This is a genomic window from Paenibacillus sp. RRE4, from assembly GCF_031844205.1.
GTDB classification, from domain to species: Bacteria; Bacillota; Bacilli; order Paenibacillales; family Paenibacillaceae; genus Paenibacillus; species Paenibacillus xylanexedens_B.
On sequence record NZ_JAUZUT010000004.1, the window covers coordinates 57,672 to 288,357 of the forward strand.

The 230,686-nt window shown below is 47.0% G+C and carries 212 protein-coding genes and 4 riboswitches (2 of these 216 only partly in view); of the genes, 150 read left to right on the plus strand and 62 right to left on the minus strand.

The window, feature by feature from the left end:
• Positions 1 to 580, plus strand: the 3' portion of a protein-coding gene (locus tag Q9R46_RS20300; RefSeq protein WP_311281527.1) for a Glu/Leu/Phe/Val family dehydrogenase. It extends 527 nt beyond the left edge of the window; 580 of the gene's 1,107 nt are visible here — the last part of the coding sequence; its start codon lies beyond the left edge, outside the window; its stop codon occupies positions 578 to 580.
• A gap of 250 nt (positions 581 to 830) precedes the next feature.
• On the opposite strand, the gene Q9R46_RS20305 is transcribed toward Q9R46_RS20300, so the two are convergent.
• Complete coding sequence (locus Q9R46_RS20305) at positions 831 to 2,231, minus strand: MFS transporter (protein ID WP_311281528.1); 1,401 nt, start codon at positions 2,229 to 2,231, stop codon at positions 831 to 833.
• An 84-nt stretch (positions 2,232 to 2,315) separates the two neighbouring features.
• Positions 2,316 to 3,557 carry an ATP-grasp domain-containing protein gene (locus Q9R46_RS20310; protein WP_311281529.1) on the minus strand — a complete coding sequence of 414 codons (1,242 nt, stop codon included), beginning with the start codon at positions 3,555 to 3,557 and terminating at the stop codon, positions 2,316 to 2,318.
• A gap of 202 nt (positions 3,558 to 3,759) precedes the next feature.
• Between Q9R46_RS20310 and Q9R46_RS20315 the strand changes: the two genes are divergently transcribed.
• Both Q9R46_RS20315 and Q9R46_RS20320 read left to right on the plus strand, forming a co-directional pair.
• Positions 3,760 to 4,323 (plus strand): hypothetical protein, encoded by a 564-nt coding sequence (locus Q9R46_RS20315; protein WP_090918912.1) that lies wholly within the window; start codon positions 3,760 to 3,762, stop codon positions 4,321 to 4,323.
• Positions 4,320 to 4,730: a DUF2000 family protein gene (locus Q9R46_RS20320; protein ID WP_311281530.1), complete on the plus strand. Its 411-nt coding sequence runs from the start codon at positions 4,320 to 4,322 to the stop codon at positions 4,728 to 4,730. Before Q9R46_RS20315 ends, Q9R46_RS20320 begins: the two co-directional genes overlap by 4 nt.
• 318 nt (positions 4,731 to 5,048) lie before the next feature.
• On the opposite strand, the gene Q9R46_RS20325 is transcribed toward Q9R46_RS20320, so the two are convergent.
• On the minus strand, positions 5,049 to 6,284 hold the full coding sequence (locus Q9R46_RS20325) for an MFS transporter (protein ID WP_311281531.1): 1,236 nt from the start codon (positions 6,282 to 6,284) through the stop codon (positions 5,049 to 5,051).
• A 356-nt stretch (positions 6,285 to 6,640) separates the two neighbouring features.
• Between Q9R46_RS20325 and Q9R46_RS20330 the strand changes: the two genes are divergently transcribed.
• Positions 6,641 to 7,222 (plus strand): TetR/AcrR family transcriptional regulator, encoded by a 582-nt coding sequence (locus Q9R46_RS20330; RefSeq protein ID WP_311281532.1) that lies wholly within the window; start codon positions 6,641 to 6,643, stop codon positions 7,220 to 7,222.
• A 120-nt stretch (positions 7,223 to 7,342) separates the two neighbouring features.
• On the opposite strand, the gene Q9R46_RS20335 is transcribed toward Q9R46_RS20330, so the two are convergent.
• Positions 7,343 to 8,467, minus strand: a complete 1,125-nt coding sequence (locus tag Q9R46_RS20335; protein WP_311281533.1) for an LLM class flavin-dependent oxidoreductase — start codon at positions 8,465 to 8,467, stop codon at positions 7,343 to 7,345.
• Positions 8,468 to 8,760: 293 nt separating this feature from the next.
• On the opposite strand from Q9R46_RS20335, the gene Q9R46_RS20340 reads away from it, so the two are divergent.
• From Q9R46_RS20340 to Q9R46_RS20375, 8 genes are all read left to right on the plus strand, one after another.
• Positions 8,761 to 10,146: a helix-turn-helix domain-containing protein gene (locus Q9R46_RS20340; RefSeq protein WP_311281534.1), complete on the plus strand. Its 1,386-nt coding sequence runs from the start codon at positions 8,761 to 8,763 to the stop codon at positions 10,144 to 10,146.
• A gap of 256 nt (positions 10,147 to 10,402) precedes the next feature.
• Entirely contained in the window at positions 10,403 to 11,542 is a 1,140-nt protein-coding gene (locus Q9R46_RS20345) for a transcriptional regulator (protein WP_311281535.1), read from the plus strand.
• Positions 11,543 to 11,802: 260 nt separating this feature from the next.
• Entirely contained in the window at positions 11,803 to 13,161 is a 1,359-nt protein-coding gene (locus Q9R46_RS20350) for a transcriptional regulator (RefSeq protein ID WP_311281536.1), read from the plus strand.
• Positions 13,162 to 13,191: 30 nt separating this feature from the next.
• Positions 13,192 to 14,538: a helix-turn-helix domain-containing protein gene (locus Q9R46_RS20355; RefSeq protein ID WP_311281537.1), complete on the plus strand. Its 1,347-nt coding sequence runs from the start codon at positions 13,192 to 13,194 to the stop codon at positions 14,536 to 14,538.
• Positions 14,539 to 14,737: 199 nt separating this feature from the next.
• On the plus strand, positions 14,738 to 14,923 hold the full coding sequence (locus Q9R46_RS20360; RefSeq protein WP_311281538.1) for a Spo0E family sporulation regulatory protein-aspartic acid phosphatase: 186 nt from the start codon (positions 14,738 to 14,740) through the stop codon (positions 14,921 to 14,923).
• Between the two features lie 393 nt (positions 14,924 to 15,316).
• Positions 15,317 to 15,832 carry a hypothetical protein gene (locus tag Q9R46_RS20365; RefSeq protein WP_311281539.1) on the plus strand — a complete coding sequence of 172 codons (516 nt, stop codon included), beginning with the start codon at positions 15,317 to 15,319 and terminating at the stop codon, positions 15,830 to 15,832.
• A gap of 100 nt (positions 15,833 to 15,932) precedes the next feature.
• A complete protein-coding gene (locus tag Q9R46_RS20370) occupies positions 15,933 to 16,832 on the plus strand; it encodes an ATP-binding cassette domain-containing protein (protein WP_311281540.1) in 900 nt (299 codons plus the stop codon).
• Positions 16,825 to 17,724: an ABC transporter permease gene (locus Q9R46_RS20375; protein ID WP_311281541.1), complete on the plus strand. Its 900-nt coding sequence runs from the start codon at positions 16,825 to 16,827 to the stop codon at positions 17,722 to 17,724. The genes Q9R46_RS20370 and Q9R46_RS20375 overlap by 8 nt, the downstream gene beginning before the upstream one ends.
• Before the next feature lie 174 nt (positions 17,725 to 17,898).
• Here Q9R46_RS20375 and Q9R46_RS20380 read toward each other — a convergent pair whose 3' ends face one another.
• Both Q9R46_RS20380 and Q9R46_RS20385 read right to left on the minus strand, forming a co-directional pair.
• Positions 17,899 to 18,780, minus strand: coding sequence for a permease prefix domain 1-containing protein (locus Q9R46_RS20380; RefSeq protein WP_311281542.1), 882 nt, complete (start codon positions 18,778 to 18,780; stop codon positions 17,899 to 17,901).
• Positions 18,746 to 19,114 carry a PadR family transcriptional regulator gene (locus Q9R46_RS20385; protein ID WP_397386397.1) on the minus strand — a complete coding sequence of 123 codons (369 nt, stop codon included), beginning with the start codon at positions 19,112 to 19,114 and terminating at the stop codon, positions 18,746 to 18,748. The genes Q9R46_RS20380 and Q9R46_RS20385 overlap by 35 nt, the downstream gene beginning before the upstream one ends.
• A gap of 243 nt (positions 19,115 to 19,357) precedes the next feature.
• Between Q9R46_RS20385 and Q9R46_RS20390 the strand changes: the two genes are divergently transcribed.
• From Q9R46_RS20390 to Q9R46_RS20435, 10 genes are all read left to right on the plus strand, one after another.
• A complete protein-coding gene (locus Q9R46_RS20390) occupies positions 19,358 to 20,119 on the plus strand; it encodes a hypothetical protein (protein WP_311281544.1) in 762 nt (253 codons plus the stop codon).
• A gap of 11 nt (positions 20,120 to 20,130) precedes the next feature.
• Positions 20,131 to 20,847, plus strand: a complete 717-nt coding sequence (locus Q9R46_RS20395; RefSeq protein WP_311281545.1) for an ATP-binding cassette domain-containing protein — start codon at positions 20,131 to 20,133, stop codon at positions 20,845 to 20,847.
• A 238-nt stretch (positions 20,848 to 21,085) separates the two neighbouring features.
• Positions 21,086 to 21,271, plus strand: a complete 186-nt coding sequence (locus tag Q9R46_RS20400) for an aspartyl-phosphate phosphatase Spo0E family protein (RefSeq protein ID WP_221790891.1) — start codon at positions 21,086 to 21,088, stop codon at positions 21,269 to 21,271.
• Positions 21,272 to 21,635: 364 nt separating this feature from the next.
• Positions 21,636 to 23,531: a sensor histidine kinase gene (locus tag Q9R46_RS20405; protein ID WP_311281546.1), complete on the plus strand. Its 1,896-nt coding sequence runs from the start codon at positions 21,636 to 21,638 to the stop codon at positions 23,529 to 23,531.
• 5 nt (positions 23,532 to 23,536) lie between these two features.
• Positions 23,537 to 24,301 carry a response regulator transcription factor gene (locus tag Q9R46_RS20410; RefSeq protein ID WP_311281547.1) on the plus strand — a complete coding sequence of 255 codons (765 nt, stop codon included), beginning with the start codon at positions 23,537 to 23,539 and terminating at the stop codon, positions 24,299 to 24,301.
• 263 nt (positions 24,302 to 24,564) lie between these two features.
• Positions 24,565 to 25,860 carry an ABC transporter substrate-binding protein gene (locus tag Q9R46_RS20415; protein ID WP_311281548.1) on the plus strand — a complete coding sequence of 432 codons (1,296 nt, stop codon included), beginning with the start codon at positions 24,565 to 24,567 and terminating at the stop codon, positions 25,858 to 25,860.
• Positions 25,861 to 26,014: 154 nt separating this feature from the next.
• Positions 26,015 to 27,007, plus strand: a complete 993-nt coding sequence (locus tag Q9R46_RS20420) for a hypothetical protein (RefSeq protein ID WP_311281549.1) — start codon at positions 26,015 to 26,017, stop codon at positions 27,005 to 27,007.
• A 77-nt stretch (positions 27,008 to 27,084) separates the two neighbouring features.
• Positions 27,085 to 27,918 (plus strand): carbohydrate ABC transporter permease, encoded by an 834-nt coding sequence (locus Q9R46_RS20425; protein ID WP_397386398.1) that lies wholly within the window; start codon positions 27,085 to 27,087, stop codon positions 27,916 to 27,918.
• Entirely contained in the window at positions 27,911 to 28,756 is an 846-nt protein-coding gene (locus Q9R46_RS20430; RefSeq protein WP_311281688.1) for a carbohydrate ABC transporter permease, read from the plus strand. Before Q9R46_RS20425 ends, Q9R46_RS20430 begins: the two co-directional genes overlap by 8 nt.
• 45 nt (positions 28,757 to 28,801) lie before the next feature.
• The gene (locus Q9R46_RS20435) at positions 28,802 to 30,157 is read left to right on the plus strand and encodes an FAD-dependent oxidoreductase (protein WP_311281551.1); all 1,356 of its coding nucleotides are present in this window, start codon (positions 28,802 to 28,804) and stop codon (positions 30,155 to 30,157) included.
• Positions 30,158 to 30,658: 501 nt separating this feature from the next.
• On the opposite strand, the gene Q9R46_RS20440 is transcribed toward Q9R46_RS20435, so the two are convergent.
• From Q9R46_RS20440 to Q9R46_RS20455, 4 genes are all read right to left on the minus strand, one after another.
• The gene (locus tag Q9R46_RS20440; protein WP_145334130.1) at positions 30,659 to 31,309 is read right to left on the minus strand and encodes an amino acid ABC transporter permease; all 651 of its coding nucleotides are present in this window, start codon (positions 31,307 to 31,309) and stop codon (positions 30,659 to 30,661) included.
• Between the two features lie 54 nt (positions 31,310 to 31,363).
• A complete protein-coding gene (locus tag Q9R46_RS20445) occupies positions 31,364 to 32,086 on the minus strand; it encodes an amino acid ABC transporter permease (RefSeq protein ID WP_145334128.1) in 723 nt (240 codons plus the stop codon).
• 141 nt (positions 32,087 to 32,227) lie between these two features.
• The gene (locus Q9R46_RS20450; RefSeq protein ID WP_311281552.1) at positions 32,228 to 33,067 is read right to left on the minus strand and encodes a transporter substrate-binding domain-containing protein; all 840 of its coding nucleotides are present in this window, start codon (positions 33,065 to 33,067) and stop codon (positions 32,228 to 32,230) included.
• Positions 33,068 to 33,276: 209 nt separating this feature from the next.
• Positions 33,277 to 34,026, minus strand: coding sequence for an amino acid ABC transporter ATP-binding protein (locus Q9R46_RS20455; protein ID WP_311281553.1), 750 nt, complete (start codon positions 34,024 to 34,026; stop codon positions 33,277 to 33,279).
• A 404-nt stretch (positions 34,027 to 34,430) separates the two neighbouring features.
• Between Q9R46_RS20455 and Q9R46_RS20460 the strand changes: the two genes are divergently transcribed.
• Entirely contained in the window at positions 34,431 to 36,047 is a 1,617-nt protein-coding gene (locus Q9R46_RS20460; protein ID WP_311281554.1) for a glycoside hydrolase family 28 protein, read from the plus strand.
• Between the two features lie 217 nt (positions 36,048 to 36,264).
• On the opposite strand, the gene Q9R46_RS20465 is transcribed toward Q9R46_RS20460, so the two are convergent.
• Positions 36,265 to 37,116, minus strand: a complete 852-nt coding sequence (locus Q9R46_RS20465; protein ID WP_145334125.1) for a helix-turn-helix transcriptional regulator — start codon at positions 37,114 to 37,116, stop codon at positions 36,265 to 36,267.
• 277 nt (positions 37,117 to 37,393) lie between these two features.
• Between Q9R46_RS20465 and Q9R46_RS20470 the strand changes: the two genes are divergently transcribed.
• Positions 37,394 to 37,852 (plus strand): cupin domain-containing protein, encoded by a 459-nt coding sequence (locus Q9R46_RS20470; RefSeq protein WP_311281555.1) that lies wholly within the window; start codon positions 37,394 to 37,396, stop codon positions 37,850 to 37,852.
• 141 nt (positions 37,853 to 37,993) lie between these two features.
• Here Q9R46_RS20470 and Q9R46_RS20475 read toward each other — a convergent pair whose 3' ends face one another.
• Positions 37,994 to 38,821, minus strand: a complete 828-nt coding sequence (locus Q9R46_RS20475; RefSeq protein WP_311281556.1) for an aldo/keto reductase — start codon at positions 38,819 to 38,821, stop codon at positions 37,994 to 37,996.
• Positions 38,822 to 39,242: 421 nt separating this feature from the next.
• Here Q9R46_RS20475 and Q9R46_RS20480 point away from each other — a divergent pair, with 421 nt between their 5' ends.
• From Q9R46_RS20480 to Q9R46_RS20495, 4 genes are all read left to right on the plus strand, one after another.
• On the plus strand, positions 39,243 to 40,499 hold the full coding sequence (locus tag Q9R46_RS20480) for a DUF445 domain-containing protein (protein ID WP_253498339.1): 1,257 nt from the start codon (positions 39,243 to 39,245) through the stop codon (positions 40,497 to 40,499).
• 449 nt (positions 40,500 to 40,948) lie between these two features.
• The gene (locus tag Q9R46_RS20485) at positions 40,949 to 41,230 is read left to right on the plus strand and encodes a hypothetical protein (RefSeq protein WP_311281557.1); all 282 of its coding nucleotides are present in this window, start codon (positions 40,949 to 40,951) and stop codon (positions 41,228 to 41,230) included.
• Positions 41,231 to 41,247: 17 nt separating this feature from the next.
• A complete protein-coding gene (locus Q9R46_RS20490) occupies positions 41,248 to 42,585 on the plus strand; it encodes a Tle-like phospholipase domain-containing protein (RefSeq protein ID WP_311281558.1) in 1,338 nt (445 codons plus the stop codon).
• A gap of 73 nt (positions 42,586 to 42,658) precedes the next feature.
• Entirely contained in the window at positions 42,659 to 42,931 is a 273-nt protein-coding gene (locus tag Q9R46_RS20495; RefSeq protein WP_311281559.1) for a hypothetical protein, read from the plus strand.
• 188 nt (positions 42,932 to 43,119) lie between these two features.
• On the opposite strand, the gene Q9R46_RS20500 is transcribed toward Q9R46_RS20495, so the two are convergent.
• From Q9R46_RS20500 to Q9R46_RS20515, 4 genes are all read right to left on the minus strand, one after another.
• On the minus strand, positions 43,120 to 43,923 hold the full coding sequence (locus tag Q9R46_RS20500; RefSeq protein ID WP_311281560.1) for a YcnI family copper-binding membrane protein: 804 nt from the start codon (positions 43,921 to 43,923) through the stop codon (positions 43,120 to 43,122).
• Between the two features lie 74 nt (positions 43,924 to 43,997).
• Positions 43,998 to 45,713, minus strand: coding sequence for a copper resistance protein CopC (locus Q9R46_RS20505; RefSeq protein ID WP_311281561.1), 1,716 nt, complete (start codon positions 45,711 to 45,713; stop codon positions 43,998 to 44,000).
• Between the two features lie 253 nt (positions 45,714 to 45,966).
• Positions 45,967 to 46,623 carry a response regulator gene (locus tag Q9R46_RS20510; protein ID WP_311281562.1) on the minus strand — a complete coding sequence of 219 codons (657 nt, stop codon included), beginning with the start codon at positions 46,621 to 46,623 and terminating at the stop codon, positions 45,967 to 45,969.
• Positions 46,623 to 47,453 carry a sensor histidine kinase gene (locus Q9R46_RS20515; protein ID WP_311281563.1) on the minus strand — a complete coding sequence of 277 codons (831 nt, stop codon included), beginning with the start codon at positions 47,451 to 47,453 and terminating at the stop codon, positions 46,623 to 46,625. Before Q9R46_RS20515 ends, Q9R46_RS20510 begins: the two co-directional genes overlap by 1 nt.
• 524 nt (positions 47,454 to 47,977) lie before the next feature.
• Here Q9R46_RS20515 and Q9R46_RS20520 point away from each other — a divergent pair.
• Positions 47,978 to 48,166: a hypothetical protein gene (locus tag Q9R46_RS20520; protein WP_090918827.1), complete on the plus strand. Its 189-nt coding sequence runs from the start codon at positions 47,978 to 47,980 to the stop codon at positions 48,164 to 48,166.
• Between the two features lie 112 nt (positions 48,167 to 48,278).
• Here the strand turns inward: Q9R46_RS20520 and Q9R46_RS20525 are convergent, their stop codons facing one another.
• The 3 genes from Q9R46_RS20525 to Q9R46_RS20535 form a co-directional block, all read right to left on the minus strand.
• Positions 48,279 to 50,111, minus strand: a complete 1,833-nt coding sequence (locus Q9R46_RS20525; RefSeq protein ID WP_311281564.1) for a bifunctional diguanylate cyclase/phosphohydrolase — start codon at positions 50,109 to 50,111, stop codon at positions 48,279 to 48,281.
• Between the two features lie 382 nt (positions 50,112 to 50,493).
• A complete protein-coding gene (locus Q9R46_RS20530) occupies positions 50,494 to 51,087 on the minus strand; it encodes a DUF5317 domain-containing protein (RefSeq protein ID WP_311281565.1) in 594 nt (197 codons plus the stop codon).
• A 244-nt stretch (positions 51,088 to 51,331) separates the two neighbouring features.
• Entirely contained in the window at positions 51,332 to 52,759 is a 1,428-nt protein-coding gene (locus Q9R46_RS20535; protein ID WP_311281566.1) for a hypothetical protein, read from the minus strand.
• A gap of 276 nt (positions 52,760 to 53,035) precedes the next feature.
• Here Q9R46_RS20535 and Q9R46_RS20540 point away from each other — a divergent pair, with 276 nt between their 5' ends.
• The 15 genes from Q9R46_RS20540 (at position 53,036) to Q9R46_RS20610 (ending at position 67,797) form a co-directional block, all read left to right on the plus strand.
• Positions 53,036 to 54,067: a BMP family lipoprotein gene (locus Q9R46_RS20540; protein ID WP_145334115.1), complete on the plus strand. Its 1,032-nt coding sequence runs from the start codon at positions 53,036 to 53,038 to the stop codon at positions 54,065 to 54,067.
• A 391-nt stretch (positions 54,068 to 54,458) separates the two neighbouring features.
• Entirely contained in the window at positions 54,459 to 55,958 is a 1,500-nt protein-coding gene (locus tag Q9R46_RS20545; protein ID WP_311281567.1) for an ABC transporter ATP-binding protein, read from the plus strand.
• The gene (locus Q9R46_RS20550) at positions 55,955 to 57,022 is read left to right on the plus strand and encodes an ABC transporter permease (protein ID WP_145414422.1); all 1,068 of its coding nucleotides are present in this window, start codon (positions 55,955 to 55,957) and stop codon (positions 57,020 to 57,022) included. Before Q9R46_RS20545 ends, Q9R46_RS20550 begins: the two co-directional genes overlap by 4 nt.
• Positions 57,006 to 57,929, plus strand: coding sequence for an ABC transporter permease (locus Q9R46_RS20555; protein ID WP_311281568.1), 924 nt, complete (start codon positions 57,006 to 57,008; stop codon positions 57,927 to 57,929). Before Q9R46_RS20550 ends, Q9R46_RS20555 begins: the two co-directional genes overlap by 17 nt.
• Before the next feature lie 24 nt (positions 57,930 to 57,953).
• On the plus strand, positions 57,954 to 58,625 hold the full coding sequence (locus Q9R46_RS20560; protein ID WP_311281569.1) for a sulfite oxidase-like oxidoreductase: 672 nt from the start codon (positions 57,954 to 57,956) through the stop codon (positions 58,623 to 58,625).
• Positions 58,626 to 58,627: 2 nt separating this feature from the next.
• Complete coding sequence (locus Q9R46_RS20565) at positions 58,628 to 59,449, plus strand: nucleoside phosphorylase (RefSeq protein WP_311281570.1); 822 nt, start codon at positions 58,628 to 58,630, stop codon at positions 59,447 to 59,449.
• Between the two features lie 229 nt (positions 59,450 to 59,678).
• Complete coding sequence (locus tag Q9R46_RS20570) at positions 59,679 to 59,867, plus strand: hypothetical protein (RefSeq protein WP_311281571.1); 189 nt, start codon at positions 59,679 to 59,681, stop codon at positions 59,865 to 59,867.
• A 94-nt stretch (positions 59,868 to 59,961) separates the two neighbouring features.
• Positions 59,962 to 60,447, plus strand: coding sequence for a GNAT family N-acetyltransferase (locus Q9R46_RS20575; protein ID WP_311281572.1), 486 nt, complete (start codon positions 59,962 to 59,964; stop codon positions 60,445 to 60,447).
• A gap of 367 nt (positions 60,448 to 60,814) precedes the next feature.
• Positions 60,815 to 61,201: a metal-sensitive transcriptional regulator gene (locus tag Q9R46_RS20580; protein ID WP_145334102.1), complete on the plus strand. Its 387-nt coding sequence runs from the start codon at positions 60,815 to 60,817 to the stop codon at positions 61,199 to 61,201.
• A 286-nt stretch (positions 61,202 to 61,487) separates the two neighbouring features.
• Positions 61,488 to 61,688: a copper ion binding protein gene (locus Q9R46_RS20585; protein WP_311281573.1), complete on the plus strand. Its 201-nt coding sequence runs from the start codon at positions 61,488 to 61,490 to the stop codon at positions 61,686 to 61,688.
• Positions 61,689 to 61,846: 158 nt separating this feature from the next.
• Positions 61,847 to 64,405 (plus strand): heavy metal translocating P-type ATPase, encoded by a 2,559-nt coding sequence (locus Q9R46_RS20590; protein ID WP_397386399.1) that lies wholly within the window; start codon positions 61,847 to 61,849, stop codon positions 64,403 to 64,405.
• Between the two features lie 305 nt (positions 64,406 to 64,710).
• On the plus strand, positions 64,711 to 65,871 hold the full coding sequence (locus Q9R46_RS20595; protein ID WP_311281575.1) for a YhgE/Pip domain-containing protein: 1,161 nt from the start codon (positions 64,711 to 64,713) through the stop codon (positions 65,869 to 65,871).
• 156 nt (positions 65,872 to 66,027) lie between these two features.
• A complete protein-coding gene (locus tag Q9R46_RS20600; protein WP_145334097.1) occupies positions 66,028 to 66,624 on the plus strand; it encodes a TetR family transcriptional regulator in 597 nt (198 codons plus the stop codon).
• Positions 66,617 to 67,360: an oxygen-insensitive NADPH nitroreductase gene (gene nfsA, locus Q9R46_RS20605; protein ID WP_311281576.1), complete on the plus strand. Its 744-nt coding sequence runs from the start codon at positions 66,617 to 66,619 to the stop codon at positions 67,358 to 67,360. Before Q9R46_RS20600 ends, nfsA begins: the two co-directional genes overlap by 8 nt.
• A gap of 50 nt (positions 67,361 to 67,410) precedes the next feature.
• Positions 67,411 to 67,797, plus strand: coding sequence for a hypothetical protein (locus tag Q9R46_RS20610; protein ID WP_311281577.1), 387 nt, complete (start codon positions 67,411 to 67,413; stop codon positions 67,795 to 67,797).
• Between the two features lie 222 nt (positions 67,798 to 68,019).
• On the opposite strand, the gene Q9R46_RS20615 is transcribed toward Q9R46_RS20610, so the two are convergent.
• From Q9R46_RS20615 to Q9R46_RS20645, 7 genes are all read right to left on the minus strand, one after another.
• A complete protein-coding gene (locus Q9R46_RS20615; RefSeq protein WP_311281578.1) occupies positions 68,020 to 68,658 on the minus strand; it encodes a hypothetical protein in 639 nt (212 codons plus the stop codon).
• A gap of 13 nt (positions 68,659 to 68,671) precedes the next feature.
• Positions 68,672 to 69,616, minus strand: coding sequence for a zinc metalloprotease (locus Q9R46_RS20620; RefSeq protein ID WP_311281579.1), 945 nt, complete (start codon positions 69,614 to 69,616; stop codon positions 68,672 to 68,674).
• Between the two features lie 416 nt (positions 69,617 to 70,032).
• Complete coding sequence (locus Q9R46_RS20625; protein WP_311281580.1) at positions 70,033 to 70,842, minus strand: TatD family hydrolase; 810 nt, start codon at positions 70,840 to 70,842, stop codon at positions 70,033 to 70,035.
• Positions 70,843 to 70,945: 103 nt separating this feature from the next.
• Positions 70,946 to 71,797, minus strand: a complete 852-nt coding sequence (locus Q9R46_RS20630) for an ABC transporter ATP-binding protein (protein WP_311281581.1) — start codon at positions 71,795 to 71,797, stop codon at positions 70,946 to 70,948.
• A 49-nt stretch (positions 71,798 to 71,846) separates the two neighbouring features.
• Positions 71,847 to 72,605 carry an ABC transporter permease gene (locus Q9R46_RS20635; protein ID WP_311281582.1) on the minus strand — a complete coding sequence of 253 codons (759 nt, stop codon included), beginning with the start codon at positions 72,603 to 72,605 and terminating at the stop codon, positions 71,847 to 71,849.
• On the minus strand, positions 72,605 to 72,895 hold the full coding sequence (locus Q9R46_RS20640) for an MTH1187 family thiamine-binding protein (protein ID WP_090918785.1): 291 nt from the start codon (positions 72,893 to 72,895) through the stop codon (positions 72,605 to 72,607). The genes Q9R46_RS20635 and Q9R46_RS20640 overlap by 1 nt, the downstream gene beginning before the upstream one ends.
• Before the next feature lie 373 nt (positions 72,896 to 73,268).
• Positions 73,269 to 74,309 carry an ABC transporter substrate-binding protein gene (locus tag Q9R46_RS20645; RefSeq protein ID WP_311281583.1) on the minus strand — a complete coding sequence of 347 codons (1,041 nt, stop codon included), beginning with the start codon at positions 74,307 to 74,309 and terminating at the stop codon, positions 73,269 to 73,271.
• 215 nt (positions 74,310 to 74,524) lie between these two features.
• Positions 74,525 to 74,637, minus strand: a riboswitch (TPP riboswitch).
• 131 nt (positions 74,638 to 74,768) lie between these two features.
• Here Q9R46_RS20645 and Q9R46_RS20650 point away from each other — a divergent pair.
• The gene (locus Q9R46_RS20650; RefSeq protein ID WP_311281689.1) at positions 74,769 to 75,263 is read left to right on the plus strand and encodes a DUF2798 domain-containing protein; all 495 of its coding nucleotides are present in this window, start codon (positions 74,769 to 74,771) and stop codon (positions 75,261 to 75,263) included.
• A 54-nt stretch (positions 75,264 to 75,317) separates the two neighbouring features.
• On the opposite strand, the gene Q9R46_RS20655 is transcribed toward Q9R46_RS20650, so the two are convergent.
• Complete coding sequence (locus Q9R46_RS20655) at positions 75,318 to 75,497, minus strand: hypothetical protein (RefSeq protein WP_311281584.1); 180 nt, start codon at positions 75,495 to 75,497, stop codon at positions 75,318 to 75,320.
• A 646-nt stretch (positions 75,498 to 76,143) separates the two neighbouring features.
• Here Q9R46_RS20655 and serS point away from each other — a divergent pair.
• The gene (gene serS, locus Q9R46_RS20660) at positions 76,144 to 77,442 is read left to right on the plus strand and encodes a serine--tRNA ligase (protein ID WP_311281585.1); all 1,299 of its coding nucleotides are present in this window, start codon (positions 76,144 to 76,146) and stop codon (positions 77,440 to 77,442) included.
• Between the two features lie 73 nt (positions 77,443 to 77,515).
• Here the strand turns inward: serS and Q9R46_RS20665 are convergent, their stop codons facing one another.
• On the minus strand, positions 77,516 to 77,731 hold the full coding sequence (locus Q9R46_RS20665) for a hypothetical protein (protein ID WP_311281586.1): 216 nt from the start codon (positions 77,729 to 77,731) through the stop codon (positions 77,516 to 77,518).
• A gap of 513 nt (positions 77,732 to 78,244) precedes the next feature.
• Here Q9R46_RS20665 and Q9R46_RS20670 point away from each other — a divergent pair.
• The 27 genes from Q9R46_RS20670 to sdaAA all read left to right on the plus strand — a co-directional run bounded on the left by Q9R46_RS20670 (position 78,245) and on the right by sdaAA (position 105,363).
• On the plus strand, positions 78,245 to 79,357 hold the full coding sequence (locus tag Q9R46_RS20670; RefSeq protein ID WP_311281587.1) for an Ig-like domain-containing protein: 1,113 nt from the start codon (positions 78,245 to 78,247) through the stop codon (positions 79,355 to 79,357).
• Between the two features lie 123 nt (positions 79,358 to 79,480).
• Entirely contained in the window at positions 79,481 to 80,032 is a 552-nt protein-coding gene (locus Q9R46_RS20675) for a GrpB family protein (protein ID WP_311281588.1), read from the plus strand.
• Positions 80,029 to 80,442 (plus strand): ribosomal maturation YjgA family protein, encoded by a 414-nt coding sequence (locus Q9R46_RS20680; RefSeq protein ID WP_311281589.1) that lies wholly within the window; start codon positions 80,029 to 80,031, stop codon positions 80,440 to 80,442. Before Q9R46_RS20675 ends, Q9R46_RS20680 begins: the two co-directional genes overlap by 4 nt.
• Before the next feature lie 29 nt (positions 80,443 to 80,471).
• Entirely contained in the window at positions 80,472 to 80,705 is a 234-nt protein-coding gene (locus tag Q9R46_RS20685) for a GNAT family N-acetyltransferase (RefSeq protein WP_311281590.1), read from the plus strand.
• Positions 80,699 to 81,028 (plus strand): GNAT family N-acetyltransferase, encoded by a 330-nt coding sequence (locus Q9R46_RS20690; RefSeq protein ID WP_311281591.1) that lies wholly within the window; start codon positions 80,699 to 80,701, stop codon positions 81,026 to 81,028. Before Q9R46_RS20685 ends, Q9R46_RS20690 begins: the two co-directional genes overlap by 7 nt.
• 47 nt (positions 81,029 to 81,075) lie before the next feature.
• Entirely contained in the window at positions 81,076 to 81,405 is a 330-nt protein-coding gene (locus Q9R46_RS20695) for a DUF952 domain-containing protein (protein ID WP_311281592.1), read from the plus strand.
• Positions 81,406 to 81,429: 24 nt separating this feature from the next.
• The gene (locus Q9R46_RS20700; protein WP_311281593.1) at positions 81,430 to 81,996 is read left to right on the plus strand and encodes a DUF1572 family protein; all 567 of its coding nucleotides are present in this window, start codon (positions 81,430 to 81,432) and stop codon (positions 81,994 to 81,996) included.
• Between the two features lie 28 nt (positions 81,997 to 82,024).
• Positions 82,025 to 82,600 (plus strand): histidine phosphatase family protein, encoded by a 576-nt coding sequence (locus Q9R46_RS20705; protein ID WP_311281594.1) that lies wholly within the window; start codon positions 82,025 to 82,027, stop codon positions 82,598 to 82,600.
• An 18-nt stretch (positions 82,601 to 82,618) separates the two neighbouring features.
• Positions 82,619 to 83,461 carry a DUF2785 domain-containing protein gene (locus tag Q9R46_RS20710; RefSeq protein WP_311281595.1) on the plus strand — a complete coding sequence of 281 codons (843 nt, stop codon included), beginning with the start codon at positions 82,619 to 82,621 and terminating at the stop codon, positions 83,459 to 83,461.
• A gap of 26 nt (positions 83,462 to 83,487) precedes the next feature.
• The gene (gene pxpB, locus Q9R46_RS20715; RefSeq protein ID WP_311281596.1) at positions 83,488 to 84,219 is read left to right on the plus strand and encodes a 5-oxoprolinase subunit PxpB; all 732 of its coding nucleotides are present in this window, start codon (positions 83,488 to 83,490) and stop codon (positions 84,217 to 84,219) included.
• Positions 84,216 to 85,241 carry a 5-oxoprolinase subunit C family protein gene (locus tag Q9R46_RS20720; RefSeq protein ID WP_311281597.1) on the plus strand — a complete coding sequence of 342 codons (1,026 nt, stop codon included), beginning with the start codon at positions 84,216 to 84,218 and terminating at the stop codon, positions 85,239 to 85,241. Before pxpB ends, Q9R46_RS20720 begins: the two co-directional genes overlap by 4 nt.
• Positions 85,238 to 86,017 carry a LamB/YcsF family protein gene (locus tag Q9R46_RS20725; protein ID WP_311281598.1) on the plus strand — a complete coding sequence of 260 codons (780 nt, stop codon included), beginning with the start codon at positions 85,238 to 85,240 and terminating at the stop codon, positions 86,015 to 86,017. Before Q9R46_RS20720 ends, Q9R46_RS20725 begins: the two co-directional genes overlap by 4 nt.
• Positions 86,018 to 86,043: 26 nt before the next feature.
• Entirely contained in the window at positions 86,044 to 86,502 is a 459-nt protein-coding gene (locus Q9R46_RS20730; RefSeq protein ID WP_311281599.1) for an NUDIX domain-containing protein, read from the plus strand.
• A gap of 525 nt (positions 86,503 to 87,027) precedes the next feature.
• Positions 87,028 to 87,444, plus strand: a complete 417-nt coding sequence (locus Q9R46_RS20735) for a pyridoxamine 5'-phosphate oxidase family protein (RefSeq protein ID WP_090918752.1) — start codon at positions 87,028 to 87,030, stop codon at positions 87,442 to 87,444.
• 498 nt (positions 87,445 to 87,942) lie between these two features.
• The gene (locus Q9R46_RS20740) at positions 87,943 to 90,216 is read left to right on the plus strand and encodes a bifunctional 2',3'-cyclic-nucleotide 2'-phosphodiesterase/3'-nucleotidase (protein WP_397386394.1); all 2,274 of its coding nucleotides are present in this window, start codon (positions 87,943 to 87,945) and stop codon (positions 90,214 to 90,216) included.
• A gap of 218 nt (positions 90,217 to 90,434) precedes the next feature.
• A complete protein-coding gene (locus tag Q9R46_RS20745; RefSeq protein WP_311281600.1) occupies positions 90,435 to 91,499 on the plus strand; it encodes an EAL domain-containing protein in 1,065 nt (354 codons plus the stop codon).
• A gap of 199 nt (positions 91,500 to 91,698) precedes the next feature.
• Positions 91,699 to 93,738, plus strand: a complete 2,040-nt coding sequence (locus tag Q9R46_RS20750; protein WP_311281601.1) for a methyl-accepting chemotaxis protein — start codon at positions 91,699 to 91,701, stop codon at positions 93,736 to 93,738.
• Positions 93,739 to 93,907: 169 nt separating this feature from the next.
• Positions 93,908 to 95,200 carry an arsenic transporter gene (locus Q9R46_RS20755; RefSeq protein ID WP_311281602.1) on the plus strand — a complete coding sequence of 431 codons (1,293 nt, stop codon included), beginning with the start codon at positions 93,908 to 93,910 and terminating at the stop codon, positions 95,198 to 95,200.
• A gap of 625 nt (positions 95,201 to 95,825) precedes the next feature.
• Positions 95,826 to 96,758, plus strand: a complete 933-nt coding sequence (locus tag Q9R46_RS20760) for a phosphate ABC transporter substrate-binding protein (RefSeq protein WP_311281603.1) — start codon at positions 95,826 to 95,828, stop codon at positions 96,756 to 96,758.
• A 145-nt stretch (positions 96,759 to 96,903) separates the two neighbouring features.
• A complete protein-coding gene (gene pstC, locus Q9R46_RS20765) occupies positions 96,904 to 97,812 on the plus strand; it encodes a phosphate ABC transporter permease subunit PstC (protein WP_145334047.1) in 909 nt (302 codons plus the stop codon).
• A 2-nt stretch (positions 97,813 to 97,814) separates the two neighbouring features.
• Positions 97,815 to 98,702 carry a phosphate ABC transporter permease PstA gene (gene pstA, locus Q9R46_RS20770; protein ID WP_311281691.1) on the plus strand — a complete coding sequence of 296 codons (888 nt, stop codon included), beginning with the start codon at positions 97,815 to 97,817 and terminating at the stop codon, positions 98,700 to 98,702.
• A 13-nt stretch (positions 98,703 to 98,715) separates the two neighbouring features.
• On the plus strand, positions 98,716 to 99,471 hold the full coding sequence (pstB, locus tag Q9R46_RS20775; protein WP_123065562.1) for a phosphate ABC transporter ATP-binding protein PstB: 756 nt from the start codon (positions 98,716 to 98,718) through the stop codon (positions 99,469 to 99,471).
• Positions 99,472 to 99,803: 332 nt separating this feature from the next.
• Entirely contained in the window at positions 99,804 to 100,517 is a 714-nt protein-coding gene (locus tag Q9R46_RS20780) for a response regulator transcription factor (protein WP_311281604.1), read from the plus strand.
• Positions 100,514 to 102,019, plus strand: coding sequence for a HAMP domain-containing sensor histidine kinase (locus Q9R46_RS20785; protein ID WP_311281605.1), 1,506 nt, complete (start codon positions 100,514 to 100,516; stop codon positions 102,017 to 102,019). Before Q9R46_RS20780 ends, Q9R46_RS20785 begins: the two co-directional genes overlap by 4 nt.
• 6 nt (positions 102,020 to 102,025) lie before the next feature.
• Positions 102,026 to 103,120 (plus strand): LolA family protein, encoded by a 1,095-nt coding sequence (locus tag Q9R46_RS20790; protein ID WP_311281606.1) that lies wholly within the window; start codon positions 102,026 to 102,028, stop codon positions 103,118 to 103,120.
• A gap of 194 nt (positions 103,121 to 103,314) precedes the next feature.
• Positions 103,315 to 103,492, plus strand: a riboswitch (glycine riboswitch).
• Between the two features lie 4 nt (positions 103,493 to 103,496).
• Positions 103,497 to 103,635: riboswitch (glycine riboswitch) on the plus strand.
• 113 nt (positions 103,636 to 103,748) lie between these two features.
• Positions 103,749 to 104,438, plus strand: coding sequence for an L-serine ammonia-lyase, iron-sulfur-dependent subunit beta (gene sdaAB, locus Q9R46_RS20795; RefSeq protein WP_145414396.1), 690 nt, complete (start codon positions 103,749 to 103,751; stop codon positions 104,436 to 104,438).
• Entirely contained in the window at positions 104,428 to 105,363 is a 936-nt protein-coding gene (gene sdaAA, locus Q9R46_RS20800; protein WP_311281607.1) for an L-serine ammonia-lyase, iron-sulfur-dependent, subunit alpha, read from the plus strand. The genes sdaAB and sdaAA overlap by 11 nt, the downstream gene beginning before the upstream one ends.
• 249 nt (positions 105,364 to 105,612) lie before the next feature.
• Here sdaAA and Q9R46_RS20805 read toward each other — a convergent pair whose 3' ends face one another.
• Positions 105,613 to 107,367 carry an alpha-glycosidase gene (locus Q9R46_RS20805; RefSeq protein ID WP_311281608.1) on the minus strand — a complete coding sequence of 585 codons (1,755 nt, stop codon included), beginning with the start codon at positions 107,365 to 107,367 and terminating at the stop codon, positions 105,613 to 105,615.
• A 378-nt stretch (positions 107,368 to 107,745) separates the two neighbouring features.
• On the opposite strand from Q9R46_RS20805, the gene Q9R46_RS20810 reads away from it, so the two are divergent.
• The 6 genes from Q9R46_RS20810 to Q9R46_RS20835 all read left to right on the plus strand — a co-directional run bounded on the left by Q9R46_RS20810 (position 107,746) and on the right by Q9R46_RS20835 (position 115,492).
• Positions 107,746 to 108,429, plus strand: coding sequence for a response regulator transcription factor (locus Q9R46_RS20810; RefSeq protein WP_311281609.1), 684 nt, complete (start codon positions 107,746 to 107,748; stop codon positions 108,427 to 108,429).
• Entirely contained in the window at positions 108,426 to 110,012 is a 1,587-nt protein-coding gene (locus Q9R46_RS20815) for a HAMP domain-containing sensor histidine kinase (RefSeq protein ID WP_311281610.1), read from the plus strand. Before Q9R46_RS20810 ends, Q9R46_RS20815 begins: the two co-directional genes overlap by 4 nt.
• 98 nt (positions 110,013 to 110,110) lie before the next feature.
• Positions 110,111 to 111,025, plus strand: coding sequence for an ABC transporter ATP-binding protein (locus tag Q9R46_RS20820; protein WP_090918727.1), 915 nt, complete (start codon positions 110,111 to 110,113; stop codon positions 111,023 to 111,025).
• Positions 111,022 to 111,738 (plus strand): ABC transporter permease, encoded by a 717-nt coding sequence (locus Q9R46_RS20825; RefSeq protein WP_311281611.1) that lies wholly within the window; start codon positions 111,022 to 111,024, stop codon positions 111,736 to 111,738. The genes Q9R46_RS20820 and Q9R46_RS20825 overlap by 4 nt, the downstream gene beginning before the upstream one ends.
• 1 nt (position 111,739) lies before the next feature.
• A complete protein-coding gene (locus tag Q9R46_RS20830) occupies positions 111,740 to 112,474 on the plus strand; it encodes an ABC transporter permease (protein WP_311281612.1) in 735 nt (244 codons plus the stop codon).
• Between the two features lie 309 nt (positions 112,475 to 112,783).
• Entirely contained in the window at positions 112,784 to 115,492 is a 2,709-nt protein-coding gene (locus tag Q9R46_RS20835; protein WP_311281613.1) for a PAS domain-containing hybrid sensor histidine kinase/response regulator, read from the plus strand.
• 171 nt (positions 115,493 to 115,663) lie between these two features.
• On the opposite strand, the gene Q9R46_RS20840 is transcribed toward Q9R46_RS20835, so the two are convergent.
• Complete coding sequence (locus Q9R46_RS20840; protein WP_311281614.1) at positions 115,664 to 116,617, minus strand: L-lactate dehydrogenase; 954 nt, start codon at positions 116,615 to 116,617, stop codon at positions 115,664 to 115,666.
• Positions 116,618 to 117,172: 555 nt separating this feature from the next.
• Here Q9R46_RS20840 and Q9R46_RS20845 point away from each other — a divergent pair.
• Both Q9R46_RS20845 and Q9R46_RS20850 read left to right on the plus strand, forming a co-directional pair.
• Positions 117,173 to 117,871, plus strand: a complete 699-nt coding sequence (locus Q9R46_RS20845; RefSeq protein WP_186331799.1) for a hypothetical protein — start codon at positions 117,173 to 117,175, stop codon at positions 117,869 to 117,871.
• Between the two features lie 152 nt (positions 117,872 to 118,023).
• A complete protein-coding gene (locus Q9R46_RS20850) occupies positions 118,024 to 118,842 on the plus strand; it encodes a serine/threonine protein kinase (protein WP_311281615.1) in 819 nt (272 codons plus the stop codon).
• Between the two features lie 239 nt (positions 118,843 to 119,081).
• Here the strand turns inward: Q9R46_RS20850 and Q9R46_RS20855 are convergent, their stop codons facing one another.
• Complete coding sequence (locus Q9R46_RS20855; protein ID WP_145334016.1) at positions 119,082 to 119,291, minus strand: hypothetical protein; 210 nt, start codon at positions 119,289 to 119,291, stop codon at positions 119,082 to 119,084.
• Between the two features lie 210 nt (positions 119,292 to 119,501).
• Here Q9R46_RS20855 and map (Q9R46_RS20860) point away from each other — a divergent pair, with 210 nt between their 5' ends.
• Positions 119,502 to 120,248, plus strand: a complete 747-nt coding sequence (gene map / locus Q9R46_RS20860) for a type I methionyl aminopeptidase (RefSeq protein WP_311281616.1) — start codon at positions 119,502 to 119,504, stop codon at positions 120,246 to 120,248.
• A 363-nt stretch (positions 120,249 to 120,611) separates the two neighbouring features.
• Positions 120,612 to 121,625, plus strand: a complete 1,014-nt coding sequence (locus tag Q9R46_RS20865) for an NADP-dependent oxidoreductase (RefSeq protein WP_311281617.1) — start codon at positions 120,612 to 120,614, stop codon at positions 121,623 to 121,625.
• A 443-nt stretch (positions 121,626 to 122,068) separates the two neighbouring features.
• Here the strand turns inward: Q9R46_RS20865 and Q9R46_RS20870 are convergent, their stop codons facing one another.
• The 3 genes from Q9R46_RS20870 to Q9R46_RS20880 all read right to left on the minus strand — a co-directional run bounded on the left by Q9R46_RS20870 (position 122,069) and on the right by Q9R46_RS20880 (position 125,151).
• Entirely contained in the window at positions 122,069 to 122,554 is a 486-nt protein-coding gene (locus Q9R46_RS20870) for a CcdC family protein (protein WP_186331798.1), read from the minus strand.
• Between the two features lie 1,299 nt (positions 122,555 to 123,853).
• Positions 123,854 to 124,429: a TetR/AcrR family transcriptional regulator gene (locus Q9R46_RS20875; RefSeq protein ID WP_311281618.1), complete on the minus strand. Its 576-nt coding sequence runs from the start codon at positions 124,427 to 124,429 to the stop codon at positions 123,854 to 123,856.
• Positions 124,426 to 125,151, minus strand: a complete 726-nt coding sequence (locus Q9R46_RS20880; RefSeq protein ID WP_311281619.1) for an MBL fold metallo-hydrolase — start codon at positions 125,149 to 125,151, stop codon at positions 124,426 to 124,428. The genes Q9R46_RS20875 and Q9R46_RS20880 overlap by 4 nt, the downstream gene beginning before the upstream one ends.
• A 430-nt stretch (positions 125,152 to 125,581) precedes the next feature.
• On the opposite strand from Q9R46_RS20880, the gene Q9R46_RS20885 reads away from it, so the two are divergent.
• Positions 125,582 to 126,043 (plus strand): RrF2 family transcriptional regulator, encoded by a 462-nt coding sequence (locus Q9R46_RS20885; protein ID WP_311281620.1) that lies wholly within the window; start codon positions 125,582 to 125,584, stop codon positions 126,041 to 126,043.
• Positions 126,044 to 126,311: 268 nt separating this feature from the next.
• Positions 126,312 to 126,938 (plus strand): nitroreductase family protein, encoded by a 627-nt coding sequence (locus Q9R46_RS20890; RefSeq protein ID WP_123065584.1) that lies wholly within the window; start codon positions 126,312 to 126,314, stop codon positions 126,936 to 126,938.
• A 212-nt stretch (positions 126,939 to 127,150) separates the two neighbouring features.
• On the opposite strand, the gene Q9R46_RS20895 is transcribed toward Q9R46_RS20890, so the two are convergent.
• Together Q9R46_RS20895 and Q9R46_RS20900 are read right to left on the minus strand one after the other, a co-directional pair.
• Positions 127,151 to 127,834 carry an S-layer homology domain-containing protein gene (locus tag Q9R46_RS20895; RefSeq protein ID WP_145334004.1) on the minus strand — a complete coding sequence of 228 codons (684 nt, stop codon included), beginning with the start codon at positions 127,832 to 127,834 and terminating at the stop codon, positions 127,151 to 127,153.
• 108 nt (positions 127,835 to 127,942) lie between these two features.
• Positions 127,943 to 128,854 carry an AraC family transcriptional regulator gene (locus Q9R46_RS20900; RefSeq protein ID WP_311281621.1) on the minus strand — a complete coding sequence of 304 codons (912 nt, stop codon included), beginning with the start codon at positions 128,852 to 128,854 and terminating at the stop codon, positions 127,943 to 127,945.
• A gap of 362 nt (positions 128,855 to 129,216) precedes the next feature.
• Between Q9R46_RS20900 and Q9R46_RS20905 the strand changes: the two genes are divergently transcribed.
• The 5 genes from Q9R46_RS20905 (at position 129,217) to Q9R46_RS20925 (ending at position 132,743) form a co-directional block, all read left to right on the plus strand.
• Positions 129,217 to 130,302, plus strand: coding sequence for a sulfate ABC transporter substrate-binding protein (locus tag Q9R46_RS20905; protein WP_311281692.1), 1,086 nt, complete (start codon positions 129,217 to 129,219; stop codon positions 130,300 to 130,302).
• A 183-nt stretch (positions 130,303 to 130,485) separates the two neighbouring features.
• Entirely contained in the window at positions 130,486 to 131,325 is an 840-nt protein-coding gene (cysT, locus tag Q9R46_RS20910; RefSeq protein ID WP_311281622.1) for a sulfate ABC transporter permease subunit CysT, read from the plus strand.
• Positions 131,322 to 131,507 (plus strand): hypothetical protein, encoded by a 186-nt coding sequence (locus tag Q9R46_RS20915; protein ID WP_311281623.1) that lies wholly within the window; start codon positions 131,322 to 131,324, stop codon positions 131,505 to 131,507. The genes cysT and Q9R46_RS20915 overlap by 4 nt, the downstream gene beginning before the upstream one ends.
• A complete protein-coding gene (gene cysW / locus Q9R46_RS20920) occupies positions 131,468 to 132,346 on the plus strand; it encodes a sulfate ABC transporter permease subunit CysW (RefSeq protein WP_311281624.1) in 879 nt (292 codons plus the stop codon). Before Q9R46_RS20915 ends, cysW begins: the two co-directional genes overlap by 40 nt.
• A 157-nt stretch (positions 132,347 to 132,503) precedes the next feature.
• Complete coding sequence (locus tag Q9R46_RS20925) at positions 132,504 to 132,743, plus strand: YezD family protein (RefSeq protein ID WP_110898208.1); 240 nt, start codon at positions 132,504 to 132,506, stop codon at positions 132,741 to 132,743.
• 251 nt (positions 132,744 to 132,994) lie between these two features.
• Here the strand turns inward: Q9R46_RS20925 and Q9R46_RS20930 are convergent, their stop codons facing one another.
• A complete protein-coding gene (locus Q9R46_RS20930; RefSeq protein ID WP_311281625.1) occupies positions 132,995 to 133,927 on the minus strand; it encodes a hypothetical protein in 933 nt (310 codons plus the stop codon).
• A gap of 280 nt (positions 133,928 to 134,207) precedes the next feature.
• Between Q9R46_RS20930 and Q9R46_RS20935 the strand changes: the two genes are divergently transcribed.
• The 11 genes from Q9R46_RS20935 to Q9R46_RS20985 all read left to right on the plus strand — a co-directional run bounded on the left by Q9R46_RS20935 (position 134,208) and on the right by Q9R46_RS20985 (position 147,432).
• Positions 134,208 to 134,801, plus strand: coding sequence for a sugar O-acetyltransferase (locus tag Q9R46_RS20935; RefSeq protein ID WP_311281626.1), 594 nt, complete (start codon positions 134,208 to 134,210; stop codon positions 134,799 to 134,801).
• Positions 134,802 to 134,847: 46 nt separating this feature from the next.
• Entirely contained in the window at positions 134,848 to 135,261 is a 414-nt protein-coding gene (locus Q9R46_RS20940; protein ID WP_311281627.1) for a GNAT family N-acetyltransferase, read from the plus strand.
• A 192-nt stretch (positions 135,262 to 135,453) separates the two neighbouring features.
• Entirely contained in the window at positions 135,454 to 135,837 is a 384-nt protein-coding gene (locus tag Q9R46_RS20945) for a ribbon-helix-helix domain-containing protein (protein ID WP_311281628.1), read from the plus strand.
• The gene (locus Q9R46_RS20950) at positions 135,815 to 137,119 is read left to right on the plus strand and encodes an MFS transporter (RefSeq protein ID WP_311281629.1); all 1,305 of its coding nucleotides are present in this window, start codon (positions 135,815 to 135,817) and stop codon (positions 137,117 to 137,119) included. Before Q9R46_RS20945 ends, Q9R46_RS20950 begins: the two co-directional genes overlap by 23 nt.
• A 172-nt stretch (positions 137,120 to 137,291) precedes the next feature.
• On the plus strand, positions 137,292 to 137,429 hold the full coding sequence (locus tag Q9R46_RS20955; RefSeq protein WP_161556981.1) for a hypothetical protein: 138 nt from the start codon (positions 137,292 to 137,294) through the stop codon (positions 137,427 to 137,429).
• A 118-nt stretch (positions 137,430 to 137,547) separates the two neighbouring features.
• Entirely contained in the window at positions 137,548 to 140,298 is a 2,751-nt protein-coding gene (locus Q9R46_RS20960; protein ID WP_311281630.1) for a class III lanthionine synthetase LanKC N-terminal domain-containing protein, read from the plus strand.
• Positions 140,276 to 141,076 (plus strand): hypothetical protein, encoded by an 801-nt coding sequence (locus Q9R46_RS20965; RefSeq protein WP_311281631.1) that lies wholly within the window; start codon positions 140,276 to 140,278, stop codon positions 141,074 to 141,076. Before Q9R46_RS20960 ends, Q9R46_RS20965 begins: the two co-directional genes overlap by 23 nt.
• A complete protein-coding gene (locus Q9R46_RS20970; protein WP_311281632.1) occupies positions 141,073 to 142,617 on the plus strand; it encodes a hypothetical protein in 1,545 nt (514 codons plus the stop codon). Before Q9R46_RS20965 ends, Q9R46_RS20970 begins: the two co-directional genes overlap by 4 nt.
• Positions 142,599 to 144,368, plus strand: a complete 1,770-nt coding sequence (locus Q9R46_RS20975; protein WP_311281633.1) for an alpha/beta hydrolase family protein — start codon at positions 142,599 to 142,601, stop codon at positions 144,366 to 144,368. The genes Q9R46_RS20970 and Q9R46_RS20975 overlap by 19 nt, the downstream gene beginning before the upstream one ends.
• Before the next feature lie 370 nt (positions 144,369 to 144,738).
• Positions 144,739 to 145,371: an NAD(P)-dependent oxidoreductase gene (locus tag Q9R46_RS20980; RefSeq protein ID WP_145333972.1), complete on the plus strand. Its 633-nt coding sequence runs from the start codon at positions 144,739 to 144,741 to the stop codon at positions 145,369 to 145,371.
• A 309-nt stretch (positions 145,372 to 145,680) separates the two neighbouring features.
• A complete protein-coding gene (locus tag Q9R46_RS20985) occupies positions 145,681 to 147,432 on the plus strand; it encodes an NAD(P)H-hydrate dehydratase (RefSeq protein ID WP_311281634.1) in 1,752 nt (583 codons plus the stop codon).
• 1,421 nt (positions 147,433 to 148,853) lie between these two features.
• Here the strand turns inward: Q9R46_RS20985 and Q9R46_RS20990 are convergent.
• Both Q9R46_RS20990 and Q9R46_RS20995 read right to left on the minus strand, forming a co-directional pair.
• Positions 148,854 to 150,506: a methyl-accepting chemotaxis protein gene (locus tag Q9R46_RS20990; protein WP_311281635.1), complete on the minus strand. Its 1,653-nt coding sequence runs from the start codon at positions 150,504 to 150,506 to the stop codon at positions 148,854 to 148,856.
• A 24-nt stretch (positions 150,507 to 150,530) separates the two neighbouring features.
• Positions 150,531 to 151,538, minus strand: a complete 1,008-nt coding sequence (locus Q9R46_RS20995) for a BMP family lipoprotein (protein WP_311281636.1) — start codon at positions 151,536 to 151,538, stop codon at positions 150,531 to 150,533.
• A gap of 557 nt (positions 151,539 to 152,095) precedes the next feature.
• On the opposite strand from Q9R46_RS20995, the gene Q9R46_RS21000 reads away from it, so the two are divergent.
• On the plus strand, positions 152,096 to 152,563 hold the full coding sequence (locus tag Q9R46_RS21000; protein WP_311281637.1) for a hypothetical protein: 468 nt from the start codon (positions 152,096 to 152,098) through the stop codon (positions 152,561 to 152,563).
• A 109-nt stretch (positions 152,564 to 152,672) separates the two neighbouring features.
• On the opposite strand, the gene Q9R46_RS21005 is transcribed toward Q9R46_RS21000, so the two are convergent.
• The 3 genes from Q9R46_RS21005 to Q9R46_RS21015 form a co-directional block, all read right to left on the minus strand.
• Positions 152,673 to 154,283 (minus strand): gamma-glutamyltransferase family protein, encoded by a 1,611-nt coding sequence (locus Q9R46_RS21005; RefSeq protein ID WP_311281638.1) that lies wholly within the window; start codon positions 154,281 to 154,283, stop codon positions 152,673 to 152,675.
• Complete coding sequence (locus tag Q9R46_RS21010) at positions 154,280 to 154,405, minus strand: hypothetical protein (RefSeq protein WP_311281639.1); 126 nt, start codon at positions 154,403 to 154,405, stop codon at positions 154,280 to 154,282. Before Q9R46_RS21010 ends, Q9R46_RS21005 begins: the two co-directional genes overlap by 4 nt.
• Positions 154,406 to 154,505: 100 nt before the next feature.
• Complete coding sequence (locus Q9R46_RS21015) at positions 154,506 to 155,405, minus strand: SDR family oxidoreductase (RefSeq protein WP_311281640.1); 900 nt, start codon at positions 155,403 to 155,405, stop codon at positions 154,506 to 154,508.
• 160 nt (positions 155,406 to 155,565) lie between these two features.
• Between Q9R46_RS21015 and fosB the strand changes: the two genes are divergently transcribed.
• Together fosB and Q9R46_RS21025 are read left to right on the plus strand one after the other, a co-directional pair.
• Positions 155,566 to 155,985 (plus strand): metallothiol transferase FosB, encoded by a 420-nt coding sequence (gene fosB, locus Q9R46_RS21020; protein WP_311281641.1) that lies wholly within the window; start codon positions 155,566 to 155,568, stop codon positions 155,983 to 155,985.
• A gap of 136 nt (positions 155,986 to 156,121) precedes the next feature.
• Entirely contained in the window at positions 156,122 to 157,933 is a 1,812-nt protein-coding gene (locus tag Q9R46_RS21025; RefSeq protein ID WP_311281642.1) for a S9 family peptidase, read from the plus strand.
• A gap of 190 nt (positions 157,934 to 158,123) precedes the next feature.
• Here Q9R46_RS21025 and Q9R46_RS21030 read toward each other — a convergent pair whose 3' ends face one another.
• From Q9R46_RS21030 to Q9R46_RS21045, 4 genes are all read right to left on the minus strand, one after another.
• Positions 158,124 to 159,158 carry a phosphotransferase family protein gene (locus Q9R46_RS21030; RefSeq protein ID WP_311281643.1) on the minus strand — a complete coding sequence of 345 codons (1,035 nt, stop codon included), beginning with the start codon at positions 159,156 to 159,158 and terminating at the stop codon, positions 158,124 to 158,126.
• Between the two features lie 22 nt (positions 159,159 to 159,180).
• Entirely contained in the window at positions 159,181 to 160,554 is a 1,374-nt protein-coding gene (locus Q9R46_RS21035; RefSeq protein ID WP_311281644.1) for an Imm51 family immunity protein, read from the minus strand.
• A gap of 139 nt (positions 160,555 to 160,693) precedes the next feature.
• Positions 160,694 to 161,725 carry a ribonucleotide-diphosphate reductase subunit beta gene (locus Q9R46_RS21040; protein ID WP_090918646.1) on the minus strand — a complete coding sequence of 344 codons (1,032 nt, stop codon included), beginning with the start codon at positions 161,723 to 161,725 and terminating at the stop codon, positions 160,694 to 160,696.
• Positions 161,726 to 161,957: 232 nt separating this feature from the next.
• Positions 161,958 to 164,291 (minus strand): ribonucleoside-diphosphate reductase subunit alpha, encoded by a 2,334-nt coding sequence (locus Q9R46_RS21045; RefSeq protein ID WP_311281645.1) that lies wholly within the window; start codon positions 164,289 to 164,291, stop codon positions 161,958 to 161,960.
• A 768-nt stretch (positions 164,292 to 165,059) separates the two neighbouring features.
• Here Q9R46_RS21045 and Q9R46_RS21050 point away from each other — a divergent pair.
• A complete protein-coding gene (locus tag Q9R46_RS21050; protein WP_145333946.1) occupies positions 165,060 to 165,386 on the plus strand; it encodes an MTH1187 family thiamine-binding protein in 327 nt (108 codons plus the stop codon).
• 238 nt (positions 165,387 to 165,624) lie between these two features.
• Here Q9R46_RS21050 and Q9R46_RS21055 read toward each other — a convergent pair whose 3' ends face one another.
• Positions 165,625 to 166,746: a PsbP-related protein gene (locus Q9R46_RS21055; RefSeq protein ID WP_311281646.1), complete on the minus strand. Its 1,122-nt coding sequence runs from the start codon at positions 166,744 to 166,746 to the stop codon at positions 165,625 to 165,627.
• A gap of 514 nt (positions 166,747 to 167,260) precedes the next feature.
• Here Q9R46_RS21055 and Q9R46_RS21060 point away from each other — a divergent pair.
• The 6 genes from Q9R46_RS21060 (at position 167,261) to Q9R46_RS21085 (ending at position 172,201) form a co-directional block, all read left to right on the plus strand.
• Positions 167,261 to 167,365, plus strand: coding sequence for a hypothetical protein (locus Q9R46_RS21060; RefSeq protein WP_017690880.1), 105 nt, complete (start codon positions 167,261 to 167,263; stop codon positions 167,363 to 167,365).
• 42 nt (positions 167,366 to 167,407) lie between these two features.
• On the plus strand, positions 167,408 to 167,512 hold the full coding sequence (locus tag Q9R46_RS21065; protein ID WP_222128662.1) for a YjcZ family sporulation protein: 105 nt from the start codon (positions 167,408 to 167,410) through the stop codon (positions 167,510 to 167,512).
• Positions 167,513 to 168,016: 504 nt separating this feature from the next.
• A complete protein-coding gene (locus tag Q9R46_RS21070) occupies positions 168,017 to 168,139 on the plus strand; it encodes a sporulation protein YjcZ (protein WP_139168879.1) in 123 nt (40 codons plus the stop codon).
• A 700-nt stretch (positions 168,140 to 168,839) separates the two neighbouring features.
• A complete protein-coding gene (locus Q9R46_RS21075; protein WP_145333942.1) occupies positions 168,840 to 169,436 on the plus strand; it encodes an RNA polymerase sigma factor in 597 nt (198 codons plus the stop codon).
• Positions 169,433 to 170,425, plus strand: a complete 993-nt coding sequence (locus Q9R46_RS21080) for an anti-sigma factor domain-containing protein (protein ID WP_397386395.1) — start codon at positions 169,433 to 169,435, stop codon at positions 170,423 to 170,425. The genes Q9R46_RS21075 and Q9R46_RS21080 overlap by 4 nt, the downstream gene beginning before the upstream one ends.
• Positions 170,426 to 170,677: 252 nt before the next feature.
• The gene (locus tag Q9R46_RS21085; RefSeq protein WP_311281647.1) at positions 170,678 to 172,201 is read left to right on the plus strand and encodes an HD-GYP domain-containing protein; all 1,524 of its coding nucleotides are present in this window, start codon (positions 170,678 to 170,680) and stop codon (positions 172,199 to 172,201) included.
• Here the strand turns inward: Q9R46_RS21085 and Q9R46_RS21090 are convergent.
• On the minus strand, positions 172,194 to 172,847 hold the full coding sequence (locus Q9R46_RS21090; protein WP_311281648.1) for a phosphatase PAP2 family protein: 654 nt from the start codon (positions 172,845 to 172,847) through the stop codon (positions 172,194 to 172,196). The genes Q9R46_RS21085 and Q9R46_RS21090 overlap by 8 nt on opposite strands.
• 237 nt (positions 172,848 to 173,084) lie before the next feature.
• Here Q9R46_RS21090 and Q9R46_RS21095 point away from each other — a divergent pair, with 237 nt between their 5' ends.
• From Q9R46_RS21095 to Q9R46_RS21110, 4 genes are all read left to right on the plus strand, one after another.
• The gene (locus tag Q9R46_RS21095) at positions 173,085 to 174,494 is read left to right on the plus strand and encodes an ATP-binding protein (RefSeq protein WP_311281649.1); all 1,410 of its coding nucleotides are present in this window, start codon (positions 173,085 to 173,087) and stop codon (positions 174,492 to 174,494) included.
• A gap of 106 nt (positions 174,495 to 174,600) precedes the next feature.
• Positions 174,601 to 175,863, plus strand: a complete 1,263-nt coding sequence (locus Q9R46_RS21100) for an MFS transporter (RefSeq protein WP_311281650.1) — start codon at positions 174,601 to 174,603, stop codon at positions 175,861 to 175,863.
• 76 nt (positions 175,864 to 175,939) lie between these two features.
• Positions 175,940 to 176,620 carry an oxidoreductase gene (locus tag Q9R46_RS21105; protein ID WP_311281651.1) on the plus strand — a complete coding sequence of 227 codons (681 nt, stop codon included), beginning with the start codon at positions 175,940 to 175,942 and terminating at the stop codon, positions 176,618 to 176,620.
• Between the two features lie 130 nt (positions 176,621 to 176,750).
• The gene (locus tag Q9R46_RS21110) at positions 176,751 to 177,125 is read left to right on the plus strand and encodes a RidA family protein (RefSeq protein WP_090918620.1); all 375 of its coding nucleotides are present in this window, start codon (positions 176,751 to 176,753) and stop codon (positions 177,123 to 177,125) included.
• A 258-nt stretch (positions 177,126 to 177,383) separates the two neighbouring features.
• Here the strand turns inward: Q9R46_RS21110 and Q9R46_RS21115 are convergent, their stop codons facing one another.
• Positions 177,384 to 178,142 carry a tryptophan-rich sensory protein gene (locus Q9R46_RS21115; RefSeq protein WP_311281652.1) on the minus strand — a complete coding sequence of 253 codons (759 nt, stop codon included), beginning with the start codon at positions 178,140 to 178,142 and terminating at the stop codon, positions 177,384 to 177,386.
• Positions 178,143 to 178,370: 228 nt separating this feature from the next.
• Between Q9R46_RS21115 and Q9R46_RS21120 the strand changes: the two genes are divergently transcribed.
• Complete coding sequence (locus tag Q9R46_RS21120) at positions 178,371 to 179,336, plus strand: arsenic resistance protein (RefSeq protein ID WP_311281653.1); 966 nt, start codon at positions 178,371 to 178,373, stop codon at positions 179,334 to 179,336.
• A gap of 367 nt (positions 179,337 to 179,703) precedes the next feature.
• On the opposite strand, the gene Q9R46_RS21125 is transcribed toward Q9R46_RS21120, so the two are convergent.
• Together Q9R46_RS21125 and Q9R46_RS21130 are read right to left on the minus strand one after the other, a co-directional pair.
• Positions 179,704 to 181,332 (minus strand): response regulator transcription factor, encoded by a 1,629-nt coding sequence (locus tag Q9R46_RS21125; protein ID WP_311281654.1) that lies wholly within the window; start codon positions 181,330 to 181,332, stop codon positions 179,704 to 179,706.
• A gap of 5 nt (positions 181,333 to 181,337) precedes the next feature.
• On the minus strand, positions 181,338 to 183,176 hold the full coding sequence (locus Q9R46_RS21130; protein ID WP_311281655.1) for a cache domain-containing sensor histidine kinase: 1,839 nt from the start codon (positions 183,174 to 183,176) through the stop codon (positions 181,338 to 181,340).
• Between the two features lie 143 nt (positions 183,177 to 183,319).
• Between Q9R46_RS21130 and Q9R46_RS21135 the strand changes: the two genes are divergently transcribed.
• The 10 genes from Q9R46_RS21135 to Q9R46_RS21180 all read left to right on the plus strand — a co-directional run bounded on the left by Q9R46_RS21135 (position 183,320) and on the right by Q9R46_RS21180 (position 196,934).
• The gene (locus Q9R46_RS21135) at positions 183,320 to 184,201 is read left to right on the plus strand and encodes a carbohydrate ABC transporter permease (RefSeq protein WP_145333920.1); all 882 of its coding nucleotides are present in this window, start codon (positions 183,320 to 183,322) and stop codon (positions 184,199 to 184,201) included.
• Complete coding sequence (locus tag Q9R46_RS21140; protein WP_090918608.1) at positions 184,201 to 185,037, plus strand: carbohydrate ABC transporter permease; 837 nt, start codon at positions 184,201 to 184,203, stop codon at positions 185,035 to 185,037. Before Q9R46_RS21135 ends, Q9R46_RS21140 begins: the two co-directional genes overlap by 1 nt.
• Before the next feature lie 520 nt (positions 185,038 to 185,557).
• A complete protein-coding gene (locus Q9R46_RS21145; protein WP_145414379.1) occupies positions 185,558 to 186,859 on the plus strand; it encodes an ABC transporter substrate-binding protein in 1,302 nt (433 codons plus the stop codon).
• Between the two features lie 271 nt (positions 186,860 to 187,130).
• Complete coding sequence (locus tag Q9R46_RS21150; protein ID WP_311281656.1) at positions 187,131 to 187,787, plus strand: TetR/AcrR family transcriptional regulator; 657 nt, start codon at positions 187,131 to 187,133, stop codon at positions 187,785 to 187,787.
• A gap of 145 nt (positions 187,788 to 187,932) precedes the next feature.
• Positions 187,933 to 189,897 (plus strand): alpha/beta fold hydrolase, encoded by a 1,965-nt coding sequence (locus tag Q9R46_RS21155; RefSeq protein ID WP_311281657.1) that lies wholly within the window; start codon positions 187,933 to 187,935, stop codon positions 189,895 to 189,897.
• A 453-nt stretch (positions 189,898 to 190,350) separates the two neighbouring features.
• Positions 190,351 to 190,782 (plus strand): chemotaxis protein CheW, encoded by a 432-nt coding sequence (locus Q9R46_RS21160; RefSeq protein ID WP_186331792.1) that lies wholly within the window; start codon positions 190,351 to 190,353, stop codon positions 190,780 to 190,782.
• A gap of 200 nt (positions 190,783 to 190,982) precedes the next feature.
• Positions 190,983 to 194,165 carry a DEAD/DEAH box helicase gene (locus Q9R46_RS21165; RefSeq protein WP_311281658.1) on the plus strand — a complete coding sequence of 1,061 codons (3,183 nt, stop codon included), beginning with the start codon at positions 190,983 to 190,985 and terminating at the stop codon, positions 194,163 to 194,165.
• Positions 194,166 to 194,291: 126 nt separating this feature from the next.
• The gene (locus Q9R46_RS21170; RefSeq protein ID WP_311281659.1) at positions 194,292 to 195,104 is read left to right on the plus strand and encodes a hypothetical protein; all 813 of its coding nucleotides are present in this window, start codon (positions 194,292 to 194,294) and stop codon (positions 195,102 to 195,104) included.
• Between the two features lie 303 nt (positions 195,105 to 195,407).
• On the plus strand, positions 195,408 to 196,379 hold the full coding sequence (locus Q9R46_RS21175; RefSeq protein WP_311281693.1) for a M15 family metallopeptidase: 972 nt from the start codon (positions 195,408 to 195,410) through the stop codon (positions 196,377 to 196,379).
• 156 nt (positions 196,380 to 196,535) lie between these two features.
• A complete protein-coding gene (locus Q9R46_RS21180; RefSeq protein WP_311281660.1) occupies positions 196,536 to 196,934 on the plus strand; it encodes a RidA family protein in 399 nt (132 codons plus the stop codon).
• A 230-nt stretch (positions 196,935 to 197,164) separates the two neighbouring features.
• Here Q9R46_RS21180 and Q9R46_RS21185 read toward each other — a convergent pair whose 3' ends face one another.
• On the minus strand, positions 197,165 to 198,238 hold the full coding sequence (locus Q9R46_RS21185; RefSeq protein ID WP_311281661.1) for a copper amine oxidase N-terminal domain-containing protein: 1,074 nt from the start codon (positions 198,236 to 198,238) through the stop codon (positions 197,165 to 197,167).
• Between the two features lie 238 nt (positions 198,239 to 198,476).
• On the opposite strand from Q9R46_RS21185, the gene Q9R46_RS21190 reads away from it, so the two are divergent.
• Entirely contained in the window at positions 198,477 to 198,953 is a 477-nt protein-coding gene (locus Q9R46_RS21190; RefSeq protein ID WP_311281662.1) for a GNAT family N-acetyltransferase, read from the plus strand.
• A gap of 38 nt (positions 198,954 to 198,991) precedes the next feature.
• On the plus strand, positions 198,992 to 200,062 hold the full coding sequence (locus tag Q9R46_RS21195; RefSeq protein WP_311281663.1) for a Gfo/Idh/MocA family protein: 1,071 nt from the start codon (positions 198,992 to 198,994) through the stop codon (positions 200,060 to 200,062).
• A gap of 231 nt (positions 200,063 to 200,293) precedes the next feature.
• Here the strand turns inward: Q9R46_RS21195 and Q9R46_RS21200 are convergent, their stop codons facing one another.
• Complete coding sequence (locus Q9R46_RS21200) at positions 200,294 to 200,662, minus strand: hypothetical protein (protein WP_145333894.1); 369 nt, start codon at positions 200,660 to 200,662, stop codon at positions 200,294 to 200,296.
• 116 nt (positions 200,663 to 200,778) lie between these two features.
• Positions 200,779 to 203,532, minus strand: coding sequence for a UvrD-helicase domain-containing protein (locus tag Q9R46_RS21205; RefSeq protein WP_311281664.1), 2,754 nt, complete (start codon positions 203,530 to 203,532; stop codon positions 200,779 to 200,781).
• A gap of 355 nt (positions 203,533 to 203,887) precedes the next feature.
• Here Q9R46_RS21205 and Q9R46_RS21210 point away from each other — a divergent pair, with 355 nt between their 5' ends.
• Both Q9R46_RS21210 and Q9R46_RS21215 read left to right on the plus strand, forming a co-directional pair.
• Positions 203,888 to 204,706 carry a zinc ribbon domain-containing protein gene (locus Q9R46_RS21210; RefSeq protein WP_311281665.1) on the plus strand — a complete coding sequence of 273 codons (819 nt, stop codon included), beginning with the start codon at positions 203,888 to 203,890 and terminating at the stop codon, positions 204,704 to 204,706.
• A gap of 60 nt (positions 204,707 to 204,766) precedes the next feature.
• Positions 204,767 to 205,570, plus strand: coding sequence for a TrmB family transcriptional regulator (locus Q9R46_RS21215; protein ID WP_145333890.1), 804 nt, complete (start codon positions 204,767 to 204,769; stop codon positions 205,568 to 205,570).
• Between the two features lie 888 nt (positions 205,571 to 206,458).
• Here the strand turns inward: Q9R46_RS21215 and Q9R46_RS21220 are convergent.
• Positions 206,459 to 207,256 carry an NUDIX hydrolase gene (locus Q9R46_RS21220; RefSeq protein ID WP_311281666.1) on the minus strand — a complete coding sequence of 266 codons (798 nt, stop codon included), beginning with the start codon at positions 207,254 to 207,256 and terminating at the stop codon, positions 206,459 to 206,461.
• A gap of 79 nt (positions 207,257 to 207,335) precedes the next feature.
• Between Q9R46_RS21220 and Q9R46_RS21225 the strand changes: the two genes are divergently transcribed.
• Positions 207,336 to 207,638, plus strand: a complete 303-nt coding sequence (locus tag Q9R46_RS21225; protein ID WP_090918571.1) for a hypothetical protein — start codon at positions 207,336 to 207,338, stop codon at positions 207,636 to 207,638.
• Positions 207,639 to 207,921: 283 nt separating this feature from the next.
• Here Q9R46_RS21225 and mscL read toward each other — a convergent pair whose 3' ends face one another.
• Positions 207,922 to 208,416 carry a large conductance mechanosensitive channel protein MscL gene (mscL, locus tag Q9R46_RS21230; protein WP_311281667.1) on the minus strand — a complete coding sequence of 165 codons (495 nt, stop codon included), beginning with the start codon at positions 208,414 to 208,416 and terminating at the stop codon, positions 207,922 to 207,924.
• A 269-nt stretch (positions 208,417 to 208,685) separates the two neighbouring features.
• Positions 208,686 to 208,785, plus strand: a riboswitch (purine riboswitch).
• Between the two features lie 236 nt (positions 208,786 to 209,021).
• Here mscL and Q9R46_RS21235 point away from each other — a divergent pair.
• Both Q9R46_RS21235 and Q9R46_RS21240 read left to right on the plus strand, forming a co-directional pair.
• Positions 209,022 to 209,609: a xanthine phosphoribosyltransferase gene (locus tag Q9R46_RS21235; protein ID WP_090918567.1), complete on the plus strand. Its 588-nt coding sequence runs from the start codon at positions 209,022 to 209,024 to the stop codon at positions 209,607 to 209,609.
• A gap of 1 nt (position 209,610) precedes the next feature.
• Positions 209,611 to 210,972 (plus strand): nucleobase:cation symporter-2 family protein, encoded by a 1,362-nt coding sequence (locus Q9R46_RS21240; protein WP_311281668.1) that lies wholly within the window; start codon positions 209,611 to 209,613, stop codon positions 210,970 to 210,972.
• 261 nt (positions 210,973 to 211,233) lie between these two features.
• Here Q9R46_RS21240 and Q9R46_RS21245 read toward each other — a convergent pair whose 3' ends face one another.
• Together Q9R46_RS21245 and Q9R46_RS21250 are read right to left on the minus strand one after the other, a co-directional pair.
• Positions 211,234 to 211,572: a DUF4870 domain-containing protein gene (locus Q9R46_RS21245; protein WP_123067295.1), complete on the minus strand. Its 339-nt coding sequence runs from the start codon at positions 211,570 to 211,572 to the stop codon at positions 211,234 to 211,236.
• A 71-nt stretch (positions 211,573 to 211,643) separates the two neighbouring features.
• Complete coding sequence (locus Q9R46_RS21250; protein ID WP_145333884.1) at positions 211,644 to 211,916, minus strand: transposase; 273 nt, start codon at positions 211,914 to 211,916, stop codon at positions 211,644 to 211,646.
• 395 nt (positions 211,917 to 212,311) lie between these two features.
• Here Q9R46_RS21250 and Q9R46_RS21255 point away from each other — a divergent pair, with 395 nt between their 5' ends.
• The 9 genes from Q9R46_RS21255 to Q9R46_RS21295 all read left to right on the plus strand — a co-directional run bounded on the left by Q9R46_RS21255 (position 212,312) and on the right by Q9R46_RS21295 (position 220,007).
• Complete coding sequence (locus tag Q9R46_RS21255) at positions 212,312 to 212,500, plus strand: hypothetical protein (protein ID WP_017690840.1); 189 nt, start codon at positions 212,312 to 212,314, stop codon at positions 212,498 to 212,500.
• A gap of 206 nt (positions 212,501 to 212,706) precedes the next feature.
• Complete coding sequence (gene map / locus Q9R46_RS21260) at positions 212,707 to 213,462, plus strand: type I methionyl aminopeptidase (RefSeq protein ID WP_311281669.1); 756 nt, start codon at positions 212,707 to 212,709, stop codon at positions 213,460 to 213,462.
• A gap of 565 nt (positions 213,463 to 214,027) precedes the next feature.
• A complete protein-coding gene (gene coxB, locus Q9R46_RS21265) occupies positions 214,028 to 215,080 on the plus strand; it encodes a cytochrome c oxidase subunit II (RefSeq protein ID WP_145333880.1) in 1,053 nt (350 codons plus the stop codon).
• Positions 215,081 to 215,151: 71 nt separating this feature from the next.
• A complete protein-coding gene (gene ctaD / locus Q9R46_RS21270; RefSeq protein ID WP_397351799.1) occupies positions 215,152 to 217,002 on the plus strand; it encodes a cytochrome c oxidase subunit I in 1,851 nt (616 codons plus the stop codon).
• Entirely contained in the window at positions 216,999 to 217,625 is a 627-nt protein-coding gene (locus tag Q9R46_RS21275; protein ID WP_090918554.1) for a cytochrome (ubi)quinol oxidase subunit III, read from the plus strand. Before ctaD ends, Q9R46_RS21275 begins: the two co-directional genes overlap by 4 nt.
• A 3-nt stretch (positions 217,626 to 217,628) precedes the next feature.
• Positions 217,629 to 217,949, plus strand: coding sequence for a cytochrome C oxidase subunit IV family protein (locus Q9R46_RS21280; protein WP_090918552.1), 321 nt, complete (start codon positions 217,629 to 217,631; stop codon positions 217,947 to 217,949).
• Positions 217,950 to 218,126: 177 nt separating this feature from the next.
• The gene (ctaG, locus tag Q9R46_RS21285; RefSeq protein WP_145333874.1) at positions 218,127 to 219,059 is read left to right on the plus strand and encodes a cytochrome c oxidase assembly factor CtaG; all 933 of its coding nucleotides are present in this window, start codon (positions 218,127 to 218,129) and stop codon (positions 219,057 to 219,059) included.
• Between the two features lie 32 nt (positions 219,060 to 219,091).
• Positions 219,092 to 219,556, plus strand: a complete 465-nt coding sequence (locus Q9R46_RS21290; protein WP_311281670.1) for a DUF420 domain-containing protein — start codon at positions 219,092 to 219,094, stop codon at positions 219,554 to 219,556.
• A 79-nt stretch (positions 219,557 to 219,635) separates the two neighbouring features.
• Complete coding sequence (locus Q9R46_RS21295; protein WP_090918546.1) at positions 219,636 to 220,007, plus strand: hypothetical protein; 372 nt, start codon at positions 219,636 to 219,638, stop codon at positions 220,005 to 220,007.
• Between the two features lie 133 nt (positions 220,008 to 220,140).
• On the opposite strand, the gene Q9R46_RS21300 is transcribed toward Q9R46_RS21295, so the two are convergent.
• The gene (locus tag Q9R46_RS21300; RefSeq protein ID WP_311281671.1) at positions 220,141 to 220,491 is read right to left on the minus strand and encodes a hypothetical protein; all 351 of its coding nucleotides are present in this window, start codon (positions 220,489 to 220,491) and stop codon (positions 220,141 to 220,143) included.
• Between the two features lie 228 nt (positions 220,492 to 220,719).
• Here Q9R46_RS21300 and Q9R46_RS21305 point away from each other — a divergent pair, with 228 nt between their 5' ends.
• The 6 genes from Q9R46_RS21305 (at position 220,720) to Q9R46_RS21330 (ending at position 226,563) form a co-directional block, all read left to right on the plus strand.
• Positions 220,720 to 221,433 (plus strand): hypothetical protein, encoded by a 714-nt coding sequence (locus tag Q9R46_RS21305; protein ID WP_311281672.1) that lies wholly within the window; start codon positions 220,720 to 220,722, stop codon positions 221,431 to 221,433.
• A gap of 91 nt (positions 221,434 to 221,524) precedes the next feature.
• Complete coding sequence (locus tag Q9R46_RS21310) at positions 221,525 to 221,914, plus strand: GntR family transcriptional regulator (protein WP_090919013.1); 390 nt, start codon at positions 221,525 to 221,527, stop codon at positions 221,912 to 221,914.
• A 12-nt stretch (positions 221,915 to 221,926) separates the two neighbouring features.
• On the plus strand, positions 221,927 to 222,829 hold the full coding sequence (locus tag Q9R46_RS21315; RefSeq protein WP_311281673.1) for an ATP-binding cassette domain-containing protein: 903 nt from the start codon (positions 221,927 to 221,929) through the stop codon (positions 222,827 to 222,829).
• A 21-nt stretch (positions 222,830 to 222,850) separates the two neighbouring features.
• Positions 222,851 to 223,753 (plus strand): ABC transporter ATP-binding protein, encoded by a 903-nt coding sequence (locus Q9R46_RS21320; RefSeq protein ID WP_145333866.1) that lies wholly within the window; start codon positions 222,851 to 222,853, stop codon positions 223,751 to 223,753.
• A complete protein-coding gene (locus Q9R46_RS21325) occupies positions 223,746 to 225,044 on the plus strand; it encodes an ABC transporter permease (protein WP_311281674.1) in 1,299 nt (432 codons plus the stop codon). The genes Q9R46_RS21320 and Q9R46_RS21325 overlap by 8 nt, the downstream gene beginning before the upstream one ends.
• Before the next feature lie 454 nt (positions 225,045 to 225,498).
• Complete coding sequence (locus Q9R46_RS21330) at positions 225,499 to 226,563, plus strand: hypothetical protein (protein ID WP_311281675.1); 1,065 nt, start codon at positions 225,499 to 225,501, stop codon at positions 226,561 to 226,563.
• A 107-nt stretch (positions 226,564 to 226,670) separates the two neighbouring features.
• Here the strand turns inward: Q9R46_RS21330 and Q9R46_RS21335 are convergent, their stop codons facing one another.
• Genes Q9R46_RS21335 through Q9R46_RS21345 form a run of 3 tightly spaced genes read right to left on the minus strand, consistent with a single transcriptional unit; the run spans position 226,671 to position 227,917 of the window.
• Complete coding sequence (locus tag Q9R46_RS21335; RefSeq protein ID WP_311281677.1) at positions 226,671 to 227,249, minus strand: TetR/AcrR family transcriptional regulator; 579 nt, start codon at positions 227,247 to 227,249, stop codon at positions 226,671 to 226,673.
• A 13-nt stretch (positions 227,250 to 227,262) separates the two neighbouring features.
• The gene (locus Q9R46_RS21340; protein ID WP_221787962.1) at positions 227,263 to 227,574 is read right to left on the minus strand and encodes a DMT family transporter; all 312 of its coding nucleotides are present in this window, start codon (positions 227,572 to 227,574) and stop codon (positions 227,263 to 227,265) included.
• 1 nt (position 227,575) lies between these two features.
• The gene (locus Q9R46_RS21345; protein WP_311281678.1) at positions 227,576 to 227,917 is read right to left on the minus strand and encodes a DMT family transporter; all 342 of its coding nucleotides are present in this window, start codon (positions 227,915 to 227,917) and stop codon (positions 227,576 to 227,578) included.
• A gap of 340 nt (positions 227,918 to 228,257) precedes the next feature.
• Between Q9R46_RS21345 and licT the strand changes: the two genes are divergently transcribed.
• Both licT and Q9R46_RS21355 read left to right on the plus strand, forming a co-directional pair.
• Positions 228,258 to 229,100: a BglG family transcription antiterminator LicT gene (gene licT / locus Q9R46_RS21350; RefSeq protein ID WP_123067279.1), complete on the plus strand. Its 843-nt coding sequence runs from the start codon at positions 228,258 to 228,260 to the stop codon at positions 229,098 to 229,100.
• 105 nt (positions 229,101 to 229,205) lie between these two features.
• Positions 229,206 to 230,686 carry the 5' portion of a beta-glucoside-specific PTS transporter subunit IIABC gene (locus Q9R46_RS21355; protein WP_311281679.1) on the plus strand. The gene runs 463 nt beyond the window's last position, so the window shows 1,481 of its 1,944 coding nt (coding positions 1-1,481); the start codon lies at positions 229,206 to 229,208; its stop codon lies beyond the right edge, outside the window.

Genomic DNA, 230,686 nt, shown 5'->3' on the forward strand with positions numbered 1-230,686 from the left:
TGCTGTCCAAGGCGTGGGCAACGTAGCGATGCATCTGTGCAAGTATTTGTACGAGGAAGGTGCACATCTTATCGTAACCGATATCCATAAGGATTCCGTGAAGCTGGCGGTGGAACGTTTTGGCGCCAAGGCGGTTGACCCGGCAGATATTACAAGCGTCAAATGTGATATCTATGCGCCATGTGCGCTCGGCGGCACAATTAATGATGATACACTTAAGACGCTGAAAGCCAAAGTGATCGCAGGTTGTGCGAACAATCAGCTGATGGAGCCACGCCATGGGGATGAGCTGTATCAGCGCGGAATCGTGTACGCACCGGATTATGTCATTAATGCAGGCGGTGTGATCAACATTGCGGATGAGCTGAACGGATATCATGAAGATCGAGCTTGGGCGAAGATCGGAGAGATTTACACGACGCTGGAGAAAATATTCGAAAGCTCCCGTACCGAAGGCATCGCCACTTATGTGGCGGCAGACCGTCTTGCTGAGCAACGAATCGAGATGATGAAGAACACGCGTAGCACCTTCTTGCAAAATAGTCATCACGCATTAAGTGCACGCAGGCTACGTAAATAAACGCTACCAGCCGAGCAACCGAGAGCTAGACTCATGTAAGACAACGTGTAAGACGACAGGTAAGACGAGCAAATGAACTAAAGGGACAATCCTGAAGGTTTGGTCAAACGAACGTAGTAACCTCCGAAAAACGCATTTTTGGAGGTTATTCGTGCAGACCCCATTCAGTATTGTCCCTTTTTGGTGTGATTGCTCGTTTTTCGTTTTAGCTTAAAACTTAAGTAGAGGTTCTTATAAACCGAGCTTGGACTTAGACGCTTTTCGTGAATTCAGGCGATTCAATTCCCTGTTTATTCATGGCGTTTTTTTCAATATACCAGAGCAGCACCATACACACGGCATAGAACAGGCTGATCCCCAGAATAATGATCCATACACTCTTCATATCCACACTTCGAATGAACAGACCCGTCAGATAAGGGCTAAGGGTATATCCCAGACAGCCGACAAACAACAGCAAGCCGTTAAATCTCCCCTGATGGCTGTCAGGCACGCGGGATGCTATATATAGATTGATATTGGTCTGCACCAGAATCTCTCCAATCGTCCAGAGCACCGTAGATACCACAACGATAGCAAATTGAGGCCAATCCCCGAGCAGATATAGCGCACCAAATCCGATGCCATAAAAGAGAGCGCCTGCCGCGATGGAGTTTAGAGCCGTGAAGTTACGGGTCGCCGATAGCACCAGCGTGGTCAGAAGAATGACACTGATCGCATTAATGGTCATGACAGAGCCGTAGTAAGCCGCTCCATGTTCACCGAACGTCTGATTCATCTGCAAGGGCAGGCTGAACGAGTATTGCATGTAAATAAAATAGTTAAGAAAAGATACCACGATAAAAAAAACAACGAGTGGATTCTTCAGCAGCATAGGGAACAATGGCGAAGGCAAAGACTCTGATCCTTGTTGCTTCCTGGATGGAGAGCGACCTTGTTTATGTTGTTGTTGTTGTTGTTGTTGTCCCGGCTGCTGATCTTCTTGGTGTTGCTGCTTCCCATATGGTTGTTGTTCCCCCTGTGGTTGCTGTGTGTGATGTCCCCGTTCCCCGGTCGTAGTCTGCGTTACTTGGCCGCTCGCACCCACATGAACTTTTTTCCAAATGATAAAGGTAGAGATCAGAAATACGGTGCCGATACTCAGAAAGACGATATGCACGTAATCTTTAATAAAAAAGCCGGCAATCAGTGGCCCGAGCGCGATACCGAGGTTGGCTCCGAGATACATCAGGGAAAAGGCCGATTTGCGCTCCTTCTCCTCCGGGCATAATTGAATAATTAAGGCGTTATACGCCGGGCGTGTAATACTGATGAAGAACATAACCGCAATCAGAAGATAACCGATGGTCATCGTGCCTGACCAGAAGGAGCAGCTCATGATCATAAGGGCAGACAAAATCTGCCCGGAGACAATGATCGTTTTTTTGCCAATCAGATCACTTAAATAACCGCCAAGCAGTACACCGGGGCCGCTAATCAGAGCCGCCATGGATACAAAAATTCCCGCACTGACCACACTCATGCCCATCTGCAGCGTAAGCACCAAGGTGATCAGAGAGAAAATAAAATCCCCCGTGCTGTTAATGGTTCTGGCTAAGCAGAGATAATAGATGTCGCGGCTGAGTCCCGCGTATGTTTTGAATAAAGACAATCGTTTCAAACCTCCCCAAGAAAAACACAATCCCAGTAAAAAAACCACTACGTTAAGCTCAATCTCTATTGCGTATTGATGATCTTATACGTTTTCGGGAACCGCCACCTCAATGACAAATCGATCATACATCTCCAGTAACGTCTGACGTAATTCCTCGAACGAATCACCTTCTACAATGGCGAACCCTGAGCGGGTCATCGTGTCGTTTACAGCCCCGGCGTGCTGCCCCACTTCATAGGAGACGTTAAATTCAATAATGCCTGGAACATCCTTATAATCGTCTCTGCCGGAGATATGCTGGATCACTCCTGCGCGGGAGGGGAAGCAGATCATACCCGTGAATTTGTTGCTGGTTTCCTGCTGCATGAAGGTATATGTACCGAGTTCCAGATCCGTCACTGCTTCGAAAAAGTCCACACCATGCGTGTTCTTGATGCAAGGCGGCATCACGTGTGAACCCCCGATTCTGGCTCCAATCTCTCCGAAAACCACTTCGCCTTCCGGCGTGAGAAACAGCTCCGCATGGGTCACCGATTGATTGATGCCAAGCGCGGCAATAACTTGTCTGTTGATGTCCTGGATATGCTGGATAAAATCCGCTTCTGTGCCTTTGGGGAAGGTAATGCTAGCCGGAGGTTTCTGCTGCGTTGCGATATCCAGACAGTTGTAGAGATATTGGGAAACGGAAGCAAAGACCACCTCTCCTTTGCACACAATAGAGTCACAGTGGAACTCTGTCCCGTAAATGAACTCCTCAAGCAGATCTCGTTGCTGTTCTTGTCTTGTATGCTGAAGATAATGTAATAGTTCTTCCATGCTGGATAGTTTGAACGTGTTGATACTGCCGTAACCGCTGAGCGGCTTCACGATGATAGGGAACCCATACGTAGCGGAGAAACGAAGATAGTCCTGTTGCTGGAGTGCGATGGCCGTTCTGGAGGTACGGATTCCGCGCTGATGTAACATTTGTTTCATAATCCACTTGTTCCGAACCGCCTCGGCCTGATTGCGTTGCATGCCGGGTATACCGAACTCGGAACGGAGTTGTCCCCCGATCTCAATGGCATTCTCACCCGGAGTTAACAACGCAACAATGAAGTGAGATTGCAGAATATGCTGCATATGTGCCCGGATAGCGTCCACAGATTCGAGATGATCAACGTATCTAATTTCATCAAAATAAGCTTCAAGCCGTTCAGGGTGATGTAATTGATGGCGTTCAATAATCAGAATCTTTCGGCAGTCTGTATATTTGGTCAAGGGTTTCACGAAGTTTAAACCAAAGGGAAGCCTGAAATCAGATATGTATACGATCGTTTTCATATGTCCTCCTGGATAAAATTTGAAATAATGAATGGTTTTCACAACATTATAGCTCATTATTTTCCGTTTTCAATACATTATTTGTAAAATTTTATGCACAATTGTACATATTTTTGTTGCGTTGAAGTGTTAATTGACAGCAGGATTTTTTTGGTATAGTATCGTACCGAATTGGAAAATAAATGGGAGGTAATGGAGATAAATGGATATAAATAAAGAGAAATATGCCATACTGGGCACATTGGGTGACGATGAAGGATTCCTGACTTGCAGCATGCATATTGCGAAAAAAATGGATAATTCTGATATGATTAAGCCATACCCCGAATTCGAAGCGGCTGCAGAAGACCTGAAATCCGGTGCGATTTCCTGCCTGCTGGTGCCTGGAGCGTATCCCAAGCTGAACAGTTTCATTATGGATTCAGATCTGGTTGTGTCCGAAAGTTTTGTAGAGAAGATCCCTGCACTGGTGCTGTCCGGCTTCCACGCCGCTTGTCCAGAGCAGATTGATACGATTTTTCATCATCCGGCAACTACATACTTGTTATCTGAACTGAATATTGCCTATAGAGAGAACAGCACAGTATCATCCAACCCGGAAGCTTGCAGGCAGGTTATGCTGAATACAGAGACCTCCATTGCGCTCACGAACCAGCTCTGTGCGGATCATTACGGACTGGTAACGTATAAAGTGTTGCGTGAAGGCATTCAAATGCCATGGGTATGTTTTACGAAAAAACCACAGAGGGTGAATGCACTCGTATGAAGAGAATTGCAATTATACTGGATAAAAATCTGGAGCAAGGAGCCGCAGCCAATGTGGCCGCGCTGCTTATGGGACAAGCTGCCCTGAACGAACCGGAGTTATATGCCGATCAGCCTGTACGGGACCAGAGCGGCATTCAGCATGCTGGCATCCGCTATAGCACCGTTATTCTGAAGGCGGGGGAGAATCAACTGATCAATCTGGCCAAATCCTGTGCTGAGAATCAGGACGGATTGAAACATCTTGTTTTTACACAGACAGGGCAGTCCCTGAATAACGCTTTTGAACAATATGCAAGTGAAATTGCATCGATGACATTGGAGGCGACCAAAGTCGTTGGTGTCATTGTATGGGGAGAAGACGAGTCCGTTCGCGCGACGACCAAGAAGTTCAGTGTGATGAAATAGTGTGATGAAATAATGTAATGAAATAAGGCAGGTTTGGGGATACGCTTTAAATGGAGTACAGCAGGGGTACATTTGCAACAAGCAGGCTGTCGCGCCTGGCTGGGACGGAACAGAACGGAGCAGAGTACCGGAGACCAGCGGAGGACAGAACAGCTTGTCGATGCGGGGTATGAAACATAAGGGCTACGAAAATAACAAGAAGGGCAGAAGCGATCCTATGGATGGCCTCTGCCCTTGCTTTGTATAGGAAGCATTTTTTAGATGAATGCTCTGTATATGGTGATGAAGATGCAGGTGCAAGTACAGATCAGATACAGGTTATGTGCTGCTTACAGCCGTGATCTTTTTCTCCGTGAAATAGTATAGCAGCGCGAGCAGTGGCATGATCAGACCAATCAGCGTCGTGAGGCTCCAGCCGCCATGGGCATATGACCAGCTACCAAGCGAAGAACCGATGGCACCACCGATGAAAAAGATCGACATAAACAGGCCATTCACACGTCCTCTCGCCTCGTTTCCAAGGGAGTAGATGATACGCTGACCCAGCACCAGATTACCGGAAACAGCCATATCCAGCGTAATGGCGACCACGACCAAAAGGATCAAGGCCGCTGTGGAATGACTCTGGAACAGATACGCCAGACCAAAGGAGACTGCGGCAATGATCATAGCGGCTCCGGTGAGCACTCGGGTATAACCGCGGTCTGCCCATCTTCCGGCGATCGGAGCCGCAATAGCGCCGCCTACCCCGGCGAGAGCAAACCAGGCGATCCCTTGCTGCGACAGGCCAAAGTCGTTTGCGAGCCGCAGAGGCACCGTCGTCCAGAACAGGCTGAATGCACCGAACAAGCTGGCCTGATAGAACGCGCGACGCCGTAACATCGGCAGGGTACGAAACAGTGTACCGAGGGAGATAATCAATTGTCCATAAGTCAGGTTCGGATCAGGCTGACGGGCTGGAAGTGCCCGCGACAGTAGCAACATGAGCAATGCGATCACCACGGCCGAGAATGCAAAGACCGCTTGCCAGCCGAACACGCTGGTAATAAAGCTGGCGACAGGGCGTGCGAGCATAATGCCAAGCAGCAGACCGCTCATCACATTTCCAACCACCTGCCCGCGTTGCTCTTCGGAAGTCAGGTAGGTAGCATATGGCACCAGAATTTGAGCAACGACAGAACCGATGCCGATGAGCAGTGAAGCCGTCAGAAAGAGGAAAGCACTGGTGGAGAAGGTGGCGGTGATCAGCGCTATTACAAGTACAATGAGAAACAGAACCATTAAACGGCGATTTTCAATGATGTCGCTGAGCGGCACGATGAACAGCAGACCAATGACATATCCAATCTGTGTCAGTGTTACGATTAATCCGGCTGCGGCAGACGAGAGACCTGTAGTGCTGCTGATTGGCCCAAGAACAGTCTGAGCATAATACAGGTTGGCTACGATCAGACCGCAGGATGCAGCGAGCAGAAAAATAATCCAGGCAGGCACGGTCGTCTGAGTCTGGTTAGTACTTTGTTTTTGTTTGGAATGAGGATATTTGGTATCCATAAGATCAACCTCCAATAAAAGTGTATGATTATGATTCAATTACAATTTTCACTGAGAATTATATGTGTAGGCTTAATTAATGAACGTTTCGTTTACTAATTATACCTAAATAATATACGATACGTTTAGTATTGTAAATAGATAGTTACAGAACAAAGTGATTTTACATAAAGATGACGGAAATATAATGACATTGCCGGGAGCTTAAAATGTATATTGACGCTGCATTTTAGTATAATGAACGTATCGTATTTCTTATTTGGGATAACAGCGAATGGAAGGTTATTTTGTCCTTGAAGTGGTTGTGAAAATGCTTTAGTTGAGCTTATATAGATGATGACAATGGAGGGTCAGCAATGACTGCAAAAAGAGGACGTCCGCGCAACATGGAAACCCAGAATGCCATTCTTGCCGCGGCTTATGAACTGCTGCTGGAGGATGGGTTCGCCGCGGTGACGATTGAGAAAATTGCCGAACGTGCACAGGTAAGCAAAGCAACCATCTACAAATGGTGGCCAAGCAAAGGCGCTGTTATGCTGGACGGATATATGTCCATATTAACAGCGAGATTGCCTGTGCCGGATACCGGGTCTGTATTTAAGGATGTACGTATACATGTAGGGAACCTGGTTCAATTTTTGACAAGTGATGAAGGGAAGGTCATTACACAGATTATTGGAGAGGGTCAGTCTGATCCGATTCTTGCAGAGGAAACCCGAAGCAGATATATCCGGCCACGCCGTCGCGAAGCATGGGAGATTCTGGAGAAAGGTGTGAAACGTGGCGAGTTGAAGGAGGTCCAGAACATTGGGCTGTATATCGACATGATTTACGGACCTATGTGGTATCGAATGCTGGTTACAGGGGAGCCGATCGATGAGACATTTGTGGAGTTGTTGCTAAGTACCGTATTTAAAGGCATCGGGTCTGAGGCATAGCAAGAAGTGATAGCTAACATGGGATCAATGAAGGTAGAGAAGAAGAGGAAAAGGAAGAGGGCAAAGCGGAGAAAGACCGAATTACCCGGGGATACGGTTACTGCGTGGCCAAACGAAGTCTTACACCTGGAAGATCGGGGAGATGGCAGTGGGCCATGTGTCCGTCGCTTTGGGGATGAAGGAATTTTCGTGCTCGTTTAAAACGGGGGGATCATTCCACACTGAACTTGGCAGTTCACGTCGTAATACAGGAGCCACTTCTGTAGCAAAACGTTCCACTTGCTCCAGCTGCTCGCTATGCGTGAGTCCGTCAACGCTTATACTGAGCACCTGGTGCCCGTAAGCGGCATGATAATCCAGAATCTTGGCGATCACCTGCTCCGGGCTGCCGATCAGAACCGGGCCGCGGGCGATGTTATCCTCCAGATCCGTAAAAGGAGACTGATTATGCTGTGCCGCCGCGGTAGCATGAAATGCTTCATAGTACGGCTTGTAGCGGCGAATGGCTTCTTCGCCCGTGCTCGCAAGATAGAGGCTGCCAGCACCAGAACCAATTACAGCTTGTTGTGCATCATGACCATAATAAGTGAGGCGCTCGCGGTAGTGGTCGATCAAAGCTTTGTATTTGGCCTGAGGGTGAAAAGAATTCGAGGTAAACAGCGGCTCACCGTATTTGGCAGCCAGTTCTGTAGATAACGTGCTGGACGCACTGCCATGCCAGATCGGAATGGACTTTTGAAGGGGTCTCGGCCACGTTGTCACTCCATCAAGTGGAGGGCGGTATATGCCTTCCCAGGTGACATTTTCTTCCGACCATAGCCGCTTTAGCAGATGGTAGCGTTCATCCAGAGAGTCCCACTGCTGCTCTTCACGAATGCCAAACAGCGGATAATGACGCGGGTCATTGCCTTTGCCGATAATCAGCTCCAGTCGTCCACCCGATAACTGATCCAGCGTAGCGTAATCCTCGGCAACCCGAACCGGATCAAGAATGCTGAGAACCGTAACCGTGGTCAGCAGACGAATCCGTGAGGTAGCCGCAGCAATCGCTGTTAACACAACGGGCGGCGATGAAGACAGAAAAGGTGCGCCGTGTCGCTCACCAATGCCATAGGCGTCGAACCCCAGTCGCTCAGCGAGCTGAGCCTGCTGCAGGATGTTATGGAATTTCTGCTGAGTCGTCAAAACTTCCCCTGTGACGGCATTAGGTAGATTCATCATGAGGCTAAACAAGGCAAATTTCATTGAATGTACTCCCTTGCTTGTATAAAAGTGTCTGTCCGTGTTGTATAATCCTATGGAAATAGTAGGATATCGAAGTTGGAATAACTGTATCACGTTCCTGTCCATTCTTCTAATGGATTTTTTCTATAAGCAATTCGGGGCGAAGGCAAGCTGGAGACATAGAAGTTTTGGAGTTTGCATAAAAATGTAAATTTATTGCCACGATTGTTATTGACCACTGTAAAATTTAGGATTAAAATTGGTCTAATCATATAAATTCAAATTTTTGGATTTTAATTGTGGAGGTGGGATACATGGAACCTGCAACTACGATACGCTCAACGATTGAAGATTACATCAGGAAACAGGGATATACCCTTCAATATTTTGCAGATATATCGGGAGTGAACGCTGGAACGCTTAGCGCCATTATTAAGGGAACACGCCCCATCGCCATGGCGCAGCTTGATCTGATTACCCAGGGCATGAATCTGGAGGAAGGCTACTTCTACGAGACGTACGGTGCGGAGTGCTTCGTAGAGTCGGCTCCACACTGGCGAAGGCTTGAGCCTTTCCTGCAACGCTGTGCAGAATTGGACAAGCTGGACTGCATCCAGCGGGTCATTCAGCAGGTAACGGACGATCGCTCCTATATCTCTGAACTATTCGAGATGGCCGAAGGTATGCTGGAGCGCGGTCAGCAGCAAGCTGCCCGGATGTTATATGAGTGCGTAGCCGAATGCGAGAAATACCAGCATTCCGAGCGCCTGGCCCTCTGCCAGTATCGCATTTTTACCCTCTCGCTAGGCCAGAATCAACATGATAACCTCCGTGCCGCCGTGCACTTCGAGCCGTATATTAATCGGTTGGATGAGGAGAGGCAGCTGGATGCGATTAAGGATTTGGCGAATACGTATCTGGCTTTAAGGTATTGGGACAAGGTATTTGATCTGGCAGAAGAGTTAGATCAAAAAACGAAAATTTTGCAGTCATATACAAAGAAAAAAATAGAAAAAAGCGATAGACTCACCTCCTATCCTTTGTTCGTATATAGAGCTTATTCCAATTTGCTTAAATCATCTGCATGTGAGAGACAGGGACGTTATGAGGAGGCATTAATCTATACAGAGATATATGCCAAACTTGCTAACATTTCGGAACCGGATGAAGAAGATCAGATTTACATTGATAAATTTGCGGGCTGGACGGAAGCTAATACTTATTTATATAAATTGATGATGGGTGACCACAGCATTTTACCTGCTTACGTGGAATTTATCGAGAGAAATGAAAAAGAAATCCTACCTGCAATGATTAATATTTTAGAAACAGCTAACAAGTTTGATAAGAATATTGATGAGATTTTGTGTAAATTCAGCGATCGAATTAGTTTAGAAATAACGCATTTAAGTGGATATACTGAGCAGGTTAAACTCGACATGTATACTACTTTCTTGTTAGAGCGTTCAATTTATCACTTGAATCGATGCGAATATCCTGAGGGACTAAAGCAACTTATGCATTGCCTAGAAGAGTCAGTTAAATTAAAGAACCAAACTGATATTATTCATTGCATTTCATTATATGAAAAGTATAGAACGATGAGTACCAATGAAATAGAACATCAATACAAACTTATAATGATGGGAGTTCAGAAATCTTATGAAAAAAAAGAGAATCCTGTATTTAATCTTGCTTAGCTTCATTTTTATTAATATAACTAGTCTGGGTTATTTTGATAGTGAATCAACCTTGTATTCATTGCTTTCTGTTCATGGTGGGGGTAGTTTATAACTACTAGAGAAATTTTTAAAATGTTCAAAGAGGTTTACTTTCAAGTAATGAGAGTAAGCTTTTTTGTCTTTTCATAGATTGACCAATGTAAAATACAGGATTAAAATAACATTTATTATATGTTATTGAATTTTAAGTGATTTAGGTAATGGAGGTGAGATCGTGGAATCGGTACCTACGATAAAAATACATATTGAGAAATACATGAGAGAGAACGATCTCAAGTTGCAGCATTTTTCTGATATTACTGGAATTAATGTTGGGACATTAAGTGCAATTCTTAAAGGTAGCAGACCGATGTCTATGAACCAACTAAATCAGATTACTTTAGCAATGGGATTAGAAAAAGGTTATTTTTATGAAAGTTATGGGGTAGAGTCCTTTATTGAATCTACACCTCACTGGAGACGTTTGGAACCATACCTATACGAGTGTGCTGAACTTGGTAAGCTAGATAGTATACAGCAAGTTATTATTCATGTGACGGATGATCGATCTTATATAGAAGAGTTATTCGGGGTTGCAGAGAGTCTCTATGGTAAAGGAATGAATGAGGCTGCTCTTATCTTATACAGATGTGTTGCAGACTGTGAGAAATATCAACACTCAGAGCGGTTGGCCCTATGCCAGTACCGTATTTTCCTGCTTCAGAAAACATTGAGCAAATTTGATAATCTTAAAGCGGCAATAAAGTTTGAACCATATATTGATAAATTGAATGAGGAATTACAATTAGATGCTATCAAGGATGTAGCAAATCTTTATGCAACTATACATGTGTGGGATAGAGTATTAGATTTGGCTGAAAAGTTGGAACAAAGAGTTGAGTTTCAACTAAACTTCCGCTCCGGCAAGAGGAAAACCAAACCAAGAGTCTCATTTTACCCAATATTTAGTTATAGAGCTTATGCAAATTTGTTAAAGGCAACTGTAGCCGAAAGACGTAAACAATACAAGAAGGCTTTGAAGTATACAGATGTTTATGAGGATATTATGAATGGAATTGAAAACCCGACAGAGGAAGAACGAGAATTGATAGAGCGATTCAAGGGCTGGGCTGAGGGCAATCGATATTTATATACATTATTGTTGGGCGATTTCAATATTTTAGATGACTATTTAAGCTACCTAAATGCCAATCCAAAAGAAATCTTAACAGCATTCGTATATATTGTGAAGGCTGCTAACCAGTGCTCATACGATATTGACAGGGCATTAGATAAATTTAAAACTCATATAAATAACATAAAAAGTAGAAAATTATGTAAAGGGAACATACAACGAGGAGACATTGAATCTTAGATATATACGCTTATTTTACGAACTAGCAAAATACAGATTAAGTCAAAACCAAATCCAGCAGGGGATCGAACATTTAATTACTAGTTTCGAACGATCTGTCTCAAGTAATGACGACATGATGTGTATCAAATGCATTGATTTGTACGGAAAATACAGACATTTCGCTAGTAAGACCCAGGAAGAGCAGTATACAAAACTAATAGATAAGTTAAGTGTACCAACTTTTCAATAGTAAAACATCTGGGGAGGACGATGAAGACATGTCCAATATACGTACCTATATTGAAGATTACTTGAAAAATGAGGGATATAAGCTACAGCAATTTTCAGAAATGGCTGATATTAATGTTGGTACATTAAGTGCGATTATCAAAGGAAGCAGACTTATGTCAATGAATCAACTAGACCAAATCACATCTGCAATGGGTTTGGAACAGGGGTACTTTTATGAAATGTATGGTGTGGAATGTTTTATTGAATCTGCGCCCCATTGGAGGCGATTAGAACCGTTTTTATATCGTTGTGCTGAACTAGGTAAGCTAGATATTATACAACAAGTCATTACTCATGTGACAGATGATCAATCCTATATTGATGAGTTATTTATTGTGGCAGAGAGTCTCTATAATAAAAGTATGAATGAATCTGCGCTCATTTTATTTGAATGTGTGGCAGACTGTGAGAAATATCAACACTCGGAGCGGTTGGCCCTTTGCCAGTACCGTATCTTCCTGCTTCATAAAACACTGAGTAAATATGATAATCTCAAAGCAGCGGTTAAGCTTGAACAATATATTGATAAATTAAATGAAGAAGTGCAATTGGATGCAATTAAAGACTTGGTAAACTTGTATAATGCGATACATTTGTGGGACAAGGTCGATACATGGTCACGGGAACTGGAACGGAAAGCAGAGTTTCAATTAAAAATTCAATATCGTAGGCGAAAAAATAATAGAAGGCTAACAGTCTATCCTCTTTTTACATATGCAGCCTATGCAAACTTAATGATATCAACTGTATATAGTGCTGGCAGGGAATATCATAAAGCCATAAAGTATATGCACAAGTATATGAGGATAATTGAAATCGAGAATCCTACAGAAGAGGATCAAGAAATAATAAATTTATTCAAAAAATGGGGCGAGGGTAATCGACAGTTGTACCAATTAATGCTTGGTCAAGAAAATGTAATCGATTCGTATATGAATTATATTGAGAGCAATCCAGAAGAGATACTAGCGGGACTGATTAATATTTTACAAGCAGCTGATGAATATTCTTTTAACGTTGATTATGCCTTAAAAAGATTTAAAGAACAGATCTTATTGTTTAATACGGATATGCACATTAAAGGTAGCTACAACGATCAAAGGTTAAACCAAGGTTATAAGGTTTTTTATTATGAGTTGGCAAAATATCAAATAAATCAATGTAACTATTCAATTGGAATTGATGCCTTACTTATGTGTTTAGAACTCTCTTCTTCAAGTGAAGATGATCTGATGTGTATTAAATGTTTAGATTTGTACGGGGAGTATCGGAGCGAAGCCAATGAAACACAGATCAGAAGGTACAAAAATGTAGTAGAAAAGTTAAGTGCACCAACTTTTGGATAATGAAATATCTAAGAAGGGACGGTGAAGAAAATGTCCAATATACGTTCCTATATTGAAAATCACTTGAGGAATAAGGGATATAAACTACAGCAATTTTCAGAAATCGCTGACATTAATGTGGGCACATTAAGTGCGATCATCAAAGGAACTAGGCTTATATCAATGAACCAACTAGACCAGATTTCCTCTGCAATGGGTTTGGAACAGGGGTACTTTTATGATATGTATGGTGTGGAATGTTTTATTGATTCTGCACCCCATTGGAGACGATTAGAACCGTTTATATACCGTTGTGCTGAGCTTGATAAGCTGGATATTATTCAACAAGTCATTACCCATGTGACAGATGATCATTCGTATATAGATGAGTTGTTTGAAGTAGCTGAGGATTTATATAAAAGAGGATTGAAGCAGGTTTCACTTATCTTGTATGAATGTGTGTCTGAATGCGAAAAATATCAACACTCTGAACGCTTGGCTATGTGCCAGTATCGTATATTTCTGATTAGTATGGGTTCTGACCAAAAAGAAAACAGAGTAATTATTTCAAAGTTTGAACCTTTCATAGAACGATTAGATCAGGACTATCAATTGGATGCAATAAAGGATTTGGCGAATGCTTACTGGGGGTTGCATGAGTGGAATAAAATGAAGGATTTATCGCAAGAACTTGAGAGACGAGCTAACCTGGCTATGAAACAAACTAAAAAGCGTGTTTCTAAATCTCAATATCCTTTCTTTGTATACAAAGCCTACGCCAACTTACTTTTTTCTAACTATTGTGATTATGCTAAAAATTACAAAGAAGCCTTAAAATACACTGATATATATGAGGAAATCATTGAGAATGAAGCGAAAGTTTATGCAGATTATGAAGTTCTTCATAAATTCAGAGAGTGGGCGAAATTCAACAAATGTTTGTATAAAGTCATGATGGGAAGAAAAGAGGTCATCCCTGAATACATCACTTACATTGAACATAGTGAAGAGGAAATTCTCCCTGCAATGGTCAAAATTCTTCAATCAGCAAATAGATATCAATATGATATAGATGAGGTGTTGATTAGATTTAAAGCTCAAATCGATATTAAATTCAGTGACGTACGTTCACAAGGAAGATACACTGTACAGAGTTGGTATTATCGAAGAGTGGTGCTATTCTACGAATTGGCCTTTTACTACTTTAACAAGAAGAGGTTTGAAATCGGAGCTGTTTCTCTGTTAACAAGTTTAGAGTTAAGTATTTTTGTCAAAGACGACGTTCTGATCTCAAAATGTGTAAATCTCTATGGGCAGTTTAAGGAGCATTTAACTAATCAAGTTCATGATAAATATAAAATACTAGTAGATAATATTTATATAGAAGCGAGTTTATAGTTTAGCCTACTGTAATCAGTAGGCTATTTTTTATGTTTACTTCCTTGAAAAGATAGAGCGCAATGCCTTTTCTAAAGAATTATTTTTACAATATTATGCAAAACATATTATGTTCTAAAAAGCACTTGCAGTCATGAGATGAACTAATAGCTTACTCATATTAAATGTTTTTCTAGAATGTCCTAGAGGGGTACATGCCATGAGAGAACTAAGTATCTTGAAAGACCAAATCGAGCAAGGTCGGCAAGAGTTGAGTCGCTTGGTAGATCAGTATGGAATCCCGAACGTGAAAGTGCTTGAGCAGTCTATGGTATTGGATGAGCTAATTAATGAATATAATCGATTTACTTTAGGAATGAACATGAATATTAAAAAAGTAAACTAAGCATACCTGATTTTAAGACGATTCCGAAAAATATTAAATCATGGGTAAAAGAAGAAATAAAGTTTCCTGCAGAGAACATATAATAAGAAACCGGAACTGAACATGTGAGATATTGTTTGAAGTCATTGGATGGTAAGTATTAATTTCCAATAAGTGTCGATTGCTCTATTTATTATTTATGGCTATTTATTCATAAGAAGATTTTTCTAGTATTTTTTGCAAAATATTTTAAGGTTTTTATGGGGGTCATTTATATTGTACTTCAGTTTTATAAAAAGATTGACGTTCTTTATTCTTTTTCTGGAAACGGAGGTGAACGATATATAGATATTTCTGAAGTGTTGCTGGTTGATCTTTAACGTTTTTCAGTCCAAAAAAAAGGAGAATTCCAAGATGAAAAAAAATTCATTCTTAAAAATGTTGTCTGTCGCTGTTATGAGTACAGGATTAGCATTTGGTAGTGTTGCTCCAACATTCGCAGCGGAGAACGTGGAAATTCCGGATACTTCAATTATTGGTTCTGAATCGTATGTAGCCCCAGTGCCGGGGGCAAATAACGATGGATTCTCAACATTTGCAACAGTTTCAACTCATTCTTGGCTGAAAAGCTATAAAAATTTGTATGGAATTACAGTTGCAACGCAAGAAGCGTTTGCTCAATGGACTTGGGATGACGGTAAAATAACAAACTTCGGTAATTTGTGGCAAAATAATTCTACTGCTCCGCTGTACGGTTTCAAAGACGAAGAGAACAAATGGAATTATAAATATACTTCATCGGGTCAAACGAACCAAGGCGTATTGTTTGAGAGCGGAATTCCTACACCATGGGGTCACGCAGGAGGATCAGAATTTACAAGTCGTATTCTAATTAATGTTTCTTCGTCTGGTAGCTCAACTGCTCAATAAGTTAGAAAACATATGAAAAACACAAATACTTGGATGGGTATATAATGACCTTATCCAAGTATTTGTTGGTATAAAGGATGAGAGTCGGAAGGAGCTAAATATGAACAGAATTCTGAAAGTAGATAACTTGAAGATCAAATTTAAAAATGATTTGATACTAAATAATATTTCACTTTCACTCAATGCTGGTGATGTTTATGCATTAGTAGGAATCAATGGTTCTGGAAAAACTACATTGTTATCTAGTTTAGCTGGACTGCTCTCACCAACCTCAGGAAATATCTTTATTGAAGAGAAATTAAGTCAATTTAATCAAACGAGTATGTCATTCCAACCTACGTCTTTCTACTCCCATTTAACTGGTAACGATAATGTACAATTATTATCCCCTGATCCCCAAAGAGCGTTGAAAATATTGAAAAAACTAGATCTGACTACACCACAAATAATGAAAAAGAAAGTGAAGACGCTGTCTTTCGGTCAGAAACAACGACTAGGAATAGCTATTGCACTTTCGAAGAATGCGAAAGTTTATCTTTTGGATGAACCAACAAATGGACTCGATCATTACTCCTATAAAAGGTTGGTTGAAGTAATTCAAGATATGTCCAACCAAGGATGTTGTTTTGTTATAGCGAGTCATGAGTGGGATGTAATAGAACATTGCTGTAATAGACTTGGTATGATGATTAATGGACGAATTGAAAAAGAATTGGATATATCTGATTATAATAATGGTTTGCAACCAAAATTAATTCAAATAAAAGTAAATGCAGAGTTTACCACGAATCAGCTTTTGGAACTAGATGGAGTACTGAATGCAAACAGGTTAGATCGTTTTTCTTGGAAAATTACGCTTGATAAAAATTGTGAATTTGAGTCTTTTCAAGATGCACTACGCCAAAAAAATGTTTCGATTAACGAATGGATCTCTTTGAATCATGTACAAGAATGGGAATCTATTTACAATCAGCTTGTAGAGGGGGGAAATCATGATTAAATCCTATACGAATGAATGCATTAAGCTTATTAAACACCCGTTCAGTATATGGTCAACTGTGATCTTCCTGGTGTTTGTTATATACACATATATAAGTGTCGGATCAAATTTTCAAAACTCATTCCAAGCATTTATGGATAATAGCGGATATTCTCTAGAACAAACATATCAATTTATCAGTGGTTCAGATCCTTCTAGCAGTTCTTTATCCGCGATGTTATTTATCTTAAGTCCCAAAATGGCAATTTCCTATTCACTGGCTTCTGTAAATGCCCTAGGACCGATCGTAATCTCTATCATTGGTGCGCTGATATTTGGAATAGAATACCGTAGCTTTACGCTCAGACAATTATGGGTTCAAGGCTTGACACGTCTAGAAGTGCTGCTTACAAAAGTTATGGCTATATTTACATTTATACTTTTGTTTATGTTGCTGACAATGCTTGTAGGAATTATATTTAGCTATGTCACTCCTGCTGTTTTTAATCTTCCGATGGATTTGGTAAACACGAAAATAATAACGATTAAAGATTATTCTCTACAAATTTTAGGTTCTATTATAAGTCTATTATTGTGGGGGATGTTTGCAGGGTGCATCACTGTTTTGAGCAAAAGTTTAATGGCGGGGATCATAGTTGGTTTTATCTACCCAACCATTGAATCATCAGTGTTCCATAGCTGGTCTATAGGACAGTATTTACCTTTATTCATTCAAAAATCAATGCTCCCTATTTTATTTAGAGATACTGCTTATGGAGGAATTGTATCATTCTACGATATGCCTAACATTTATTCTGTAACTAAAAGCATGCTGTTTACCTTAGCGTATACAATGTTATTCCTGTTAGTAACATGGATTGCTTTAAAGAAACAAAGGACTCTCATGCCATAAAGGTCTTTTAGACAGCTATACTACAAATTAACATTAATTGGTCATTTTTTAAAGTGGTGAACAGTTGGATTGTCACAGCATACAATTGGGCTGGAAGTTTAAAAATAAAAATAAGCCAGCTCTTATAATTACAAGCGGCTTATTTTTTTATTCAATCTTATATGTCATTCCAACTCATCCAGCCTGAAGCTTAGATTTAAAGATCAGCTTCTTCAATGAAATTAAAGTGAGAAACAATACAAGACACATTCCTAATTTCACACCAATATCTGAGAGGCGTTGAATGTTATCGGCGGCAAAAACATTGTATCCATTGGTGACAGATGAACTAAAATGATCCCCAAAGAACAGATAATATGATCCGAAAATGATCATATGAGAAACTGTATACAAGATAGAGAAGGCGAAGGGCATCAAAGAGATGTAGATATTCTTGCTGATAACAAACAAAATGAGTGTTTGAACAGCTAGGATCAGACCACCAATAAGCATGAAGCTACTACGCCCTGAAAAGTCATAAGCGCCGCTAAAAAATAAATTCTCAAAAAGCGTAAATGAATCGAGGCCACCAAACATATTTTTGAAAAGACCTAGATATGCCTGCAAATATCCTAATCCAAATAAAATGGGCACGGACAATAGACACCAACGATCAATGTTTTTGCGAGTTAGCAGCAAAGCACTGCTCAAGGCACATAGTGTAATGAAGGCTATAGGGAAAAGTTCGATCACTCTGTTATGAACATCATAATAATGAAGAGCCACTCCTGCGAACAGGGAGCTTAAATACAGAATTAAGCTTATGGTTATAAACTGTAGGATCAGTTTACTTGATAGACCGTAAGTCTCTTGTGTCAATTTAGTTCTTATGCTGATCGGATCACCAAAGGACGCTATAGCTTTTGTGGTAGCTTGTTCTTCAGTGCATCCCTCATTCATATGATGCTCTTTGGACGAGTGTAAATGAGTGGCCATTTCTTCGGCTAAATCGCTACGCTCTCGTCTAGATAAGAATGATTTCTTAAAAACTTGGTCTAAATAGGATTGAATGTCCATTCGCCGTTCCTCCTAAGAAAATATTAATGATATGTGTATTTTGTTCCCATGAGGTTTTGATTGCTTTAAGTCGAAGTTGGCCTTCATCTGTTATCCTGTAATATTTTCGTCTGGGCCCGCCTTCCTGTTCACCCCAGTAGCCTTCAATGTAAGAATTGGCCTCCAACCTCTTTAATGCAGGATACAGCGTACCTTCCTTGAGCAGAAATGCCCCATCGGTTACTTGATTAATGTGTTGAGATATTTCGTAACCATAAGCATCTCTTTGACTCAAAATAGACAGCACAATACCGTCGATATATCCCTTAATCATTTCATTTTTCAACTGATACACCACCTACTATGTAATTCTATGTAGTTAAATTAACATAAATTTGAAAATGGTTCAAGGAGATATAGCAATCTTTGGGCTCTATATTGTATGAATCCATCTTTTTGATAGAAGTTGACTAAATCTAATAACATTTCTGATAGAAATACTATAAAATATTTAGAAAAATATTATATAATTGGAATATATTTATCTGCATTAACTTTCAATACAACATGTAACAATGGATAAATTGGAGGTTGTTTTTTGAAAATAACTCGTGAATACTTCCGTCTGTTTACTAAAATGATGTTAAGCAACAAAGTGGCATTCGTATGGTATTTGTTATTTCCCCTCATTGCTTTTTTTATCTTTAACTATCAATGGTTTACCCAGGGGCCTGAGATCAATGAATTTTACATCCAAACCAGTGTATTTGTTTCATATATTATTTTTGTGATGTCCATTGATGTGACGACCAATCTGATCTCTTTAAGGGAGAGCGGTTTTTTCAAAATGTTCAAATTTATCTCGGGTAGTAAATATCCTATTATCTGGGGAAAAGCTCTGAACCAAATTGGTTTTCTGTTCTTAACCATTCTTCTGTTCTCGCTAGTATCGGGAGTGATATTCCTGGATAGCTTTGGACAGGTTGCTTTGTTTCTCGCCGTGTCTTTAACAAGCTGTATATTGGGGTCTGTCATGGTCATTTTATTAACGCTTATCCTCATGCTTCTTCCAGTAAGGCAGGAGTCGCTGAATGCGGTGGTCAGTATGAGCTTACTGGTCATGTTTTTTCTATCAGCGAAGGGACTGGCGTATTCAACAGAGTATGGTCTACTTCTGGTGTTCATCAACCCTATGGAATACGTAAGGAATCTAACTTTTTTACTAGCAGAATGGTTTATGGATAGCCCGTTCCCACATTTGAGTCTGATCAACATGAGCTTCATCACACTTTGTTATGTTACCTGCGGACTTATCGCACTCAAGTTTGTGAAAGTCATATCCAGAACTCATCGGACATAGCAGGAGGATCTATGATTAAAATTGAAGATTTGAGCTTTTCTTATCCCAAAGCCTCTCGCAAAAATCTGGATCATTTACATGTGGAGTTTCCCGAACAAACCGTGAATATGATCATTGGTAAAAATGGTTCTGGCAAAACGACTTTATTTGACCTGATCGCGAATGTGATTAAACGTCCGCCAGAAATACAAGGTATCCCTGATGAGAAGGAGATCATCTACCAGCTGCAGGGTTTGTTATTTCCTCTAACCTTAAAGGCTAAGGATCTTTTTCGTTTTTTTCTGTATTCCGACCACTCCAACCGTATTGAAGTGAATAATGAACCTTATGTAGATGAAGCTATGAGTCCAGCTGAGGTTGATTTGGTACAGCGGGTATGGAATATGCAGTTTGGGCAACTATCTGTTGGGGAGAGACGTTATCTGTGTATTCTGGCAATCACATTAATGAAGAGGAAACTGTACATCTTCGACGAGCCACTAGCGGGAATCGATCCTGAGATGCGCTATCATATTTTAAAAAGGATCGAAAAGCTTGCACTCCATAATGAGTGCACTGTACTAGTCTCGAACCATCACTTGCAGGATATAGCAAATATCCAGTGTGTTCTGCATTTTATTCATCAAGGTAAAATCACCTTTAGCGGATCATATGAGACATTTATTAAAATGGGTGATGGGGTAAATCCGGACTCAGCGTTTCTGAATCAAGTAGGAACAAAAACATAAGGATCATCCAAATCATAGTTTGTGATTTCTAGTGAAGATGGATGGATCACGATATGTGGATAAAACATAAGATCGCGTATCCATATGTTGTAGGTAGTTTTGATTAATGGGCACTTAAAAAAATACTAAACTTATGAAACTAAACCTTTGTAAACAATCATTTGATTTTGCAAAGGAAAAAAATATGAATTTTTTGGCAATGTATCCTAAAATGATATAAAACGAGGGGGTGCATGCTATGGGTGAACCGATGCAGATTAAAGATCGAATTGAACGGGATAGGCAAAAGTTACGTCGGTTGGCGGAGAATCATGGCATGCAGGATAACAAAGTCCTCGAGCAGTCCATGGTGTTGGATGAGCTAATCAATGAATACTATCGTTTCCAATATAAACATATGATGAAGAGACAACCGATTGCTTAATGCAGTCGGTTTTTTGATGTGACCCAAAAGAAGCCGACTGCAAAATTGCATTCGGTTTGTTAATGTTTTCCGAAAGAAAATCACGCCCTCCAAACTACTCCCCTTAATAGTCCTCCATCCACTTTCTCTTCAAATTTCGTACTAAATCTATAGCTTACAGGATCGTCGCGACATCTCTAAACGGGATATGATGACCTCAATTCACCCGGAATGGATGCATCTGTTGGTTCCAACGGATTGAACCATTTCATCGAACAACAGCGATGTCTCATACAATGAAACGAAGGAGGGGGTAGAAAGGGTGTGGAACTTCATCCGTGCAATTTGTTCGATCTGTTCTAGTTGTTTTCGGCGTGTTCAAAGCATGCGTGGTTTTCGTTCTATTCGGGATTTCATAGGTCTCAGCTCGATTCAAAAAAGCATAAACCTGCGCACCAAGCTGCTAGTGCTTTTTCTGACATTGACGCTCTTGCCGCTTAGCGTGCAGGGGGTGATGAGCTACGCCCATTTTTCGCAGACGCTGGATCGCAAGACGGAGCAATTCACCATTGATATGGTGCGGCAGATCAACACAAATCTGAACCGGCTGCTCAAGGATATGGAGCGGTTGTCGCTCTTGCCGCTCTATGACGAGACCGTTCTAGGTATCCTGCGGAAGTACGATGGGGCGATGGGTTCAGGGACGTGGGCGAGGTCGGATGATTATCAGAAAATGAAGCTGTATACGTCCGCTCAAGCCTATGATCGGCCAGAGATTCGAGGCGTTCATCTGCTCAGCAATAGCGGCATTCTGTTCTCCAATCTGGACTCCCTTGGGGTCAAACCCGTCTGGGACGGCAGCCAAGAGAAATGGTTTGCCGAATTGAGGGGCACCGAAGGCATATGGCACTTGCTTCCTCCGCATATTCCCGGCTACTACGTAAGTGGTCAGGAAGCGGAATACATCACCGTGGGCAGAGAGTTGCGTGATCCGGGAACGCTACAGCGGCTGGGGTACATTTTGATTGATATCCGGCTGGAGGCTTTTGGACAGCTATTATCCAACCTGAATTTTGAGCAAAAGGCAAGCTTGATGATCGTGGATAGCCAGCAACGTCTTATTTTTGAAAAAACGTCTACAGACGGGTTATCCGCTTATGCTCCTTTGTTATCCCATGGAAAGCTTCAGGATTATGCAGACCATCAGAAGATAGCACTGGATGGACGTTCCTACCTCCATGTAAGGCATCATTCAGGATATTCGGAGTTGTCCGTGATCAGCCTGACGCCAATTACGGTCATTCAAAAGGAGTCGGGGGAGATGCTGACCTTTACGATGGGACTTGCCCTTCTCTGTATGGCGGCTGTAGCGATCCTCGCCGTACTGGTATCGTATAGGGTCACCCGTCCGCTTATTCGTTTGAAACATCATATGAATCGGGTGGAGCAGGGTGATTTCAGCCAGCGGGTTACCCAATACAGCAGTGATGAACTGGGGCAGATCAGCAGGGGATTTAACCGCATGATGGAGGAGATCCATCGTCTGTTCCATGAGGTGTATATGCTCGAAATTCAGGAACGGGAAGCAGAACTGTCGGCGCTACAGAGCCAGATGAACCCTCATTTTATATACAACACACTGGAGTCGATCAACATGATGGCTGTCCGTGAGAGACATACCGAGGTATCTGCAATGGTAACAGCGCTTGGTAGGCTGCTGCGATATACCATTGATAAGGCAGATCGCATGGTGACGCTGCGGGAAGAGCTGGCGTTTGTCGATTCTTATGTACGAATTCAGCAAGTGCGTTACAACGGTGAACTGGAGATTATTTATGACATGGAGGAAGAGGTTAACGACTGTCTTGTTCCCAAGCTGATCCTGCAACCGCTGGTGGAAAATGCAATCTGCCATGGGATCGAAGGACGGCTAGCAGGCGGCAGCACGGGTGGTAATAATGGCGGCATGATCTGGGTATCTGCCGTTTTATTCGATCAGGAACTGCTCATCAGTGTCCGGGACAACGGCAAAGGAATGGAACAGGAGGAGTTGGATCGGTTAAATGCTTCTATCTCTGGACAGACCGTTTCTGGAAAAAACGTGCATCCACCCGCTAATCCCATTCTGCATGGTCATGCCGGGGAGAGTCTGGGGCTTCAAAATATCGCTCAAAGGTTGCACCTGGTGTATGGAAAAGACAGCGGACTAAGTGTGGATGGCAGTCCTGGGCAAGGGCTGGTTGTGACCTTATCCATTCACCTTCAACGGAAAGGGGATTGATACGCATGTATAAAGTACTGCTTGTCGAGGATGAAACGGTGATTCGCCAGGGATTACGAGAGTTGATTGTACAGGCATCCCCTCAGTTTCAGGTGGTGGGGGAAGCGGCAAGCGGAGCCGAGGCACTGGAGGTACTGCGCTGTGAAGTGCCGGATGTATTAATCACGGATATCCGTATGCGCGAGATGGATGGATTGACGCTGGTTTCATTAGCGAGAGAGATGTACCCTGAGCTGCTGATGCTTATCATCAGCGGGTACGGAGAGTTCGAATATGCACGCAGGGCAATGGAACACGGGGTATTAAGTTATCTTTTGAAGCCAATCGAACGTCATGAACTGGTGAAATGTCTGGAAAAAATACAATCGCTGCTGGACCGTAGGTATGGTCTCTCCACACTTCCCATCCCCGAAACCTCTGGCACAGCCAACCCGGAACACGGGGAACCTCGCAAAATTATTCGTAGCGTGAAAGAGCACATCCACCAGCATCCCGATGGTGATCTGCGGCTCCAGACGGTTGCTTCACTGGTCAATCTGAACCCGACGTATCTGAGCCAGTTATTCAAAACCGAGACGGGCATCAACTATTCCGAATATATCGCGGAGGCACGAATGGAGCGGGCGAAATGGCTGCTGGCCAACACCGGACTCAAAATCTATGACGTTGCCCGGTTATCCGGGTATCAGAGTCCGAAACATTTTATGTTGGTTTTTAAACAGCAGATGGGATGTACCGCAGGGGAGTATCGTGACGGATATGATGTGTAGCGTGGGGAGTAGTGAGAAACAGAGAGTAAAGATAAGAGATTAGGACTAGCATACTGCCTCTTGGTTTGAAGAGTTTGGAAGAGCAAAGAGCAAGGTATCGAAAGCATTTAGACAGATGCTGTATGAGGGCAGGGTTAGGAGCCACGAAAAAACCTCTTAAAATTCCGTACCATTTCTGCAACTGACGTGATTTAGGAGCAAGCAGCGCTTTCGATATACTGGGGTGGCACAGGAATACCATAACGTCCATAAGGGGGATTTCGATGAAAAAGGCAGGACTGATGCTGATTCTCGCGCTTATGATCACAGCTCTAATCGGGTGCACAAGTACCAATACGGGCGGGGGTTCGAACGCCTCTGGCGGAGAGAAAGACAAGGTAGAGCTGAAATTCATGATGTGGGGCAACCAGGCACACATTGATGTGTACAACAAGCTCATTGATGGCTTTACCAAAGAGAACCCGGGCATCAAGGTAACGATGGAATCGGTACCCTTTGCCGATTATCAGCAGAAAATATCGGTGCTTGCCGCTGGCGGCTCGCTTCCTGATCTGGCCTGGGTATCGGAACGCATGATACCGCAGTTCAAGTCCAATCACATCCTGGCCGACGTGTCGGCGTTCAAGGATGACGCACAATTCAAGCTGGACGATTACATTCCCAGCACGCTGGATCTCTTCCGTGAGGGAGATCAACTGTTAGGCTTGCCGTTTTCCACACCGCCAGTAGTGATGTTTTATAATCAAACGCTCTTCGACAAGGCTGGGCTGACCGATCCGAATACGCTGGCTGCCAAAGGCGAGTGGACGTGGGAGCAGTTCGAGGCATCGGCCAAAGCGATAACCAGCAAGGATGCGGCGAATCGCATCTATGGGGCTAACTTTTTTCGGGACTGGAAGACCTGGGCCGTGCTTTCTTCCTACTCCTGGTCTAACGGAAGCGGGCCGTTCAACGGACATATGACAGCGTTTACCTGGAATGACGATTACGGAGTACAGACCTTTGCCATGCTGGAGCGCATGATGTTTACCGACGAATCCCATCCGAAAGCGGGCGAGCAGGTAAGCTTTGATGCAGGTAATGTGGGCATGTTCTTCGATAACTACAGCTATGTGTCCAAAGCAAGGGAGATCAAGGATTTTAAGTGGAGTATTGCACCTATGCCGTCCGGCTCACAGGGCAGCGTACCGATGCTGGGGCAAGCGGGCTATGCCATGTTCAACGATAGCAAGCACCCGGAGGAGACGAAGAAATTGCTGAAGTATTTTGCCAGTGAACAGGGAACTCAGGCGACTGCGACGTACTTTGTGCCTGCGCGTACTTCGGTGCTGAACTCCGACGCTTTCATCCAGCAGCCGAACAACCCAAGCAAAGAGCATATCGTGCAGGCGGTCATTAATGAGATGCCGAAAGCCCGTCTGATTCCGGGACATATCCGCTGGCAGGATATTGATAATGCGGTACTGCAAGGTTTTGACCGATTATTCGCCCGTACAGCCTCACCAGAGGATAATTTGAAACAGATGCAGACCGAAGTACAGCGCATATTGCAACCCTGAAGAGAGGCAGAGAGTGAAGAGTGAGGGAGATGAAGCGTAAATGAGAATAGAGCATAGGAAATACAGGAAAATGATGGAAATAAAAATGGCGAAAAAAAAGTGAATGAGGCGTATGAAGAGTGAGAGAAGTGAGGGGATGAACCAGGTGGAGGACATGAAGAAGGGTCAGCAGACGGAGCAGATGCAGCAGCGGTCGCAAAGGACGGAACAGACACAGGAAGCACAACAGATGCAGCTTTCTCAGAGTTGGCAGAACCCGCAGCACTCCCAGAACCCGCAACATTCACATCAAGTCGGTCAACTTTGGGCTAAGCAACATATGCAAAAGATAGGTCAACTGCAAGCTATGCTGGAGCAAAAACCGCTGTCGCTCATCGTCAGTCTGCCCGGGAACGAGCTCGCACTGGCTCGGGCGGCATGGGAGGAAGGGGCGGATGCCCTGAAGGTGCATTTTAATGTGGGCCATCGCGCAAGCGGCAACCATTTTGGTTCGCTTGGTGAGTACACGGAGGTATTTCGTGCAATCCGCTCGGAGTTCGCTGGTCCGTTCGGCGTTGTGCCGTCCGGCAGTATTGAAGGGACACGGAGAGAAGATGTGGAGCGACTGGAGGGTATGGGCTTTGACTTCTACTCGATCTATGCGCATCATCTGCCTTCTTTTATGCTGCAAGACCACGGGCTGGAATCTACGTTTGCGATTAACAACGAGTATGATGTCTCTCTGGTGGCGTCTGCTGCACATTTCGGTTTTACTGCACTGGAGGCTTCGATTGTACCCGGCAATGAATACGGCACCTCGCTCAGCTTCGCGGACGTGCTTCATTATCGGCAGCTGGTCTTGCAGGCCAGAGTACCGGTACTTGTTCCTTCCCAGCGCAAGCTGGTGCCGGAGGATGTTCCCGTGCTTCACCATAGCGGCATCAAGGCCATTATGCTTGGGGCGATTGTTACAGGCAAAACGGAGGATGAGCTACGTAGAGCGGTGAGTAGCTTCCGCAATGCAATAGATCGTCTGGGACAAAAACAGCCTTCGGGCTCGGAACAATTTGCATCAGAATCGTGTGTTGATGGACATTCTGACCCTGCCACTCCTTCCGTTCTCACGAAACTTTCGGATGGTTCGGATTCAGGGGGGGATGGCTCGTGAGCCGATCCAACAAGCGGAGACGCGGAGGGCCGCTCGCCAGAGAGGCACAGATTGCTGGCTGGTTGTTTATTTCACCGATGGTGCTGGGCTTTACCCTGTTGCTTCTGTTCCCGATGGGGCTTGCATTGTATATGAGCCTGACGGATTGGCCGCTGCTTGGGGATCACCATTTTATCGGGCTGGACAATTACCGGAATATTATGACGGACGCCATGTTCTGGGAAGTGCTTGGCAATACGGTTTACTTTACGGCAGGTCTGGTGCCGCTGAATATCGTACTTGCTTTGCTGCTCGCCCTGCTCTTATCCAAAAGCATTCGAGGGATCGGCCTGTTCAGAACGGCCATTTTCGTCCCGGTGATGACGTCATTAATTGTCTGGGCCATCGTGTGGAAGCTGATGTATGCAACAGAGTCGGGGCTGATCAATCAGCTATTGCTGATGATGGGCATTAAAGGCCCTGCTTGGCTGTACGATCCGAACCTGGCCATGCCTGCGGTTATTGTGACGAGTGTGCTGAAAAATGTCGGTCTGAACATGGTGCTGTTCATTGCAGCACTTCAGCAGGTCCCGCGTTCCCTGTACGAAGCGGCGACACTGGATGGCGCGGGCAGAAGGGCTTCTTTTTTCAACGTCACCCTGCCTATGATCACGCCGACCGTATTTCTGACCGTCGTGATGACCGTCATTGGGTCGCTCAAAGTATTTGGACAGATCTATGTCATGACCCAAGGCGGGCCGAGCAACAGCACGAAAGTTCTGGTCTATTACATCTGGGAAAAAGCGTTCAAGCTGTTTCAGTTCGGCTATGCTTCGTCCCTTGCGTATGTGCTGTTCCTGATTGTGCTGATTCTGACGCTGCTGCAATGGCAGCTCCGAAAGAGGTGGGTGTTTGGTGAAGGCGATGCCTAGGTTGACAGGCCGGAGGTTCGGGACTGCTGTTGGCACCTATTTGATCCTGACGGCAGTTTCGCTGATCATGATTGTTCCGTTGATCTGGATGGTCTCGACATCCCTCAAGGAACCGCAGAGCATATTTACCTATCCGCCGCAGTGGATACCGGACAGCTTGCAATTTCAGAATTACATCGATGTGTTTCGATTGATTCCGTTTCACCGTTTTTACGGGAATAGTGTGTATATCTCTGCGTTGGTGGTGCTTGGCACGGTGTTTTTTGCTTCCCTTGCGGGGTATGCCTTTGCCAAGATTCCGTTCAAGGGGCGGAATATGATCTTTCTCATCCTGCTGAGCGCGATGATGATTCCGCATGAGGTAACGGCGATTCCGATGTTCTTGTTTATGCGGCAGCTGGGCTGGATTGATACGCATCTTCCGCTAATTTTACTGCCGATCTTTGGCGCGGGCGGTGTGTTTGGCATCTTTGTGATGCGGCAGTTCTTTATTACGGTGCCCACCGAGCTGGAGGAAGCAGCCATGATGGATGGCTGTAGCCGATTTCGGATTTATTGGCAGATTATGCTTCCCCTTGCGAAGCCGGGCATGGCGACGCTGACTATTTTTACATTTGTGACGATTTGGAATGAGTTCTTTGATCCGTTGATTTTTATCAATTCGAGAGAACTGATGACGCTGCCGCTGGGGTTGTCCCTGTTCACGGATGAGGTGGGCACAGCCTGGCAGTATTTAATGAGTGCGACCGTGATGGCGACGGTACCGCTATTGATCGTTTTTTTCCTGGCGCAGCGGCGTTTCATTGAAGGTGTGGCGATGACGGGATTGAAGGAGTAATGGGATTGGAAGAGCAGCTTATCATACGGGAGGGAGAGGACGCGTTTGAAAGAAGTGACGCATTTGAAAAGGGAATCGGCGGAAGTAGTCATTGTCGGAGGCGGTCCCGCTGGAATAGCGGCGGCGATTGTAGCAGGTAGGCAGGGAGTTCGCGTGGTGCTGGTGGAACGCTATGGATTCGTTGGCGGGATGTCAACGGCTGCTATGGTCTACCCGTGGATGACGTTTCATACGGAGCAGGGTGAGCAGGTTATTCAGGGGATTGCACAGGAGATTGTGGATCGTTTACAGGCACGGGGCGGTTCCCCCGGACATCTGCGTGATACGGTTGGTTTTGTGCATAGCGTGACACCGTATGATCCGGCCGTCTATCAGGTGGTTGCGGCAGAAATGCTGAAGGAGGCAGGTGTTCGGCTGTTGCTGCACAGCTTCGTAGATAGTGTCGCGACGGTGGATGACCGGGTAGAGGCAGTGCGAGTCACGAACAAATCCGGTCAGCTGGAGATTCAGGCGAACGTATTTGTTGATGCGAGTGGTGATGCGGATGTGGCTTATCTGGCTGGTGCCGCTATAGCGAAGGGACGGGAGAAAGACAGCCAGTCTCAGCCGATGACGATGAAATTCCGTATGCGCGGCGTGGATCTCGGGCGTGTGAAGCAGTACATGCAGGAGCACCCCGAGGATTTTTATGAGAAAACACCCTTTGGCGAATTAGACACGATTCCGTTGACGGGCGTGAGCGGCTTCTATTCACACTGGAAGAAAGCGGCGGTGCCGATTCAACGCGATCAGGTGTTATTTTTTACCGGGCCGGCAGAAGATGAGGTGTTGATTAACTGTACTCGGGTGCAGGGGCTCGATGCCACCAATGCTGTGGATTTAACCGAAGCTGAACAGGAAGGACGGAAGCAGGTGCTGATGATTGCCGAGTTTCTGCGGAATGATGTGCCTGGTTTCGAACGAGCTTCGATCTCGGCTGTAGCGCCACAGATCGGCATTCGTGAATCCAGACGTATTGTTGGGCGCTATGCGCTGACTCGGGAAGATGTCGTTGCAGGGCGGAAGTTCGAAGATGTAGTCGCTAGAAGCGGTTATCCTATCGATATTCATGATCCCTCCGGGCAGGGCGTGACTGCAGCCTTTATTGAAGGAGATGGTGCGTATGATATTCCCTATCGTTCGCTGCTCTCGCAAAATATCAGCAACTTGCTGGCTGCCGGACGCTGTATCTCCACGACACATGAGGCTCACGCTACAACCAGACTGACCCCAAGCTGTATGGCAACGGGAGAGGCTGCGGGAACAGCTGCGGCTATGGCGGTAAAGCTGAAACTTTCGCCTGCGAATCTTCCTGTATCACTGTTGCAAGCAGAGTTGCGCCAGAATGGTGTGGCAATTTGAGTGGAACAGGGCCGAAGTTAGCGTAACGGCACAGCGGTGAAATTCTAACGATCACCAGAAGCCTTATTTGGGCAAAAAAGGTGACAAAAAAATTCTAACGATCCCCAGTGACGCTATTTTGCCAAGATTGCTCGGAATGGGGCGGAAAATGGCCTGAATCAGCAAAATAAGCTTCCTACGGATCGTTAGAATTGAAAATGCCCCCAAAATGGCTAAATAAGCTCATCTGAGATCGTTAGAATTCAAAAGCTCCAATTCCACGAAAAATGTGGAACGGAAGCTTTTGAACTTCGAATGGTTACTTCGAACCGTTGCTCTGTTTAGCTCATATTTTGGGTGGTTCCACTTCGAGTACTGAAGCTAGAGAAGTTGAATCCGATTTAGAGGAGTGAAGCGCAAGTAATCGTAGCGGTTGCCTCAAACCATTCAGCATGGAGCAAGGAGTAGCTTCGCTTCGAGCCACCGCCTCATGCAACTGAAACAAAACAACGGTTCACCTCCCTAGTTCATTCGTGCTTCAAGTCTTCTGGCAACGATGGAGAGGGAGTAGTTGATGATGAAATACAGTACAGCAGCGAGTAACAACGCCGGGATGATGTAATCGAAGCTTTGACCGCCGAGGATCTGCACATTGCGCATCAGCTCCGGCAGGGAGATAATGATCGCCAGCGACGTATCCTTCAATAGTGAGATGAACTGGCTGACCATGGGCGGAGACATGCGGCGCAGTGCCTGTGGCATGATGATGCCAGTGAGCGTCTGCATGTAACTTAGGCCGGAGGAGCGGGCAGCTTCCACCTGACCACGTTCTACGGATTTAAGGCCGCTTCGCACGATTTCAGCGATCATGGCGCCTTCGAACAGACTTAGTCCCACGACCGTGGACCAGAAGGGTGGCATTTTAATGCCAAGCTGTGGTAGCACGATATGGATAAAAAAGATGATGAGCAGCAACGGCAAGTTACGAATGGTATCTACGATGACCGCCACAATCTGGGAGAGGACGGGAATTCGTGTGAATCGTATGGTACCGAGCAGTGTGCCCAGCACAAAGCTGAACACAATGGATAAGCCTGCAACTTGAAGGGTCACCCAAAACCCTTGCAACAGGAAACGAAGGTTAGGCCATTCATAGGCCCCGCTAAAGTCCATACGTTCGATGCCTCCTTCGGTGAACGTTATATGTTCAATGCGTGATAAAATCCTCTACATCGTAACCTGCCCGGCAGGTTTGTTTTTCTTCGGTTTGCCTTTGGGCTTGCGTGCTTCTGCGTCACTCTGTCCGAATCTGCGTTCCATATAGTGCACCAGAAAGCTGAGCGGTAAGGTTAGCGTCAGATAGAAGAGGGCAACGATGGTGTAGACGCTTAGTGGCTGGAACGTATCCGAGTTTACAATGTCGGCAAAATACATCAAGTCCATGCCGGCGACGACCGCCAGAATGGAAGAGTTTTTAACCAGATTAATAAATTGATTGCCAATGGAGGGCAGTACAATTTTGATGGCCTGCGGCAGGATGATCAGGTTCATGGCCTGTACATAAGACAGTCCCGATGAACGTGCCGCCTCCAGTTGACCACGAGGTACAGTTTGAATGCCTGCCCGAATCGCTTCTGCGATGAAAACAGCCGTGTATATGGTTAGTCCCAGTGTGCCTGCGACGAATCCATCCAGAGAAATACCCAGCGAAGGCAGACCAAGATAGAAAAAAAACACAACGATCAGCAACGGAATGTTGCGGATAAACTCAACAAACGCCGTACCAAACCAGTTCAACGGTTTGACCGGTGAGATTCGAAAGATCGCCAGAATGGCCCCCAGCACAAAGCTGCCAATCAGGGCCATCACGCTCACTTGAATCGTATTCAGAAATCCTTCAAAAAATCGGTCGGAGTGTCTGAACAGTACGCTGAAATCCAATGTACCCATAACAAGAGCCCCCGTTCTCCAGGTGTGAAAATAAAACAACAGCGCATCTGCTGCATACGTATTTCTCGTATACGGCAGATGCTTGCAGTGTATATTGAATGTTTGGCTGATGGTAGATTTGCTCATCATCAGGTACTTGGACTACTCAGGCTTACTGCCCAGCCACTTCTCATGCAACGTGTCATACTCACCGCTATCCTTCAGATCTTTAATCAGCTTGTTCACTTCTTCTACAAAAGCCGTATCGCCCTTGCGAATCGCCATGCCATAAGGCTCGCTTGTGAAGTTGCCGCCGACCAGCTTGTAGTTGTTGTCCGTCTGTTGCATGCCGATGAGGATGATGTTATCGGTTGTCAGCGCTTCGCCTTTGCCTGCTTTCAGCGCTGTAAAAGCATCCTGATAATTATCGAACTCCAGCACGTCGGCCTTCGGTGCCTTCTCGCGGATATTCTGTGCGGACGTGGAGCCTTTTACGGCAAGCACCTTCACACCATCCAGGCTCTCCAGACCGGTGATGGCACTGTCGTTTTTCACCAGAAGGGATTGGCCTGCCTCGAAGTACACATCACTGAAATCCACTTGCTCTTTCCGCTCGTCCGTAATGGTCATCGTGGCAATGATAATGTCGATATCTCCGTTTTGCAGCATTGGAATCCGTGTTTTGGACGTCACTTCTTTCAGTTCAACCTTCGTTTCGTCTCCCAGAATCTGCTTGGCGAGTGCCTTGGCAATATCGATATCAAAGCCTTCTACATCTCCGCTTGCCGGGTCTTTGAGTCCAAATAACTTTGTATCATATTTGACACCGGCAATCAGCTTGCCGCGCTCCTTAATCCGTTCAATCGTGCCTTGTGCTTCTGCGTCGCCCCCACCGCTCGCGGAAGGTGTGTCTGTACCCGTGGAGTTACAGCCGGATAATACAAGTGATAACATAAGCACCAACATTAACGTTAAAGACGGGAGTTTCTTCCTATTTTTCATCAATTTAAGACCCCTTTCAAAATGTGGAGTGAGCAATGGCTTTTATTTGTAGAGTGAAGTTTTCTTTTTGCTCTTGTTTAAGGCTTACCTGTTGTTTACTTCGTAGTGGTAGTTCTGATGTGAGTTTAGGGAGTGTTGAGTAGATTTAAGCCTGACAAATGGCCTATTTTCCATCTAGCTATGCATTTCGGTGATAGAACGATGAAGTGTTAATGATGGATCAGGCGGCTAAGGAATTGTTGTGCTCTTTCTTCTCGGGGGTTGTCAAAAAATGCTGCTGCGGGTGCCTCTTCTACGATGCGGCCCTCGTCCATGAAAATGACCCGGTCTGCCACCTCGCGGGCAAAGCCCATCTCGTGGGTAACGACCACCATTGTCATGCCGTTGTGGGCAAGGGAGCGCATGACATCCAGAACCTCTCCGATCATCTCGGGATCAAGGGCGGACGTGGGTTCGTCAAAAAGCATAATCTTCGGCTCCATGGCGAGTCCTCTCGCAATGGCTACACGCTGCTGTTGTCCACCGGACAACTGGGAAGGGTAACTGTCTGCTTTATCGGCAATGCCGACCCGCTCCAGGTATTTCATAGCGGTTGCTACGGCTTGGGCTTTGGGTTGTTTGCGTACCTTGACGGGTGCAAGAGTGATGTTGTCGATGACTTTTTTGTGGGGATACAGATTGAAATGTTGAAAGACCATGCCGATGTCGCGGCGGAAGAGGTTGATGTCCACCTTTTTCTGATGCAGAGGAATGCCGCTGACAACGAGCTCACCTTCGCTGATGGTCTCCAGGCGGTTAATGCAACGGAGCAGCGTACTTTTGCCAGAGCCTGAAGGTCCGACAATAACAACGACTTCTCCTTCTTCGATACGAAGATGAATATCCTTGAGGACATGGAAATGACCGAAATGTTTTTGCACACGTTTGAATTCAATCAAGAACACACACCCTTTCTGCAACGAAGAGTTAAAATGGTATAAAAAGGTATTATTGCAAAGTGGTTATTTAATCATACATAGACATCCTTCTAATAGCAATTGGTCTGTAATAAAACGTGACATAAGTAATGGGTTTTATAGGGCTATAGCCCAAATTTACGTTATATATATGTTATATAGTTGATCTTCTTGTGACGAATGCTGACAGAAAAATGAATCAATACTCCTAGTTTATTTACAATGACTGGAATTGATGTATATTGTAAACTGAAATTGATGTTCTGTTTTTGTGAACCGGATAACGAATATAAATAACAAATAACATCAAGTTCACCCTGTACATGGCAAAAAAGCTCAACCCGTCCCTACAGTGCCGTTGTTATGATGAAACGAAAGAATCATAGTAGAGAGGATGATTTCGTACCATGAATATATATCGCTCCCCGTTGTCTGCAGGGTCAGGCAGTGCAGCTGATCTTCAAGCTTACGAAGTGAATCTGCCCGTGATTCCTGAACATGATTTTCATATTACCGAGTATGGTGCCGTTGGAGACGGTATCACGGATAATACAGAGGCCTTCCGGCTGGTTATTGCCGCATGTGCAGACGCAGGTGGAGGCAGGATCATCATTCCTGCCGGCGTGTGGCTCACTGGACCGATCATGCTTCGTAGCCGGATTGAACTGCATGTGCAAGCCGGCGCACTGGTAACCTTCAGTCAGGATTTCAACAGGTATCCTCTTATTGCATCAAGCTTCGAGGGTTGGCAGGTTGTACGCTGTCAATCTCCGATTGATGCAGACGGGCTCGAAGATATTGCGATTACGGGGGAAGGCATCTGGGATGGCGGCGGTGAAGCCTGGCGTCCGGTGAAACGTTCCAAAATGACTGCTGGCCAGTGGAAGCGATTGCTTGCCTCTGGTGGTGTTGTAGAAGAGTCGAGTACGACGGATGAACAGATCTGGTGGCCTTCCCAATCTGCGATGGACGGCGGTGCCATTGCCGAGAAGCTCTACAGGGAAAAAGTACGTGATCTCGCCGCGCATGAAGAGATCCGGGATTTCCTGCGGCCGAACATGGTCAGCTTGCGCCGATGCAAACGGGTTCTGCTGGAAGGGCCTACATTCCAGAACTCGCCGGCTTGGAACCTGCATCCCTGGGCATGTGAACATGTAACGATTCGTAAAGTGAATGTGCGAAATCCTTGGTTCTCCCAGAATGGAGACGGGCTGGATATTGAATCATGTCGTCATGTTCTGGTAGAGCAGAGTATATTTGATGTCGGTGATGATGCGATCTGTATGAAGTCAGGAAAAGATGCCGAGGGACGGGAACTCGGACTGCCATCGGAGTACGTTACGATTCGGGATTGCACGGTGTATCACGGTCATGGCGGCTTTGTGATCGGAAGCGAGATGTCCGGCGGAGTGCGGCATGTGCGGGTAACGGATTGTACGTTTATCGGCACGGATATTGGTCTGCGTTTCAAGAGCGCACGAGGGCGTGGCGGTGTTGTAGAAGATATTCAGATCGAGCGCATATATATGAAGGATATCATTATGGAAGCTATTTCGTTTTCCTTTTTCTATGCCAATATGGAGGGGTCTGCCCGCGGCGGGGACCTTGCAAAAGAGGTCAGCGAAGAAACGCCGGTGTTCCGCGATATTCGCATCTCGGATGTGGTCTGCGCGGGAGCCGATACGGCATTATTTGTTAGCGGTCTACCGGAGATGCCTCTGGACAGCGTAAGTATCGAACGTTACAGCGTGGAAGCTCGTACTGGCATTCAGTGTGCTCAGGCAAAACATTTACGGATTACAGGGCTTCAGGCACAGATCACCGAAGGTCCGCTCATTCATCTTCACAACTGCAAAGGCGCTACACTGGAGGACATTAAAGGTGTGGGTGCGGATGGGAAGCTGCTGAAAGTCACTGGACTTGAATCTGCGGGAATCGTATGCAGGGAAACGGATGCAGACACAGAAGGACGACAGATATCGGTGAGTCCGGAAGTTCGAAGTGGGGTTATCATTCGTAGATAAACGGTGTGATATTTCTGCGGTGCAGTATCTTGCCAGCCGTTTAACATAGCACAAGAAGTAGGTATCAAGAAGTTAGTATTGCAGTAGGGTAGCCATGTATGCAGTCCAGTCATCGCCTGAACTTCTCCTGAGAAGGGGAAGGGCGCATACTGGAGCTGGAGCACGGCTACCCGATTGGTTTTGTATAGGAAGAACAGGTCAGGACGACGTGTGACATTCATCGATGCTCTTTGCGATAACGCAGCGGCGTTGTGCCTGTGATCTGTTTAAAGGTTTTGTTAAAATGAGCGGTATGCTCGAATCCGACCTTTTCCGCGATAAATTGAACCCGCTCTTGTGTTGAAAGTAATCTTCGCTGTGCCTCTCGAACTCGAACGATACGCAAATATTCGCTGAAGCGAAATCCGGTAAGCCGGCTGAACATTCGGCTGAGATAAGAAGGGCTGATATAAAAACGGGCTGCAGCATCTTCCAAAGTGAGCGGTTCGGTGTAGTGTTTATTGACATAGGTTACAATCTCGCTGATCTTGTCCTGCATCGGATGTAGCGAGCCTGGATTGGATTCACGGATAACCTCCTGTGCCCGATGGACAAGAATCAGAAGTTGAGCCAGCAGACTACGTACGGCAATCTCATAGTGAGGTCGTCGTTCTTTGCATTCCTGAAGCATCTTCCATAAGATACGCTCAATCTCAGGCTGATCTGACTCGGGAAGACGGAGGAGGCTGGAACATTTGAATGGCAACAGGCCACAGATGCCTAGCTCCATTCCGGTGGCAAAAGCAGGCGAAAAACCAATGAGAATCCGTTCGAAGCCAGGTTTGTTGCCTTTGGATGTAGTGTGTACGTCATGTGGGTTGATGAGAACCAGGTCACCTTTTCTCGCAGGCAAAATCTGTCCATTCATGGAGTATACCCGTTCACCTTCGAGCAGGTAATATAATTCGTAAAAGGGGTGAGCATGAGGTTGCGGCATCGCACTCCCGTCATGTCTTCGCATATATTCTATGGTAAAGGCATAATCACCAATCCGATACTTGGGTCCGATTCGATCCTCAATGAGACTCATTAGGCAACTCCTCTCAACTTCAGCTTGGCGTTGATACTCATATCATAACGGAAAGTAGATAATTTTGTAAACGCTATCATATAGAGTGGGATTGCTTTTTGTGTAGATAGATATCTTTCGCTAGGGATAGGGGTATAGTGTGGAGAAGGTGGACGAATGGAGGAACGCCCGTTATAAAGGTGACAAAACGTTCATGTTGTTTTAGAGTAGGGAGAGCGAGGTCATGCTCCAGTTTGGGAGTATCCCCGAAAATGAATTGGAAGGAAGGAAACAAGTTATGGCAGCACATGAATTATCACCGCTCGTAGCTGCGCTGGATATGCAGCCTCACGTTGAAGGTGGTTGGTATAAGGAAGTTTGGAAAGCATCTTATCAAATCCCGCAATCCGTCTTGCCGGACGCCTACTCTGGTCCGCGCTTCTCGGCAAGTTCAACGTACTTCTTGCTTCATGCTCATGAGATCTCCGAGTGGCACACGGTGCTTTCGGATGAGCTGTGGTTATGGCACAGCGGCAGTCCAATTGAATTGAAATTGGGTGGCAATGGCGAAAACCCGGAGAATGAGGAAGTGCTGATTCTCGGCATGGATATCGAGGCAGGGCAATCTCCGCAGGTGCTTGTGCCTGCAGGTGTATGGCAGACGGCGCGGCCACTGGGCGATGAGCCGGTTCTGGTCACTTGCGTCGTAGCGCCAGGTTTTCACTTTGATGACTTCAAGCTGGTATCCAAAGGATAAGCATGTTAATCAGGATTGCATAACAAAAGGGACGAGGCGGGGGATTAACTCTGCTTCGTCCCTTTTGTTAACTATGCTGTTAGAATGACGCAAATCTTGTTCGAGGTTGCCGGATCTGATCTGGACGGGAAAACGCTCTTCTTAAAAGTTAAAATTGTCAGGATCCGAACCGAAACGCTTATGCTCATTCAGACCGTTAATCTGTTCAATCTCCTCGGCTGTTAACTCGAAATCATATAGCTCGGTATTGGCGTGAATGCGCTCAGGTGTTACCGATTTCGGGATGGTCACGATGCCGTTTTGCAGATCCCAGCGCAAGATGACTTGTGCCGGAGACTTGCCGTATTTGGTAGCGATATCCTGGAGCAAAGGATGCTCCATCAGGTTGCCTTGTCCAAGTGGAGACCAGGCTTCAATCTGAATCTCATGTGTACTGCAGTAGTCACGCAGTTCCTTTTGAGTCAGGAGCGGGTGAAGCTCAACCTGATTGACCGCAGGTTTGACGTTGGCATCCATCAAGAGGTCTTCCAAGTGATGAATCTGGAAGTTACTCACGCCGATGGCGCGAACACGGCCTTCTTTATAGAGCTTTTCCAGCGCTCTCCACGTATCTTTATATTTGCCTTTGACAGGCCAGTGGATCAGATAGAGATCGAGATATTCAAGCTCCAGACGTTGCATGCTTTCTTCGAAAGCGGCAAGTGTGCTCTCGTAGCCTTGGTCACTGTTCCATACTTTGGTTGTGATAAACAAATCTTCACGAGCAATGCCAGATTCACGAATGCCTTGAGCGACACCGGATTCGTTATTATATACTTTGGCGGTATCGATGCTGCGGTACCCGGCTTCTATCGCTGTTTTGACGGCATTTACAACCTCATCTCCGTCTTTCACTTTGAATACGCCAAAGCCAAGCCAAGGCATCTTGACTCCATTATTGAGTGTGGCTGTGTCCTGAACGTGTTTCATGATCTGTCATTCCTCCTCTGATTCTTAGGTCAACATGAAGTTATTACCCTGCAATTGGGAAGTTATTACCCTGGGGCCTGGCAGCCAGTCGATTCTAACAGTCTACCACTACTTATTATACTAAAGTTTTCCTCTCTTTAAATACGGGTGGGCAAGCTTCACGCGAAAAGCCCCTGTTTTATCCTTTTTCGCCAGGCAGAGGTTTGGTTTTGACGCTTGTGGGTGATAAGATGAAGTATACGAAAAAAGAACGAATTGTATTTTGTAGACCCATCATTATAATTTCCGAGAGGATAGCGGTTAGAGGAATGGATTCAAACGTAGAGTCCGTATGCTTTTACATAATCAAAATCGATCAAGCGTAGTGATCTCGTATGACAAGTCGAGCCCGCGCGATCAACGATAAAGGAGCAAATTAATCATGGCTAAACCTAAAAAAACCAAAACGGCAGCAGCCTGGTCTCTCGTCATTATGGGAGCGGGTTTCGCAGCATCATTGCCATTTCAGGGGGTGCCGGTAGGTAAACTGCTGGTAGGTTCGTTTGAAGCAGGACTCGTGGGTGGACTTGCGGACTGGTTCGCGGTAACTGCGCTGTTCCGCCATCCGCTAGGTATTCCGATTCCCCATACGGCACTGCTGCCGAAGAACCGGGATAAGATGACGGAAGGTCTGGTCTCCGCTGTGGAGAATAATCTGCTGAACAAGGACAGCATTACGGAGAAAATTGCTGGCTTCAAAGCAGCTGAGATTGTGCTGGATACATTGGGGCGGGAGCTGCATAGTGACGGCATCAAAACCATGATTGATACGCTGTGCAAACGTATTTTGGCCGGGCTTCCGCTGGAGCAGATCGCTCCGATTGTTGCCAAAGAGATCAAGTCACAGGCCGGAGCGTTTGACTTGGGGCCGATTCTTGAGCGGGCCGCTGTACAGGTAACGGAACGAGGGTATGATGCCCAGGCCTTGGATTATGCGTTGAAGCAGGCGGAAGAGTGGCTGGTCAAACCGGAAACGATTCTGTTCCTGGGTGAAAGTGGCATGAAGGCGATTAGTGGTATCCAGATGAATGGACTTATGCAGTTTGCGATGAATGCATTCATGGGTTATTTGAATGAAGACCGTCTGGGTGGCATTATTCAAGGATATCTTTTTGACCGGGTAGAGGATATGAAGCGGGAAGGCAGTGCGCTGCGTTACAAAGTGCTGGATATGCTTCGTACACAGGCCATGCGTCTTGCGGTGAGTGAGGCTGTGCAGGATGGCCTTAACGGGTGGAAGAATAATCTGCTGGATGGCTGGAATGCGGAGGAAACCGTGCTGAACAAGCTCACCGAGATGCGGGATAAAGCACTGGTGGCGATGGAGGATGGACGTTATGTGGACACCTATGCGCTGCCTGCGATAGAGAAGGTGTTGGCTGATCTGCGTGCAGATGATGCGTTAATGACAAGCATGAATGGCAAGATTGTAGAAGGTGTCACCACACTGCTGGAGAAAAATCACTCTAAAATCGGGAATCTCGTGCGCGAAAATGTAGATAAAATGGATAACGCTTCACTCATCTCGCTGATTGAAGATAAAGTAGGTCAGGATCTGCAATGGATTCGGATCAACGGTGCGGTGACCGGATTTATTATCGGGGTCTTACTGACCGCCCTACGGATGGTACTTGAATAAAAGGGAAGGCCGGGCCGATCCGGCTAGCCAGCAAGAAGAGCCGCTCGTGTGCAGAGCAGGCTCTTTTTTAGAAAAATTCGAGCTTTAGGGAAATATCGTAAACAAAGCAGGCTTTCTTTTTGACACCAGCCGGTGTTCGGAAGAAAGTTTTTTGTTTTTCATATGGAAAAAGTTAGGTTCTAATTGGTACAACAGTCTTAGAAGCGGGTAATATACACCCAAATATAGGTATGAATCAACTAGGAGAAAAGTTTCAGGAAAACGCTCCTGTGAGCCGATGTGTCTTATGTTGATTTTGTACTATGATGCATGTAACAGGTGAAGGGGGCGCTCTTTACTTACACAGGTTTGAGCCAAAAGGGGGAATTGCTATTCCGCGCACGAAATGGATGAGAAGTTTATTCGCACTGATGATGGTGTTCACTATATTGCTGGGAGGGTGTCAGAAGATGACAGAAAGTGAGAAACAGGCGTTGTACCAGGAGGCTGAGAAGGTTGTGGTGCAGCACTTCAACGAAAAGTTTGAACTGGATGTGGTCGTTACAAGCAAGGAACTGCTGCCAGAGATGGCGATGTCGCAGATCGGACTGAAAGGGCATGTGAAGGATCATGAGGATCAGAGTTTTGGCATATCGTACGACTACAAGAAAAAAATCACCAAAAATCTCGTGATTAGTCCCGAGCTCGAGGAAGTCATTAAAGCTAAAGGACATGATCCATACGCCAAATAAAAAGGGAGGTGCAGTGATTGAGTAACGGCAGGAACATCGATGATGAAACGTACAAAACCTTATCGGAGTTAGCCTATCAGGATCAAAAGGCAGGTGACCGTCTAACGGAGCTTCCTGGCTGGGAAGTGCTGGAGGGTACAGAGAGCAATAAATTTTCCGGTTTTGACGCCGTGACGTTCTATAATCCGGAGACCAAGGAGGCGGTCATTGCCTATCGGGGAACCGAGGGAAGTGCGTCTTTGGACCGTTCGGTGCCTGACTTGGTGATGGATGGACGCATCGGGGGTGGAGAATTGATCCGCAAAGGGCAACAGAACGCGGCACAATTTGTAGACAACCTGACACCCGATTGGCTCGATAGAGGCGTTCAGAATATCAAAGATTCCACAGGTATCTCCAAAGTGGAAAACTGGGCTGGCGACCGGGTAAGAGATGTAGAAAACTGGACGGGCGATCGCGTAAAGGATATTGAAAAGACCTATTCGCCCACCGGCTGGGCGAACCAGATGTATCAGTCCGAAGATTACGCGAACCGTATGAAAGAAAAGTACGGCGATCTGAATTTCTCTCTGACAGGACACTCTCTTGGCGGTGGGGATGCACAGTATGCTTCCGCTTATACCGGTCTTCCCGCGGTTACATTCAGTGCACCTTCAGTGATGGGCAACTTGACTCCTGAAATGCGTCGACGGGTTGAGGCGGGTGAGTTGGATGGCCAAGTCACGAACTATGCGAGTCCGGGCGATCTGGTCGCGAGCGGAACGTTAGGCGGATATGATCGTCATGTAGGTTCTACGTATTATATTGATTCGAATTACGCAGATGCCAATAACGGTGTAAGTCTGATTGATAAAATCAAGAATACATTTGGCGGAGAAAACTACCACAGCCTGGATCAGTATGACTTCAAGAACGGTTATATTTCCAACGATTTGTATGATCCGATCACGGGTGAGCGGGTTCGTTATTCGCCAAGACTCATGGAGAATCTGGGACCACTAAGCAAAGCGGTAGGTCCAATGGGGCTGAGAGGCGGTGCAGGCAGAGGTGCGGCCGCCGCACTGGGATCAGGTCTAATCCAGGTTACCCCGGAAGAACTGAAAAGTGTAGCTTCGCGCTGGAAACAGAATGCCCAGCAGTGCAATGCCGAGCTGAATCAGGTGCGGACACGTATGGCTCAGTATTTGCATACAAGCCGTAGCCGCAGACTGGAGCCTATTGTGACCCACTTGGATGCATCCATCCAGGAGCTGAGCACGTGGCATATGAAGCATACGAGTCAGTTCCTGAACTTTATTGAGGAAAAGGCGGAGGCTTTCCGGCAGGCGGATGAGAGTCCGGTGCATTTTAACTAACGTGAAATGGCAGGCTGGAGAGTTTGAGTTGAGTTCAAGGTGAGAACGTGCACTGAGGGGGAGGGATACACCAATGAGCGGACAATTGCTGGTGGAACTGAACGACCTGCGAATTGCGGAGAAGGAGCTGTCACAGCTACTGGTTCGCATGCAAGCAGATGAGCAGGAGGCTAGAGTGCTGTACAGCCGTCTGAACGACTGGAAAGGACAATCTGCGGATCATACGAGGCAACAGATTGAAGAGTTTTTCGCAGGCCTTGCGAAGCGTATCCAATCCATCGAGATGCAGAAAAAAAGTCTAATCCAGTACATTGAATTTATGATTCAAACGGATCAGCAACGTTAATATGCAACGGTGTGCCATATTGCGGATGGCACATGTAGTGTACACGGCAAGTCATCTGGATTCTAGATATGAGTTGATCAAAAAAAGGAGTTTGTAGCATGAACGGGGGTATCCCGTTTGCTGCAAACTCCTTTTTGTATCTTATTACGATTTTACCTTCGATTACCTCGGAGAAAGAGAACCGCAGATTAACGTTTTTTGCGGCGAGTGGCCAGTGCAATGCCCAGGAAGGACATGATCAGAGCCAGGATCGATACGATTAACGTTGCTTGTTGTAGCTTCAACGTACCTGCATCGGAATCCGTGTTATTCGGTTGACCTGTTACCGTATCGGAGAGAGCATCGCCGAGAGTGGTGTCATCATTTCCTTTTTTGCCATCAGTCGCAGTGTCAGACGCTTTGTCACCTGTCGCGGTGCCAGCAGTACCTGCACTGTCATGCCCATTACTTGCTCCACCTGCACTATGGTGGTCACCGCCTGTTGCGGCATTACCGGCAGCCGCCGGATCTTCGCTGATGGTTGTGATGCTGTGAGGAGAGTTTGCCCCCGGCTGGCCTGTCCACTCTACAATGCTGCCATCACTGTAATATTGGAAGGCATCCCATGCGACTTCTGTTTCTGTCTTTGGGTTCTGTGCAACAAAGTTAAACTGTTGGAACTGTCCAGCCAGAATCCCTTGGTTATCTCCATCAATCTCCCAAGTGATTGAGGTTACTTCGTTAGAATCGTTTTTCTCGGTTGTGATCTTCCATCCAGCCAGCGGCTGATACTGCTTAAATGCAACACCCTCTGGAATTTTGAGTGTAATTTTAGTTGTTGGCAGCTCTTTCTCGGACGGTATTTTAATCGTATACGTCTGCCATGCACTCGTTTGTGCGACGGACGGATTTACCGTGACGTGAGCGCTGGCTAATCCAGAGAACAGCAGGAATGCTGCTGCACCTGTTGCCATAGCAGATGTTAATTTGGATACCCATGATGTCTTTTTCAAAATCAGAACCCCTCTCATTCTTATGCAAATGTTTTAGATATACTTCACTCTTTTAAAAATGGTTTCGTTGTTTACTAAGGCTTTGCTGCCTCAATCTTGAACTCGGCATCGAGGGCATCAAGTGACCGAGTTAACGCGTGGACTTGGATACTCCACTTGCCCGGCATAGAGATGTAGTCCCCTGCCTTGTATACGCCTGTATCGTTCTTCGGAATGGTGATCTCATAGATGCCCATATCCATATCCAGATGGATCAGAGACAACGTCACCTGTTCGAGATCTTTGACGGTACTGCCATCCGCTCGCTTAATGCTAACCTCGAACTGATTTTCTCCCACTACGCTTGGACTTACCTGAAGTGTTATCACGGAGCCATCATCTGTCGTCTGTGTGCCCTTATAAGGACCAGCGGGTGCTGGCTGACCCGGAGACAGATGTGTCAGTACAGCCGCGAGCGCAAGAATGATGGCACCTGTAGCCAGTTCAGCCTTTAAACTGCCAGACAACTGCTTACCTGTAGCAGCTCTTGCTCGTTTGGCATGAATCAGCGCGAAACCGATCATTACAATAAGCAACAGGATTTTACCGATCAGAACCAGGCCATATGCTGTTGTGAATAAGGAGTTCAGTAGCGGTGCAGGCAGGATGACCAGACTGCCATAGATACCCGTAGCGACCAGAACGGCTACAGCACCGATACCCCAAACGGTAAATCTCCTTATCGCTGCCCAGTAGACTTCGCCTCGCAGTTTTGCAGGCAATCGATTGGTGAGTGGTGGCAGACACACCGCCATAGCGGTGAGAGCCCCGATCCAGAATGCAGCAGCGGCAAGATGTACAAAGTCCATGGCTACAGCAAGCACACGTTGCTCTGCGGCAGCAGGATGCCCCGTCATAGCATGGGTAAGCAACCAGCCTAGAACTAGCACCAATGATCCGTATGAGGACCAGATGCGCACGCGCAGGGATCGATCCAGATCATAACCGGACAGTAGTGTGACTGCAAGCAACATGGCAATCAGCATCTGTAACATCCAGATCTGACCGAAGGAGGTCAGTTTGAGCGCACTGCCTAATAAGGCCCAACTGAATTCGCCGAGAGTGACACCTGACTCATAGAGGGTGTTCAGCGGAAGGCTTATTAGTGCGGCAAAGGAAGCAGCCGCATAGCTGATCCATAACAATTTGTAGCTACCCGGTGCCTCCATCGGTTCCCGTAGAAGGGAAGCTGGGGCAATTCGCAGTAGCAGGAAGGCGAGCGTACCGAGTATGACGGACAGACCGAGATATTGAATCCAGTCCGTGAATGACACGATCCATTTCAACGGGCCACCGGTGGCACCCGAACCGGATGCCAGATCCTTCAATCCGGCAGGTGCTCCGGTAGGCTCGCCGATATGGAACACATACGCTCCGGAGATTGGATGTCCATCGGCAGATACAGCCTTCCAGTTGACGAGATATGTCCCGTCAGCAAGGCCAGGCTTCAGACCCGTTTCCAGAATGTGCGGGCGTTCCGAGTCAATCTGTACGTTACCATCGTCCGCTTGATTTCCGTCAGGTCCGGTAATTTTAATATCATAAAAGGCCGTCTGCAGTGATTCATTGAACTCCAACGTCAGCCGCTGCGGTGCTGTAACGAGCAGTTCATTCTCTTCAGGAGACGCCTTCACAATATAAGCATGGGCAGATGCCCATTGCGGCATCACAAGGCAGAACACCAGTAGCAGGCTGGTGAGCAGTGCCCAGTGACGTTTGCTCCAACGCAGGGTTAAGCTTCTTACTCTCAAAAAATCATCACCCTTGGGTTATAGATTTACAATTATCCATAATTCATCGTTCACACATAATCTATACCATTATAACTTTGTCCAAAATGAAGGCGTATGACTACATAGGGCTATAAAAAATCATGGATTACTGCATATTTGTGACAAATGCTTGAAATAATTCACGCTGATATGCGGTGCTATTACATTGCGCATATCAGAAGTAGATCGTGTTGTGATAGAATTCCCTATTCTAATGCCTCTGAACCCTATTTTATTTGCGAGGCTTGTGGCCGGCGAGCCCGCTCTCTAATGCATAGCGAGTCAGCTGCACCCTGTTCTCCAGCTGTAGCTTCTGCAGGATGTTCTTCAGATGGTTCTTAACGGTCTGATCTGAGATGCCTAGCTGCTCGGCAATTTCACGGTTGGTATACCCGGCAGATACCCATTGCAGAATCTCCAATTCGCGGGCGGTTAGCGGATTCTCTTGCACATCCTCACTGCGAGGAGCAGGGAACTCCTGCAATATTCGGTACGCTAGCTCCTTGCTCAGCGGTGCATCGTCGCTAACAATGGCGCGAAGGTATTCCAGCCAAGTGGAAGGAGATAAATTTTTGCGCAGAAAGCCTTGAGCCCCTTGTTTCAACGCTTCAAAGAGGTAAGTGACATCATCCGATACGGTGACCATTACGATCATGACGTATGGGAAACGCAGTTTAATCTGCCTTGTTGCTTCGAGTCCATCCATATCGGGCATCTGCACATCCATCAGAATCAGGTCAGGCATCCAGTGCTCGGTTAACTCAATCGCTTCCTGCCCATTTTTGGCTGTACCAATGACTTCAAACAGGCTATCTTCGGATAAAATGGTGCATATCGCCTCACGCGCATGTGCGTGATCGTCCACGACAAGTACACGTACCAGTTCCATTAATTCTGCCCCTTTCCAATGATTATTTGTGTATTACCTGATACCGAATCAAGCTGGAATGTCCATCCCATCTGCTCAGCCCGTTCCTTGGTGATTCGTAAACCGTACCGATCTTTGAGTAGCATAGGGTCTTCGTGAATTCCAATACCATTGTCACGGATATGAACAGACCAATTAGAGGCATTGCCTTTCGTGAAAACTTCCACTTGGGTAGCATGGGCATGTTTGCGCACGTTAAGCAGTGCTTCCCGAATGCAAGCAAGCAGTTCTACCTGCTCTTTGGCTGAGAAGGAAACTTCGGTCAGATTCCATTCTACATCTGCCTCCGGAACGGTATCACTCACGATGGATTCGACCTGAGCCTGCAAAGCAACGGCTTCGGGATCAGCAACAGGTGAAGGTACATAACGCAACTGGGCAATGGCTTGCCTCACATATGTATTGACTTCGTGCACGGTCTTTTGAATCTCGCGCAGATCCTGCTCATGGCTGGTGCCTGCAAGACTGCGTCCTGCTTTGTCAGTCTTTACCGAGAGCAGGAATAGCGATTGTGAAATGCCGTCATGCAGTTCCCGGGCAAGCTGGTCACGCGCTTCAAGCGCCGTTTTGGATGCTCGCTCTTGTTCGAGGGCAGCTCGGGCCCCTTCTAACATCAGGAACAAACGGCTTAGCAGTGTCACGCTGACAAGATAAACAATTACAGGTGTCAACCAGTTTCCGGCATCCATCGATAGATATGGCATCAGAAACTGATGGCGAATATATTCCCACAGTCCCACGGTGATGGTGGGAATCAGCAGGATCATCCATTTGATCTGTTTATAGGACATATATACATAACTCCTTTTAAGTAAAAATGGTCTTAATAAGTTAATCCATTTATTTACAGTTTAACGGAGAGGACAGAAAAAACCTGAAAAAACGAAGTGCTCGCCTGAAAGCTTTCTTACAGAAAGCTGCATCGGAAGCATATACTTATCACCGGATTTTCCCCTTTTAGAAAAGGGAATCAACAAAATCCGGGGATAACAGCGATTGGAAGGTTCTTCTGTCATCGAAGTGTGTCGTGTAAAATCCTTCCTTAAAATTATTAATGGAATGAGGGTAATGGGATCATTATAACGCAACCTTGTCCAAGACCCTAGTCCGGGCTGTTCACAGGAAATCGGGGAGCATCATGGAGTATTTAGAAGGATATCTAAGAACACGGAGGGCTGAAATGCTGTCATCCTAGGTGAGGGTTGATGTGCTCTGCTCAGGAGGGCTCTGCCCGTTTTCGCTATGAGGGAAGGTCCTCTATACTTATATAGAACGCAAAATCATTACAAAACATGTTAAGGAGTGACGCAGCAACATGAGTCAAGAAGTATTGGAACGTCGCAGTGAATTGCTCAAGAAGAACATTCACCAGATGCTTGTTCAAGACAATCAGCACGGGATCAGTCGCCAAGACAACATGTTTTTGCAACAGATGATCAAAGAGTTACATCAGACCTCGCATGAACTGAATACGATGAGTAACGAAGAGTCTTCACAAGACTGAACAGGCCCTGATGCATCCGATGGATCAAATCACACTTTACATCACGATGAAAAATGAAAATGGCGCTATCCCTCCCGGGGATAGCGCTTTGGCTTTTATTCACCATTTCAGACTACTGCAATAGTTGATGAGCCGCTCTTTTTTCGATATACCGAATGAACAACTCCGCCAGTTCCGGATCAAATTGCGTACCCGAACATGCCCGCAACTCCTCTATGGCCTCATCCACGTTTTTGGTTTTCTGATAGGGTCGCTCGGTGGTCATGGCATCAAAGGAATCGATCACGGTCAGCATCCGGCACAGCTTCGGAATTTCATGACCCTTCAGCCCGTAGGGATAGCCATTCCCGTCATAGCGCTCATGATGCAATTCAATATACGGAATCAGATCGGCGAAGCGATCGTTCGTCATCACCATTTTTTTGCCCCAAGTCACATGACCTTTGATGGTATCCCATTCCTCGCATGTCAGTTTTTCTCTTTTGTTCAATATAGACCAGGGGATCTCCAGCTTGCCAATATCGTGAATCAGCGCCCCAAGCACGAAACGCCGCTTTTCTACATTGTCCAGTTTGAGCACTTCGCTAATATCGAGCGCGTATTTATAGACCCGTTTGGAATGTTTGAACGTATCCATATCCTTGTATTGAAACAGATTCAGCTGCTGCTCAATGTCGCGGACGTCTTGAACCAGATCAATCTCGTGCTCCATACCGTCATTGCTACCATAGCGATGTACGTTGTTTTTGCCTTGCTTTTTGGCATAGTACAGCGCCTTGTCCGCCTGATCCACCAGTTGAGACTTGTTATACATATCCACTTGGTATGCAGCAATTCCGGCAGAGAATGAGAGACAGCCATGGGGTAATACCTCTACGCCTTCAAAAGGGGTATCATTCAGCTGTTTGCGTAACTTATTCATAAATCTGTAAGACTCATCGAGTTCCATGCCTGGCATGAGCAACGTGAATTCTTCTCCACCATATCGAAAAGCGGTAACGGATGTGCCTTCGGTCTTGCGAATGAGAAAATCCCCAAGCAACGCCAGCAGGCTATCGCCTTGAAGGTGACCAAACTGATCATTATATTTTTTGAAATCATCAATATCAAGCAACCCCAGACAGAGGGGCGTTCCTTGCGTACGAGCTTTATTAAGCTCCGTTTCCAGCATGTTCTCGAAATAGCTGTGGTTGAACAAGCCTGTACGCTGATCCGAGTTTGCCTTTTCTTCAATGGACTGGTACATAATGAACAGTTGCTTGAACGCATGAGATAACAAGATACTGAGACTGAGATATAAAAATAGACCAAGCACACCGTTATGTACAACCAGAATGGTGAGCACAAGCGCCAAAATAAGCGTGCAGAGGTAGACCAGGAGGGATTCGGTTACGAATGCCCGTTTCATCTGCTGTAATGCATCTTTGGTTGAGAAATGAAAGAACAATCCTAGCGTAATGGTATTAATAATAAAATAGGCAGCCAGAGCAGCAACATATGGAATCAGGTTGTAACTATCAATGGCTCCGACCTGACCACCTGTCCATTCGAATACAGTGGCGGCTCCGGTGATCATGAGACTATAAATACTGAAATTGACAACATGTTTCCACCAGGCAAGCTTGCGGTCTTTAATTAATAAAATGATAGAAATCGGCAATAACACCGAGAGGCTGAATGCCCCGCCAAACATAAATATGCATGCCAGATACACAGAGGAATCCATCGATTGCTGGTTACCCTTCGGGGGAATCTGGAATGTAAAATAGTCGAGGATGAGCGCGGCTCCCAGCATGGTATAAACCATGACCCAGTCGGTTGTCGTCAGATGTACATAAGACCACTGGTTCATATAGATAAAAACGCCAACCCCGGTGCAGCTAAGCAATAAAACATACATCATGCTTCGATCTGCTTTGCGGATAAGGTTACGAATAAAGTTCATAGAAAATCTCCTGCTTGGATTTAGTCAACTCGTGATGTTAGGTATAAACGAACGATGCAGTATCACGACCTTTTTTGGAGATAACAGGCTCCTGCTCGATGCATTTATATTGGTTATTCTTGTATAGGTATATACTATATATTTTTTTAACATAACAAGATCGCTTCCAAAAATCCAGCAAGAAAAAAACAGGCCGCTCGCAGCCTGTTTGTCTGGTGTGGCAGCAGAACCTAACCGCCAAGCTTGTATCCCGAAGTAAGTGCTACAACGACAGACGCTACGATGATGGCGTTGATGACAATGCGGGAATATTTGATACCTTCGAATTTCTTCATGGAAAAGACCTCCCTTCCTTGGAGTCTGGTCCGATGCTCACCAATTCTCATTGAGTCTGGTATGTTTCTGCGGACGATACGTCTTCTTTGCCCCGATTCACCATCATGTACTGGATAAACAGGAATATGCCAACATTCATCACGACATCACCAATGCTGATGACCTGTGTTCGCGGATAAGGACTCGATAGCGGGATGATGTCACCAAGAAAGGCAAGATGGGTTGATGCATCCATCATATAATGCTTGGATACGGTGCTACCTTCCCTTAGCAGATCGACATAATAAGGACCGAGCACAGCAGAAGCTTCCACGGAAACGGGCATGCGGCCACCGTTAAGAGCCATCACGATGAAGTTGAGAAACACCCCGATCCAGATCAGCGTGAACCCCCGATGATGTCTGTTGAGCCATAAGAAGATAAGGCCTGTGATATAGACAGCGGCAAACAGATAACCATTAATGGATGCTACCCAGCTCAACCGCTCCTGCATATAGAAAATGCCAAACTGGAAGATTAACAGTAGCGGAAAGATCCATCCGCCGCGTAGCTGGAGTCTTGCAAACTGATTGAGTCCATAGCGGACTCCACCCCTGAACAGACCAACAATCAAGCCGATCAGAATACCGTCGTATACCATGATTAACCCCTGTTCTTGCGAATATGCGAAACAATAATTGCGTGTTTGTGTACATAAGAAATTCGACCTGATATTGGCAATTCCTGCATGGTCAAAATGATTTTTAAGAAGAATTTTGTAAATGCATATAGAAAAGCCGTCTTCCCGAAAAATAGAGGTCGAAACCTGAATCCGAATCGGTGAAGACGGCTTTATATTTTGCTAAAAAATGATCATTTCAGTCAAGTGGTTATCTATACGATATTTACTCGGAACCGCCATTCAAGTAATTAAAGAAAGGTTGATCCACCCAGAAGTTGTATGAGGTGATATTTGCTTCAGGAGCCAGCTTGCGGAATCCTTCCTGAATCGCTTTGGCATTTTCTTTCAGTGAGAAAGATTGGGCATAATAATGACCAAGCGTAATTTTATTGTTCGTAATCACTGGGAAGTTAGCCAGTGCGGTTGGTGAATAATACAGCGGCTGCCACCAGGAGTTGATAATCAGTGGAGATTGGCTGGTGCTGTTCTTTTTGGCGAATTTCAGAACGATATCGTTGAAACGGGCTTTGTCCGCTGTGTTGTTAAATTCAAACTGAATGTCATATTCCTTCGCATAAGCGATATAATTGCCATTTTCAATTTGTGTAACTTTGTAGTCTGGTGTTTCCTTCGGCTCGCCCCACTCTTTCAAATAGATAAAAGCAGATGTCTTCGGCTGGAATTGTACATCGGCATCAATGCCTTCGCTGCGAAGCAGGCCAATCAGCTGTACTGCATGATTAATGCTGTCATGACCATAAGTTAACGTCAGTTCATCGATAAAATTGGAATCAAAACGGCTGTCTTTCAGGTTGTAACCTGTAACGAGATCTTCCCGCAATGCCTGATCTACAATCTTTCTCAGCTCAGGAGCTTCAATCAAGTCGGCTGTGCGGTATGCAGCATAAAGCTTGGAGTAGATATCTGCATCATTGGAACGTCCAATTTCATTTTTATATTTACCTTGGCTAATCAGCACACGTCCGAGCAGAATGTTCGCTGCATCCTTGCTCGCTACGCCGCCCTTAACAAGAGCAGGGTAGAGGCTCTCGGGAACCAGTCCTGTATCAATGGCCGCAGCCAGTTCTTGCCCTGCTTGTCCTTGCAAACGATCAGACTTGATGCCTGCTTTGGCAAGTGCTTTAGCTGTTTTGTCGGCAGGATAGGTGTAAGCGAGTTCTTTGAATCCAGCTGCCTTGACGGCGAGGAATACCGCTGTGTAAATGCTCAGTTGATCTTTCGCACGTACCTCCGTTGCTGTTAACACACCGTTGTTGAACAGCGCAACAGCTGCCTCGTAGGCGTCGTCACCCGATTTCAGATCGCTGAAGGCAGGTGCCTTTGTGGCATCCGTACTTGTAGTGGAGGCGGAACTTGCTTCCGTAATGGCTGCTATGGCTTTGATAAAATCACCCTTGGACGCTTGCTGCGGCAATTGGATACCGTACTTGGCTTGCAGGAATTGAGCGAAATCTGCTGCACTTTCTGTGTAGACAGCGGGTGCTTTTACTGCAGGGGTGTTCACATGTAGCGTTTTAGGTGCAACTGGCGTTGCGGATGCCGCAGAAGCAGAAGTGGGCAGACTGAGAGTGCCGAGGGTTACCGGAGCGGCGAGCAGGGCTGCCAGCGTAATCTGGGTGATCTTTTTCAAATGAAAAGCCTCCTTAAAATAGGTTGAAAATGATAGGTGAATGCAATATAATCCTGACAAATCCTATCAGAATAGAATAATTGGATTGACTTTAGCACGGAGTCGCGCCAAATGTCAACGAAAAAAAGTCAGTCATAATGGGGCTTCCAGAGTCTGGAAGCTACTGTTTTTGCGATGATCTTCCATATGAGTGTATACGCTGAAAGTTTTATTGACAAGGATCGACATTATCCGATAGGATAATAAAAAAGATTATTGAAAAGGGGAATTTTCAAAATGAAAAGAGGTTTATCGTTCGTCTTATCAATTGTTATGATCGCTATTTTGCTGGCTGCTTGTGGGAAATCAGCTACTAAAGACGAACAATCCGCTCAAGGCGGCGATTCTGGAAAATCCCTGCGGATGGCATTAGTACTTCCTGAAAAAATAGGGGTCAACCCTTTCTTTGTACAAATGGATGAAGGCTTCAAAAAAGCAGGTAAAGAGTTCAAGGTGGATACCAAAACGATTGAATCAACAGACCCTGCAGCATTCGAGCAAAACCTGCGTGCAGCTGTTGCCGAGAATTATGATCTGATTATTACAGCAACGTTCCAGGCAGAAGATGCACTCAAAAAGGTTGCTGCCGAGAATCCAAACAAGTCGTTTGCGATTGTAGACACAGCGATTGATCTGCCTAACGTTCGTAGCGTTGGTTTCCGTGAATATGAAGGAGCGTACCTTCTGGGTGCGGCTGCCGGACTTTCCACGAAAACGGATAAAGTGGGTATGGTCGCTGCAATGGACATTCCTTTGATTAAGAAATATACAGAAGGATTCAAAGCAGGTCTGGAGTCCGTTAATCCAAAAGCAGAATTCCTGGTGAACTATGTTGGTGGTTTCAATGACCCGGCTAAAGCGAAAGAATTGGCACTGGTGCAATTCGGCAAAGGTGCTGACTTCATCGCAGGTGCATCTGCTGTAGGTGACCTTGGTGTGTTCGAAGCGGCGAAAGAAAAAGGCTTCTACACTTCTGGACAAGATACAGACCGTACAGTAGAAGATCCGGAGCATATCGTACTTTCCCAGTTGAAATCTACGGATACCGTTGCTTATGAGACCGTGAAAGATTTTGCGGAAGGTACATTCAAAGCAGGCGCAGTCAACTACGGCTTGAAAGAAGACGGCGTGGGTCTGACATACGTTACGCGTGACAGTGAGTCTCCACTGAATGCATTTGTTGGTCAAGAAGTTATCGACAAAGTAAAAGCAATCAAAGATGACATCGTATCCGGTAAAATTGTAGTTAAAGATCCATTGCAACAATAGTAAGGATAGAAATCACTTCTTATATCTGATCTGAAATATTTCATATGAAGAATCAGCAATGAACTGATGGATGTGTAATCAATCTAGTTAGCCGGCTGCCCAACCAGGCAGCCGGTTTTGCTACTGTTTACAGTGACCTTATATGTTGAACGTAACGTTTACACGATAACGGAGAGGACAGAAGAAACCTGGAGAAGCGGAGCTAAAAGCTTTCTGCAGGAAAGCTGCATCGGAAGCATAGGCTTCGCCTTTATCCCCGGATTTTCTCCTTATAAAAGGGAGTTAAAAAATCCGGGGATAACAGCGATCGAAAGGTTGTTCTGTCATCGGAGTGGCAAGTGTAATCAATTATAGCTTGACTTACATCAATCGAGAGGAGCGAACGCAAGATATGCTGTTGGAGATGGAGCAAATTACGAAGAAATACGGTAGCTTCACGGCGAACAAGGATATCCATTTTAATCTGCGCGAGGGGGAGATTCATGCTCTTGTCGGGGAGAATGGAGCAGGGAAAACGACGCTAATGCGTATGCTGTACGGGATGGAGCAACCGACAACAGGCACGATTAAAGTCCGTGGGCGCGAGGTAAGCTTTGCAACACCATCTCAGGCTATGGCGAGCGGGATCGGCATGGTGCACCAGCATTTCATGCTGTTTCCATCCTTTACGGTAGCGGAGAATATTGTCATTGGACGTGAACCTGCGGCGGCAGGGGTATTTGATCGAAAAAAAGCGGCAGCTCAGGTCGATGAATTGGGCAGACAATACGGCATGCCGGTTGACCCGTGGAAAAGAGTTGGCGAATGTCCCCTGGGTATGCAACAACGTGTAGAAATTCTCAAAGTGTTACATCAGGGAGCAGACATCATTATATTGGATGAACCTTCGGCGGTGCTCACTCCGCTTGAAGTGAAAGAACTGCTGGCGAATATGAAATCACTCGCGAAGCTGGGCAAAACCTTCGTCATCATCACACACAAGCTGCAAGAGGTCATGGATGTTGCGGATCGAATCACCGTACTTCGAGATGGACAAGTCACAGGTACATTAGAAGCGAAGGATACTGATGTAGAGGAGTTGTCACGCCTGATGGTGGGGCGTGAACTGGTGCGAATGGACAAACCCGCATCTGTTCCGGGTGAAGACGTGCTTCAGGTGGAGGCTGTTCAACTCTCGGGAGCCAAAGACCGCTCTGCACTTAAAGATATTCATATGAAGGTTCGCAAAGGCGAAGTAGTGGGGATCGCGGGCATCTCCGGTAACGGTCAATCCGAATTGATTCAGGTGATTGCCGGGTTGCGAAAGCCGGAGGGAGGCCGAGTGCTTTTATCCGGGCAGGACACGACGAACTGGCCGGTACGCCGCATTCGGGAGCATGGACTGGCGCATATTCCGGAAGACCGCTACATGTGGGGAGCGGCGAAGGATGCCAGCGTGAAGGAGAACGGACTGATGGGGCACCATCACCGCCTGCAGAAACGTGGCATGATCAAAGCCAGAGCAGCCAAAGCGATGGTGGAGAGCTGGATCAAGCAGTTTAACATCAAGACAGGATCGGCGGAAACAAAAGCCCAATTTTTATCGGGCGGTAACTTGCAGAAGCTGATTGCTGCACGTGAGTTTGCACAGGATACACCGTTTCTAATTGCAGCAGAGCCTACACGCGGAGTCGATATCGGTGCAATGGAAACTATCCACGCAGAATTGCTGCGTAAACGCAATGAGGGAGCGGGTATCTTGCTGATCTCGTCCGAGTTGTCGGAAATTTTGCAATTATCCGATCGCATTATTGTCATGTACGAAGGAGAGATTGCCGGAGAACTTGCGGCAGCGGAAGCGACAGAAGAACAGATCAGTTTGTTGATGGCAGGAGGGAAAGAGCGGGTATGAATCGGGTAAAAGAAACACTTCGCGGACTTGTACAGCCGCTGCTTGCCGTATTGATCGGCTTGCTCGCCGGTGCGATTGCCATTCTGGTCGTTGGCGGCAATGTCGTAGATACGTATGCCGAGATGTGGAAGGGTGCCTTCGGTAACTTCTACTTCTTCACCAATACATTGGCGCGTGCAACGCCGATTATCTTGGCGGGGCTTGGCGTAGCACTGGCATTCCGTGCCGGATTTTTCAATATGGGTGCGGAAGGTCAGATGATTCTGGGCGGACTCAGTGCGGCGCTCACGGCGCTTTATCTGCCAGGGCCGGGCTGGTTCGTATGTATTGCAGCCATTCTGGCGGGAATTATTGCCGGCGGGGCGTGGTCCCTTTTTGCAGGCTGGCTGGATGCACGCTTTGGCATGAACCTTTTGATTACAACATTATTGCTTAACTATATTGCGACGTATTTTGGCGGATATATGGTTTCGTATCCATTTAAAGATAAGACAGGTTCTGCAGCGATGGCGCAGACACCAATGATTGATCAGAGCGTGTGGCTACCGAAGCTGTTTCAGGGCATGGGACTGCACGCAGGCTTCATTATAGCGATTGTAGCGGCGATGCTGATCTACTGGTTTACGCACAAAACGGTGACGGGTTATGAAATTCGTATGCTGGGCAGCAATCCGTCGTTTGCGGCATATGGCGGTGTACGTCGTATCCGTATGATGATGCTGTCCATGGTCATTAGTGGTGGACTTGCAGGTCTTGCGGGTGCTGGCGAAGTTCTAGGTACGCAGTATCGTTTCCTGGATGGCTCGTTATCCTCGGCAAGTTATGCGTGGAGCGGCATCATGGCTACATTGCTGGCGCGCTCGCATCCACTGGGTACAGCTGTAGCGGCTATTCTGCTCGCGGCATTACAGACGGGGGCGATGGGCATGGAGCGGAATACGGATGTGCCTCTGGAAGTTGGTAGCGTAATTCAGGCTGTCTTGACACTGTTTGTCTCGGCACAGATCGGTTATTCCTTCCTGAAGCGGAGAAAGGAGAAAAAGTCCAATGCAACAACTGTTTGATGCAGCCATGTTTGGCTCAACCTTGCGGATTATGACGCCGATTCTGCTCGCAGCACTTGGCGGGGCTTTATGTTCGCGCGTCGGTCTGTTTAACGTGGGCTTGGAAGGACTGGTGCTGATCGGGGCATTCTCCGCGATTGTGGGCAACTACCTGTTCGGCAACGTACTCTTGGCAGTACTGTTTTCGATTATTATCGTGATGCTGTTCTCGGCGCTCTTTGCGTTTATAAGTATTAATCTCAAGGCTAACGCCATCGTCGTCGGTATATCGTTGAACTTTCTGGCGGCGGGACTCACGACCTTTGCCCTGCGGGCGATCTTTGACGTAAAAGGTGCATACTACGATAAAAATATGGTGGGCCTCCCGAAATTGGACATTCCGCTGATTAAGGATATTCCTTGGGTGGGAACGGTGTTATCTGGTCATAGTCCACTCGTATATCTAGGCATTATTGTTGTTATTGCTTTACAGTTCTATCTATTTAAAAGTGTATCGGGCTTCCGTCTGCGTTCCGTGGGTGAGAATCCGATTGCTGCCCAGAGCATCGGCATCAAGGTACGCGGTATTCAGTATGGTGCTGTACTGATGTGCGGTGTATTGTGTGCTCTGGCTGGAGCGCAGCTGTCGCTTGGTCAGGTGACGATGTTCACCGAAGGCATGACCGCAGGTCGCGGCTTCATCGCTTTGGTTGCCACGATGCTGGGGCAAGCCAACCCGCTTGGGGTGATGGGGTCTAGCGTGCTCTTTGGATTCATGGAAGCACTCAGTATTCGTCTACAAGGCTTCTCTCTGCCCACCCATTTCACCATGATGTTGCCGTATATTGTAACACTGGTGGCAATGTTCTTTTTCAAAGACCGGACGTATGCGCAGGATGCATTGAAAGCGGGCGGAAGCTCGCGTTAATCGTAGCAAAGGAGGAATCAGGACGTGCATAACAAAGCTGAGCGTTTGAAAAAAACCAAAACACCACCACCGAAAGCTGGCGCTGATTACGGAGATCGGTTGCCGCCCGGTCAGGTGCTAACGGAAAAATTCCCGATTTTGCATGAAGGGGAAGTGCCGGAGTATGACCTTTCCGCTTGGGACTTGAAGGTTTTTGGTGAAGTCGAAGAAGAGAAGGTGTTCTCTCTGGCTGAGCTTCAGGCGATGCCGCAGGTGAACATGGTTAGTGACATTCACTGCGTTACCCGCTGGTCGAAGTTTGATACACCGTGGGAGGGTATCCGCTTCTCGGAATTCATGAAGCTACTCGGGGTTAAACCAGAAGCGAAGTACGTCATGATTCATGCGGACCACGATTACGAGACCAATGTGCCACTCGAAGAGCTGATGCATGATGATGTATTGCTTGCTTTCAAATATAACGGCGAGCCACTCACACCGAAGCATGGTTTCCCACTGCGACTGGTTGTGCCACAGCTGTATTTCTGGAAAAGTGCAAAGTGGGTGCGTGGGCTGGAGTTCATGAAAGAGGATCGTAACGGCTTCTGGGAAAGCAATGGCTTCCACCATTTTGCCGATCCGTTCAAGGAACAGCGTTTCTCGGGTGAGGATTTGCCGATTCCTGAGGATGAGTGGACGAAGAAGGAGTTTGATTAAACATGTTGATGCCAATATTGCAAATTCATTCGGAGGATATGCCAGCCTATGCCATCGTGTGCGGTGATCCGGCTCGTGCGGAGAAAATTTCCCGAAAGTTGGAGAATGTCAGAGAGCTGGCTTTCAGCCGTGAATATCGTACATTTGTGGGAGAGTATGAAGGGGTTCAGATGGCAGTGGTCAGTCATGGCGTAGGTTCACCGGGCGCAGCTGTTTGCTTCGAGGAACTGATTCGTGCAGGGGTGAAAACCCTGATTCGCGTAGGTACGGCAGGCTCATATACAGCCGATTATCCGGCAGGAAGCGTTATTGTCAGCACAGCGGCTGTACGTTCCGATGGACTTACACGTCAGCTCGTACCAGACGGTTTTCCGGCTGTGGCCGATATTGATGTGACCAGCGCATTGGTCGCAGCTGCACGTGAGACAGGCAGTGGTACAGACGAGGCGGTGAGTGCTGTGACTGGAGCAGACGAAGGATCAGCATCGTTCACAAGTGCAGGAGCTGCCAAAGTTGGCGTGGGGATCACGGTAACACTGGATGCATTCTTTACAGGGGTAGAGGAGATTCCTCATCGTAAATACAAACAGGCTGGAGCGCTTGCCGCCGAGATGGAGATTGCTGCACTCTACATCGTCAGCACGCTGCGCGGTGCGCGGGCTGGAGCCATCGTAGCGATTGACGGCTTCGCAGACAGTGATCTTGCGGCTGAGTATGATCCGCATACCGATGCGGTCGCTAAGGCTGTGGAGCACGAGATCAATGCGGCGCTACGGGCACTTGCTACACTTGCTCGCCAAGATCAGGTAACGAAACTAGCTTAGACATGGTGTAAATGTCCACCAAGAGTGGACATATTCGTAAGACGTCCTTCTACGGTCATGAATATGGCCGGGGGCGTCTTTTTTTACATAGAAGAATTATTCTATCACCGGAGTGTAGCTTATAAGAACTTTGGTGCAGCTGTCGTAGCTCAGAATGATTTTGAAATCATTGGGTAATTATATACAGGAACAGAATCCAACATGAGATTGCAAAAGGAGGACTTACACGATGACACAGAACAATCAACCTCAGGATGAAGCCAAACTCCGCAATAAACTGGACGAAGACGGCGACTCCTTGATGGAGAAAAAGAAGATCTTGAATGGCGTGGACATTGAGCCACAGGCGGATGATTGGGCAGCTAAACCGTCACCGGTTGCTTATAATGAAGAAATCAATACGTCCTCCAAAAAATAGTATTAATCGACAGAGCAGGTACCTTAGGGTATCTGCTTTTTCGTCCTTGTATAATATTATAAATACATAATAAGGAAAGGTGGAGGGAACCAATATGAAGAGCAACATCCGGATCCGAATTGCACAGCGTGATGATTATCCTGATATATCGGCGTTACTGGATCAATTACACGAGTTACACGTACAGGCAAGACCGGATATTTACAAATCTTTGCACCCAAGGCTTGGGGAAAAGGAATATGCCGATTGGCTTGCCATAGATGACCGTTACCTCTATGTAGCCGATCATATTGAGAACGGAAAGATTGTCGGCTTCAGCAGTGCACAACTGAGCATCATTCAGGATCATTCGCTTTTTGTGGATCGCAGGATGCTATACATCCACGAACTCGTGGTGGACGCAAGTCACCAAGGACACGGAACAGGCAAACGGCTAATGCAGGCCATGCTGGATCTGGGGAGAGAGCTTCAGGCAGACCACATGGAATTAACGGTTTCTACATTCAACTCGCATGCACAGGCTTTTTATGAACAGATGGGGCTAAGGGTGCGTAGCAGCAGAATGGAGTTTCCATTGTAAGTGTAAGTCGAGTAGTGGAGTAAGTCTGAGCATAAAACTACATACACAAAACGTTCAATATAAAAGGATATATAAGTCGAACTATTCTTTTACACAATAACGGAGAGGGCAGAAAAAACCTGGAAAAGCGGAGCTGGAAGCTTTCTGAAAGAAAGCTACATCGGAAGCATAGGCTTCGCCTTTATCACCGGATTTTTCCCTTTGGAAAAGGGAATCCCAAAAATCTGGGGATAACAGCGATTGGAAGGTTATTCTGTCATCGGAGTCGGCCGTGTAAAATCTTTAGTTCAACTTATATAGAAAACCCTTGAATACCCCATGGGGGTATGTTAATCTGGATGAAGAACGAAAGAAAAGGGGTGTTATGATGGAACATCAAAGCCATCCCGAAGAGTCTGTACACACTGCGGAACAGCAGTCCGAGCAACAAGCGGATTCATGCCATGCTGGGAATTTAGATAAGGACGGCAAACCTGTCCGCAAAAGCCACCATTCGCAGGAGATGAAGGGCAATCTCATCTCCAGGTTGAACCGGGTGGAGGGCCAGATTCGCGGCATCAAAGGGCTGATTGATAAGGACACATACTGTGATGATGTGTTAACCCAGATCGCTGCAGCGCAGTCAGCGCTCAATTCGGTAGGCAAGCTTTTGCTGGAAGGGCATATGAAGAGCTGTATTGTGGAACGTATTCAGGCGGGTGAACACGAAGTCGTGGATGAATTACTGGTTACCGTTAGAAAACTGATGAAGTAATGTGCAGATGATAAACTATATATTTTGAACTAATCATTTACACAGAAACGGAGGGGACAGAATTAACCTGAAAAAGCGGAGCTAAAAGCATTCTGAAAGAAAGCTAGCATCGGAAACATACGCTCCGCCATTATCACCGGATTTTCCCCCTAAAAAAGGGATCAGAAAGAATCTGGGGATAACAGCAACTCTCCAGGTTGCTCTGTCATCGGAGTGCCCATGTAAATAATCTTTAGTTCAATTTATATAGTCAATACGAACATACTCAATCAAGGAGGAATGGAACATGTCTAATGTTACGTTGAATGTCAAAGGAATGTCTTGCAATCACTGTGTAAAGTCCGTTGAAGAAGCGGTGAAAAGTGCGGGAGCAAGTGCTCAGGTGGATCTGGCAGCCGGAACGGTAGCTGTAGAATATAATGAGCAGGCTGTTACCGTAGATCAGATCAAAGCTGCAATTGAAGATCAAGGATACGACGTTGTTTAATTGATTCGAGAGAAGTTCATTAACGAAAGATGGCAGTAAGGGCTTAGACCTCTTGTTCTTCAGTTGGAATTGATTGCACAAGGGACGGTTTAAGCCTGGTTTTCTGCCTTAAATATACCCCTATAGGGTATGTAACTTGTTTGAAAGGAGCTGACATGATGACAACGAGCGCATCTGAAAATATAGAACCCGCACCAACGCCTGCACCAACGGAGAACCTTGGTCTGAAGACAACCCTGCATATTACGGGTATGACCTGTGCCGCATGTTCTACACGTGTGGAGAAGGGGTTATCCCGCATGGAAGGTGTACATCAGGCTAATGTGAACCTTGCCATTGAACAGGCAACCATCTCGTATGATCCCAAAACGACCAGTGTGGACGCATTACGGGACAAAGTTGCGGCACTTGGCTACGGTACGGTGACGGAATCCGTCGATCTGGATATTACGGGAATGACCTGCGCAGCCTGTTCTGCACGTATTGAGAAAGGGCTGTCGCGGTTGCCGGGTGTCACCCAAGCTAACGTTAACCTGGCGCTGGAGACAGGGCATATTGAATATGCAGCGGGTACTCTCAAACCGTCCGATATTACAGCCAAAATCAAACAGCTAGGCTATGGCGCCGCATTGCAATTAACGCAGGAGGAATCGACCTCTGTTCGGGAACGGGAGCTACAGCGTAAGAAATGGAAATGGATGATCTCCGCACTTTTGTCCATTCCGCTATTGTGGGCAATGGTTGCCCATTTCTCCTTTACGTCGGGCATTTATGTACCTGAGCTGTTTTTGAACCCATGGTTCCAGCTGTTACTGGCGACACCCGTCCAATTCGTGATTGGATGGCAGTTCTATGTAGGTGCATATAAGGCTCTTCGCAATGGTAGTGCTAACATGGACGTACTTGTGGCACTCGGAACAAGCGCCGCCTTTTTTTATAGCCTGTACCTGACGCTCACGAGCGGGTACTTACCTGATGCCAGTATGGGTCGGAGTATGGACCATGGAGCAATGGCAACGGATGTAGGAACTGCTGCAGGAGCTGCCGCGATGCCGATGGTGGAGCTGTACTATGAGACAAGTGCAATTCTGATTACGTTGATTTTACTTGGAAAATGGTTCGAGGCTGTGGCGAAAGGGCGCTCTTCACAGGCGATCAAAAGCTTGATCGAACTCGCTCCACGTGAAGCGCGTGTTATCCGTGACGGACAGGAAGTTCTGATTCCGGCTTCTTATGTCGCCGTCGGAGATCTGGTTCTGGTGAAGCCTGGGGACAGCATTCCGGTGGACGGTATCGTAGAAGAGGGTCAATCCTCTGTCGATGAGTCCATGCTGAGTGGAGAAAGTCTACCTGTAGATAAAAAGCCTGGCGACCCCGTCACGGGTGCAACGCTGAACAAAAACGGCGTTCTCCGCATTCAGGCGACCCGAGTTGGCTCAGATACGGCTCTATCGCAAATTATTAAAGTGGTCGAACAGGCACAGGGATCAAAAGCACCTATTCAGCGGATTGCCGATGTAATCTCGGGTATTTTTGTACCGATTGTAGTGGGGATTGCAATACTAACCTTTTTGATCTGGTATCTGTTTGCAAGTCCGGGAGACTTCGCCGGATCATTGGAAAAAGCGATAGCTGTGCTCGTTATCGCCTGTCCATGTGCGCTCGGGCTGGCGACACCGACCTCTGTTATGGCTGGTTCAGGTCGTGCGGCGGAATATGGCATTCTGTTTAAAGGCGGTGAACATCTGGAGTCTGCTCAGCAGATTCAGACGGTTGTGCTCGACAAAACAGGAACCGTCACCCAAGGCAAGCCTGTATTAACCGATGTTATTGCTGCACCCGGCTGGACAGAATCAGAGTTGCTTAAACGTGTTGGAGCGGCAGAGCAGAGCTCCGAGCATCCGTTAGCCGAGGCGATTGTGAAAGGCATTCGGGAGAAGGGTCTGCTTTTGGAATCAGCTGCATCGTTTGAGAACATCCCTGGTTATGGTGTCCGTGCAACGGTATCTGCTGAAGAGATTCTCGCGGGAACACGCCGCTTGCTGGCAGATGCGAACGTAGAGGTACCGGAGGAAGGCATACAGCAGATGAGCGCTTTGGAGGAACAGGGCCGTACGGCTATGCTGGTTGCTTCTCAAGGCCGGTGGGCGGGCATCATTGCGGTGGCGGATACGATCAAGGATACTTCTCGGGAGGCCATTGGACGGCTTAGATCTATGGGAATCGATGTCATTATGATTACGGGGGACAATGAACGAACAGCTCGTGCGGTAGCAGAGCAAGCGGGCATCCAGAATGTTTTGGCAGAAGTTCTCCCGGAAGGCAAGGCATCGGAAGTGAAAAAATTGCAAGAGAGTGGCCGAAAGGTAGCCATGGTTGGAGATGGCATCAACGATGCCCCGGCACTGGCTACAGCCGATATCGGCATGGCGATTGGAACCGGAACCGACGTAGCGATGGAAGCGGCGGATATTACATTGATGCGTGGTGACTTGAACAGCATTGCAGATGCAATCGAGATGAGCCGCCGCACGATGGGCAATATCAAGCAGAACCTGTTCTGGGCTCTTGGTTACAATGTGATTGGCATACCGATTGCGGCCGCGGGATTTCTGGCTCCGTGGCTGGCAGGGGCTGCAATGGCATTCAGCTCGGTGTCGGTTGTGCTGAACGCCCTGCGTTTGCAACGGATGAAGCTTGCTCGAACGAAGTCATAAGATAAGAGATTAACATACGGGTAAGAAGAGCTATGTAATAGATCAATGACTGATCCTTTAAATGCGCGGCTCGCTCCACGGCGAACCGCGTATTTTTTTACGCAAAAGCAGTCATAAGCCAACCAAGATTGACATTCATGAAAATAAACCCAGCTTCATTCATGAAAATACGGACAACTTTTCTGAATGTTACGAAAGTATATTGACAAGATAGACATATGCCTTTAAAATTTAAACGATTGTTTGATTCAAACGAATGTTTAAATCAAATTAGAACTATTTTAAAAATGGAGGAACATAATTATATGCTGCAAGCTCTACGTACCCTATTAAAAAAACCGCCAGTAATTATAGGCATTGTTACTGCACTGATGTTTCAGGTTATCTTTAGCGTGATCTGGATGACTGCATATTCCGGTGTGAACGATCGGACGAATGAATTAACGGTAGCCATTGTGAATGAAGATGGTGAACTATCCAACGCTGTTGCGGATCGGTTGGCAGAGACATTGCCTTTCCACACCGTGGCCAATCTGAGTGCTGCTGAAGCACTCGATCAATTGAACCATCATCAAGTGCACATGGTGCTGGACATTCCGGCAGGATTTAATGAATCCCTTCAAACGGCTGGCGCCACGGCCGAGATCAAATATACGATTAATGAAGCCAATCCGGTAACGATTAAAAGTATGATGCAAGGTGTGTCACAGAGCGTGACCAACACCATTAACAAACAAGCTTCCGCGCAAGGTGTGCAAACTGTACTTACCGCTTCGGGTGCTTCTGCCGATCAAGCTGCTCAGGCCGCTACGAACCTGACCAACCGGGTGGAAGGCAAGACGACATCGATTAACCCGGTGAACGGCATGAACAATCAGATGGTACCGATGATGATGGTGCTTGCCTCTTATGTAGGCGCCATGATTATGGGTATGAATCTTCAAGTAGCTATGGGCATGTTGTCTTCAATGTATTCTCGCGTGATATTGTTCGGTGCCCGGGTCGTCATTAATGTAGGTTCTGCACTGGTTGTTTCCTTGCTTGGATCTTCTCTGATCGTGGCATTGGGAGGACAGATTGCACAAGGATTTGTGGCCTTCTGGTTGTTCCAGGCACTCTTCCTGTGTACGTTCATGTTCTTCTCCCAGTTCTTCCTGATTTGCTTTGGACCAGCAGGAAGTGTGTTTAACATCATCTCGTTATCCCTGCAACTGGTGTCATCCGGTGCGATGGTGCCGCGTGAATTGTTGAACAGCTTCTACAGCGGAATCGGTCACTACTTGCCTGCAACCTATGCGGTTCAGGGGATTCTAAGCGTGCAACTGGGTGGCCCCGGCGTACAATCTGCCGCAGGTTCCATCGTTGTTGTGTTGCTGATTGCTGTTGCGCTGTCGCTTGTTGTGACGCTACTCAAAAAAGGACGCAAACCCGCCGGCATGCCAAGTCCGGCTCCAGCAAACAGCTAATATACGCAGGCGTTGTGAAGCTGTATCGTTTGCACCAAGCACCCCGGTGATTTTCATCGGGGTGCTTGGTGTAATATAATAGATGGATGAAGTGAGGGCTGCAGCCCGGTTAAATACTGTAGCGACTGACATGAACGGATAAGAGGAGAGAAACAAATGACGGAACCGGAATTGGATATCAAAACAAGGATATTGCTTGCAGCGAAGAAACTTTTTGCATTACAAGGGTATGACGGGACGAGTGTTCGTCAAATCTGTGATGAGGCGGGGGCGAATGTATCCCTGGTGTCTTATCATTTTGGCGGTAAAGAGAAGGTGTTCGATGCACTATTTGAGCACTTTTTCCCTGAACATATTCTGAGTAAGTTAGCTGCAGAATCGATGTCCCCTGTTGAAGGTATCCGCCGAATTGTTGGTGAAGTCGTGAGGTTTACGATGACGGATCGCGAGATGAGTGACATTGTACAGTTGGAGATTACCCTGCGTACGCATCGGACTGCAACGGTGTTTCAATATCTGGACCCGGTCTGGAATAAAGTGAGAGAGTATCTGCAGCAAGGTAAGGATGAGGGACTGTTCAAGATTGAATCTTCATCCTATGCCATGCTTCAGGTTATGGGCGTAGCACTTGCGCATAAGCGGGCCAAACACTCGCGTTTTGGTTTTGATTATCAGGATATGAATACAGAGGAACTTGCCGAAGAGACGGTAGAGTTCGTACTTCGAGGATTAGGAGTGAACAGCCATGAATGAAACGATTGAACTGATGATGAGACACCGCTCTGTACGTAAATTCAAGCCAGATCCCGTTAGCGAGGAGCAGCTCGCAGCTATTGTTGCGGCGGGACAGATGGCATCCTCTTCAAGCAATGTACAGGCTTACTCGGTGATCGCTGTGACAGATCAAGAGCAGAAAGCCAAACTGGCTGAGCTTGCCGGGGGTCAGGCTTATGTCATTGAATGTCCGGTCTTTCTCGTATGGTGTGCTGACCTATATCGATTGAAGGAGGCAGCAGCGCGTCATCTTCCGGAGAAGGAGTCTTATGCGGACTCCACCGAAAACTTTATGGTAGCTACGATTGATGCTGCCCTTGCTTCTCAGAATGCTGCTCTTGCAGCCGAATCGCTCGGTTTTGGCATTGTATATATCGGCGGAATCCGCACTCGTATTGAAGAAGTAGCTACATTGCTCCAATTACCGGATGGCGTTTATCCAGTATACGGGATGTGTGTCGGAGTTGCAGATCAGGAAACGGGCATCCGTCCACGCCTTCCGCTGAAGGCAGTATTACATCATAATCACTACCAGCCTGCTCAGACCCTGGAAGGTGTTCAAGAATATGATGTGACCACGACGGAATACTTGAAAGAACGTACCCATGGTGAGCGCGCAACCCCGTGGTCTGAACTCATGGCAAAACGTCTTACCGAGCCAGCACGTTTGCAGGTGAGAGCATTCCTTGAACGCAGAGGGTTCTTGAAGCGGTAATCATTCTGAGTATTTAGTGGAACCACAAAGAAGGGAAGGAGGAAGGCTGATTGAATTTTAAAAGGTCTTTTGTAATTTTCCTGTCTGCAGCTACGTTGATTGTTCTTCTATCGGTATCTGTTTTTGGAGAGAAGTCTGAGTCTAAAGATTCTAATGTTGCTCAAAAAAATCAGGGTGTATATCAAGTTAATCAGTCCGGACAAACCTACGGGAAATTTGTAGATCCATCAGTGGCACCTGATTTAATCTCCGCAATAGGTATTGACGGCAAAAACGGCTATGTACTCTCATCCGATCTCATTGGTTCTGATCCTGCAACACCTGAGGAGGCAGTGAAACATCAGATGGAAAAAGAAAAAAGTAATCAACGAATCCCCCTGTATGACAAAGATGGTAAAACAGTTATTGGTCAATTTGAGATGACACCAACTGAATAGTGTTTACATCCTAGAAATCTGCGTAATAGACATACTTCATACCATCTACCCTATACAAGTGCGAAGTCTGGCCAACTCAGACAAATGGAAAAAAATAAAAAAGCAGCGAACACCACGATTACCAGTGTTCACTGCTTTTTTATTTTCAATGGCAAGTACTTGAGAATCACCTTCCATATGTTAAACGGTGAGTTTCTGTTTACCATATGTTATAGATGAAAATTATTTAACACTAGTAGGCTGATTATTCTCCTCTGTTAAAAATTCAAACACTTGTTCTTTTAATGAAGAGTAATGGTCTATTTGTTCATCTTCAAAATGGACTGTTTCAATACTGTTTCTTGCAAGGTTTTGAATACTGGGGTTGGAATCGATCTGATACTGACCTTGATACATTCCTACGATCCGATAAGTTCCTGTATCAGTGGTAGCCAGGAAAAGAACATAGTTATCGAGATTGTTCATTAAGTTATACCCTTCAATCGTGTAAATTGCCTCTTCATCTTCATAAGCAGGCTCCACTACGGTGATGAAACTCTCTGGTTGCTTTCCCTTGTAAACATGCTCGATTTGAAACTCTGATTTGCTCGCCTTAACAACGACTTCACCTTGATCGTCAGTTTGGAAGTATTCGTTTCGGTTACCAGTGTACTTTCCAGAAACAATAAGATCTGCATGTTCTTCGAGCTCATTCACGTTATTGACAACGGGATAGTCAGCATGAGCTGAATAAACTTTTTTCTCATTTTGAACAGTTGTAGCTGCCTCACTATTCACTGAAGTATAAAGTGTATAAGCCCCAACTGTAAAAGCAATCAACGTGAAAAGAAATGTGATTTTTATATTTTTATTAATGTTCATATTTAATTCCTCCTTACCATCTGTATTGAATGTTGGCAATATCGATTGGAGTGAATGATGTATTATTTTTCTTCCCTTTTTGCATTATAGAGTTTACATCATAATTCTCTTGGTGTTTCAGAGAAACGAGGTGCCCTACTTCGTGTGTAACTGTGCCTTGTTTGTTATTTGTATTAAATCCCCAAGCTGTCATAACGCCATGATTAAGAACCATAGTTGCGTAACTCCAAGTATTTGAAGCCAATTCATTTATAGGCTTCCCGCTTGAATCGTATGGCTGGACTATTGCAAAGTAATCTATATCACGGCTATTGTTTGCAGAAATCCTGACTTGTGCTGCTGTAGATGATGAGTTAGTGAAACCAATGTTTGCATTTGATATATTTTTCAGCTGATTTAATGCTGTTGAGACATAGGTAGAATATCCATACGTAGAGACCGAAGGTGACTGGTAAACGGATATATTACTCACAGAAGTGAACGAGTTAGGGAAAAAAGCACTTGAATTAATGAGTGGTGATGATGACCCATTGAACTCAATTTTGTCAATCAGATAACCGGTGCTTGTTTGCCCATCATTGTTTACAATGAGGTTTACGTAAGCTGGTCCCGTTATCCAAGGTGTCCAAACATCAGAGGTGTATCCTCCCCCAGCAGAGTAGTAAATGGTACCAGCCTCTTGAGTTGTTTTACTGTAAGAAGAAGACACGGATACTCGATCTCCATTAGCTAAAGCAATTCTATTAAAATGGAGCCTATAACTTGTAACTGTTGGAGATAAAGTAACAAATTTATCACTACTTCTTGTGTTTTCTTTATAATTGCCTGGATACCCTTCTGATCTTAAATCAATCTCTTGAACAGTAGCGGCGCTTACTGGTGAGACAGAGATGATTGGAGATAGTATAAACAAAACCACTAAACAAGAGTAAAACAATTTACTGCGATAAAAAGCCATAGGTTCTTCCTCCTATTGAATCTATTGTATTTATTTGCAAAATAGAATATAGGATGAAATCCAGAATTAATCAATGAATAATGTAGAAAAAGAGAAGAAATACCTATATATTCAATTTTTTTGTAGATAATTTCACAATACTTGGCGAAAATTGTAGAAAATAAACGAAAAATATTTGAATATATTTTAAAAAATAGTATGAATTTCTCCTTTTTCTTGGTTTAACAGTGCGGATTAAAGCATATATGGTATAAAAAATGCTGATTTCTTGCACGATTTTGATCCTATTTTCAAACGAAGCTAATGTAAAAAATAAACCCACTATGGAAGGTGATGACCTACACAGTGGGTTATACTTGCAATGAGGTTTAATAATTGAATACGAAGATCTATAAAATATCATGTTTCCTCTTATCTTACTCTGGCAGGCGATAAAAACGCTTGGTGTTTCGGTAAAAAAGACGTGCCGCTCGCTCGATTCCCATACCTGTAATCTCACTCCAGGCCTGAATCACCTGACGTGTCATAGCCGGGTGTGTCATCTGGTGTTGAAACGGACCTTCAAAGGGCCAAGGCCCATCGGTCTCAGCCATCACTTGCTCTGCCGGATATTGCCTTGCAAGCTCACGGATCTCCGTCTCGTATAGAATATCGGGTGTGAAGGAGATGTAATACCCGTTGTTTGCCATACGCCGAATGGTCTGCTTGGATCCTTTGAACCAGTGGAAGTGGGCCCGTGTAAACTGATGTTTCTCCAGCAGTTCGCAGGCTATATCGGCATCCTCATACACGGCATGCAGGATGATGGGTTTATGGTATTTTTTGGCGAGTATAATGAACTGCTCCAGCAGATCAATATATCCGCTTTGGTCGAAGCTAAGGCCTGCACGTCCTGCCTCTTCACGGCTGTAATAAGGCAAACCTACCTCACCGATGGCAATAGCATGTCCAATGTGTTCTTCAATCCAGAGAAAAAACTTTTCCTGATCGTTGAGGGAGGGGAGTTGCTGTTCGGGATGATAGCCAAACGCCGGGTAGATGTAACGCGCATGCTGTTTAGCAAGTTCCAGATTGGCCTGGGCAGAAGCCAGATTCATGGAAACTGCAATGACCGCTTCGACTTGATGCGAGGGTAAGCTTAGCAACATCTTCTCCTGTTCCTCCGGTGTGTATTTATCAAAATGAATGTGGGCATCGATTAACGGTGCAAACGTTTGAGAATGCATGGGGGATTGCCTCCTTAAATCGTAGGTATTCATATATATAACGCCGAGTTCATCGTTTTGGATCACCCATATCAGGAAAAATTATAACTAAAAGCCCGCGCTATCAAGATAGGCGGGCTTTTTGCTGTTCTTCTTTCATCCACTGGGCAATCTGCCGTTTGCGTTCGAGAAAGGCAGGCTCTTCTGTTATTTCATCTCGTCTTGGACGATCAAAAGGAACATGAACCTCGTGTAGCACAGCAGCCGGTCGATTGGATAAGACATAGACCCGATCCGCCAGTAGCAGTGCTTCCTCGATATTATGGGTGATGAATAGCACCGAGCGACGATTCTGTTCCCAGATATCCAGCAACCAGCGTTGCATGTCGCTCCGCGTCAGAGCATCGAGCGCGCTAAATGGCTCATCAAGCAACATCAGTTCCTGCGGGCTGAGCAGTGCACGAAGGAAAGCAACACGCTGTTGCATTCCGCCTGACAGTTGATGAGGATATGCCCGCTCGAAGCCTGCAAGGCCAACGCTGCCCAGCCACTGTCTTGCCTCTGCGAGCGCTTCAGCACGCGGAGCAACGGGGGCAGTGAACGCTGTAGCAGAAGCGATCTCGCCTGCCAGCAACACATTGTCTTCAATGGTTCGCCACGGGAAAAGGGCGGGTTGCTGGGGCATGTAGCTGATATGTCCGCGTTGTCCCGTAACTTGCTTGCCATTCATGAGCACTTGGCCATCCTGCGGCTTGAGCAAGCCGCCGATGATGTGGAACAGGGTGCTTTTGCCGCAGCCGGAAGGGCCGACGATGGCAACAAACTCCCCTTTTTCCACCGTCAGGGACAAGCCATTCAACACAGACAGTTTCCGCCGCCGTTCCTTGAAGGACACATGCAAGTTAACAATGTCTAGCGCGGGAGGAACCGAAATGGAACCCGGACCATTCGTTTTATCCTTCGGGTATCTTTTCATAGGGAATCACTTCCTAAGTACATAATACGTTAACCTCTGATATGCAAAACTAGCGCTTCTGTGGGCGCCAGCGAACGAGCAGCTTCTCTAACAGCGCAATGAGCAGGAAAAGAAGCAGGCTGAGTGCCACGATAATCATGATGGCAACAAAAAGGCGATCCGTGCGGTAAGCCGATTTCTGCAACATCATATAATAGCCGATGCCTTTGTCGGCACCAATCCATTCCGCAATGATGGCACCCATCACGCTATAGGTAGCGGCGATTTTGACACCGGAAAATATCGATGGAAGGGCATGAGGAAGCTCCAGTTTCCAAAAAATATGACGGCGATTCGCACCTGCCATGCGCATATAGTTCATCATCGCCGCATCCGTGCGCGTGAGTCCATCCATGGCAGCGACTGCTACCGGGAAGAAGCAGACCAGAATGATGGTAATCAATTTGGGTAGCAAGCCAAAGCCGAACCAGATCAGCAGGAGCGGTGCAAGTGCGATGGTCGGGATATTTTGACTAAGAATAAGTAGTGGATACAAAGCTGACTTCAGAAAAGGGATCAGATGTAGCACCATGGCAATGAACAGACCGACTGCTGTCCCGGCGACAAATCCGATAAGGGTTAGCTGAATCGTTGCAGCGGCGTGCATACCCAAACGGTCAGCCTGAGAAGCTGCTTCGCGAGCGATATCGGACGGCGCAGGCAACATCCATTTCTCAATCTGGAATAGAGAGACGGCCCCTTGCCATACCGTGATAAAGAGAATAACCGCCACGAGGGGCGGCCATACACTTTTAAAATAGGTAGACATTAGCGATATTTCTCCGTCAGTGTATCCATGCTGAATCCGTCCGGGCTATGTGCGATTTTGATCTGGGAGATGATGCTTGGACTACCAGCTTCCACAAGCACTTCGTGCATTTTGCGCACAACCTCCAGTAGTTCATCCAGTTCGCCCTCCATGGTCGTATCGAGCGCGTTGACCTGATATTTCAGGCCGGATTGCTGAATCACTTCGATGGCACGGTCTACGTATGGATAGGAGTTCTCGCCGTTCGGTGTTTTGGGAATAACCTGAATACTGAGTAATGTACTTGCCATGAGAGATTAATGCTCCTTTCGGGTGTGGATGGATAAGTAGATATGGTCGTTGTACACTGTACCACTCCGAATGCAGTCCCCTCTTAGATCGCTGTTATCCCCAGATTTTTTTGATTCCCTTTTCCAAAGGGAAAATCCGGTGATAAACGCGACCGCTTTGCTTCTTTAGAGGGGTTCTGCCCTCTCCGTTTTTTGTGTACAAAAAAATTAACTTATCACTTGGATTGTGGGAAGAAAATTCAGCAGAAAGCGTGCTTATGAGGTGGCTTTCCTTAGAAAACCTTATAAGGGCTCGCTTCTTTAAGTTTTTTCTTCCTTTTCATTTAAATGTGAAAAAATCAAAATTCATTTTTACATGTTGAGTAATCACTTATTACTGCGGTAAAAATTCGTTGGTGTATGCTTTCGTTACATCAATCTCTTTATCCAGCAGTTTCTTGCTGAACATCCAGTCGGTGTAGTTCTTCCATACCTCTTCCTTTTGTTCACCCCAGCGAGGTGCGTCATCTTTGTATTTCGGGCTGAGCCACTTTTGGCTTGCAAGTACTAAATCTTTGTCCAGATCGGGAACAGCTTTGATCAAAATGTTCGCTGCTTCTTCAGGGTGATCAATGGCATACTGATAACCTTCAGAAGTGGCCTTTAGGAAAGCTTTCACCAGTTCAGGGTCTTTCTGAATCGTCTGTTCATTGGTCACGAGTACAGGGGTGTAGTAATCCAGCGCTTTGGCATAATCTTTTACATATAACATGTCAATCGGTTCTCCGCGTAATTCAGCCTCAATTCCCGTCCAGGCATAGAAAATCCACGCAAAGTCGATGTCGCGTTTCACAGCTGTGAAGAAGTCGGCATCGCCCATGTTAATGTTTTTGACTTTCGATACATCAGCACCTTCGCCCTCCATAATGGACTGCATTACCGCTTCTTCTACCGGGGAACCCCAGCCACCGTAGGTTTTACCTTCAAAATCTTTGGGTGATTTGATCTTACGATCCACTGGAGCGGCAAAACCAGATGTATTATGCTGAATAACTGCGGCAATCGACACAAGTGGAACGTCCTGCGTGCGCGCCTGAGTTACACTTTCCTGATAACTGACGCCAAACGGTACCTCACCCGAGGCAACCATCGTATCCGCACCACCGGCTCCTGGCTGTACAATCTCCACATTTAAACCTGCTGCTTTATAAAAACCTTGGTCCACCGCTGCATACAGACCGGTATGATTCGTATTTGGAGTCCAGTCGAGCACGACTTTTATATCTTTCAGTGCAGTACTGCTCCCCTCATTGGTTTGGTCCGAACCAGTCGCACTTTGCTGCTCTGCTGGAGCGGCTTCTTTGCCACCACATGCAGCTACGGTAACCAATAGCACACACATGAGTAACATTCCCATCGTTTTACGCCAATTCATTGTGATTCTCTCCTTCGTATGTCCGGCCGGATGGCACGGGGGTACTCCTTGGCTTCATATCCAATCCCTTTGCATAAATCGACGAATTTATACTCGCGGGTTATCCGAATAACGTCATTTTTCTGTTTCTGCATGTCAAAAGAAAACAAAAAAAGCGCCCCGTAATCCGGGACGCGTGCAGGCGTGAGAGAGTGGCGTTCAGCTTATAGCTGTGCCGTTGCAATATACTCCGATTCCTACGCTGGCATGATCCAGATCAGGTCTAAGGGTTAGTATCTTGATGGGATACACTCTCAGCCGGCCAATTCCGACTCCCCTGGGAAACTATGAAGTTACGGGCATTACTAGGTGTAATTATAGGCCAGTGACGGGAGTGTGTCTAGTCGGTAAATCGTTCACAAAATGTTCACTTATGTGAGGGTAGCCCGATTGTCTATAATGATCCAAGTTACAGAAAGGATGAGTATATTGCCAGTAAGCAAGAAAGAACAAGTTATTTTTGGACTTATGATGTGTACAGGAATGGTCGTAGTGATGATGACCTTCAATCTATGGCATACGGGGATGTTAGGTCGGATGTCCGAGATGCAGATGCTGCTTCAATTCGTGCTCTGTTTTGTCATTGCCTTTTTGGTGGAGTCGTTCATCGTGGGGCCAATAGCGAGAAAAATTGCATTTTCCTTCTCATTTGCGAGATCGAGTAAAATCAAAGGTGTAGTTACGATGTCCTTATTCATGGTGATCGGCATGGTTTTGCTCATGTCTTTATATGGCATCATTACAGCCGTTGCTGCCGGTCAGTTAGAGGGAGAATCCGTGATCAGCACGTATCTTCATACGATTGTACGTAACTTCGGTCTGGCATTGCCATATCAGTTGATTGTATTGGGGCCGCTAGTGCGTTATGTATTTGGCAAGTTGTTCAAGGGACCGGCGGCTGTTATGACGGTTTAATTCATCGTATCGTTATCCATCTAGAAAAAAAGTATTTCCTGGGCAATCCTATTTTTAAGAAGTTCTAATGTAAGCGATCCAAAATAAAATTCCAATGATCACAGCAGCGATAATGATTGTGGTGAAAATTCCACTCAACCAGGTACCGCGCTGAGCTTGGCGGGCAAGTTCATCTGCCCTTTGTTTGGCGGCTTCGCCCTCGGATGAATTCAGATGGTTCGGACCCATATTCATGCAATACCTTCTCCCTTCGACAGCTTGCTTTACCATAGTCTGAACTGTTATATAGGGCAACTCATATATATTGAAAAACGGTTACTCGACTAATTGTTTAATGGAAGCTAAAGCCATAACAATGCTGATTGCAAGAAGGAGAATACCTCTGAATTTAATACGGATGATGTCGGAAAGTGTTAGCTCGTCTTTATTCCGGTTGAATGGCCAAGAATTCGGTATGAGCAGGGCTCTGATTCCAAAGACGAGTCCGAATAAACTAAGCAACAGAAAGACGATGAAGAAAAACATAAATTCACCCCTTGGTGTTTTGGAAGTTAGTTCAATTGTACTTGATCCAGCTTTGGAAAGATACGTAAACGGGCATCTATGAGTTGCAATGTTATTATGTCTTCGTATATACTGAGTAACACAATTACAGATCGGATCATGCCATTGAAGAGAATCCAACTCGGAGGCGTTTTCGCCAGGGAGCGAAATGAAATTTTCCCAAGTTAACCGGAACCGCCCGTTATCGCGGACCAAGAGGCTGAATCAGGAGGTTTGAACCGATTCGGCAAGTTGGGTGGCACCGCGAGCAGAGCGCTCCTCGTCCCAAGGGATGAGGGCGCTCTTTGTATTTTTTTAGCCAAAGGAGACGGTGACCATGTTAGACATGAAGTGGGTTCGGGCACATGCAGAAGAGGTTCAGGTAGCTGCAGACGGGAAAAAGATCAAGATTGATATCGCTGCGTTAATACAACGGGATGATGAGCGCAAAGTGCTTTTGCAACAAACGGAAGAAGCACGTCGTCTGCGCAATACGTTGTCGGCTGAGATCGGGAAGTTAATGAAATCGGGTGAGCGTGAGCAAGCAGAGAAAATGCGGGCACAGGTCAAACAATTGAATGAACAGCTGGAGCAAGAGGAAGCAAAGCTGAGGGTAGTACAGGAGGAAGTAAACAGGTTGCAATGGCTGGTACCTAATATCGTGTCGCCAGATACACCTGTGGGCTTGTCGGATGAAGATAATGTAGAGCTACGGCGAGTGGGAGAGCTACCTGTGTTTGACTATCAGGCCAGAGATCATGTCGAGCTAGGAGAGATGCACGAACTGATCGACATTCCGCGCGGCGTCAAGATCGGTGGAACGCGAAGCTATGTATTGAAGGGGGCAGGTTTGTTGTTACACCGGGCGGTACAGCAGCTTGCACTGGATCTGTTGCTGAAGCAGGGATTCACCCCGCTGGAAGTTCCGCTCATGGTCAGGGAGGATACGTTGGTGAACACCGGATTTTTCCCGACAGGCCGGGATCAGGTATATGAGTTGCAAGGAGAGAACAAATGGCTGGTCGGCACATCGGAAGTACCGCTGGTTTCGTATTATGCGGATGAAGTGATTGATGTGAAAGAGCCCATGAAGCTGGCAGCAGTATCCACGTGTTTCCGTAGTGAAGTCGGCTCGGGAGGACGGGATGTGCGGGGCTTGTACCGTGTACATCAGTTTGCCAAAGTAGAGCAGGTCATCCTGTGTGCGCCGGATGCAGCGGAATCGGAACGGATGTTACAGGAAATTACGGGACATGCAGAGGAATTGCTGCAACAGCTTGAATTGCCCTATCGTGTAGTGGCAGTATGTACGGGTGATATGTCGCAGAAAACGTATAAACAGTATGACATCGAAACATGGATGCCAAGCCGCGAAGCATATGGGGAAACCCATTCGTCGTCGAACTTGCATGATTTTCAGGCTCGGCGTTCGAACATTCGTTGCCGTGATGAGGAGGGCAAGTTGGTCTACTGCCATACGCTCAACAATACAGCCGTAGCTTCGCCGCGCATTTTGATTCCGTTGCTGGAGAACCATCAGCAGGCAGATGGCAGCATTTATATTCCGGTGGCTTTGCGTCCATATATGGGCGGGGCCGAACGCTTGATTTTGCCAGAGCATGAGAAGGGTGAATAGAAGAAATACAGTGATTTTAATTGAATGTAATAGAGAATAAGCAAATAGAGAGGGGCCCTTATCGGGCTCCTCTTTATTCAAACATATGGTCAATAACCCATTGATATTCTTCTTCAAACCGGGATGCCAAATTGACATTTTCTATGTTTACCGTGTTCCTTATATATGTCAGGTCAATGTTATCGAATTGGCTATACATGAGGTAACGAGCCCATTCCAGGCTACGGGCATCGGACCAGAACTCGGATGCTCTTAATCGATCTAGAATCAGATCATCTATTCCAATCACATAACAATAACCTTCTGGTGTGTTTAATTTGATTATTTTTTCTTTCGAACCCTCAAGTGTATCCGAAGGGAGTTCAATTGGTATATCCATCTCAGATACATAGTAATGCCTTCCTTCTCGGACGAAACCTAGTTCATCAAATAGGGCTCGTGCTAAATCATCTCGGATCAAAGCTTTTCTTTAGCCCATTGAATTTTTTTCTGAATTTCTGGTGTTTTTATACGCTCCATGATTCACCTGTATTCTTAACGCAGCTTCCATTCAAGCTCGTTAATTTCAATTTTTCCGGATTGCAATGCCTTTTCAAAACGATTGCGGGCTGTTCTCATCAGTAAGACCATCTCATCTTCTGAGCGTACCTTCGTGGATGGTGAAGTGGAAATGGTTCTACTTATCCTAGCACTTGTCATTTAACTTTAACCTTCGAATCTCCGATATAGAGTATAGTGGAAAGTAAAATATTGGTTAGTGAAGGGTAGGAAAACATAGGATGATGGGAGAATGAGACTTGACATGGACAAAAGTAGAATGAAATGGTCGTTACGAGGTATGCTTGCTCTAATTATCGCACTCACACTTTTGGTACCTTCATCTGTTTGGGCGGCGTCAGGTGATGTAATTTCAATTGAGATTTCAGGTAGTAATTCGCAGAAGATGAATGTGGGAGAGACTGCATCCTATCAGGTGCTCGCGACGGTGGAAGGCGCGGATCATAAACAGGATGTTACCGGCGGAGTAACCTGGTCCACTAGCAATACTGCTGTGGTGACGATCACAAAAGGTAAAGTCAAAGCGATCGCTGCAGGCGAAGCCACGATTGTTGCACAAGTGAGCGGGGTTAAAGCACAGGTGGTTGTTCAGGTGCAGGACAAAATCAAAAGCATCAAGGCTTCACCTAATGCGTATACGTTTGTAAAAGGAAACGAAGGCACGCTCCCGAAAGTCAGCATTACGCGTGCGAATGGCAAGGAAGAGGAAGTCACATCCGACATTGTATGGACGGTGTCCAGTAACCTGGCTGTGATTGAGAACGGAAAGATCAAAGGCATTACTCCCGGTAAAGTGATACTGCAAGGGAAGTACGGGTCGACCCTCGTTAAAGTACCGATAACGGTGATAGACACCATTAGCAAGATCGAGGTTAAGCCTGCAACAATCCAGTTAACGATCAAAAAATCTAGCCCACTTAAAGTGATGGGGACGTACTCCAGTGGCAAAACAGTCAACCTATCCAAATCTGTTGTGTGGACGTCATCCAATCCCGGCGTGGCTACGGTGAAAAACGGTACGGTCAAAGGGATGAACGAAGGACAAGCTACCTTGACGGGTTCGTACCAGGGTCAGACCGTTACTGTAGCAGTCAACGTGGTACCTACGCTCCAGAAGCTGATCATGGGTCAGAAAAGTTTGGTTTTGTCTCCTCAGTCCAGCTCGGCTCTAGGGGTAATGGCTCAGTATGATACAGGGAAAACGTTGATGGTGACAGGAAGTGCGGTGTGGAGCAGCTCCAAGCCGAATGTCGCTACGGTATCGAATGGCAGAATTGTTGCGCTAGCTAAAGGTAAAACAAGCATCACCGCGAAGTGGGGCAATAAAAAAGTGACGATACCTGTGACGGTAAAATAATGTTCCTTTTTTCCACATAAGTGTTGATCAGATCGAATTGAATCCATGTATACTATGAGGGAGGCGTACTTGTGCGTCTCCTTTTTTGAACATAGAATCTAACTTCAAGGAGTGATTATGGTAATGGCCGATCAGATGAACCCGGAGAATTGGCCTGCATGGGCCACGGAACCTATAGAGGTTGTAGAAGCTAACTCCGCCTGGAGTACGCATGCGGAGGAAGAAATTGCGCAGTTGAGAGAATTTTTGAAGCATCTGGACATACATACATTTGAGCATATTGGGAGCACCTCCATACCTGGTTTATCTGCCAAGCCAATTATTGATCTGATGGGGGAGGTGCAGTCCTGGGATGTCATGGAGCGCATTGCCGCGCAGTTGAACCCTGTTGGCTGGAATTATGTTCCACCCGAACTGGATGGCCGGGAATATAGACGATTCTGGGTCAGAGTTAAAGATGGGAAACGAGCTGTGCATCTGCATCTCATGCGTCCAGGTGAGGAACGTTGGGAGCGGCAGATTCGTTTTCGTGATGTGCTGAGATCACGCCCGGATCTGGTGAAGGCGTATGCTGAACTGAAAATAAAGCTTGCAGATGAGAATAAAGACGACAGAGAATCGTATACTGCTGCCAAAACCGAATTTATCCTAAAGGTTCTGGATGGACGGCTGTGAAACATTGGAATGGGATGTCTATTCAAAACAGATGGGTCTACTTCATCGCCGCGATCATCATTATGACGGCAGGACTAGCTTCCAGAACATATGGAGCCGTATTGCCTGACTGGGTTCAAGAGCATTTTGGAGATGCACTATGGGCAGGCATGATCTATTTTGGCGTACGTATGGTATGCATCCACTCGAACCGTGCAAGAGCTTTATGGGGAAGTGTAACGTTCAGTTGGATGATTGAATTTTCACAGCTGATTCAAACACCTTGGCTGAACAATCTGCGTTCGACGTTGTTGGGAGCTCTGATATTGGGTCGTGGATTTCTTTTCATGGATTTGATCCGATACCTAATCGGCATTTTATGTGTTTATCTTATAGACCGTTTTATTCTGAGTAAGATGATGCGCCTATAGAGTCAATTCATAGACAGGAGGTACGCTGAATGAATATCGATAAACTTTTTGCAGAATCACCAGAATTTGAAACTGAACGGTTGTACCTCAGACGTCTTACGATGGACGACCTCGATGAATATTATGCATTTGCATCTGACCCGAAAGTTAGTGAGCAAAGCCTGTGGCAGTGCCACGAAAGCAAGGATGATTCCATCGGTTATCTGGAGCGCGTGCTACGAAACTATGAGCAACAAACGTATATATCTGGGCTTTTGTGCTGAAAGAAACGGGAAAGCTCATTGGGAGAGGCGAGATTTTCGATCTGGATGAATCCATGCAGAGTGGGGAGCTTGGGTATGCCATTAGCAGTGCCTATTGGGGCAAGGGACTTGCCGCGGAAGCCATGCAACCTATCGTTGATTACTGCTTCGAGCAACTGGAGAGTAACCGGCTGGAGGGAAGATGTAATGCCGGCAACATCGGCTCTGCGCGTGTAATGGAAAAGCTGGGTATGGTGCAAGAAGGGGTGCTACGCAAGCAGTTGAAAATTAAAGGTGTATTTACCGACCAGAAAATGTACGCCCGCATCCGGGATGATCTATAATAGTTGATTAATATGTGCTGTCTTTCAGCAACCAAGGAGGAAGATCTATGATTTACAGTATTATTTCCCGCTCCGTATGGGAGGAAGTATCCAAAGGAGATACGTATGCCCCAGAGAGTTTAGAAACCGACGGCTTTATTCATTGTTCCACCGCAGAGCAGATTCCATGGGTAGCTGGACAGTATTATGCGGGAAGTACCGACCTGTTGCTGCTCGGGATTGAAGAGAGAACGTTGAAGGCAGAGCTGGTCTATGAAGATTTGTATGAATTGAATGAGCTGTTTCCACACATCTATGGAGAGTTGAATCTGGATGCAGTCAGTAAGGTATTGAAATTTGAACCGAATGCAGACGGCACGTTTTCTTTCCCGGCATAACTTTTTGAAATGGGGGTAAGACGGATGGACATGAATCAGGCTTTTTTGGAAACAGCGGAGAAACAGTTCCTTTACTACAAGCAGCTTGGGGAACGCGCAATGGAGCAATTGGAGACGGAGCAGTTGTTTCAAACGTGGAACGAGGACACCAACAGCATTGCGGTCATTGTGAAACATCTATGGGGCAATATGCGATCCCGCTGGACGGATGTGCTGACAACGGATGGTGAGAAGCCATGGCGTGAGCGTGATGCCGAATTTGTGGGTGATTTCCATACTCGGGAAGAACTGCTTGTGAAATGGGAAGAGGGCTGGGACTGTCTGCTGGGAGCACTGCGTTCGTTTACTCCGGATCACATGTCTCAGATCATATATATTCGCAATGAGGGCCATACCATAATGGAGGCGATTATGCGGCAGTTGGCGCATTATCCGTATCATGTAGGGCAAATTGTTCACACGGCCAAAATGTTAAAAGAAACGTCGTGGGATAGTCTGTCTATCCCCAGAAACGGGTCAAATACCTATAACGAAGGCAAGTTTTTGAAACCGAAGGCCAGAAAGCATTTTACAGAGGACGAGCTCGAATGAGCTTTAGAGAAAAGAGGGACTACAAACGATGACACAGATTGCGTTGATACGTCATGGCAGTACGGCTTGGAATAAAGAAAAGCGTTCGCAGGGACAGACGGACAATCCGCTCGATCAGGAGGGGAGAGAACAGGCGACTTTGCTGGCGGCAAGGCTCGCTGAGGAATCCTGGGATGCCATCTATGCCAGTGACTTGGAGCGGGCAAGTGAAACGGCTCGTGTTATCGCAGATCGGCTTGATATTCAGGAGATTCATCTCGACCCGAGATTGCGCGAAATGGGCGGAGGTCAGGTGGAAGGTACAACAGAAGAGGAACGTATTGCGAAATGGGGAGCAGATTGGAGTTCACTCGATCTAGGAAAAGAGCACCCGAATGCAGGTGCTTCCCGAGGGAAAGCGGCGTTAGAAGATATCCTCCGGCAACATCCGAATGGACGAGTCATCGTAGTGAGTCACGGGGCTGTGCTTCGTAATACACTGCGGGCACTGGTACCGAAACTGGATATCAGCGTAAAGCTGGGGAATACCTCCATTACACGGGTGAACTATCAGGACCAGGCATGGCAGTGTGAATTGTACAATTGCAGCATGCATCTGGAGTGAGAGAAAGGAATATTGTACATGGACGCAATTACATTAAAGCAGCATCTACAGCAGCTTCGTTCAGTGGATTTTGCCGCAGATCAGGTAGAGCAACCCTATGAATTGTCAATGCATATGATGCAGCATATTGGTAATCCAGACCCAGTGCTGCGAGATGAGCTTATTTACGTTACGCTGGCGACATGGATTGGTCAGAACGTTTTTTCGGACGAACAGCTTAAGAATTTGCTAGATATAGCATTGGATGATAAGCATTTGTTCTACAGGATTGGTGAGCAGGGAACGGACAGTGTGTTTACTCGTACATTTTCGGTGTTACTCCTGCCGCCCATTTTGAGCGTCGACCGTCAGCGTTCTTTCTTGCAGCAGGAGGATATGGCAAGGGTTCTGGAGCGTTTGACCACGTATCTGAAAGGTGAAAAGGACGTTCGGGGCTACGTAGAGGATAAGGGATGGGCCCACGCACCGGCTCATGCCGCTGATGCAGTTGAAGATTTGGCCCAGTCACCGTATCTCGAAAGTGCGGATTTGCAGGAACTTTTGCATGCACTTTCTATAAAAGTGATGGAGCCCGGCGTAGCCTATATCTATGATGAAGATCAGCGTATGGCCCAAGCGGCTGTGACAATCCTGAGGCGCAATCTACTAAAGAAGGCAGAGCTTGCGGAATGGATTGAACAGCTTCAATCGAAGAGAAGTGGAACTACTAATGAAGGTGGAACCTTGCAAGAAGTAAGTCAAATGAGCTTGAATATCAGACTGTTTATGCAGTCGCTCTATTTTGTTATACAAGATGACAAGGCGGAGCCGTTTCCGGCGGTTCGCTTATTGTTGTTGAAGGCACTAGGCGTCAGAGGCTAAACATGGGCAAAAGGAGAGGGGAGGCCATGAACACGATCACTTATGACTGGACGGATGACATGTTATCTCCACTAGGAGAGTGTGGAATAGTGATTCGTTGCGGCGATACCTTGTCGGATGGGGTGCATCAGAGAGTGATGTCAGTATGTGCTCTTCTGGAAAAGGGATCTGTGCCAGCTACGGTGGAATGGGTACCTTCGTATTTGTCCGTCACATTATTTTACGATCCTTGGATATCGTCTTATCAGGAAACAAGCAGGCTTCTGCTACAACATCTGCGTCAACTCAATGAAAAGATACAGCCGAATGATCTGAGGAAATCCACCCGAATTGTGACGATTCCGGTATGTTACGGCAGAGAGTTTGGGCCGGATCTGGAATATGTGGCTAACGAACACGGCCTGACAATAGAGGAAGTCATTACGATCCATTCTTCTGTTGATTACCTTGTACATATGATTGGTTTTGCCCCTGGCTTCCCATACTTGGGTGGGTTACCCGAACAAATAGCCACACCAAGGAGGGCAACGCCGAGGCTTCAAGTAGAGGTGGGGACGGTGGGGATAGGTGGTTCTCAGACGGGGATTTATCCGATAACGACACCAGGTGGTTGGCAGTGTATTGGACGGACACCTATCCGTCTTTTCCGTCCGGAAACGAATCCTCCAAGTCTGCTTGAAGCAGGGGACTTTGTTCGTTTCAAGCCCATTACGATGCCAGAATACTTGGAACTGGAGCGGAGGGAGGGGAAGGGATGAGTATACAGATCATTCGTCCTGGCTTGTTAACAACCGTTCAGGATGAAGGTAGAATAGGGTATCGCCGTTATGGTGTGCCGGTGGGCGGTTCTATGGATATGTTCGCGGCCCGGGTAGCCAATATACTTCTCGGTAACTCTCGGCACGATGCAGTACTTGAAATTACGATGTCCGGGCCAGAACTGAAAATGCAAACCAATCAACTGATTTCGCTATGTGGTGCAGATCTCAGTGCCACAGTAGATCGACAGCCTGTGCCTTTGTGGCGACCCGTGCTGTTACGGGCTGGCAGTGTATTGAAATTTGGTGCATGCCGGCATGGCCTGCGTGCATATTTGGCGTTTGCTGGGGGGATCGATGTACCAGAAGTAATGGGTAGCCGCAGTACGGATGTTAAGACCGGGTTTGGTGGTTTTCATGGAAGGGCTCTGCGTGCGGCAGATGCGCTGGATGCGGGAGGCATCTCGCATGAAGTTCAACAGTGGATAAGTGTAATGGAGATGCAATTAGGTGACAACCAAACTATGGTGGCTCCCGCATGGTTTTTATCGGAGAAGGAGAGACCTGACTATTACGAAAAACCTGTCATACGAGTGATGCAAGGTCAAGACTATTCGTACTTCAGAGAAGAGAGTCTGAAAATCTTTTTTTCTGAAAACTATATGATCTCTCCCCATTCTGATCGTATGGGATATCGGATGCAGGGGTCACGGCTGGAGCTGGCTCGGCCATTGCATCGTTTATCCGAGGCGGTCACCTTTGGCACGGTGCAGGTACCTGCGGATGGGCAACCTATCGTATTGATGGCAGATCACCAGACTATTGGAGGTTATCCTGTGATTGCACAGGTAGCTACGGTTGATCTGCCTATTCTGGCCCAGGTCAGGCCCGGAAGCCGCATTTCTTTTGCAGAGATTACGCATGAAGAGGCCCGTGATCTCTACATATTACGAGAGCGGAACTTGCGATTGCTGGATCAGCTGATACGCAGGAAAATGGCAGAAATGGAGGTGATATCATGACTGCTTTATATACGCTGGATATTAATTGTGATCTCGGTGAAAGTTATGGAGCTTATCAGACGATGATGAGTTCTGATGAAGCCATGATGCCTCTAATCACATCGGCCAATATTGCCTGTGGATTCCATGCCGGAGATCCTTCCGTCATGCGGCTGACGGTAGAACGGGCAATTGCGCATCAGGTAGCCATCGGCGCACATCCCGGGTTACCTGATTTGCAGGGATTCGGCCGAAGAAATATGGAGATTACGCCTCGGGAAGCCTATGATATGGTGGTGTATCAGATGGGGTCTTTGCAGGCTTTTGTCCATGCCAGCGGAGGATGCCTTCATCATGTGAAACCACATGGAGCACTTTATAATATGGCGGCAACCAACTCGAAGCTCGCTGAGGCCATAGCCGAAGCGGTTTATCGGGTGCAGCCTGAGCTGTATTTATATGGTTTGGCAGGCAGTGAGCTGATCAGGGCAGCTCAGCGAATCGGTGTTCGCGGCGTGAATGAAGTATTTGCAGATCGCACGTATACTTCAGATGGAAAATTAACGCCTCGCAGTCACGAAGGTGCTCTCATAGAACGACCCGAAGTAGCGCTGGCTCAGGTGATTCGCATGGTTAAAGACGGAGTGGTCGTATCTACGGATGGAACCTTGGTTCCCATTACGGCAGATACAGTTTGCATCCACGGTGACGGAGCACACGCCCTTACGTTTGCGCAAGAGATTCGTCGCATGCTGGAAGCTGAGAGCGTTGCACTGACCGCTTATCAAGCGAGATAAGATGAAGAATGGAGGAGTTGTATACCATGAAACCCATACGGAATTCGGCCAAAGCGGTCATTGTTCAAGACGGCAGCTTGCTGCTGATTCGTCTGCAAGATCACTATGGTGATGCTTATGTTTTTCCTGGTGGTGGGCAGGAGAAGGGTGAGGAACTGAAGAATGCAGTAGCACGGGAGTGTCTGGAGGAGATTGGACAGGCGGTGCAGGTAGGTGAGCTATTACATATCCGGGAATACATCGGTGCCAATCATGAGTTTGCGGAGTGGGATGCAGATATTCATCAGGTGGAGTTTTATTTCGAATGCAGTCTTGTTGATGCAGAAGCTTCGGTCTTTGAAGGCTCTAACCCGGATGACCATCAGGTTGCTGTGGAATGGATTGCACTTGAGGAACTGCAAAACATCCGTCTGTATCCCAAAACCATCGGTGAATTGCTATTGAAAAAGGGAGAGCAACGCATTTACCTTGGAGACCTTAATTAAGATAATATTTTCAAAATTGTCATGTATATGTTCTGGTTCGGGGATTCATCATGGGTGAGGCGGGTACACTATAAGTACAGGCGTTTGCAAAGCCAAAAGGCATCTGTCCTTAACGATGTATCTGTACAACGTAACATTTAGAAGATCGTCGTCTAGATTAAAAGACAGAGATTTTTAAATTAACCCTAGAAGGTTTTTAAAGCTTTTGGGCTTTGAACTGCTTCTACCAATGAAAGAATTGCAGCGGTAGTGGAAGGGACGAAATCGATTCTGAAGAAGCGAGTTAACCGCACGTTGTTTTGAATTTTAATTCTAACTCTAACTCTAATTTTGAGGAATTGTGCGTAGTGGAGAGAACGGAATCGATTTGGAAGAAGCGAAGCGCTCGCCTTTATCACCGGATTATTACCATTAGAAAAATTCAATAATAAATCCGGGGATAACAGCGATCGGAAGAACGATCCGTACTCGTAACGCTTATACACAATTCATCAAACATCCCCCATCCCGAAAGGAGCAACTCCCATGAACCAGAACGAATTGGAACAAAACATTGTAAAGGCTTTGGAAAATAACCCGTATTGCAGTTTCTCCACCGTAGAGAATGGCAAGCCGAAATCCCGTTACATGGCTATTTTCAATGATGGGCTGAATATTCATCTGGCAACCAACCGTCAGACCCACAAAGTAGAGGAACTGGAGAATAATCCGAATGTTAGTCTTCTGCTTGGTTACGAGGCTGGAGGCACCAAGGAAGTGGTGGAGATCGAAGGCACATGTGAGGTCACGAAAAACGAATCCTTGCGTGAGCAAGTGTGGAATGATGAGTTGAAAGCATGGTTCGATGGACCTAATGATCCCAACTATGTGATCTTGGATATTACTCCTGCTCGTATAGAATATACAGGTAAAGACCATGAGCATCATGTGTGGGAGCAATAAATTCAGCATAGCTTCAAGGTAAGCCAATCACCACATCATCTTGACGAAACCTCGTTGTCAGACGACAAAAGTATAGAGATTGTTCGGCCGTGAAAGCCTTTTCTGAGGCTTCGCGGTTTTTTATTTTGTCCCAAAACAGTAAAATATGTACCTGATGTAACAGTGATGTAATATACGTGATTTTGAGTAAACATACCCTAATACCTTCCTTATCTACTGCAAAATATGTCGAAATCACGCATGAAAACGTAAATTTGACTAGTTATGTGCGGATAACGTAAAAATTAATGCTTTTCTTTGGTTTAACATTACGTTATGATTTGATATGTAAATACGCGCACAGATATGAATAGATGTTCATGTGAGATAAACTAACCTGAAGACACCGATGAATGTTCATTGGATCATCAGTACGCACAACCCATGAAATCTATTATTTTCTGTGCCTGTGTTTGCGGTATGGCATGATTTAATGTACATAAACCGGGAGGGGTTATTTTGAAGAAAAGCAAGAAGTTGTTATCAAGCCTGACTGCCGCTTTCGTTGCATTTAACGTGCTTGCGGTATTTCCAGTACCTGTATCGGCTGCCGATGCGGCCAAAGTTAAATTGCGGATCATGGAAACAACAGACATTCATGACAACCTGATCAACTACGACTATTATTCAGACAAAGCGACGGATCAATATGGACTGGCCAAGACGGCTACACTGATCAAAAAAGCCCGTGCGGAAGCGAAGAACAGCCTGTTGTTCGACAACGGTGACTTGATCCAGGGTAACCCGATGGGAGACTATGTTGCGAAGATTGATCCCTTGAAAAAGGGTGAAACTCACCCTGTATATAAAGCGATGAATCTGCTCGATTATGACGCAGGCAACATCGGTAACCATGAATTCAACTATGGTCTGGATTTCCTCGACATGACATTGGAGGGAGCGAACTTCCCTTACGTTAACGCGAATGTTTATGTAGACGACGGGGATCAAGATGAAACAAATGACAAAAACTATTTCACGCCTTATAAAATTTTGGACAAAAAAGTAACGGATGAAAATGGCAAGGAGCATACCATTAAAGTGGGTGTGATTGGCTTTGTGCCGCCGCAAATCATGCAATGGGACAGTGCCAACCTTCAAGGTAAGGTCATTGCCAAGGATATCATCGCTACTGCGAAAAAATTCATTCCAAAGATGAAGGCCGAAGGTGCGGACATTATCGTAGCAATCCCTCACTCGGGATTTGAAGATATTCCGCAAACCGACCTGATGGAGAACTCCGTGCTCTACCTGAGCCAGGTGGAAGGCATTAATGCCATTCTGTTTGGACATGCCCACAAAGTATTCCCTAGTGCAGATTTCCAAGGCAAAAAGGGAGTAGATCTGGAGAAAGGCACAATTAATGGAGTTCCTGCTGTAGAGCCAGGCTTCTGGGGTGACCACCTCGGAATCATTGATCTGGACCTGGAGCAAGTGGACGGCAAATGGAAAGTGGTTGATTCCAAAACAGAAGCACGTCCAATCTACGATACAGCAAACAAAAAACCGCTTGTAGATGCGGATCAGGCAATTGTTGATGCTGTCCATGACGAGCACGAGGGCACACTGGAATATGTACGTGGTCCGGTTGGCGAAACGACAGCACCGATCAACAGCTTCTTCGCTCTGGTGCAGGATGACCCATCCATTCAGATCGTAACGAATGCACAGAAATGGTACGTAGAAAAGAAACTGCAAGGCACTGACTATGAGAATGTCCCAGTCCTGTCTGCGGGTGCACCTTTCAAAGCAGGTGGACGTTCCGGTGCGTCTTACTACACCAACATTCCTAAAGGTACAATTGCGATCAAAAACGTGGCAGACCTTTATGTATATCCAAACACGGTTCACGCTGTCATGGTGAACGGTGCTGAGTTGAAAGAGTGGTTAGAATGGTCAGCAGGCCAATTTAACCAGATCGATCCGGCTAAAGGCGGTCAGCAACAATTAATTAATATGGATTTCCCAACGTATAACTTTGATGTTATCGATGGTGTAACCTACCAGATTGATGTCACACAACCGGCTAAGTACGATAGCAAAGCGACAGTGGTTAATGCATCGGCCAGCCGGATCAAAAACTTGAGCTTCGAAGGCAAGCCAGTAGATCCAGCACAAAAGTTCATCGTAGCAACGAATAACTATCGTGCATCTTCATCCAAATTGGCTAACCCGGATGGTAAACGTATCGTTCTGGCTGCACCGGATGAGAACCGTCAAGTGATTATCGACTATATCCGTGAGAACAAAACGATTAACCCGACAGCGGATGGCAACTGGTCACTGGCACCAATTAAACCTTCTGCTGGTGTAACAGCGGCAGCGCTGAATGACCTTGAGGTGGTATTTGCTTCTTCCCCGGATGCGAAAGATCTGGTGGAAGCGAATCCGGCCATGTCCTTTATTGGTACCAATAAAGACGGGTTCGCAGAGTACGGATTGAAACTGACAGGTGAGGCGGCAACAACTCCAAAACCTGAACCAAGTCCGGCTCCGACACCGAAACCTGAACCAACTCCAGCGCCGACACCAAAACCTACGCCAGCACCAAAACCACAGCCGGAGAAACCAGCGACGAACCACAAAGTCGTATATGTGGTGCAAAAAGGGGACAACCTGTATCGCATCGGTTTAAAATATGGTGTGGACTGGCGTGTACTTGCCAATACAAACAAAATCACAAATGTGTATAACCTGAAAGTTGGACAAAAAATTGTCATTCCTGCTTCATAGAGTCTAATAAAGGGTATAGACGAGAGACTGGCAGTCATCAGACTGCTGGTCTTTTTTGTGGCAAGAAAGAATATAAATGTTTCTATATGCGTCATATAGGAAGTCATTAAAACATTAGAGATTAATTGCTGGACCCATGATATACTATTTACAAACTTTGGGTATAAAACTTGGTAACATTAATGATGTAGCTTGATAAAATGGCAAGGGGGTTCTATATGAATTGCAGTGGCTGCAGTCCAATCTATCCGATAGAGGGCCAAGGTACAGTGTACCTGCGTCCCGTCTCCCCTGCTTTGCTGGAAGCGCTGCAAACCAAGGGAAGGCATGTTGATTATTCAGAAAAGATGCTTTGGTTCCATTTTTCAGATGTACAGGAGTTGCAAGATCGGATGGAAGAGATTATAGAGATGGAGAAGTTATTAGCGATTTCCTTGGCCGTTCAGTTAAAATTCGCTACCGATCCGCTCACGGATGATCTTGAGAATGAGTGGATTAGTCTATCCATGCAGCACGCCAGAATCAAATATGCTGATATCGTTTCTACTATTTTAGAGCGCCAGTTTACCAGTTATATGCAACCGATTGTAGATGCCTCAGAGTGCATTATCGGATATGAGTTTTTGCTTCGTCCGGCCGAGCATGGAAGAGCATTTAGTTCCTATGAATTGTTTGAAGTTGCTCGCGAAACGGGACTGCACTCGTTTCTGGATCGCACTGCCCGTATTAAGGCCATTGAGACAAGTGCCAAATATCTGCCTCGCGGTGTGAAACGTTTTGTTAATTTCCTGCCTTCCTCTATTTATAACCCTGAATATTGCCTGACACATACATTTGAGGCGATAGAACGTCTCTCGCTCGATCCGAAAGATTTCGTTTTTGAAGTCGTGGAAACGGAACAGATCCAGCAACTGTCTACGTTGCAGCATATTTTTGAGGTCTATCGCTCTCGCGGTATGTCCGTAGCATTGGATGATGTAGGTGCGGGATTTTCGACGATCGAACTAATGAACCGCTTGGAGCCTGATTTTGTGAAAATTGATCGCAGCCTGATCGACTATTGTGATCAGGATGAAGTGAAACAGCAGAAGATCAGGAACATTGTTCACTTATCCAATCGATTTGGAGGCAAAGTGCTTGCCGAGGGGGTCGAACGAATGGAGGAGTTTGAATTCTGCCGTTCGGTTGGGATTGAACTTGCACAAGGATATTATTTTGGTAAACCCGCAGCACAGCCTCCTGACGGTCCATACTCAGGTCCATCGTACAGAGCAGCGAGATAACTGCCATTCACCCGTATACTAAAAACGGATATTCAACATAACATTACAGCACAAGTCACTGTCCCCTTGAAGTGGCTTGTTTGTCGTGAACTCTATTTTCATTCAAAAAATCCTCTTCATTAGCCGATATATAGTATAGACCAATAGAAGTTCATACATATCTGGGAGCATGGTGACATAATACAAGGGGGAGAAACGATTGAAAGAGACTAAGAACAAAAAGAAAAGTAAAAAGAAAGCTTTTGTCTGGAATATCCGAAATAAAATGCTCGTTTCGTTTTTGGTTGTTCTCTTGGTGCCAAGTTTGGCAATTGGCTTAGTATCTTTGTATATCGCGGAAGATACGGTACAAGGGCAGCTGAATGAGAGTGCTCTGCAGAGTGTAAGTACAGCCAATAAGATGATAGAAAGTCAGGTCAACAGCAAAATTTTTGACATCAATTTCTTCTCGGATTCACTCGATTCGTCCTTGATCAAAGGAGAAAATGATAGCACAGAGCTCCAAGCCAAGCTTGCTCAGTATCTGGGACTACATCCAGATGCTTTGAATATTTTTGTAGGAACGACAGAAGGAGTCATGGTTCGCGGAAAACCAACAGCTAGCAGTCTTCGAGGGGAAGCTTTTGATCCAAGAGAGCGTGAGTGGTATAAGCTGGCGATGGCTAATCCGGGTGCAGTAGCCGTTTCACCTGTTACCAAAAACACAGATGGCGTAGCGGTTGTTTTTATTTCCAAAACGCTTAAGGATCAATCGGCTGTAATTGGCTTGTCACTTGATTTGACGGATCTAAGGGATCAGGCTTCGATTAAGGTGGGCAAAGAAGGATATGTTATTATCCTGGATAAAGATAAAAATGTTGTTGTTTCTCCTGTGCAAGAAGTAGGTACACAAGAAAAAAGCGGTGTGTTGGATCAGATGTATGATGGCAAGGAAGGTCAATTTGACTATGATTACGAAGGCCGCGCCAAAACAATGATCTTCTCTACCAATGAAGCAACCGGTTGGAAAATTGCAGGTACGATGTTCAAGAGTGAAGTCACCGACGCAAGTAAGGAAATTCGATTAGCTACGCTTATTGTTCTACTGGCTTCTGTGTTCCTGGCTGTTATCTTTATTATCTGGTTTACGCGTTCCATGATTCGTCCGATCAAACGTCTGCAAGAATCGGCCCGAGCAGTCAGCAAAGGTGATCTGACCGTGAAGATGGATAGCAAACGTAAAGATGAGGTGGGTGAACTAGCGAAGTACTTTGAACGTATGGTGGATAATTTACGGATGATGATTCTGGGTGTGCAGGAAACGGCAGAGCAAGTATCCGCTTCTTCACAAGAGTTGTCTGCGAGTGCAGACCAAACAACCAAAGCCATCGAACATTCAACGATGGCGATCCAAGAACTGGCCGAGGGTGCAGAGCAACAAGTGAATAGTGTGAAAGATGGTTCTGGACAGATGAGCCGTATGGCAGAAGATGTTCGTCAGATGTCAGAGCGTGTACAATCCATCACTACAGCGATGCGAAATACTTCCGGGGCAGCATCTTCAGGGAATGAAGCAGCGGGAGAGGCTGTTGAACAGATGAATATCATCCAAGAAACGGTAGAACAGTTAGGAGATGTTGTGCAGTCCCTTAACGCCCGTTCAGTTGAGATCGGTAGTATGGTTGATGTCATTGCGTCTATCTCGAAACAGACCAACCTCCTTGCACTGAATGCATCTATTGAAGCAGCTAGAGCAGGGGATGCAGGACGTGGGTTTGCAGTCGTAGCTGGAGAGGTACGTAAGCTGGCTGAAGAATCGGGTAGTTCCGCGGCTCAGATTGGTGAACTTGTGCATAATATTCGTCAGGACATGGACTCTGCCCTGACAGCGATGAATGCCGCCCAAAGCCGCGTCGGTGAGGGGATACAGGCTGTGAATACGTCCGGAAAATCCTTCGCCCAAATCCGTGAAGCGGTGGAGGATGCTGTTCATACGCTGGATGAACTAACCGAAACGACGAAACAATTGGAGAAGGGTGCCTCCCATGTGGCTCAAACGATGACGGACATTTCGAACGTCACTCAGGAATCTGCGGCGAGCACCGAATCTGTATCAGCTTCATCGCAAGAACAACTGGCTTCTGTTGAGGAAATCGCGTCGTCCTCTGCACATTTGAATAGTATGGCTGAACAGTTACAAGGTTTGCTGGGTATGTTCAAAATGATGGATGATCCCGCAAAAGATAACAGCAAATCCTGAGCGCAAAGGTTCAACCGACCATTATCAAAATAATAGAAAAAAATAAATATAGACATTCCTCTTGCAGCCCTGTATAAATATATCGTCTGGTTCTTACGGGCAATTGTGCGATGTATTTTAAATATGTAATGATCAATAAGCATATTGAGTCAGGACAGCAGGAGGAACTATGGTATATGTAGCAATATTAATATTTGTTTTGACCATTACGATGGTGATCTGGCAGCCTCGTGGCATCGGGATTGGCTGGAGCGCTTCAGGAGGAGCTATCCTTGCCCTGGCAGCAGGAGTAGTTAGTTTCAATGATGCTTCGGATGTGGCCTCAATTGTATGGAATGCTACGCTGGCCTTTGTTGGCATTATTATGATTTCATTGATTTTGGACGAGACCGGATTCTTCGAGTGGGCTGCCCTCCATATGGCCCGGCTGGCCGGAGGTAACGGACGAAAATTATTCCTCTATTCTATTTTTCTGGGGGCCGCAGTGTCTGCCTTGTTTGCCAATGATGGTGCAGCGCTGATTCTGACGCCGATTGTGCTGGCAATGGTTCGTGCTTTGAAGTTTGATGAGCGCATGGTGCTGGCATTTGTCATGGCAAGTGGTTTCATCGCGGATACGACCTCATTGCCACTCGTGGTCAGCAATTTGGTGAATATTGTTTCTGCCGATTTCTTTGGCATTACATTTGTAGAGTATGCGGTACGCATGTTGGTGCCTAATCTGTTCTCTATTGCTGCGAGTACGGCGATGCTGTTTTTGTTTTATCGTAAAAGCATCCCGCAGACGTATGATGTCACGGCCGCTCGTGACCCCAAGGAAGCCATCCGTGATCCACGGGTATTCAAGATTGCATGGTTTATGCTGGGGCTGTTGCTTGTAGCGTACGCTTCCAGTGAATTCCTCCCTATTCCCGTCTCGGTTATTGTAGGTGCGGTGGCTCTACTTTTCGGTATACTTGCACGCAAGAGTGACGCAGTGGATTTGAAAAGGGTGGTTAAGGAAGCCCCTTGGTCTATTGTTGTCTTCTCGGTAGGGATGTACATTGTTGTTTATGGTTTGCGTAATGCCGGTTTAACGGATCATCTGAGTAGCTGGCTTGATGCTATAGCTGATTATGGTCTGTTCGCAGCATCCCTAGGTATGGGCCTGATCGCTGCGGTATTATCATCCGTGATGAACAATTTACCGACGGTACTAATCAATTTGCTCGCCATTCAGGGTGCACACACGGAGGGTATCGTAAAGGAAGCCATGATCTATGCCAATGTCATTGGCTCTGATCTGGGTCCAAAGATGACGCCAATCGGGTCGCTCGCAACCTTGTTATGGCTACATGTATTGTCTCGCAAGGGCGTTAAGATTACATGGGGATATTATTTCAAGGCAGGCATTATCCTAACCATTCCAACATTGTTGATTACATTGGTTGGATTAGCTCTATGGTTGTGGATTCTGGGATAATTATGAATTTTAAAAAAGTTATGATTCAAAAAAGGCTGTTCTCATCAGATGTGTTAAACACATCCGTTGAGATGGTCTTTTTTGTTTTTTGTCTCTAGAATGCAGTTTCCGTGGTTCTCTTATATAGAAGAAACCAACGAAGTGATCAAGTGAAGGAGACGGAATTGCTTCTATAGAAGCGAAGCGCCCTCCTTTGTCAGAGACATCAGCAATTGAAAGAACAATCCTTAACCTGAACGGCTTGCACGCAAGTGGTTCTTTCCTTGCCCCGACCCTTGGCTAGAGATATCAAATGTTTTAGAAACAGAAGAGCGCTGACTCAGCGGAGGGAACGGAACGATTGTGGAAAAGCGGAGCGTTCGCCTTTATCCCCGGATATATTCCTCTTAAATATACAATCAAATATATCCGGGGGTAACAGCGATTGAAACAACGTCCGTTCCCGAAGCGGCTCCCAGCGCACAAAAATATGTTTCGTATTTTATCCCTAGCCCACATTTTTAACATTGCGTTTACAAAACATTGATTTTCAGATGACATACCGAAACTACAATGATAAAAGAGTTGATGGTGATCACACAAATTCACAAAACGCCATCACTACATTGGGGGAGGAAAACAAAAAATGTTTAAAAAGTTGCCGTTTATTTTGATGACCTTAACGTTCGTACTGGTGCTTGCAGCATGCGGATCGAAAAACGACGCTGGTACTACAGATGGTGCCGCAAGTAATGGATCAGGAGAAAATACTGCTACTGAACTCAGCGGTAATATTCTAGCTGTTGGATCAACAGCACTGCAGCCTCTGGTAGAGCAAGCTGGACAAAAATTTATGGCAGTTGATCAATATAAGAACGTAATGGTACAAGTGCAAGGTGGCGGTAGTGGTACGGGCCTGACACAAGTTTCCGAAGGACAAGCAACTATCGGTAACTCTGACGTATTTGCTGAAGAGAAGTTGAAAGACGAAGCAAAAGCAAAAGAACTCGTTGACCACCAAGTAGCAGTTGTAGCGATTGCACCAGTGAGCAACAAAGATGCAGGTGTTACGGATTTGACGAAAGAACAACTGGTAGATATTTTCTCCGGTAAAATCACGAACTGGAAAGATGTTGGCGGTAAAGATCAAGCCATCGTTATCGTTAACCGTCCAGGTAGCTCCGGTACGCGCGCAACTTTCGAGAACTTTGCGCTGGGAACGAAAGTAGAAGATATCCAAGGTTCGATCCAGGAAGATTCCTCCGGTACAGTTAAGAAACTGGTATCCGAGACTCCAGGAGCAATTGGTTACCTGGCTCTTTCTTACCTGGATGATAGCTTGCAAGTTCTGAAATACGGCGGTGTTGAAGCTACAGTTGAGAACGTAGAAGCAGGAACGTATCCAGTGTGGGCTTACCAACACATGTATACAAAAGGTGAGCCGGATGCAGCAACTAAAGCATTCCTCGACTACATGCTGAGCGATGAAGTTCAACAAAATGACGTTAAGGAACTGGGCTACATTCCGGTATCCGGCATGAAAGTAAAACGCGATGCAGCAGGTAATGTGACTCAGTAACATTCTTTGAACTTGCGCATACAGCGAAAGAGGCGGACCCAGGTCCTGCCTCTTTGCGCGGTTTGCTCAGGAATTATCCCATATTTTGCACTAATTCTACTATAGAAGGATGGTTGTTATGGAACAGACCGAAGGGGGAACGGTAATGAACAATAAACTGAAACCACGCCGGCCCTTGAGAGAGAAACATTACTGGGAAGAGTGGACGGGACGGATCTACACGTCGATATGTGTCGTTTTCCTGATCGTTGTTATGTTTTCCATCGTATATTTTGTCGCATCCAAAGGATTATCTACCTTTTTCCAAGATGGCGTGAGCGTACGTGAGTTCATTTTCGGGAAAACGTGGAATCCAACAGGTGAGCCTGGCGTTTATGGTGCATTGCCGTTCATCACGGGTTCCTTTACAACCACCTTGCTTGCTGCATTGATTGCGAGTCCGCTGAGTCTGTGTGCGGCTCTCTTTATGACCGAGATTGTACCGGGTAAAGGTAAAAAGATTTTGCAACCCGCAATTGAATTGCTTTCCGGTATTCCATCTGTCGTGTATGGATTTATCGGTCTGAGCGTAATTGTTCCTATGTTGCGTAGTATTTTTGGAGGAGCAGGAATCGGGATTGCAGCCGGATGTCTTGTTTTGTCCGTCATGATATTGCCTACTGTAACGAGTATTATGGCAGATGCGTTGTCAGCTTTGCCTAAGGGGTTGCGTGAATCTTCTTACGCACTTGGCGCGACACGTTGGCAAACGATTTATCGTGTAATCATTCCAACGGTACTGCCTGCATTGCTGACAGGTATTGTCCTCGGTATGGCTCGTGCATTCGGTGAAGCACTCGCTGTGCAGATGGTTATCGGTAATGCGCCTCATGTACCGACATCCCTGCTCGAGTCCGCTTCAACATTAACGAGTGTAATCACCCTGAGTATGGGTAACACCACGATGGGTTCTGTTCATAACAATGCATTGTGGAGCATGGCGCTTGTCCTGCTGGTAATGACCTTTGTCTTTGTCATTCTGGTTCGTCTGCTTGAAAGGAGGAACCGGGTATGAGAATGAAGCCAAAAACAGCGGATAAAATTGCAACAGTAGTCATTGTGATTCTGGCTCTATTCATTGTTGTACTTTTGCTCGGTCTACTCGGATTTATTCTGTTCCGGGGTGTCGGTCAGATTAACTGGCACTTCCTGACGAGTGCGCCGCAATTGCTCAAAGGTGGCGGCGGCATTGGACCGCAGCTCTTTAACTCGATCTTCTTGCTTGTCTTAACGTTGATCATCACCATTCCGCTCGGCTGGGGCGGAGGCATTTATATGGCGGAATATGCCAAACCGGGGCGAGTTACAAGTTTCATTCGACTGGTTGTCGAAGTATTGTCATCTTTCCCATCGATCGTTATCGGTTTGTTCGGACTTTTGCTGATCGTAAATACGTTTGGACTGGGCTTCTCACTCTTATCGGGTGCGATGGCACTGGCGATTTTCAACTTGCCGCTTATGGTACGGACGACAGAACAGGCTTTCCGGGCCGTTCCCAAAGAGCAGAAGGAAGCGGGACTTGCTCTTGGTTTGTCCAAATGGAAGATCATTACGTCCATTCTGTTGCCTGTGGCACTGCCAAGCTTGATTACGGGCACCATTCTGGCATCCGGTCGGATCTTCGGTGAAGCCGCGGCCCTGATGTTCACTGCGGGTATGAGTAGTCCACCGCTGGACTTCACGGACTGGAATCCAACAAGTCCAAGATCACCGATCAATCCGCTTCGTCCTGCGGAAACACTGGCCGTGCACATCTGGAAAGTCAACAGTGAAGGCATCGGGCCAGATTCCAAAGAAATTGCAGCAGGAGCTTCTGCCGTGCTGGTCATTCTGGTACTGGCATTCAATCTGAGCGCGCGCTGGATCGGCCGGGTTGTGTACCGCCGTATGACAGCTTCGAAATAAGGAGGAAATCCACATGGCCATACCATTTGGTACGGAACAGTTAAGCATATATTATGGGCACTTTCAGGCCGTGAAGCAGATCAGCCTGACTTTCCCCGAAGCGAGTGTAACGGCCCTGATTGGGCCGTCCGGTTGCGGCAAATCCACATTCCTCCGTTCTCTGAACCGGATGAATGATGAGATTGCCGGGTCCCGTACGGAAGGACACATCTGGATGGACGGCAATGACCTTAATGAACCGGGGACGGATGTCATCAAGCTTCGTCAGAAAATCGGCATGGTGTGGCAGAAGCCAAACCCTTTTCACAAGTCTATTTATAACAATATCGCATTTGGCCCCCGCTACCGCGGTACGAAAAGTAAGAAGGCACTGGATGAAATTGTGGAAAAGAGCTTGCGCCGTGCTGCCCTCTGGGACGAAGTGAAAGACAGGCTACATGATTCAGCCTTGGCACTTTCAGGTGGACAGCAACAGCGTCTCTGTATTGCTCGCGCGTTGTCTGTAGACCCACAGATCCTATTACTTGACGAGCCTGCATCTGCGCTTGACCCTGTATCTACGGGTAAAGTGGAGGAGTTGATCTCCGAGCTGAAGCAGGAGCTACGCATCGTTATCGTTACCCATAACATGCAACAGGCTGCACGCATCTCGGATTATACAGCTTATTTTTATTTGGGCAGTCTGGTTGAGCACGGTGAGACGGAGCACATTTTTACTAACCCGGACAATCGCTTGACGCAGGAATATATTATGGGGCGTTTTGGTTAATGAAAACAGAAGACAAGACTCCTGGATTAGTATATCCGGGAGTCTTTTTTTGCTCTCAGAGTATCTGGGGCTATTTGCCAGATGGGAAGCCCCATGCTAGGATAAATAGAGATCGAGAAATCCAGATCGAGAAATCATTACATGAGTTAAGCGTAACTTTTTTGAAGTTTTATTATGAGACGGAGCGTCCTGAAGTTCAGGGGGCTCTTTTTGTTGTAAATCAGGTTTAGAGATTGGCATATATGCGATCTGTAAATCTAAAGAAACTATAAACTTTGAAGTATCACATGTATTTTTCGCTACACTTTAGTCCATGGGAGGATGAAAGCGCAATGGCAGACAAGGATAACATACTGTTAGTAGAGGACGATCCAGAAATTGCCCGGATCTTAATAGACCATCTACGTCGTGAAGGGTATGCAGTGACTTGGGCATCAAGTGGACTGGAGAGCTGGGAAGATTTCAAGAACGGATTATATCACCTTGTCCTGCTTGACCTAATGTTGCCGGAGATGGACGGATTTACAGTATGCAAACATGTCAGGCTGATCAGCGATGTTCCGGTATTGATCATGAGTGCCCGGACCCAGGAAGAAAGCAAACTAGAAGGACTCGGCTTGGGCGCAGATGATTATATCACCAAACCTTTTAGTTTGGCGGAGCTTACGGCTCGAATCAAAGCCCACCTGAACAGATATCGTAGATATCAAGGTGGTCAGTCCAATGCATCGGTTCAGCAATACAACGATGGGTTAACGATTCACCCATTGAATCAGCAGGTGAAACTGCATGGTACAGAGGTGCAGTGCACAGCTAAAGAAGGAGCATTGCTAATGCTGCTGACTTCGCACCCCCACCGAGCCTTTACGAAAACAGAGATTTACGAACATGTGTGGGGTCAATCGGCAGAAGGAAGCTCCGCCGCTACAGTTACTGTGCACGTGAAAAGTTTGCGGGCCAAGCTGGGAGATGCGCCGCACCAGCCGCGCTGGATTCAAACCGTATGGGGCAGTGGATACCGCTTTATTGGAGAACGGGTTGAATGAAGCTGAAATATTGGCTGATGATTGCGTTCCTGATCGTGATGTTTTTGCCTGTAGCGGTAGGGTGGGCTTTATTTTCCTTATATAACTATTATGAAAATCACCGTGCAGTAGCGGAGTATGTGGAATTGACAGGACGCCTTGCACCCATAGAGAAGGTCTTAAATGATCCAACGCTGTATCAGTTGAATTCTCTTAAGCGTGATCAAACCCTCCCTGCGCTTGCCAGCGAACAGCTAAGTTTCAATCTTTATCTACCTTCTGGGATTCGAGTCTACACTTCTGGCGGGGATACTTGGTCAACAGGTGGATATACGGTGAGAAGTTCTGAATTATATCGAAATCTGTATCATCTTCAGATTCGACACCGCACATTTTCATTGAAAAAACCAGTTTGGGATCAAGGGGAGCTGGTAGGGATTTATGAAATAACGATGTTGCGTGAGGATCGGCTTGAAGGAATATCGCTTCGAACGACATGGGTTATCGGTGGATCAGTGGCATTTTTTGTCCTCTTGTATGGAACGGTGTTGTGGTTGTTATTCCGCAAGCTTTTCTTCCCTATGAAAGTTTTGATAAACAGGATGCATGGATTTGCCCGCGGAGAAAAACCGGATGAGATACGGGTCAATGGTCGCAGTGATGAGATGGGTATGTTGTTACAGCAGTTTGATGCGATGCAACAAACCATTAGCCAGACCCAGGAGGAAGTGGAGAGGCAGCAAAAAGAAAAAGAGATGATTGTAGCTTCTCTTTCACACGACCTGAAGACACCTCTCATGGCCATCAGTGCTTATGCGGAAGCACTTAGTATGGAGGAACATTCTAGACAATTAGAGAGACAAGAGTATAGAGATGTTATCGCCAGAAATGTTGAACGTATGAAAAAGATGATTGGTGAGTTGGAGATGTACACAGCATTGGGTTCCAGAGATTCAGAGTTTGCTATGGTTGAGGTAGAAGGAGAAGAGTTTTTTGAGATGCTGCTTGGCAGTTACGGAGGTCTTTCGGAACGTGATGAGTATGACATGAAGATGTCTGTACGGACCAATCATTGCTATCGAATTCATCCTGAATCGCTGATGCGTCTGACTGATAATCTAGTGCATAACGCGCTTCGTTATACTCCTCCCCAAGGTAGAATCGGGCTTGCTGTAATTGACTCCGCAACAGAACTGCCGGGATGGATCGATCCATCACTGAGGGCAGAATTGGATACGTACAGAATCGGAGCAACACTGATTGTTGTACAAAATGAAGGTTCTCCTATTCCGCCAGAACAACTGGAGCGTATTTTTGAGCCGTACGTTCAATATCACCAAGAGCAGACAGGCGGTTATGCAGGAGGCTCTGGATTAGGATTGAGCATATCAAAGAGAATCGCATTAAAGCACGGAGGGGATATACGCATGTGGTCCTCTAAACAATATGGGACTGCAGCTGTTTGCTTATTGCCGGAACGAAGAAACCCGGATGAATCGCAGGATATAATCAAGAAAGGATGATGATTTATGATTAAAAATGGATGGAAATGGATAGGGTCGATCTTGATCGCAGGTTCACTATTGGCAGGCTGTGCAGAAAAGGAGCTACTCGGAATGTCAGGCGATGACATGATTGAAAAAATTATTACTGCCGAGTCTGAGCCGGGGTCATACTATGCCGAAGGTACGGTGAAGATGTGGACAGATAGTGAGGTTACGAACACCATACACGTGAAGGAATGGGTTGACGGAAAAACAGGGAAAAAGCGGATCGAGACAGATGAAAATGGAAACGTGAGTTATGCGGTTCATAACGGTTCAGAGATACTGATCTATGAAGAAGAGGCGAAGACCGCTTTTGCGATGGATTCATCAGCGCTCCAGCAGGAACCCAACCAGACCCAGAAGCAGATGCTGGTGGATCAACTGGAACGTATGCGTGACAACCATAATGTGAAGATGCTGGGTCAGGAAAAGCTTCAAGACCAGGAGGTCATTCATATTGAATTAACGCCGAAGGATGAGGATTCACTGTCCATGTCTTCGGAGTATTGGATAAACCCCAAAGAGTGGATGGTTGTTAAAGCCACCAGTACGCATGGGGATACCAAATCAGAGTTTCTATATGACCGGATCAATTACAATCCTGAGTTCACAGACCAGACGTTTACGCTGGATATTCCTGCAGATGTTGAAGTGAAAAAAATGAATGACGTGATGAATAACCAAGAAATCACACTGGAAGAGGCAGAGAAGTCCGTGGGCCAGCCCTTTCTACAATATGTAGGAAAAGATATGAACTTGTCGAGAATTGAGCTCATTTCGTCTATGGGTGAAAACGGCCGGGATGAAGTAACGTTGTATTATGTGAAGGATAACAAACCAGAAATCAGCATGACCGTATTCAAAGCACTAGAGGAAAACGGTGATGAAAAGCTGCTTCCAGAGGAAAAGAAAGTTAACATTCGTGATACAGAGGGTTCATACATGTCTATGATTCGGAACTTGTCGTGGAGTGAGGACGGTCTTCGTTATTCGGTCATGGGCGAAAATGATTTTTGGACAGAAGAGCAACTACAGATGTGGGTAAATGAGCTGCAAATACCGAAGCCAGCGAAATAATGTTGGCTGGTAGAAAAAGATTGAACAAGCTTTGAACCATATGAATGAAATGAGCATATCGTATATAGAAAATGATGTACCCTGAGATTACGTCACTTTTATTGACATATAGAGTATGGCATATTACGCTGTATATGATTGAATGCATGGCAGAATGGTGAACTTTCATTCATGAAAGAACAGAATATAGCGAATGATAACGAGCGGGAGAGACCTGAGCAGGATGATGATGCAATACAGTACAAGTAAGCATGATAGATGCCATTTTAGATGCGGAACTGTACTGTACAGATGGCTTAGGCACCGAAGGAGCAAGCAGTTATGCACCCGGCATAACCGTTAATCTCTCAGGTAAAAGTACCGTCGTTGGACGCAGCTCTGGAGAGTGCGCGGAAGAAGCGCCACCCAAGGGGTATATGATTGTCAGATTGCTGAACAGGTGAGTGCTTGCGTGTACTCGGCCTTGTTCTTCCCTGGCGCTAGAATCATGAAACTCTCAGGTATCAAGGACAGAGAGAGGGCTAACGGCCTTCTTCTGTCCTTTTTTAATGTCATCAATCAGTAAATCAGGAACATTATGGCGGTCTTGTCCGCATGGCGATGACAAAACCAATTGGAGGGTTACAAGGTGCGATTTAAAGATGTTTTTTCAATTATTGGTCCGTCGATGACGGGACCATCCAGTTCACATACAGCCGGTGCGGCAAGATTGGGGAGAATTGCGCGTCAGTGGCTGGGATGTACGCCGGAACGTGCGAGACTTACATTATATGGCTCATTTGCGGATACCTATCAGGGACATGGAACAGATCTGGCACTAATCGGCGGCTTGCTCGGTTACGTTACAGATGATCCGCGTATACCGGATGCAGAGCAGTATGCAGATGAAGCAGGCATGGAGGTTGAATTTTACACCAGCGGTCTGCCAGCTCCCCATCCGAACACGGTCAAGATTGAATTGTGGCACGGTGAACGGGCATGCTCTTTAATAGGTGCTTCCATCGGTGGCGGCAGTGTATCTGTGCATGCGTTAAACGATTTTCGCGTACAGATCAGTGGAGAGTTTCCGACACTTGTTTTGCGTCATGCCGATAAAGCGGGAGTGCTGGCATCCGTGACCTCAACCATTAGCTCATCCGGAGTGAATATCGGCTATATGCAAGTGGATCGAAAGGCTCGTGATGGTGAGGCACTAACAGCAATGGAGATGGATGCACCGCCGAGTGAAGACACGCTGAGCAAGCTGCGTTCATTGGACCATATGCTGGACATACGTGTGATTGATCTGAAGAGAGGGGTTGATCCGGATGCGGTTTAAACATCTACATGAATTGAACGCCATCTGCACTGCGGAGTCCAAAACCATTGCACAGTTGATGATTGAAGAGCAGGTGCAGGAGACAAATACACCGGAAACAGACGTGGTAAAGCAGATGTCGGATTACTACCAGGTGATGAAAGAAGCCGTTCGTAAAGGACTTACAGAAGATACCACCTCACGTAGCGGACTGACGGGTGGGGATGGGAAAAAGATGGCCGAATATATTCGCCAAGGCGAAACGTGCTCAGGTGATGCTTCTGCCCTTGCCATGGCCTATGCGCTATGTGTATCGGAAGTGAATGCTTCTATGGGACGTATCGTGGCTACCCCAACGGCGGGCTCTTGTGGCATCATTCCGGGCGTGTTTATCAGCTCGCAGGAACGATTTGGCTGGACGGATGAACATCTGGTGAATGGATTGTTCTGCGCTGGTGCTATTGGATACGTGATCGCCAACAATTCATTTATTTCAGGGGCCGAGGGCGGTTGTCAGGCGGAAGTAGGTTCAGCGATTGGCATGGCTGCCGGTGCGATGGTGGAGCTTCGCGGAGGGACGCCGGAGCAGGTGGTGCATGCTGTAGGATTGGCTTTGAAAAATACACTGGGCCTCATCTGCGATCCGGTTGCTGGCCTTGTAGAGATTCCATGCATCGTGCGCAACGGACTCGGTGCCGTTACTGCACTGGCTGCCGCAGATATGGCACTCGCTGGTGTACGCAGTGCCATTCCGTCTGACGAAGTCATCGACGTGATGTTGGAGGTAGGCAGCGCGATGCCAAGCCGTCACCGCGAGACAGCGCAAGGCGGGCTCGCCCAGACACCTACAGGCCGCAAGATGATGGAGAAGCTGGCGAAACCGAAGGCCAAGCGGTTGCCGGATGAGACATCCGAAACATCACAAACAGGCTCAGAGGCAGAGTAGCAATTGGATCATTTACAGGATGGGGCCAAATAGCTAAGGAGCACACAACCAGGTTCCGATTAGCAATTAGCAAGTAGTAATTAGAGCATGTTAGTCGTTATTACTTCATAACAAACAAGCGTCCGCGAACCTGGTTTGCTCAGGTTATGCGAGACGCTTGTTTGTTCATTGTGCCTAAACCAGCCAAGATAGCGATCAGCCAATCTGTATTGGAGAAGGCAGACATTTATTGTTGTTTCAAAAGGGCATCTATTTTACTTCTGTGCGCATCACGGCATATCCGTATGCAGGCAGTTCAATGGCAAGCACACCGTCTTCCAAAGCGGTGCGATGGTTGCCCTCAAACAGCTCCGTCCAAGGTTGCTCCCCTGCGTCCAGTTCAACGATGGCCGTTTCCTCAGAACGGTTGAACAGAATGAGGATGCGTTCCTCGTCACTTTGCCGCTCCATCACAAGCTGGCTGCCGCCTTCCTGGGCTTGCAGGAAACGAATGGTTCCTGCTGCACGCAGTGCAGGATGAGCATGGCGCAGCGCAATCAGCTTTTGATAAAAGTGAAGTAGCTCCCGGTCCTGCTTCGCTTCGTCCCACTCCATGCATTTGCGGCATCCCGGATCATGTTCACCGTCGAGCCCAATTTCGTCACCGTAATAGATACATGGCGCTCCCATGTAACTGAACTGGAACAAGGCAGCCAGCTTCATCTTGCGTTGATCGCCCTCACACAAGGTAAGCAGGCGCGGAGTATCATGACTGTCGAGTAAGTTGAATGCCACCTCGCTCGCTTGAAGTGGATAGCGGGATAACTGCCGGCCAAGGGCACTTGCGAATTGTGCAGCGTGCATCTTATCTTCCACGAAGAAATGATTTACGGCGGCGGTGAACGGATAGTTCATGGCGGCATCGAACTGGTCCCCTTGTAGCCAGGAAGAAGATTCGTTCCATATCTCACCCAAAATGTAGGCATCCGGGTTGGCTGCTTTAACAACCCGCCTGAAATCTCTCCAGAAAGCATTGTCCACTTCATCGGCTACATCAAGACGCCAGCCGTCCGTGCCAACTTCCTTGATCCAATATTCTGCTACTTCGAGCAAGTAGGCCTTCACATCGGGATTCTCTGTATTTAACTTGGGCATGTGAGGTTCAAAGCCAAATGTCTCATAGGTTGGAATACCATCCTTTACGTCCAGCGGGAATTCATGTACGTGAAACCAGTCCTTGTATTTGGATTTGGCGCCATGTTTTTGTACATCAACAAAAGGAGCAAATGTTTTGCCTGAATGATTAAACACGGCATCCAGCAGTACACGAATCCCCCGTTCATGACATAGCTTCACCAGATGCTTCACCGTGTCAGCATCACCGAAATGGCGGTCGACGCGCAGATAGTCCTCGGTATCGTATTTATGATTGGTTGTAGCTTCAAAAATCGGAGTGAAATAAATCGCGTTAATACCCAGTTCACTGAGATAATCGAGGTGATCGATTACCCCCTGCAGGTCACCGCCAAAGAAATTAAAGGGTGTAGGTTCCCCGCCCCAAGGTTCAACCTCTTTGGGATTGATATCCGGGTTTCCATTGGCAAAGCGCTCGGGGAAAATCTGATAAAACACAGCATCTTTCACCCATGCTGGGGGCGTAAACACGGATCCGGCATGAAGATAAGGGAACTGGAACATGCGGCCAGGATCATCCGGCTCCTCCTCTTGGAAATCCGTCTCGGTCATCCAGATCTGTTCATCTCCACTTTTGAGCAGAAAAGCATACTTCAATCGATGATACGGAGGTTTCACTTCCCCCTCGTAGTAGTCAAACATCGAGTCTGACGTCAATTTGGTCAGAGGAACCATATCTCTTGTTTCCTCCCACGCGTATTTATCTCCAGTCAGGGCATACACCTCGGTGAGATCATTTTTTTTGGCACGTAGACGTAGACGAATCGTATCCTGATCATAGGCATAGGCCCAGTTTCGTTTCGGCTGGTGAAAGATGGCTTCAAGCAACATATGTAATTCCTCCTGTCAGATAGAAATGAAGTAAGCAGAAACCAATTCATTTAGATTAGATAAAATATGCTAGTAGAACAGAAGTACAGTAATACATGTGGTATGTAGACATCATTGCTGAATGATATAGCTTCATATTACGTGACTGCAGATTGCGTTATAATGAGGGTATGAAAAGAGAGGGCCGGTTCTAAACGAGTGACATGGAATGTACTGAAGCCCAGTCAACGGACATTGTAGCTTGTGCAACCAGGCTTGTATTTAAACTCGCGGGGAGGCTTGCCCCATTCAAAATTTAAAGCCAAGATCATACAGATAAGCAATGCCGCCCAGATATATCATTAACCCAAAGGGAACGGAAAGGAAACGAGTACATAGATGAAAAACAAACTGTTATACATTGAGGACGATACGGAAATTGCAACATGGGTGAGAGAAGATCTGGAGGAACGCGGATATGAGGTCGTCTGGCTTGGGAGTGGTGAAGGAGCCACCGAGGCTGTGGCAGACTGCTCTCTAGTCATTCTGGATGTTATGTTGCCAGGGCTCGACGGATTCACGGTAGGCCAGCGATTAAAAAAAGAATATCCTGCTGTGCCTATCGTTATGCTCTCGGCCAGAACATCCATTGATGACAAGCTGCATGGGCTTGATTTTGCCGATGATTACGTGACCAAACCGTTTCATCCGGACGAGCTTGCAGCGCGAATCGAGGTTCAACTGCGGAAGGCAGGAGCGGTAGCTTCAAGTGAAGCGGTACTTAAGCTGGATCATCTGTCGATCTATGAGCAGGATAACCGGATCGTGAATGAGCAGACGGGGGAAGAGATTATTTTATCAGGCAAACAGTTTCATATCTTCGCTTATTTGCTTCGGCACATGGGCATGATACGCACCAAAGAACAGATCTATGAGGCGGTTTGGAATGAGTCTTATCTGGATGGGGACAAAACGTTGATGGTGCACATCCGGCATCTGCGCGAGAAGCTGGAGCTTGATCCGGCCAATCCTGTCATTATTCAGACAGTACGCGGTGTTGGCTACCGCGTGAAGAAGCCATGATCAAATGGATTAGAGAACGGAAGGCCGGAAAGTTTGAACAGAACAGAGGCAGAAGCACGGATCAGCCTATCCGCCCCAAAATAAAGTTTGGCCGATCACTGATGTCCAGATACATGCTACTGATCCTGGCAGCTTTTCTGTTTGTACCTGTTGTAGTACCGGTGGTAGCAACGGTATTTATTGTGGTCATCAATAACGTAAGCTCTAGTGAAGAAGCACCTTACGGTGATGCTGATCAAATCACCAAACTGTGGACGAGCGAATCCAAGAAGCTGGATGGGGCGTCTGATCAAATGGTGGATAAACGGATGAAAGAACTGCAGGAGAGATATCCTAAATCAGCTATGTATCGTGTAAATGCAACGGGCAGAACGATGTTAGTGCTTGGTGGTGAAGAGGCGAAGGTGCTGAAATCTAAGTCATTGAATCCTTCAGACGCCTCCGAAGGAGAGCCGGAGTCTTTCAATACAGATGTCATTCTGAAGTGGTCGCTCGCAACTGGAGAAAAAGCAGAAACCCGAATCCCGGCAAGATGGACATCCAATGATACGGTTCAGTTTATGAAGGAAGCCTTCTATCGCGATCCTTTAACCGTGGTTTCTTTTATTGGTGGAGGTAATGTGAATAAGGGACAAGGGTTTATGGTGATTGAAGTCCCACGTGAACTCATTCAAAACATTACTAATAACGGGGTAGTCGAGTTCATCTATTTCGGAGCAGTGATGCTGATTGTGTTTGTCATCTTTATTGTGATGTCCGTTCTATTCTTCGCCAAAATTCGCAAACGACTGATTCACTTGCAATCTGCTATGGTTACCCCGACCAAGGAGGGTATACCTCTTCCAGTGGACATTACGAGATCGGATGAGATTGGACATTTGGAGGAATCCTTTAACCAGATGGTACATCGGTTAACGGATAGCCTTCAGCGTGAGCGGGAAGAGGAGCAACTTCGCAAACGGCTTGTGGCAGGGTTATCACATGACCTGAGAACACCGCTTACGGTAATTCGAGGGCATATGCATGCACTGAATAAAGAAAACCTAAGTGATAAAGGCTTGCGGGCACTGAGCCGGATGGAAGGCAAGATGCAGGATCTTGGTGAACTGATCGACAATTTGCTCACGTATAATCTGCTGACTAGTGGAAGATATACTCTAAAGCTGGAGCAGAAAGATGTACTGCGTATGATAAGAGAAGCTGCTGCCTCATGGTATCCGGTGTGGGAGAAGGAAGAGTTTGAGATCGACATCGACCTGCCTGAAACTCCGTTAATCTGGGATGTAGACGCGCAAGGGATACGACGTGTGCTGGACAATCTGTTCCAAAACGTCGTTCGTCATGCAGGAAGCGGAAAGTATATTCGCATTTTTACGGAGCAGATTCAGGGCCGAACTGCCGTAGTAATTGAGGATCACGGGCCGGGGATTCAGCCGGATTCAGGTACGAAGGGCACAGGACTTGGCTTGTCCATTGTCGATTTGCTGATTCGTGAGATGGGCTTGCGGAAGCGGGTAGATAGCTCGGATATGGGTGTCCGCACCTATCTATATAGCGGCAGAGAGAGTAATCCGGAAATTTGAACGCAGGCAGCAGAGGTTTCTTTTTTAAACTAAACTTAAACTTGGACGTACGCTTGCTTTAACCTCGGAGGGTTACGATAGTTCCGAGGTGATGATGAATGAGCGAAAATATTATTCAAACAGCGAATTTATGGAAAACATACAAGGACCGTGCGGCTGTCCGTGAACTTGACCTTCATATTAAAAAGGGAGATATCTACGGCTTCCTTGGCCCTAACGGTGCCGGCAAAACAACAACGATCCGTATGCTTCTCGGATTGATTAAACCGACCAAAGGGGTCATCCGGGTGTTCGACAAAGATATTCGGAAGGACCGTATGGACATTTTACGTCGCGTAGGTTCCTTGGTGGAATACCCCTCGTATTACGGTCATCTGAACGCGGTAGAGAATCTTGAGGTGTTGCGCCGTATTATCAACGTACCCAAGTCAAGAATTGCGGAAGTGTTATCTATTGTTGATCTGACGAAAGATGCTAAACGAAATGTAAAAGGGTATTCACTCGGGATGAAACAGCGTTTGGGCATTGCCAGCGCGCTACTCGGCGAACCGGAACTGCTTATTTTGGATGAGCCAACGAACGGACTTGACCCGGCGGGGATTCAGGAGATTCGAGAACTCATCAAACGAATGCCGCTGGAGCATGGCATCACCGTTCTTGTATCCAGCCACTTGCTCAGTGAAGTGGAGCAGATGGCGAGTCGCGTAGGCATTATACGCGATGGCAAAATGGTCATGCAGGATACGATGGCGAGTCTCCACAGTCAGACAGGCAGCTCAATCAGGCTCACGGTGTCCGAACCGGAGGCGGCCATGAAGCTTGCTCGTGAGCAGGGGCAATTTGGTCAGAGACAGGGTGCCGAGCTAACCTTCCCCTACATGGATAACAGCGCAGTTGCACTGCTGGTACGCCGACTGATTGAACAGGATCATGATGTATACCGGGTCGAAGAACAGAGACAGTCTTTGGAGGATCTCTTCATGCGTGTCATTGGCGAGGGGGCTTCCCTATGACAGGACGTGCATTATCAGCCGACTGGCTTAAAATTCGTGGCAAAGGCATCTGGTTTCTGGTGTTTCTGGCCCCAATCGGGTTAACGGCCATGCAGGCCCTGAATTTCGGATTACGTCTGGATTATCTGAAAGAGCAGTATGCCGATAATTTGTGGGGAGGTCTGCTCGGTAACGTAGTTGTTTTTGTTCCGCTCGCTTTAATGCTGGGCGCGACCATTCTGAGTTCGATGATCGCCGGAATAGAGCATGAGCAGGGGTCGTGGAAGCAACTTTTGGCGATGCCAATTCAAAGGCCAGTCGTTTATCTTGCAAAGTTTCTGCTGGCGTGTGTGCTACTAATGATCTCATGTTTGTTGTTAACGGCGGGGGTTGTTGGACTGGGGCTTGTGCTTGGTTTCGATGCCAAAGAAATACCGTGGGCACAGGCATTGAAGCTTGGACTTATGCCGCTGGCTGGTGCACTCCCTGTATTGTCCATTGAATTATGGTTTACGCTGGTATCCAAAAATCAGGCACTACCGGTTACCTTCGGCATTATTCTTGCCATCACCGGCATGTTCTCACTTATGATCTCTCCACAATTTCCACTGGCTTGGGCGCAGATGGCGTGGAGTGCTCCTAACGCGTATCTGTACGCAGGGATGGGTGCAGGTTTAGGGATTATCATTCTGCTGATAGGCATGATGCACTTCAGCCGGAAGGATGTGGCCTGATATGAATTTTGCTACAACTTATTTTCGTATCTTATCAGCGGAACGTTTGAAGATGGCCAAATCGCCAATCTCGCTTTTGGTTCTAATCAGCCCGTTGATCGCACTGCTCATCGGTCTGCTATCTTCCCCATCGGGTGATTGGATTGCATTGATGTCAGCCATGGTGATGATTCACGGTATGCTTTTGTTACCGATGCTGACAGGGGTGTTCACCTCATTTGTATGTCGTTTCGAACATGCGGGAGGTGGATGGAAACAGCTCTTGGTATTACCACTTACACGTACCGGTGTGTATTTGGGCAAATTCACGATGGTATTACTGCTCCTGGCGGTTACACAGTTGCTTCTATTCGGGAGTATCGTATTGACAGGGTTAATCCACGGGATGGCCTCACCAGTACCTTGGGGATTCCTTGTCAGCAAAATGTTGCTTGGACTTCTGGCATGTATACCGCTGGCGGCATTACAGATGTTTGTGTCTCTGGTCTGGAGCAGTTTCGCCGCGCCGCTTGCCTTGAACTTTGCTCTAACGATACCTAATATTCTGGTTGCAAACTCGGCAACGTTTGGGCCATATTATCCATGGGCACAGCCGATGATTCTGATGCTTCCCATTGAGGGATCGGGGTTCGGTGCGTTCAATGTTCCGCTCGGCACACTTATAGCCGTAGTTGGGGGGAGTGCCGCGCTATTTATGGCGATGGGCATGATTTATTTTTCGAAGAAAGAAGTATAAAGTATAAGTACGATGAGAATAACAAATGAACCTTTCCTGAGGCTTCGCATCCAAGTGATTTGGTATGCAGACAGTCTCAGTTTTTTTATATTATTTGATAAAGGTCAAATCCCATCTTTTTCATGCCTAATGATGTGAATTTCATCCTATTTGATAAGCAAAATAAGACGAGAATCTGGTAAAATAAAAAAAGCTGTTTCTAGTCAGGCGAACATGGTTATTCGAGGGTAAGACTGTTACAGCCGAAAATGGCGCATACGTAATGTGATGAAGAAAGAAGATTTTGGCTGAGAAAAGAGGGGTAGGCCTTTGGATCATAATAAAACGGAAACCCTGAAACGAATTATTTCTGAGGGTAGCTCTTACCGATCATTGTTTTTTAACCACCCGGATGCCATCTATGTGATGGACATTGAAGGGAATCACATCGATGCTAATCCTTCGTTTGAACGGTTATCCGGCTACAAGATTGAAGAGCTTGCAGGGGTGAGTCGGGATCGCATCAGCCCGCCTGAGAGTGAAAAGAGAAGAGTACAATTCATCGAAGATGTTCTGGCTGGACGTTCAGTCAGCGAAGCGATGGCTTTTTATCATAAAGATGGTTCTGTGAAACATGCACAGGTGACCTATATACCGATTACAGAAGGTGATGATGTCGTCGGCATCTATGGCATTGCCAAGGATGTCACGGACAAGGTCATCATCGAACAGGAACTGCAACAGACTCAAGAGAAGTATCAGGTATTGGCCGAACATGCGCAAGATCTGATTACAACCTGTGCCATTGATGGTGAACTCTTGTATGTCTCTCCATCTGTTCGTGCACTGCTTGGTTATGAGCCGGAGGAAGTCACAGGGAAATCATTTAAGTCCTACTGTTACCCGGGAGATTATCCGGACCCTTTGCTCATTTCTAATATTGGTAATGGATGCAAGATGAGAGTGTTACACAAAGATGGGCATTACATCTGGATGGAAACATTGGCGAAGCCCGTGACCGGGGAACATGGCAAAATAACGCAAATTGTGAGCATTAGCAGGGATATTACCCAGCAAGAGGATGCCGACAGACGTCTTCGCGAAAGCCGTGAGCGGTACAAGTCATTGTTTGAATATAATCCAGCTGCGGTATACTCACTTGATCTGGAAGGGAATTATAGTGCCGTGAACAGCAATATGGTGCAGATGCTTGATATTCCACGTGGCAAACTCATCGGACAGTCCTTTCTGTCAAATCTGGATAAAAGAGAAATACACAAAGGAGAAGCCTGTTTTGAGCTTGTGAAGCAGGGGCAAGCCCAATACTATGAGACTCGTGTTGTGAGTTCCAGTGGCCGAAAGATCGAAGTTTCAGTAACGAATGTGCCTATTATTGTAGATAAGGAAATGGTGGGTGCTTACGGTATAGTATCCGATATAACGGAGCGCAAGGAATACACGGAGCGTATTCAGGAGCTAAGCAAGCAACATGAGTTGATTCTCAATACCGTTACCGAAGGAATCTACGGTCTCGATGCGGATGGCATTACGATGTTCATGAATCCGGCGGCGGCGTCCATGTTTGGTTATGAAGCTCATGAATTCATTGGTAAAAGTTCACACCCGATTATCCATCACACCCGTGCAGACGGAAGTTATTTTCCAAAAGAGGAATGTCCGATTCATATGACGGTGCTCGATGGGCATGCGCGTTCAGTGACGGAGGACGTGTTCTGGAGAAAAGACGGCAGTAGTTTTCTCGTACAGTATCAGGTAACTCCGATTATTGACGAGGGCCAGATTCGTGGTGCGGTAGTTGTCTTTAATGACGTTACCGGTGAACGTGAAATTGTTCGCGCCAAGGAAACGGCTGAGCTGGCCGCACAAGCCAAGTCCGAGTTCCTGTCCCTCGTCAGTCACGAAATCCGGACACCGATGAACGGCATTGTAGGAATGACCGAGCTATTGGTGGGTACAGACTTGTCAGAGGAGCAGCGAGAGTATGCACAGATCATTCAAGAGAGCGGCGATGCACTGCTGAACATCCTGAATGACATTCTGGACTTCAGTAAGCTGGAGTCTGGTAAAATGGCCCTGGCCTACGAGCCGTTCTCGCTACGCAAGATGCTGGAGCAGGTTGCGGAGCTGTTCAAGCCACGGGCGGACGAGAAACATCTGGATATTCGCTTCCGTCTGAATCCGAGTATCCCTGACTATATGGCAGGGGATTCGATGCGAATCCGGCAGATTCTGGTCAACCTTGTTGGCAATGCGCTGAAGTTCACAGATCAGGGAAGCATCGATGTTACCGTCGATATTATCAAAGGAAGCAAACCTGAGGATAGTGTACTGGATTTTGCTGTGCAAGATACGGGGATTGGTATTCCTGCGGACAAGCAGGATCAGTTGTTCCAGTCGTTCTCTCAACTACATCCAGTCATTAACCGCAAATATGGCGGTACAGGACTCGGGCTGGTGATCTCCAAGAGACTTGTCGAGATTATGGGTGGAAGCATCAGTGTGGAGAGTACCGAAGGAGAAGGCTCCGTTTTCCGGTTTGCCATTCCGACGACACGAGTTGAAGCATCAGGTGAAAAGTCAGCAAGCGAGTTCAGGCATGACCGTACACGTCAAAGTGACAAGGTGGCTATGCGTATTCTCGTCGCAGAAGATCATCCGGTTAATCGGAAGATTCTCCAGGAATATCTGGAGAAACTGGGTTATGAGGCTGATGTGTGCACGAACGGTGTAGAAGCGATTGATGCCATCTCGCAGAATGCCTATGATATTGTACTGATGGATATTCATATGCCTGTGATGGACGGTCTGAAAGCCACGAATCTGTTACATCGGTTAATTCCTGAGGACCGAATTCCCCCGATTATTGCCGTAACGGGTAATTCCAGACGGGAAGATAAAGAGGCCTGTCTGGAGATCGGCATGAGGGACTTTATCAGCAAGCCTGTGATGCTAAGTGAACTGAAGCGGGTCCTCCAGCAATGGGGACCATCTGATGAGCCGTTAATTGGGCCTAGTTAAGTGGAGATGCATGTGTAGATTATTGGAGTGAAGCCCAACGGATTAAAAAGATAAGTGTAGCAGAACAACCTTCATTTCCACAGTGTGGTGAAATGAAGGTTGTTTTTTTTGTATTTTATTTAGTAGCAAGCTCGCTGATCAGACTAGTTGCTACTCCGAATTTACGGAGGCTTAGGCGATGGTCAGGCGGTTAATATTACCGGACAAAATTTCACAGGAACGCTCGAATTTCTCAACCTCGGCTTGATCGAGATTTAATTCGATAATCTCTTGAATGCCGCCCTCTCCGATGATTGCAGGGACTCCTGCACATACATTCCGCTGTCCATATTCGCCATCGAGAATCGCGGATACGGCAATGATTTTATGCTCGTCATTCAGGATGGAGCGAGTAATATGGGCAAGTGCATTCCCGATGCCAAACTGGGTTGAACCTTTACGGGTGAAAATTTCCCAGCCGGCATCTTTCGTTTTTTTGGCGATATCGTCCAGATCCAGATGTTTGAAGCGTTCCTTGTGTTGATCCAAAATGTGCAGAATAGGCTTGCCGCCAATGGTAACATGGGACCAAGCCACAAATTGGGACTCGCCATGCTCACCGAGTGCATAGCCGTGTACGCTGCGCGGGTCGATGGAGAATACCTCGGAGAGAAGTGTTTTGAGCCGTGAAGAGTCGATCGAAGTTCCCGTCCCGATGACACGCCCACGCGGCAAACCGGACAATTTCCATACCATATACGTAACAATGTCCACGGGGTTGGCTGCGACAACAAAGATACCGTTAAAACCACTGTTCATGATCGGAACCACGATATCTTTGGCAATGGATTCTGCTTCCTCCAGAACATCCAGTCTTGTCTGTCCAGGCTTTGGATTGGCTCCAGCGGTCAAAATGATGACATCCATACTGCCGCAATCGGCATACGTTCCTGCGTATACTTTCGTTCGGTTGTGTGTAAAGTCCATGCAATGGGAAAAATCGAGTGCCTGTGCTACCGCACGGTCATACGTCCGATCGACCATCATAATCTCCCTGCATATCGATTGATTGATCATCGAATATGCACAACTTGAACCCACAAGACCCGCCCCGATGACCGCCACTTTTCCTGATTTGCCTAACACTGCCTTCAGCCTCCGTTTACATTGGATTTATCCGTTACTTGATTATTGTTATGTTAAGTATAGTGCTTTATTTTATGCTGAAATTCAATTCTACGTTACATAAGATAACACATGGAAAAGCTATACAGCAATGATTCCCTCTGTCGCGGGAGCGTATTGGAGTAGTGGAGTTAACAAAATTGACATCAATTTGATGCACTCCGAAATTTAGACGGCATTTGCATATCCCGTTTTCGACATGACAGCATTCCTGTAGCTTGTCGGATGAAGAGGTTTTTTTGCGAAATATAGACCTGACAAAAGTTCTTACGAATCCCCAGAAACAGAACTAAACCGTCAAAGGGTTCTGCAAGCAGACTGACGAATACTTACCGACATGCAAGAGAAAAGCACTGGCGGGTTACATGAGGAAGGTTGTTTTAGGGTTGTTCAGGTATCATGTGCATCGTCCATTGTTGTGCAAGAGAAAGGTCACCCGAACCGATGACAGTTCGTTGCAGGAACGCTAAAGTCGTTATTTTGCAAGCCCAAAAACTTCATACCGGGAGGGAATTCATGATGATTGAAGAAGTAGGAGCAACGACGGAAACGGCCAAGAGCCTGGGTATAGGTGCCAGTACTCTTCGTAAATATGCAGCAGCACTCGAGGAGCAGGGATATCGTTTCGAACGTTCTGCGAATAAATCCAGATTGTTCAAATCCGATGATATCGAGTGCATCGAACGTCTGATGACTGAGCTTAGAGAGCATAACCTGCCGCTGGCTGATGCAGTGGTCACGGTACTATCCCCAGCAGAAGGGAAAACAGAACAGCATTCTGTCCAAGCCATTCGTGAGCAAACGGAACAGGAGTGTGCTGTAGCCAGTACGGTCTTATCCGGATCTAATCCATTACCGCCGCTGGAAGTGGATCAGTACGGTCAATTGAGATCTTATGAAGGACTCGGCCAGCTTGTAAGTGAGGTTACCTACGGTGCGGTTGAACCCAAGCCGGAAGAGGACGATCGCGTGCAGGTGTTACAGCACCGGGTGGATGAACTGGAGCTGACACTCCAGCATCTGGCGGAGACTCATCTTGCGCTCCAGGAACAGATGGAGAAGCAACGTCAGTGGATGAACGAAAAACTGGAGGAAGAACGGGATCGCGAACTCGTGACCAATTTGCGCAGCTATCAGGGGCGAAAACGAAAGTCTAAAATCACTTCACTCCGTATGTTGTTTGGCTTGATGCCAAAGAAACATAAAGAAGCTTAAATGGTTCTGCATTATGGAGGATCGTGATTTCACATATACAGCCTGCTATAATTAGCTCCAATACAACATGAAGTCCAGCCGCTGATCAGTCGTTTTCTCAGGACAGGATAGGGAAATCGATCAGACACCAGAAAGCTGGCGTGGGAGGCAACGTGGAGCTGGAGCGAAGCTGGCAAAGATTACTCGGATTATTTACAGATCGCCCTGGACGACAAGGAACAATCATAGGGGATCGTTATGTGATACGGGAGCTTCTCGGCATGGGGAGTTATGGACTGACCTATCTGTGCGTGGATCAGCAGACGGGAAGGGAAGTCGCGTTGAAGGAATCAAAGCCGAGCAAGGGAAGGCTTGCTGCGCGGCTACTGAGCAGGGAAGCGGATGTGTTACAGCACCTGAATCATCCAGCAATTCCGAAGCTTTTGGATGCTTTTAACGTGCGAAGACGGAATTATATGGTGACAGAGTATGTCCGCGGACAGACGCTGGAACAATTGATCTTCGAAGAAGGACAGCAATATACAGAGCGTGAATGCGTGGAACTCGCTTGTCAGCTGTTGGCCCCGGTAGCTCATGTACACAAGCAGGGATTCATTCATGGCGACATCCGAATCCCTAACGTCATTGTACGAGAGGGACGAGTGCATTTAATTGATTTTGGCCTGGCAAGACGCTTGGGGGAGCCGTTGTTGCCAGAGTTAAAACGCCGAATGAAAGATGTGCCTGAGTCTGAGGATGAATCGGCTATACCTGATCAGGATTTGCAGGATATCGGTCACTTTCTGCTTTTCATGCTGTATTCGGCCTATGAGCCTCAGAAGGGTAGCGCACCTGCGAGCTGGCAGGAGGAGCTTCAGCTTACGCCTGCACTGCATGAGATGCTGGAACGGCTTCTTGGGCTTCGTCCGGGTTATGAGGGCGGGGCAGGAGAGTTGCAGCGTGAGATGGATCGGTTGAGACCGTTGCTGTAGAAGCAGAAGAGCGGAGTAGAAGTTTATATAAAATTAAAAAGCAGGGGTGTTCCAAAGGCCGTATGTACGGTATCGATGGAACACCCCTTTTTTATATTTGGTGGTCAAGAGCCAGGTTCAAGTGAGGGTGGAGCCAGGACCGACGTAGAGTCATATCAGAATTGAGCCAAATTCAATCAGAGTTGAGTAAATCTAGACCTTACCTATTGTGCACAACAATGTGGTATGTTCCGTACCGTTTAGCTGGAGCTATACTTTCTGCTTTTGTAATACCCTGATCCATGGCGCTGATCCCTGTACTTCATATCGGATGAGGAATAGCGCTTGTAGCTGCGTTTGCCAGAGGAACTGCTGTATTTTTTATAGGAACGTCTGTTGGAAGAACTGTAACGTTTATGGTGAGATGAGGACTTGGAGTCGATGAGTTTGCCTATGAGTTTCTTAAACATGAGTCGTTCATCCTTTCGTGTTCAGTTTTTTTTATGCTAATACGTAGCTTGCCCAAGAGGGGTTTCGTGTTTTTGGAGAAAAAAAAGCTCATTCATTCAAAGCTTGGCGTATAATAGGATGTTGGTTCAGTTATCGGAATTTTTTATTTTGAGCGTTTCGCGTTACAATAGAAGACAGGATAAGATCATAACGGACAAGGAGTAGTTGGCATGATCACGATAAAGACGAAAGAACAGATTGAACAAATGAGAAAAGCTGGAGAAATTCTGGCTGCGTGCCATAGAGAAATTGCAAAACTGATTCGTCCGGGAATCACAACACAGGAAATTGACCAGTTTGCAGAGGCATTTATGAAAAAAAATGGCGCTATACCGGAGCAAAAGGGCTACAACGGGTACCCTTATGCGACATGCGCGTCGGTTAATGACGTGATCTGTCACGGCTTTCCGGGAAAATATGCGCTGAAAGACGGCGATATCGTTACCATCGACATGGTCGTGAATTTGGATGGCTGGCTGGCGGACTCGGCTTGGTCTTATGCAGTGGGAAATGTAAGTCCTGAAGCGCAACATTTGCTAGACGTGACGAAAAACTCTCTCTACAAAGGCATTGAGCTTGCTATTGTCGGTAACCGGATCGGAGATATCTCACATGCTATTCAAACGTATGCTGAAGGAGAAGGACTGTCCGTGGTTCGTGAATTTATTGGACACGGTATCGGAGAGAAAATGCATGAAGAACCGCAGGTTCCTCACTACGGCCCGCCGCATCGCGGTCCACGTCTCAAGGAAGGTATGGTCATCACGATTGAACCGATGTTAAACATTGGAACATTCCGCAGCAAGCTGGATTCGGATGGTTGGACTGCACGTACTTTGGATGGAAGCCTGTCTGCTCAGTATGAACATACCATTGCCATTACGGCCGATGGACCGGTTATTCTGACTGCACAATAAGATGGGGTAGGGATTCAGATGGGTGGACTACACACAGATGTAAGGCTATTCGCCCAGAATGAAAAGATGGTGTCATTTCACTATTGGCTAATTCATTTTCACTGTGTGGTAAATTTAGTTCAGAAAAGCTATAAGGCCGGGTGACTGAGATTCCTAATTAAGGATACTTGAAAAAACGATACGAAGCATGGTTCAGAGCTACAATGTGACGATATTTGTATATTTCCGGGCGGCCCACGTTTGTGATCCGCCTGTTTCGGTTTAAACTATTATGAAGATCAACATAGAGCCCGTGGTGCGCCTGTATTACTGCAGATGACAAGGACTGACCTTGGAGCCACTGGGAATCAGGAGGTTATTTTGATGACTGTAAACAAACAAATCGTACTGGCGTCCCGTCCTGAAGGGACCCCATCCAAAGAGAATTTTGAATTCGTTGAGGCATCGCTACCTGAACCGGAAGCCGGGCAAGTGCTGGTTCGTACATTATATTTGTCAGTCGACCCGTACATGCGGGGACGAATGAAAGATACGAAATCCTATGCACCGCCGTATGCCCTGAATGAAGTTATTAAAGGGGGCGCGATTGGGCAGGTTGTGGAATCCTCCGAGCCAAATTTACGCAAAGGTGATCTGGTGACAGGGATGTGGGGCTGGCAGCAATATGCTGCGGTCAATACAACGGATCTGTCGCTGATTGATTCAGACGAGGCTCCAATCACAGCCTATCTCGGTGCATTGGGCCTGACGGGTTTGACCGCGTATTTCGGCATGGAGGATATCGGAAAACCCAAAGATGGAGAGACCGTTGTGGTCTCTGGTGCGGCAGGAGCTGTGGGGATGATCGCGGGTCAGATCGGTAAAATCGTTGGTGCGCGTGTGGTCGGTATCGCAGGTTCTGACGATAAATGTACCTATCTGAGAGAAAAGCTTGGTTTCGACGTTGTGCTGAACTATAAGACGGAGCAAGATATGTCGGCAGCGATTGAAAAGGCTTGTCCTGACGGGGTCGACGTATACTTCGACAATGTTGGCGGCGATATTTCGGATGCCGTACTGCGTCATATCAATCGGAATGCGCGTATTCCGCTGTGCGGACAGATCTCGTCTTATAATCTGGAGAAACCGGATATCGGCATGCGTCCACAAACGCTGCTGCTAACGAACACGGCGCTGATGAAAGGTTTTCTGCTGGGCGACTACACGAAGTCTTTCAAGGAAGGCCGCGCCAAGCTGGCCAAGTGGATTCAGGAAGGTAAACTTCAATATGAAGAGAACATTGTGGATGGCTTCGAACGGACGCCAGAAGCTTTCATCGGTCTTTTCTCCGGAGATAATCTGGGCAAACAGCTGGTAAAGGTTGCAGACCCCGAATAGATGAAGTGGAGTTAGATCATTTGGGTTAATGGATGAATTCATTCATTCTACCTATCATAGCGGCTTCCGTATATATCGTTATGATCAAGTGGTTCTAGACTGTGATTGCTCATATTCTGATGTTGAAGACAAGCAAAAGCAGGAATAGGAGAAAGAGCAACGGCTGGAACAAAAGCAAAAGTGAAACCAAAAGCGCTAAACAAAGGCTGGAACAAACTAGAACAAAAACTAGAACAAGAGTAGGGCAAAAGTAGATCGAAACAAAGTAGGGCAAAAGCAAAAGACACGTTCTTGGCACCTTTTGACGGTGTGTTGAACGTGTCTTTTTAAATTGATGTTGATGTGATCGATGTGATTGCTAGATGCTCAATACCTTAATTGTTAAATTCTAATTGCTCTAGACCTATAAAAATCATGGCGAGCCGGGGTGTATTAGCTACCATCTAGTTCTGAACAGCGAGCACTTCCTTATAGTGTTTGTACATATATACACGCCAGCGCACAATCATACCGAACGCCAGAAGGAAGAACAGGCCTCCTGTCTGCGGAATGCTGACATATTGCTGGATGACTTCATGCAGAATCAGGCGTACAGCCAGAAGTCCTAGCAAAATGAAGGCAAAGCTGCGGGAACGTGTGGCAAAAATCTCTTCTCCTACGCGTTCAAACTTGGTGCTGCGAATGAGTGGATACGAGAAAATAAACCAGCCGACCAGAAGCGCGATGAGCGCCCACAACCATGGAACATGGGTCTCCGGTACAACAAACATAAAAAAGCCTGTGCTCATGCCGAGCGGCGGAATAATGATTTTACGGATGGTGACCGGCCGGTGGCTGGCTTTCATACGAATGAAGATGGCAAGTAAGGCCATGACAAGCATGCCAACGGTCGCCCCGATTTGAAGATAGTACGGAGAGATTTGAGCCACGTAAACGCCCTCTTTCTACAATGATATGTAATCCGTTGAATCGGATAAGATACAAAAAGACCTGATTTTTCAGTTCCTATTATAGCACAAACACATGAACTCGATAGAACGCATATCTTTTAAAAATGCAGACAATATTGATCGTTCTTTATTCGGAAAATATGTAGAAAATGTCTGAAAACTCTGAAGAAAGCAGATTTTGCCGAATTTTCGATCCAAGCAAGGAAGGGTTTTCCCGCAGGCGTGAAGGGGCACGTCAAGGGAAAGTGACATAGCAGGGGGCAAAAAGTGGGGAAAAACACGCACTTCAGTAGGTTTCAAGACACGCTCTAGTATTGTTCCCGCTGAGTTATCGTTTATTCGAATAAAAGGAAATTAAGCAGATAGACTAACAGATGTACTAATGGTTGCACTAAGAAGAGATTACTGAAACAGATGTACAGGCATGGGATGGTGTATCTAAACTCGTTAACCTCTGCTCTTGCTCCTGCACATCAGTCCTGCAGGCTAACGATCACCAGGAACCTTATTTGCCGCATTTTCTGCTCATTTTAATTCTAACGATCAGGAGAAACCTTATTTTGTGAATTTTCGGTCTTTTTCACGGTTTCCAGCCCCGTTTCGAGAGAAAAGCGTCTCTGGTGATCGTTAGAATTTCAAGAGGCTGTTTATCGAGCATATAAGGTCTGTGGTGATCGTTAGAATTCTGACGTACTTACGGAGTCTCAACTTTGTTGGGGGGATTGTAGTAGATTGGTCAGATTCAACGGATCAGACGGCGGAGGTGAGCTTAGTTGTAGGCATGCTTGGATTAGAGCGCGTAGCATGTGCTGGAACTTAAACGTTACGAAAAGTCTGGTTCGTTTGGTTGGACAGGGCTTCGATTACTGGGTGCATCCCGTCCAGACCATCTTTCCTTGTTTGGTTACTTACTCGTGTCCTGACTGTTCTCTTTTGCTTGGGTACTTAGGCTGGTTTCGGCTTGTTTCCTCACCTCATGTGTACAAGGCTGACCACGCTCAGTCTTGCCATGAAGAGGGGCACCGCCTGTGCCAGGAGCTACAAGCGGTGCGGGAAAGGGGACTTCGTTCGTTTGATTAGATAGACTTCGATTACTGGGTGTAGCTCAAGTCCTGAGAGTATCTTCCTTCGTTCGGTTACTTACGAGCGTCTTGGCTGTTTTTCTCTTGCTCGGATACTTAGGATACTTAGCGTTGTCCAGAACGTTAGCTCCTGTTCATAGGAACGATAAGCTAAAAATGCTGGAGTATATCCCGACAGAGTTAGCCTCGCCCTTGTTTATACGTCTTCGGACAGGTGGCGCAGCCCGTGGAGAAAAGCGGATACGGTCAGACGCAGGCTATCGTCCGGACTGAAATCCATGCCGAAGCCGCCCTGTGCCTCAATGGAGGCAAAACCATGGCAGAGGCTGCGTAATCCCCGAACAGCATGCAATGCTTGCGCTTCGGTGAGGGGGTATGGCTGCAAGGTATGCAGCAGCGTGTTCAGCAGAGCTGTTGTGCATGCCGCGAGCTGCGGTTCATTCAGGTCGGGCGCATGGTATGAGGCTTCGTAGAGCCCGGGATGCTGGCGAACGAAGCCTATATAAGCGGCGGCGATGGCTTGAATGGCCTCGTCGTCGGTGCGATCCGCCGTAGCCTCGTTTATGGCAAGGCCAAGCTGTTGCACTGACATCAGCGCCAGTTCCTGGCGAAGCCCGGGGAGTCCGCTGATGTGGTTATAGAGCGACGGCGAGCGCACATCCAGCCGCTTCGCAAGAGCGGCCAGGGTCAGCGCCTCGAAGCCGTCGCTGTCCACGATCTGGATCGCGGCGTCAAGCAGCGCGCCGCGATCCAGACCTTGCCGGGGGCTCATCGCTGCCCCCCGGCTGGTTGCAGTCGCTGCCGAGCATCAGCGACTGCCGCGCGCATGGCCGCCGCGGGCTGGCGGAGCATTCGTCCGTGGCCAACGGCCAGCACGGACGGCTCCAGCTCCGCCAGGCGCTTCGCGCTGGCTAGTGCCGCTTCGCGATTCCACGTGGCCAGCGCAGGGAACGGGAAGAGCGGGCGCACGCGGCCGGACACGGCGAGGCCCCCGCGCACTTGATACGCATCGCCGGCGATCAACACGCGGCTGCGTGTATCCATGAAGGCCATATGCCCAGGCGTATGGCCTGGAGAAGCAATAGCGACCAGCGATCCGATCTGGTCGCCATCTTCGAGCAGGCGATCCGGATTCGTACGGATGCCTTTGGGCACACTGCCGCGTACCGGGGTCTGTGGCTCGTTCGGCAACAGCGACATGTCCCCGGTTAACAGCTTGGCATCTCGGCTTGAGATGCATACCTCGGCATCGGGGAGCGCATCCTTGAGACCATCAAGCGCCCCAACGTGATCCGCATGGGCATGGGTCAGAATGATGGTGGTGATGGGTTTCCCCAAGGAAGCGGCTGTCTCCAGAATACCTTTGAGACTGAATGGCATGCCTGCATCAATCAGGGTCAAACCTTGTTCCTCTTCAACAAGATAGACATTTACAGGAAAGAGACGGGGAAGAAATGAGACTTGGTGAACATCGAATTCACGGGTGATCCGCATCGGAAATCCTCCTAAAACTAATGATGTTAGTAATATAACTAATGTCATTAGTTTATGCAATATAAATTTTCGTCGTAACCGGATAACTTCTAAATCAGCTTGAAATCAAACTTTACAAAAAAAGCGTTTTCAAAATGAAGATTAGCGATTATAATAATCACGTAAGCCCTTTCATATGTCTATCTTATTGGAGCCCTTCGCGAAGCGATAGGCTCACTTTTTTATGCCTAGAACGTTTTCAACATCAGGTTTTGAACCAGCTTTCAACAGACTACCAAGAGAGTGTAAGTATTGATATAACAGGGAAAACTACGATCCAATGACGTTCAGGAGCAAATGTTGACAAACATAACTGTTATTCATATAATGACAGTTATACTTACCTTGGAATGAAGTTCATCGGTGTTGTATGCCGGGAAGGGAGTAAGTTATGAACAGCGAATTTACCATTGCGGTGCATTGTCTTGTTTTTCTATCGTTGAGAAGCGAGTGTATGGCCAACAGTGAAGACCTGTCTCAAAGTGTGGGCACACACCCGGCCAGAGTCCGCAAGGTACTGAGTGTTCTGCGTAAACATGGTTACTTGACGACCAAAGAAGGTGCTCATGGGGGATACTTGCTTAGTCGGCCAAGTGAAGAGATCAAGCTTGGAGAAGTGTACAGATTGGTCGCTGGAGGTTCGCTGGGGCCAAGCTGGTGCTCAGGCGAATCGGGTTCACCGTGTAAAGTTTCCTCTAATATGCAAGGTGTAATGGGAGCTATATACGATGGAGGAGAAGAGGCGCTGAGCGCTTATTTCGACCGTATATCCATTTTTGATGTGATGCAAAGCATCGAGCGCGGAGAAGGACCTTTTCCGATGGAAGAAGTATCTACCGAAGAGAAGACCTGATTGGGTGCTGTCAGAGTCATCGCATTAAGTATATGATGATGACGTAGTTAAACAGTCATGGGAGAGAAGTGTAAGAGATACGTATGCTCCGGTGTAAAAGAGTTTGAAAGATGAGGTGATTCCGGGCATAACGTGAACACAGATGGGGAGCGTTCGTCTGCGCTGATGTTATTTTCGGAAGGCCTGTGCTTGAGGCGGATTGGCTTTCAAGGCGTGCTTTGCGAACGTAAAAATATAATATTCCAAACAGAACTAAGGAGTGGAACACATGTCCGTTACTGAAAAAAATGAAACACTGAGCGTCATCAGCGAACGTCACGCGGTTAAAAAGTATGAGAAAGGTTTTGTATTGCCAGAGGCTGACCTGAACGCAATCTTGACTGCAGCTTCCGAAGCCCCGTCTTCCTGGAACCTGCAACACTGGAGATTCCTCGTGATTGAATCCGAAGCAGACAAAGCAAAATTGTTGCCTATCGCTTACGGACAAACTCAAGTAGTGGACAGCTCCGTAACGATTGCTGTTCTTGGTGATCTGGAAGCGAACCGCAATACATTCATCTATGATCAAGCTGTTGAAGCTGGCGCACTGCCTGCTGAAGTTCGCGACGCGTTGGTGGGTCAAATTAACGGTGCTTACCAAAACCCGCAAATCGCTCGTGATGAAGCGATCCGCAACGCTTCTTTTGCTTCCCAGAACATTATGCTGGCAGCACGTTCCCTGGGTTACGACACTTGCCCAATGGGCGGATACAACCCGCAGCAATTGATCGAAGCATTCAACATCCCTGCACGCTTTGTGCCAACTTTGCTGATTACTGTAGGTAAAGCTGCTGAGCCAGCTCGTCCATCAGGTCGCTTCCCGTTGTCCGAAGTGGTTGTAAAAGGTTCTTTCTAAGTCCATCTAAATATGGATTATAGGCAGTAATATTCTAAGCGAGTACATCCTCTTATCGGAGGAAAGTGCTCGCTTTTTCTGTTTTTTTACAGATCGTCGGTACGGATTACGGTATGCTGTGTGCTCATTGAACGACCGCGGTAAAACCCCGCATCTTCCAAAGAAGAAAGATGCGGGGTTTGCCATTCTATTCTTTTGTCCTGAGATACCTTTTACTTCTCCGGTGTTTCCGGGATTTGCGGTGTGAAGAAGGATTCCATGTGCTGGATGGCATTGTACATCATCACGGCAGCTTCAGCGCGAGTAATGGCTTGTTTCGGATGGAACTGTCCGTTCGCATCGAGTGCGCTGATCTTCAGCACCAGAGAACGCTGTACTGCGCCTTGGTACTCGGGTGTAAGCTCATTCTCGTCCGCAATGTCTACCGGCTGGATTTTGATCATAGGCAGACCCCCTTTGGCCTCAATCGCTTGCATGAGGAAGAGAGTATACTGTTCACGGGTAAGCGGTTTGGAAGGATCAATATTTTGCGGAAGCTTGATACTGTTGTACTGTGCGCGGATGAAGGCATCGCTGTACCAGACACCGTCTTTTACCACTGAGAAATAATCACTAGGCACAGGCATTTTAATAAAACGAATAGCATTCAGGTTTAAGTCCAGTCCGTCGACGATCAATTGAACGCCTTGCGCGGTACTTAGCTGTTCTTCTGGCTTGAACAAGTTATCGCTAACCCCTTTGATTAATCCATCCTGATGGAGAGATTCGATTTTGTCTGCACCCGGAATGCCTTGAATATCCGTGAATTTGGACGGCGCAGCATGGAGAGGGCCCGCGCTTAAGGAGAGTGTAAGCAGGGCTCCTGCTGTAAGGGTTGCTATAAAATTTTTCTTCATTTCGGTGTCGCCTCGCTTTTCCAGGAAGTTCATATCCCTTTGTTTTAAAGTGATTTGCCCCTATAGACGACCCTTTTGTTCAAAAGGTTGCTTTAATTTTCCACAAATTTATCCTTTGGATTGGTTCCGGTAATCCGTGGGGGACTGACCCATCATTTTGCTGAACAGTCGTGAAAAATAGTACGGGTCACTGAACCCCAGCTCGGAGCTGATCTGTTTGATGGTCCAATCGGTAAAATCAAGATAACGGCAGGAATGCTGGATTTTGAGCCGTAAGAAATAATCGATGGGTGAATGACCCGTCACTTGTTTGAATACTTGGGAATAATGCGGCACGGACAAGCGAGCATGCGCGGCCAGTTCCTTGAGTGTAACCCCGCTCTCCAGGTGCTCCAGCATATACTGTACAGAATACTCGGCTGCTTGTTTGCTGGTCATCACTCCGTTATCAGTTGCAGAGGCATAGGAACCGTAAGCAAGCAAGCCCAGCATGTAACCGATAATCTGTGAGGCAAAGGTCATCGTTTGCAGCGAATATCCGGTTTCGAGCGCGCCGTAACATTCATGAAAAAGCTCCAGCCATCGTTGTGCCTTCGAAGGTGGCATTGTTGTAATCTGCTGCGAGATCAAGGATTCGATATATGCATGGGCGTGTTCGCCGCGCAAGTGAAACCAGTATATGCTCCACGGTTCTTCCGTGTTGGCACCATAGATATGAGGGACGTGGGCAGGCAAAATAATCAGGTTCCCCGGTTGCACCTTACAGGTTTTACCCTGCTCCAGTTCATACCAGCCTGAGCCTTCCGTGCAGTACATCAGAATGTGTGAGTCACATCCTTCCGGGCGATCCCGGTAATGATGCTCTGCTTCATGGAAATATCCAATATCCGTGACATACAATCCCGATGTCACCGGGGAAGCAACTGCTTCCATCAGTAATGATTCGGGTAGCACCATTAGTTTTTGCCGGCGGAATCCGTCTGATTTACGTAACAGGGGTGGGCGGTGTGTTGGTCTCATATTTTATATTATGGTGAGGGAGGAAAGTGGAGTCAATGATACAAAATTTCGGTAAAAGGCGGAAAAAACGTTTGACAGTCATATAGACTGCCTTTATTATACGTATATAACTTACTAAACAGGTAGGAATAATAAAAATGACTGCAAACACTTGAACAGCATAACGTTCTCACCGTATAGACGGAGGAACACCGCAGTGCATTTTACCGATGAAGCATACACGACTTAGGGGTTGGTATGACTTGATGAAGGGAAGAATGCGCAGGGGGTTCCTCCGTCTTTTTGTTCTTTTCTGGTGCGTACCGCTGTTCTGCCGACCTGTAGTTGATCATGCAAGTTTATATCGGGGGGAGTGTAAGATGATGAAAAAGAGAGTTCACAAAGGAATTCTGATTGGGCTGGCATTGGTGTTAACGGGGGTGCTGGCGGCTTGCGGATCAGATAACGGCGGGTCAAGTGCAGCAGGTGCAGCCACAGGAACGGGGACAGATGGGAATAAGGAAGGCAGCAAGGCAGTTGAACTGCTCAATGTCTCCTATGACCCGACAAGGGAACTTTATGAGGAATATAACAAAGCATTTGCCGCCCATTGGCTGAAAGAGAAAGGCCAGGAAGTGACCATCAAACAATCTCACGGAGGTTCGGGTAAACAGAGCCGTTCCGTCATTGACGGACTGGATGCAGATGTGGTGACACTGGCACTGGGCTATGATATCGATGCGATAGAAGATAAAGGTCTGATTAATGCGGGCTGGCAGGACAAATACGAGCACAACAGCTCTCCGTACACGTCCACGATTGTATTTCTGGTGCGCAAAGGCAATCCGAAAGGCATCAAGGATTGGGATGATCTGATCAAAGGAGATACGCAGGTCATTACTCCGAATCCGAAGACATCAGGCGGAGCACGGTGGAACTATTTAGCGGCCTGGGGTTACGCGCTCAAGCATAACAACAATGACGAAGAGAAGGCAAAGCAGTTCGTGGCAGAGCTGTTCAAACATGCCCCTGTGCTCGACTCGGGTGCTCGTGGGGCGACAACGACATTTGTGGAACGCGGCATTGGCGATGTGTTGCTGGCTTGGGAGAATGAGGCATTCCTTTCGGTAAAAGAATTAGGGCCGGACAAATTCGACATTGTCGTGCCTTCCATCAGCATTTTGGCTGAACCTCCTGTAGCGATCGTGGATAAAAATGTAGACAAAAAAGGCACTCGCGACGTGGCGGATGCTTATCTCAAATACCTTTACAGCGAAGAAGGCCAGACGATTGCTGCCGAAAATTATTACCGTCCTACGCTAGATAGCGTAAAGGAGAAATTCAAGGATCAGTTTCCGAAGCTGGAGCTCTTTACGTTAAAAGATGTCTTTGGGACTTGGCGGGATACCCAGGCCAAACACTTTAATGATGGGGGCATTTTCGACCAGATCTACGTGCCGGGAAACTAAGGACAACAGGGCAACAGCATCAAAAGCGAGCAAAAGAATCAATCAAGGCAAATCAATCAATTGAAGTACCCAAGCGAAGCAAAAAATCAAAGCAAAAAATCAAAGCAAAAAACCAAAGTAAACATATTGGACTGTACGGGGCCAACCAGCCTGACCGGCTGACGGCAGAGAGGATGAATAGGTATGAGCAAGGTTATCGCGGCCCGGGGAAGGCGGACATTGCCGGGATTCGGATTAACGATGGGGTACAGCGTGCTTTACCTGAGTCTGGTCGTGCTGATTCCGCTGACGGCACTGTTATTCAACTCCACGGGATTGACCTGGGCAACGATGGTGGAGGTGGCTACCAATCCAAGGGTGCTGGCTTCGTTCCGGGTCAGTTTCCTGACAGCTGGTGCGGCGGCACTCATTGATCTGTTCCTGGGCCTGCTACTGGCCTGGGTGCTGGTTCGGTATGAATTCCCTGGTAAGAGATTGTTCGATGCGGTGATTGATCTTCCGTTTGCGCTACCCACGGCAGTGGCCGGGGTGGCTCTGACGGCGATCTATGCCGGGAATGGATGGATTGGACAATTGGTAGAGCCTTTGGGCATCAAGCTGGCTTACTCTCAAGTTGGAATTACACTCGCACTTATGTTTATCGGCATTCCTTTTGTCGTGCGTACGGTACAGCCAGTGCTGGAAGAGCTTGAGGCTGAGGTCGAAGAAGCAGCGGCGACGCTGGGTGCGGGGCGATGGCGAATATTCCGTGCCGTTTTGCTACCGGATCTCGTCCCGCCGTTGCTGACGGGGTTTGCGCTAGCTTTTGCAAGGGGCATTGGTGAGTATGGTTCGGTCGTATTTATTTCGGGCAATATGCCGATGAAAACGGAAATTGCGCCGCTGCTCATCATGTCCAAGCTGGAGCAGTTTGATTATGCAGGAGCTACAGCCGTAGCCTTACTGCTTTTGTTGATCTCGTTTATCCTGTTGCTCATCATCAATTCTCTGCAACGCTGGAGCCGGAAGGCAGGGAGAGTGTGATTGCAGCAATAGCAATAGGAGAGTCCGGAAGACTGTCAGACCACTTCACATTCTGTCCGCGCGGCTTGCCCGTTCGTGGCGGCCCGGATGGATCTACATTGCCACAATGTGGCGCACTCAACAAACCGAAGGAGGTGTACGTATGGCAGGTTCTGTTCCCCTTAGTCCTGTTCCACCTGTAAAAACAGGTCGGAGTACAAATCGTGCCACAACAGAAGCACCTTGGGTAAAATGGCTACTGATCGGACTTGCGAGTCTCGTCCTGATCTGGCTGCTGATTCTTCCGCTGGTCATCGTGCTTATGGAAGCGTTGAAGCAAGGCTGGGGGGTCTACATTGCTGCGCTGACGGAACCGGATGCCTGGTCTGCACTGAAGCTGACCCTGCTGGTTGCCGCAATAACCGTTCCGCTTAACACGATCTTTGGCGTGGCAGCGGCTTGGGTCATCACCAAGTTCCAATTCAAAGGTAAAGGACTGCTCATCACACTGATTGATCTTCCTTTTTCCATCTCGCCTGTCGTTGGCGGTTTGATCTTTGTTCTGGTGTTCGGCTCGAACGGATGGTTTGGCCCTTGGCTATCTCAGCATGATATCAAAATCATTTTTGCACTGCCGGGAATTATCATCGCGACGTTGTTTATTACCTTTCCTTTTGTAGCAAGAGAGCTGATTCCACTGATGGAGGATCAGGGCACCCGTGAAGAAGAAGCGGCTGTAACACTTGGAGCCTCCGGGTGGCGCATCTTCTGGAGTGTGACATTACCCAACATTAAATGGGGGCTTCTCTACGGGATCATTCTGTGTAATGCACGTGCTATGGGTGAGTTTGGAGCGGTGTCGGTTGTATCCGGGCACATTCGTGGAGAAACGAATACCTTGCCGCTGCACGTCGAGATTTTGTATAACGAATATCAGTTTTCGGCCTCATTTGCGGTTGCCTCGCTGTTGTTAATCCTGGCTTTGGCTACATTGTTGCTCAAGAGCTGGTTTGGTCATAAAGCCGTTGCAGAAAAGGCATAGTGTGGATCAAAATATCAATTGACAGCTGTTGGAAGCCCTGATATTGTATAAACCAAGTATATGGGTTGGATAAGAATGAATTATAAGTTAACGCTTGAAATACAGGTATGTACAGGATGAATAACGGGTGATAGCCCGAGAAGAGGAGGCGGCTCAAGTGGCTAAGCCGTTAAAAGTGGATGAGGTATGGTTAAACCGAATTGCCGGGCAGCTGGATGACATGGAATTTGGTTCATTGCACATCGTGGTACATGAGGGACAGATTGTGCAGATGGAGCGAACCGAGCGCAAGCGTTTTGAAAATACGTCCTCAGGCAGCGCCTCCAAATCCGGCAATACGGCTAGAAGCAGCTCCGCCCGTTCCGTTCGTGGGTCGAACGCGAGTGCCAAAGGATAATAATAATAGCTTATTGTCTTGGAACGCATCATTTTATCGTTTTTCATAAATAATCCTGTGTTACATGGTTGATTCCGAAAATAAACAGGCTGTCCCTGTCATCGTGATGACTTAGGGACAGCCATTTTTTGTGTACATATGGATTCTTAGGGTACAAACGCTGCACCCCTCGGAATGGGACAATGTTGAAGTTACGAAAGGGAATGAATTTTTAACATGGATCAAACGCCTTTTTCACTTCAAGCTTGTGATTAATCGGAAGCGGATACAGATCTGCGAGGTGTGACAGGGGAGGAGGTATCCTCCACAACAGTCTCATGTACTGGCGTAGCTGTATTACTATTACGATTGCTATTACTGCTGTCTTCATCCGTTTCTGCATGTCCGGCATATGGGCGTTCACTGCGAGAGCGTGATCCAGTCAAACCGAATCCGGAGACAAACAGAATAAGCTGTAGAGCAAGGGCATATGGAGCCGCCGCAAGTCCGATCAGATGAAGCAAAGAGCAGAGTGCAATCAAGAGGGATAGCCATTTGACCAGCGCTCCTGAAGTGCCACGCTTGGGGCTGGACCAAAGCAGGTAACCGTATAGTATCGTAAGCATGAGGGAAATGGCCTGAAACCATGGTAACAGGCTGTCCCAGGAATTTACAGCCGTACTAGCGATACGCTCTGTGTAGAACAGGTGTCCGATTAAAAGTGCAGTGGCCGTCAGTGCAGCAGGTTCAGCGGCAGGCCTGAAAACGGTCCAGATGGCACGGCCCCAGTGCACCGAATATGAATTTCGGCTGAGTTCATCCGATAGTGCAGTACACTCCCGTTCAAGCGCCTTATGCATCAGAGCAAGCCTGGCGGGATCTTCGTTTTTAAGACAGTCACGAATCTGATCCTGAAGCTGCGGGGAGAGGCGTGAGGCCGTTTTGCAGGCGTGCATCGCTTTTAACAACTCATGCTGTTCCTCTGAAGGAGCTTCATATTTTCGTTGTTCCCAAATGGTAAGTAGTCCCAAAAGACCTGTGCTTATGTATAATGTATCTCGTACCCTCTGCATATGCCTCTCATGGCTGCGCCGAATTTCTGTGGCCGACCACAGATAAGCTGCCAGAAGCAATGCAACAACACCAAGCAGTATAAACGCGGCATCGGGATGTGATGACAGGTTATCCAACCAACGTTGAAACACAACATTTCCTCCTTTACAACCAACTTGACGTATCTGAACACGCTTTACGCAAGCCTTCTCTCACTATTACACAGGAAGTAGATGAATTCAAGCAGATAGAGCATGGAATTGTAGTATATGACGCTTTTATTCCAAAAGATATGAAGCCAGTTTACTTGCAGGTTGCGTGTGGAGATTGGAAGGTAAACCATGGAGATGATCCATTCTTAATTGGAGAATTCCTGTTTTTTTGTTAGGATACATCTGTGTGAAAGGAATTCAGGTTCTGGAGGAAATTAGCATGAAATGGACAGAGAAAGAAAAGGCTCAGAGGGGTTTGCTTTACGATAATAATAACGAAGAACAGTTGATTCGAGAGCGTACTTATGCGAAGGAAATGTGTTATGACTATAACCAGATTCGCCCAAGTAATCTAAAAGACAGAGGAATACTGATTCAGAAGCTTTTTGCGAAAACCGGAGAGAAATTTCTGATCGAGCAGCCATTTTTTTGCGATCAGGGATATAACATTGAAATTGGAGATCATTTTTATTGCAATCATAATACGGTCATGCTGGATGCGGGCAAGATCAGCTTCGGAGATTATGTATTTATCGGGCCCAATTGCGGCTTTTATACACCTGAGCATCCTCTTGACGCGGAACAGCGAAATCAAGGTTTGGAAATTGCTCTACCGATCTCGGTAGGAAATAATGTTTGGATAGGTGGAGGGGTATCTGTTCTGCCAGGGGTCACTATTGGGGACAACACCGTTATTGGTGCTGGAAGTGTAGTTACAAAATCTATTCCTGCCGGCGTTGTTGCTGCTGGGAATCCATGCAGGGTGATCAGGGAAATTACCGAGGAAGATCAACATAAATATCCACGCGTTTGATACAGGCTAACAAGTGCTGATACAAGATCAGAAAGGGGAATAACAGATGAACGAGGTTAAAATTGAACATGCACCGCCAGCTGCGGTTGAATATTTGGCACTGCGGCAGATTGCTGGGCTGAGTCCGATGAGCCGGGAGGGGGCTGAGATAGGGCTGCCTCGCAGTTTATTTGCGGTGTGTTTGCGAGAAGTCGATGTTCTCATCGGGATGGGACGTGTGATTGGGGATGGTGGTTGCTTTTTTCAAGTGGTCGATATTGCAGTGCATCCTGATTTTCAGGGGAAGGGTTATGGGAAACTGATCATGAGCGAAATTATGAACTATTTGCGTGAAGCCGTGCCTGCGCGGGGCTTGGTCAGTCTGCTGGCGGATGTGCCTGCGGATCGCCTGTATGCTCAATTCGGTTTTGAATATACGAGCCCGAAATCGGAAGGCATGTGGTGGAGGCAGGGGGAATAAAGTTTGAACCGGAACCCACGAACACGGCAAATGTAAAAAATAACGATCATAAACCTTTGGGAAACCAAAGGTTTTTTGCTTTACAGCCATATTTTTACATGATATTGTAAAATAAATACAAATTACGATTTACGAATTACATTTTAAAATTCATGACTCATGCCGGCAATTCACAACGAGAATGGAGGAAATATGTTGAACAAAAATCAAAAAATACAGTTCAATCAAATGGTCGAGCGATCGATGGAGCAGGCTGCCAAAAATCTTTCAGGCACCAAGGGAGTGGTTTCCGTTCGATTAAGTCAGGAGGAGATTGATGTGATCGACCAAATGGTATTTCTGGAGCTCGCCAAAAACCGCTCGGATGCGACGGCAATGCTGATTCGGGAAGGGATTCGCACTCACCAGACGCTGTTTCACGAGATGCAGGAGTACACAGCTGAACTGGAACATGTCAAAGCTAAAATGCAGCGAAGAATACAGGAGTCAGGCCTGGTGACACGATTGAAACAGACGGATGATCATATCGATATTCCATTTGGAGGCGATGGAAATGAACCAGGAAACAACAAATAAAACGAATAAAACTGGCGAAGACGGCTACCTTGCGGTGTTACGATTACCATCCTTTACCGTGTTGCTTGTGGGCAGGCTTGTCTCCGGCGCAGGTCAGATTTTATTTTCCATGGCCACGATGTGGTACATCTTGCAGTTAACTGAATCCGCACTTGCTGCGGCATTAATTCCGATGCTCCCCTATTTAATCTATGCCTTTCTGGGTATCCCGCTTGCCACGATCAGTGACCGCCTGCCAAAGAAACAATTGTTGATCTGGACTGACATATGGAGAGCGGTTATAGCCTGTATCTTAGCGATTCTATTTCTGACGGGTAACATGCTTCCGTGGCATATCTATGCGGCCAATCTGCTCATTGCGATTCTCGGTTTCATGTTCAACCCGGCCACTCAGACGGTCATTCCGGCGATTCTGCCCAAACCGGCAGAGCAACTCGCTCCAGCCAATGCCCTATTGAACTCTTCCTCCAAAACGATAGAACTGCTCGGTTATGCCTTAGGGGGGATTTTAATTGCTTTCATCTCCTTACAGTCTATCCTGTTCATTTATGCAATTACTTTTCTGTTATCCGCACTTGCTATTGCCTTCATTCGTATCCCTGTGACCAAAGTGGTCAAACAAAAAGGATTTTCAGGTTTTGTCAGAGACAGCATGCAGGGCATTACCTTTTTATTTTCGAACAAAGTTCTGGCTTGCTGTATTATCTTTGGTGCCATTATCAATTTTGCAGGAGCCCCGCTACATATCTTCACGCCGATTTTTGCCAATATGGTGCTGGAAGCCGGTCCACAGGGATATGGGTTGCTTCAATCTGCATTTGCCGCTGGCAGTATCGTTGGTTCTTTGCTTAGTGGAAAATATGCCAAACGTCTGTCACTGGCCCAATGGTTTCTAATCAGTTATCTGATCTCGGGCGCAAGCTTGCTGTTGATGCCGCTGTATCCTAACTTGTACTTTGCCATTGCATGCTCTTTTCTGTTAATGGCGGGACTTGCTCTTGTGAATGTACCGCTAGTCACTTCCATTCTGTTATCTACACCGGAAGAAAAAAGAGGACGTGTCATGAATAGTATGGGAGTACTTATGAGTGGGGTGAGCAATCCGCTCGGTTTGTTACTCGGAGGATGGTTAATTGAAGCCTATAGTCCATCCTGGGTGTACATGGGAATCGGCATGTTTGTTATTTTTATGGGCACGGCAAGTTTGTTCGTCAGACCTTTTCGGGAAGATCGAGCAGGACATACCTTACACAGGAAATCGTCAATTTCGTCTGAAATTTGATGTCAGATCGACCCTTTTTTCAACCGAAAAACAAAGGTTATGACAGGTATTACAACTATATATGGATTTAACAAATAATTTTTGTAAAAAAATTCAATTAAAAAGAAGGAATTTAAAATTTTATGTAGAATTTGGTTTATAAGAGGGGGAGACAAATGGGAGGTAATTTATCATGGAAAACAAGGAAATTTTATCTGTACAGGATTTGATGGCTCTGGAGGTTGAAGAGGATAACAACATGTTCGAGGAAACTAGCTTGTGTACAGTGTGCAGCTGGACAAGCTCACAAACGATCGTTGTAGAGGCTTAGAACTCTTCATCGTCTCGAACCACTGAATGATTCTTAAGATAAGTCTTTGATTTCGTATTACTAAACTAAAATAATTGTACCTCCCCCTCTTATCTACTTCATAAAGGAGTGATTCTCATTGAAATCAGCAAGCCTGACTGAAAAGAAGGACGCGTATGAGAACGCTTTGCAACATATAATCCGGGATCTACCCGAATCCATCCAATGGTCGAATGACGACCATTGGATTTGTTTTAAACCGGACCGATTAACGCTTCCCGCACAGGGCTGGAAGATTCATTTATCGGTTATCCCAGTGGAGGGTGCTGAACTGTTGCGCCGAATTACACCGATCCTGACAATGCATGGGGTAATGTGGAAAGTCGTAAACAGCGGGCTGAAGTTAATTGAAACATCCAACGGTTCTACACCGTTGCCTCAGACCGGAAAGTGCGTGACCATCTACGCACGCAGTGATGAGCAGTTTATACAATTGCTTGAGGAGATGTATGCTTGTACGGGTGATCTAAAAGGCCCAGCGATCCCTACAGATCGGGCTTACCGGGGAAGTTCATGTGTATTTTATCGCTATGGAGCCTTTGTAGACCGGTTCTACTATGATCGTTACTCTGGGGCAAAAGTATATGCCATCCAGAACCCGGAAGGCAGACTGGAGGAAGACCGAAGAATTCCAGGCAGATACAAGCCCGAGTGGGTAGATGAGCCGGAAGAGCTGGTGAGCATTCAGGCCGGGTGGAAGGAAGAAAATGAGGCAGTAAACCATTCGCATAATTCCAGTAACAATGAGTTCGGAATACGGAAAATCCGTGTGAAACGGGTGCTCAAAAAATCGGGCAAAGGAGGCGTGTATCTTGTCTCCACGTCCCGGCATGAGCATGCTGTCATGAAAGAAGCGGTTCATCTCATGCGTGTGGATGGTGCCGGACGTTCTGCCCATGATTATCTGGATAACGAGTATCATGTGCTTGATCTGATGAAGGATACGGGGTATACTCCGCGCCCTATGGATCTGTTCAGCGCTGAACGGAATCGATATCTGATTCTGGAATACTTCGAGAGCATCAGCTTGCGCGAGTACATCCATCGCAGACATGTAGCTGCTGACGACAATCAGGCAGAACTTTACCGAATCGGCTCCGATATTCTGGATATTGTACAACAGTTTCATGATAGAGGAATTGTCATCAATGATCTCACGCCCAACAATATTGTGGTTTTGCTTGACGGAAGCGTACGGTTGATTGATCTGGAGTTAGCCTATGTGAGAGATAGCAAAAGTCAGGTAAAACCGTTAACGGGGCACACGCCTGGTTATGTGCTTCGAGGAAGAGAGCACAGTCAGCGATCGGAATACTCCGATGATCTCTACGCGCTGGGAGCCGTTTATTATTACATGGCAACCTCCATGGACCCTTATTTGAAATACAGACAGTCTCATCTGTCTGCTGGACAAGCCTATTTGGACAATCTCGATGATAGACAGCTTCTTGGGCTGGGGAGTCTGGGGATCGAGATCATGTCTGGACGATATAATGATTTATCTGAAATACGTGAACAGCTAATACGTATGTGTGAGCAAGAGAAGGGCGATTTAACTGGGAGCCGGCAACCTTCGCGCACGAATGAAGCAGACATGAAGGCAGAAGAAGTACTTCATCAAGCCGAGCTTATGGCTAACAAGTTGGTTCAATCCCTCGAATTGAATAATGCTCATCAACTTTATCCGGAAAATAGCTTGAGCAAAATGTTCCACCCGGCCAATTTCAACTTTGGATGGACGGGCATGGCCTACGGTTTTCATCAACTTGGTCAGGTTACGCAGAACAGACAGTATCATCAGTGTGCACGTGAAGTATTGGAGTGGATATTAAATCATACGCCTTATGTTCCCGGAGAAACGCCAGATAGCCTGTATTTCGGTTATGGGGCTGTTCCTTGGGCACTGGCACAGACAGCGGATGCGCTGGATGATAAACCGTTACTTCGCATTGCTGAAAATCTGGCCTTGGAGATGACGAGGCATGACCCGGTTCAAACCAATATCAGTCATGGAGCGGCAGGTTTAGGATTAATGCTGATGGAGGTACATCATCTTGGAGGTTGTTCCGAGCTTTTGACAAGGGCTGATGAACTCGGCGAAATGATTTTGCAGCAGGAAAAGCGAACAGAAGACGGGCTGAGCATGTGGGAAGTGAAGGACAAGTCGGATAAAAAAAGCCACCACTCGTATGGGTTTTCGCATGGCATTGCAGGGATCGGTTATTTCTTGCTTGCCTTAGCGAAGCAAACGGGGAAGGGCGAGTATTATTCGGCGGTGAAGCGCATTGTGGACACGCTGGAACGTACAAGTCACGAAGGAAAGAATGGGGTGAGGTTATGGCCTGCTTCTCCCGAAAAGCCGGACGCTCTCTGGGTTCATTGGTGTAATGGTTCAGCGGGTATAGGACGGTTTTTACTGACTGCAGCCGAGGTTCTGCGAGATCCGGCATGTTACAGACTTGGTCAGCAGGCCGCAGATGCGGTCGCCTGGTCAACCATTTTTGCTTCTTTCAGCCAGTGTCACGGGATCGCTGGTAACGGGGACTTTTTGATCATGGCGAATCGCATTTTCCCTGGCAGATACGAAGGCAAATTGAAAGAGTATACACAGCGTCTATACGTGCTTCGCAGTGATGTGCAGAAAGACTTTTGGATGTGGCCACTGGAGGATATGGAGTCATTTTCACCAGATTATATGACAGGATACATGGGGATTTACTCTTTTCTGCTTCGTCGATTTTATCCTGCGGTTTCTTTTGAACCCATGGTATATTCAGGCTTCGACCAGACCAGGGAGGTACAGGTATATGATGCAAACATCCATAGCTGATATCCTGCCGCAATGTCAGCATGAACCCGGCAAGGTCGGGGGTCGATACTATGCCAGTGAGCCTGGTAAAAGAGAAACGATCTCTTCCATGCTGTTGATAGATCATGGGGAAGGTCAATATATGATGGATTTATGGGGTGAAGCTTCATCTCTTGCATATTGGGAAGGACAGGTCACATCCTTATTGGACAAATTGTCCTACTCCTCTATATATGTAACTGCACCTGCCTCGTTTCCATGGGAAAGGCTCGGATATAAGGCAGATGTGCTCGCCCATCGATATCGCTTTTACGGTGATCTGAAGCACATTTCTGTTCCGGTTATGCCGGATTCGAACGGAAAGTGGTTGCCTGCAGAAGGGCAAGAGGAAGTTATGGCTCATTTGCTTCAAAGCAGTGATCCAACATGCCCCGGAATCCAGGCTGCTCGCAAGGCAGTGGATGATATCTATGAAGGGATGTACGGACGTTTACTGGACGGATCGGGACTGGTGGAGCTGGAAGGCGCAAAGATCGGAGGCTGTCTGTTAAGCGATGAGTTCGATAGCATCCTTCTGTCACATATATTCACCATGCCTGCGGCAAAACGCAAGGGCTGGGCACGGTGGCTTGTTGCTTATGCTCTCCATCAGTGCAGTTCCGACCCGGAAAAGAAGATTAAGGCTTCTCTTGATGCAAACAATCAAGGGAGCTATCGCTTGATGAGTGCATTGCCTTTACAGCAGGTGCCTGAACTTATACATGTATGCCGGATCAGGAAAGAGAGGGAGTCCTCATGAAACCTGTTTTGCTGGAAAGTACGGACTATCATGACCTGAGAAGTACATGGTTTCGTGCAAGCCACGAACCAGGGTTATTTGTGGTTGAAGGACGTTCGGATATCGTGCAACATGAGCTGCAAAAGTTAAGCATGCATTGGCAGGATCAGGCGATTCACCTTGTGCTTGATGATGCGTATCACACGTTGCCATTCATTTATCAGTTGAACCCGGTTCACCCGATTGATGATCTGGTGGCATGCAAAAATGCATTGCTCCGATTCCATCGAGCCGGCTGGGCACCGGGGCCACGGAAATGGATCCTGGTTGAGGTGGTCTCCGGTCTGCATCCTGCAGATTTGGGAGCCATACATCATCTGCTCTATCGTCAAAAACTAAAGGACGTAAGCGTATTGTTATTTTTTCATCAATATCCCGTGCGCGTTAACCTTCCCCAACATGTATCGAGGCTGGCTATTTCTCTGGTGAGAGATACACCGGAACAGACCCGGCGTTTGTTGAATGAACAGCTGCGAATAGCTGGCAGGCACGATGAGGCGGAAGAAGAGAACAGCCAGGGGAAAGCGCAGACGGAGGCTACACTCCACAATAAAAGCGAAGCCCAATTTCAACGTAAAGTTCAGCGTAAAGCACTGGCTCTCTATAACAGGCTGGCCTGGGTTTTGTTGAGCAAATCGGATAATCGACAGCGGTACAAGGCTTGTTTTCGCTTTTTTAGTCAAAACTCCATATTCCAACAATTATCGGTAGCGCAGCAGGCTATTCTGTGGTTTGAACTGGGTCAGCTATTAACCAAAACCGGGGATGATTATGTCGCGGCAAGAGAATGTTATGCTCACGCCCGGGCCGTTCTGGAGCATGAGGAATTGAACGAAGTCTATCGCATTGGGAAAGAAGCGGCACTGGATAACGGTGAAGCATTAATTGAGATGCAGGAAGGCCATATCTCACGTGCCATTGAACTGGAAAAGCGGGCAGGGATGCGTATTCGCGAGCTTCCTCCAGGACCGGACCGACATGTTTTTCAGATTCAAACGGCTCTGAACATTGCAGGGCTGCAGATCCGGGCAGGGCTTCTCATGGATGCGGAAACGACTCTACTAGCTGCCGAGAAACTCTGTACAGGTGCGTACTCGGGTTGGCTGGGACATATACTTCAATTAAAAATGTCAGTTTATCAGCAACTCGGTGAGCAAGAGTTAGAATACAAGATGTTGATTCAGGTGCTAAGGATGAAGACAGGTTCAATTCCTTCCAAATTGCTACAACGTTCAATTGAACTGGCTGGAGTGCTGATCCAGCAAGGTGAAGAGGAACGTGCTGCGGAGGTGTATCGTCTTCTGATCGCGGGATTGCCAGCAACCCATCTGAAGCAAATCCGTTTGATCCGGCAAGCGCTAAGTGGTTTGGGAACAGAGAGTCCTGTAGCAGCGGCCACACAGCAGCAGCTTACGCTCAAGCTGGAACTACAGCTCGATACCTGGGAGCAGTTCAAGCATTGGCATGAAGGGAGGGAATCCGGTTGGGCAATCCATTCCTGAACCGAATGAGTCTGAACCGGGAGCGGACAAGCATGGTCTTGTGTTATGACGACCAAACATGTGAATGGTGTGAGCTTGACGATGCTGGCGATGTTCAAGGTGTGCATTGTTTTTCCGGTCATTGGACAGAACGGGGCCAGACTGTACAGCATGTTCAATTCATCGGAACAGACCAAGTGGCGGCAATCACCCTGGAGAAGACGGAGAGATGGATTTATGTCTTCCAAAAAGAGCGGGAGCGCATAAGCATGATGCAAGTGCTCTCTCTAAAATTACCGTTTCCGGTGATGCAGATGGCCTGGCAAGATGGGCAACTCCTGTTACTTTTTGCCGTTCGACACCGTTCAGGGCTTGTGCAGATTGGGCTGTATGATCCCGTACAAGAAAAAGCCGAGTGGGTTACTCCAGAACTGGATAACCCGCAATTTGTGTTCTGGGCCAAGCCTGAGCGAGAGATTGGTGTTAATGTGGGCGGGGTTGGCAGCGTATATTTTTACGGGAAAGATACCGGATCATCTCGGGAAATTCCTTATCAGGAGTATGCATATCCGGTAATGGACAAGCAGGGTGATCGGATTGCTGTCTGCATTCCGGTAGAAGATGGTTTCTGTCCTGGCTGGATGAGCGTTCAGGAGCATGTTGTTCAATGTAATCTGGAGCACATTGAGCCGTTCTCCGAGTTGATTCGTATGCAGCTGGATGTGGATGGACAGCATATCTTATGCGAGGGAATAATGCGTGGGAAGTGGCGATATGTTCAGTACAAGCTGGATGGAGAAAAAACATTTGAGCTGTGTGATTATCCGGGAACGTTAACACAAGCCGTATACAGCAGGGACAAGCAGAACCTCATTGGGAAATTCGAGTCTATTACGACTGCTCCGGTGCCCGCCAGGTGTAGGATATCTGAGTCGTTCGGGGATATCACTCCACTTGCAGTCAGGCATGGAGATGTGTCTGTGAGTAATCTTGTTAAGTGGCCAGAGACTAAGTACAAACACTTGCGTTACGGGGATGTGTCCATTCCTTATATGGATATCCATTCAGAAGGTGAAGAACAGGCAGTCATCTATCTGCACGGTGGGCCACATAATTGCCTTCTGGACAGTTACAGTCCGGTTATTGCACGTTTATGTGAGACTGGAGTGAGGGTGATTGGGCTGAATTATCCAGGCAGTTCAGGATTCGGTCCGGATTACAAGCAACGTATTCAGAATGATTGGGGCGGTGTGGATGCAGATGTTATTCGGATTATTCGGGAGCAGGTCTTGGGTTCCTATTCGGCCGTTTCACTGTACGGCGTCAGTTATGGGGCTTATTTAGCGCTGTTAGCAGCAGGTAGAAATCCGGAACTGTGGTGCGCCGTCGTGGCTTGTGCACCGTTTACGGATTTGAACAGTTTGTATGCCGGTGGTGGGGCGAAGCTAAGATCGTTTTTGCAGATGGAAATCGGAGGATTGTTACAGGATGAATCCGTACTGCGGGAGAGAAGCCCGTTAACCTATTCGTCTGCTCTGTGTAACGTGGATTTACAGCTTGTTCACGGCCGGAATGATCAGCTCTGCCCGGTGGAACAGACGGAGCGCTTATATCAGGAGATATTGAAGCAGAAGGAGCCTGTTAAGGCGGCCGATAGGCGACTTGAGTTGCACATCATTGATGATCTGCAGCATGAGGTGTATGCAGAGCGAATCTGGGCGGCGAAGGCGGTTCATTTTCTAACCCGAAACAAGGTAACTCAGCGAGGGTAAGATGATCAAAATAAAATGTGGAAGCCGCCCGTGCGGCTTTTTTGGCGTACATGGAACTATTTTAAATGAGAGAAGAGGGGCGAAGAATGGAATGGATAGTGAGGGGATTGGGAAAGGAATCAGAGCGCAGATCTGATTTGGAGAATGGGTTGAAACCTGGAAGAACATTTTATGAAGAAATCTACAATATGTGAATGAAATAGAAACGCTCGGCTGAGGTGTTGGTAGCGCTAATGAAGATTCGAGTTTACAAGTAGGTCTATCCGGTTTAAGATGGCGTGAGCCGTTTAAGGTATATAACAACAGGATTAAGTATTAAAATAACGGTATAGCTGATTAGATGACATCGACAGAAAAGAGGGATTCCGATATGAAAGTAGCGATTTTTGGAGCGACCGGAGCGATTGGTAAGACGATTTTGTGGGAATTGATGGATCGTGGGCATGAAGTGACCGCGGTGGTGCGTGATCCGTCCAAGGTAGAGATGGTGCATGAGCGCTTGCGTGTGGAGCAGGGGGACGTGCTTAACCCGGATCAGGTTGCTGATTTTGCAGCGGGACAAGAAGCGGTAGTGAGTGCGTACGGGCCGAAGTTCGGCGAACAAGAGGAACTGCTGGAAGTCACGCGTTCACTGATTGAAGGCGTGCGCCGTGCAAACGCTGGACGTCTGGTTGTTGTTGGCGGGGCAGGCAGTCTGATGACCGATTCAGGCGAGATGCTGATGAATACACCCGGATTCCCCGAGGAAATCAAACCTCTTGCGCAGGCTCATGCGGATGCTTATGGACTCCTGGAAGAATCGAATATTCACTGGACGTATATGAGTCCGGCGGCAACGATTACTACAGGGCGGAGGACAGGTCAGTTCCGGATTGGCATGAACCGTGTCATTACAGATGATCTGGGTGAAAGCAGCATCTCTGTGGGGGATTTTGCCGCAGCTTTGGTAGATGAACTCGATGATCCGCAGTTTGTTCAAGCGCGGTTTACGGTAGGGTACTAACTGAGGATAAATAGGCAAACGGGATAATTATAGAAGATGCAAGAGATAAGACAGGGTAAGCTCTTTGCGCAAAGTGAGTATGATGGTGCATTGCTAACCGGCAGGACACTGTAATGGGACAAACCATGAGTGAGCGGAGAACCGATGAGACATGAATGGAAGGTAAACTCATAAGCCCTGTATGATCAGAAAACGAGTGACACACCATTGATCGGGAAGCTAATGGCAATGTAACACTTATGAGAATGGAAGACCCATGTGTGATGCTCTAGCAGTGCTATTCATAACGCGACCGGGGAGGGATAAGTGTTGTTTATCGTAACTGCTGATCAGATGCGCGCTGTGGACGAGTATACGATTCAGCAGCTTGGCATTCCTGCGGCCAGTCTGATGGAGAATGCAGGCAGAGCTATTGCCGAGGAAGTTATCAAGCTGTGCCGGGAAGGGCAAGAGGATGGTAGTCGGGAGGATCGTGGCTGGGGTGAAGGCGGTCATGCGAAAGGTGATGTAGCACGGCACAGAAACATCGGTGAAGTTGGGGGTGGCTGGCCTGATCGCGGCCAGCGGAAAGAGGCGGCGTGGCGGGCGCATACCGGGCCCGGCGACCGCGTAGGTTACGGGGGCGACATCATCGCCGATCCGGCGCTGGTGATGGCGCATCCCGGTGATCAGCATTGGTACATGCTGATCGGGAAGGGCAATAATGGCGGCGACGGGCTGGTTGCGGCGCGCCATTTGGTTGAAGCGGGGCTGGGCGTGACGTTAGTCTACGCCGATGCCCCGGAGGCACTGCGGGGCGAAGCCGCAGTGCAACGGGATGCCGCCGCGAAGCTCGGCATCCCTGCCGTTGTCCACGGGCGCGAAGCCGTGGACTTTAGCCGGTGCACGGGCATCGTCGATGCGCTGCTGGGCACCGGCTCGCGGGGGGCGCCGCGCGGAGCATACGCGGCGCTGATTCGCACGGCGAACGACAGCGGTAAGCCAGTCGTATCCGCCGATGTGCCAAGCGGGCTGGACGCCGACACCGGTGAGGTGTACGAGCCGTGCATTGAAGCCCGGGTAACTGTATGCCTTGCGCTGCTTAAGCGTGGTCTGGTACAGTATCCGGGCGCTTCTGCCGCGGGGCGCATCGTCGTGCGTGCCATCGGCATTCCCGCGCGCCTTGCGCCAGAGCATGGCCCCTCGGTCCGTCTGTTGACGGACGAGGTACTTCGGGGTGCGCTGCGCGTAGACACAGGCCGTCGCCGGGCACCGGACGGCCACAAGGGCACCTACGGCCATGTATTGCTGGCCGCTGGAAGCATGCCGATGAGCGGCGCTGGCCTGCTCTCGGCCAAAGCCGCGCTGCGCGCTGGTTGCGGGCTCGCCACATGGGCGCTACCCGCGGCACTGTTGCCGCATGTCATCGGCACCGTGCCCGAGCTCATGCTCGCTGCTGCAGCCGATGGCGCCAGCGGCGAATGGAACGCGGCTTCCGCCGCAGCGGTGCTGCGCCTTGCGGAGAGCCGCGACGTGCTTGCGACCGGCCCGGGCCTTGGTCGCTTCCAAGGCGACACCGACTGGCTGCGCCGTCTGTGGCAACAGACGGATTGTCCGCTCGTCATCGACGCGGACGCCCTCAACATGCTGGCAGATGCAGGCCCGGATGGGCCACGCACCTGGGGCCAGCGCAGTGCGGCGACCATATTGACGCCGCACCCTGGCGAGATGGGCAGACTGCTACGCATGTCGACCCCCGAGGTGCAGCGTGACCGAATTGCACACGCTGCACGGTACGCCCGCGAGCAGGGCGTGACCCTTGTGCTCAAAGGAGCACGAACGGTCATCGCAACGCCTTCCGGCGAGGCGTACATCAACACCACCGGCCACGCCGGCATGGCAACGGGCGGCGCAGGAGACGTGTTGACCGGCATCATTGCCGGTCTGCTCGCCCAAGGGCTAGACGCGGAGCAAGCCGCCGCGTTCGGTGTATACCTGCATGGACAGGCCGCCGAACGGGCAACATTGCGGCGAGGTGATCCTTCCTCCCTGCTGGCAGGAGATATTATCGATGCACTGTAGAGATATGTTCAATCCAGCGTGCAAGATCATACGGAAGCCTTAACCTTTAAATACGTACCACATGAAAGTATAAACCTATCAAAAAGGAGCCCGCCATCATCTCGAGGGGCTCCTTTTTCATATGAAGTGAATTTATATATGATAGACAATCCATATATCGTTGTTTTATTGGAAGCATCGAGCCACTAATCCGAAAACCTTGCTACAGTATCAACCCAACTCATCAACCCAACCATCGCACATTCCGTAGCTAGACTCATCAACCCAACCATCGCACATTCCGTCAGCTCAACTCATCAACCTAACCATCGCACATTCCGTCAGCCCAACTCATCAACCCAACCATCGCACATTCCGTCAGCTCAACTCATCAACCCAACCATCGCACATTCCGTCAGCCCAACTCATCAACCCAACCATCGCACATTCCGTCAGCTCAACTCATCAACCCAACCATCGCACATTCCGTCAGCTCAACTCATCAACCCAACCATCGCACATTCCATCAGCCCGACTCATCAACCCAACCATCGCACATTCCGTCAGCCCGACTCATCAACCCAACCATCGTACATTCTGTCAGCTCAACTCATCTACCTAACCATTGCACATTCCGTAGCTAGACTCATGAACTTAACTTTCCCATATACCATCAGCTCAACTCACCAACATGACCTATTGCCTACTCAAGTGTTGACGGAACAACGTTTCTTAGCGGCAATCGCATTCTTTTTCAAGGTGAACATTTCTAACGATCATGAGAAACCTTATTTGGCACATATTCACCCGTTTTATTTTCTAACGATCACAGGGAAGCTTATTTCAATCATTTATTATAAAAAGGAGCATTTTTCTTCCATTTTGGCCCAAATAAGCTCTCTGGGGATCGTTAGAATTTCAAACGACTCAGAATCATGCAAATAAGCTCATCTGAGATCGTTAGGATAAACTTTCGCTCACCTATCGCTCACATAGATTGTCAGAACGTCTTTCAATTTATCCAGATCTTTAGTCATTTCAGCCTACTCAGAGCGCATATATACTGCAATTCCATTAATTACTTTACTATGCGGTTGAAAGGCTATCTATCTCATCCGCCATATGACCAATCGATAAATGATGCGGTCACTCTGTGCGGGCGAACGATCACTGGTTTTGACGTCCCCGCTCGTGAAGATGAGATGAGCCACTCGTGAAGCAGAATTGGTCTTCAAAATTGATTTTCGAAGCGTCCGGTTTGATGCCGTTGACGCCAGCTAACATAGACGAGAAGCCCTTCACGCCCGTCGATTGCAAAAGGCGAGGCGTGGAGAGGACGGAGAGTCATTTTTCTCAGCCCAGCCATCAACAAATTCCCTCTTAAAGGATGGGGTACGTACATCTCGTACAACCATCTTGTACAGCTATCTCGTGGACTCCTCTTACAGACGGAAACGCTGGAGTTCCTGATGCATCTCGGCACTGATATCACGAAGTGACTTGACCTTGATACTGGCTTCGGAAAAAGAGCGTTGTTGCTCCGCGGTGGAAGCGGTGATTTCTTCACTGCTGGCTGCAGATTGCTCGGTGATGGCACTGATATTTTCAATCGCTTGTTGCACCTGTGAACTAAGTTTGCTGGATTGTGTCATGTCCTCGGCAAGCTGCTGAATGCCTTCGCTGATGCGCTCCACACTCTCACGGATCGCCGAGAAGGATTGCTGCGTCTGACCCGTGGCGTGTTCCTGTTCGCCAAAGAGTTGCATGCTTTGCAACACGGAAGTTTTTACTTTTTCCATCGAGGCTGTAATCTCGTTAACGGCGGCATAGATATGTTTGACGGATTGAGCAGACTGCTCGGCCAGCTTGTTCACTTCTCCAGCCACAACAGCGAATCCGCGTCCGGCTTCTCCGGCACGTGCAGCTTCAATGGAAGCGTTCAGGGAAAGCATGGTGGTTTGCTTGGCAATCTCGGATACATATCCCGTCATCGTTGTAATACGAGCTGCGCTCTCTTCCAGCTCCAGCACGGTCTGTTCCACTTCGGACATGGCGTGGCGATTTACTTCGGCGAGTCGCAACTGTTCTTCAATCGCTTTGTTTCCCTCTTCCACTGTGGTTAGAACATCGCGTCCATCCTTGGCAGATTGGGCGGTGGCCTCCAGATTATGGTTAAAGGTAGACTGCATTTGGTCTACGACCATAACCGTTTCGCTGAGATCCTCCGCAATTTTTTGACTGCCAACGGACAGCTCTTCTGTGGTACGTGACACCTGCTGTACGATGGCTTGTACCGTATCATTACCGCGATCAATATCCTGAGCCATCTGATCCACTCGTTGCCCCGCCGTGTCAATGGATTGGATGATTCCGCGAATATTATTCGTCATTTGCCCAAAAGAACGGCTCAGATCATCCAGTTCATCTTTCCCCCGAGGTTCCGGCAGCGTTTGGGACAGGTCACCACTGGCAATATGCCCGGCAGCATCCTTAATCAGACGAATACGCTTGGCTATCTGACGTGATGTGTACATATTAAAGAGCATGACGGCGATGAACAAAAGCGCAGCTCCGCCAAGGGCAATCTGCCATGTCTGCTGGATGTCACTCTCCAGATCGAGCGTATATTGGGTGTAGCGCTCCCGTGTTATCTCATTCAGCGAGTAGATGTCGTTCTGTATGCCTCGAACCCGGGCACTGTAACGTTTAGCTTCGGCACTGTCCATGTTGCTCATCGCTTGGGTTGCACCCTGATCCAGTGCTTGCAGCTTCGTTTGAACCGTTTGGATGAGTTGTAGCTCCTGATCCGTTTCCAGCAATCCACCTTTGAGTTCCTTAATCATGGCTTGGCCTTCTTTTAAAAGAAGCAGTACAGCTTCCTGATTGCCTGCGGTCATCGAGAAGGAGTAGACATCCAGTGCCTGCTGGGTCTGAATCTGGTTGGAGTTCAGCTCGCTTACCTTGAGCATGGCAGGTACCAGATTTTGATTTTTTGCATTCATATTTAGCAGTTCCATAATAATATAAGCGACCAGCGCAAGGCATAGAAGCAGTGAGATCAGAGCGTTGACAATAAGTTTTCCCTGTAATTTCATATGCTAACCTCCTCGAATCGTGGGTTATGGATTCACTGTAATTTTGATTTGACCCGAAGAAATTTTGGCTTTCAGATCATCGAAGGTCCGCTGTTGTTCATCACTCAGCGTGATGTTATGTAGCGCAGTCAAGCCTACAGCATTCTCGGCGAGTCCTTCTACGATTTCCTTTTTCGGGAAGGTATGTTTGTTTTCGATAAACGACTTCACGGCGTTGTAGATGGAGACATCCACATTTTTTAACATAGACGTAAGAATTGCTTTTTCCGCCAAAAAGAATTGATCCGTATCTACACCAATGGCATATTTGCCGAGGGATTGAATCTCATTCAGTGCGCCGACACCGGTAAGACCAGCGGCTACATAAATCACGTCAGCACCTTTTTCCTGAATCATTTGTTCTGCAAGCTGCTTGCCCAGATCGGCATTTCCAAAATCGCCGGCGTACACAATATCTACTACGGCTTCCGGATTAACAGCCAGCACACCCTGTTTGAAACCCTGCTCAAAATTTTTGAGCACCGGAATCTCCATTCCACCCAAGAAACCAACATGCTTCTCTTTGGAAGCCATGCCTGCGATTACACCTGCCAGATAGCTGCCTTCCTCCGCACGAAATGATATGGAAGCAATGTTAGGCAGGTCAGACGTACTGTCAATCAGAAGGAATTGCTGGTCAGGATATTTGGCAGCGACCTTTTCCATATCTGCTTTTACGGTATCGCTGAGTCCAATAATAAGGTCGAATTTATCTTTGGAAAATTCCTCAAACGAAGCTTCGGCAGTTAACTCCTTGCTTGGTTCACGATAGTCAAAAACTATGCTTTTCTCGTCTCTGGCTTTGACCAGTCCGTTAAAAGCCGCATCATTAAAAGATCGGTCTCCCAGACCAACCTCTGTAAGTACAATCCCGACTCTGGTCTTTACGTCAGTGGTAGCTGTTGTAGAGCCGGTGGAACAAGCCCCCAACATGATCAGCGTCAGGGCCATGAGTACGGTGATTCCCATCCGGATGTACAACTTTGTTTTCATTGAGATGCCCTCATTTCTGTGTGCTTTTATGTATTAATCTGGAAATATACTGGAAGATGGATGACCCTATCATCTATGCAACGAGTTTTTCCCTTTATCTATATCGGTGAAAAATGCCGTTACTTTATGATCTATAATGAAAATTTACAGAAATCTAAGTCTATTTCATGGATTATACATTGTTTTTACAATTATGTTGTTTAATCATTCTTATAAGAACTTATAAGCGATTTGTGAAAGGTAACATGCAAAGAAATGTTATTGGCTAGACAATTCAATATGATTTGGATGGGGATTTAATTTACAAATGTTGTAATCTCTTTTTCTTAAGTCCAAAGTGAGAAAGAGGCATATATAGATTATTGTATTTTCGTGTGAATAAAAGGGGTATTTTTATTTTTATTGTCGAATTGTATATACAAAATCACTTAATTATGAGGTGATTATTCTAAGAGAATGAATAATGAATTGGAGGAGTTATGAATTCAACACATTGGCTCATCATCATCATACTACTTTTAATTCTCTTACTTGCTCTAAACTGGATAATCAATTACATGAGTGGTAAAGAAAAGGAAACCCCGCCTTCTCTTAAGGTTAAGATATGGCTTATTCCTTTATTAGCTTCTTTGATCATCTTGCCTATGATTATTTTTATAACATTGTACAGTTTATTTTTTTATAGCTTCGAAAAAGTTAGTCATTTTATTCATTTTGATCAAGTTGGAGATTTAATTGTTTTTTCTGTGCTTGTCATGATTGGATTTCTTCTTTTCGAGACTTTGGTTCATCCAGTAATTATTACTATCATAAATTATGGATTCAAGAGACAGGTATCTATATATACTCGTAATACGATTACACTTGTCATAGATAGCATAATTATTTACATTTTAGCTTCGAGTTTTAATGGTATATATATATCTGATTACTGGTCTGCACTCTCCATAGCGGTTTTTTATCAAATTATCGACTGGGGATTAGTGCTAATATTGAATGTTGTGAAAAAAATGAAAAACAAATGAGGCAGATACTACATGAATTCTATACAGTAAAACCTCATCCCTTAAAAAAGAAACCTAAACACTGTAGAACTACTAATAGTGTTTAGGTTTCTTTTTTAAGTCTTTTTATCTACCACGCCGCAATCGATCCGTCCGTCCGGCTTTCCGTTCCTCCGCATAACACACCTGTATCCGGGTTGCGCCAGATGATCTGCCCCCGTCCAAACTGGGAAGAGTCCAGCTCGGTTTGGATATCATGTCCTTTGCGAGCCAGCGCTTGCGCAATGTGAGGAGGGAAGCCTTGTTCGACTAGTATCGTTTTGTCTTTGATCCACTGCCAGCGGGGGGAATCGAGTGCGGCTTGCGGATTCAGATGATGATCAAGCGTATTCATAATGACCTGCACGTGGCCCTGAGGCTGCATAAAACCGCCCATGACCCCGAATGGTCCAACGGCTTCACTGCCTTGTGTAAGGAATCCGGGGATAATGGTATGATAGGTGCGTTTGCCCGGTTCAAGTGCGTTGGCATGCTGCGAGTCCAGAGAGAAGTTGTGTCCGCGGTTCTGAAGTGCGATACCCGTGCCTGGCACAACCAGACCTGAACCGAAGCCCATATAGTTACTCTGGATAAAAGAAACCATGTTGCCTTCGCCATCCGCTGCAGCCAAATACACCGTTCCGCTTCCGCGTGGATCACCTGCCTCGGGTGCACGTGCGGTATCCCCAATCAGCTTGCGCCGTTCTGCGGCGTAGGCTTCGGACAGCAACTCTTCCACGGATACGCCCATTTTTCGTTCTTCCGTGATATATTTTTCACCATCGGCAAAAGCCAGCTTCATCGCTTCCAGTTGCCGGTGATAACTCAGAACGGATTCCTTCTCGGCAAAGTCGAATCCCTTCAGCAGATTGAGCGCGGAGAGGGCGATGAGTCCTTGCCCGTTCGGTGGAATCTCCCATACATCATAACCCCGGTAGGAAACGGAGATCGGATCAACCCATTCCGGCTGAAAAACCTTGAGGTCATCCCGTGTCAGGTAACCGCCGTGCTCAGCCATAAAAGCATGAATGCGCTCCGCCAGTTCTCCTTCGTAAAAGTCTCGCGCTTCGCTCTCGCCAATCCGGCGCAACGTGGCCGCATGGCCCGGCGAGCGCCATAGTTCCCCCGCCGCGGGTGCACGCCCGCCAGGGGCAAACGTCTCAAACCATGCACGCCCTGCTTCCGCATCGCCCTGGCGTGCATAGACCTCGGCTGCCCGTGCCCAGTGGCGGGCCAGCCCCGGCGCAAGCGGATAACCTTCCTCCGCGTAGCGGATGGCCGGTTCCAGCACTTGCGCCAGCGTGAGCCGTCCAAACCGACGGCTCAGCTCCGCCCAGCCCGCCGGTCCGCCAGGCACCGTCACCGGCACAACCCCCAGCTTCGGCATCTCCGTATAGCCTGCCGCCTGAAGCGCCTCAATCGAAATGCTCTGAGGCGCAGGGCCACTGGCATTCAGGCCATGTAGCTTGCCCTCCGTCCAGACGAGGGCAAATGCATCGCCACCAATGCCATTGGAGGTCGGCTCCAGCACGGTGAGTGCTGCCGCCGTGGCGATGGCGGCATCGATCGCATTGCCGCCTTGTTTCAACACATCCAGACCAGCCTGCGCAGCAAGTGGCTGCGACGTGGCGACCATGCCTTGCTTGGCGTATACCGGCACACGGTACGAGGAATAAGGTTGGTAGAGGGGATCAAAGTTCATTCGTCAATCAGCTCCTTGTCGCGAGATGTCAGATTCCGTTGTCTAACCGGAGTGTTGCTTCTAACCTTTTTCGCAGCAAGATAACCATTCTCCTGCCAAACCATCCAAATCCAACCTGACACTCTCGGGTAGATCCTCCTCAACGTTGCGCAGATCACAGATCATTCTCAAGGTTTGCCTACCGATGGATATCGGTAACGTGATAGTTCTGTGCCACTATAATTACGTTGTCACCATATCGCCGCCATTAACATGGATGCATTCCCCAGTGACATAGGAGGAATCACGTGATGCCAGATAGACATAAGCCGCCGCGAGTTCATAAGGTTGACCTGCTCGCCCCAGAGGCGTATCTGTCCCAAAAATCTGTACATCCTCAGCCGAGAAACTGGCTGGAATAAGCGGAGTCCAGATGGGACCCGGAGCCACAGCATTTACACGGATGCCTTTGTCAGCCAGTGATTGGGAGAGAACACGAGTGAGGGAGACGACGGCCCCTTTGGTGGATGAATAATCGATTAATCGCACATCTCCTTTGTAGGCTGTAATGGAGGCGGTGTTGATGATGGACGACCCTTGGCACAGATGGGGAAGGGCAGCTTGGATCAGGAAGAAATACGAGAATACATTTGTTTGAAACGTATGATAAAGCTGCTCTTCGGTGATGTCGACAATGCTCTGTTGCACATACTGCACAGCGTGGTTGTTGACCAGTACATCGATTTTCCCGAACGTTTCGATGGTCTTGCGAATGACCGCTTCACAGTTTGGTTTTAGCCGCAGATCCGTCTCGATGAGCAGACAGCGCTGACCCAGCTCCACGATTCGGTCACGTGTCCATTCCGCGTCGGTTCTTTCATATAAATAAGCGATCACAACATCTGCTCCTTCTTTGGCAAAAGCAATGGCCGCCGCCCGCCCGATACCACTATCGCCGCCTGTGATGATCGCAACTTTGCCTTGCAGTTTGCAGCTGCCAATATAAGCGGGGTCTTCACTGATCGGTTCGGGAACCATCAGTGATTCCAGACCGGGTTGCTGATCCTGGTGCTGGGGCGGAAAAGCTAGCTTCTGTGGTTTACATACCGTCTTCTCACCGTAAAATGGATAGACAGGGTTCATGGTTTGCATATCCTCCTCGAACGTTCCTTGATAAGCCTACCCTATGCATTCTCGCGGAAAAAGATGCAGTTTGGCCGTGCTATCAGCTTGTTTTCTATGGGAAATATATACCATAATAAGGGAGTAACTCTTTAAATTTGGTGGAGGTGTCAGGGGCCCTATGAACATTCAAGGAATTAATCATTTGTGTTTTTCCGTATCGAACCTGGAGCAATCTATTATGTTCTTTGAGCAGGCTCTCGGTGCCCGAATTCAGGTGAAAGGACGCAAGCTGGCCTACTTCGAACTGGCGGGTCTTTGGATTGCTTTGAATCAGGAGGATGTCCTCCGTAATTATACGGAACGAACCTATACCCATATCGCGTTTACGGTAAAAGAAGAAGAATTTGACGCATCCGTGGAGCAACTGCGAGCTGCAGGAGCCGATATTATTTCTGGAAGAGCGAGAGATGAGCGGGATGGGAAATCGGTTTATTTTACAGACCCGGACGGGCATTTATTTGAACTACATACAGGTAGCTTGAAGCAGCGGTTGGACTATTATCGCGAGGACAAACCGCATATGACCTTTTATACGTGAGAAGTCGTTAGAAAAGAAAACGGAATTAAAGCTCACATATCTATTGTGAAAACAATGGAATAAACGATAAACTGGACAAATAGAACCTTAATTTACCAATGTTAAATTCATGGGTTTAATCTTAAGGAGGTTTGTCATGATTCAGTTTCCGAAACCGGATGTAGAGCAGTATTTTCAGACGTATCGTATTTCGCATTTTGCCATATCAGCGGACGAGAAGAAGCTGTATATGGATAGCAACCTCAATGGTCAGCCGAATATTTGGGCGATGGACTTACCGGGAGGGTATCCGTATCCGCTGACGTATTTGAACCAAAGCAGTCAATTTATTAAAGCCGATCCGCAAGGGCGTCATGTGCTGACCGCCTTTGATCGGGATGGCAACGAAAACTATCACCTCTATGCACTGCCACCGGAGGGGGGAGTTCCGCTTCCGATTGTTCCGGCAGATCCGAATGACCGCTGTTATTATGCTCACTTATCGGAGGATGGAAAACGGCTGTATTATAACACCAGTTCAGGCAATCCGAATTATATAAATGCACGCCTTCGTGACCTGGAGACTGGAGAAGACGAGCTGTTGTATCAAGGGGAAGAGGTAACCAGCAGCCTGACTGCAGTAAGTCCCAATGAAGAAGCCTATGTTATTTTGAAATTGTACTCCAATACGTATCAGACTGCTCATCTGCACCGGAATGGGGAATCTCATGCCATCGTACCGGTTACGGATCGGCAGAGTCAGGTTCCATATGTTCTGTTTGCAGGTAACGATCGTTTGTTGCTGATTACGAATGACAATGCAGCGTATTCCTACGTCGCAGAGTACGTCATTGCTACAGGCGAGTTTCGTGCATTGTGCCACATTGAAGGAGAAGATGTAGAAGAAATCCGCTGGCATGAGGCATCTGAAACGTTATATATCTGGACACTGACCGGCCCGGAGTATCATATGTATGTGTTGGAAAAAGATGCTGAAAATCCTCGCCGCATGGACATGCCCCTTGATACAATTGAACAGGTAAACGTGACCAAAGCCGGTAACGTGTACATTCTCGGACGTGGTGCTGTGCAACCGCACAATATCTACCGTCTTGAAGCAGGCTCGGAGTCCTGGGAGCCGTTAACAGCCAATCGGGTCACGGGTCTGAGCGCGGATGATCTCGTATATCCGGATGTGGTACGGTACAATTCCTATGACGGGCTGGAGATTGAAGCATTGCTGTTCAAAGCGAAGCCGGAGCAGGCGAACGGATACAGTGTATTCTGGCCACATGGCGGGCCGCAGGCATCGGAAGCCAAATTTTTCCGTCCGATGTTTCAGTTGTTGCTTGCGCAAGGGTACAATATCTTTGCTCCGAACTTCCGGGGTAGCACGGGATATGGTGCTGAATTTGTAAAAATGGTTGAGCGGGACTGGGGCGAAGGGCCGAGACTGGACTGTGTTGCAGGTATTCAGTGGTTGTTCGATCAAGGGATCAGCTCGCCGGAACGCTTATTTGTAGTAGGTGGCAGTTACGGAGGATACATGACCCTGCTGCTTGCAGGTCGTCATCCGGAGCTGTTCCGCGCAGCCGTCGACATCTTTGGCCCATGCAATCTGTTCACCTTCCTGGAATCTGTGCCGGAGGACTGGAAGCCGATGATGGACAAATGGCTCGGTGATCCGGTACGTGACCGTGAACGCTTAACCAAGGATTCCCCGATTACGTATCTGGATCAGATGGTGAACCCGATGCTAGTCATTCAAGGGGCCAATGATCCGAGGGTGGTCAAGGCTGAATCGGATCAGATTGTAGCTGCACTTCAGGAGAAAGGCGTAGATGTCGAGTACATCGTGTTGGATGATGAGGGCCATGGTTTTTCCAGAAAAACGAATGAAATTTTAGTTTATCGTAAAATGATCGAGTTTTTGCAAAAGCATCAAGAGACTCCTGTTGCACAGGTTTAATTCGAATGATTTGATCACCATAGAATTCAGTGGATCATTCAGGTGAATGCGTCAATTGAATTAGCATGTAATATGGGTATTATATAGGAAACAAAAAATAGCCGGTGATCCTTAGGATCGCTGGCTATTTTTGTATCGAGTTATCACATCAGGGGTCGTCCACTACTATTGATTCAGACCATCGGGCAGTTCAGTCCAGTAAAGAGAGTACCTTCTCGATATACTGCTCTGCCCACGGAGCAAAAGGTAAATCGGCTTCCCAGGTCACTTGTCCGGTCGCCTTCGCTTCACCCCACCATAGAATACGTTGATACAATAGGTGAATAAGAAGGCGTGAGCGAAAATGTTTACATTTTTCTACATCGCCTGCACAGACGTTTTCCCGGTAATGATGGAGAAATCTCGCAGCCAGATCAGGCCGGCCTTCCCGTAGGTATCTTGAAGTCATTTTCGTCAGATCGGCTGTGCCATCACCAAAATAAGCCGTCGTAAAATCAAATAATCCACTGATTTTCCAAGGTGATGCAGGCAGATCTCCTTTTTGGACAAGAAAATTCTCAACCTTGAAATCTCCCATGACAAATTCATGAACCGTCGAGATTAAAAAAGCAGATTCGGATTGCCTCAATTGCTCATCCACCCAGCGTACATCATCGTCTGTAATCACGGAGTACTTCTCCGCATCGTGCAACCAGTGGCGGATGCTTCCATACAACCAGTCCAGATACGAGCCGGCAAAAGGCATGATTTTGTCTGCCACCGGATCGTATTCTCCGGCATCCGGAACTTTCCAGTGATGCAGTTCGGCTAACGTTTCAGCCAGTACATCTGCAATTTTTTCATGATCTTGTGGAGTCAGAGTCGTTTGAAAAACAGGATCATACAAATGGCTTCCAGACAACTTGGGCATGATTACGTAACTCCACCCCAATAGCTGCGTGTCCTCCTGAATCTGATAGGGAACAGGAACAGGGATGCTAGCGCGAGCGGCCAGTTGCTCCACAAAAAATTGCTCTTCCTGAAACTGTCCGTTGTACAACGGATTGCCCTTCAGAATAAACTCACCTTGCGTAGTTTGAATAAACAAGGTTTGCCCCATCACGCCTTCAGCTGTCCGCTGGAACTGGACTAACACTCCGAGATTGAAGTAATCCAGTGCCTTCTGCAGACTGTGTTCCGTGACATGACCGAGACTATTGGAAGCAAAGTAGATGCGAGTCGTCATATAAGGGCTCCTTATCTTCTGTTTAGTCCAGCTCCGCTCTTGAAAACAAGTCAAGAATAAGATCGCGTTGCTCACATGCCTGCTTGAACCCGAGAATAAAGGATATGAGTGCATCTTTGTCATCTGTATAAGCACAGAACATATCCGCTTCCGGATCGAAACGAATCACCGAAGTCAGATGTGGCATCTTTTCTTCAAGGAACACGGATGCGAGGGAGGCCCAATCATATCCACCACCTTCAAAACCTTCATCTGCACGAGAGTCAAAGACATCCTGAAGATATGTACCTGCATTCAGAATCACGGAATAGGAATTGGTTCCTGCATCAATGAATCTAAAAGGAGCGATGGCTTCTTGAGAGAATGTTGAAACGCTTTGGTTCTTAGTGAATACAGCAGTAATTGCTTGTTCTTCATCAAGAGAGTCAGAGCCTTCCTCGTCAAGCAAATCAAAATCCTCTTCATCCAGTAAACCCCGAATGAAAACTTCGAAATTAGGTGCCAGATAGGTGATTTCATAATCACTCTCCTGATCCACATGAACGACACAAGGTTCGCTTTGAGGGCCGCAGAAGCGATAGTCCAGCATGACGACATCATGACCGGCGGACGGGCAATCACAGATGACAACCCCGAGGTCGGGGTATCCCCAGTCTTCGATCATAAAGCGACTGCCGAGCTCTCCACCAAGGGAATACATCTTGTCCCGTCCAATACCCAAGATGCTTGTAATGGCGATATGATTCTCTGCCCAACTTGTACCCTCTTGAGTCGGGAACGTTGTGCGCGCAGGAAAACCGCCATTTTGCGTTTTCATCAGCTGAATATAGGAAGCAGGCAGTTTGTAGCCGAGTTCCTGTTCAATAGATTGGATAAGTTCTTCGTCAAAAGGTGCTGACACATGGTTGTCTCGTGCATAATCGCTATACCGCCAGAATGTTGCTGGATCATATGTGCCTGAAGCAGCCTGGAGCTGGTTTAGTGTTCCGCTTTGCTCCCACTCGGCCTGCTCCGTCTCCCAGCGAGTGCGATCCCGATCCATTTTAGCTGCTTTGGGGCGAATCCAGTCCAAAAATTCCAGGGTAGAGTCATCGTTAGGCTCAAGTCGATTAGCTTCCTCAAAAGCGGCCTGTGCCAGCTTGTATTCAGCGACGTAATAGTAGGCATAACCTAACCGGAAGTGCCATAACGGATCGGATACGCCTTGTTCCTTGACTTCGTTTAATAGCTGGATGGCTTTACGATATTCATCCAGATTGTTATAGGCTCTTGCGAGCTGTCCGATCGTTTCGGCATCCTGCTCGGATTCGGGTAATGCCTCAATACGTTTTACGATGAGCGCATAGTCTTCCTGTTCGTGCCAAACATTAATCTGTTCCAGCAACTCTCTATCCATGATTAGACCTCATTTCATCGTGAAAGAATAGGAAACTCTACCCACTATTTTACAAGGTTTAGAGACAAAAAAACACTCTCTCACGCGGGTAGCTGTAAAGCTTCCCAGCATGAGAGAGTGTGCAGTGTTAGACGTTATTCTACAAATCGTCAAATCCGTTATCGTCTCCGACTTTACCGTAGTTACGGGACTTGGCTTCGAAGAAGTCTGTTTTCGTTGCGTTCAGCGCTTCGTCGGAGAATGGTTTGATCCAAGGCATGCAGTTCACGTCGACGCCTTCATATGCCTTTTCCATACCCATCAGACGCAAGCGTTTGTTCGCCGTGTATTTAATGTAATCTTCCAGTTCGTTCAGGTCGATGCCGCGAACGTTGCTGAGTGTATAATGAGCCCAGTTTGTTTCCAGCTCAACTGCGCGGTCAATCGTTTTGTACACGTAGTCCATGTTTTCCGGTGTGTTCAGTTCAGGGAAGTCTACCAGCAACTGTTTGAATACCTCCGCGAAGAAGTAGCAGTGCTGATTTTCATCCCGCTGGATATACGAGATCATCTGGCTGGTTGCCATCATTTTTTGGTCACGTGCCAGGTTATAGAAGAACGCAAATGTACTATAGAAGAAAATACCTTCCAGAATCAAGTCAGCAACCATCGCTTGGAAGAACGTCTGTGGAGACGGGTTGTCCCGGAAGCTTTGGTAGATATCCGCGATGAAACGGTTGCGGTCCAGTAACACTGGATCATGTTTCCAATATTCGAAAATCTCTTTCTGCTCCTGATCGGAAACGATGGAAGACAGAACGTAGGAGTAGGATTGGTTATGCACAACTTCCTGTTGTCCGATAATGGCAGAGATCGCTTCAAGGGAAGAGTCGGTAAAATAACGTTTTACGTCACCAACAAACATCGTTTGCATGGAATCCAGTACAGCCAGCAGGGAGATGTTAATTTTGAACGTACGTTTCTCTTCTTCGTCCAGTTGGGCAAACTGGGAAGCATCCTTGGACATTGGAATCTCGTCAGCGATCCAGTGGTTAAGTAGCAATACTTTGTACAATTTGTACATATGAGGCATACGAATGTCGTTCCAGTTCAGGATACCCGAGCATTCACCTTCAATAATACGTGTCGATTGGTTAGGCGCTTCGGTATTGAAAATTTTCTGTACTTGCATAATCCGTTCACTCCTTGAATGAATTTACACTATATAACAACGATGACAGAACAAGCTTGTACTGTTTTGGCATATATTGAACATCTTGCGATGCTGTGGTCAGGTTTTGGGCAAAAAAGAACCAGGGCAACGCTATTTTGCATTCAAAACAGGATGCCCCGGTGGTCATCATGATCAGCGTGACAGAATGGAAGTGCCCATATCCATCACGATGTTACCATTCTTATGTGGATCAGCTTGCGCAGGAATCACATTCCTCGATCGTTAACGCACGGCTTCGAACATAATAGGTCGATTTCATGCCGGCTCTCCAAGCGTGAAGGTGCAATTCCAGGAACTCCGTCGCTTTGATATCAGGACGAACATACAGGTTGAAGCTTTGACCCTGGTCAACGTGACGTTGACGGGCTGCCGCCATGTTGATGGAAGCATGTTGATCCACCATAAATGCCGTTTTGTAGTACCAGATCGTTTTTTCGGACAGATCCGGTGCCGGGTTGGCAATTTTGTATGTTGTTTTCTCTTCATAGGACAACAGCTCATATAGTGGATCAATACTTGCTGTTGAACCGGCGATGATGGATGTGGAACCGTTTGGTGCGATCGCAAACATCCATGCGTTACGTACGCCGTTTTGTTTCACTTGCGCTTGCAGTTCTTTCCATTGATCTGTAGTTACAAATTCGCCTACGCGCTCACCCGTTGTGTACTCGCGTTGATCGAAGTAATGACCGCTTTCCCAGTCGGAGCCTTTGAACTTCGGATAATGTCCTTTTTCTTTGGACAGTTCCATGCTGGCTTGAACGAGCAGGTAGTTAATTTTTTCGTACAGATTATCGTTATAGGTGACAGCTTCTTCGGATTCCCACCGAATGCCTTCGAGCGCAAGCAGGTGATGCAATCCGAATGTTCCCAGACCGACAGCGCGATACTGACTGTTCGTGTATTGGGCTTGAAGCACCTCAATGTTGTTGATGTCAATAACGTTGTCCAGCATACGAACCTGAATCGGAATCAGACGCTCCAGTACGTTATGAGGTACCGCGCGAGCCAAGTGGATCGAGTTCAGGTTGCAGACCACGAAGTCACCAGGCACTTTGGAGATCACGATGCGTGTCTGACCATCTTTAGTCACCAGTTCTTCTTTTTCCACCACGGTAGCGGATTGGTTCTGCATAATTTCGGTGCACAGGTTGGACGAGTAGACCATGCCATGTGCGCGGTTAGGGTTCGAACGGTTAACTGTATCACGGTAGAACATGTACGGCGTACCTGTTTCGAGCTGTGATTTCATGACACGTTTCATGATGTCGATGGCTTGTACCGTAATACGGGACAACAGCGGATGATTCACGGCTTCTTCATACTTCTCGCGGAATGTACCTTGACCCTTCGTTTCGTCGTAGAAGTCTTCCAGACCCAGTGCGCGGCCATTCTCATCTTTCCAGCCCATCACTTTTTTCGTCTCGTGCGGGCAGAACAGGCTCCATTCACCACGACTTTCGACACGCTCCATGAAGAGGTCAGGCAGGCAGATACCGTGGAAAACGTCATGCGCACGCATCCGCTCGTCACCATTGTTCAGCTTCAGGTCGAGGAACGCCAGGATATCTTTATGGAAAACATCCAGGTAAACCGCGATCGCACCTTTACGTGTTCCGAGCTGATCCACGCTCACGGCTGTGTTATTCAACTGGCGAATCCAAGGGATAACGCCTGAACTTGTATTTTTGTGACCACGGATGTCTGAACCACGCGCTCTGACTTTACCGAGGTACACGCCGATGCCGCCGCCCATTTTGCTCAAACGGGCTACGTCTGTATTGGAATCAAAGATCCCTTCGAGAGAGTCATCTACGGTGTCGATGAAACAGCTGGAGAGCTGTCCGGCTACCTTTTTACCTGCATTGGACATCGTCGGCGTAGCTGCGGTCATGTACATGTTGCTCATCGCCCAGTATGCTTCTTTCACCAGATCCATACGCTTCTCGGCAGGTTCTTGGTGCATCAGGTACATGGCGATAACCATGTAACGCTCCTGCGGCAATTCCATGACTTTGCCATCAAAATCGTTGGCGAGGTAACGCTCAGCCAGTGTGAGCAAACCGATATAATCGAAGAGCAGATCGTTGCGATAGTCAATGCACTCCGCAAGCTCGTCGATCTGTTCCTTGGTGTAACATTCCAGCAACTCTTCCCGATAGATGCCTTTTTTGACAAGGTCAACGATCAGTGGATGGAATGCGCCGTAAGGCTCGTCCGGGTAGGATTTGTATCTGCGGTTGGTTGCCGCTTTTTTGTAAAGGGAAGTAAGCAGGGATCTCGCTGCTGCAAATTTCCAGTTCGGCTCTTCTTTCGTCACCAGTTCCAGAGCGCTCATCATAAAAGCATTGCTGATCTCATCTCCGGTAACTTCGTCACGACGAAGTTTGCTCGTTACTCCGCGAACCAGACGTTCCTTGTCGAGCATGTCCAGTCCTTCCAGGATACGGTCGGCATACACCGAGATACGCATCTCGTCAAAGGCAAGCTGGCGATTGTTCGGCTTGGTCACAACTTGTGGCATGAATATTCCTCGCTTTCACATGATAAAAAGATAATGATAAAAATAAATTAAACAATTCTTTGAAAATAAGAATTGGAGGTCTACAACGGTGAGTATAAAACGGATTTTGCGGACTACAGTGGCGGTAACCACATACGTTTGGGATGAAATCATGCGACAAGGAGTGGACAGAACCTGCTCATACAAAAAGCATTCCCTTGCCTTGCGGCTGAAAATGCCCATTCATGTTCTGGTTTTTTGACAGTCTTATCATATGCATGCCTTCGACAGAACAAGTTGCTGTATGTAAGCTTTTGTCTGATCATTTCATACCTGTGAATATAGGTAACGGACGCAGTCCAAACAGCCCCGTTAACCTCCATGCCAGCCCTGTCTTCGAGAAAGCGATTTACACCTACAGGGACGTGCCTTTGGAGGTGATTTCATCTAGTTTTTCGAGTGATTCCAGATGCTGGATATAAGAAGTGGGGTATCCCGTTTCACTATATTTTGTTGTTGTTATACTAATGTACCCCAACATATAGTGTTTGTAAACAGGGGGGAAACCATAAAACGTAATTCCGAGTATACCATCTAAGCCAAGAATCCGCAAAGGAAAAGGACTGGAAGATTTGAAGATTCTGCGAAAAAAAATTTGCGAGATTTAGAATGACGTCATCACGTCAGTTTGAATTGGAGTACTTTAAACTGTTAAAATAAAATGAGTCAAAACTCGACTAAAACTTGAGCGGCAACGGTTCAAACGGGGCCCAGAGGAGGCAGTGCGAAGTGGCAATTGCAGAAGTAACCGTCATCCCGATTGGAACAGGCACGACCAGTCTGAGCAGTTATGTAGCAGACATGCAAAAGATATTGGAAAGGCAACGTGGCGTTACATACCAGTTGACTTCGATGAGCACCATCATTGAAGGTCCGCTGAACGAAGTTTTCACCGCTATCGCGGCTTTGCATGAAGCTCCGTTTCTGTCAGGAGCCCAGCGTGTCTCCACATCCGTGAAGATCGATGACCGGCGTGATAAACCGGACGCCTCCAGTATGCAGAAGCTGCAATCCGTACAGGATAAGTTAATTTCGCTGCACGACAGGCCGAATTGAGAAACGGCATAAAACCATTTTACGCGGCAAGTCCCATTAGGGGCTTGCCTTTTTTGAGTTTTTGACAAAAAGTGTCTCAAAATACGTGTTGCTCTGCTCTATATCAAGAATGATAAGCCGGTTGCCAAATGCAAACCGGGTATCTACGTTTTTTCAAACTTCGTCATGTATCCATTACACCAAACAGGCCTGCTTAAACTTAATTAAGCTGGCCTGTTTGTCCTATTCTTGGTTTGTATTATTCAGCAACGATTAAAGAGGCACCCATTATAGTTGAATTGGTGTATCCGCCACCAACATTATCGAAGGAGTAGTTGGCGATAGGTACAGCAATGACAGTGGCATAGTCCCCATCAAGCAAGTCTCCGGTCGAGGCAGGATATATGGCTGTAGTATAATTACCGTAATCGTCCTCTAGTAACAAGATAGAAATGGGTGATCCCAGTGAATTGTCTTCTTCCACCTGAATAACCTGTCCACTTATTTGTACAAAGTTCTCGTAGTAATTGGCTACATTTTTATTGAGATGTCGGGTGGTCACATCGGCTTTAACAAGTCCTTTTACCTTTTTGCGAAGCTCAGCAGTATCTGCAGGGAACAGGTCGGTATGTTTTGCGAGATAATTATAAGATACCTGCTCCATCACGGCTGTCTCAGATGAGACGGAAGATGTAAGATCGTTAAAGAAGTCAGCAGCAGTTGCTGCGCCCGATGAGTCTGTAGCAGATGTCGTTACAGCTGTTTGCGCCAGCGGAGAAGTAATATTCAAGGAATCTAGAATATCACTCACTTCATCTGAATGATATGAATCTTTGCCATAAGTTAACGTTAAGGTATACAGGTCTGTATTTGTCGGGATCATGTACTGAACTAGAACTACATTGGTTCCTGAGGAATGAGTGTAACTCCCTTCAAGTACACCAGCATTGATGTCTTTATAAGGCTTGATGCTAAAATTGGTCTTTTTATAATCTGATATGCCGATAGATGCACCATTCTGTACATAATAGTCCGCTGTGTTATTAGCAAATTCCTCAGGGTTGATTGAACCTGATGTATTGGCTTCGATCGTTAAATTAATGTTATCTGCAAACTTCTTAGTTCCTGATTGGTCTGAGAACGCGCCTTTCACCGCTGCGTGCATTTGACTAGTATCTACACTTTTCCATGACTCCGGATACGAGAACGAAAACCCTTCACCGTTATATGTAGTATATTTTGTTTCTTTAGCTTCAGCTTTGACAGTTTCGGTAGCATTCGTTGGTTCCGAGGGCTTGTTGTCAGCTGTTTTCGTTGTTTCCGAATTACCACAAGCGCTGAGCAATACAGTTAAAGCAAGAATCATAACCGGTTTTTTCATTTTTCTAATCCCCTAGTATGCTTTCCCATCGGTTGGGTTTTTTTACTCCGGTCATCAGGTGAAATGCCAAACTCTAGAATTTGTACTTGTTATTCTTCAAAATAAATGTTGGTCATTTGTAGGTTACTTACTCAATCAGACATTTAATGATTGATATTGAATGGTTCAATCTAAAAACTACTGTACTTTGTAATAATGGATACATTGCTCAAGACAAGCCAGAAATACTCCTTTCCGCATAGATTTTAGAATAACAGCCCTTCTTAATAAAGGGATAGCACATATCCCAATATAAGGAACATAAAGGCCACAAATCTAATAAATTATAACACTATGTATTAATTAAAGTAAGCGAAAGACAATAAAGGATGTATTTATAAGCTCAATTAATACTATTCTTCCTGGTGAAAAATGTAGTTAAAAATAGAAGTCAGCCCATTTTACATCTGCGCCCGGTCGGTTGCGCGTCCGATGCATATAGTGAACTGTACCTCAAATCAAAGGAGGGTTTTACATGAGTGGAGTAGTTGGTGGATACGGCGGTGCATGGACATCGACTGGCGCGATTCTGGTTCTCTTTATCTTGCTGGTGATCATTTCTAAAGCATTCCTGATCTAATAAAAGTTTATAGTAAAATTCGCACGTAGGGGAGGGTTTAAGATGGGTGAAGTAGGAGGAATCGGATACGGCGGCTGGACTTCCACTGGAGCAATCCTGGTGTTGTTCATTCTGCTCGTGATCATCACTAAGTCGTTCTGGGTATAATGTGTAGTGCTCTGCCGGGTAACCGGCAGGGTTTTATGAGACTGGACAAGCTTCGTTGAGGAAGGGGCTAGTTCGATTTTGGGCACTTGATAGAAGGGAATATGAGAAATAATAGTGGCATAAGACAAAGTGGGGAATGTTACGACTTGTAACAAAGTAGGGGGGATGATCAGTTGAAGAGAAAAATAGGGGGGATGGAAGAATAGGAACAAGTGAGAGCGAGAATGGTAAGAAAAAGATAAAGGTGGTCAGGTTAAACGCCTATTTTGAGATCATGAGGGCCATAGCCCGGTCACCGTATAGGGCAAATACATAGCTTAAGGTGTAGGCAAACGTTAAGGAGGCATGACGATGAGCGAAGTTAAACCGAACTCACCGAACGGACAGGGGCAAGTTTACGGACTACAAGGAGGGCATGAACATATGTACGGATACCAATATCCAGGTCAAGAGATGTACAACTACGGAACAATGCCTTATGGCTACCAGCCGAATCAAGCACCGATGGTGCAGGGATACCACCATGGTTGTGCACCTGCCTGTGGTGGAGGAGTCTGGAGTTCCATGGGAACCATTCTTGTTTTATTCATTCTGCTCGTAATCATCTCCAAAACCATGTTTATCTAAAGGCTCTGCTGAGAGGCCGCGGTCCAAACGTGGACTGCAACATCGGGCCAATCGGAAAGCCTGACTGGATTTATGCAATTCGGATGCGTTTCTTATAAGAATCCTTCATACAAAGAATGTAAGGGAATCTCTTATGTGTTAACTCCGGCAGTAAGCCGGGGTTATCTTTTTTTAGGCGTGCTTTATCGCGGGAAGGGATAAAGCAAATGGGATATAGAAAAGCACCCGGAACCCAATTCCGGGTGCTTGATGTATGTTTTCAATCTTCTCAAGAATAAATGATATCCAAAACAACAAAAGCCCTACCTCTCTTTTGTCCTTGCGGCTCCGATGACCGCGCCAGTGTGAATGGGAACATCTTGTAAACCCTTAGTCTACCGGGTTATTGTGATTCAGGTTCGTCAATCTCCATAGGTTAGTTAGCATATTCGCTGCGGTCGCAGCATGAAGAAAATATTCCGGGGTTAAAAAGAAGACAGAAAATCATATGAGGTTGTTTGTACAACTTCTATATCATACCACAGTCTGTAATTTATTGCAATAAAAAGGAAGGGCGACCCTTGAAGCACAAGTTTAGGCCTTCATTTGAGTCCGGAGTTTGGAAAGAAATATCTCAAAAAAAATGTTATTAGGGGTAATCCTCTTCAAACGTTTCTGCGTAGGTTATAATATGAGGGAAGATACAGAAAGGGGCCCTCGGATGACTGAATCGATAGAGGACAGCAGGTTGATGCAACGAATTGCAGAACGTGATGCTTCTGCACTGGAACTGCTATATGACCGATATGAACGGGCCGTCTATTCTTTTGCTTACCGAATTGTCGGTGATTCGATGGCGGCAGAGGAGACCGTGCAGGAACTTTTTCTGCGCATCTGGAATAAAGCGGAACGATTTGATGCCTCACAGGGGAAGCTGACCACATGGATGTTCGCGATTACGCGCAATATCGCAGTGGACATGCTGAGGCGGAGATCGAAAGGAGCAGCAACCACTTCAGTTGAGCATGAGACACTGGCGGCGTACGCTGACGAATATACAAATACAGAAGAAGAGGTCCAGCGCAAATGGGAAGGCACACGTATTAAAGAGGCGTTGACCCAATTGAATGAGGACCAGAAGCAAGTAATTGAATCGATATATTATGCAGGTTTAACGCAACAAGAGGTATCCAGCCGATTCGGGATTCCGCTGGGTACGGTGAAGAGCCGTGTCAGGCTTGCCATGCGTCAGCTCCAGAAGTTACTTGCTGATGCTGAATTGCATCCGGACGCGGGAAGGGAGGGCATACATCCATGATAGAACGACATGAGGAGTGGTCTGATCTGGCACCGATGTATGTGCTGGGCGGACTGGAAGCAGAGGAAGTGGCGGCATTCGAAGCGCATATGTCGAGTTGCGAAGCTTGTCGTCAGGAGGTAAGGGAATTGCAGGAGGTAACCGGCTCCCTGCCACTTGCGGCGGACCCTGTGGCACCGCCGCCGGGCATGCGAGCACGCGTGCTGGGCAGCGTGCTCGGTCAGGCGCAGGAGAGTACCGGCGCGACGCCGGCAGCGACTCCTGCGCAGCAACCTGAAGCACCCGCATCCGCGGTGCTTCGGGAAGACCTTGCGCCGCAGCACGAGCGTGCGGCGCAGCCCGGGCCTGGCTTGCCGCCAGCGGCGGTGCCTGCGGCCCGGGCCGAAGAGGCTGCCCAGGCACAGCTGGGGCAGCCAGATACGCGCGCGCGTGCGCGCGGTGGCCGCGCTTGGCGCGCAGCCAGTGCGGGCCTCGCGGCAGCGGCGCTGGTGCTCGGCGTGTACACGGCGCAGCTGCAGAGCCGCATCGACTTGCTGACGCAGCAAGCCGAAGGCGTATCGGCCGCGCAGGAGCAGCTGGCTCTCGCGCAAGCGCAGAATGCACAGCTGCAAGAGCAACTTGCTTCAGCCCAGGCGCCGGCGCAAGGCATGAAGACGGGCGAGGCCGTCAAGCTGAGCCCGGCAACGCAAGATATTGTTGCGCAAGGTCTGGCGACCATCGTGATCGATAGCAAAGGCACGCACCTCGTGGTGCAGGCAGAGAAATTGCCTGCACTGGAAGGTAACCAGGCATTTCAGGTATGGCTGATCAAGGGGGATACTCCTAAGAATGCGGGGACGTTCCTAAGTCATGACGGTACGGGAGCGGTCTATTACACGCTGGATTCCGCAAACGATTATGACACCGTAGCGATCACGCTTGAACCGGATGCGCTGGGGGATCAACCACGTGGCACAATGATTTTGGCGGCTAAAATTAAAACGAGTTAGATGCCAAAGTCCCCAAAAGGAGTTTTAATGGAATATACGTAACAAAAACCTGAATAAAAGGCCGCTCCCTCAGGGAGCGGCCTTTTTATGAAGCAAACCCCGAAGACTGCTAAGCAGAATATGCAACATTTTTCGCAGGATTTTATTAATTTTTTTAGTGGGAATAACCGATAAACATATAGGAGAAAACATCCTTATTCTCCCTTTTTTATCAGGGCGGAACGGGTTAGACATAGAGAGCGAGGGATTGGATTGGAAGTATATCGTGCATTTATCTTCCGTCTGCTACGCAATTATCTCATTGGTTCGATATCAGCCATTTTTATTGTGGGCACTGTGGTGATGATCTCAACCTTGCAGGTACCCAATATCCAATATGTTCGATTAGTCGCCATTGTACTCATTTCAATTCTGTTTATGCTAGTTGCAGAATTGATTACGCTATGGGCTCAATTAGGACCAATAGGCCATTTCTTCGCTGCAGAGCATCATGAAATGGCTGAATTAAATCGGATGTACGAACGAATTCACCGCTTTCCGGGACAAACCATATATCGTATTCTTGGGCCACACATGCTGGGTTTCTCTGTGCCCGCGGCAGGGATTACACTGTGGATGATTTCCACGGGCTGGCTTGAGATCCCGTATGGATATGTCATTGTTGCGGCTGTCTGTGCGTTCTTAATTGCCATTATGCATGCCTTGATTGAATATTACCTTACCGTGAGGGCAGTGAGGCCGTTGCTACTCGAAGTTCGCCGTAGAGGCAAGAATCTGTATGGGATGGAACCTTCGCTTGGCGGACGCATCCTGATCTCGATACAGCGAAAGTTTCAGACTAGCACTGCACTCATCGGTTTATTTCCACTGTGTTTATTTTTTCTGGCTACTTATATTCGGCTCCAGTACATAGACCCGGTGTTTGCAAAAGAATATACGTTTTGGGGTGTACTCATCGTCATCCTGGGCGCGGGATTCTCCATGGTGGGCAGCTGGCTGTTAATTCGGGATGTCCGTGATCCTGTGGCGGAGTTGACACAAGAGATGAACCGGATTCAGGGCGGCGAGTTCGGCAGAAGAACGCCGGATTTGTACTCGGATGAATTTTCGCAATTGATCTCGGGGTTCAATATGATGATTAGTCGGCTAGAGATGAGACAGGAGCGCAATCGGCAACTGCTGCAAAGTTACTTCTCTCTGCTTGCGGCTGCACTGGATGCCAGGGATAAATATACGGCGGGACATTCTATGCGTGTCGCGGAGTATTCTATTCTGATCGGCAGGCTCAGCGGTATGAATGACGAACAGGCCGACTTGTTGTACAAATCTGCTTTGCTCCATGATATCGGGAAGATTGGTATACCTGACGAGGTTTTACTCAAAGACGGCAAGCTCAGTGATGAGGAATTTGCAATCATCCGTACGCATCCTGTATTAGGAGAAAGTATTTTGCTTCAGATTGAGCCTGTGGACGCTATGGCAGACTTCCTGCCGGGGGTGCGATCCCATCATGAGAGGTATGACGGCAAAGGTTATCCGGATGGCATGGCAGGCGAGGAGATTCCACTATTCGGCCGTATTATAGCGGTAGCAGATGCCTTTGATGCGATGACATCAGACAGACCGTACCGGAATGGAATGAGTGATGAGCGAGCGCTTATGATTCTGGAAGAAGGAAAGGGGACCCAGTGGGACCCCTATTATGCAGGTTTGTTTATTGATGAGTGGAGACGACAGAAGCAACTGGACAAAAAGCCTGAAGAGGGGGTTAGTTGATCCCCTCCGTCCATTTGGAGGCTTTTCTGCGACGTCGATAAAGCGCTAGCCCAGTAATGATCGTGAAGATACATTCGCCAAGAATCATTGCACTCAGTGCGTCGTAAATGACATGTTGTTTGATGAGCAGTGTAGAGATAATGATAAGGGCTGCACCGGCAGCTACCATCACCTTGACGGATTTACGAATGGTCGAAACGGATAGAACGGCACGCATCACCAGATATGAGTGCAGGGCGTGAATACTGGGAAAACAGTTATATGGACGATCCTGGCTGTAGAGCCATCCGATGACGGCTGCACCTAGACCAGAGCCAGTTAATTCCGGCCGGGGAACCATCGTTTGGAAGTTAAAGTAGATCAGGTAACAGATCCAGACACAGATGATCATGGATAACAAGACCCGGTAATACATAAGTCGATCCTTGGCACACAGATAGGCCAGCACACCGAATACAAACGGGTACCATCCCAGATAGGGAATCGACATCGCGGGGATAAAAGGAAGCGTCTGGTCGATTGGAGAATTAAGGATAACATAACCACGACCCGGATTGTTCAGAATATCATAGAAAAGTCCCATAACGGCCAGGGATAACATCAGACTAAGCGACAGCCAATAGGATTTGTCTTTTAACAATTGCACAGCTGTAAATCTCCTTTCAGCATGTTTCAAGCAAACATGATTATAGCGATAAATATAAAGAATGAAACAACAATATATTGTACTATGTCTTACACACAAGTTGAATCTTAATTTTGTGTATTTTTTTGTTTCTTTTTGATGAGGTTCCCATGCCGAGATGGGTCTAGCGTGATATGATGTAAAAATACGAACGAAATAAGCACTTGGGTTATAACGTCGAACAACAGGAGTGAATGCATGCAATTTTCGAAAATGTTCGTACTCAATATGGGGATGCTTATTACGATCGCTTATCTTGCAAGTGTTTTCTATAAATATATCGTAATACGTGCCTCTTCCCAGGTAAAACAGATCTGTTCCGTGCTTGTGCTTATTTTTGCTGGCTGGATCAGTACCGTGTTTGGATTTCAGCTGAATGATGAGGTTATTTTTGATCTTCGTTATGTACCCTTAATTATTGCTGTTCTGACGTACAGGCAACCCTACAGTGTCATGATTATAGGTGTAGGAATTGGTTTGTCGAGGCTGACCTTTGGCATTACAGATGCGACTATTGCTGCTGTTATTAATATGTGTATTCTTGGATTGTTGTGTGCAGGCTTGAACATCTGGATGCGACGTAGCAACCACAGGCTGATCGTCAAAGGCATCATCGTTACATTGATCGTCAATGTTGTCAACAGTGTGAGTATTGCCTTTGTGGGTGTCATCCCGACCGCCTATTTCTTTTCGCACATCATGCCTTATACGCTTCCTAGTGGGATCGTACTCAGTCTAATATTTGCATTCATCTTACGTGACTTTCAGAATGAACAAAATCGTATTCTCTTGATCCAGAGCACGAATCGGCTGTTATCCGTGCAGAAGGAAGAGCTACAAAAAGCACAGATTGTTCTGGAGGAACGAGCCAGACAATTGACAATTGCTTCACAGTACAAGTCGGAGTTTCTGGCGAATATGTCTCATGAGTTGCGTACACCGCTCAACAGCGTGATTAACTTCGCTCAGATGATCAGTGAGAATGCCGATACCATGGATCAGGATGAGATTGTGCGTTTTGCAGGCATGATTGATCAATCCGGACAAGAACTCCTCAGGCTAATCAACGACATTCTCGATTTGTCCAAAGTTGAAGCGGGACGGCTGGATATTGTGTTGGAGGACATCAGTCTGAGTCAGTTGATCGAAGATGCCATGAATCATTTTGGGCTCGTTGCTGACAAAAAAGGAATTGAGCTGGTACTGGAGAAGCAAAAGGGACTGCCGGATACACTCTGGTCTGATCCGCAACGCGTGCAGCAGATTTTGCGGAATTTAATGTCCAATGCCATCAAGTTTACGCCGAAAGGGAAGGTCACTCTGACCGTGAGTACCAAACAGACTAAACAGGCGGATATGGTAAGTCAGTGGCTTGTTTTTTCGGTTCAGGATACCGGGATCGGCATTCCGGAGGACAAGCATCATTCTATATTTGAAGCATTTCAGCAGGCTGATGGTTCGATTAGCCGTAAATTTGGGGGTACCGGACTTGGCCTCTCGATCAGCAGGGATCTGGCAAGGTTACTGGGTGGATCAATTGAACTCGAAAGTGCTGAGAACAAGGGAAGTATCTTTCGTCTACGGCTTCCACTCACCGTGAAAAAATGAGTTGACAACCTCTGTGCCGTGAGTAGAATTTGGGGTGACAACTAGCATCGGCCGGCAAAGCTTTACCCGGTCTAAGGAGTGTATCCCCATACAGAAGATGGTCAAGATGAACCCCTCTTCGTTAGGCAAGCCACGGCGCAAGGGTTCGACACAACGCACGAATTTATCAATTGCAACATGGGAGGGCGTACCGGCAATTATTTTGCAAACGTTGCTGGGTGGTCCATTTCTAACCGGGTTTTTGCTTTATCTTGGGGCCGGGTCGAGGCATATCGGCTTTGTGCTCGCGATTACCACGTTTGTAAACATCGCGCAGATCGGCGCAGCATACTGGATGCAACGTATTCGGAGCCGTAAGCGCGCGCTTTTGCTGTTCGTCGGAGGGCACCGTATTTTGTGGAGTGCAACGGGATTAATTCCGTTCATTTTCCCTAAAGAATGGTGGGTCAGTATTTTTATTGGTTTATATACGATTGCATTCATATGTAATACCATCGGCGGTATGATCTGGACATCCCTGATTGGGGATATCGTACCTGCCAAGGTACGGGGACGTTATTTCGGGATACGAAATACGATTCTGAATGCGCTTGGAAGCGTTTGTTTATTTGGCGGCGGCATTTTGCTGGATCGTTATCCGGGAGAGACCGGTTTTCTGATTCTATTCATTCCCGTATGGATCTGTGCGATTGCCAATACGGTCATTTATTTGTTTTATCCGGATTTGCCCTTTGAACGTTCTACCGAAAAGTCGTTCTCACGGATGTTTATCAAACCGTTTCAGGATCGGGTTTTTCTGAAGGCGACTATTTTTCTGGCGACATGGCTATTGATCCAGACATTAATTGTTCCTCTTTATTCTTACGTTATGCTGGATCTGTTGAAAGTCAGCTATCAGATGGTCTCACTGATCACCGTCGTGCAAACACTGGTGATGATGGGAGGATTCTATATTTGGGGCAACCTGAATGCCAGATACAGTAACAAAACGTTGTTGTTCTGGACACTACCTGTCATCGCATTGTCTTGCCTGTCGTGGGGATTGATGTCCTTTGCTCCGGTACTGGTTGCGTTGTTCCTGTCCCATATTTTTCTTGGGATTGGTATTGGCGGCTTCAATCAGCTCGCGTTTAATTTTACGATTGGCGATACACCGAAAAGTGAAAGACCGATGTTTATAGCCGTTTATTCAGCTCTGACTGGCATAACATCGTTTATTGGCCCGCTGATTGGTGGCTGGCTTTACGAGAAGATGGAGACTCTCTCGGAAGCGATGGTCTGGATATCCACCTACGGATTCCAAGTGATGGTTGGTGCAGTGATGTTGCTGCTTACGTTTACTTTGGGACGTCGGATTCTTTTAAAATAAAAACAAAAAAAGCTGCTTACGATGTTCATTGATATAATACTCAGCTATATATGAATAGATTGGGGTGGTTGGAGAGATGCATCATCCTGAACGCAAAGCGATGGTGATCGGGGCTACTGGACTGGTGGGAGGGCATTTGGTTCGCAGTCTGCTCGGGCACCCCGCATACAGCGAGGTTCGCATTCTGGTCAGACGCGGACTTGATCTGGAACATCCCGGACTGAAGCAATACGTTGTAGACTTCGAACAACTTGAAGGTCAGGGACACTTGTTTGAAGGGATCGACGATCTGTATTGTTGTCTGGGCACAACGATTAAAAAAGCAGGTAGCCAAGATCAATTCCGTGAAGTGGATTATCACTATCCGGTTCGCGCAGCGACGCTGGCAAAGCGACATGGTGTGGAGCAGATGCTCGTGATTTCCTCCATGGGAGCGAAAGCGAACTCGCGTGTGTTTTATAGTCGGACCAAAGGTGAGATGGAGAATGCACTTTCGAGTATCGGGTTCCGTGCCTTACACATTTTTCGTCCATCTCTTATTCTGGGGGATCGCGGTGAGAAACGTGCGGGTGAACAATTCGCTGCACATGTTATGACTTTTTTGGATCGCTGGATGAAAGGCCGTTTGGATAAATATCGGGCGATTCATGCATCTACGATCGCTCACGCGATGAGAAATGTAGCCATGGTACAGACGAAGGGCATTCATGTTTATCCCAATGAAGTGATTCATGCGCTTGGGGTGCAGGACACGTAAGACTTGCAAGGGCGCAGGAGGATAAGCGTTTCTTGTCAGAACATGTGCATGGTATAATAGGCTTTAAAATAAAAGCATGCCTTGTCTCCATGTCGTGGCAGGGTAGCGAACACAAAGGAGTACCTGTCGAATGAAAAAAGCAATCTCGACCGAGCAGGCGCCAGGCGCCATTGGTCCATACAGTCAGGCAGTAGATGCAGGGGATTTTATCTATACATCTGGTCAGCTTGGTCTTAATCCGCAAACCGGTGAATTTGGTGCGGATGTGCAGGAACAGACTCGCCTGTCTCTCAGTAATGTTAAAGCAATTCTCGAAGCAGCAGGCACAAGCATGGATAAAGTGGTGAAAACAACCGTATTCCTGAAGGATATGAATGACTTCGTTCCTGTCAACGAAGTATATAGCAGCTTCTTTACGCAGCCTTATCCTGCACGCAGTGCTGTGGAAGTTGCGCGTTTGCCGAAGGATGCACTGGTGGAGATTGAAGTGATCGCGCTGAAATAGGACCATATTTCAGCCTTGCCATAGGATGAGCGATCGAATCCTGTGTTGTATACAATTACTGCAAAAAGCCGATTAAGGTCGTTCGACCGAAATTGGCTTTTTTGCTTAAGGTTTATATTTTACTATTTCAGTTGAACAATGTATTTACACGATAACGGAGAGGACAGAAAAAACCTGGGGATAACCGCTACTCTCCAGGTTATTCTGTCATCGAAGTGGGTGTGTAAAGTCTTTAGTTCAACTGATAGAAAAGGGCACTCAATCACGGTCTTGATCGCGCGCAAGGAACAGCCACACGGCGTAGATCGCCAGAACGATGGCAATGATAATCCCCGTATAGTAGACAGAAATGATATCCTTTTGTTTAAGGGCGATAGCAATGTATGCCCAAGTGAATACGAGAGGGTACACACTGTCACGGTAACGGAAGCTGACAAGCACGGCCAGAACCATACCAACGATCAGCATAATGATCGTCCATGCTGTTTCACTGATGCCGAATCCATCCCATCCGATTTTGTACAAATACACGGCTGTGTTAACGATGGTTGCTACGCTAACCCATCCGAGATAGATGCTGAATGGCAGTTTGACTAGCCAGATTTCAGCCGTGGTTGGCATAGTGATCGCACGTGTTTTGACGTACAGCATAATCAGAGTAAGCAGCAACAATACGATGATCAGCAGCGAGAGTCCGGTCTTGAGATTTTGAAAAGCGAAAATCCAGGCGACATTAAAGGCGCAGCTGGCAAGAAACCAGTATCCGAGGCGGGTAATCGAATTATTTTTCCAGGAGGCAGGAGTAAACTGGTAGATGATAAAACCTGCGAGAAGCAGGTAGATCAGACCCCATATCGCAAAGGCATAACCCGAAGGTGTCAGCAGTACAGGGTACATATCCGAAACTTCCTTGTTGGTCTTGCCACCAATAGGTAGCGCATTGGAGAGATAATTTACAATAATAACAGCAATAAAACCGAGGGCGTTTAACCACTTATACGGATTGTTACGGGACATGACGTTTCCTCCTTGGTTTAACAAATGTAATGAACCGTGGGTCAGTCTACAATAAATATACCCACTAAAGACGTATTCTAATAACCCGTGCTCAAAATCAGAGAACGTTCACCTTCTGGAGACCTCGCTTGGTTATCTTATTGGAACGGAGTATACTCTGTCCCAATGTACGCAACTTCAGGCGAGAATATGTCCATAGGAGTGTGTTCAGGCAATAGGGGGAGAGCGATGTTAACAAGAGAAACAATGGAGAGGCAACAGACCTGGTTCTACGTGATGGCTCTATTAGCAGGCGCATGGATTGGGCTAGCCGCTCCGGCATGGAGCAGTGTACTGCATATTGCGGTGTCTCCAATACTTGCTGTGCTGCTCTATAGCATGTTCTTGCAGATTCCGTTTACAGAGCTTCGGGCCTCCTGGTCCAATCTACGTTTTATGGCTGCGTTACTCATCGGGAATTTTATCGCTATTCCTGTTGTAGTGTGGCTACTTACGCTTGTTTTTCCGCAATCGCCTGGTGTGTTGATGGGAGTCTATCTAGTCTTGTTAACCCCTTGTATCGATTATGTCATCGTGTTTACACAGCTGGGACGGGGGAACGAGAAGCTGATGCTGGCAGCAACTCCGCTACTGTTTGTAGTTCAAATGCTATTACTTCCCGTGTATCTGTGGATGTTCATGGGCAGTGATGTAGCCGCAGTAATGAAGGCAGGACCGTTTGTCGAGGCTTTCTTGTTACTGATTGCTGTCCCGCTGTTGCTCGCGGTAATGACACAAGTATTGTGCAAAAAAGGTGTAAGGCCGCAGCGCTTTCTTCATGCGACGGCATGGCTCCCGGTTCCGATGATGGCAATCGCCCTGGTCGTTGTGGTAGCTTCCCAGATTGGCAAGGTCTACAATGATCTGGACAGTATTGTGAGTGTCATTCCGATCTATGTTGCATTCCTCATCATTATGCCCTTCATATCCAGGTTTATTGCAAAGCTTTTCCGACTCGATACAGGTGCTGGTCGGGCACTGATTTTTAGTGCGGCAACCCGTAATTCACTGGTTGTTCTACCTTTGGCATTATCCCTCTCGCCAGAGTGGGCAACCATTGCTGCGGCAGTTATCGTCACACAGACGATAGTGGAGCTTGCAGGAGAGTTGATCTATATCCGGCTTGTGCCTGGTGTGATTATGAGAGATCCCTAACCATTTCTCCCGTCCAATATGGATTGATATGATATAATCATTTTAATAGAACCATATTTGGTAAATAAAAGGGGGGTATAACGATCAAATCGTATTGGAAAGTAATGTTCTATCTGGATATTGCCATATTGCTGTTCAGTACTATCTATTTCCCTATCATGGCTCAAAAAACAGGAGATAACTTCCCTTATGTGTTGATGACCGTTTTTGTAATAGGAGCAGTTTTTCGAATGTTATATTACTTTAGAAAAAAGATGGCGAGTAAGCCATCCTGACGATAAACTTGCGTTGTTGTGAACGTAAGGTATAAAGAGGACTTCCGACAGATGATGTCGAGAAGTCCTTTTTTTAAATCGAAACAGGGGTGTTAACTACCGGTTCGTGGTATGGTTTTGCGATATTCTGCGGGAGTGATGCCCTCTATTTTTTTAAACACTTTGCTGAAATATTTTTCATCCTGAAAACCGACCATTTCCGAGACTTTGGCCACTCGCAGGGAGGGATTTTGTAGCAGGAGCTTGGCATTGTTGATCCGCAGCTTGCCGAGATATTCTGACCAGTTCAACCCAAACTGCTGTTTAAATTTACGAGAAATGTACTCCCTACTCAGATAAAAGCGTGCGGCAATCTGTTGCAATGACAAGTCCTCCTGATAATGAGCTTCCATGTAACGAGCGATTTCACGCATGGGATCAGGATCGGCGTGATGCTGAGCTGTGAGTGCTTTTCCGGCGGCAAGCAATCGTTGCTCCAGCAGAGAACGAAGAAGCGGGAATGAAAGCAGACCTTCAGGGTCTAAAGGCAATTCGGCAAAAGGAGGAAACTGATCCTCGGCACTTTCTTCCTCAAGGGAGAATTGACCTTCGGCATCATCCAGCCAACGGCTGAGCATCCATTCCAGCTCTTGCATCCATTGTTGCAGCTGCTCTGCACTAATCACCTCCAGCTTGGTAAACGGCTCAAGCCACTCTGTGACGGTATCGGATACACTGGCAGCATGACAGCTCAAGGCCGCTATACGCATAGGCTCTTCAAAAGCAGTCAAACGTTGGCCCTTATTCCTGCTCGGAGATTCAAGGGTGGAGTGGATACGCTGCTGCGTACCCATGGTATTACGTCTCCACAATTTGGAGCTGGCGTCCAGGTAGGCTCCCGAAATGCCGGCAGGGTAGTTTTCACAAGTCGAAATCCCAAAATGAAGCCTGCGCTGAATCGTCTGCTCCAATCCATCGTTAATGCTGTCCAAGATGTGTGTCAGTGAGGACGGTGGCCCCCAGTGAAACAGTACAATCTCATCCGGCTGGTTGAGCTGACGAAATGTGACCCCTTCCGCTGGTGTCCGCATCATCTCCGCGCAGATGTTAAGCACGGAGAATACGAGCAGATCAGGCTGACTGCGATATTTAGCCAAACAATCCGCATCCAGATGAGACAGACTGGTCACGGCGACACAGCACATCGGAATGAGACATGGTAGATTCAATTCTTCCTGTAATCGCTGAATATGTGCGGAAGTGTTACCTCTGCCAATGGCCAGCTCGGTGAGCAGGCGATCCTGATAATGAGGGCGCATGCGATTCACCACGATGGATTGTTTGGTGGACTCTGTGCGTAAGGCATGCTCCTCTTCCCAAGATTTCACTGCCTTCATCAAGGAGGCATTCAGTTCGTCTGCTTCGACCGGTTTTAGCAGGTAGTCCATACCGCCATGCCTTATTGCGTGCCTTACCAGTTCAAAATCGTCATATCCACTAATAACAATCACTTTACTATGAGGGGTGTGAGCGGAAATCCATTCAAGCAATGCCATTCCATCCTTGCCGGGCATGCGCATATCGCTCAGTATGATCTCAGGTTGATGCGCTCTAATTGCCTCGATCGCTTCATTTCCGTCTGCTGCTTCGAGCAATATGTCAATCCCCAGGTCATCCCAATGACCAAGGAGCTGGATCGCATGGCGGACATGCTGTTCATCATCAACAAGCAGTGCTTTCATGTTGTTCACTCTCCCGCGTATAGTTTGACTTGAAGTAATACACCGCCTGCTTCCAAATTATCAATTTCGATCCTGGCAGGCATGCCGGGATGAGCGTTAAGTGCGAGTCTGCGTACCACATTGCGAAGGCCGATGGATTCGGACATGGCAGAATCCTGGGAGGACATTGTAGATTCTGTCTCTTGGGGTTGTAGCCATTCGCGTATTTTAATCAGTTTATCCTCAGGAATAACTGGACCGTTGTTGATCAATTCAATCTTTATCCAGTGCTCGTCAACCCGGCGACTCGTGATGGAGATATATCCTCTTCCTGGCTGTACATCGGCTCCGTGTTTGAAATAATTCTCAATCAATGGCTGCAATGTCATGCGAGGCATCTGAATAGATAATGTATCTTCTGCAAAATCCATGTGTACCTCCAGACGTTCACCGAAACGTTCCTGCTGTAGCTCCAGATACAGCCGAGCATGCTCTGCTTCCTCGCGGAGGGTTACGCAGGTCTGATCCCGCATGCTGTATCGCAGCATTTTGGACAGGGAAGAAAGTAAGGTATACGCTCGTTTTCCTTGCTGTTGTAGCGCCAGAGTTCCAATGGATTGTAACGTGTTATATAGAAAATGCGGGTTGATCTGTGCTTGCAATGCTTTGAGCTGATTCGTCTTGTTCGCAAGTTCAAGCTGGTACTCTCGCAAGATCAAATTATTCACAGTATCCATCATATCCCGAAAATGCCTCGCGAGTACCCCGAATTCGTCCCTGCTCGACAGACGGATATCCACATGCAGGCGTCCTGCCTGAATCTGATTCATGTATCGCATGAGCTGCTTGAGCGGACCTGTAATACGTATGGAAATGAATAAAGTTGCCACGATCACAAGGATCAACGCTGCAATAGCAATCATCGCATTGTTCCAGGTTAACTCGGTGGCTCTTGCATATAATGTTTCATTCGGAATTTGCTTCACTATGGTCCAGTCCGCGTAGTTGCTTCCAAGTTGCTGATATATATACATGGACTGATCTTGTTCAAAATGTCCAGCGGCATTCCTTGCCGAACCGGCGAGGTTTCGTCCATCTTCAATCGTGCTTCCTGCCACTTGCTGCAGATGACCAGCCTCATTGGCCGCTTGCACCTCGGTACGTCCTTGATAAACAATCCGGTTCTGCCCATCAATCACGTAGATCTGCTCTCTGGCAGGATCATACAGTCTGCTACAGATCGCAACAATACTGTTCATGTTGAGGTCAATCGCTAGAACGCCCAGCCGCTCAGGGGATGGGATATCCCGAATGATCCGGTGCAAGGTAATCACGGTTCTTGGCGAATCGTCAGGAGAAGCTGCCTTGAAACCGTAGGTGTGACTCATATGTGCAGATTCTATCCAGATATCCGATCCTCCGTCCCCCGTTTTACCATGTAGCGAATCGGAATAGGCTTGCTTGCGTTCCTCCCGCTTCGGGAAAGGGCTCGTAATCAAGGTGGATTGGTTGGATACAAAAGAATGCAGATAGAGCTGGAATACATCCGGTACAGCGGCTCTGATCGTTTGCAATGTTGTATACACCTCGGCAACAGCCCGATAATCCCCCGGCAATTTAGCCAGATTCCGCAGGAAAGTGGGATCATTGTATATGGCGAGCGATGCCCGTGCTACGTTATCCACGTAATTGTTGAGATTGGTTGAAGCCTGATAAATGAGACGTTTATTCTCTTCCAGTGCCTGTTCTCGCAGGGCTGTTTTGGTCTGAATAAAGGTCATGCTGATCGATGCCAGTAGCGGAATCGTCGTTGCAATTAGCATAAAGGCAATGAGCTTGGTACGGATACTGTAGTATTTGGACATCAGTACACCCCTTCTGGTGACTCGTCAAGAGAGGACAATATTTTACACCCAACTGTTCACGAGTGTCGGTGTTTCCCTTCACGATTTTGGAGTTTAATAGAAAAAGAGACCAATATCATCCATCTATAGAAGGGGAGAACGATATGAAGCATCGCAAATCTTCACAGCTGTTACAGCAGCTTGTGTTCGTGGGTCCCTCCGTTGTATTTTTTATTCTCATCATCGTGGTCCCTTTCCTGCTTGGCATGATGTATTCCTTTACGGATTGGAACGGAGTGTCTGCCAGCATTAACTGGGTTGGGCTTGATAACTTCGTGCATATTTTTGCAAACGATCCCAAGTTCCAGAATGCATTCTGGTTCACGGTACGCTTCACCGTTGTAGGGGTGATCCTCACCAATGTCATCGGTTTTTTCCTGGCCTACTTCCTGACCAAACCGCTCAAGACGAGAAATATGCTGCGTACGATCTTTTTTATGCCTAACGTCATCGGTGGATTGTTGCTCGGGTTTATCTGGCAATTCATATTTGTGAAAGGGTTTTCAGCAGTAGGCGACGTGACGGGCTGGTCCTTCTTTAACCTCCCGTGGCTGGGAGATGAGCCGACGGCCTTCTGGGGAATTGTCATCGTGTTTGTATGGCAGACCGCAGGTTACCTGATGGTCATCTACATCTCATCCTTAACGAATGTCTCACCTGATTTGCTGGAAGCTGCCGAGATTGATGGAGCCAGCCGTGGTCAGGTGCTCCGGAGCATTATTTTACCACTCATTATGCCTGGTGTAACCATCTGTCTGTTCCTGGCGATCTCCTGGTCGTTCAAAATGTTCGATCTCAACTTGTCACTTACAAAAGGCGGCCCGTTTGGCTCAACCGAGTCGGTCGCACTCAATATCTACAATGAGGCCTTCGTGAACAACCGGTACGGTATTGGAACCGCCAAAGCGTTTATATTCTTCGTGATCGTTGCCATCATCACCATGGTTCAGGTTCGTTTGACGAAGAGCAAGGAGGTTGAAGCCTGATGGAGACAACGAAAAATTATCGCTTCGGTACCGTAATTACTGAAATTGTGATGGTGTTGATCGGGTTGTTGTTCCTGATTCCGTTTTACTTCCTTTTTGTAAACTCGGTCAAAACATTCGGTGACCTGCTTACCAATTCCGCTGCCTGGCCGGAAGTATTCCAGTGGGGCAACTACGCGAACGCTTGGGAGAAGATTAGTTTTCCATCGGCACTCATGAACTCGCTGATCGTAACGATCGTCAGCAATCTGTTGCTCGTGCTGATCAGTTCCATGGCCGCGTACCGCATGGTTCGCAGCAATACACGGTTCAACCGGATCTTATTCGGCCTGTTTATTGCGGCAATGGTGATTCCGTTCCAGTCTATCATGATCCCGCTGGTTACGGTAACCAGCAATTTGGGACTGATCGACAGTCTTGGCGGACTCATTATCTGTTATCTCGGGTTTGGAGCGCCGATGTCCATCTTTCTGTTTCACGGATTCGTTAAATCGGTGCCACTAGAGATCGAGGAAGCGGCCCGTGTGGACGGCAGTTCGGCCTATGGGGTATTCTTCCGCATCGTATTCCCGCTGATGAAACCGATGTATGTAACCGTCATCATTCTGAATACGCTCTGGATCTGGAATGACTATCTATTGCCTTCCCTGATCCTGCAAAGCTCCAATCTACGCACCATTCCGATCGCAACCTTTGCGCTGTTTGGCCAATATACGAAACAGTGGGATCTTGCGCTACCTGCTCTGGTACTTGGGATCATGCCGATCATTATTTTCTTCCTGCTGATGCAGAAGTATATCATTCAGGGGATTACTGCCGGGTCCGTTAAGGGGTAGTGCGAGGGCTGGCCGCTCCGGGGAGAGTGCGGGGGAAGCCGCTCCGTCATCATGTGCGCTTTCGGTCGCTGTTGCTCCTCGGGGGCCTGAATGTATGATGGCTAAGGAAGCCCCCGAGGTTCAAAGGCGAACGCTCCGCTCCTCCAGCGCATCATGATGCCTCCGCTCCTGCCTCGCACGGAGGTAGGCAAAAGGCGCATCTGCCCGCAGGGCTTGGGCAGATGCGCCAGAGCAGAGCAGGGAAAGACAGAGTAAAGACGAGATTAAAAAAGGACTCAAAAGGCCAAGCATTATAAGTGGCCCCACCGGTATCGAAGGCATAGAGACAAGAGCTTGCTTGACCATTAATCTGTGATCAACTACGCAATCACATTTGTGAGAATTGCGTTAGTTCATCTATATAGTAAGTAAAAGAATTAAAAGCAAGGACTGGGTCATTTTAAACAGATGGAGTAAAGAGTAAGAGGGTAAGCAAGAGGTGCAGGGGAAAAAGTAAACTACTTACAGGGAGAGTGTATCTATGAAAAGAATGACAAAGTTAACATTGCTGATGCTCATTGCTTTTTCAGTCATGCTTGCAGGTTGTGGAAACGGGGACAAAAGCGGTAGTCCTGTGAATACAGATGCTCAAACGGGTGGTGGTGATGCGGCGGCCGGCGCCAAAACGATTAAAATTTTCCAATACAAAGTTGAAATTGCCGAAGCGCTTAACCGTCTTAAAGCGGAGTATGAGTCTTCCCACCCAGGCGTTAAGCTGGACATTCAGACGGTCGGCGGTGGCAGTGATTACGGGGCCGCATTAAAAGCGAAGTTTGCCGCAGGTGAGCAACCGGATATTTTTAACGTAGGTGGATACCGTGAACTCGATACCTGGCTCGAATATCTCGAAGACCTATCTAGTGAACCGTGGGCTAAGGACGTACTGGAAGTGGCCAAAGAGCCGATGACTAAGGATGGCAAGCTTTATGGACAGCCACTCGCGCTGGAGGGGTACGGTTTTATATATAACAAAGATCTGTTTACCAAGGCAGGCATCACTGAAATCCCAACAACATTGGAACAACTGGATCAAGCGGCAAAGAAACTTCAGGACGCAGGCATTACACCTTTCTCGAACGGTTATCAGGAGTGGTGGGTGCTCGGCAATCATAACGTCAATGTAGCATTTGCGAATCAGGCCGATCCGGTAAAATTCATTCAAGGTCTGAACGAGGGCACGGAGAAAATTCCGGGTAACCCCGTCTTCGAGGAGTGGATCAACCTGCTTGATCTGACGCTCAAATACAGCAACAAAAATCCGCTCACCACAGACTACAACACACAGGTAACTCTTTTTGCTAGTGGCGAAGCGGCGATGATGCAACAAGGGAATTGGACGCAAGTACAGATTGACGGGATTAATCCGGACCTGAATCTGGGTATTCTGCCTATGCCGATTACGAATGAACCGAATGATAAGCTGTTTGTAGGCGTGCCTAACTATTGGGTTGTGAATAAAAACTCTCAAGTGAAGGCGGAGGCAAAAGAATTTCTGGAATGGCTCGTTACCTCCGACATTGGTAAAAACTATTTAACTAAAGAGTTCAAGTTCATTCCGGCCTTCAGTTCCATTCAGGCATCGGAGGAAGAGCTCGGTGACCTCGCAACAGATATTATGAAATATAGTCAGGAAAACAAAACATTAAGCTGGAACTTCAACCGTTTCCCTGAGGGCGTTCCACAAGAGTTCGGTAGTACTATCCAAGCATATGTTGCAGGTAAATCGGATAAAAAAGCATTGCTTGATGCATTGCAGCAGAACTGGGATAGTCTTAAAAAATAAGTAAAGTATGCTTACGTGAAGTCAGTTGCAGCTTGTGCAACTGGCTTCTTTGCATTACCTGTTATAGTACAGGATTCACCTTCTAAATGTGGATAACTTTTCTCGTTTATAGATGTTAAAGTACAACTTTTACATCGGCTTAATACTAGATGTGGATATCCTGTGTGTATAGGATCTAAATGTGGACAACTTTTCGGAAAGTGATCTTCGGGTCTGCTTTTATCAACGAACATTCTTGCTTTTGTTAAATTAGTACTGTATAGTTCTATTTATGAATAATAACAATGCATCACATCAAGGGACGCTTAAGTCGTCTAAACCATCCAAACCAAGAAGTCCAAGTTCCAAAAGTTCTAGTCCGGTTAACCGCACCAAAGCGGTGGAGGTTGCTGCGCAACTATTCCTCCGGCAAGGTTATGCTTACGTCAGCATGGATGAGGTGGTACGTGTTAGCGGCGTATCCAAATCCAACATCTATTATCATTTTAAAAACAAGGAGGAACTGCTTCAGGCGGTTGTACAGTTCTGGATTGCACAGTATGAATCAGAGCTTTATCTGCTGCTCAGCCAACGTGAACGAAGTGTGGAGGAACGGGTGTATGCGTTCCTGGAACGGCTCTCGGCAGGTATAGAACATAGAAACTTTGAAGGCACATGCCCGTTTGTTACTCTTTATATGCAGGCACCGGAAAGTGCTTCCCTGGCGAAGGAAAGCATCTCGATCTTTTTCCGAGAACTTGTACCTATGGTGGAGAAGCTGTTCCAGCAAGGGGCAGAACAAGGCGAATTCCGCAAAGGCATCGAGCCGGGGGCAGCAGCTTCCCTATTTGTTGCAGCACTTGAAGGTTCGCTCATGTTGGCCGGGACTTCTCGTGATCTGGGTATTATCGAGCAGTCCGCACGAACGTTTTGTCAGATGCTTCGTTAAACGAAGCTCTTTTTTTGAGATTGATTAGTACTAATTAGTACTAATTTGTGTTTTGACAATAAACGAGATCAAGATAAATTCATGACGGACTAGAACTAAAAATAAATAAAGAACAAAAATAAAAAAATGTTATGGAGGCATATCGATGAACGAAGCAAGGTTAGAGCAAACCGTTCTGTTTATGACGGGAAGTACCGGTTTTATTGGAAAGGAAACAGTGAAGCAACTTGTGGAGAAAACAGACATACATATGCTGCTGTTAGTTCGCTCCGAACGTCGCGCCAGATCGGTATTGGAGAGTTACGGTGTGGGGAGCTTTGAACGGATTACGTTTATCGAAGGTGATTTATCTTTGACAGGTCTGGGGCTTGTTCAAGCGGATCGTGAACGCATCAGGAAAGCGAATGTCATTCTTCATGCAGGGGGAACGATGGACGTTACGCTGGGACGAGAGACAGCAGAAAAAATCTTTATGCATGGAGCAAGAGAGATAGCTCAGCTGGCTCAGGATATGAAACGTAACGGAGGGTTGCGTCATTTCATTCATGTGGTTGGTTATATGAGCCCTTATGGGCATGGGAACGGGCAAGAGGAACAGGAACAGGTTGAAAACAATCATGCGGGTAGTCAAGAAAGTGCATATGAAGAGATGAAATTCAAGGCCGATGCTTATATAAGGCTTCATGCAAAACAACATGGCTACCCTTTGTCTGTGGTAAATCCCAGTACGGTGGTCGGGCCACGCCCAACAGGTGAAACCGAGCAGACTGGCGGGATCGGGTTACTTATTGGAGCCGTTCAGAAAGGTTTTATGCCGGTTGTACCTGGTGGATCGTCGTACTGGTTGCCGCTCGTGGAGAATGATTTGGTGGCAGAAACGATTGTCTTTCTTATCCGGGATGAGGCACCGTTCGGAGGGACATATCCAATGCTTGCCCGTAAGGAAGAGAGTCCGGACATGAAGGAATTGCTGCATCTGATTACAAAGCAGCTGGATATGCCCAGACCGGCAGGAGCATTGCCGCTATCCTGGATTCAACGCCTTATGAGCCTTGGGGGAAGTCGCATCAGCGGTATACCTTCACAGTCACTAGCTTTTATTACAGACAGGACATTTCCGGTTGATGAGACCGAGGCGCTGATGCAACGAATGGGGAGAAGCTGGCCGGATATTCGGGAGCAGCTCCCGTTCATTGTTGCTGATCTGGACTACCGGCTTCTGTCCAAGCCGGAAGCTGAACATGTTCCAACCGATTATATTCGTGCACGTTTGGGAAATCTGGCATGTTTAGGCTGGGAAGGTGAGGGGGAGCCGTGGGTGGTCGTGCATGGTCTGCTCCAATGTGCGGATGACTTGCTTCCACTAGGATCACAGTTACACAGACTTACACGTAATCCCGTCTGGATGGTTGATCTCGCAGGATTTGGTCGCTCACCTGTTCACCAAGAAAAAGATGCATTTACAGGTCAGGTTAACGCCCTTATGGAAGCCTTATCTGAAGTGCAGGGTCCCTTCAAACTCGTTGGTCACTCTGTAGGTGCAGCTATAGCAGCGGCAGCGTTGAAGCGAAGCGGGCGTACCGATATCCGTTTGGCGCTACTCCAGCCTGTTGCGGATAATGTGAATGAGGGGAATAATGGACGTTTAAAACAGGTGCTCCATTTGCCTAGGCGTCTTGTGAGGACATTACTGCGGAGTAAGTCCCGGAGTAGTTGGGCGCGGATGTTTAGTGCGGGCGGTGAAGAAGTGGTGGATCAGATCAGGGTTACGAGGCTGGCTGAGAGAGTACGAGTCTATCTCCGTTCACCTCGCATAGCGGGTGCTCATGTAGATTTGTTGCGGTGGATTCACTTGGGACATAAACAGATGATAAGCTTTTGGGATGAATTCGGAGGCCCTCGGCAGACAGAGGTTGACGCAGATCGACTGGTTATTTGGGCTGAGAAGGATCAAGAATATCATTTTCCTGCTAGTTTACATGCGGGGTATACAAAAGTGGAACTCCCTTATGGTCACTATTTCCCGGCCTTTCAGGTTGAACAGACAGCGGAAATCCTTCTTGGTTGGGCTGGTGAAAGCGGTGTGAATAACAAAAGGCAGAACGTTTGAAATCCAGTAATGTTATTGAAAGGCTTTCCACAATATGTCCACATTAGAGGATAAGCAGGCGAAAAACGACAAAGTTTACGTTAGATTTGCAAACAAATACACAACATGTCCACATCAAAATTATAAATATCCACATAAATGAAGGTCTATATCCACAGATTGTGAGCAACATGTGCACAACTTATCCACAAATGGGGTATAACTTTATATTTTTATTCACGATAAGTAAAGTTTAAGGAATTTTTAGTGAGTTATCCACAGAAATGAGGGTTAATATCGCTTATTTTTCAAAGAAAACTGGGAAAGAGATGTAACTGCGATTCTTCTTCTTGAAAGCCTAAACAATTACGCCAAAATTACCGATACAACATGTAACGACTCATCGTCTAAAGTTCGACAGCCAAAAGCGTGTTGATGATCTGATTTTACGGAATGAGAGGGTATGGGGACATTATGGATGAAGTAATGCAATATATTAATTTCTCGGTGGGAGATCAAATTTTTGCACTTCGCATTGATCAGGTTCATGAAATTATTAGAATGGTAGAGGTTACAACGGTTCCTTTCGGAAGTCCTGAGATCAGAGGATTCGCTTCATTGTACGGAAAGGTAGTTTCTGTCGTGAGTCTGCGTGTGTTGCTCGGCATGCCGGAGAAGGAAGATACCTCATCTACACGAATTATCGTAGTCCCTTACAAGAACGGGTTTGTGCCTCTGATTGTAGACATGGTAGATTCGGTTGTGACATATGATCGTTTCGAAGAGCCGGCAGAAGAACACCGCCGCTTTATGCTTGGTGTTTTTGATAAAATCGGATTCTGTGCGGATCACCGTGCGGGTATTTTGAACCTCGATGTACTGCTCGGAAGTCTGGTCAGATCTTGATCAGATCCACTGGGTACCGTCTGATGACCCGCATCATTAAATGTTTAAACAAAATGTTCCTCATCCGAATTCTGGAGAAGGGGCATTTTTTTATAGAGAAAAGAGCATGATCAGTACTTTTTATACGTAAAGGTTTTTAAATCCGTCCATTTTCGTATATGATGGAGAGTAACAATGCGAAGGGATGACGGGAGACTGTAATGATGCAATCGCTGTATGGAGTATGGCTTGGAGACGTATTTTTTTGTTTTTCCGGTGAAACATCGGAACCGCGCGTAGATGCATGGAGTCACGTGGTAAGAAGGCTGCAATTTGGCGACGGGGGTCGTCTGTTTCAGCCTGCCGCGCTACGTCTTGCGGAACTGCGCTGGCCGAATCCGCTTCGAAATGCGGCAGAAACCAAAAACGTAAAGCGGAGGCAGTTGCTTGGACGCACGCTGGAAGGATTGGCGGTTTCGCCGAAGGATGCTTTCCGACTGTTATTACAGTGGGATGACCAGATGTTACATGCAGCTGGGATTCAAGCTGGAGAAGAGATGCGTTACTGGGTTAAGGCAGCACAGTTCACACAGGAATTGTTGCTGCGAGGAGCGATTGCTCCGGCTGCGGCATTTGCAGCTAAAACAGGTGCAAGACGGCGCACGGGTCAGGAGACCCTTTCAGGGGTATGGCGGCCACGTTTGCAACTTGAAGAAGATCGGGAGCGTTTCAAAAGCCTTGCGGAATCGATGCCTCCCATTGCGCTGTCAGCGCCGGGAGCCTATGCCTCCATGGAGCCGGAGACACGTGAGGAAGCGGCAGGCACGGTATTGTTTTCATTTATGAGCGGCATCATTCATGCGGTGGTAACGAATGAACTGGAGAGCATGGATAGTGAGCTTTCACGTTACCGGACATCGTTCAGGCGCGGCTCTTCACCCGTGTCTGAGCTATGGTGGAACAGTCTAATCTCTATATTTCGCCCAGTCACCGTGCAAGGACCGACAGAGGATCTGGCGGATTTCGTGGACGCGATCCATGAAGCTGGAGGTACAACGATGCCTGCATTTGGTGTCGAAGAAATGCCGCCTTCGGAAGGGAAGTTCAGACTGGTCCTGCGTTTGGAGCCGCCGCTGGGGGAGCAGGAGACCACCTGGGGTATCAGTTTCTGGGTGGATAGCGATCAGGAGGCAGGTCTCAGGTTACCTGCACGAAGCATTTGGGCACATCCTGAGCGTGATCTGGATCGGGGAAAAGTCTGCTACGCCTCTGTGGCAGAACAGTTACTGATGGCCATTGGTGAGGCGTCTGAGCTGGCACCCGAACTGGAAACTGCTTTGCTACATGCTCGTCCCGAGGGGATACAGCTACAACAACAGAGCTTTTTTGAATTTCTTACCCATGCGGTTCCCAAGTTGCAGAAGGCAGGGGTAACGGTTCTAATGCCGTCGAGATGGAGTCGCGCGGGGAAACGACGTGCAGGTCTGCGCTTGCAGATGGTGAACGGAGCACCGGAGCGTCAACCTGGAGCTGGTTCTACACTCGGCATGGAACAACTCGTTTCCTTTACAGCAGAGCCGATGCTGGATGGCAAGCCGATTACGGCGGAGGAACTTGCCGCACTGGCTGAATCCACCGTTCCCTATGTTATGTTTCGCGGGGAATGGATTGAAGTGGATACCAAAGAGATTCGCCAAGTGCTTCGATATATGAAAAAAGAAGAAGAACAATACATGCCGCTTTCCGAATGGTTGCATCTTGCCGCAGATGAAGGGGAAGATTCCATTTGGAAAGGGATGTCTGTTTTTGGTGCTGAATCCGAAGGTATGCTCGCTTTCCTGCTGGAGGGGCAGGTCCTTCGTAACATTGAACCTCGCCCGGTGCCAGCGGAGCTGCATGGTGAACTGAGACCGTATCAGGAACGTGGATTTCAGTGGTTATCTGCCATGGGTGAACTGGGCTTCGGGGTGTGTCTTGCCGATGATATGGGACTTGGAAAAACGGTTCAGGTCATCACGTGTCTGCTCGATCGCAAAGAGGAGGAACGCCAGGCCGCACTGAAAGAGGCACATGAAGCACAGGCGTCCGGTGTTGATCAGAGTACAGATATGCCGAAGGTTCAATGGCCTACGCTTATTGTCTGCCCAACCTCGCTACTGGGCAACTGGCAACGCGAGCTGAAGCGTTTTGCGCCAGACCTGTCACTGTACATTCACCATGGTGGACAAAGGCTGCATGGAAATGCTTTCGAAGAGGAAGCGCAGAAGCATGACATCGTGCTCACAACCTATCACCTGGCAGGCCGCGATGGCCCGGATTTGGCTTCGTTGCACTGGTCAACCGTTGTACTGGATGAGGCACAGTATATTAAAAATTATCGGACGAAGCAGGCTCAGAGTGTCATGCGGTTGTCCACTTCTCATCGGATTGCCATGACAGGAACACCGGTGGAGAACCGTTTGAGTGAGCTTTGGTCTATTTTCCAATTCCTGAATCCGGGATATCTCGGTACATCTTCTTCGTTCCGCCAGCGGTATACAGGTCTGGCCCCTTCGGAAGAGAACGCGGCTTCGCTCCGGGAACTGCATCGACTGGTGTCGCCGTTTATGTTACGCAGGCTGAAGAGTGATCCGGATATTCGCAAAGATTTGCCCGAAAAGCTGGAACTGAAATCCTATTGTTCACTGACACCGGAGCAGGCGATTCTGTATCAACGGGTCGTGGACGATCTCATGGGTGGTCTGGATGGACGGAATGGTATTGCGCGTAAAGGTATCGTGTTATCCTCTCTAACCAAGTTGAAGCAGATCTGTGATCATCCTGTTCTGGCGGACAACAGCCGGAAGGAGCATGGGAAGGCCGAGGCATCGGGTAAAATGGAGCGACTGCTGGAATTGCTGGATGCCATCCGGGACAACGGAGAATCGGCTTTGATCTTTACGCAGTATGTTGCGATGGGGGATCTGTTGGTTTCCAGACTGAACCGGCGCTATGAGGAAGAGCCTTACTTCCTGCATGGTGGGGTTTCCAAGTCACAGCGGGATGAAATGGTGGAGACATTCCAAAAAGGGGAAGGGCCATCCATGTTTGTCCTGTCTCTTCGTGCAGGCGGCGTGGGTCTGAACCTGACACGGGCAAGCCATGTCATTCACTATGATCGCTGGTGGAATCCGGCGGTGGAGAACCAGGCGACAGACCGGGTATTCCGCATCGGGCAGAATCGTAACGTTCAGGTACACAAGTTGATCTGCCAGGGTACATTGGAAGAACGAATCGATGAGCTGATCGAGAGCAAGAAAGCTCTCTCCGAGCAGGTCGTAGGTTCGGGTGAAAACTGGCTGACCGAGATGTCGGACGATGAATTGCGTAGTCTGATCTCGCTTCAAGGAGAGACTTGGCTGTAGATTAACGCTGAGGTATGGGCTGGATGAGGGGGATTCACGCTACATTTGAATGCTCGGCGATGAAGGTAAAATCGGCTTGATATTGGTAAGCGCGTTTGGATGATCAATGAAGAGAGGGGGATGATGATGAGCGAAAAATGGAACGTCGAGCTGCATATGTCCCCCGGGGTGTGGACAGCAGAGGTGAATATAGCGGCGGATTCGGGAGAGACGGTGCCCGGGTCCGCTGATGCAGATCTGACCGGAACAGCCGCATCCGGCGTGTTCACGGTCACAGGCACGCTGCCGCAGCTAAGCGAGGCGCAGCGCGAGGCCGTGCTGGCGCAGCTGCGCAAGCGCCCGCTGGCGCTGTACGCCCTGCTGCGCGGTGGCCCGGCGCCAGAGGAGCTCGCCGGGCTACTGCCCGCGGCGGCGCCTGCGGGCACGCCCGGCGAGGCCGCGCCCGGCGCAGCGCTTGCCGCGGCGTGCACCTGCGGTCGCGCGGGCTGCGCGCATGCCGCGGCGGCGGAGCGCGCCGTTGCTGCGCGCCTCGCGGCCGAGCCGCTGCTGCAGCTGGCGCACGCCGGCCTGCCGCGCGAAGCGCTGCTCGCCGGCGTGCTGGGATCATGGGCAGAGGAACTTGCCCATGATCCCGGCGGCCCGGGCCGCGCAGCGGAAACGGCGGGCCGCCCGCAGGCGCGGGCTGGCGAAGGCGGCGCAGCCGTCGGCGAGTGGATCGCCGAGGCTGCCGCGGACGGCGCCATGCACCAGCCGGGGCCGGGCTTCGGCGCCGTGGAGGTGCGGCTCGCGCAGCCGGGCAAACCGCCGGCGCTGCCCGAGCTGACCGCGCTGCTGCCGGGAGTGCCTGCAGCAGCCGGTCTGGATCTCATCCGCGAGCGCGTGGCGGCGCGGATGTGGCAGGCTGTCCAGAAGCACAAGGACAGCCCGGCAACCAAATGATGCATCACACATGTACAGCGGGGGAGATCACCAGATCGCCCCTGCTTGTTTTTTTGTGAAGCTGAGCTTTTATTTCCCAGTTTCCAGCTGAAGCTGTATAAGTTTGGGATGTTGCATTAAATGTACAGAAATCAAGGGTGCAAGCTGTATAACGGGTATATCTCAGCATAGAGGCTGGGAGAAGGAACTCTTTACAGGTGGAGCTTATCGTGCATTTAAGGTATACTGTCGCAGGGAACATTATAGGAACGTTGAGAAAACCTAAAAAGATATTCATTCTACTAAGGTGATAGGAGTTTTATGATGAAATCAGGAACAGGAAGACAGCGCCGAATCGTGGTTCTGCTGTCCTCACTTATGATATGTGGAGCCTTGCTGGCTGCGTGCGGTTCCGGTGCGAACGAAAATCAGAACGCAAACGGAACACCTAACACGGAGCAGGGAGCCGATGGCACAACCGTGCATTTGACCGATGAATCTGGCTCAGATGGCAAGGGCAATGCTGAAGGTGATAACTCAACAAGTTCAGGTAGCGATGAAGGAACAGATAACGACTCAGGCAGTGCTTCTACCGGAGAAGGGCAGGGTTCTGCGGAGAATGGAAGTGGTGGTGCAACGGCAGAAGATCCGCTCATGGAGAAACGCAGCATCAGTGCTCTGCAGACAACGATTGACTCCCAATCGGTGGTGACGAATGCGGAAGCAATGACGGTCATTGTCAACAAACAGCGTAGTCTGCCGGAAGGCTATGAGCCGAGTGATCTGGTTGAGCCTGACGTGCCGTTCTCCTTCGAGGGGCCACATGAGAAACGTCATATGCGCAAAGAAGCTGCGGAAGCGCTGGAGAAACTGTTTGCTGGTGCCAAAGCAGACGGGATTGAGCTTCGTGCCGTGTCTGGATACCGGTCTTACAAGCGTCAGGTATCTATCTACAACAATAATGTGAAAACCAAAGGGGAAGAGTATGCTTCCCGTGTAAGTGCCGTTCCAGGCCGCAGTGAACACCAGACAGGTCTTGCCATAGATGTATCCAGTCCAAGTGTGGGCAATGTGCTGGAAGAGGTGTTCGGCTCGTCCAAAGAAGGCAAATGGCTGGATGAACATGCTGCCGAATATGGCTTTATCATTCGTTATCCGAAAGGTCAGGAGAGCAAGACGGGTTACGTGTACGAGCCTTGGCACATTCGTTATGTTGGTGCAGATATTGCACCCGATGTCGTAAAGAGTGGTTTAACTTTGGAAGATTACTTTGACGAGGCTAATATTAAACTGTAATTCCGTGTCTCGTTATTCATTTCCCCTGAACACCCAACCTTACTTGAGGTAAAGGTGATTTGTTCAGGGGATTTTTGCGTTGATCCAGATGAGGACAGACTGATATAATTCATCTTTAATACAACTGTCAAAATTACATAAAGCGAGGTTAGGAATATGAGCAGACAACAGGTATTTACGGGCTCCCCTTGGGAACCACTGGTGGGGTATTGCCGTGCAATTCGTGTGGGTAACCGGGTAGAAGTTGCCGGGACAACAGCAATGCAGGATGGCGTCGTTGTCGGTGCGGGTGACCCGTATGTGCAGACCAAATTTATATTGGAGACGATTGAAGAAGCGCTGAAAGAGCTTGGTGCGGACTTGACCGATGTGGTTAGAACACGTATGTTTGTCACGGATATTTCGAAGTGGGAAGAGGTTGGCAAAGCCCATGGCGAATTTTTCGGACAGATCCAGCCTGTAGCTACGATGGTCGAAGTAAGTGCGCTCATTGATCCTTTGCTAATGGTGGAGATTGAGGCTGAAGCAATTATAGAATCATCAGATGAGGCTTGATCATATTTTCTCTATCCGGAAAACAGAAAACAACTAACAGATACTTACCTTAGAATACTCACCTAAGAAGTTTTGATACTTACTCATTTGTGAAAAAACCTTTCCACTCCCGGTCAAAAGACAGGAGGGAAAGGTTTTTAGCTTTCTAGCCTTTACGCGTAATTCCACATGTACTCTACTTACTTGCCTACAGGCTAATTCTAACTTCCTATCGACACATTCTAGCGCCCTTACTCGGCCTTAGGCTGAACTGTCGGAATCTCAACAACAACTTTCCAAGCTGTGCCGATCGGAGGCAGGCTGCGTGTCAGCATCGGGCTATAGAAACCCATCACTTTGGCACCTTCAATCAGTTGCTCGGCTTTTACAATTTCGCCCCTCTGGTTCACTAGCGAAGTTTCTTTGTTGATATTCAAAACAACATGATCTGGTGCAGTCTCAGCCAGACGTGTACCTTTAATCTCAATCTGGGACACGATGCCGTCTTTGGCAATGACATCCTCGATCGTGCCTGCGGTTCCAAAAGTCTCTTTTGGTTGTGCTGCTGTTTCAGCCGCTGTATCCAGTACGGTTACTTTATATGTTGGTGTTTGTGGAGGCAGACTTTTGGTCATCATTAAGGAGTGTTCGGCTTCTACCATCATACCGATGGACAGGTCAGCCAGTTGAATTTCTTTTCCGTCCGCCGAAATGAGCTGGGTATCCTTGCTCAGGTTCAACACGATACCATCCGGCCCCGCACCGCCAATCTGAATGGATTGATATTTATCCTGATTAGCAATGTGTGTGATCACGCCACGTTCTGTAACCGTCTTGACATCCTCCTCGCTTCTAATCTCCACCTGATTTCCATTGGTGCTTAATTGGGCATGCAGGACTTTCTCCGCGAAAACAGCAGGCACATAAAGTGTTCCCTCCTTGATTTCAGGAGCTGTGCCGAGGGTAAGCAGCATTTTGTTGACGGAGTAACGATCTTTATCCGCAAAAACCTGAGTCCACAATGCCCCGCGAGTCAGCTCTGCGGACTTGTCTTCCTTATGCCATTTCAATTCGATTCCCAGAGCTTCGGTTAGCGCTCGAAGCGGGATCATGGCTGCCTTATCGTCTTGAGTCCAGTATCCGTTGGCAACCGCTACACCATTGACGGATACATGTACAACTCCCTTAGTGCTACTCGGGGCAGAAGTGACGGTTTCCTGCATAGGCTGCACCGTGTTATCTAGTGAAGCGGCATAAGCAGCTCCGCCGCTCAGTGCCATAGATATAGCCATGATTGTGCTTACTTTTTTCATATTGTTTTTCATTCGTAATCATCCCTTCTCATCTGCGTTGTGTCGCGGTAAACTTTTATACAGATCACCGCATCTCATCTTTACTGACGGGATAACCTGTCTCAGTGTTGCAGTAGGATATAAACACTGCAAACGCGGTTCATTCGTTTCAATTCGGATTATTGCGTAAGAAGCAGGTTACCCGCAGTAGGATTAGGTTAATTTCAAAGTATGCGGATCATTCCGTGCCAGATGAGGAGGAAACGAACCGATGAGTGATATGTTGGTCGCGCTTTATCGTCTGCCTGAGCAACACGGCGGGCTGGAGAAACTGAAGGCTGCATCCATTGTGATTCGCAGAGCCATTGCTCCGGAGAAACAGCAGGTGCTGAACTGGGTGAGAACCCATTTTAACCAGCATTGGGTAGATGAATGCGATGTCGCTTTTGCGCGTCAGCCTGTGACCTGTTATATTGCGCTGGAGCATGGAAGAATGATTGGTTTTGCCTGTTATGAAGCGACCTGCCGTAATTTCTTCGGCCCTACTGGCGTAAGCCCGGATGCCCGTGGAAAAGGTGTTGGGACTGCCTTGCTACTGGCTTGTATGCATGCGATGAGAGCAGATGGCTACGGTTACGCGATTATCGGATCGGCTGGGCCGATGGACTTCTACAAACGAACGCTGGGCGCGGTGGAGATTGAAAATTCAACACCGGGTATTTACGAAGGCATGCTACGGGCAGACTAGACGTTAACGAAGTTTTGGAAAAGGGAGGGAGGACGAAGATGAGCACCAAGCAAATGCTGCATATCGGTATGATCGGCACAGGTTCGATCTCGGATCTTCATATGAGGTGTTATGCCAAAAATGAGGATGCCGTCATCTATGCCATCTGTGACCTGAATGAGGAACGGGCCAAGGCGGCTGCACAGAAGTATGACGCTCAGTCCGTTTATATGAACTATCGTGAGATGCTGGAAGACCCGCATGTCGATGCGGTGAGTATCTGTACATGGAATAATACGCATGCGGAATTTGCCATCGCGGCGTTGGAAGCAGGTAAACATGTGTTATTGGAAAAGCCGGTGGCTACGAATGTGGAAGACGCGCTGCGGATTGAGGAAGCGGTGAAAAAAAGCGGACGTACCTTTGTTGTGGGTTTTGTACGGCGGTACGATAACAACATGCAGATGTTGCGCAGATTTATCGATGCGGGCGAATTTGGCGAGCTGTATTATGCAAAAGCGTCGATTTTGCGGCGTCTGGGTAATCCGGGTGGCTGGTTTGCGGACAAGGCTCGTTCCGGCGGCGGCCCATTAATTGATCTGGGTGTACATATCATCGATCAGTGCTGGTATCTCATGGGTAGACCGAAGCCTGTATCCGTTAGCGGGAATACGTATCGCAAACTCGGCAATCGTGCGAATGTGGAACATCTCTCATTTTACAAGGCGGCAGACTACAGTGCTGCGATCAATAATGTCGAAGATATGGCGAATGCTCTGATTCGTTTTGAAAATGGCGCTTCTCTGGCGGTAGATGTGAGTTTTACCCTCCATGCCCGTGAGGATGAATCCTTTGTTAAGCTGTACGGTGAGCGCGGTGGATTTGAACTGGAGCCCAAAACACTGATTGTCACCGAGAAACATGATACCATCATGAACATCGAACCGCAGACAGATCATTCCGGTCTGGATATTCACGGTGCATTCCAGAACCAGATCGATCACTTTGTAGAATGTTGCCTGAACGGTACGCCGCCCATCAGCCCGATTGCGGATGGGGTGACCTCCACGCGCATGCTGTGTGCCGTCTACGAGTCTGCCGAAAAAGGGCAGGAAGTACGTTTGGATTAGACGTTGAAAATATAAATATAAAATAGAACGAATATAAAAAATAAATAATAACGGAAAGTTAGATCATGACTATTCTCGCGGGAAATTCCGCTGACAAAATAACCCTCCTTCTAAATGGTAAATGGAGCAGAAGGAGGGTTATTGCTTTTGGTTGTTGGATGGTTACATTTCATGTTAGATGGTTCATGCCAAGTGCCACTCATAAATTAGCCAATCCATCATTTAATTCCATTATTTATTCATTGGTGAGTTTTCATATCCCGGGTCATCGTAATCCGTATTCTGAAGCTTTGGAAGCACGTCCATGTCCTCTATAGCCTGTCTGGTCTCCGTTGTACCATGATCATAGATGAAGGTGTACAGCATCGTTATACCGTCTGTAAATCGTTCATTACCGTCGTCGTGATCTGCCGATTTGTAAGGTACGGGTGCCCGCTGTAACGAGTAGTCGTCCCCATCCTCAAGCACTTTCATCAGATCTTGCAATGTTGCCAATTGTCCATCATCCAGAAGGACTTCGAACGGAGTAGATTCGTTTCTTGTTCGTTCAATAAGGTTATGAGTTACCGACACATACAGATGTTGTTTACCTTCCTGCATAATCCAACCCCCATTTCATTATTGAAAAAAAGACCGTTTTACAGTTGAATTGGAAAAAAGACGCTTCTACTGTTAATAAACAGCAACAAGCGCCCTGAAACGAAGAAGATGCCTCTCTATTTTCCAAATCGATTCGTCATTGGAACCTGCCGGGTGCCAGCGATCATTGTTCCTGAACATAGTGGACAGACGGGGGCCTCGGAGGTGGCTTTTTTCGAAGTTTTACCGGACGGTACCGAAGGTTTTTGCCTCAACCATGCTTTGCATGTAGCTGAACTGCATTTCCAGATCGCCACCGTTTCTGTCCGCTCGGCTTGGCTTGTACCTGACCCAGCAGAATCAGAATGCCGTGAAGTACTCGAAGTGGAGGTTGTAGCAGTAATTTTTGGATGGAGACCTGGAGTGCTAAAGGCTTTATGATCTCGAATAATTCCACTGCCGCGCTGTTCGCTGAGGCGATCCTCATCCCGCTCATCCAGCATTTCCATTTCCCGATGATCCTTATGGTTTATCGCACTACGTTGTCGATCATGTTTCGTATAAGATGAGGTCCGTGTATCTGTGCGACCCTTGTTACCTTCACGTACACGGTTGTCTCCAGCATTCCCGGTGCTTTTCCAGTTTCCATTGTTGCTTCGATGTTGCCCGTTTCCGTTTCCATTACCGTTAACATTATCTTTACCATTGCTCTGATTATTTCCGTTGTTGTTTCTGCTGTAGCTTGTATGTCCATGATTCCCGTATGAAGACGGGTTGCCACTATGTGCTTCTTCCCGTGGTTTACGTTTGTACGGAACCTCCATGCCGAAGGCTTCCAGCAAGAAACGCGACACATCAGCCGGTTTGCCGTGATGGCTCGCGGGTGATGTCACATATAAATGTTGCTTCGCGCGGGTAATGGCTACATAAGCGAGTCTGCGTTCTTCCTCCAGAGCCATATCCAATTCAGCATCCGTCTGTTGCACGGTGAGCGCTGCCTTCTGATCTTCCGGAATATCCTGACGCAAGGCGGTACTGTGCGGCACAATGCCTTCACTGGCTCCGATCCAGTACACACATGGGAACTCCAGTCCCTTGGCCCGGTGAATGGTCATGAGCTGTACCGCATCACTATCCTGCGCCCGGCGTAGCGATTCCATTTCGCGGTGTCTGCGGGACAACTCGTCTGCGAATTGTACGAATTCTTCCAAGGTTTCGAACTTTTTGACAGCCGCTTCGAATTCATCCAGTGTTTCCAGCATCGTTTCCTTATAATGAGTAAAAATAGTCGGGTCGCCGCTCTCCATATACTTATCGTAGAACTGGCGGCGCATTTCCTGAATCGCGATAATCGGCTTCAGCTTGTGCAGAGATTTGATTAATTTGATGCGTTCCTTGACCTGCTCCTGTTGAAAAGGCTTCAGCTTGTCCCATTTGCTCAGATGAATCAGCGGATATTTCTTGGCCTGCTCCTGCTCGCAGCGTTGGATATACTCCAGTCCTGCATCACGGGACACATACAGCGGACCGAGTGCGCTTGGCAGAGCATCCATCGCTCGCGGGTTCAGAGACAGGCGCATATGGTCCATTAACGGTTTGATCAGGGACTGATCATAGAAGACCGGAGCGGCCCCGTGTTGTACAAAGGGCACATCCTTCAGCACCAATTGTTCAAATACCGCCCGGCTACTACTGGCTGTCCGGTGCAAAATAGCAATGTCCCGATATGGAAACTGCCCTTCCTGCACCTGCTCACAGATCTGATTCACGACCCAGGCTGCTTCCTCCTCGGCGTTAGATGGGGTAGCGAACCGGGGCGCATCGCCGCGTTGTCCTGCCGCACGCAGCCGTTTGTCGCGTCTACGTTTATTGCGTGCGACCAGCTCGCTGCCGAGTCCCAGAATACGAGCATCACTGCGATAATTAATATCCAGCGTCACGATGCGTGCGCCTGGGTATACTTTATCGAATTCCAAAATCGATTCCTGCCGTGCGCCATTGAACGTATAGATCGTCTGGTCGTCGTCCCCAACAACCATCAGATTGCGGTGTGCTCCAGCGAGCATCTGGACAATCTCGTATTGCAGCCGGTTTGTATCCTGAAATTCATCAACCATAATGTATTGAAAACGCCGCTGTAGCGGCTTTAACACCGCCGGATCACGAAGGAGCGCAGCCGCGCGCAGCAGGATATCATCAAAATCCATTTTGCCGCGATCCTGTTTCCAGTTTTCGTATCCGAGCAGTACCCGCTTGGCATCGCGCTCATCCTGCGTTTTCTCCGGCAAGTCTGCCGTGTCTGAACCTTGCATCTTCCAGGCGGACAGCATCGCCAGCAGACTCTCCGGTTGAAACGCCTCGCTCATGCCATTCTGGCGAAGAAGCATTTTCAGCACCGTATGCTGGGCGCGTGACTCACCAAAAATGTCTTCTTGCACCCCGTAATGGCGCAATAAAGTCAGCGCAAACGAGTGGAAGGTGCGGGCCTGTACCGCTCTTGCTGCAGCAGGCCTGATGCCCGGCAGGGCAGCAATCCGGTCTTTCATCTCGGCAGCGGCCTTGTTGGTAAACGTTACGAGCAGAATGCTGCCCGCGTGTACACCGCTGACTTCCATCAAGTAGCCTGCTCTCGCAGCGAGTACGGTTGTTTTGCCACAGCCCGCTCCTGCAAGTGTAAGTATAGGGCCTTTGCCATGGCGAACAGCCGAGATTTGCGGGCCATTGAGTTTGATGCCGGCTTCTTCAAGCGATCGGAAATAATAGGCGTCCTGCTGATCATCACCCACAAGCTGCCGGCTGGTTTCCAGCGGAGCCGAGGGGGATTGAGGCAAGGAGGACGCGGGGGTGACCCCGAGCGGACGGGGGTAGAACGTTGAGTTCGGACTTAACATGTTTCATCCACCTCTGTATACATTCAGGGATTGAACAATCCCGTTCAAGAGTAAAGAATTTGCCCTTTTCACAATCGCATTGTAAATTGGTAAGATAGAGTAAGTTGCGAATCCTGCGTGTTCCATTCATATGGAGTCAAAGTTCCATTATACCGAACGTATGGTCTTGACGAAAGCCCCTCTTTTGATCCAATATCCGCATAAAATGGGGTGGCAGCGCGATTTTTCGCAACTTTTTGGCTTCATATCGTATAAGTTATATATCCAGGGCAACTCGCTTGTTGCGAATTGCTGACCTGCTAACTAATGAAAAATGATCATGATATTGTTTTGACGGGACAGAGGAGGAATTGTGATGAAACTGCTTCAGCGCATCAAAAACGGAGCAAACAAAGCAACAGAGCGTGCTCAGCATGCCGTTGAGATTGGCAAATTGAACAATCAGATTGTGGGCTTGCAACAGGAACAAGAAGTCCATTTTACCGATATGGGCCGCATTTTCTATGAAGGTTATCGTGCGCAGGATATGACGCTCGCTGAAAAGGAAATGGTGGATCTGTCTAATCTGTGTGACGAGTTGCAGGATGAGATCGACGCTCTTCGCAGCAAGATTGCCGAGTTGAAGAACGAACGCCTGTGTGAGTGTGGACACGTCGCATCACTGGATGCCAACTTCTGTCCGAAGTGTGGACGCAAATTGGGCGAATCCAAACCGGGTGCAGCTGCATCGGGAGCGGCCGGAGCCGCAGGGGTTGCCAAAACGGCAAATCACGAGACGGCAGCTGCACAGAACCCGGTTGCGGAACAGTCGATTTTTGACGCACCGCCGGTTGCGGAAGAACATGAAGAGACCGAGCCGTATCATACGGTTATCCCTTCGATTGCTGATTTGGATACGGAACCGGGATATAACAGCACCGAGTTTACGATCGAAGAGAAGGAAGCATTCGATGCTGAGTGGGAACGCCGCAGAGAAGAGGAGATGCAACGGGAACGTGAGCGTCAGCAGGAGCTGGATGAGCGTATTCGTTATTGGAAAGAAAACAATCCGATTGTGAACACCGTAGATGTGCAGACGGAAGTGCCACGTGAAATGGTGAAGTGTCAGATTTGTGCATCCGAATTGCCAAAAGGCTCGAAGTGGTGCCCGCGTTGCGGAGCCGAGCAGATTTGATGCAGTAGACGTGCTGCCGTCAGGCAGTGCTGGTTGCTGACAGCATGGGGGGACAGAAATATGGACCAACTGCTGCATCATCTACGTCATCTCGGGTTCACCGAGATGGAATCTAAAATTATGGTGGAATTAGCCCGCCAGGGATCAGCCTCTGGATATGAGGTAGCCAAACGGCTGGGCGTGTCCCGTTCCAATGTATATGCGACCTTGCAACGACTGGAATCCAGAGGATTTCTCCGGTGCAGTCCGGGAGAACCTGCGAAGTACAGCATGTTGAAACCGGAAGAGATGACACGCATGATCTCGGATCAGATGCACACTTCTCTGGATTACGTCGAGCGAAGTATGCCGAAGAGCGAACCGGAGAAACCTGTATTTTACAATGTCGAAGGCGACAAAAATGTTCTGGAGAATCTGAGTCGTGAACTTGCCGCAGCACAGCACGAGATTGTGGTGGATGTGTGGCGCGAGGAAGCAGAATTGCTGCGAGAGGATTTGCAGCAGGCTGAGGCTCGTGGGGTGCGCTTATTGTGGTCCTGTGAAGGTGGGGAAGGTATGGTGGATCAGCCGCTTCCTTTGCCGGGATTGCCGTCACATGGCATGGATACCGGGCGTAAGTTCTCGCTCGTTGTAGATCGCCGCTGGTGCATGCTGGGCATGCGCGGGGAGTCATGCCCGACGCAGGCCGTGGTCACGGCACATCCGGTAATGACCGGATTGCTACTGAATCATTTTGCACAAGAACTGGTGCTGTATGAACTGGAGCAGGATATGGGTGAGGAGTTGGAGGATCGCTACGGACGTCGGTACGCAGACATTGCTGAACGGTACTGGTCTACCCCTGCGCCGGAGAGTGAGAAGTGACAGTTAGTGCAGTAAGAGAAGAACTCTTACGGGAGAACTCGTACGTAAGAACAAGAACGGGATGACAAAGTAAAAACAGTAACAGCTGAAAAAGTAAACATGTAGCGGATGACAAGTATGAGAACAAGTGCAAGTGCAAGGCACGTGCAAGTTTGATTAAAACTAAAGTAGCAGCTGAAAAAATAGCAAAAGGACGAGGCGTGAATGGATGTTCACTGTGACCTCGTCCTTTTTTTTGTTATTTTGTGTCAACTCAACCTTGACCATCCTCTTGTAACTGTTATCGCGCGTAACTGTGGTCCTGCCTTAACTGTTATCCTGGGTCACTTCCCCTTAAATTCTGCTTTGCTCATGCGACGAATGATGCGTCATCGGAACCTTAAGGTAGAGCAAAGCACGACACCTTCCAGCCTCTTCTCTATCACATACTCGAAAGGTTATGGTTGAGCGTTGAGCGCTAACGATCACCACAAGCCTTATTTTGGCGAAATCCACCTCTTTCAGATTCTAACGATCCTCAGGAACGCTATTTCGTCCAAAAACCACCTTTTTAGCGCAACTGAAGCCATTTTCGCCTAAATAACGTCTCTGGTGATCGTTACATTTCACGACATCCCATTAATGGGGCAAATAACGTTCCCTGTGATCGTTAGAATTTTTCTGAGCCCAAGCTCGTGCACATTCGCTTTAGGTGGTTCGTGAGTACAACGATACAATTCAGAACCAAAATGCAGTGATGCTTGTTACAGCATTGGTTTGCCATCCGGTTGATAGTAAAAGAATGCTTCTGGAATACCTAGAGGGTAATGTTACTGGAATATATGAGGTATTGATTGGTCTAGGTACTGGTTAAAGGTATGAAGTGATGCTATTTTTGAGAAAATGAAGTTAGACCCCATGTACTCGTTTCAAAGCTTCGAGTACGTCGATATAATACGTGGAGCCATGCGGCACAAAATCCGCCGTGCTTACTGCGCATATGAGGCGTGCAGCACTGGCGGAATGCTTATAATCGCCATGATTGGACGAAAGGTCGGTTGATGTCATTGTGATTTCTTGGGTGCACTCAGACAGTGACTCACCAGTTCGTGGGGATGTGGATATAGGTGTGTTATCCTGTGATGGTGTAGATAAGGCTTCACCTTCTTGCACAAATGTCCGTTGTTGCGCACGCACACCAGATGCCTGCACGGCATCTTTCTCTTGGCGGAACAGGGCGAGCAAGTCATCCAGTGGCGCTTCATAGAGACTATCCACTTCGCTAGCCTGAAGAACATAGGACTCCAGTGGCTGGTTCAGACACAGACCATAGACAGCACTGAATTCCCGATCCAGAAACGGAATACCACGCACCTCACCCTGTAGCTGTTGCCTAGCCGTGAACAAATAAGTCAGTGCATCGAATGAGGTATGCACACCGAGCTCTTCTTCGAGTTCACGATGTGCATCCTGTAGCTGTTCACCGGCTACGAGGTGGCCTGCCGCTGTGATATCATAATATCCGGGAAAAGTATCTTTAATATCCCGTCGTCGCTGAAACAGAACCATGCGCTTGTCGCCTTCGTCACGCACGATCCAGCAATGAAAGGAACGATGCCAATATCCTTTGGCATGAACCTCGTTACGGGGTGCTGTACCGATCCATTTTTGCTGATCGTTATAAATGTCGAAACGTTCTGGGGTCATGAAACGTATCTCCTTATATAGCAGAATTTAAAGTTCAAAATTTCACAAACTATTTTTTTAACGAAAGGGGAACGATTGTATGGAATGCATTGTACACTTTCAGGTGATTTATCCGCAACCTCAGGAGCGTAAAGCGCTTAGGGGACTTATCTTTGTAGGGCAAGGTCAGGAGCCGGCCACGAGTCAGCTTACGACGATGTTTAAAGACATGGGATTTCATGTTCGTTTGGAAGACGAAGCACAGTTGCTGTTTAAACCGACGGATGCCAGCGCCAATTTTGAATACATTCGGGTTACTGAACTGGATACCGGCGAAGAGGTCTACAAGGAAGACAAAGATCTCAAATCGATTCTGGAACACTTGCTACCAAAACGTTTCTAAATAAGAGACGCACGACCGGCATAAAGTAATCACAATGAATAAAAAAAGGTCCCACCATTTAAGGTGGAACCTGGACATTCGCAGGTTTGATGTGCTTTATATGCTTATGCATAGCTAAATAGTTTCGATCAAACAAGAATGAGTATGCTTAAATGCTCTATAGATGCAGAACAATAATGAATACATAAGCGTACATTGGCTTAGATGGCATCGCTGTATCAAGAACCAAACCTGCGTTTTGCTTTATTTAATTGTTCGCTCTACACAATAATAAATCCAATCATTATGCCGGAGCGTTGCTTCCTTCAGCCTCGAGCTGGGAAGTGCATTGGGAACAACGAGTAGCCGCAGCCGGAATTTCAGACAGGCAGTACTTGCAGGCTTTCGTTGTTTTTTTCGGCTCAGGCTTGGCATGCTCTTTGCGCTTCAAATAGTTAATGCCCTTAACCAACATGAAGATACAGAACGCCACGATAATGAAATCAATCATCACATTGATAAATTGACCGTAAGCGATGACGGTGGCACCGGCTTCGTTGGCTTGAGCCAGTGTTGTGATGTCTTGTCCATCGGCTGTCTTTACGTCAGGGTCAAGGTTAATGATCTTTTGGCTGAAATCGATTCCGCCGAGCAGTTTCCCAACCGGTGGCATGATGATATCATTCACAAGGGACGTAACGATTTTTCCAAAAGCAGCTCCGATAATTACACCGACCGCCAGATCAATGACGTTGCCGCGAACAGCAAACTCCTTAAATTCTTTCAGTATACCTCTCATTGTGACAATCTCCTTTAACGACTAATATAGATTCAGCACGCCTTCTCCAAGGATTAATCCTGTAAGTACACGCTTTTGTTCTCATATTGTACATAAAAAATGAAAATCAATCATCCCCATTATGCAAAAGAAACATCGTTTCCGCAAATTCCATGAAAATACCTCTTTATTTCAAGCCGCCAATTCGGTATACTTCTAACATTGTTAGTGAGATTACACTTTTACATTCAGGTTCGCAATTATACATGGATACGAATCGTGAAGCCAAAATGAATTGAATAGCCGTTACTCGTATATGTGCAGGAATAGGCCTGCATGTCTCTACCCGATCACCGGAATGATTGGACTACGGGAAGGATGCTTCTACGCTCTGCGTGGGTTATGGTCAGGTCTACCTAATAAATACTTAGGTATGCTTCCTCAGCCTCACCCTATGGCGTTTGCAGTGTTCGAGCGGCTTGTGTCCGTACAGGAACAAGTCCGTCTTTCCCGTCTCCGGTTCAAGCCGCAGGTGTGGACAGGCGGGCTTTTTGTTTTTTACACGGGAGAGATATTGCGGAGCAGACTGTACATGGCGGTAGAGGGCATTTGGGAGGAAAAAAACGATGCAATTGTTAAAAGACAAAGTAAGACAGGAAGGCATTGTCCTGTCCGAGCAGGTACTGAAAGTAGACTCATTCCTGAACCACCAGATGGACCCGGTGTTGATGAAGGAAGTTGGCAAAGAGTTCATCCGCCGTTTTGAAGGAGAGAATATTACACGTGTGCTGACGATTGAATCATCCGGGATTGCGCCGGGCATTATGACGGCACTTGAACTGAACGTTCCGCTGATCTTCGCCCGCAAGCAGAAGTCACTTACTCTAACGGAAGATATTTTGGTGGAGAAAGTGTATTCCTTTACCAAACAGGAGACGAATGAAATTACTGTTGCCAAAAAGTTTATGAACCCTGGTGACCGTGTGCTGATTATTGATGATTTTCTGGCGAACGGCGAAGCCGCATTTGGTCTGGCTCGCATTGTAGAACAGGTAGGTGCGGAAGTCGTAGGGATCGGGATCGTGATTGAAAAAGCATTCCAGCCGGGAGGCCGTCTGTTGAAAGAAGCGGGTTACCGCGTGGAATCCCTGGTTCGTATTGGAGCACTGTCCGATGGACAAGTAACCTTTGCAGATGAGGAGGGCACGAACTAATATGGCACGCGAACGTATTTTTCAGCGTCACCGGCATCCGGCCAAAACCTTCTCACTTGGCTTGCAACACGTACTTGCGATGTATGCAGGAGCTGTCATCGTCCCGCTTATTGTTAGTAGCGCACTTGGATTCACACAGGAGCAACTTACCTATTTGATTGCGATCGACTTGTTGGCTTGCGGCGTAGCCACTCTGCTTCAGGTCTGGGGCAATAAATATTTCGGCGTTGGACTGCCAGTTATGCTGGGCTGTGCCTTTCAGGCCGTATCTCCGATGATTATGATCGGAAAGAGCAGCGGCGTATCTGCCATCTACGGTGCCATTATTGCCTCCGGTCTGTTCGTTCTCATTTTCTCCGGTTTGTTCGGCAAACTCATTCGGCTCTTTCCGCCAGTGGTTACAGGTTCCGTGGTCACCATTATTGGTCTGACCCTGATTCCTGTTGCATTCACCGATTTAGGTGGGGGCCAGAATGCAGAAGACTTCGGTAGCGGTATACATCTGTTGCTAGGTTTCGGCGTATTCATCTTCATTATTTTAATGACCCGTTTCACTACAGGTTTTGTACGCTCCATCTCTGTATTAATCGGTCTTTTCGTTGGTACGGTGGCTGCTGGCTTCATGGGTGAGGTGAAATTTGCCCCTGTTCTTGATGCAAGCTGGTTCCATATGGTTCAGCCGTTTTATTTCGGAAGACCGACCTTTGAGATTGTTCCTATTCTGACGATGATTCTTGTTGCGATTGTCAGTGTGGCCGAATCTACGGGCGTATTTATGGCGCTGGGTAAAATGTTGGACAAGGGTCTGACTTCCAAGGATTTGGCGCGTGGATATCGTGCAGAGGGTCTGGCTATCGTGCTTGGGGGGATTTTTAACTCTTTCCCTTATACGACGTATTCGCAAAATGTAGGGCTTGTACAGATGACACGTGTGAAGACACGTGATGTCATCGTTGTTGCAGGCGGTTTGCTGATCGTTATTGGCTTTGTCCCGAAAATTGCTGCACTGGCTCAGCTCGTACCTGGCTCAGTGCTTGGCGGTGCCATGGTGGCATTGTTCGGTATGGTGATTTCGTCGGGTATCCGCATCATTGGCAGTCAGGTGGACCTGAACCGTCATGAGAACCTGTTCATCATTGCTTGTTCTGTTGGCATGGGGCTGGGGGTAACGGTGGTGCCTCAGTTGTTCGCAGGTGCACCAGCATGGGCTCAGATTATGCTGGGCAATGGCATTATTGCAGGTAGCTTTACAGCAATCTTTATGAATTTGTTGTTTAATGGACTCGGCAGTAAAGAAACAGCCGTCGAATTGGCTGCACAGCATACGGATGAGATGGCTCAGGAGAACAGCAAGACTGCATAAAAGTACTTTTACTCTGATGCTTGGTCAGAAGGGTTATTATGTAAAGCGTACATGATGAATCATTCATGGCATAACGTATTTTGACTCAGGATATGAATGATTTATTTCATATATTATTCACGTTATAAAATATCAATGCGATGAGTATAAATTAACCTTCATGTTGGACAGTTAACATAATTTACGCACAGGAAACACCGAAACAATGGGTTCAGCACAAACCATTGTTTCGGTGTTTTCTTGTTATTGCACGATAAGATATTATAGGTGCCGCATCTGCTTTTCGGCAAAATCACCAACCCAAGGCAGTTTCAGCCATTTTCCTTGCAGACTTGTAACGACGGTCAGGAGCCATACGATTACACCAAGCAGGGATAACAGTGAAGCTACAAGTGGACCAAACAGTGGAAGAAAGGTCGACAATACATGCCCAACCATAATCAGTCCGAAAACCGTCACGGATTGAAGGGCATGGAACAAGACAAATCGGCTGCGCTTCTCCACGGCTAGAAAGATGATGCCGCCTACAAACGTGAATAAATAACACAACATTCCGGCTATATTTTCATCCAGACCGCTGGACGATTTCATGGGAGACATTCGGCCCAGCCTCCTTTGTCCTTTTTATATAGGCTATGTAGGAGGTGGACAGAACTGAACCTATGAATGGATTAAGTTTGAATCTGTCTGCGAGGGCTGGTTATTTTCCCTTTTTTATCTTCATCATCTTCCTTGGGCACCAGACGCTCATCTGTTTTTCCTTCGTGATGATTATCAAATGCATACTCTGTCAGCTTCCATTCGGTTTTGCCAAGTACGAGATCGGCAGGAAACTCTTGCCCCCGGTGAAGGTGCTCTTCCTGCCCGGCTTCATTGATATATACGCCGTCGACCTCAACCTTTTCATGCGAAAGGGGCAACATATCCTGTTCTTTGCGTTCCATAACAGGTCCTCCTTTTAGTTCCATATAGTTAACTGATTTGGTGATCCAAGATAATATCCCCCGAATAGTTGGGGGTTATGCTGGATAGATTAATCCGTATAGAATAAACATTTTATTAAATATGATTCGGAATTAAACTTTTTGGGCAGTAAAACCGTTATATATATTAGGAAAAATCGTCAAGTCGTAACGAGGTTCCGAATATGATACAATAAGATTATGATTCAACCTGAATCATATCGGGTATTTATAGTGTCAGGTACTTGCTATTCGGCGAGGTTCCCGACCTAAAGCTTGCTTTAAGCCGCGCACACAACTTCATGAATGGCATTTAAGACTTATTCGGCGTTCTCTAAACGGAGCATTCACTTTCAACGTTTTGGGAGGGAATTACAATGGCAACGAAAGGTCACAATGAGGTCAAAGAAAGTTTGAGGGAAATGACTCGGATTTTCCGTCCTAAAGATCCAAAAAAATTCGTGAAGGAGTATGTGAGAAAATACCGGATTACGGGTGGATATGAGGAAGAATTGACTTCTGTCGTTGAGCATGAACTTGTCAAGATGGATTCTTCCGTATCCTGAAACAACACCAACTTCTGATTATACTGTTCCAATATGAATAGAACCGTCTCTCGGGCCTTGGCTCCGGCAGACGGTTTTTTTTGCGTTTGTGGAGTCAATTTGCATGGTTCTATATTATCTTGGATTTTGGTGTCACTTTAGGGGCTTTGTTCTGAATTTCTCGCATATATATGGAAGTATACCGACAGCAGGAAGGATGAAGGCATGTGGATCCTATATTGAAAACCAGAGAAGAGATTGGCTACATGCGGGAAGCGGGACGGATATTAAAGGAATGCCATCGACATATTGAACGGTACATGGTTCCGGGTACCACAACAGCGGAGATTAACGAGCTTGTCGAAGCTTTCCTCGCGGATCATGGAGCCACACCTGAGCAGAAAGGGTATAAAGGGTATCCTTACGCTACATGTGCTTCCGTCAATGAAGTGGTTTGTCACGGGTTTCCCGGAAGCCAGGCACTTGCAAGTGGAGATGTCGTAACGATTGATATGGTAGTGAATAAAGACGGCTGGCTTGCTGATTCGGCCTGGACATATGCTATAGATGAACCGAGCAGATCTATTCGCCGGCTTATGAAACGTACGGAAAAAGCGCTATATAAGGCGATCGCACAGGCCGTTCCCGGCAATACACTTGGAGATATTGGGAGCGCGATTGAACGAACGGCACGGTTATACCGATACGGGATCGTCAAACCGCTTATCGGCCACGGCATAGGGCAATATATCCACGAGCCACCGAATGTACTGCCTTATGGAAAACGAAAAACAGGAATGATGCTTGCCGAAGGCATGGTCATAACCATTGAACCCATATTCACGAAGGGTAGCTCCGGGGCCGTGGTGTGGGATGAGGATGGCTGGACAGTCCGAACGCTGGATGAAAGCTGGGGCGTGCAGTATGAACATACCGTAGCCATTACCAAGGATGGGCCGTTGATTCTAACGGATGGAACTTAAACGAAAATTTTCACTCTATATTGAATGATCGTAATGCTGTAAAGCTGGCGTGAATGCTCCATGCAAATATCGAATCGAAGGTCCATGGGGCAGAATCGTCCATTTCCAGTTGGTGTGGTAATCGTTTCCTGAAAAGTCGAAGATTCTTTTTGCATAATATTGCATGTTTTTATTGTGATAAAAGTCGCCAAGAAATCTGATATCATCACCGAAATTTGGCAAAATTTTTCAGCGGTTAATTGTAATACTTTTAAGTGAAATCGTTTGCAAACCAAGTTGTGATGCGGTTTTATACATAAAGTGAACAATTTGTGAACATGTGTCCAAAGATTGACAAAATCATACCCTCAACTTATATTTAATAAGTGATTGAAGCATATAGAATGAATTGGAAGAATGCGCAGACATGCCCTGGACAGGAAATGACGGGAGTACTGGAAGCGTTATTTTTGTAAGCATCCTATATGATGAAGAGGATTATGTGTATCGTGCTGAAACGTACATGTGTTGGCTTTGTACCGACGACAACGTAATCTACGAAAACGTAAAAAAGTGGGGTAGATCAATGATGAAACAGTGGCAGGTTGCAAAGCGAATTCTCCCCTTGCTGGCGGTGTTCTCTTTGCTGCTATCCGCATGCGGGCGGGAAGACTTGTCGGCAATGAAACCTCAGGGTCCTGTGGCGCAAGACCAATTAGATCTGATGAAGCTGTCTATTGCGATTATGATCGTGGTGCTCATCATTGTATTTGCGATTGCTGCCTATGTCCTGATCAGGTTTCGCAGACGAGCAGGGCAGACCGAAATGCCTGAGCAGGTTGAAGGAAACTTCAAGCTGGAAGTAATATGGACAGCCATTCCACTTCTGCTGGTCATTATTTTGGCTGTACCAACAGTGCAGACGATTTTCGCCCACGGTGAAGATCTGACGAATGACAAAAACGCAGTTAAGGTCCAGGTAACCTCACATCAGTATTGGTGGGAATTCACTTATCCTCAGTATGACATAACCACCGCTCAAGACCTCATCATCCCGACCGGAAAGAAAATTGCATTCGAATTGAAAACCGCGGACGTGCTTCATTCCTTCTGGGTGCCGTCACTTGCGGGCAAAATGGACACAAACCCGGATGGAACACTGAACAAATTCAGCTTCTCTGCTCCAAATGAAGGCGTTTACCGTGGTAAATGTGCCGAGTTATGCGGTAGATCTCATGCTTTCATGGAATTCAAAGTTAAGGCTGTTAGCCAGGAGTCCTTTGACCGCTGGGTTAACGCGATGAAAGCGCCAGCTGTTCTTCCTGAGGACACACAGCTTGCTGAGAAATTCAAAACGAACTGCCTGTCTTGCCACGCTGTTGGCGATCAGGGCGGACCTGTTGCACCGAACCTTACAGGTATCGGAGGTAAGGAATCCGTTGCAGGTATTTTGCTGAATCAGCGGGAAGGTCAGGAAGAAGGTAAACCGGTACTGGATAACATGAAAGAGTGGCTTCATGATCCACAAGCTGTGAAGCCGGGCAATACGATGCCAAGTCCGAAGAGTCTGGGACTGACGGATGAAGAAATCGACGGAATTGCCGAATATTTGGCCAATTACAAATTGGACTACGAATAGAACAGCAAGGATGAAGAAGGGGGTACACAACCTTGGCTCATGCGCATAGCGTCAAGCGGTACAAGGGCTTGATGGACTGGATCACCACCGTCGATCACAAAAAAATCGCCGTTCTTTACTTGATTGCAGGCGGACTTTTCTTCGGCATTGGCGGTATAGAAGCCATTTTGATCCGGATTCAACTGATGAAGCCGATGAACGATTTTGTATCGGCGCAAGTGTTTAATGAATTGATTACGATGCATGGAACTACGATGATTTTCCTTGGCGTCATGCCGATTATTTTTGCCATTATGAATGCGGTAGTCCCTTTGCAGATCGGGGCACGTGACGTAGCGTTCCCTTTTGTTAACGCTCTAGGCTTCTGGACATTTTTGTTCGGTGGTTTGTTGCTCAATCTGAGCTGGGTGATGGGAGGCGCGCCGGACGCAGGCTGGACATCATATACACCTCTCTCCGGTTCGGAGTATAGCGGAACACACGGTGTAGACTTCTATACGATCGGTCTTCAGATCGCCGGTCTGGGTACACTTATCGGGGGGATTAACTTCCTGGCTACCATTATCACCATGCGTGCGCCAGGCATGTCCTATATGCGGATGCCGATGTTTACCTGGACCACGTTTATTACATCAGCAATTATCCTGTTTGCTTTTCCTGCCATCACGGTAGGCCTTGTATTATTGACGTTTGACCGTATTCTCGGTGCGAATTTCTTCGATGTTGCAGGTGGCGGTAACCCCGTGCTCTGGCAACATATCTTCTGGATTTTCGGACACCCGGAAGTTTACATCCTGATCTTGCCGGCATTCGGCATTATCTCGGAGGTTATTCCAACCTTCTCGCGTAAGCGGTTGTTTGGATATAGCTCTATGGTATTTGCAACCATACTGATTGCCTTCCTGGGCTTCATGGTCTGGGCGCATCACATGTTTACGACAGGTCTGGGTAACGTGGCTAACGCGTTATTCTCGATCTCAACGATGCTGATTGCTGTACCGACAGGGATCAAAATCTTCAACTGGCTCTTTACGATGTGGGGTGGACAGATTCGCTTTACGGCGGCCAATCTCTTTGCTGTCGGATTTGTACCAACCTTCGTTATGGGTGGGGTTACCGGTGTCATGCTGGCTTCTGCCCCGGCAGACTTCCAGTTCCATGACACGTACTTTGTCGTAGCTCACTTCCACTATGTAATTGTGGGCGGACTGGTTCTCGGATTATTCTCCGGACTTCATTACTGGTGGCCGAAGATGTTTGGTCGTATTCTAAGTGAGTCACTCGGGAAGTGGACATTCTGGACATTTATGATCGGGTTCCAGTTGACCTTCTTCGTACAGCATTTCCTCGGTCTGATGGGGATGCAGCGCCGGATTGTTACATACTTGCCGAATCAGGATTTTGACCTGCTTAACTTGGTTAGCTCCATCGGGGCGTTCCTCATGGGCGTAGGGGTCATTATATTCCTGGTGAACATCGTCATCACGACGAAGAAACCAATCGATGCACCAAACGATCCGTGGGAAGACGGTCGTACACTGGAGTGGACGATTCCATCGCCGCCGCCAGAGTACAACTTCAAACAAACACCACTGGTACGTGGTATCGATGCATATTGGAAAGAGAAGATGGCAGGCAACAAGGAGATGACTCCGGCGGAGCCGGTAGGTTCCATTCATATGCCATCTGCTACACCGTTGCCGTTTGTGATGTCGGTAGGTATTTTTATCGCCGGCCTTGGACTGATGTTCAGCAAAGACACATTCGAATTGGAATTCATGAATATCATCTTCAATAATTATATCGTGCTTATTATCGGTCTTCTCATTACATTTGGTGCGATGGCACTGCGCTCATTATATGACGATCACGGCTGGCACATTGAACCCGAGGATCAGGACGAGAAGGGGGCGAGAACATGACAACCTCACATGCCGAGCCGGTAAACGGCAAACTGCCGCATGAACCAGAGAAGGCAACGCTGGAAGGACGCAACAAGCTGATTGGCTTCTGGCTGTTCCTTGGCGGTGAGACGGTACTGTTTGGTACACTCTTCGCGACCTTCCTGGCACTCCGCGGGCAGACCAATGATGGACCTACAGCGAATGAACTGTTCCATCTGCCGCTTGTGGCAGCAGCAACGTTCATCCTCTTGGTCAGCAGCTTGACGAGTGTATTCGCCATTCAGGCGATGCACAAAGGGAACCGAAATTCACTGGCTTTGTGGCTGGGGATTACAGTTGTTCTAGGTCTGGGATTCCTTGGTCTGGAGATTTACGAGTTCTACGAGTACGTGAAACATAAAGAGTTCGGCATGACCACGAGTGCCTTCAGTTCGGCATTCTACACGTTGGTCGGGTTCCACGGAGCCCACGTAGCGTTCGGTATTGTATGGATCGGAATCATTATCGGGCAACTGTTCAAAAAAGGATTAACGGTCGTAACCGCACCGAAAGTCTATGTCTCAGCCATGTACTGGCACTTCATCGACGTTGTGTGGGTGTTCATCTTTACGGTCGTGTACCTGCTCGGAAAGGTGGGGTAACACATGTCCGCTCAGGATCAAAGTGATCAACAGCCGGTGAAGCACCGTCACCGTGCGGAAGGGCCTTCGAAGCATGTCGTCGTGTTTATTTTCTCCATTATACTCACGTTGATTGCCTTTGCCGCCGCCGCCGCCGGAGGGGTTAACACAACCTTCACCATTATTATTATGGTTGTCATGGCCATTCTGCAGGTATTTGTACAGCTTGGTTACTGGATGCACTTGAAGGACAAAGGCCACTTGATGCCAATACTATTTATGGCCTTTGGATTTTTCGTAGCCTTTACATGTATTATTATGGCCCTCTTCTGGGTGTGGTGGTAAGAGAGATGGCGGCGGCGTATTGCCGCCGTCTTTTCCCCTTTTATACGAGTGAATGATGAATGATGAATGATGGAGGTTTAACAATCTCTGGATCGTTCCAGGATTCATCAAGAAAGTATGAAATCGTGGTAAATGAAATAAATGTTCACCAAAACAGGTCACGGGGAGGTTTCCCGTATGCTCGGGTTGCAATATTTTAGTTTTGACGACTTATGGAGTCCGCTTATTCTTGCTTTATTTTTGATTATTGCGGCAGCCTACCTCGTATTAGTGGGTCCGTTCAGCGAGAAAGTACGGGGTGCAGAGCCGGCAACTACCGGACAGAAGGTCATGTTTCTCGCAGGTCTATTCGCTCTATATCTGGCGCAAGCGGGGCCCTTCAATCTACTGGGTCATGTGATGTTCAGCTTCCACATGGTGAGCATGGCATTATCCTACCTTGTTGCTCCGCCATTGATGATGAAAGGTTTGCCGACTTGGGTATGGCGCGGTATTGTGCGCTGGTTGCCTAACCGCCAGCTTTCCTTCCTGGCGCATCCCATTGTAGCGGCGGTGTTGTTCAACGGACTGTTTTCCTTGTATCATCTGCCCGTTGTGCATGATTATGTCATGTTGAATTTTACCGTTCACCGGTTGTATTATATCGTACTTTTTATCACATCCATGCTGATGTGGTGGACTTTACTTAACCCTTTGCCAGAGGGTAGACAAGCTTCAGGCTTGTCAAAGGTTGGATTTATCTTTTTGAACATGGTGCTGTTAACGCCTGCATGTGGATTAATTATTTTTGCTTCCGAACCGCTGTATCAGACGTATAGCAACCCGGCCATATGGGCTGAAGCGATGAGGTATTGCGTATCTGGCGACTCCTCGGCAATCCTTCGTTCATTCGGAGGGCCGGCGTTCTTTAATGTCCTGTCTTCTACAAAGGAGGATCAGCAGGTGGGTGGTATTCTAATGAAATTTATTCAGGAGGGCATCTTTGTCTCCATGCTGGCCTATGTGTTTTCTCAATGGTACCGGAAAGAGAGGCAGGAAGAGGATGATGATCTCTCGCCTGCTGGTGGTGGTAAGGAGCAGGGGCCGCTCAATCCAGCCGCCAAATCGTGAGTGTAATGTGACGACAAAAGGGGGAACACACGATGGATATGTATTTTTGGCTACCTACAATCAGTACTTCGTTCATTGTGCTTAGTGCGATACTTGTGGCGATTGGCTGGGTTTTAATTATTCGCGGCAAACGTGAGGCACACCAGTCTGCCATGGTAGCGGGAGCGATCGCGGCTCTGATCTTTTTTGTAATTTACATGTCCCGCACGGTATTTGTAGGCAACACGGCTTGGGGCGGAGACCCGGATATGGAGATCTTTTACCGCATCTTTCTGATCTTTCATATTATTCTGGCTACCGTTGCCGCTGTATTTGGTATCTCGACACTGGTACTTGGCTTCAAAAAGAATTTTGGGAAACATCGCCGCTGGGGGAAATTTACCTCCATCATCTGGTTTGGCTCTGCTCTGACAGGTACGGTGGTATATGTGTTGTTATATCTGCTCTATCCGGGGGGACACACAAGTCCGGTATGGGAAGTTATCCTCGGCGCTTAAATGGATGAATCTCGCAGATGATTCGTCCATGCCATCTCTCTTATTCATTCATAGAATGAGTTTGAGAGGGGGGAACCAAATGAAAAAAACAGTCAGCATCAGTCAGACGTATCCTCGTCTTACCGTGTATTCCGAAGAGAACTACAGAGGAAGAAGCCGTATTTATCGTGGTAATACTGGACTTCGCAACCTGGACAATATTTTGGACGGGGTTGAGAGCCTGCGCTTCTTTTCAACGAGTTCGAATGCAACGCTTGTGCTGTTTACACGGCCAAACTTCCAGGGAGGCTTCCGTGTCTATCGCGGAAACACCAATCTGAGAGATTTGGATGACTTGATCCGCGGCGAAGATGTAGAGTCGTTGATCTCCACCAATCAACGTCTCACTCTGGCTGAGATTCGCGCCATCCGTAGAAACCGCAGCTTGCCAACAGGCTACAACCTCGTGTAAGACATGAGCCTCTTCTGCTATCAGGTGACCGGAAAAGAAAAAGATAAAGAAAAAGATAAAGAGCTGTGCCCTTCTGTGATTGACTCACAGTGTGGGGTACAGCTCTTTTTTTAATAAGATAGAGCAGGTATTGTTAGTCTCCGCCGCCACCGCTATCTCCACCTCCGCCACCATCCCCACCGCTGTCACTGCTTCCGTGATCACTGCTCGAATGATGATGAGAGCCTGAAGAAGAATCCGTATCGTGAAGTTTATGATCGTGATGGAGTCGGTGGTCGTGAGTGGGCCTGGGATGAGAGTCCGTCGAAAAGTCAGAGGTCATCATAGAAGAAGACGTAGCCGAGCCAGACGAATGATGATGCTGTCTGGAATGCCTTTTGCTGTCACTTTTGCTCTTAACCCGATCTGGCTCACTTCGAATGATGAGCCAGATCATCGCAAGGATAAAACCAAAAACAAGTATGGGCTCAATAAGCCATCCCATAGGGTGATCATTCCTCTCCACTAAAATCGCTGTGTATATTTTATCGCAGAATGGATTCTTTTCCTATCCTGCTTTCCTGATTCAGGAAAAAAAGGGGTTGACGGAATGAAGGATTGGTCTGTATACTGTGTATATTGATATACACAGTAGATACAGTTAAGCACAGCAAGAATATAGTATAGTATGACAACAAGAATGATGAAAGACAGTCGAAAGGCAGGCATAGATATGGATGCATGGAAGCAAGCGTGGTGGCTGACCCGTAACGAGTATAGGAAGGATAAGCTGCAGTGGTTATGGTCTGCCGTGTTCATGATATACACAGGTAGCATGAGCGGCGTGCTGTTGATAGGGCAGGAGCAAAGTGATTTTATTAACCCGGTAGTGGATGCTTTCTTTTTAATTATGCTACCGTTGCAAGGTTTTCTTTTTTCCAGACGTTCCTTCCGTTACATACAGGAGGATTCCTATACACAGATGCTGGCTTATTACAGAAGGCTTCCGATCCCGAATGAAACGGTGATGTGGTCTAGACTTCAACAAGCACTGATTGGGTTTGTATACAATGGACTTTTTTTCTACGGATCATTATATGCGGTCAGATTACACACATTAGACTTTACATGGGATCAGTATTTAGCCTTTGCACTGAGTTGCACAGGATATGGACTCCTGATTACGGGATTATATATTTACGGAGAGTTTCTCCTCAGTGGTAAAAAATATTTGTTGCTCAGCTTTATGTTCTTACCGATAGGCATTGTGACATCCATTCTGATTCGCTTCTCGGGCAATTACGGATTCTGGTACGTTATTCAATACAGTAAATGGTGGGGGTTGTTATCCCCGGTCATGTGGATCGCAGTGGTTGCAGGTTTGGCAACATTATGGGTGGTTAGTCGATCGACGTTGAAGAAGCTTGCCTTGAGAGATCTGAGTTAGAAGGCAGTAGAATTATTAATAAAAAGAATAAAGGATGAGACCGGCACGTTCAGGCAAGTGATGAAGTGTACCGGAGGGCGAGGTGCAAGATGTGAAGATACCCATTCAAATAAATGAGAATAGCGCTGAACCTTTATATCACCAGATTGAGAACCAATTAAGGTCGTTAATTATAACGGGTCAATTGGGGGAGGGGACACATTTGCCGTCCATTCGTGAATTTGCCGGCGCACTGAATTGCAGTGTGATTACGGTTAGACGGGTCTATCAGGATCTGGAGAATGAAGGCTTGCTTCGTACGAAGCAGGGGACAGGAACATTTGTGGCCCAGGTTGAGGCAGGAGAACGAGAGAACTACAGGCTGAAGGCTGCGGAGGAAGCGATGCAAGCTGCGGTGCAGTCGGGTAAAGCTGTGGGGTGTACAGAAGAGGAAATGGAAGTTTTGTTCCGGGAAGCCTTAAGAGCAAATTATTCAAAGTAAGGAGGGGAAGGTATGGTGGAACCCATAGCCGTTCAATTAAATGGTGTATCCAAGATGCGTAAACGCAGGGTGATTGGGCCGATTGATCTCACGATTCCGGAAGGATATGTTGTTGCCATTCTGGGGCATAACGGCTCTGGCAAAAGTACATTGCTTAATATGCTGCAACAAATTGTACTACCGGATAGCGGAGAGATCATATGGTTTGGACAGGAGAAGCATTCGGGGATACTTCCGATTGAGCTGAGACAACAGATTGGTTTTGTGGCAGATAACAGCGGTATTGAAGAGAATCGGATGACGCCTCAGGAGGCAGCCGATTTCAGATCACATTGGTACGCGAGGTGGGATATGAAGCTGTTCAAGCAGCTTATGACAGACATGGAAGTGCCGAGTGATGTGAAGCTGACCAAGATGTCCAAGGGAGAACGAAGGAAGTTCGAGATTGCCGCAGCACTTGCTAGTCGTCCTAAACTGCTGCTTCTGGATGAACCTTCGTCCGGTCTTGATCCTTTTGCCTGGAAGGTGATGGTTGAGCAGTTCCGCAATTATATGGAAGGTGGAGACACGACCATTCTTATTGCCACGCATATTGCGGATGAAGTGAAGCGGCTCGCGGACTATATCGTATTGATGCATCGTGGTCAGGTTCTAGGCATGGCGGAGAAAGACCTTGTGCTGGAGCAGTGGAAGGAAATCTGGTATGAAGGGGATTTGCGACCTGAGAGTATTCCGGGGGTAGTGGAATCTTTTCAGGAAGAGAATGGTCTGATTCGTGTCATTACAACCCGTGTGAGTGAAGCGCAGGAGAGGTTGGAGTTATCCAATCACCGGGTGCTCAAAATTCGCAATTTGGAACTGGGAGAAGTGCTTGAATATTGGATTGCCGGGTATGCACCCGTACAGTGGAGATAAACCGAAGGGAGACGATTCTGAATGAACCGATTGGAACTAAAGCAAGTCGTCAAACAGTACGCAGACAAGACAGCTGTCAATGGAGTTACGCTTAATGTAAAAGAGGGCGAGATTTACGGATTGCTCGGAGCCAATGGCGCCGGTAAAACGACAACGATGCGCATGGTGCTGGGCTTGATTCACCCGGATGGCGGTAACATTTTGTACAACGGCAAGCCTTATAATACAGAGCTGCAACAGATTATGGGATATTTGCCCGAAGAACGCGGATTGTACCCGAAGGTAAAAGTGAGTGAACAGATCAATTATCTGGCACGCCTCCGTGGAATGAACGCCAAAGATGCGGATGAGAGTCTGAAGTACTGGCTGAAGCGATTCGAAGTGCCAGAGTATTACGATAAAAAGATTGAGGAATTATCCAAAGGAAACCAGCAGAAAATGGGCTTTATAGCCGCGGTGGTACATAGACCGCAGATTCTCATTCTGGATGAAGCGTTTAGTGGACTTGATCCGGTTAACGTAGAGTTGCTTAAATCAACGGTTAAAGAATTGCGTGATGAAGGTACAGCCATTTTGTTCTCTACACACCGGATGGAACATGTCGAGGAGTTGTGTCGTCAGATCACGATACTTCATCGTTCTAATACGGTAGTGCAGGGCGAGATTAAAGAGATTAAGAGCCGCTACCCGCGTGAACAAGTTTACCTCAGTACTCTTGGACAGGTGGAAGGACTTGAGCAGCTGGCAGGTGTGAAACGAGTGGAGCAAAATGAACGTGGATATCAGATCCAGGTCAGTGAGGTTGCGGCGGCACAGGAGATTTTAAAAACGGCGATGGCACAGACCACCGTGGAGCATTTTGAGATCAAGGAACCAACGCTTAACCAAATCTTTATTCGTGAGGTAGGTGAGTCGAATGAATAAAATGGGCACAATTACAGGTTTCACGTTCAAAAACAAAGTAAAAACAAAGTCATTTATGGTTACTACCATTGTACTTGCACTTTTAATTTCGATTGGACTCAATGTTCCATATTTCATTACTTTATTCAACGGCGGACCAATGGGCGGCGGAGCTTCCGGTAAAAATCCTGTCAACATCGGTCTTCTGACAACGGAACAGCAGGACGTAGCACAGAAGCTGGAAGACTTCTCGTCTGCTCAGGGAAATCAGGCGTATCGTTTCATCGTGAGTGGGGATAAGGATGAAGCCGCATTACAGGAAGATGCGAAGGCAGGCCTGATCGATGGTTATTTGAAACTTGAAACGGTAGCAGGACAGGAGTTTCCGAAGCCTGTTTTATATTCCACAGATGACATTTCACCTCAGGTCACTACGGCTATTGAATCTGCTCTGCAAACTGTGAAGTTGGATGTCGTAGTCAAGGATGTACTGACACCTGAACAGAAGGCGTTGATTACGACACCTGTCAAGCTGACCGCGGAGAGTCTAAGCGCCGATGATGGTGAGGCTGGAGCTGGTGGGGAAAAATCAATGAGCCCAATCAACTATATCGTCGTGTACTTGTTAATCATCTTGCTGTTCACATCTACGATGATGACAGGTAATATGATTGCTTCCGAGATTACCGCTGAGAAAAGCTCACGAATTATGGAAATTTTGATTACGAGTGTATCTCCACTCAGTCAAATGTTTGGTAAAATCATCGGTATCTTCATGGTAGGTATGTTACAGATTGGCATCTTCGGCGCAGTTATCGCGGGAAATATTCTATTACCGCACAACCGCGCAGTACTGGATGATTTTAACTTGAGCGTTAGCGACATTAATATCGCTGTGATTATATATGGATTGATCTTCTATATCCTGGGTTACTTCCTGTACGCAGTGCTGTTCGCAGCCATTGGTTCAATGGTCAGCCGTACGGAAGAGCTGGGGCAGGCAGTTCTGCCAATCACGATGCTGTCCCTGGTATCATTCTATATTGCAATCTTCAGCATCTCTGCACCGAATATTTTATTGCTCAAAGTCGCAAGCTTCATTCCGTTCACGTCACCGACAGCGATCCTTGTACGGATCGGGGCAGGCGTTGCACCGACCTGGGAAATTCTAACGTCTCTTGCCATTCTGGCCGTATCCATTCTGGTCTTTGGCTGGCTTGCAGCTAAAATCTATCGCACCGGCGTCCTGATGTACGGCAAACGTCCAACCTTTAAAGAATTGTTCAAAGCGATGAAGGCGTACAAGATCTAATATTTCTGACGACAACAACTGTTAACTTTAAATTAAAATGTCGGTAATTTGATGGTGTTTTGTCGGTAACTTTAATTTAAAATGTCGTTTTCCCTTGATAAATCAAGGTTTTTCGACAGAACCTTCGTAAATGCAGAGCGAAATTAGCTTTATAGTATTATGTCGTTTTTGTTGATTTTGAATAATTCATTAAATTTTCGACCTTTAATTTGTGTTAACTCAATATTCCCTCCTTATAGTAGACAGTGGCAAAAGAGTCCATGTTACAATGGACTCAAGCACTGGATATAGGAGGGTTTTTGTGTTTGAAAGAAGAGGAATATTCGTCCATCAGGGTTGAAGTTTTTTTGTTGTATAGGCAGGACTGCGAGAGAAGTAAACATTTATGAGTGAGATCCAGCTCACCATCTATGTCCTTTCAGAAACATCTCAGAATTTAAAGTGAGGGAATTCAATGAATAATTTAAAACTGGGGGATCAATTTTTAAAAAAGAGCGGGATTATGTTATGTATGCTGGTACTGTACTTTCTACTGTGTATAGGAATAACGTGGTTATTGTTCCAAGCCATTAATGAAGTAGATTCTAGTGCTTTTTATAGGTATGCTACTGAGAATAAATTTAGTGAGGACGTCTTTTTTTCAAGTGAAATTGATGCTAATACAAGCATAGGTGATACTATTACAAAGACTTTTAAATTGATTGGAAATGAACTACCAGATAACACTCAAGCAATATTCCACGAGCTTCTAAAAGAAAAGACTATATTTCTATCGCAGCTTAACGAAAACAAAGCGTATATGGAGTATCTAGCTGACAATAACTTAACCGTAGAAGAGTTAATAGCGTACATGGGGTCGATATCTAATTTAAGCAATGAAATATTAAATGGTAGTTTTTATTTTTCAGCGGTAATAATATTTTTGATTTTGTACATCTTTTTCAGATTTAGAATAGAATTATATTGGTTAGCAGGCATATTGTATGTTTTTTCAATCTTAGATGTTTTCACATCTGGTATCTTCTCAAGTATTTTTTATAAACCTATGCGATTAGCAAGTAAGATGATGGGTCAGGATTACACATTAAATCAATATAATATGTACATAGGATTTTTGGCCAAAATTAAAGAAGCATTTTTAACTTTTATTATATTCGATACTATAGGACAGAATTATAGAGAGAAGTGGGAGAAGAGAAGATCAAGGAAACTCATAGAGATTTATTGTTCGATAGGTGTTATCTTAAGTATGATGAGGGATTTGAAAACAGCAAACGGCAATGATCGTTTTGTGAAGATAAGTAAATTAAATATTGATTTGCATTACATAATTAAGTTTTCCAAGAGAAATAAAAAGGATCTTGCTTTAAAAGAAATAAGAGAGCTTACATTAATATTTTTGCGTAGAATCAAATCAGGTTCAATCTTTGTAGGAGATGTTATCATATTCCTAGAAAGAGTAGAAACCCTGTTAAAAAGTTCAGTGGATCTTAAAAATGATGAGCATAGCCTTAGTTAGAATAGGAAAGTTAGCATAAAAGTAAAAAAGCATAACTGATGGTATCAGTTATGCTTTTTTTATGTTTTACACAAAATTATACCTAGTTCATATGGATTAATTGAAGCTTATTTCTGGATTCCTCTCCAAAATACTTTCCAAGTTTCTTCTAATTTGTTTTCATACTCATCTTGAGAAAAGTTTAACATCTGAAAGATCATTCCATCTATAACACACATAAATGAAGCGATAACTGTGTGAGCAGATATTAATCTCTCTTGTTCACTGTCTATAGCTATTTCGATAATTTTTTTTATTTCCTCTTCAGTCTGTTTATAGAGTTGGACAAATGTCCCCCTAAATGGATCTGGAGGGAAAAGAAAATATCTATTGATAAAGTGTCCAAAATCATTCTCGTAGACATATTCATTCAATGATCTCATTAGCGTGTATAACTTCTTTTCTACAGAAAAACTCGAAATTTCATCTGATTGATCACGTACAAAATTCAAATAATCATTGGTAACATAGTCACATACAATTCCAAACAATTCTTCTTTACTGGAACAATAGGCGTATAGTGAAGGAGCTTTGATATCCACTTCAATGGCAATTTCCCTCATAGAGGTTTGTTCATACCCCTTTATTGCGAATAAATGAAGAGCACTTGTTATTATTTTATTTCTCGTTACTTCACCTTTATTCAAAAAATTCTCCACCTCAGACTAGTTTTAAGCCTACAATACTTACAATTATACCACCAACCATGATTAGCTTGCTAATGTTTCTAGGCTCTTTGAAAACAAACATGCCTAAGAGCACACTTCCTGAAGCACCAATACCAGTCCATATGCCGTAACCGATACTAAGAGGCACTTCTTTTAAAGACACGGATAGAAAGATGAAACTGGATAGCATAAAAATAATAAAGAGGATGGTTGGCTTCAGTTTTGAGAAGCCCTCTGTGAATTTTAAGCTTATTACTCCACCCACTTCCATCAAGCCTGCAATCACCAAAAAAAACCAACTCATACTAATTAACTTCCTCTCTTTCAGGCTTATTGGATATAAATTTTAAACCCATAATGCAAGTGATCAATGTAATGACAAAGAAAATTTTAAGTATACTCACTTCATCTCCAAGGAACAGCATTCCAACTGCTGCGGTTCCAAATGCACCGAACCCTGTGAAAACTGCATAAGCTGTGGATACGGGCAAAACACTTAAGGCTTTGGAGAAGCAAAAAAAACTAAGTGCCATCAGTATTAAGGTTGGTATAACCACGCCTATTTTAGTGAATCCATCCGAGTACGACAGACCTAACGCCCAACCGACCTCTAAAAGTCCTCCAATAATAAGATAAAGCCAAGCCATAGTAACTCTCCTTCTGTTTATAAAATTCTTAAAATCTAACTAACGTTAGTTAGATTTTTTTAATCCTAATACAGATTTATGATATATGCAATATGTAAATGACGTATTATTCTGAACAAGGTAGTGACGTATAAAACGTAGATAAAATGAAAAAAATAGTATAAAAAACACTCTTGCTAAAACAAAAGGTCACGATTACAATGGAAGTGTAAGTTAAGGATAGTGATTGTTTAATTACAAGCTAGACCTGCTTGCACATCAAAATTAATTTACGCCATAGTTGCGTTTATTTTTGATGTGCAGACAGGTCTTTTTTATTTGGAAAATAGGGGGGAATGAGATGAATATCCTCAAAATTTTGAACAATAATGTGGCAGTTACTCACGACAAAATGGGTCAAGAAATTATTGTAATGGGCAAAGGGATCGCTTACCAGAAGAAGGTTGGCGATAGTCTGGATCAGCAAAGTATAGATAAAATCTATTCACTTTCTAATAAAGATGCCTTCGTGAAATTCCAGGAACTTCTGTCCGAAATTCCTATCGATTATTTTGAAGTGGCGGACCAAATCATAAACTATGCGAAGTTAACGTTAGGTAAAAAACTCAATGAGAGTATATATATATCGCTCAGTGACCATATTTTCTCGACGATAAGTCGATATAAAGAAGGAATATCGCTTAGAAATGCTTTGCTTTGGGATATTAAACGATTTTATGCAGACGAATTTCAGATTGGTTTGAAGGCGCTTCAATTTATTAAGGAATCTTTCGATATTCAATTTCCTGAAGATGAAGCAGGTTTTCTTGCATTGCATATTGTCAACGCTGAGACTCCCCAAGAAACTCAAGACATTTACAGAGTGACCAAAATCATTCAAGAGATCAGTGATATAGTTAGATATTTTTTTCAAATGGAGTTTGATGAACAATCCGTAGCATTTTTTAGATTTGTCACTCATTTGAAGTTTTTTGCTCAGCGATTAATCAGTGGAAACTTGCATGAGAGTGAGAGTGATACAGATCTATTAGATGTAATCAAAGAGAAACACCCGAATTCTTACCAGTGTGTAGGAAAAATCGAAACTTATATTAAGAATAACTACCAGTATAACTTAACAAACGAAGAGAAATTGTATCTAACGGTTCACATCCAACGTGTTGTGCACAAAACCAATTCATAGCAGTCTTCATTAAAGGAGGTGAGGTTTCTTGCAACGCAGGATGGTGACATTAAGTTGGCCAAACCCTTCACTAAGCTGTTTCAGCTAAATTTGGAGGAAAATAAAATGAGAAAATATCAACAGTTGGCCGAGGAAATTGTAAAGACAGTGGGTGGTTCTGAAAATGTTCTTGATCTCACTCATTGCATGACCCGGTTGAGATTTCAATTAAGGGACGATTCCTTACCCAACGATGAAGTATTGAAGCAAATGGATGGCATCGTATCCGTCATGCGTTCTGGTGGGCAGTATCAGGTTGTAATCGGTAATCATGTTTCCGAGGTGTATTCGGAAGTTACCCAACTAACTAAAGGGGGCGAAAAACCAACTGCCCCAATAACAGATAAAGAGATCAAAAAGAAGAAACCCTTTGATGCCTTTATTGATGTCGTGTCCAACTTATTTCAGCCGATTTTGGGAATTCTGTGTGCTGCAGGTATGTTAAAAGGATTTAATATTTTGTTTAACGCGATGGGGATCTATACAGCTGATAGCGGAGCATACATGATCATCAATGCTATGGGAGATGCATTGTTTATGTTTCTTCCTGTGTTTTTAGGATACACATCTGCTAATAAATTTAAAGTGCAGCCTTTTACTGGGATTCTCATTGGACTGGCCATGTGTTACCCTGCTATTCAGTTGAATACCTTGGCAGCAACAAAAGAGCCACTGTATACATTATTTAGCGGTACAATTTTAAGCTCTCCTGTCTATTTGGATGTGTTTGGTATTCCGTTGATTGGGATGAACTATACATCAACTGTACTTCCAGTCATCATCGTCGTATATTTTGCATCAAAAGTGCAGCGTGTGTTGGACAAGATTATTCCAAGTGTAATCAAATTCTTTATTGTACCGATGCTCACGGTCTTTATTTCTTTAACCTTGGGTTTTTTACTGATAGGTCCTTTGGCAAACTACGGATCAGAGCTTATAGCACAGGGAATATTTGCTGTTCGAGATGCGAGCCCATTAGTAGCTGGATTTCTACTGGCATCCCTATGGCAGATTCTTATGGTATTTGGCCTGCATTGGGGAATTATCCCCGTCTATATTAACAACATCACAAGCTTGGGTTTTGACAACGTATTAACTATGGCTTTTGCCACCACGTTTTCTCAAATGGCTATTACTCTTGCCATCATCGTTAAAACAAAGGATAAAAATTTAAAGGCACTCGGCATACCGGCAGCTGTATCCGCTCTATTTGGTATAACAGAGCCTATTGTTTATGGGATTACCCTTCCGCGAAAAAAATTGTTTATCATGAGCTGTATTGTTTCAGGTATTGCTGGCGGTTTTTACGGCTTCTATAACTTTAGAGAGTTTACATTTGGAGGACTGGGCATATTTGAATTTATGACCATGTTTGATCCCGATAACCCAGGAATCACGAACCTCATGATTGGTATTATTGGTGTTGTTTTTGCTATGGTAGCTTCGTTTGTACTAACACTTTTCTTGTTCAAAGATGATAAATCTAAGCCAAGCTCGGAAAAAACGATAGAAGTGTCATCTATAGCAGGATCCAAACCAGAGTTGAA

Coding starts and splice junctions, on each gene's coding strand:
- Q9R46_RS21275 (WP_090918554.1), top strand. CDS start 216,999: ATGACAACCTCACATGCCGAGCCGGTAAACGGCAAACTGCCGCATGAA.
- Q9R46_RS20855 (WP_145334016.1), bottom strand. CDS start 119,291: ATGTTTAAGAAACTCATAGGCAAACTCATCGACTCCAAGTCCTCATCT.
- Q9R46_RS20940 (WP_311281627.1), top strand. CDS start 134,848: ATGAACGAGGTTAAAATTGAACATGCACCGCCAGCTGCGGTTGAATAT.
- Q9R46_RS21135 (WP_145333920.1), top strand. CDS start 183,320: ATGAAGCATCGCAAATCTTCACAGCTGTTACAGCAGCTTGTGTTCGTG.
- Q9R46_RS20635 (WP_311281582.1), bottom strand. CDS start 72,605: ATGTCTACCTATTTTAAAAGTGTATGGCCGCCCCTCGTGGCGGTTATT.
- Q9R46_RS21175 (WP_311281693.1), top strand. CDS start 195,408: ATGAAATCAGGAACAGGAAGACAGCGCCGAATCGTGGTTCTGCTGTCC.
- Q9R46_RS21130 (WP_311281655.1), bottom strand. CDS start 183,176: ATGTCCAAATACTACAGTATCCGTACCAAGCTCATTGCCTTTATGCTA.
- Q9R46_RS20380 (WP_311281542.1), bottom strand. CDS start 18,780: ATGGACATTCAATCCTATTTAGACCAAGTTTTTAAGAAATCATTCTTA.
- Q9R46_RS20620 (WP_311281579.1), bottom strand. CDS start 69,616: ATGGCTTTTTATCGCAGTAAATTGTTTTACTCTTGTTTAGTGGTTTTG.
- Q9R46_RS21060 (WP_017690880.1), top strand. CDS start 167,261: ATGAGTGGAGTAGTTGGTGGATACGGCGGTGCATGGACATCGACTGGC.
- Q9R46_RS20475 (WP_311281556.1), bottom strand. CDS start 38,821: ATGAAACACGTTCAGGACACAGCCACACTCAATAATGGAGTCAAGATG.
- Q9R46_RS20820 (WP_090918727.1), top strand. CDS start 110,111: ATGAGCGAAAATATTATTCAAACAGCGAATTTATGGAAAACATACAAG.
- Q9R46_RS20595 (WP_311281575.1), top strand. CDS start 64,711: ATGCTGCAAGCTCTACGTACCCTATTAAAAAAACCGCCAGTAATTATA.
- Q9R46_RS20540 (WP_145334115.1), top strand. CDS start 53,036: ATGAAAAGAGGTTTATCGTTCGTCTTATCAATTGTTATGATCGCTATT.
- Q9R46_RS20485 (WP_311281557.1), top strand. CDS start 40,949: ATGACAGAAAGTGAGAAACAGGCGTTGTACCAGGAGGCTGAGAAGGTT.
- Q9R46_RS21185 (WP_311281661.1), bottom strand. CDS start 198,238: ATGAAAAACAATATGAAAAAAGTAAGCACAATCATGGCTATATCTATG.
- Q9R46_RS20310 (WP_311281529.1), bottom strand. CDS start 3,557: ATGAAAACGATCGTATACATATCTGATTTCAGGCTTCCCTTTGGTTTA.
- Q9R46_RS20420 (WP_311281549.1), top strand. CDS start 26,015: ATGAAGAAGGGTCAGCAGACGGAGCAGATGCAGCAGCGGTCGCAAAGG.
- Q9R46_RS20995 (WP_311281636.1), bottom strand. CDS start 151,538: ATGAAAACAAAGTTGTACATCCGGATGGGAATCACCGTACTCATGGCC.
- Q9R46_RS21040 (WP_090918646.1), bottom strand. CDS start 161,725: ATGCAAGTACAGAAAATTTTCAATACCGAAGCGCCTAACCAATCGACA.
- Q9R46_RS20805 (WP_311281608.1), bottom strand. CDS start 107,367: ATGTTGCTTGAAGCCATCTTTCACCAGCCGAAACGAAACTGGGCCTAT.
- Q9R46_RS20955 (WP_161556981.1), top strand. CDS start 137,292: ATGGAAAACAAGGAAATTTTATCTGTACAGGATTTGATGGCTCTGGAG.
- Q9R46_RS20530 (WP_311281565.1), bottom strand. CDS start 51,087: ATGGTATACGACGGTATTCTGATCGGCTTGATTGTTGGTCTGTTCAGG.
- Q9R46_RS20625 (WP_311281580.1), bottom strand. CDS start 70,842: ATGCATTCTCAAACGTTTGCACCGTTAATCGATGCCCACATTCATTTT.
- Q9R46_RS21195 (WP_311281663.1), top strand. CDS start 198,992: ATGAGCACCAAGCAAATGCTGCATATCGGTATGATCGGCACAGGTTCG.
- Q9R46_RS20425 (WP_397386398.1), top strand. CDS start 27,085: ATGGTGCTGGGCTTTACCCTGTTGCTTCTGTTCCCGATGGGGCTTGCA.
- Q9R46_RS21225 (WP_090918571.1), top strand. CDS start 207,336: ATGGAATGCATTGTACACTTTCAGGTGATTTATCCGCAACCTCAGGAG.
- Q9R46_RS20685 (WP_311281590.1), top strand. CDS start 80,472: ATGAATATCGATAAACTTTTTGCAGAATCACCAGAATTTGAAACTGAA.
- Q9R46_RS20355 (WP_311281537.1), top strand. CDS start 13,192: ATGTCCAATATACGTTCCTATATTGAAAATCACTTGAGGAATAAGGGA.
- pxpB (WP_311281596.1), top strand. CDS start 83,488: ATGAACACGATCACTTATGACTGGACGGATGACATGTTATCTCCACTA.
- Q9R46_RS21030 (WP_311281643.1), bottom strand. CDS start 159,158: ATGACGACTCGCATCTACTTTGCTTCCAATAGTCTCGGTCATGTCACG.
- Q9R46_RS20745 (WP_311281600.1), top strand. CDS start 90,435: ATGAATTGCAGTGGCTGCAGTCCAATCTATCCGATAGAGGGCCAAGGT.
- Q9R46_RS21000 (WP_311281637.1), top strand. CDS start 152,096: ATGAGTGGTAAAGAAAAGGAAACCCCGCCTTCTCTTAAGGTTAAGATA.
- Q9R46_RS21015 (WP_311281640.1), bottom strand. CDS start 155,405: ATGAACCCTGTCTATCCATTTTACGGTGAGAAGACGGTATGTAAACCA.
- Q9R46_RS20360 (WP_311281538.1), top strand. CDS start 14,738: ATGAGAGAACTAAGTATCTTGAAAGACCAAATCGAGCAAGGTCGGCAA.
- Q9R46_RS21325 (WP_311281674.1), top strand. CDS start 223,746: ATGAATAAAATGGGCACAATTACAGGTTTCACGTTCAAAAACAAAGTA.
- Q9R46_RS21100 (WP_311281650.1), top strand. CDS start 174,601: ATGAACCCCTCTTCGTTAGGCAAGCCACGGCGCAAGGGTTCGACACAA.
- Q9R46_RS21170 (WP_311281659.1), top strand. CDS start 194,292: ATGAGCGAAAAATGGAACGTCGAGCTGCATATGTCCCCCGGGGTGTGG.
- Q9R46_RS20400 (WP_221790891.1), top strand. CDS start 21,086: ATGGGTGAACCGATGCAGATTAAAGATCGAATTGAACGGGATAGGCAA.
- Q9R46_RS21235 (WP_090918567.1), top strand. CDS start 209,022: ATGCAATTGTTAAAAGACAAAGTAAGACAGGAAGGCATTGTCCTGTCC.
- Q9R46_RS20720 (WP_311281597.1), top strand. CDS start 84,216: ATGAGTATACAGATCATTCGTCCTGGCTTGTTAACAACCGTTCAGGAT.
- Q9R46_RS21120 (WP_311281653.1), top strand. CDS start 178,371: ATGTTAACAAGAGAAACAATGGAGAGGCAACAGACCTGGTTCTACGTG.
- cysW (WP_311281624.1), top strand. CDS start 131,468: ATGGCAGGTTCTGTTCCCCTTAGTCCTGTTCCACCTGTAAAAACAGGT.
- Q9R46_RS20725 (WP_311281598.1), top strand. CDS start 85,238: ATGACTGCTTTATATACGCTGGATATTAATTGTGATCTCGGTGAAAGT.
- Q9R46_RS21155 (WP_311281657.1), top strand. CDS start 187,933: ATGAACGAAGCAAGGTTAGAGCAAACCGTTCTGTTTATGACGGGAAGT.
- Q9R46_RS20510 (WP_311281562.1), bottom strand. CDS start 46,623: ATGGAACTGGTACGTGTACTTGTCGTGGACGATCACGCACATGCGCGT.
- Q9R46_RS20700 (WP_311281593.1), top strand. CDS start 81,430: ATGGACATGAATCAGGCTTTTTTGGAAACAGCGGAGAAACAGTTCCTT.
- Q9R46_RS20600 (WP_145334097.1), top strand. CDS start 66,028: ATGACGGAACCGGAATTGGATATCAAAACAAGGATATTGCTTGCAGCG.
- cysT (WP_311281622.1), top strand. CDS start 130,486: ATGAGCAAGGTTATCGCGGCCCGGGGAAGGCGGACATTGCCGGGATTC.
- Q9R46_RS21115 (WP_311281652.1), bottom strand. CDS start 178,142: ATGTCCCGTAACAATCCGTATAAGTGGTTAAACGCCCTCGGTTTTATT.
- Q9R46_RS21305 (WP_311281672.1), top strand. CDS start 220,720: ATGGATGCATGGAAGCAAGCGTGGTGGCTGACCCGTAACGAGTATAGG.
- Q9R46_RS20550 (WP_145414422.1), top strand. CDS start 55,955: ATGAATCGGGTAAAAGAAACACTTCGCGGACTTGTACAGCCGCTGCTT.
- Q9R46_RS21215 (WP_145333890.1), top strand. CDS start 204,767: ATGGACCAACTGCTGCATCATCTACGTCATCTCGGGTTCACCGAGATG.
- Q9R46_RS21200 (WP_145333894.1), bottom strand. CDS start 200,662: ATGCAGGAAGGTAAACAACATCTGTATGTGTCGGTAACTCATAACCTT.
- Q9R46_RS20880 (WP_311281619.1), bottom strand. CDS start 125,151: ATGCGGATCACCCGTGAATTCGATGTTCACCAAGTCTCATTTCTTCCC.
- Q9R46_RS20945 (WP_311281628.1), top strand. CDS start 135,454: ATGTTGAACAAAAATCAAAAAATACAGTTCAATCAAATGGTCGAGCGA.
- Q9R46_RS21025 (WP_311281642.1), top strand. CDS start 156,122: ATGATTCAGTTTCCGAAACCGGATGTAGAGCAGTATTTTCAGACGTAT.
- Q9R46_RS21245 (WP_123067295.1), bottom strand. CDS start 211,572: ATGTCTCCCATGAAATCGTCCAGCGGTCTGGATGAAAATATAGCCGGA.
- Q9R46_RS20585 (WP_311281573.1), top strand. CDS start 61,488: ATGTCTAATGTTACGTTGAATGTCAAAGGAATGTCTTGCAATCACTGT.
- Q9R46_RS21240 (WP_311281668.1), top strand. CDS start 209,611: ATGGCACGCGAACGTATTTTTCAGCGTCACCGGCATCCGGCCAAAACC.
- Q9R46_RS20970 (WP_311281632.1), top strand. CDS start 141,073: ATGAAACCTGTTTTGCTGGAAAGTACGGACTATCATGACCTGAGAAGT.
- Q9R46_RS21290 (WP_311281670.1), top strand. CDS start 219,092: ATGGATATGTATTTTTGGCTACCTACAATCAGTACTTCGTTCATTGTG.
- Q9R46_RS21250 (WP_145333884.1), bottom strand. CDS start 211,916: ATGGAACGCAAAGAACAGGATATGTTGCCCCTTTCGCATGAAAAGGTT.
- Q9R46_RS20495 (WP_311281559.1), top strand. CDS start 42,659: ATGAGCGGACAATTGCTGGTGGAACTGAACGACCTGCGAATTGCGGAG.
- Q9R46_RS21330 (WP_311281675.1), top strand. CDS start 225,499: ATGAATAATTTAAAACTGGGGGATCAATTTTTAAAAAAGAGCGGGATT.
- fosB (WP_311281641.1), top strand. CDS start 155,566: ATGAACATTCAAGGAATTAATCATTTGTGTTTTTCCGTATCGAACCTG.
- Q9R46_RS21345 (WP_311281678.1), bottom strand. CDS start 227,917: ATGGCTTGGCTTTATCTTATTATTGGAGGACTTTTAGAGGTCGGTTGG.
- Q9R46_RS20320 (WP_311281530.1), top strand. CDS start 4,320: ATGAAGAGAATTGCAATTATACTGGATAAAAATCTGGAGCAAGGAGCC.
- Q9R46_RS21190 (WP_311281662.1), top strand. CDS start 198,477: ATGAGTGATATGTTGGTCGCGCTTTATCGTCTGCCTGAGCAACACGGC.
- Q9R46_RS20875 (WP_311281618.1), bottom strand. CDS start 124,429: ATGAGCCCCCGGCAAGGTCTGGATCGCGGCGCGCTGCTTGACGCCGCG.
- Q9R46_RS20445 (WP_145334128.1), bottom strand. CDS start 32,086: ATGGGTACATTGGATTTCAGCGTACTGTTCAGACACTCCGACCGATTT.
- Q9R46_RS20815 (WP_311281610.1), top strand. CDS start 108,426: ATGATCAAATGGATTAGAGAACGGAAGGCCGGAAAGTTTGAACAGAAC.
- Q9R46_RS20755 (WP_311281602.1), top strand. CDS start 93,908: ATGGTATATGTAGCAATATTAATATTTGTTTTGACCATTACGATGGTG.
- Q9R46_RS20330 (WP_311281532.1), top strand. CDS start 6,641: ATGACTGCAAAAAGAGGACGTCCGCGCAACATGGAAACCCAGAATGCC.
- Q9R46_RS20370 (WP_311281540.1), top strand. CDS start 15,933: ATGAACAGAATTCTGAAAGTAGATAACTTGAAGATCAAATTTAAAAAT.
- Q9R46_RS20780 (WP_311281604.1), top strand. CDS start 99,804: ATGGCAGACAAGGATAACATACTGTTAGTAGAGGACGATCCAGAAATT.
- Q9R46_RS20760 (WP_311281603.1), top strand. CDS start 95,826: ATGTTTAAAAAGTTGCCGTTTATTTTGATGACCTTAACGTTCGTACTG.
- Q9R46_RS20410 (WP_311281547.1), top strand. CDS start 23,537: ATGTATAAAGTACTGCTTGTCGAGGATGAAACGGTGATTCGCCAGGGA.
- Q9R46_RS20900 (WP_311281621.1), bottom strand. CDS start 128,854: ATGAGACCAACACACCGCCCACCCCTGTTACGTAAATCAGACGGATTC.
- Q9R46_RS21280 (WP_090918552.1), top strand. CDS start 217,629: ATGTCCGCTCAGGATCAAAGTGATCAACAGCCGGTGAAGCACCGTCAC.
- Q9R46_RS21315 (WP_311281673.1), top strand. CDS start 221,927: ATGGTGGAACCCATAGCCGTTCAATTAAATGGTGTATCCAAGATGCGT.
- Q9R46_RS20335 (WP_311281533.1), bottom strand. CDS start 8,467: ATGAAATTTGCCTTGTTTAGCCTCATGATGAATCTACCTAATGCCGTC.
- Q9R46_RS21070 (WP_139168879.1), top strand. CDS start 168,017: ATGGTGCAGGGATACCACCATGGTTGTGCACCTGCCTGTGGTGGAGGA.
- Q9R46_RS21150 (WP_311281656.1), top strand. CDS start 187,131: ATGAATAATAACAATGCATCACATCAAGGGACGCTTAAGTCGTCTAAA.
- Q9R46_RS20440 (WP_145334130.1), bottom strand. CDS start 31,309: ATGGACTTTAGCGGGGCCTATGAATGGCCTAACCTTCGTTTCCTGTTG.
- Q9R46_RS21140 (WP_090918608.1), top strand. CDS start 184,201: ATGGAGACAACGAAAAATTATCGCTTCGGTACCGTAATTACTGAAATT.
- mscL (WP_311281667.1), bottom strand. CDS start 208,416: ATGAGAGGTATACTGAAAGAATTTAAGGAGTTTGCTGTTCGCGGCAAC.
- Q9R46_RS21340 (WP_221787962.1), bottom strand. CDS start 227,574: ATGAGTTGGTTTTTTTTGGTGATTGCAGGCTTGATGGAAGTGGGTGGA.
- Q9R46_RS21110 (WP_090918620.1), top strand. CDS start 176,751: ATGAAAAAAGCAATCTCGACCGAGCAGGCGCCAGGCGCCATTGGTCCA.
- Q9R46_RS21125 (WP_311281654.1), bottom strand. CDS start 181,332: ATGAAAGCACTGCTTGTTGATGATGAACAGCATGTCCGCCATGCGATC.
- Q9R46_RS20645 (WP_311281583.1), bottom strand. CDS start 74,309: ATGAATTGGCGTAAAACGATGGGAATGTTACTCATGTGTGTGCTATTG.
- Q9R46_RS20415 (WP_311281548.1), top strand. CDS start 24,565: ATGAAAAAGGCAGGACTGATGCTGATTCTCGCGCTTATGATCACAGCT.
- Q9R46_RS20655 (WP_311281584.1), bottom strand. CDS start 75,497: ATGAATATGGGTCCGAACCATCTGAATTCATCCGAGGGCGAAGCCGCC.
- Q9R46_RS21210 (WP_311281665.1), top strand. CDS start 203,888: ATGAAACTGCTTCAGCGCATCAAAAACGGAGCAAACAAAGCAACAGAG.
- Q9R46_RS21080 (WP_397386395.1), top strand. CDS start 169,433: ATGATAGAACGACATGAGGAGTGGTCTGATCTGGCACCGATGTATGTG.
- Q9R46_RS20315 (WP_090918912.1), top strand. CDS start 3,760: ATGGATATAAATAAAGAGAAATATGCCATACTGGGCACATTGGGTGAC.
- Q9R46_RS21255 (WP_017690840.1), top strand. CDS start 212,312: ATGGCAACGAAAGGTCACAATGAGGTCAAAGAAAGTTTGAGGGAAATG.
- Q9R46_RS20950 (WP_311281629.1), top strand. CDS start 135,815: ATGAACCAGGAAACAACAAATAAAACGAATAAAACTGGCGAAGACGGC.
- Q9R46_RS21160 (WP_186331792.1), top strand. CDS start 190,351: ATGGATGAAGTAATGCAATATATTAATTTCTCGGTGGGAGATCAAATT.
- Q9R46_RS21220 (WP_311281666.1), bottom strand. CDS start 207,256: ATGACCCCAGAACGTTTCGACATTTATAACGATCAGCAAAAATGGATC.
- Q9R46_RS21005 (WP_311281638.1), bottom strand. CDS start 154,283: ATGAACTTTGATCCCCTCTACCAACCTTATTCCTCGTACCGTGTGCCG.
- Q9R46_RS20735 (WP_090918752.1), top strand. CDS start 87,028: ATGAACCAGAACGAATTGGAACAAAACATTGTAAAGGCTTTGGAAAAT.
- Q9R46_RS20525 (WP_311281564.1), bottom strand. CDS start 50,111: ATGAACTTTATTCGTAACCTTATCCGCAAAGCAGATCGAAGCATGATG.
- Q9R46_RS20520 (WP_090918827.1), top strand. CDS start 47,978: ATGAGTCAAGAAGTATTGGAACGTCGCAGTGAATTGCTCAAGAAGAAC.
- Q9R46_RS20810 (WP_311281609.1), top strand. CDS start 107,746: ATGAAAAACAAACTGTTATACATTGAGGACGATACGGAAATTGCAACA.
- Q9R46_RS20730 (WP_311281599.1), top strand. CDS start 86,044: ATGAAACCCATACGGAATTCGGCCAAAGCGGTCATTGTTCAAGACGGC.
- Q9R46_RS21205 (WP_311281664.1), bottom strand. CDS start 203,532: ATGTTAAGTCCGAACTCAACGTTCTACCCCCGTCCGCTCGGGGTCACC.
- pstB (WP_123065562.1), top strand. CDS start 98,716: ATGGCCATACCATTTGGTACGGAACAGTTAAGCATATATTATGGGCAC.
- Q9R46_RS20465 (WP_145334125.1), bottom strand. CDS start 37,116: ATGAGTCTCATTGAGGATCGAATCGGACCCAAGTATCGGATTGGTGAT.
- pstC (WP_145334047.1), top strand. CDS start 96,904: ATGAACAATAAACTGAAACCACGCCGGCCCTTGAGAGAGAAACATTAC.
- Q9R46_RS21055 (WP_311281646.1), bottom strand. CDS start 166,746: ATGAAAAAACCGGTTATGATTCTTGCTTTAACTGTATTGCTCAGCGCT.
- Q9R46_RS20545 (WP_311281567.1), top strand. CDS start 54,459: ATGCTGTTGGAGATGGAGCAAATTACGAAGAAATACGGTAGCTTCACG.
- nfsA (WP_311281576.1), top strand. CDS start 66,617: ATGAATGAAACGATTGAACTGATGATGAGACACCGCTCTGTACGTAAA.
- Q9R46_RS20590 (WP_397386399.1), top strand. CDS start 61,847: ATGACAACGAGCGCATCTGAAAATATAGAACCCGCACCAACGCCTGCA.
- Q9R46_RS20375 (WP_311281541.1), top strand. CDS start 16,825: ATGATTAAATCCTATACGAATGAATGCATTAAGCTTATTAAACACCCG.
- Q9R46_RS20935 (WP_311281626.1), top strand. CDS start 134,208: ATGAAATGGACAGAGAAAGAAAAGGCTCAGAGGGGTTTGCTTTACGAT.
- Q9R46_RS21180 (WP_311281660.1), top strand. CDS start 196,536: ATGAGCAGACAACAGGTATTTACGGGCTCCCCTTGGGAACCACTGGTG.
- Q9R46_RS21105 (WP_311281651.1), top strand. CDS start 175,940: ATGCATCATCCTGAACGCAAAGCGATGGTGATCGGGGCTACTGGACTG.
- Q9R46_RS20575 (WP_311281572.1), top strand. CDS start 59,962: ATGAAGAGCAACATCCGGATCCGAATTGCACAGCGTGATGATTATCCT.
- Q9R46_RS20615 (WP_311281578.1), bottom strand. CDS start 68,658: ATGAACATTAATAAAAATATAAAAATCACATTTCTTTTCACGTTGATT.
- ctaG (WP_145333874.1), top strand. CDS start 218,127: ATGCTCGGGTTGCAATATTTTAGTTTTGACGACTTATGGAGTCCGCTT.
- Q9R46_RS20555 (WP_311281568.1), top strand. CDS start 57,006: ATGCAACAACTGTTTGATGCAGCCATGTTTGGCTCAACCTTGCGGATT.
- Q9R46_RS21165 (WP_311281658.1), top strand. CDS start 190,983: ATGATGCAATCGCTGTATGGAGTATGGCTTGGAGACGTATTTTTTTGT.
- Q9R46_RS20710 (WP_311281595.1), top strand. CDS start 82,619: ATGGACGCAATTACATTAAAGCAGCATCTACAGCAGCTTCGTTCAGTG.
- Q9R46_RS20640 (WP_090918785.1), bottom strand. CDS start 72,895: ATGGCAAGTACATTACTCAGTATTCAGGTTATTCCCAAAACACCGAAC.
- Q9R46_RS20570 (WP_311281571.1), top strand. CDS start 59,679: ATGACACAGAACAATCAACCTCAGGATGAAGCCAAACTCCGCAATAAA.
- Q9R46_RS20965 (WP_311281631.1), top strand. CDS start 140,276: ATGATGCAAACATCCATAGCTGATATCCTGCCGCAATGTCAGCATGAA.
- Q9R46_RS21065 (WP_222128662.1), top strand. CDS start 167,408: ATGGGTGAAGTAGGAGGAATCGGATACGGCGGCTGGACTTCCACTGGA.
- Q9R46_RS20905 (WP_311281692.1), top strand. CDS start 129,217: ATGAAAAAGAGAGTTCACAAAGGAATTCTGATTGGGCTGGCATTGGTG.
- Q9R46_RS21035 (WP_311281644.1), bottom strand. CDS start 160,554: ATGGATAGAGAGTTGCTGGAACAGATTAATGTTTGGCACGAACAGGAA.
- Q9R46_RS20340 (WP_311281534.1), top strand. CDS start 8,761: ATGGAACCTGCAACTACGATACGCTCAACGATTGAAGATTACATCAGG.
- Q9R46_RS20845 (WP_186331799.1), top strand. CDS start 117,173: ATGATGATTGAAGAAGTAGGAGCAACGACGGAAACGGCCAAGAGCCTG.
- Q9R46_RS21320 (WP_145333866.1), top strand. CDS start 222,851: ATGAACCGATTGGAACTAAAGCAAGTCGTCAAACAGTACGCAGACAAG.
- Q9R46_RS20675 (WP_311281588.1), top strand. CDS start 79,481: ATGGCCGATCAGATGAACCCGGAGAATTGGCCTGCATGGGCCACGGAA.
- pstA (WP_311281691.1), top strand. CDS start 97,815: ATGAAGCCAAAAACAGCGGATAAAATTGCAACAGTAGTCATTGTGATT.
- coxB (WP_145333880.1), top strand. CDS start 214,028: ATGATGAAACAGTGGCAGGTTGCAAAGCGAATTCTCCCCTTGCTGGCG.
- Q9R46_RS20650 (WP_311281689.1), top strand. CDS start 74,769: ATGAGTATATTGCCAGTAAGCAAGAAAGAACAAGTTATTTTTGGACTT.
- map (WP_311281616.1), top strand. CDS start 119,502: ATGATCACGATAAAGACGAAAGAACAGATTGAACAAATGAGAAAAGCT.
- Q9R46_RS21295 (WP_090918546.1), top strand. CDS start 219,636: ATGAAAAAAACAGTCAGCATCAGTCAGACGTATCCTCGTCTTACCGTG.
- Q9R46_RS20430 (WP_311281688.1), top strand. CDS start 27,911: ATGCCTAGGTTGACAGGCCGGAGGTTCGGGACTGCTGTTGGCACCTAT.
- Q9R46_RS20515 (WP_311281563.1), bottom strand. CDS start 47,453: ATGTCCTATAAACAGATCAAATGGATGATCCTGCTGATTCCCACCATC.
- Q9R46_RS20890 (WP_123065584.1), top strand. CDS start 126,312: ATGTCCGTTACTGAAAAAAATGAAACACTGAGCGTCATCAGCGAACGT.
- ctaD (WP_397351799.1), top strand. CDS start 215,152: ATGGACTGGATCACCACCGTCGATCACAAAAAAATCGCCGTTCTTTAC.
- Q9R46_RS20705 (WP_311281594.1), top strand. CDS start 82,025: ATGACACAGATTGCGTTGATACGTCATGGCAGTACGGCTTGGAATAAA.
- Q9R46_RS21075 (WP_145333942.1), top strand. CDS start 168,840: ATGACTGAATCGATAGAGGACAGCAGGTTGATGCAACGAATTGCAGAA.
- Q9R46_RS20365 (WP_311281539.1), top strand. CDS start 15,317: ATGAAAAAAAATTCATTCTTAAAAATGTTGTCTGTCGCTGTTATGAGT.
- Q9R46_RS20450 (WP_311281552.1), bottom strand. CDS start 33,067: ATGAAAAATAGGAAGAAACTCCCGTCTTTAACGTTAATGTTGGTGCTT.
- Q9R46_RS20350 (WP_311281536.1), top strand. CDS start 11,803: ATGTCCAATATACGTACCTATATTGAAGATTACTTGAAAAATGAGGGA.
- Q9R46_RS20480 (WP_253498339.1), top strand. CDS start 39,243: ATGGCTAAACCTAAAAAAACCAAAACGGCAGCAGCCTGGTCTCTCGTC.
- Q9R46_RS20980 (WP_145333972.1), top strand. CDS start 144,739: ATGAAAGTAGCGATTTTTGGAGCGACCGGAGCGATTGGTAAGACGATT.
- Q9R46_RS20790 (WP_311281606.1), top strand. CDS start 102,026: ATGATTAAAAATGGATGGAAATGGATAGGGTCGATCTTGATCGCAGGT.
- Q9R46_RS20395 (WP_311281545.1), top strand. CDS start 20,131: ATGATTAAAATTGAAGATTTGAGCTTTTCTTATCCCAAAGCCTCTCGC.
- Q9R46_RS20580 (WP_145334102.1), top strand. CDS start 60,815: ATGGAACATCAAAGCCATCCCGAAGAGTCTGTACACACTGCGGAACAG.
- Q9R46_RS20830 (WP_311281612.1), top strand. CDS start 111,740: ATGAATTTTGCTACAACTTATTTTCGTATCTTATCAGCGGAACGTTTG.
- Q9R46_RS20990 (WP_311281635.1), bottom strand. CDS start 150,506: ATGAAATTACAGGGAAAACTTATTGTCAACGCTCTGATCTCACTGCTT.
- Q9R46_RS20670 (WP_311281587.1), top strand. CDS start 78,245: ATGGACAAAAGTAGAATGAAATGGTCGTTACGAGGTATGCTTGCTCTA.
- serS (WP_311281585.1), top strand. CDS start 76,144: ATGTTAGACATGAAGTGGGTTCGGGCACATGCAGAAGAGGTTCAGGTA.
- Q9R46_RS21095 (WP_311281649.1), top strand. CDS start 173,085: ATGCAATTTTCGAAAATGTTCGTACTCAATATGGGGATGCTTATTACG.
- Q9R46_RS20825 (WP_311281611.1), top strand. CDS start 111,022: ATGACAGGACGTGCATTATCAGCCGACTGGCTTAAAATTCGTGGCAAA.
- Q9R46_RS20885 (WP_311281620.1), top strand. CDS start 125,582: ATGAACAGCGAATTTACCATTGCGGTGCATTGTCTTGTTTTTCTATCG.
- Q9R46_RS21300 (WP_311281671.1), bottom strand. CDS start 220,491: ATGGGATGGCTTATTGAGCCCATACTTGTTTTTGGTTTTATCCTTGCG.
- Q9R46_RS20695 (WP_311281592.1), top strand. CDS start 81,076: ATGATTTACAGTATTATTTCCCGCTCCGTATGGGAGGAAGTATCCAAA.
- Q9R46_RS20630 (WP_311281581.1), bottom strand. CDS start 71,797: ATGAAAAGATACCCGAAGGATAAAACGAATGGTCCGGGTTCCATTTCG.
- Q9R46_RS21045 (WP_311281645.1), bottom strand. CDS start 164,291: ATGCCACAAGTTGTGACCAAGCCGAACAATCGCCAGCTTGCCTTTGAC.
- Q9R46_RS20460 (WP_311281554.1), top strand. CDS start 34,431: ATGAATATATATCGCTCCCCGTTGTCTGCAGGGTCAGGCAGTGCAGCT.
- Q9R46_RS20565 (WP_311281570.1), top strand. CDS start 58,628: ATGTTGATGCCAATATTGCAAATTCATTCGGAGGATATGCCAGCCTAT.
- licT (WP_123067279.1), top strand. CDS start 228,258: ATGAATATCCTCAAAATTTTGAACAATAATGTGGCAGTTACTCACGAC.
- Q9R46_RS20405 (WP_311281546.1), top strand. CDS start 21,636: ATGCGTGGTTTTCGTTCTATTCGGGATTTCATAGGTCTCAGCTCGATT.
- Q9R46_RS20895 (WP_145334004.1), bottom strand. CDS start 127,834: ATGAAGAAAAATTTTATAGCAACCCTTACAGCAGGAGCCCTGCTTACA.
- Q9R46_RS20865 (WP_311281617.1), top strand. CDS start 120,612: ATGACTGTAAACAAACAAATCGTACTGGCGTCCCGTCCTGAAGGGACC.
- Q9R46_RS21145 (WP_145414379.1), top strand. CDS start 185,558: ATGAAAAGAATGACAAAGTTAACATTGCTGATGCTCATTGCTTTTTCA.
- Q9R46_RS20325 (WP_311281531.1), bottom strand. CDS start 6,284: ATGGATACCAAATATCCTCATTCCAAACAAAAACAAAGTACTAACCAG.
- Q9R46_RS20470 (WP_311281555.1), top strand. CDS start 37,394: ATGGCAGCACATGAATTATCACCGCTCGTAGCTGCGCTGGATATGCAG.
- Q9R46_RS20785 (WP_311281605.1), top strand. CDS start 100,514: ATGAAGCTGAAATATTGGCTGATGATTGCGTTCCTGATCGTGATGTTT.
- sdaAA (WP_311281607.1), top strand. CDS start 104,428: ATGCGGTTTAAACATCTACATGAATTGAACGCCATCTGCACTGCGGAG.